Below are 166,136 nucleotides of genomic sequence, written 5' to 3' on the forward strand. Positions count from 1 at the left end.
GCGAATTGGGCCGCACGCTCGCCGGGGTTCCGATGCTCGGCTCGGCCGTTCTCGGTGGACAGGCGGTGCTGCTTTCGGGCGACGACGAAGCGTGCGCACGGCTACTGCCCGAGGTGGCGGAGGGCACGCGCACGATCGCGGTCTGCTGGGCCGACGAGCGCGGCTGGGACGAGCCGGGTGTGCACGAGACGGACGGCGCCCTCACCGGGACCGCGCACTACGTGCTCGACGGTATGTCGGCCGACACCTTCGTCGTCGTCACGCCGACCGGTCTGTTCGAGATCGAACCCACCGCGCCGGGCGTCACCCGCAGGCCCGCGCCCACCATGGACCCCACCCGCAAACTGGCCGAAGTCGGTTTCGCCGACGCGCACGCGCGACGGCTCGGCTCGGGTGACCAGTCCGGGACGGTCGCCCGGCTGCGCGAGATCGCGTGGGCGGCGGTGGCCGCGGAGCAGGTCGGCGCCGCCGACCGCTGCCTGGAGACGACGGTCGACTACGCCAAATCCCGCGTGCAGTTCGGCCGGGTGATCGGCAGTTTCCAGGCGCTCAAGCACCGCATGGCGGACATGTACGTGCTGCTGGAATCGGCCCGGTCCGTGTCCGTCGCGGCGACCGCGGCGGTGGCGGCGAACAGCCCGTCGGCCGCCGAGGATGTCTGGGTCGCCCGCGTGCACTGCTCGGAGGCGCTCACCGCCATCGCGGCCGAGACCGTCCAGTTGCACGGTGGCATCGCGATCACCTGGGAACACGACGCGCATCTGTTCTTCAAGCGCGCCCACGCGGACGCGCAGCTGTTCGGGGCCGCGCACCGCCCGATGACGCAGCCCGCCTGAGCCGGGTCAGGGCGCGCCGACCTGGTCGGCGGCGCGCCCTTCCTCGATAGGCTGTCCGGCGTGGTTCCGATGCACTAAGATGTGACAAGCGCCACACGCGCATGCCGGGGGATGCGTTTTCGAGTGGCACCGCAGGTCGGAATCGGTGCCGTAGCGAGTCGATATGCCGGCTCGCCTCCCAAAAGTCGTCGGGGCCCACCAGCCGGGAGGATGCCATGACGCAAACAGTGCATTCCGATCTCGAAGCATTACGGTCCACCATGGATGGGCCGGTGTACGGCCCAGCGGATACCGGGTACGACCGGGCCCGCGCCATCTGGAACGGGGACATAGACCGGCACCCCGCCGTGATCGCCCAGTGCCTGTCGCCGCGTGACGTGGCCGCGGCGTTGGCCTTCGGCCGGGACCGGGGGCTGGAGATATCCGTTCGCGGCGGCGGCCACTCCTACAGTGGGACCGCGGTCGGCGAAGGCGGCCTGATGATCAACCTGAGCGCCCTCAAGGGCGTCGTGGTGAATCCGGAAGCCGAGCGGGCCCGGGTCGGCGGCGGAGCGACGATGGCGGACATGGACGCCGCGACCCAGAAGTACGGGTTGGCGGTGACCGGCGGAGTGATCAGCGATACCGGCGTCGGCGGCCTCACCCTCGGCGGCGGCATGGGCTGGCTGACCCGCATGGCGGGGCTGGCCATCGACAACCTCGTCTCGGCGCAGGTGGTGCTCGCCGACGGCCAGGTGGTACGGGCGTCGGAGACCGAGAACGCGGAATTGTTCTGGGCATTGCGCGGCGGCGGCGGAAATTTCGGAGTGGTCACCGAATTCGAGTACCGCCTGCATCACGTCGGGCCGGAAATCCACCTCGGCTTGCTCTTCTGGGACATGCCGGACGGCACCGACGCACTCCGCCTGATCCGTGAGTTCATCCCCACTCTGCCGCGCCGGTCGGGAGCGTTGATCGCGCTGGCGATGTCGGCGCCGCCCGCGCCTTTCGTCCCGGAGCGATACCACGGTCACGCGGGCCATGCCCTGATCGTCGCCGGTTTCGGCACGGCCGAGGAGCATGCCGCCGCGGTGGCGCCGATCCGGAACGCCCTGCCGCCGCTGTTCGAATTCCGCACCCCGATGCCGTATGCCGGATTGCAGCGGATGCTCGACGCGGCAGCGCCGTGGGGCCTGTACGGCTACGAGAAGGCGCTCGACCTCGACGATTTCTCCAACGACGCCATCGCGGTGCTGATCGCGAACGCGGCCAGGAAAACCGCGCCGCTGTCGTTCATGCCGATCTTCCCGCTCAGCGGCACGTTCAGCACTGTCGGTGAGGACGACACGGCATTCGGCGGCACGCGCCGTTCGCATTACGAGTGCAACATCACCGCGATCACTCCCGACACCGAGACGCTCGCGCTGGACCGGGAATGGGTGCGCACGACGTGGGATGCGCTGCGTCCATTGGCTTCCAACCAGGGCGGGTATGTCAATTTCATGGCCGACCCGGACCATGCCCGGGTTCGCGAATCGTACGGACGCACGAAATACGCGAAGCTGGCGCACATCAAAGCCGACTACGACCCGGGGAACGTCTTCCACCGCAACGCCAACATAGCCCCGGGCTGACCTCCGAGTTCACTCGTCCGAGCGTCTACGGGGCCGCATCGGGGCGCAGGCCGTGCAGAACGATCCGCACGAGCCTGCGCCAATCACCGCTGCCGCTGCCGATGGTGGCGGACAACGCGCCGACGATCATGTAGACGTCCGCCACCGTGCAGTCGTCGCGCAATGTTCCCGCGGCTCGGTCCCGCTCGACGAGCTCGCCGATCACGTCCTCGAGCCTGCCGCGGGATTCGCCCCTCGGCTCGCTGCCCGCCGACTGCCGCGCCGTCTCGATCGCCGCCGACAAGCCCCGGTCGGCCGCCAGCACCTCGCCGACATGAAGCAGGTAGCGTGCGAGCCCCTCGCCGGGCTCGGCGCGCAGGCATTCGGTGCGGGCGAACTCCTCGATCTCGGCGAAGCGCTGCTCGGCCGCGGCCTCGATGAGGTCGGCATGGGTGGGGAAATGACGGTAGACGGTTCCGACGCCGACTCCGGCGGCGCGCGCGATCTCGGTCAGTGGCACGGCACTGCCGTGCTCGGCGAACAGCGTGCGCGCCACGGACACGATGCGGGCGCGGTTGAGCGTGGCGTCGGCGCGCTGCTTGCGGGCCGATGGTGGCCTTGACACTGACGATCCCTCCGTGTTTACGCTTCAAACGGAATCGGATTCCGGTTCCGTTTCATCGCTTCGAAGGGTAGCACTTCATGTCCCACAATCGTTTCCGCGTTCTGACCCCCGGCGAGGCACGGCCCGGCCGAGTGCCGCTGCCGCCCGCGTTCGCGGTGAAGGCCACCACCGCCGACACCGAGGGCAGGTTCTCCCTGCTGGAAGTGACCCTCGCGCGCGATATTCCCCGGCACACACACCACGTCGCGGACGAATGCGTCTACGTGCTCGAAGGAACGCTCGACGTCGAGTTCGACGACCGAACCCTTTCCGCGACGGAAGGCATGTTCGTGTTGCTGCCACACGGCGTGCCGCATGCCCTGCGCTGCGGATCGCAGCCGCCGCCACGAGTGCTGCAGATCTCCTCGCCCGGCGGCTGGGAGTGCTATCTGGAGGACCTTTTCGAAGCCGGAGCATCGGTGCTGACCGAGGGCGTGCTGGATCCGGTGAAGATCAATCCCATCGCGGCGGCATATGACATCCACTACGAAGAATCGGCGAGTCCCGTTGCCGGACAGGTCGATTGACTCCCTCACCGCCGTCTTGGGCAACCCGGCGGAACCCACCGTCCCGTCGGGTTCCACCTCATGTGGCCGACTTCACCGCAGATAGATAGTTAGCCTATGTAATAATATTTCCCGTGCGGCAAGCTCAGGTGAACGTAGCGGATGACATCGTCGTCGACCTTCTCGTCACCGCGGGCAGGCTCACTCGGCTGGCCGGGGTGATCAGCGGCGACGACCTGCCGCGGGCCATGTTGCGGGCGCTGGCGGTGCTCGACGAACACGGCGCGCTGCGCGTCAGCGAATTCGCCAGAATCGACCGATGTTCACAGCCGGCGGCAACGGCGCTGATCGGCAAGCTGGTCGCGGAAGGCTACGCGACCCGGCGCAAGGACCCGGAGGACTTCCGGGCCGTGATCGTCGAACTCACCCCGGCCGGGCGGACCCGGCTGGCCGAGTTCCGCCGCGCATTCGCCACCGCGATCGGCGAACACCTGCCCGGCTTCGACACCGAGCGACTGGCCCGGCTGGACACCGAACTGCACGACCTGCTGGAGGCCCTGAAAACGGCTACGCGACAGCACGATCCGATCTCGAGGGAACACCGATGAGCACTTTGGCTCCCACCCGCGCCCCGGTCGCGGACAACACCAAGCAACCGAAAGCCGTCTGGGCGGTCGCGTTCGCGAGCGTGATCGCGTTCATGGGCATCGGCCTTGTCGATCCCATTCTCAAACCGATCGGCGAGCAACTGAACGCGTCCCCGTCCCAGGTGTCGCTGCTGTTCAGCAGCTACATGCTGGTGACCGGCGTGGCCATGCTGGTCACCGGCGTGGTGTCCAGTCGCTTCGGCGCGAAGAAGACGCTGCTGGCGGGGTTGACGATCATCATCGTGTTCGCGGCGCTGGCCGGTATGTCGAATACGGTGGCGCAGATCGTCGGTTTCCGCGCGGGCTGGGGCCTGGGCAACGCGCTGTTCATCGCCACGGCGCTGGCCACCATCGTCGGCGCGGCCAGCGGCGGCGTTGCCCGCGCGATCATCCTCTACGAGGCGGCGCTCGGCATCGGCATCGCGACCGGTCCGCTGGTCGGCGGCGTGCTCGGCGGAATCAGCTGGCGCGGACCGTTCTTCGGCGTATCGGTGCTGATGGCCATCGCGCTGGTGAGCATCGTCGTCCTGCTGCCGGAAGGGCCCAAGCCGACGCATCACACCTCGATCGCCGCGCCGTTCCGCGCCTTGCGCTACCGGGGGCTGCTGATCGTGAGCATCACCGCCCTGCTGTACAACTTCGGCTTCTTCACCCTGCTCGCCTACACCCCGTTCCCGCTGGATATGGGCACCTATGCGATCGGCTTCATCTTCTGCGGCTGGGGTGTACTGCTGGCGATCGCGTCGGTCTTCCTCGCTCCCCGGTTGCAGCGCCGGTTCGGTTCGCTGCCGATGATGGGACTCTCCCTGGGCCTGTTCGCCGCCGACCTGGCGACGATGGCCGTGTTCGCCGAGCACAAGCCGGTGCTGATCGTCGGCACCGTGCTGGCAGGCCTGTTCCTCGGCGTGAACAACACGCTGATCACCGAGGCCGTGATGATCTCCGCGCCGGTGGAGCGGTCCACCGCCTCGGCGGCCTACAGCTTCGTCCGCTTCGCGGGCGGCGCCGCGGCGCCCTACCTCGCGGGCAAGCTCGGCGAACACAGCATCTCGCTGCCGTTCTGGGTGGGCGCGGCGTGCACCGCCGCCGCGGTCGTCGTCCTGCTCGCCGGGCGCGCCGCCTTGGCCCACCTCGACGACCACGATCCCGCACCGCACAGCGTCGAGGAAGCCCAGGCCATCACGGTCGGCGACGACTGATCCCCGCGCGCACCGAAGGCAGCCGCCAGCGTGGCTGCCTTCGCCGTTTCCGCACCCTGGCGCGGGCCGGCGCGAGGAGTACGGTCAGGAGATATGACCGAAGCGAAGCGGGGGCGCGTCAGCGTCGAGACCAGCCAGAAGCGTGTGCGCGTCTATCTGGGCGGGCACTTGGTGGCCGACAGCGCGCGGCCGGTGCTGGTCTGGGAGAACCCGCACTATCCGACCTACTATCTGCCCGTCACCGACCTGCGCGCCAAGCTCGAACCGAACGGGCAAACCCAGCACTCCACCAGCCGCGGCGACGCGACGGTCTACGACCTCATGGTCGACGGCACCACAGCGGGCGGGGCGGCGCTGCGCTACCACGACTCGCCGCTGACCGAATTGCGCGAGCTGGTTCGCTTGGAGTGGGGCGCGATGGACGAGTGGTTCGAGGAGGACGAACCGATCTACGTCCACCCGCGCAACCCGTACTCGCGCGTCGACATCCTGGCCAGCTCCCGGCATGTGCGGGTGGAGATCGACGGGGTCACCGTGGCCGACTCGCACGGGCCGCGCATTCTCTTCGAAACGGGTCTGCCCGCGCGGTACTACCTGCCGATGACGGACGTCCGCATGGATCTGCTGTTTCCGTCGGCCACCCACACCAGCTGCCCGTACAAGGGCACCGCCGACTACTGGACCGTCCGCGTCGGCGGCAACGAGTATCCCGACTATGTGTGGGGCTACCGCACGCCGCTTCCGGAGAGCCAGAAGGTCGCCGGGCTGGTCTGCTTCTACAACGAGAAGGTCGACATCTACGTCGACGGGGAACTCCAGGAAAGGCCGCGCTCGCCGTTCAGCTGAGTTCGGCGACAGCCCGCGAGTCTCGCCCCTTCGGCGTCGTTCCCCTCGGTCATCACGTCATACGGCGCTGGCAGGGATCAGTCCTCGCGCCGCGCGCACTTGCCGGTCCGGTCGAGCGATATGCGGCGGCCCGGTCAGACCGCGACCAATGGCGGCCTGTCGGCCGCACGGCGGTATTGGCCCGGCGCCACGCCGTATTCGCGTTTGAAGGCCTTCGCGAAGGCGAACTCCGAGGCGTATCCGACCCGGCGGGCCACCGCGCCGAGACTGCTGTCGGTGTCCCGGAGCAGACGAGCGGCGGTCAGCATGCGCCAGCGGGTCACGTAAGCCAGGGGCGGTTCGCCGACCGTCGCGAGGAAGCGACGCGCGAGGGTGGCGCGAGAGACGCCCGCGATGTCACCGAGGTCGGCGACGGTCCAGGCGCGGGCCGGTTCCTCGTGCACCGCCCGCAGCGCCGCCACGACCGCGGAATCGGCGAAGGCGCCCGCCCAGCCCGAGGAACACAGGTCGGACTGCTCGTCGAACCAGGCGCGCAGGATGAACAGCAGCAACGTCTCGAGGATCGCGGGCACGGCCGCGTCGCTGCCCGGACGGGGCTCGGCGATCTCCGCGGCCAGCAGGTCGACCGCGCCGCGCAGCGCGGGATGTCGCCCCGGACGCGCGGGCAGATGGATGAACTCGGGCAACTCGTCGAGGATCGGATGGGTGCGGCTGCGGCCGAGTTCATAAGCGCCGCACAGCAAGGCGGTCCGCACGCCCGGCCCTACGATCTCCCGTGGCTCACCGGGCTGCGCGGTCTCCGTGACCGGGGTGTCCAGACTGTCCACCAAGTCGTGGTCGGCCCCGCGCGGCATGAACAGCACGTCCCCCACGCCGAGTGCAATGGGTTCGCCGTCCGGCGGCACCACCCAGCAAGAGCCCTGCAAGACCACGTGGAAACCCGCGCCCGGCACTACCGGGTACCGCCGACCCCACGGAGCGTGCCGGATGAACAGGCCGGAGGTGGGACTGCCGGTGCGGATGGCCGCGATGGTCTCGCTGAGAATATCCACCCATTCACCGTAGCACTCTGCAGTTGAGTGTTTCGGACAAATTATCGAGCGCTCTACGCATTGTCCGGCTCACGAGAAACCAATAGCTTTCTGTTCATGACATCGACCGAAACCACCGCCACCATCGCCGTCTACGGCGCGACCGGACACACCGGCGGCTACCTGCTCGCCGAACTGCGCCGCCGCGGCCTCGCCCCGATCCTGGTGGGCCGCGATGCCGATCGCGTCCGAGCCGCTGCCGATGCCGCGGACCTGCCCGCAGCCGACATCCGGGTAGCCGGCCTGTCCGACCACACGGCTCTGGTCACCGCGTTCACCGGAGCGGATGTGGTGATCAGCAGCTTGCCCGCCTATGTCGAGCACGGCTCGGCTGTGCTGGCCGCCGCGATCGACGGGGGTGCGCACTACACCGACATGTCCGGCGAGCAGCTTTTCCTGAAGCGCGTGCTCGACGAGTTCGGACCGCGCGCGGCGGCGGCCGGCGTCACCGTGGTCTCCGGCGTCACCGACAGCAACCTCCCCGGCGACCTGCTGGCACACCTCATCACGCGCCGGGCGCCCGGGCCGGCCGAGGTGGTGTTGAGCCATCTGAGCAAGAGCGGCGGCAATGGTTCCAAAGGCAGCGCGAAGACGGTGCTCGCCAGTTTGGATTGGTTCCGCGGCGGCGGCTGGCACTACGCCGACGGCGAACTGCGCACCGGCGCGACGGCGCGCCGCGAGAAGATGACCTTCCCCGGTGACACCGAGCCGACCACCGTCGCCAAATTCCCGCAGCCCCCGGTCCTGACCATCCCGCGGCACTCGGACGTCTCCTACGTCGAGGGCGTCCTCGCCACCTCGATCCTCGACACACTCAGCGGGTTCACCGCCGAACTGATCGACACGCTGCCCGACGCGCCCGGCGCGGACCTGCGCTACGACCTCGTCGTCGACGCGTTCGGCGCGGACGGGCGGCAGGTCCGCGGCGTGCTCAGCGGCGTCGACTCCTACCGCGATTCGGCGTTGATGGCGGTGGAGTCGGCGGTCCGCTTGGCCGGCGGAGCCGCGGCGCCCGGCGCCCTCGCGCCGGCGGAGGCGTTCGACCCCGCCGATTTCCTGGACACGCTGGCGCCTTTCGGTATCACCTGGCGTATCGAGGGAAGCCGAGCGTCGGCGAAGGATCGGGCATAGTCGAACGATGACCGACAATCGACCGCCGCTCGCTGTCGCCCTCGATCTCGCGCCGCATCCCGAAGGCGGCTGGTACCGCCAAACCTGGCGCAGCCCGGTGGAATTCACACCGGAGGGTTATCCGGGCCCGCGCGCCGCCGCCACCGCGATCCATTTCCTGCTGCTGCCGGGCGAGCGGTCCGCCCCGCACACGGTGCGCTCCGACGAGCTGTGGCTCTGGCACCGTGGCGGACCGCTGGCGCTGGAGATCGGCGGCGAGGAGGTGATCCTCGGCCCCGACCTGGAGCACGGTCAGGCGCTCCAAGCGGTGGTGCCGGGCGGGGTCAGCCAGTCGGCGCGGCCGGCGACTGCGGAATACGTGCTGGTCAGCTGCATCGTCGCGCCGGGATTCGACTTCGCGGATTTCCGGCTGGACTGACCCGGCTCAGCGCACCGGCACGGCGGCGAATCGTTCGAGCTCGTGCGGATCGTGCGCGCAGAACATTCGCACCCGCTCGCCGTGGTCGGCGTGCAGCGTGCGCAGCCGTTCCAGGTTCTCCACCCGCTCTCGTCCGAGCGTGCTCGCGAACACCTCGAACACGCCGAGGCCGACCGGGGGACGCGCCTTCCCCGCCGCCAGCTGCCGGTGGTGGAAATAGGCGTCGCCGCAGTGCAGCAACCATCCGTCGCTCTGCCGGACCGCGACGCCGCTGTGCCCGCGCGTGTGGCCGACCAGCGGGATCAGCATGATGTCCTCGAGCACCGGGACGGCGGTGAAGCCGAACCAGGTGTCCGCGCCGGTCTCGTGGGCCAGCCAGCGGGGGCCGTGTTCCCACTGGCGCGGCTGATACCGCATCTTCTCCCCGGGGGTGGGGCGCTGGGTCGCCGCGTCGAGTTCGTCGGCGAAGACGTGCACAGTGGCGTCGGGGAAGTCGGACAGCCCGCCCGCGTGATCGAGATCGAGATGGGTGAGCACGATGTGCCGGACGTCCTCGCGCCGATAGCCCAACCCCCGGATCTGGTGCAGCGCGGTGAGTTCGGGGCGCAACCGGGGACGCAGCAACCGCGAGGTACCGAAACCGAGCCTGCCCCGGTCGAGCACGTCGCCCATGCCGAAGCCCGTGTCCACCAGCACCAGCCCGTCATCGGACTCGACGAGCAGGCAATGGCCGACCAGCCCGCCGGTCAGCAGGCCACCGCTGCCGAGCAGCGCTCGTCCGCCGACCGGGCACATGGTCGCGCAGTCCAGATGCCGCACCAGCATCGCGGAAACTCCCTCCTGCGGCGCCGAATCGGACTGATCCGTTTCGGCACGAAGGTCTCTTTTGTTCCCGTCAACGTAGTCGGAGCACGACTCGGCCGCGACAGCGCGGTCACCGCCACGGTAATCGGCGGGCGAATCGATCGCCGCCCGCCGATCCCGAACAGCCTGATCACTCAGGAATTTCGAGCACGCCCTCGTCCACGGCCCAGGCGATGGTGCGCTCGAGATCCGGACACGAGTCCGGGCGACCCGGCCCGTGACCGGTCGCGCTCAGTGCGGCGAAAACCGGGCAGTGCTCGGCCGGGTTGCCGGTCCACTGCACCGACGTCTGGTGGTTGCTGCTCTTGCGCACCAGCACATGACTTTGGCAGGCCCGGCACCGCAGGGGTGTCAGGCCGTCCTCCAGATACCGCTGCTTGTCGACCACCGTCTGGGCGCGCACTTCGGCTCGCCGAGCGGGCTGATCGGCGAAATCGGGTGCCTTCGCCCAGGTGGCCGCCATCAGACGCTCGCCTCGGCTTCCTCGGACTCGCGCTTGCGCCGCAGGTTCTCGGCGACCTCGGCTTCCCACGCCTCGTTCGCCTTGGTGGTGTCGACCTCGAACTCGAAGCGCTGGGTCATCTTCTCGGTGACGTCGGCCAGGTCGACGTAGAACTGGTCGTACCAGCGACGCAGCTGGTAGACCGGCCCGTCCTCCTCGCACAGCAGCGGGTTCTCGACCTTGGACTTGTGCTTCCAGATCTCGACGTCCTGCAGGAAGCCGACGCTGATGCCCTCGGTCATCTTCTCGGCCAGCTTGGTCGCCATCTCGCCCTCGACGCCCTTGGGCTTCTCCAGCGTGATGCCCCATTGCAGGACGAAGGAGTCCTGCGTGACCGGGTAGTGGCAGTTGATCAGGACGCTTTTGACCTCGTAACCGCTGTAGATGTTGATCAGCGGGTTGATCATGTACGAGGGCCCGAAGTACGAGGCCTCGGACTTCAGCAGCGTGTCACCGCCGTATTTGGAGGCCATGCCGATGTCCGGCCTGCCCTTGGTCTCCAGGAACTGGGTGGCGATGTGACCCTCGAAGACGTTCTTGAAGTACGTCGGGAAGGCGAAATGGATGTAGAAGAAGTGGGCCATGTCGACCACGTTGTCGATGATCTCGCGGCAGTTGGCGCCCTCGATCAGCATCGAATTCCAGGTCCAGTCGGTCCACCCGCTGTCGAGTTGCTCGCTGGGGTTGCCGTCGGCGTCGGTGTAGGGGCCCTTGATGTGCGGGATCGTGACCTCGGGCGGCGGCTGGCTGCCCTCGTGGTCGTGCCAGACGAACAGCTGGCCGTTGCGCTCCAGCGTGGTCCACTTCCTGGTGCGCGCCAGCGGCGGCACCCGCCGCGCGTACGGAATCGCGGTGCACTTGCCGTTGGTCCCCGACCAGCGCCAGTCGTGGAACGGACAGGCGATGTCGTCGCCCTTGACCTCACCCATGCTCAGGTCGCCGCCCATGTGCCTGCAGTAGGCGTCGAGCACCCGCAGTTCACCACTGCTGTCGGCCCAGACGACGAGCTTGGTGCCGAAAACGTTCACCGCGTGCGGCTTGCCGTCGCGGAACGTCTTGGCCAGACCCAGGCAATGCCATCCCCGCGCATAGCGGGTCGGTGCGGTGCCGACATCCAGCTCCCGGACCTTCGCGCCGCCCTGTGGGGTAACTGCCATCGCGTTTCCTCCTCCATCTGTACTAGAACACGTTACAAAACTGGCGTCCTCGACGCCAGCGATTCACCTCACTTCCTGCATGAGCGCATGTCCGCGCGAGGGTGAACACCGGTTCTCGACATAAATAGGAACGTGTTCTAGTCTCAGAGGCAAATGAGATTCCGGACATCAACCGACCAGGCAGGAGCAGGTCCCGAGATGACGCAAGAAGTGACCGAACGGGTCGAAGCGCTGTTGCCGACGTTGCGCGAACGCGCACAGGAGGCCGAGGACCTGCGGCGCATCCCCGACGAAAGCATGAAGGCGTTGCAGGAGACCGGCTTCTTCCGGTTGCTCCAGCCCAAGCAGTGGGGCGGTCACGCCGCCGATCCGGTGGTCTTCTACGACACCGTGCGCAAGATCGCCGGCGCGTGCGGCTCCACCGGCTGGGTGGCCGGCATTGTCGGCGTGCACAACTGGCACCTCGCGCTGTTCGCGCAGCAGGCGCAGGAGGACGTCTGGGGCGAGGACACCGAAGTGCGGATCTCCTCCTCCTACGCGCCCATGGGCGCGGGCACGGTCGTCGACGGCGGCTACCTCGTCAACGGCGCGTGGGCCTGGTCGTCCGGCTGCGATCACGCCACCTGGGCGGTGCTCGGCGGCCCGGTGATCAAGGACGGCAAGCCGGTGGACTTCGGCAGCTTCCTCATCCCGCGCGACGACTACCGCATCGACGACGTGTGGAACGTGGTCGGCCTGCGCGGCACCGGCTCCAACACCGTCGTGGTGAAGGACGTCTTCGTGCCCTCACACCGGTTCCTCAGCTTCCGTGCCATGAGCGAACTGAAATCGCCCGGTCTGGAGCAGAATACCGATCCTGTCTACAAGATGCCTTGGGGCACAATCCATCCCACCACCATCTCCACCCCGATCGTCGGCATGGCCTACGGCGCCTACGCGGCGCACGTCGAGCACCAGGGCAAGCGGGTGCGCGCGGCCTACGCGGGCGAGAAGGCCAAGGAGGACCCGTTCGCCAAGGTGCGCATCGCGGAGGCCGCCAGCGACATCGACGCCGCGTGGCGGCAGCTGTCGGGCAACGTCGCCGACGAGTACGCACTGCTGGCGGCGGGCAAGGAGATCCCGTTCGACCTGCGCGTGCGGGCGCGGCGCGACCAGGTGCGCGCCACCGGCCGCTCGATCGCCGCGATCGACAAGCTGTTCGAGAGCTCCGGCGCCACCGCACTGGCCAACGGCACACCGCTGCAACGCTTCTGGCGTGACGCGCACGCGGGCCGGGTGCACGCGGCCAACGATCCCGAGCGCGCCTACCTGATGTACGGCACGCACGAGTTCGGCCTGCCCGTCACCGACGGCATGGTCTAGGAGGACGACCGTGACCTCAACCGCGGAACTCACCGCCGAATCGACCTCGCGCTACGCGCAGGTGCGGCCCGATCTGCGGCTGCACTACCACGAGGCGGGCGTCGGCAGCGGGCCGACGATCGTCCTGCTGCACGGCGGCGGGCCTGGCGCGTCCTCCTGGTCGAACTTCGCGCGCAACATCCCGGTGCTGGCCGAGCACTTCCACGTGATCGCGGTCGACCAGCCGGGCTACGGCCGCTCGGACAAACCCACCGAGCATCCGCAGTACTTCGTGCACAGCGCCTCGGCGCTGAAGGACCTGCTCGACCACTTGGAGATCACGTCCCGGGTGCACCTGCTGGGCAACTCGCTCGGCGGCGGCGCGGCGGTCCGGTTCGCACTGGACTACCCGGATCGGGCCGGGAAGCTGATCCTGATGGGGCCGGGCGGGCTGAGCACCAACCTGTTCGCGCCCGACCCGACCGAGGGCGTGAAGCTGCTCTCCAAGTTCAATTTCGAGCCGACCAGGGAGAACCTGGAGGCGTTCCTGCGCATCATGGTCTTCGACCAGTCGCTCATCACCGAGGAGCTGATCGACGAGCGGTTCGCCTCGGCGAGCACGCCCGAGGCGCTGGCCGCGACCAGGGCGATGGGCAAGTCGTTCGCCGGCGCGGACTTCGAGAAGGGCATGCTCTGGCGCGACGCCTACAAACTGCGTCAGCCCGTGCTGCTGATCTGGGGCCGGGAGGACCGGGTCAACCCGCTCGACGGCGCGCTGGTAGCGACCAAGGTGATCCCGCGCGCGCAGCTGCACGTCTTCGGTGGCTGCGGGCACTGGGCACAGCTGGAGAAGTTCCACGAATTCAACCGGCTCGCGATCGATTTCCTCGCGGGCGTCAAGGAGAAGTGATGGGCATCCGCTCACTGGGATATCTGCGTATCGAGGCGACCGACATGGCCGCCTGGCGGGAGTACGGCCTGAAGGTCCTCGGCATGGTCGAGGGCAAGGGCACCGACCCCGAAGCGCTGTACTTGCGCATGGACGAGTTCCCGGCCCGGCTGGTGATCGTTCCCGGCGAGAAGGACCGGCTACAGGTCTCGGGCTGGGAGACCGCCAATGCCGAGGAGTTGCAGGACGTCCGCGACCGGCTCGACGCGGCGGGTGTGCCCTACAAGGAGGGCACGGCCACCGAACTGGCCGATCGCCGGGTGTACGAGCTGATCAAGTTCGACGACCCGTCCGGCAACACGCTCGAGGCTTTCCACGGCGCGGCGCTGGAGCATCGCCGGGTCGTCAGTCCATACGGGCACCGGTTCGTCACCGAGGAGCAGGGGCTCGGGCACGTGGTGCTCAGCACCAAGGACGACAAAGCGGCGCTGGAGTTCTACCGCGACGTGCTGGGCTTCCGGCTGCGCGACTCGATGCGGCTGCCACCGCAGATGGTCGGTCGCCCGGCCGACGGCGAGCCCGCCTGGCTGCGCTTCTTCGGCTGCAATCCGCGCCACCACTCGCTGGCGTTCCTGCCCATGCCGACGCCGAGCGGCATTGTGCATCTGATGCTCGAGGTGGAGAACGCCGACGACGTCGGCCTGACCCTGGACCGGGCGCTGCGCAAGAAGGTCAAGATGTCGGCGACGCTCGGACGGCACGTCAACGACAAGATGCTCTCCTTCTACATGAAGACGCCGGGCGGATTCGACGTCGAATTCGGCTGCGAGGGCTTGGAAGTGGACGACCACGACTGGATCGCGCGAGAATCGACCGCGGTGAGCCTGTGGGGCCACGACTTCACCGTCGGGCAACGGCAGCAGTGACCGAGAGGGCGAGCGAAGCGATGACCGCGGACGGATCCGGGATCGATCCACGGCAGTTCCGGAATGTGCTGGGGCAGTTCTGCACCGGCATCACCGTGATCACCACCTTCGACGACGACGGAGTGCCGATCGGCTTCGCGTGCCAGTCTTTCGCCGCCCTCTCCCTCGAACCGCCGCTGGTGCTGTTCTGCCCCACCAAGGCGTCCCGGTCCTGGGCGGCGATCGAGAAATCGGGGCGCTTCTGCGTGAACGTCCTCGCCGAACAGCAGCGCGAACTGTGCGCCCGCTTCGGCTCCCGCGAACCCGACAAGTTCGCCGGCGCCGCCTGGCACACGTCCGACCTGGAACTCCCGGTGCTGGACGAAGCGCTGGCCACCATCGAGTGCAAGGTGGACAACGTCATCGACGGCGGCGACCACTACATCGTGATCGGGCGAGTCCAGACCCTCTCCGAAACCACCACCACCGGCCGCCCCCTGCTGTTCTACCGGGGCCAGTACACCGCCATCGAACCGGAGAAGACCACCCCAGCCCCGTGGCGCGCGGACCTGGAGCACTTCCTCACGACTACGACATTGGACACCTGGTTGTAGCTGGGCGAAGTCCGACCACCGCTACAGTCGAGGGATGTCCTTACAGGGCCGGATCACATCGGACCCCGCGATCTGCCACGGCAAGCCGGTGATACGGGGACTGCGGTATCCCGTCGAGATGATTTTGGATCTACTGGCTTCCGGCATGACCATCGACGATTTGCTCGCCGATCATCCAGACCTCGAGGCCGACGACATCCTCGCCGCATTGGCATACGCGGCCACTGCGGTCAAAAGCAACGCCGACGTGTGCGAACGTCGGCGCGGCAATCCCCGACAACGGCTAACCGCGGATGAGCTCGTCGCAAGGCACTGCCTCTTGCCCAGGGTTGATAGTTTCGCCATGCGTCTGGAGTCCGACATGCTCTTCGGTGAGGGCATGCGTCGCGCCGACCACGGTGCATCGCGGGAGCTACGCGCCCTCGAGGAGGAGTGGCGCGATGTCGACTGAATCCTCGATGCCCGAATCCCTCCGCGACGCTGGTGTCCCCGCATTGCCGAAAGCATCCGCAAGAACCTGTAAGCCACGGGCGCGCCACTGATTCCAGATGCTGAAGTCGGGGGCATTGTTAGGCAGAAAGCAGGCCACCTGAAGCAGCACCCTTATATCGGACACACGTTCGAGACACGGCGGCAGTCTGGCGACATGCCCGAACTCCCGTGCCGAGACTTTGCACCCACTACTGATATGCGATTTCGGCGGTGGGGTGGCGGCGAGGACCGCCCCTGATGCTCGGCGCCCTCATCGGTCAGTACTTGTAGAAACCCTCTCCGGTGGCGATGCCGAGCTTGCCCTTGTCGATGTAGTTCTCCTTCAACCACTGGGCCAGCCGTTGGGAGTCCTCGTCCTCGTTGTTGACGAGGATGTTGTAAGGCGTGGTCAGCCCGATGATGTCGAGAATGCGGAACGGCCCGGCCGGTGCGCCGGTGCCGATCTGCCAGGTCTTGTCCACCGCTTCGGGATCGGCGTAGCCGCCCGCCGCCAAGTTCATGCCCGCGTTGAGCAACGGCACCAGCAGCGAGTTCAGGACGTAACCGGCCTTCTCCTTGTGGATTTCGATCGGCACCATGCCGATCTTCGAGGCGAAGTCGACCACGGCCTGGTACACGTTCGGGTCGGTGTCGGCGGTGCCCATGATCTCGGCGGTGTTGAAGTGCCACACCTGATTCGCGAAGTGCAGCGCGAGAAATCGGTCCGGGCGGCCGGTGAAGTCTTTGATGGCGCTGGGCAGCAGGGTGGAGGAATTGGTGGCGAAGATGGTGCGCTCCGGTGCGACCTGGCCGAGCTTCTCGTACGTCTGCTGCTTGATGGTCAGCACCTCGGGAATGGCCTCGATGACCAGATCCGCGTCCTGCGCCGCTCGAGCCAGATCGGAAGTCAGCGCGATGCCCGCCGCCGTCTGCTCGGCCTTGCCGTCCCCGCCGCCGGGTACCTGCTCACGGTAGACCGCCACCAGCTTGTCGAGTCGCTCCCTGGCCGCGGTCAGCGCCTTGTCGTCGATGTCGTATGCCGTCACCTCGAAACCGTGGAAGGCCGTCTGGAAGGCGATCTGCGAACCGAGCACCCCGGTGCCCAGGACGGTCACCTTGCGAATGTCGATGGTCATTCGTCTCTCCTCTCGAGACATTGATGGTGGCGGTGCTCGATGGCCGATATCGTACGTTTACGAGCGGCCGTACAGTTCATCCAGTCCGATCAGCTCGACCTCGCCTTCGCGCTCGGCCCGTTGCAGGTCTTCGCTGAATCCCGCGCCGGAGAAGCAGAGCAGGCGCATTCCGGTGACATCGAATTTCCCGCTCGCGGAGATCAGTTCGCGGATGCGCCGCAGACGGTCCAGATGGCCGAGGCCCATCACCTCGTTCCACTTCGCCTCCCCGATGCCGAGCAGCGGTGGACGGCCGTCCTCGGCGTAACCGACCGCGACGATGTCGACCTCGTGTGTCGTACGGTTCGCCGAATCGTTGACCGTGCCGGACGAAACCTGCACCGGAAGGTCGCCGAGCCGATTTCGGCCGGTGCTTTCCTGGGCGAAAAGCATGGCCCACTCGCGGCAGATTCGCTCGAAGTGCGGGCCGATCACGTTGCTGGCGAACCGATGCGATGCCCGCTGCCAGATACGGCTGGTGTCCGTGGCCAAGGTCAGCTGAGGCCAGAACGGCCGCATGATCGCGTGGTAGAAGGTGACCAGCGGTTCGGCGATCCGGAAATCGCTGCGGTTGGCGCGGAACGCGTCGGCCTCGCGGGTGACGAAACCGGCGTCCTCGAGCACAGTCAAGGGGTGCGCCAGCGTGTTCACCGGGCGGCCGACGTGGCCGGCGATGCCACCCCGGCCGGTGTTGCCGGTGGCGATGGCGTTGAGCACGGAGTGATAGAGGGCGCCGTCCCGAAGATCGGGCTCCTCGGCGAGCAGGTACCGCGCCTCCAGGAACATCGGGCTTCCCGGGGACAGAATCGCTCGAACCACCCAATCATCGAAATCCGCGAGATTCGCGGGCGCGTCATAGCGGATCATCTCGGTCCGATACGCCGGTGTTCCGCCCACCACCGAATGCACGAGCAGGGCCAGCCGAGGGTCACTGATCCCCCAGAACTCCGCCGCTCGCCGGTAATTCAAGGTGGCGATGGGCAATTCGAGCGAAGCACGGCCGCGCAGCGGGGCATTTCCCGAAAGCAGGCCACCCATAAAAGACAACGCCGAACCACAGAGCAGCAACCGTGTGCGCGAAGCGGTGCGCTCGGCTCGCCTCGGCGCATACGCTCCCTGAATGATCGACGGCAGCGCTGGATTCGCCCTGACCAGATAGGGAAACTCATCGATCACCACGGGCGTGTTCTTCTCGCGTCCCATGCGAAGCAGCACATCGATCACTTGCCCCCAGTTCGCCGGGGTGAAGGGAGCGACCAGATCGAGGTGGCGGCTGAGCGCCTCCCCGACGGCGGCGAGCGATTCCGCGTCGGTGGCCTCCTGCGCGGAGAAGTAGAAACCGTCGGCGACTTCGCAGACGGCCTCAAGCAGAAAACTTTTACCTTGCCTGCGTCGACCGGAGATCACGCCGAGAGACGCACTCGGGGCGGGATCGTCGATGAACCGGGTCAGTGCCTCCCATTCCCGGTCGCGATCGAAGATGTCGGACGGTTTCCGCACGCGCCCCTCCCAAAAGTAGTGAACTTATGATAACTGTACTACTCTCACCAGCTGGCACATTAGAGCGGCGAATCCCGGGGACCACCACACGCTCGTGTGCCACCCGAAAGGTGAAGTGCTCAGTTGATGAGCACTTTGGGTCGGAGGATGAGGTGGAAAGACATCACCGCATCTTGGAGGGCACCGTGAGTCGGTTCGATGGAACAAGAATTCTTACTTGTGTCGACATCGCACAGTGGGAGGAGTGGCTGGCAGCCAATCACGACAGGCACGCCGACGTCTGGCTGAAGATCGCCAAGAAGGGGGCGGCGGACCGGACGATCAGCAACGGGGAGGCGCTCGACGGCGCGCTCTGCTTCGGCTGGATCGACAGTCACCGCCGCGGCCTCGACGCCGAGCACTACCTGCAGCGATACTCGCCGCGCCGTCCGAGGAGTCCGTGGTCGCAGATCAACGTCGCCAAAGCCGAAGCTCTCGTCGCCGCAGGTCGCATGCGGGCGGCCGGTTTCGCGGCCATCGCCGCCGCGCAGGCCGATGGGCGCTGGGCGGCCGCCTATGAAGCCCAGCGGACCGCCACCTGTCCGGCCGACTTGCTCGAAGCGCTCAGCGCGAATCCACGCGCACGGAAGAGATTCGAACTGCTCGACCGCACCGCGCAGTATGCGCACTTCCTGCGGCTGATGAAGACACGGAGTTCCGCCGAGCGGGCTGGGCAGCTGCGGCGCATGCTCGATGAGTTGAATCAGCCAGCGGCGTAGTCCAAGTCGACTACGGCATCGATGATCATCGATAGCGGCGAGGCGAAAATCGGTTGGGAATCGTGTGCGCCGACGCGAGGATATGTGTTGTGCTGCTTCTTGTTCCGGCCGATGTACTTCGCCCCCAACGCGTCGACGAGCATTTCGCCCCGGAGGCGGACGCGGCTCGTGCCGTCGGATTGGAAGTCGCCGTGGTCGATCACGACGCGCTGACCCGCGCTGACGGCGCGGAGGAGGCCGTTCGACGCGTTCGTTCCAGCGGGGTGGCTGTCTACCGCGGCTGGATGTTGCGCAGTGCTGAGTACGCCGCGTTCGAACGGAGCTTGCGGCAGCGGGGCGTCACGCTGCGCACGAGCGCCGAACAATACCGGCGGGCGCACGAGCTGCCGGGGTGGTATTCCGCACTCGCCGAGATGACGCCTCGATCGGTATGGACCAGCGGGAGCGGTCGCGCCGCATTCGATCACGCGCGTCGGGAGCTGGGAACCGGCCCCGTCGTCCTGCGCGACTACACCAAGTCGATGAAGCACTACTGGCACGAAGCGGCGTTCATCCCCGACGCGGCGGACCCGGACGCCGCCTGGCGGGTCGCGAGCAGATTCCGTGAACTCCGCGGCGAAGACCTGACCGGCGGATTCGTCCTGCGCCGCTTCGAGCGTTTCCAGTCTGCCGAAGTCCGCACTTGGTGGGTGGACGGCAAGTGCCGGTTGATCGGCCCGCACCCGGACACCCCGGAGGAAATGCCTGACGTCGCTTTCGATCCGGCCACCGTCGAAGACGCCATCACCACCCTCGGCCTCCCCTTCGTCACGGCCGACTTCGCACTACGCGACGACCGGACCTGGTGCCTGGTCGAACTCGGAGACGGCCAGGTCAGCGACCGGCCTGCGACCATTCCGGCCGAAGAGCTGATCGCCCTCCTCCGCGCGGGTTGAGCACGGGCAGACGAGTATCAGGTACTCGATGGCGGTCCTTGATTTCCGTGATCGAAGAGGTTACGAAGCCCTGCCGCGCGCGAACCGACTGTGGCCGGTACTCGCCGTAAGCTGGAATATGTGGTGCAGCAGTGCACTTCGGGTCGGGTCTGCGAAGGAAGCCGATGTTCGCCAACTGGTTCCACCCTGCCGCCGCCATCCCGAAGCCGCGGCGGGCGATGGCCTTAGTGCTCTGCTCACTCGCTGTGCTCGCTACCGACGTGGCGGGTACAGCCGCATATGCCGACGAGACTGCCTGGGCGACAATGGAACCGGGCTCGGCAGTCGGCTCGCATGGGTTTTCGGGCGGATGGGGTGGCATCGAGTCCGCGCGCTTCATCGAGTACATCACCGAGGGCCCGACCGGCGCGCCGACCATGGCGACCGGCGTGCTCGCGACACCTGACGGAACACCGCCCGCCGGCGGCTGGCCGATCGTCGCCTGGGAGCACGGGACCAGCGGACTCGGCGCGACGTGCGGGATCAGCACGAACCCGCGCTACGACGCGCCCATCGTCCGGCGGCTGCTGGACCAGGGGTACGCGGTCGTCGCGCCGGACTATGTCGGCCTCGGCGCGGGCGCGGCCACCACGCACCCCTATCTCCAGTCGCGCACCGAGGCCACGGCGACCGTCGACCTCGTCCGCGCCGCCCGCCACGTCGATGCCGCGCTCGCGCGTAGGTGGGCGGTGACGGGTGTCTCCCAGGGCGGGCACGCCGCGCTCAACACCGGTGGCATCGCCGACATCTACGCGCCCGAACTCGAATTCCGTGGCACCGCGGCGCTCGCGCCACCGTCGAACATCGAGGGAGTTCTCGCACTCGCCGGACCGTATGTGCCGGAGGTCCCCGGCTTCGAAGGCTCCACCGCCCTATTCGCCGCCATGCTGAACGGGATGCGACTCGCCGCACCCGACACGGTGGCTGCCGCACTGACACCCGCGGGTGCGGACGCGCTGGCTCGGATCGACCGGCGGTGCCAACGGGAGTGGCAATCGGCGGTTCGCGGCACAACGATCGGATCAATGCTCCAACGACCTGTGGCGGGCAGCCCTTTTGCCGACGCCCTCACCGGCTACCTAAGGGTACCGACCTCGGGGTATCGCGGCCCGCTGTTCATCGCGCACGGCACCGCCGACAACGTCGTCCCCATCGCGCTCACCCGGTTGTTACTCACCCAATACACGCTCGCCGGAACGAAGTATGAATTCCGCAGCTACGACACCGATCACGAAGGGATCGTCGCCGCCGCTTGGCCGGACGTGCTCTCCTTCGTCGCCGCAGTTCTCGGTCCCGCGTAGTCGACCCACTCGACCGCCGTCGACCGGCAGAGCCTTACTCGAGCGCAGACGAACGGGGTCGCGAACCTCCGTCCGCGACCCCGCTGCGTTCGACCGCTCAGGCGGTGACGGTCGCCTTCTCCCGCTGCAATTCCAGCGCGATGTCGATGAGCTGGTCCTCCTGGCCGCCGACCAGCTTGCGCCTGCCCGCCCGTACGAGCATTTCGGCGGCGGAGACGCCGTAGCGCTCGGCTTGCCGTTCGGCGTGCTTGAGGAAGCTGGAGTAGACGCCCGCGTAGCCCATCATCAGGGCCTGGCGATCGAGCAGGCATTCCTGGGGCATGGCGGGGCGGACGACGTCTTCGGCGGCGTCGGCGATGGCGAAGAAATCGATGCCTGTCTTGACGCCGAGCTTGTCGCACACGCCGACCAGCGCCTCGACCGGGGTGTTTCCCGCGCCCGCGCCGAAACGCCGTGCGCTGCCGTCGATCTGCTTCGCGCCGGCACGGATGGCGTAGATCGAGTTGGCCACGGCCAAGTCGAGGTTCTCGTGACCGTGGAAGCCGACCTGCGCGTCGTCGCCGAGTTCGGCCACCAGCGCCGCGACGCGGTCGGAAACCTGCTCGAGCACCAGCGCACCGGCCGAGTCGACGATATAGACGCACTGGCAGCCGGCGTCGGCCATGATGCGCGCCTGCTTGGCGAGCACCTCAGGCGGCTGGGTGTGCGACATCATCAGGAACCCGACCGTCTCCAGTCCGAGTTCCCGCGCCAGACCGAAGTGCTGGATCGACACGTCGGCTTCGGTGCAGTGTGTGGCGATCCGGCAGATGGACGCGCCGTTGTCCTGGGAGACCTTGATGTCTTCCTTCACCCCGACGCCGGGCAGCATCAGCACGGCGATCTTCGCCCGCTTCGCCGTCTCGGCCGCGATGGTGACCAATTCCTGCTCCGGCGTCTTGGAGAAGCCGTAGTTGAACGACGAACCGCCGAGACCGTCGCCGTGGGTCACCTCGATCACCGGCACGCCCGCGCCGTCCAGCGCGGCCACGACGTCGCGGACCTCGGTGGCGGTGAACTGGTGGCGCTTGTGGTGGGATCCGTCGCGCAGCGAGGTGTCGGTGACGCGGATGTCGAGTTCTGCTGAGTAGGCCATGTCGAAAGCTCCTTACACCCGGGCCGTGACGATCTGCTCGGCGATGACCTCGCCGACCTGCGTAGCGGCGGCGGTCATGATGTCGAGGTTGCCCGCGTACGGGGGCAGGAAGTCGCCCGCGCCCTCCACCTCGACGAACACCGACACCTTGGCCATGCCGCCGGAGACCACCGAGGGCTCGTCGAACTGCGGCTCGTTGAGCAGCCGGTAGCCGGGCACGTACTGCTGGATGTCGGCGACCATCCGGTGGATCGAGTCGGCGATCGCGTCGGTGTCGGCGTCGTCGGGGATGGCGCAGAAGATGGTGTCGCGCATGATCATCGGCGGCTCGGCCGGATTCAGGATGATGATGGCCTTGCCGCGCTGCGCCCCGCCGATGGTCTCGACGCCGCGACTGGTGGTCTTGGTGAACTCGTCGATGTTCGCACGGGTGCCGGGGCCCGCGGAGACCGACGACACCGACGCGACGATCTCCGCGTACGGCACCGGGACGACCCGCGACACCGCGGCGACGATCGGGATCGTCGCCTGGCCGCCGCAGGTGATCATGTTGACGTTCGGCGCGTCGATATTCGCGCCCAGGTTCACCGGCGGCACGACGGCGGGACCGACGGCGGCGGGGGTGAGGTCGACGGCGCGGATGCCCGCTTCGGCGTAGCGCGGCGCGGCGGCGCGGTGCACGTACGCCGAGGTCGCCTCGAAGATCAGGTCGGGCAGTTCGGATTGCCCGAGCAGCCAGTCCACGCCTTCGTGCGAGGTTTCCAGCCCGAGCCCGCGCGCCCGCTTCAGCCCCTCGCTGTCCGGGTCGATCCCGATCATCCAACGCGGCTGGATCTTCTGCGAGCGCAGCAGTTTGTAGAGCAGATCGGTGCTGATGTTGCCGGACCCGACGATCGCGGCGGTGACGGTCCCGTTGGACACGACAGCCTCCCTAGGTGAATTGCAAACGGACAGAGCCGAGTCCGGCGAACTCGGCGTGGAAGTCATCGCCCGGACGGGCGTCGATGGCGCGGGTGCACGAGCCGGGCAGCACGATGTCCCCTGCCTTCAACCGGACACCGAAGCTCGCGACCTTGCGCGCCAGCCAGGCCACCGCGATCACCGGATCACCCAGGACCGCGTCGCTGCGGCCCTCGGCGACCACCTCGCCGTTGCGGGTGAGCACCGCGTCGATGGCCTTGATGTCGATGTCCTTCGGCGCGACACGCTGCGCGCCGAGCACGAAGCCCGCCGAAGACGCGTTGTCGGAGATGGTGTCGGCCAGGCCGATGTTCCAGTCCTTGATCCGCGAGTCGATCAACTCGATCGCGGGCGCGAAGGCGACCGTGGCGGCGAGCACGTCCTCTTCGGTGCACTCCGCGCCGGGCAGGTCGGCGCCGAGCACGAACCCGACCTCCACCTCGACCCGGGGGAACAGATACCGGCCCGCTTCCACCGGAACGTCCTCGTAGACTTCCATTTCCGCGAGCAGATGCCCGTAGTCGGGCTCGTCCACGCCCATCATCTGCTGCATGGCCTTCGAGGACAGGCCCACCTTGTGCCCGACCACGCGCGCGCCCGCGTCGAGCCTGCGGCGGATGTTGATCAGCTGGATCTCGTAGGCGTCGACCACGTCGATGTCGGGGTGGCGGGCGATCAGCGGATCGATCGCGACCCGGTCGCGCTCGGCGCGCTCGAGTTCGTCGGCCAGTTCGGTTCGTACCGCGTCGGACAGCACGCTAATTTCCTTCCACTGTTGCGTTTTCCAGCGCCGAGACCTGCTCGCCCGCGGCCGACCGCCCCGCCCTGCGGCCGGAGAAGACGCAGTCGGCCAGCGACAGCCCGCTGACGTAGGACTTGGAGCAGACGCCGACCGCGGTGCGCCCGGCCGCGAAGAGCCCCGGGATGTCGGCGCCCTCGGTCGTCTTGACCGCGCCGGTGCGCTCGTCCACGACGACGCCGCCGAGGGTGAGCATGGGGCACGGGTTGGTCAGGCTCGGTTTGATGCCCACATCCAACAACCAGAAGGGGCCGGTACGGACCGGTTCGGTGAACTCGGCGGGTTTCCCGACCGGATCGGGGGCGCCGGTCTCGATCGCGGTGTTGTGCGCGTCGACCGTCGCGCGCAACCCGGCCGGGTCGATGCCCGCCTTCGCCGCGGCTTCCTCCAGCGTGGCGCCGCGAATCGCGGTGCGACGCATGGTCTCGAACTGCCCGCGCTGGAACCAGGCTCCTTGCTTGCCGATCTGCCCGATCGCGGTGCGCATGAGTGGGTTGTCGGCCAGCAGCCACCCCTTGCCGCCGTGCTCGGTGATCAGCTTGTTGCCGACCGCGGCGCCGTAGCGCGTCTCATCGATCACCCGCCTGCCATCGGCGTCCACCAGCAGCGCCGCGGTGAACGCGCTGGGCGGGAGCAGGAATCGCCATGCGGAGACGTTGTCCATGTGATCCACGGCCGCGCCGACCTGCTCGGCCATCAGGATGCCGCCGCCGTCGTCGGCGGTGGTGCCGAGGGCGAGACCGCCGTGGAAGGCGGGCGCGTACTGCCGCACCAACTCGCGATTGGCGATGAACCCGCCCGCGCTGAGCACCACTGCGCGCCGCGCGAGGACCCGGATCGTGCTGCCGTACCGGCGTTCCAGCAGGTCCAGCCGCTGTTCCAGTACCCGTCGCAGCGGCGGGTAGTAGATGCCGGGCTTTGCCGCGACCTTCGCCATGCGGGTGTAACGGTCGCGGACCCGGCCGGGCGCGTCGCGCAGGGTGCGGCACTCGACGCCGATCACCGCGCCCGCGCCGTCGGTGATCAGTCGGGTCACCCGGGTGAGGGTCTCCACGCGCACGCCCGCCCTGGACGCGGCGGCGGCGAGCGGGCCGGTGAGCTTCTTTCCCGAAGTGCCCCTTCCCTTCACCCGATGTCCGCGCTGGGCGGGCGGGATGTCGCGGAACGCGCCGGAGATCTCGCTGCCGGAGTAGTACAGGTAGTAGCGGTCGTTGGGGTAGGAAGTCTTGTACGGGCACAGCGAGGCTTCGAACGGAACGCCGTGCGCCTTCAGCCACTCGATCAGTTCCGGGCTCTCGTCGACGAACCGGCGCAACGTCTCGGGGGCGACCGCGTCGCCGACCTCGCGCTCGAGGTAGGCGTACATGGCCTCCGGGGTGTCCTCCACCCCGGCCTCCCGTTGCACGGAGGTGCCGCCGCCCGCGTAGATGATGCCGCCCGACAGCGCCGACGTCCCGCCTCCGGCGAAGCGTTCGAGCACGAGCACCTGCGCGCCCGCCTCGGTCGCTTCCAGCGCGGCCGCCGCCCCCGCGGCGCCGTATCCGACCACGACAACGTCGGTGGCCAGGTCCCATTCGAGGCCCATGTTCTTAACTCCGGTCTGAAACTGAAACAAGTTTCCTCGACAAACGGAACGTCGAGCAAGTCTTCTGCCACACAACATAGACCAATGGCGCGTCCATTCTATAACGTGTTCTACATGACTGATCGGGAATACGACGTGGTGGTGGTCGGCAGCGGCGCCGCCGGCATGACCGCCGCCCTCACCGCGGCCCACAACGGCCTGAGCGTGGTGGTCATCGAGAAGGCCGCGCACTACGGCGGGTCGACCGCGCGCTCCGGCGGCGGCGTGTGGATCCCGGGCAACAAGGCGCTGCGCGCGTCCGGTCGGCCCGACGACCGCGAGGACGCACGGACCTACCTGCACAGCATCATCGGCGACGTCGTCCCCTCCGAACGGGTCGACACCTTCATCGATCGCGGGGCCGAAGCGCTGGACTTCGTGCTCGATCACTCGCCCCTGAAGATGACGTGGGTGCCCGGCTACTCCGACTACCATCCCGAAGCGCCGGGCGGGCGGCCCGAGGGGCGCTCGTGCGAGCCCAAGCCGTTCGACACGAAGATCCTCGGCGACGAGCGGTTCAACCTGGAGCCGCCGTACGCGAAGGCTCCGCTGAACGTGGTGGTCATGCAGGCCGATTTCGTCCGGCTCAATCTGATTCGGCGGCATCCGAAGGGCATGCTCCGGGCCATGCGCGTCGGCGCGCGCACCTACTGGGCCAAGTTCACCCGCAAACACATCGTCGGCATGGGGCAGGCCATCATCGCGGGCATGCGCAAGGGGCTCATGGACGCGAACGTGCCGCTGTTGCTGAACACCCCGATGACCGACCTCGTGGTGACCGACGGCGTCGTCACCGGCGTCCGCGCGCTGCACGAGGGCGAGCCGGTCACCTTCACTGCCCGCTACGGCGTCGTCCTGGGCAGCGGCGGTTTCGAGCACAACGCGGAAATGCGCACCAAATACCAGCGCCAGCCCATCACCACCGAGTGGACCACCGGCGCGGCCGCCAATACCGGCGACGGCATCCAAGCGGGCATGGCGGCGGGCGCGGCCATCGGTTTCATGGAGGACGCCTGGTGGGGGCCGACCATCTTCAAGGGCGGCAAACCGTGGTTCGCGCTGGCCGAACGGAACCTGCCCGGCAGCATCATGGTGAACGCCGACGGCAAGCGATTCGGAAATGAGTCCGCTCCTTACGTCGAGGCGGTGCACACCATGTACGGCGGCGAGTACGGGCAGGGCGAGGGGCCGGGCGAGAACATCCCCGCGTGGCTGGTGTTCGACCAGCGCTACCGGAACCGCTACATCTTCGCCGGGCTACAGCCCGGTCAGCGTTTTCCGTCCCGGTGGATGGAAAACGACTTCATCGTCAAGGCCGACAGCATCGAGGAATTGGCAGGCAAGATCGACGTGCCCGCCGACGAGTTGGCCGCGACCGTCAGCCGCTTCAACGGCTTCGCCGAGACCGGGAAGGACGAGGACTTCGGCCGCGGCGACAGCCATTACGACCGGTACTACGGCGATCCGACCGTGCGGCCCAACCCGTGCCTGGCCGCGCTGGTGGAGGGCCCGTACTACGCCGCCAAGATCGTGCCGGGCGATCTGGGCACCAAGGGCGGACTGGTGGCCGACACCGCCGGGCGGGTGCTGCGCGAGGACGGCAGCGTCATCGAGGGGCTGTACGCGTCCGGCAACTGCTCCACACCGGTGATGGGCCACACGTATGCCGGGCCCGGCGCCACCATCGGTCCCGCGATCGCCTTCGGCTACCTCGCGGTGCTGGACATCGTCAAGCGCAAGAAGGAGCAGCCCGCAGTCACCGCGGCAGAGGCCTGACGGTCGCCCTCGGCTACAACTGGGGCGCCGAGCACGAGCCATACCGCGACCCGCCCATCCCACCGACCGGACGACGCACTGGCGAGCCGCGTTCGCGCCGAGCAGGATCGAACCGAAGGCGCAGCTATTTCCGGCGCGGCCTCGGGCGCGGCGCGGTAGATCCGGATCGATCCACATTCATGCACAAGGAGAACTGATGCCCATCGACCCGAAGATCGCGCTCGGCGCGGAGCTGCCGAGCCGGGAGTTCGCCTGGACCCCGTCGGACGTGCAGCTCTACCAACTGGGCCTCGGCGCCGGCACGCGCTGGACCGAGCCTGCCGAGTTGCGCTACCTCGACGATCGGGAACCGCAGGTGCTGCCGACCTTCGCCACCGTGGCGGCGACCGTGCACGAGACCGAGCCACCCAGGGTGAGCTTCCCCGGCGTCGAGATCGATCTGGCGAAGGTGGTGCACGGTCACCAGGAGGTCGAGGTGCACCGGCCGATCCCGGCCGCGGGCAAGGCGACCAAGGTCAGCCGGATCGCCGAGATCTGGGACAAGGGCTCGGCCGCGGTCATCGTGCAGGAGCACACCGTCACCGGCTCCGACGGAGCGCCGCTGTGGACCGAGCGCTCCTCGATCTTCGCCAAGGGCGAGGGCGGCTTCGGCGGCGAGCGCGGACCGAGCACCAAGACCGAACTGCCCGATCGCGCCCCGGATTTCGACGTCACCACCCCGACGCTGCCGCAGCAGGCGCTGCTCTACCGGATGTCCGGCGACCGCAACCCGCTGCACTCCGACCCCGAATTCGCCCGCGCCGCCGGATTCCCCGCGCCGATCCTGCACGGGTTGTGCACCTACGGCATCGTCTGCAAGACCGCGACCGACATCGTGCTCGACTCCGACACGAGCCGCGTCACCGGTTTCCGCGCCCGGTTCGCCGGGGTGCTCTACCCGGGCGAGACGATCCGCACCCGGATCTGGCGCGAGGACGACCGACTCGTCATCGCCGCAACCGTGGTCGAACGCGACGACGCGCCGGTCCTTGGGGATGTCGAACTGCGATTCCGGCCCGCCTGAGGAATCACTACACAGCTTCACCCGAGCGGCACAGGCAGGTGCGCGTCCGACAGCACTCGCACGAACGGCGGACGTGGCGCCTGAGGGCGCCAGTGCGGACGACTCCCGCCCCGCGCCGGTGCGGATGCCGGACGAAGAGCATCGGCGGTCAACGGCACGCGAGCGTCCCACGTTTCGTCGGCAGGTCGCGTCGCGGCGCTGGGGAGGGTTGGCCCGGCCGCTGTCCGCGTATCACGCGGGATCCGTCGGCGGAAGGGAGATGCCGACGGCACCGCAAGCACCACTGGGTAGTGGGAATGGTGCGCACCAGGCGAACCGAGATCTCGGCGTCACAGCGGCGGCAGCGGCCGTAACGTCCGGTGGAGATGAGCATGAGAGCTGCCTCGATGTCCGCCAGCGCTTGCCGTGCTGCCGCGGCCAGTTTGCTGTCGACCTCGCGTCTGGCCGCGTCAGCCGGGTCGGCGGGTTCACCTGCGCGGGCGATTACGGCTTCGAGTTCGGCCAGCTGTTGCAGGCGGAAGCGGCGTTGCTGCAACAGGGCGGCGCGCAGCACGGGTAGCTGTTCGCTGAGGCTTGCGCGTGAAACGGGGTGTGCGTGGGTCATCGTCGACTCCAGGGCTGGTTGGTGGTCAATGCTCGGCCGCGGCGGGTGTGAGCGCGATGCTCGCGGTGCGGATGCCGGGCACGGTGCGGGTCAAGGCGACGGCGATGCGTCGTTCGGATTCGTCGGCGAACCGGCCGTAGACGGTGGCGTCGCCGTCGTCGACGGTGACCTGCCAGCGCCGCGCGCCGCGGTATTGATCGAGCAGGCGCTGCGCATCGGCCGCGAGCGCGTCGTCCGGGGTGAGCATGAGCCGCAGCGCGTCGCCGCGGCTGAACATGCCGACCACGCGGTCCTCGGCGTCGACGACCGGCAGACTGCGTAGTCCGTGGGTCACCAGCCTGCTCATACCCTCGGCCAGTGCCGCGGTCTGGGGCAGGGCGACCGCCGGCGTGGTCATCACCGCGCCGACAGCGTCGTCGAGTTCTCCGGACCGCAAGAGGTCACCGCTGGTGAGCATTCCGATGAGGCGGTCGTCCCCGTCGAGCACGGGCAGCGCCGCGTACCGCAGTTCGGCGAGCATCAGCGCCGCATCGCGCGCCGTATCCTCGCGCCGAACGGTGGTGACCGGCCTCCGCATCACCTCACGTACCTGCATGTTCCTCACTCCGATACCTCCTTTCCGGCTCAACCCCATGGTGGCGTGGCGGCGAGGCGATCGATTGCGCTGATCGGACAATCGGAGGGCGGAGAGTTGTGGCGACGGCACAGCGGGCCGGGTCAGTCGGTGTCGGCGACGGCGAGTTCGATCATCATGGCGAGACGTTTGCGCGGATCGTCCAAGCCGAGATCGGTCACCTCCGCCATCTTGCGCAGCCGGTTGCGGACGGTGTTCTCGTGCACGCCGAGCTGCGCGCTCGCCTGGGCCGAGTCGCCCTGCGCCTGCAACCAGGCGCGCAGCGTAGCCACGTACTGGGTGGAGTGCGCGCGGTCGTGGCGCCGTAATTCCGACACCGGTCCCCGCGCCGGGGTGCGTCCGGAAAGTCCTGCGGTGCGCAATCGCTGTAGCAGGATCTCGTCCCACGACTCGTCGTAGGCGGGAGGCTCGGCCGCCGCGGGCCGGGCCTCGTGCAGCGCCAGGCACTCGTCGGCTTCTCGGCGCGCCGACGCCAATTCCGTGGCCCGTGCGAGACCGCTGACGCCGGCCGTCAATGTCATCCCCACGGGCAGCGCGGCCTGTAACTCACCGACCCAGCGGCGTGCCGCCGCAGCGGAATCAGCGGGGAGCACGGTGTAGACGGTGTCGCCGACCAAGGCGCTGCGGGTCGAACGGGACCAGCCGAATCCGGTCGTCGCTCGCTCGAAGATCAACAGCAGCGCGGCGTGCCGCTCGTGCGCGTCTCGATCCCGCAGCGCGATCACCCGCAAGTTCTCCGGCGCCAGCCCCAGTCTGCTGGCCACCGTCGCCGCGTCCGCCGCACCCTCCAGTAGACGAATGACCAGATCGGCTTCCACCTGACGCTCCAGGTCCGCGCTGGCTCGCGACCGCAGCAGGTGCAAGGCCACCGTGCGCGCACCATCGGCCAAGGCCGTGCGCCGGGCCCCGCGTAACGGCGCCGGGCACGACACCCATATCGACCCCAGCAGTTGCCTGCCCACCCGCACGGCCACGACCATCCGCCCCGTCACACCGCGTTCGGCGTCCGCGGCGACGAACAACGGCTCATCCGAGGCGGCCAAATGCGCGAAGACACCGCGCGCGTCGAACAGGGCCCGCAACCACGGCGGCATCTCCCTACCGAGGATCGTCTCGACGCGGGCGGGATCGAGGTGCTGCTTCGGCTTCGAATACGCCAGCACCCGAGACCGCCGGTCCTCGATCGTCACCGCGCCCCCGACAGCGTCGGCCACGCTGTCGGCCAAGGCGAACAAATCGGTCGGGCCGCGACCGGCCTCGGTCTCGCGTCCTTCCAGCACCAATCCGTAAACGACCGCGGCAAGCTCGCTCCAGGCCACCGCGGGATCGACCACCAGCACCGCCACGCCATCGATATCCGGCTCGTGCTCGGTCTCCGCACCCCCACGAAAGACTGCGACGACAGCACCCGCCGAGACCGCCCATTCCACCACCTCCGACAGCGAGCGTGCCCCTATCCCCAGCAGCACGTCACCCGCTTCCACGGGCCCCTGATCGGCCGCGTGGATCACCACGCTGCGCAATCGGGTGGACCGGGGCACCGAACCCAACCGCAAGCGGATTCCGTAGCCACTCAGCACGTTCGCCAACCGGTCCAATGTCACCACGAGCCGCTCCGAAGCCGAGCCGACAGCGCTGCGCGCCCAGGCGACCGACGCGGCCCCCACAAGGTCGTGGACGTGGCGGTCATTCGATCGAACTCGGCGAACGTCATAAGACCTCCCGCGGTTGTCCATCTCCCTCGATCACGCCTGCGGAGCCTCAGCGGGGGACCTCGTCCGTCGGGACCGCCCTCGCACCACCGAACGGTACGCGCACGACCGTGTGGCTTTCGCGGTTCATACCGGCACGGTCTCGGCGCCGAGGGCTGTCGCCTCCGCGTCAGGCTTCGCCCGTCGCCGGAAGTTCGCGATCGCCGCGCCCGCGCCGGGCCGCGGCGCCCTGGATCACCAGCGCGTACAAAAGCAGCACGAGCACCGGCGCGGCCAGCGGCGCCCAAGCCAAGCGCAGCGGGACGAGAGCGGCGACGACGGCGACCGCCGTGAAGCCGACCGCACCGGTCACGGACGGGATCGTGGTCGGCACCACGCCGTGCGGCGCGGTCACCGTGGCGGCGTTGAGCAGATAGGTCGTGGCCACCAGACCCGTCGCCGCGGAAGCGAGCACACCCGCGTCGGCGACCGCGAGCACGGCGAGCGCGAGCAGCACCGCGCAGACCGCCAGCGGCCGCAGCCACCAGCCGAGCGCGACGAAGACCAGGGCGGGAATGCCGATCCACGGCTCCAGCAGCGCCACCGACGCCACCAGCAGCACCCCGGAGAGAACGGCGAGGAATCTGGTCATCGGCGCACCCGTACGGTCCTGCGGTGCTCCGGCAGCACCCGCATGATCTGGTCCAGGCGCGCGTCTTCCGGCCACGCGACGATGTCGACGCCGACGGTGCCCATGTCCCGGTACATCGCCGCGCGCTCGAGCTGCCACATCTTGGCCAGGATCGGGTCGAGGTCCTCACGGAACGGCGTGCCGCGCAGGACGTCCACCACGACCACCACGTGCCCGCGCTTGCGCAGATCGATCAGCGCGAGCGCGAACTGTGTGTCCAGCAGGGTGGAGAAGGCCACCACGATCGCGCCGAGCGGCACGGCGGAGTGCGGCGCGAGGGTGCCGGTGGTCGGGATGTGTTCGTCGCCCACGTCGAGCACGGTGTCCACGATGCGGTAGAACTGGCGCCGCCCGATGTCCGGCCGCAGCCAGCGCGGCGCCTGGCCCAAGCAGACCACCGCGGTCCGGTCGCCCGCCTGCAAGGTCGACTGCACCACCTGCGCCGCGCCGCGCACCGACAGCTCCAGCGAATCGGTCGCCGGTCCCGGCGCTTGCTGCGAGGTGTCCACCAGCACAACGACATCCGCGGAACGATTGGTCAGCCGCTCGGTGACGTACAGCCGCCCGCGCCGCGCGCTCACCGGCCAGTTCACGATGCGCAGCTGGTCGCCGGGGGCGTAGGCGCGGATGTCCGCGTACTCGACGCCGGGACCGTGCCTGCGGGTCAGGTGGGTGCCGAGCCGCTCGGGAAGTTCGGTGCGCGGCAACCGCATTCGCTGCGGATCGGTGATCGGGTACACGAACAGCTCCCCCGCGGGCAGCACCGCGGTGGCGACGGCGAGCCCGGCGGGGCTCAGCGCCGAGACCCGCACCGACATCGGGTAGCGCCCCCACCTGGCCGCCGAGAGCGCGAGCCGCAACCCGGCGGGCGCGATTCCGGAATCGCCGGCCTCCTCGATCTGGATCTCCAAGCCGGCCGAACGCTCCGGCTTCAAGCGCAGCAGCGCATGCCCTTTCTCCACGAAGGCGGCGACGGTCAGCGTCACCTCCTCGGTCTCGAAACAGCGCAGCGTGCCGCCGCCGTCGACCTGGATCCTGGTCGAGGACTGCTGCCACGGCGCGGTTGCCAGCACGCCGAGCAGCGGCGCGGCGAACACGAGCAGTTGCCACCGGCCGAGGACCACCGCGAGCACCAGGGCCGCGGCGGCGCACCCCGCGAGCATGAAGACCAGCGGTGCGGGTCGCCACCGCAATTCGGCGTCGACCGCGGAACTGGCGTCGCGGTGCCTCATGTCACGGTGGCGCGCGGTACCGGCAGACGGCGCAGCAGTTCGGTGATCACGTCCTCGCCGCGGATGCGGCGCACCCACATCTCCGGCCGCAGCGTGATCCGGTGCGCCATGGCCGGGATCGCCAGCGCCTTGACGTCTTCGGGAATCACGTAGTCGCGGCCGAGCAGCAGAGCCCGCGCCCGGGACATCTGCACCAGGTCCAGTTCCGCGCGAGGGCTGGCGCCGACCTCGACCTGAGGGTGCCCTCGGGTCGCCGACGCCAGCGCGACGACATAGCTCACCACGTCGGGGTGCACGGTCACGTACTCGACGGATTGCCGCATCTCCAGCAAACCGTTGGCGTCGACGACCTGGTTGACCTGCGGCACCTGCGCCCCGCGCTCCAGTCTGCGGCGGATCATCTGCGTCTCGTCGTGCTCGGACAGGTAGCCCAACCGCAGCTGGATGGCGAAGCGGTCGAGCTGCGCTTCCGGCAGCGGGTAGGTGCCCTCGTACTCGATCGGGTTGTCGGTGGCCAGCACGATGAACGGTTGCGGCAGCAGGAACGTCTCGCCGTCGATGCTGACCTGTCCCTCGGCCATCGCCTCCAGCAGCGCGGCCTGTGTCTTCGGCGGTGTGCGGTTCACCTCGTCGGCCAGCAGCACGTTGGTGAACACCGGCCCGCGACGGAAGGTGAACCGGCCCGAGGACATGTCGTAGATCGTCGAACCGAGCAGATCCGCGGGCAGCAGGTCCGGGGTGAACTGCACCCGGGTGAACTGCAACCCGAGCGCGGCCGCGAACGATCTCGCGATGAGCGTCTTGCCGAGACCGGGTAAGTCCTCGATCAGCACATGCCCACCGGACAGCACCGCGATCATGATCAACTGCAACTCGTCCTGCTTGCCGACCACGACCCGGGACAACTCCCGGAGCACGGCCTCGCTGCGCTGGATGGTCATGTCCATCGGCATGGTCATGTGTGTACCCGCACTTGCCTCAACCCATTTCACATTCTCTGCAGGCGGCTCAGGATCTCGTCCAGCGCCGCACGTCCCGGTGCCCTGCCGGCTTGATCACGAAGGGCCGAATTGGCCGGGTCCACCCAGCGCCACAGTTCCGGCCCGAACTGGTGGACACCCGCCGCCTCGACCGCTCTGCGGTTCTTCGCCACCCGCTGGCCGCTGGACAGCTCGAACTCCTTGGCCAGCAGAGGACGCAGGTGCCGGTCCCAATCGGCACGACTGCCGTCCGCCCGGTCGGCGAGCATCTCCGCCCTGGCGTGCCAGCGCTGCAACATCTCGGCCGGGCCGTTCTCCATGTCGTCGAACTCGTCGGCGTCCCCGGCCTCGGCGCGTTCGAGCAGCGACCAGATCAGCCAGCCCAGCGCCACCGCGACCGGGATGCCCGCGACAATCGGCAGCAGCCCGCGGGCGCGCTCGACGGCGACCAGCTCGATCACCGCGATGACGATCACCCCGGTGATCACCACCCCCATCCGATTCACGCGATGTCCTTTCTCACCCGGCCGGTCACGCGGGCACCTCCCCTTGCAGATCGGCGAGCACGATGCGCAGCAGTTGCTCGGCTCGCATGCGCTGCCATTCGAGCATGGCGTGCGGGCTGAACCTGGCCTCCTCGAACAAGGCGACCAGTTCGCGGGCGGACGCGTCGTGCAGCGCGCCGCGTTCGAACGCGCGGGCCAGCACTTCCATCGGGGTGTCCGAGGCGAGCGGAGCGGCGGCGCGGTCGGAGGCGAGGCCGCGCTCCATCGCGACGTAGCAGGCGATGATCGCGGTGCGCGGGTCCTGGCCCGGGGCGTTCATCGCGGCCAAGCCCAGCTCGGCCGCGCGGGCCAGCGAGTCGGCCACGGTGGGCGTCGGCGCGACCCGGGGCGCCTGCGCCGGGACGGGCTTGCGCCGGGACGACACCGCGACCACGACCAAACCGCTCATCGCCACCGTCACCAGGCCCGCGGCCGCGATTCCGGCCAGCACCAGCGCCGTTCCGGTCAACTCCGCCGACCTGGGCTCGCGTTCGGCGGGCGGCGGGGTCCCCTGCTCCGGCGCGGCGCCCGTGGTGGTGGCGGGGGTCGCCGGGCGCGCGGGTTCGCTCGGCCTGCCTGCGCCGATGAAGTAGATCGCCGTCACAGCCGCGAACAGCACGCCGAGCAGCGCGAGCGCACCGAGCACTGCCAGGCCCACGCGCCCCAACCGCCACTGCTTGCGCTCGTCCGCGCGTTCGGGCTCCGGCATGGCCAGCGGCAACCGGTGCTGGCTGGCGATGACGCCCGCCAGCAGGATGACGATCGATACGGTCAGCAACACGGGCATCAGAGCGACCGACAACGCGGACGGGACTTGCCTGCGCGACTCGCTCTCCGTGATTCCTGGGATGTATCCGTGCAATGCGATGGCGGCAAAAGCCAGCAGCGTGATCAGCACGATCACGCGCGATATCGGCGCTCGCGCCCTGGCCACTGCGTTACCACCAAATCTGAGTACTCCACAAAACAGCCACATAGTTACATGCCGGGCGGTCCGCTCGGGATGGAATGGAATACTTCGCAGTCCTTCCTCCTAAACCGCAACTGTGCGGGGAGGCGGCGGGTCGGCCATCGCGACGGTGACTACCGGACGATTTCGGCCGAGGATTGGGACAATGCACAAAGCCGACTTGTCAAACGTGAGATATCCGGCACTTCCCGCACCTCCCGCACCAGCTCGCCGAGCGCTGCGGACGCGATGACGGTGAGTGCACGATCGGCGTCGTAGAGCACGTCGACGACGTTCACGAAACGCATCGTCCAGTCGGGCGGAACTGTGCGCAGCGGTGGTACATCCCGGATTTCCCAGCGCGGAAAACGTTGTGCCAGCGCAACATAATCCGCCGCGGAGGTTGGGGTCCCGCACAATGCGGCGAAGTCGATGACGAGTGCGCCTCCGTCCGTCGCAATCGCCCGCAAACTTCTGGCACCGAGGGATATCTCGACGATCGATTCGATTTCCCGTTGTGTCGCATCATTATTGCGGGAGGACGAAGCCGACAACGCTTCCACGGTCATGTGCCATCGGGGCGCCACGACGTATCGCCCGGCCGCGAATCCGGTACCGGCGCCCCGGGCACCGAGGGTCCGATAGTCGATCGCGCCGTCGACGGCGACCACGTCCATGTTCGCGAGAATTCGCTCGATCGTCGGCACGAACCGGTCGTGGAACAACGGATTCGGCAGCAGCTCGGCGGGCGGATAGTTCGACGTCACCACCAGCGCGACGCGGCGGGCGAACAGCGCGTCGAGCAGCCGGGCGAACAGCATCGCGTCGCCGATGTCGTGGACGTGGAATTCGTCGAAGCAGACCAGCAGGGCGTCGCCGAGCAGCGCGTCCACCGCGGCATCGATCGAGCCGGACGCGTGCGCCGCGGCGTGCAGGCTCGCGAAGAACTGGTGAAAGTGGTAGCGCCGCTTGCGTTCCGATGCCACCTCGGCGAAGAACCGGTCCATGAGCATGGTCTTGCCGCGCCCGGGCCTGCCGTGGAGGTAGACGCCACGGCTCCGTCGGCTCGGCCTGCCGCGCCGATCGACCAACTCGCGCAACCGCGCCGCCGCCCGCGCCTGCTCGGCATCCCACCGTAGTTCCACGGCACCTCCAAAGTCCTCTACATTTGTAGAGGACGAGGCCGCGCGGCGGCCAGGAAGGGTGATCATGTCCACAGGCGACCGGCGTGCGCTCCTCGTCGACACGGCCATCGAAGTGATCGCGGCACGCGGCCTGCGCGCGCTCACCCACCGCGCGCTGGACACGGAACTGGGCCTGCCCGCCGGTTCGGCTTCCTACTACTTCCGCACCAAACGCGCCCTCATCGAGGCCATCGTGGAGCGGATCACCACCCGCACCCGCGACGATTTCGCCGCTGCCGCGTTGACGCCGACCGCCGACCGGCAACCGGTCGCGGAAGCCATCGCGGCCTGGCTGGACCGGCTACTCGCGCAACGGCGCGGTCACCTGATCGCACGGCACGCTCTGCTGATCGATCTGCTGGACGATCCCGACCTGCATCCCCGGCTGGTGCGCAGCCTGTTCTCCATCGACCGCGCCCGCGACCTGTTCCGCGCCATGGGCGCGCCCGATCCGGATATCCGGGCTGCGGATTTCGTCGCCGTCATCGAGGGAGCCGTCTTCGACCGCTTCGCGGGCAATCGCACCGCCCTGCGCCCGGACACGCCGGAGAGCGTCCAGCAGCTCGCCCGCGTTCTCGCCGCGCACTTGCGCGTGTGATCAGCTGGGCCAGCCCCGCTGGCTGTAGGTCACGCCGGTGAGGTAGCCGTGGATACCGGCGGCCGGATACGGAATGAGGGTTTCCGGAAGGTTCGCGAGCGAGAACCACCGCAGCTCGTAGGACTTGTCCGGCTCGCGGTTGACCGGCTCGCCCGACCAGCGGCGCGTCTCGAAGAACAACCCGACCCGGGCTTCCCGTTCGGACTCGACGACGTGCGCGGAATGGACGTGCCGCAGATCCGCCGGATCGATCACCACACCGACCTCTTCGTGCGCTTCGCGGACCACCGCGGCGAGCACCGACTCCCCCACCTCGAGCTTTCCGGCGGGCAGGTGCCACAGCCCGTCGAACTCGTCCGCGCTGCGCCGCCTGCTCAGCAATAATTCCGCGCCGCGCAGCAGCAACACATGCACATCCACCAAATGCCTGGCCACCACTTGCCCCAAGCTACGCGCCACCCCCCGCACCGGCGGCGGTTCGCACACCCGTCAGCACTCCGGACCCACCATGACGGGTGCCGGAGTGCTGAAGCAGGCAGGCGCGGCCGACCTGATCAGTCCGCACTGAGGACGAGGCCGGAGGTCGGCACGCCGGTGCCCGCGGTGACCAGGATGTTGGTCAGGTCGGCGACCGGGTTGACCGAGACGCCGCGGATCTGGCGCACCGCCTCGGCGATGCCGTTCATGCCGTGGATGTACGCCTCGCCGAGCTGGCCGCCGTGCGTGTTGAGGGGCAGGCGTCCGCCGACCTCGATGGCGCCGTCGGCGATGAACTCCTTCGCCTCGCCCCGGCCGCAGAACCCGAGTTCCTCCAGTTGCATGAGGACGAACGGGGTGAAGTGGTCGTACAGGATGGCGGCCTGCATGTCCTCCGGACGCAACCCGCTCTGCGCCCACAGCTGCTCACCGACCAGGCCCATCTCCGGCAGGCCGGTCATGGCGTCGCGGTAGTAGCTGGTCATCACGTACTGGTCGGCGCCGGAACCCTGGGCGGCCGCGGCGATGACGGCGGGCCGCTGCGGCAGGTCGCGAGCCCGCTCGACGCTGGTGACCACGATCGCGACGCCGCCGTCGGACTCCTGGCAGCAATCCAGCAGGTGCAGCGGCTCGGCGATCCAGCGGGAATTCTGATGATCCGCCAGCGTGATCGGCTTGCCGTAGAAGAAGGCCGCGGGGTTCACCGCGGCATGCTTGCGGTCGGCGACGGCCACGCGGCCGAAGTCCTCGCTGGTGGCCCCGTAGACGTGCATATAGCGCCGGGCGACCATCGCGACCTGCGCGGCCGGGGTGCCCAGCCCTTGCGGGTAGGACCAGCCCGCGTCGATGCCCGACGAGGTGGGCGCGGTGGCCAGCGCCGTGGAGAACTGCCCGAACCGCGACACCGACCGCTCGTTGAACGCGCGGTAGGCCACCACGACGTCCGCGACGCCGGTGGCCACCGCCATGGCGGCCTGCTGGATGGTGGCACAGGCCGCGCCGCCGCCGTAGCCGATGTGGCTGAAGAACTTCAGCTGCGGAATGCCGACCGCCCTGGCCACAGCGGCCTGGGTGTTGGTGTCCATGGTGAACGTGGTCAGGCCGTCCACGGCGGCGGGCGTCAGGCCCGCGTCGGCCAGTGCGGCGGTGACCGCCTCGGCGGCCAGGCGCAGTTCGCTGCGTCCGGAGTCCTTGGAGAAATCCGTGGCGCCGATGCCGACGATGGCCGCACGGCCGGAAATCTTCTGCTCAGACATCGGCCCTCCGCAACGCGATGACGGCCGTAGCCGTGATGTGGTCGCCGAGGCTGTCCTTGCCGACCACGTCGATGTGTATGTCGTCGCCCTCCAACGCGGTCACCGTGCCGGTCAGCGTCAGCGTGTCTCCGGCGTACAGCGGCACGCCGAGGCGCAGCGCGATCGACTTGACGACGGCGCGCGGGCCCGCCCAGTCGGTGACGAAACGCTGCACCAAGCCGGTGTCGGTGAGGATGTTGACGAAGATGTCCTTCGAGCCGCGGGCGACGGCCTTGTCCCTGTCGTGGTGCACGTCCTGGAAGTCCCTGGTGGCCAGGGCGGTGCTGATCACGAACGTGGGGTCGGCGCCGATCACCAGCTCGGGCAGCACCGTGCCCACGCGCACGGCGGCGCTCACGAGACCACCTGCCAGACCGGCAGTGTCGCCTCGTCGTCGAGCTTCTCGAAGCCCACCTCGACCGGCAGACCGATCCGCACCTCGGCCGGGTCGATGCCGCGCAGTTCACCGAGCATGCGCACGCCTTCCTCCAGTTCGACCAGCGCCACCACGAACGGCAACTGCCGCCCCGGCACCTTCGGCGCGTGGTGCACGACGTAACTGAACACGGTGCCGCGCCCGGAGGCGACGACGTAATCGGTCGGTTTCGACTTGTCCTGCCAGATGGCGGGAATGGGCGGATGCCGCAGCGAGCCGTCCGGCAGCCGCTGGATGCGCAGCTCGCCCGCTTTCGTTCCTTCCCAGAAGAATTCGGTGTCCCAGGAGACCAGCGGCTTGACCCGCGCGCCCTCCGGGGCTTTCGGCGCGGCGGTGCCGGGAGCGAATTTCAGCAGCCGGAACAGCATCTCGGCGACCACCTCGTCGCCGACCCGCCAGGTGGTCTGGAAGGTGACGAACCATCCCTCACCCAGCGCGGTGCGCTTCGGGCCGCGGATGTCCGACAGCGTGCTGGTGACCGAGACCTGTTCGCCGACCGCGAGGTAGCGGTGGTAGGTCTGCTGACAATCCGTGGCGACCACGGAGGTGTAACCCGCGGCATCGAGCAGTTCCGTGGCCGACCCCATCGGGTCGTCTGCGGGACGAGAACCGTTGAGCCCGAACATGGTCCACACCTGGGCCATGGCGGGCGGCGCGACGATGCCTGGATGTCCCGCCGCGCGCGCCGCCTCCTCGTCGACATAGATCGGATTGGCGTCGCCGAGCGCCTCGACCCAGTTGTTGATCATCGGCTGGTTCACCGGATCGCGCCCGAAACGGGGCGCGCTCGCACCCGCCGCCTTGATGGCCTCGGCTGCGGCGACGATCGCTTCCGGAGTAGTGGTTTCCGGCACGCGCGGCTCCTTCACTCGTTATCGGGGTACTCGCGGCAACCGCAGACCGGACGAGGCGACCAGTTCGCGCATCACCTCGTTGACGCCACCGCCGAAGGTGACCACGAGGTTCTGCTTGGTCCTGCGGTCCAGCCAGGTCAGCAGCTCGCCGGTGGCCGGGTCGGCCGGGTCGCCGTAGCGGCCGACGATCTCCTCGGCGAGCCTGCCCGCCTCCTGGAGCGATTCGGTGGAGTAGACCTTGGTCGCGGACGCGTCGGCGATCACTTGCGCCTGGTCGCCGTCCACAGTCGCGGCGACCTGCCAGTTCAGCAGTTCGTTCAACCGGACCATGGCGTGGATGCGGCCCAGCGCCCTGCGCACGTCGAGTTCGGCGAGCACGCCGCGCGGTTGCGCCCAGTCGCGCACCCGGTCGTAGAGCTGCTCGATCTTGCCGGACGGCCCCAGGCTCACCCGCTCGTGGTTGAGCTGCGTCGTGATCAGCTTCCAGCCCCGGTTCTCCTCGCCGACCAGCATGTTCGCCGGGACGCGCACGTTGTCGAAATAGGTCGCGTTGGTGTGGTGAGCGCCGTCGCAGGTGATGATCGGCGTCCACGAGTAGCCGGGGTCGGTGGTGTCCACGATCAGGATCGTGATGCCGCGGTGGCGCGACTCGGTCGAGCCGGTGCGGCAGGCCAGCCAGACGAAGTCGGCCTCGTGCGCGCCCGTGGTGAAGATCTTCTGCCCGTTGACGATCCAGTCCCCGGACTCGTCACGCACCGCCGAGGTGCGCAGCGAGGCGAGGTCGGTGCCCGCGTCCGGCTCGGAGTAGCCGATCGCGAAATGGACGTCGCCGGAGAGGATTCCGGGCAAGAACCGCCGCTTCTGTTCCTCGGTGCCGAACTGCTGCAAAGTCGGTCCGACGGTCAGCAGCGTCACCAGCGGGAGCGGGACGTCGGCCCGGACCGCCTCGTTGAAGAAGATCTGCTGCTCGACCGGCCCGAAGCCTTGGCCGCCGTATTCCTTGGGCCAGCCGACGCCGAGCCAGCCGTCGCGGCCCATCCGGCGCACCACGGCGCGATAGGCGTCACCGTGCCGGTTCACCGCCATCTCGGCCTCCTCCTCGGGAGTCACGAGATCGGCGAAGTAGGCACGCAATTCGTCGCGCAGCCGGCGTTGCTCGGTGGTCAGGTCGATGAACATCTCGCCCCCAATCGGTCGAGCCGGAACGACGCGCCGCCGAGCCAGCGAGCGATGTCCTTGGCTTGTGAGTAGTAGCGATGCATCGGGTGGGTCACGTCCACGCCGAGGCCGCCGTGCAGGTGATGGCACTTCTGCATGGCCGCGGGAAGTTCCGCGGCGACGGTGTAGGCGAGGATCTCCAGGTCGTCGTCGGTGCGCTCGCGATGCTCCCGGCTCGCGTCGGGCTGCGCCAGCGCCCAGTTCGCCGAGACCGCGGCCACGTGCAGGGTCCGCGAGACGACGTACAGGTCCGCGATCTGCTGGGCCACCGCCTGGAACTCGGCCAGCGGCCTGCCGAACTGATGCCGGGTGCGCAGATGCTCGGCGGTGAGCGTGATCGCGCCTTTGAGCAATCCGTCGGCCACCGATCCGATCGAGGCGAGCGCCAGCCGGTGCAGATCGGCGAGACCGACCGGCCACAGCTGGTCGGCCGGAATCTGCACCTGGTCCAGCCGGACCGTGTACTCGGGAATGCCGCCGGAGACCGGCGTCGGCGTGCGGGTCAGGCCGACGGCCTGCGCGTCCACCACGGCGATACCGGCGTCGGTCGGCACGAGCAGCCAGCTCGCCTCCTCCGCGTACGGCACCGCCACCTTGTGCCCGGTGATGCGCACCGTGTCGCCGCTGACGACGGCGGTGGTCTCCGGCTCGCGGACGAACGGCGCCCCCGGTTCGCTCAGCGCCGCGGTGAGCACCGCGCCCTCGGCGACCCCCGGCAGCACGAGCGACTGCACGCGCTCCGGCGCGCAGGCCACCAGCGGCAGCACGCCCAACCCCAGCGTCGACAGCGCCGGCACCGCCACCGCGTCGGTGGCCAGTTCGGTGAGCAGCGCCGACACCTCGAGCAGCCCCATCCCATCGCCGCCGAACCGTTCCGGCAACGCGACGACGAGCAGGCCGGAGTCGGCCAGCTTCGGCCACAATCGCATGTCGCGCGCCGGTTCGCGCTCCAGCAAGCTCACGACGACCTCGGCCACCGCGTCCTGGCCCTCGTCCCTGGTGAAGTCCACGCTTGTCTCCCGATTGGCTGTAGGGCTAGCTGTCCGCGTCACGAGGCAGCCCCAGAATCCGCTCGGCGGCCACGGTGAGCAGGATCTGCTCGGTCCCGCCCGCGATCGACAGGCAACGCGTGAGCAGGAACTCCTTGGTCACCTCGGAGTCCTGCGCGCCGAGCGGGCCCGCCGCCTCCGCGGCGAATTCCGCTACCGCTTGGCGGTGGCGCACGCCGACCAGCTTGCGCACGCTGCTCTGCGCGCCGGGGTCACCGCCCGCGAGCATCTTCACCGCGGCGCGTTGCTCGAGCAGCAGGCCCGCGATCGCCTCGGCCACGAATCCACCGAGCCGGTCGTTCACCAGCTCCGCGCCGGGGCCGGTGGCGGGCGATTTCGCGATCAGCTCTTCGAGTACCGGACCGATGCCGTTGCCACCCATGGCGACTCGCTCCGTCGACAGCGTGGAACGGGCGATCTTCCATCCGTTGTTCAGCGCGCCGACCACGCAATCGTCCGGCACGAACACGTCGTCGAGGAAAACCTCGCTGAAACGCGCCTCTCCGGTGATCTGCACCAGCGGGCGCACCTCGAGCCCGGCGCTGTGCATATCGACCAAGAAGTACGTGATGCCGCGGTGTTTGGGCGCGTCGGGATCGGTGCGCGCCAGGCAGATCGCCCAGTTCGCCTTGTCGCCCAGCGATGTCCACACCTTTTGCCCGCGCAGCACCCAGCCGCCGTCGGTCTTTTTCGCGGTGGTGCGCAACGCCGCCAGGTCGGAACCCGCCTCTGGTTCGCTGAACAGCTGGCACCAGACCACTTCGCCGCGCAAGGTCGGCCAGGCGAAGCGCTCGATCTGTTCCGGCGTCCCGTGCTGCAACAGTGTGGGGATCGCCCAGCCGCCGATGGCCAGGTCCGGCGCGGTGAGTCCGGCACGGCGCAGCTCCTCGGAGATGACCAGGCCGGTCATCGGGTCCGCGGCGCGTCCGTATGGCCGCGGCCAGTGCGGCATGACCAGGCCCGCGTCCACCAGCGCGGCACGCTGCCGGTCGGCGGGCAGCGCCGCGATCCGCGCGACCTCGGCGGCGAGTTCGTGCGCGCTGTCGCCGTCCACAGCGGCCACGCCTTCCTCGGCGAAGACCCGATCGGCCCCGGTGGTGCGCCGCAGGCCCCTGCGGGTCAGTTCGGTGACCCGAGCCCGCCAGTGCGCCGAACCGCCGAGCAGTTGGCGCAAGGCCGTGGCCCGGCGCAGATACAGGTGGGCGTCGTGCTCCCAGGTGAAGCCGATGCCACCGAGCACCTGAATACAGTCCTTCGCCGTCTCCACCGCGGCGTCCAAGGCGATGGCGGCCGCGATGGCGGCCGCGATCGGCAGTTCGGCTCCGCCGTCGTCCACGGCCGCCGCGACGTCGGCCGCGGCGGCGCGGATGAGTTCGGTGCGGCACAGCATCCAGGCGCAGATGTGCTTGACCGCTTGGAACGAACCGATCTTGCGGCCGAACTGCTCGCGCACCTTCGCGTACTCGACCGCGGTCTCGAGGCACCAGCCCGCGAGGCCGGACAGTTCGGCGGTGACCAGCGCGACGAGCAGGTCCCCTGCCGCGTGCGGCGCGACGAATACGCGTTCGGCGGGCACGCGCAGGTCGGCGCAGTGCACCCGCGCCAGCGGCGTGCTCGGATCCAGCGGCGCGAGCGCTTCCACCCGCAGGCCCTCGGCGTCGGGCGCGACCAGGCACCACCGCTGTCCTTGCGGTTGGTCGATCGGCAGCAGCACGGCGGTGCCTGGGGCGGCGCCGACGACGGAATCCCAGGTACCCGTGAGCAACACGCCGTCGCTCGCGACGGGTACGCTCACCGTCGAACCGACGACGAAGTCGAGCGCCACACCGCACGGCAGGTCCTCGTCGAGCTGTCCGGCGGTGATCAGATTGGCCAGAGCCGTCGCGAGCACCGGGCCGCCGACGAGATCGTGCGCCGCCTGTTCCACCAGCACGGCCAGATCGGAGACCGACCCGCCCGCACCTCCCGCGTCCTCGGCCACCGCGACCCGGAAGATCCCGATCTCGGCCAGCGCGGGCCAGTAGGCGCGCCAGAAGTCGGCCGCGCCGGCCCGCATTGTTGCAATCGGACGGACCGAAGCGGCCCATCCGCGCATCGACTCCTGAACGGCTTTATGCTCGTCAGTGGTGGCGATGGTCACACTCCATACCGCCTTTCCGGCGTGACTCCCACACCTAGAACATGTTCTAATATCCTAGCCGGGCGGAAGTCAAGAGACCGCCGCGGCCACACCGCGCACGCAGCCGACGAAACGACGTTTCCGGAAAGGACTTTCATCAATGGCCAGTCCGTCCCGATCGCAGCCAGCCGACCCGAGCGCGGGACGGCCCGCCGCCACGGTCACCACGCTCAGCGAGGACGAGCTGAGCTCGGCGGCGCAGCGCGAGCGGCGCAAGCGGATCCTGGACGCGACCTTGGCGCTCGCGTCCAAGGGCGGTTACGACGCGGTGCAGATGCGCGCGGTGGCCGAGCGCGCCGATGTCGCGGTCGGCACGCTGTACCGCTACTTCCCGTCGAAGGTGCACCTGCTGGTCTCGGCGCTGTCGCGCGAGTTCGAGCAGATCGAGGGCAAACGCAAGCCGCTTGCCGGGCAGTCCCCACAGGAGCGCATGCACCTGCTGCTCACCCAGATCACCCGGATGATGCAGCGCGACCCGCTGCTCACCGAGGCCATGACCCGCGCGTTCATGTTCGCCGACGCCTCGGCCGCCGCCGAGGTGGACCGGGTCGGCAAGGTGATGGACCGCGTCTTCGCCCGCGCGATGAACGACGGCGAGCCCACCGAACGCCAGCTGGCCATCGCGCGGGTGATCAGCGACGTGTGGCTGTCGAATCTGGTCGCCTGGCTGACCCGGCGTGCCTCGGCCACCGACGTGACCGAACGACTGGAACTGACCGTCGACCTCCTCCTGGGCGAACGCAACCAGTAAGCTCTAGCGGGATCTCTCAGCACACAGCGAGCGAATCAGCGCCCGGTCACCCCACCGGGCCCGAATAGCTCGTTGTGCTGCGACGAAGCTCACCCGCTCGGATCCCGTTGCCGTTAGCTGGGCAGATCTACCGGACACCGGTTCAGGTGTGCGTTATCGTGCGCACGCGAACCGGCGCGCTTCTGTGCGGCAAATTCAACACAGTATTGTTTTGCCCGCCCCCTGAAAAAACTCCTCCGATCACTAGGTTGGATGCGTGAGCGCACAGGATCTGCCACTGGAACTTCGCCGTGCACTGTCGACGGTCGCGCGCGTGCCACGGCTGTTGGTCGCATCGGACTACGACGGGACACTCGCGCCCATCGTGTCCGACCCGACCAAAGCCTTTCCCCATCGGGAATCGGTGAGCGCGTTACGAGCCCTCGCCGGCCTGACCGGGACCACTGCCGCCGTGATCTCCGGCCGCGCGCTGCGAGATCTCGCGGCGCTGTCCCGCCTTCCGGTCGAGGTGCAACTGATCGGCAGCCACGGCTCGGAATTCGACGTGGGCTTCGTGCACGCGATCGACAACGACGCCAAGCATCTGCTCCAAGAGGTGCAGACGGCCCTGAATCAGGTCGCCGCGGACAACCCCGGCGTCACCGTCGAGATCAAACCGGCCAGTGTCGCGTTGCACGTGCGCAACGCCAGCCCGGAGATCGGTCATCGCGCGCTGTCGCAGGTCCGGCTCGGTCCGGCGTGCTGGTTCGGCGTGCAGGTCACCGAGGGCAAGGCGGTCATCGAACTGGCCGTGGTGCAGACCGACAAGGGCACCGCACTGGACACCGTTCGGCATCAGGCGGGGGCCTCGGCCGCGGTGTTCTTCGGTGACGACGTCACCGACGAGAAGGCGTTCCGCGTGCTGTCCGGCCCGGACGTCGGCATCAAGGTCGGCGACGGCGAGAGCCTGGCCAAGTTCCGGGTGGACAGCACCGAGGCCGTGGCGTGCGCGCTGGCCTACCTGCTGGAGGAGCGCCGGACCTGGCTGGCGGGCGCGAGCGCGCCGCGCATCGAGCGGCTGACCATGCTGGCCAGCCCGCGCTCGGTCGCGCTGCTCACCCCGGACGCCACGGTGACCTGGTTCTGCCACCCCGAGCCCGATTCGGCCGCGGTGTTCGCCCACCTGCTCGGCGGCCCGCAGGGCGGCCACTTCACCATCGAGCCGGAGCGGCCGGGCCTGCCGCTGTCGCAGCGTTACGTCGACGGCACGATGACCGTCGAAACCCGTTGGGCCAAACTGCAAGTCACGGACTACCTGCCGCACGACGTAGCCCCGACCCGCACCGACCTCACCCGGGTGATCACCGGCGACGCGAAGGCCGTGGTCACCTTCGCCCCCCGCCCGGAGTTCGGCCAGGTGCCGGTGAACCTCGAGGCGCAGGAGGGCGGGCTGCGGGTGTACGGCACCAACGACCCGATCGTGCTGCGTTCACCCGGCGTGCGGTGGGAGATCGTCTCGGACGGTACCCACGAGTCGGCGCGGGCCGTCGTGGATCCGTCCAAGGGGCCGGTCGTGCTCGAACTGCGCTGCGGCACCGCCGATCTCGATCCCGCCCCGGCCAGTGAGGCGGAGCGGCGGCGGGAGGCGCAGCGGTACTGGTCGGATTGGGCGGGGACGCTCACACTGCCGCCGCTCAAGCCCGACCTGATGAAGCGCTCGGCGCTGACCCTGCGCGGCCTGGTGCACGCGCCGTCCGGCTCGATCCTCGCGGCCGCCACCACCTCGCTGCCCGAGGACATCGGCGGCGTGCGCAACTGGGACTACCGCTACTGCTGGCTGCGCGACGCGGCGCTGACCGCGCAGTCGCTGGTCTCGCTCGGCTCGCTCGCCGAGGCGGAGGACTACCTGGGCTGGGTGCACCGCGTGCTGGAGACCTTGCCCGGCCCCGAGCGGCTGCACCCGCTGTACACGCTGTACGGCGAGACGCTGCCGCCGGAGGCCTCGATCGACCAGCTACCCGGCTACGCCGGCTCCCGCCCGGTGCGCGTCGGCAACGCGGCCAACATGCAGGTTCAGCTGGACGTCTTCGGTCCGATCGTGGACCTCATCGCCACCCTGGCGCACGCCAGGGAGCTGCGCGGCGTCACCGATCCGGCGAACGTGCTGCCCGACGCCGACTGGGAGCTGGTGTGCGCCATGGTCTCGGCGGTGCAGCGGCGCTGGCAAGAGCCCGACCACGGCATCTGGGAGATCCGCGGCAACCCCCGCCACCACGTGTACTCGAAGGTGATGGGCTGGCTGACCGTCGACCGGGCGCTCACCCTGGCGCAGAAGTTCGATCGCGAGGCCGATCCGGCCTGGCCGGTGCTGCGCGACACCATCGCCGACGAGGTGAAGGCCAAGGGCTGGAACGACGAGGTGCAGTCCTACACCGCGGCGTACGACGGCACCGACCTGGACGCGGCGACGCTGCACATCGGGCTGAGCGGCCTGATCGACCCGTCCGACCCGCGCTTCGCGGCGACGGTCGTGGCGACCGAGGCCGAGCTGCGCAGCGGCTCGACGGTATACCGCTACCACCACGACGACGGCCTGCCCGGCGGCGAGGGCGGATTCCACCTGTGCGCGGCCTGGCTGGTCGAGGCGTACCTGCTGATCGGCAAGCGCTCCGACGCCGAGGCGCTGTTCGCCCAGCTGGTCGACGTGGCGGGCCCGACCGGGCTGCTCAGCGAGGAATACGACCCGGTGGCCGAACGGTCGCTCGGCAACCATCCGCAGGCGTACAGCCATCTGGGCCTGTTGCGCTGCGCGCAGCTGCTGGGGCAGCCGGTGGAGGCCGCGCTGGTCTGACCACGTAGGAGCCGAGGGCCCGCGAACGAGGAATCGTTCACGGGCCCTTCGCATTCGGTTTCCAGGTGGGCGTCGCATCCGAACGCTTGACGGCCCCTGCTAGAGTTAACGGGAACGATTTCCATTATGATCTAGAGCACGGCCAGGAGTACCCCACGTGAGAACCCGATTCGCCATCAGTTGCGCAGGTATCGCCGTGGGAGTCGTCTCCGCCCTGACGCTGACCGCCTGCGGCGGCTCCAACGACGACGGACGCCCGACCGTCGTCGCCTCCACCGACGTCTGGGGCGATATCGCCGCCGCCGTCGCGGGCCCCGACGCCGCCGTCCGGTCGCTGATCACCGATCCGTCCGCCGACCCGCACTCACACGAGACCTCCGCGGTCGAGTCGGCGGCGCTCAGCGATGCCGACCTCGTGGTCTACAACGGCGGCGGCTACGACCGGTTCGCCGAGAAGGCGGTGGCGGGCACGAACAAGCGCACCGTGGACGCGTTCGCCCTGCGGGCCGATCAGAGCGACAACAACGAGCACGTCTGGTACGACGTGCGCACCGTCGACGTGGTCGCCGACCGGATCGCCGCCCAACTCGGCGAACTGGACCCGGGCAAGGCCGCGGCCTACGCCGAGCGCGCGACGACGTTCAAGAACCGGCTCGCCGCGGTTACCGCCATCACCGGCGCACTCGCCGCCGAGCATCCGAAAACTCCGGTGCTGCAGACCGAGCCCCTCGCGCACTATCTCCTGGTCGCCACCGGAGCCGACGACCGGACTCCGCACGAGTTCCAGGAAGCCATCGAGCAGGAGACCGACCCGGCCCCGGCGGCCGTCGCGGCGACGCAGGACCTGCTCACCGGCAAGCGGGTCCGCGCCCTGATCTACAACGTGCAGACCGAGGACAAGATCACCAAAGACCTGCGCGCGACCGCGCGGAGCGCGGGCGTCGCCGTCGTCGAGGTGACCGAGACCCTGCCCGACGGCGTGGATTACATTCAGTGGCAGACGAAGAACGCGCAGGCGCTCGCCGCCGCGCTGGGCTGAGCAGATGAACAAGGGAGCCGCGCTGACCGCACACGCCGACGAGGTGGAACGGCGCTCGACCATCGGCGAATCGGCCGCGGTGCGACTGGAGGCCGCCCGCTTGTCGTTCGGAGACCGAACCCTTTGGGAGGGGCTGGATCTCACTGTCGCGCCGGGTGAATTCGTCGCGGTCCTCGGGCCGAACGGTTCGGGCAAGACCTCGCTGCTGAAGGTGCTGTTGGGTCAGGTCGGCCTGAGTTCGGGCGCGGCTCGGATCGCGGGCTCTCCCGCGCGCACCGGCAATCACGACATCGGCTACATACCGCAACAGAAGACGATCGACGCCGGGGTGCAGTTGCGCGGCGTCGATCTCGTCGGCCTCGGCGTCGACGGGCATCGCTGGGGGCTCGGGCTGCGCTCCCGCGCCGAACGCAGGCGGAAGGTGGCCGCGGCCATCGCCGACGTGGGCGCCGAGCGATTCGCCCACGCGCCACTGGAATCCATGTCCGGCGGGGAACAGCAGCGACTGCGGGTGGCGCAGGCGCTGGTCGGCGATCCGAAGGTGCTGCTGTGCGACGAACCGTTGCTCAGCCTTGACCTGGCGAATCAGCGACTCGTCGCCGAGCTCATCGATCGCCGCAGGCGCACTCACGACACCGCGGTGCTCTTCGTGACGCACGAGATCAACCCGATCCTGCCCCTGGTGGACCGGGTGCTGTACCTGGTCGACGGCAGGTTCCGGATCGGGACGCCGGAAGAGGTGATGACCTCGGCGGTGCTGTCGGAGTTGTACCGCACCCAGGTGGACGTACTACGGGTACGCGGGCGTCTGGTGGTCGTCGGCACCGGCGACACCATGGACGCGCTCGGCAGCGCGGGCGGCCACTGCCACGGCCCGGCCGGCGACGAGTTCGCCCACGGCGATTCCGCCGGTAGCCCCGCACCGGACGATGACTCCACCTCGACCACGGGATCCGTCGAAGAGCCGGTCCCCTCAGCACATGCCGCCGTCGCCGCTACCTCGACCGACACGGAAACCGGCACACGAACCAGCCGCTCGGCAATCAACGGCAGCGCCCCGGCCGAACGAACACCGGCAGTCCCGACGACCGCCGCCCCGACTTCAGGCCGATCGCCGACCACCGACGAGGCACGCGTCGCCGCTACCTCGACCGACACGGGAACCGGCACACGAGCCGGCCACGCGGCGACCCGCGGCACCGCTCCGGCCGAACGAACACCGGCAGTCCCGACGACCGCCGTGCGCCCGAACTCGGGCCCACCCTCGACCATCGATGTGACGAGTGGTGGCTCGACGCCGATCGACCCGAAGACCAACGAACCGGCGGTGAGCAGTGCGCCGATGACCGAACCGACATCGAGCAGCCTGGCATCCGCGGTCGACACATCGCCCAGCCCGGCGAACGGCAACGCGGCAACGGGCGACGTGGCGTCCGGACACCCGATCCACGGCAACGGTTCGACGGCGGCCCACGCTTCGGCGGAGCGTGGCCAAGGCGACGGCGACCGTCCGACGGCGGATCCCGAGCAGAGCGGAGTGCGTTCGTGACCGACAAGCTCTCCAGCGTCCTCGGCAAGATGCTCGACTTCGGCACCACGGCGAACCTGCTGTCCTACGGTTTCGTCCAGCAGGCGCTGCTCGCGGCGGCCCTGCTGGGGCTGCTGTCCGGCGTGATCGGTCCGCTGATCATCAGCAGGCAGATGTCGTTCGCAGTGCACGGCACCAGCGAGCTTTCGTTGACCGGAGCCGCCGCCGCGCTGCTGGCCGGTGTCGGCGTCGGTTTGGGGGCCATCGCGGGGTCGGTGGTCGCGGCGGTGTTGTTCGGCCTGCTCGGCGCGCGGGCGCGGGAACGCGATTCGGTGATCGCCGTGGTGCTCTCGTTCGGGCTCGGACTCTCGGTGCTGTTCCTGTGGTTGGGCCCCGATCGCGCGGGATCGAAATTCTCCCTGCTGACCGGCCAAGTGGTCAGCGTCGGCAACAACGGGCTCGGCCTGCTCGCCGTCTGCACCGCCGGAGTGATCGCGGTGCTGGCCTTCGTCTACCGGCCGCTACTGTTCGCCAGTTCCGACCCGGAAGTGGCCGTGGCGCGCGGTGTCCCGGTGCGGGCGCTGTCCATCGTGTTCGCCGTCCTGCTGGGCATCACGGCGGCGTTCGGGGTGCAGATCGTCGGCGCGCTGCTGGTCCTCGCCCTGCTGATCACCCCGGCCGCCGCGGCCGCCCAGCTCACCGCGGACCCGGTTCGAGCGACCGTGCTCGCCGTGGTGTTCGCTGAGATCGCCGCCGTTGGCGGCATCCTGCTGTCGCTCGCGCCTGGCGTCCCCGTCTCGACCTTCGTCACCACGATCTCGTTCCTGATCTACCTGGCCTGCCGCCTGCTCGGCACCCGTGACCGCAGACTCGCGCACGCCCGCTGAAGGCGTCGTGCGCCGGTCTACTGACGCCGCACCGGCATGTCGAAAAGTTCTCGCGATCGACGTCCGGGTGATGGCGGTGACCTCATGGCGAGCGCAACGCCGAGCGGTGCCGCGACCGCCAGTCCAGCGGCTATCAGTGCTGATCAGCGCCTAGCTCGGAAACCGACCAACTTGATGGCAGCCGCCTTCAGTCGTTGGCGAAAGCTTTCGTATGCTCGACTCATCGCGCCCCCGAACGAATGGTGACCAACGATGATCGACTTCGCGATTCCCGCCGACCTCGCCGCCGAACGCGACCGAGTGCGCCGCTTCGTCATCGACAAGATCGTCCCCTACGAGCGCGACCCGCGCCTGACCGCGCACGGACCGACCGACGAGCTGCGGCAGGAACTCGTCGAACTCGCCCGCGCCGAGAAGCTGCTCACCGTGCAGGCGCCCGATTCGCTCGGCGGACGCGGACTGACCCACATCGAGCAGGCGGTGATCTACGAGGCGGCGGGCTGGTCCACGCTCGGCCCGGTCGCGATGAACTGCGCGGCGCCCGACGAGGGCAATATGTTCCTGCTGTCCAAGGTGGCCGATCCCGACCAGGTCCAGCGTTACCTGGCCCCCGTGGTCGCGGGACACCAGCGTTCGGTCTTCGCCATGACCGAGCCCGACGGGGCCGGCTCCGACCCGGCCCAGCTGGCCACCAGCGCCGCCTTCGACGGCGAGAACTTCACCATCAACGGCCGCAAATGGCTGATCACCGGGGCGAACGGCGCGAAGACCTGGATCATCATGGCCCGCCTCGCCGCCAACCCGCATCTGCCCGAGGGCCCAACGCTGTTCCTGGCCGACGGCGCGGAACCCGGCATCGTCATCGAACGCACGATGAACACGATGGACCGCAACTACGTCGCCGGGCACGGTGTGGTCCGCTTCGACAACCTGACTCTGCCCAGGGAAGCGCTGCTCGGCGAGGCGGGCCAGGCGCTGCGCTACGCCCAGCTCCGGCTCGCCCCCGCCCGCCTGACCCATTGCATGCGGTGGCTCGGCGCGGCCGAACGCGCCCAGCACATCGCCGTCGAGCACGCGCGCACCCGCACCGCGTTCGGCAAGCCGATCGGCGAACACGAGGGCGTGTCGTTCATGCTCGCCGACAACGAGATCGCCCTGCACCAGTGCAGGCTGACCATCTGGCACGCGTGCTGGCTGATGGACAACGGCGAGAAGGCACGGCACGAGAGTTCGATCGCCAAATCGTTCGTGTCCGAGGAGTTGTTCAAGGTCGCCGACCGCTGCGTGCAGGTGCTCGGCGGCATCGGCATCAGCGACGAGACAGTTGTCGAGATGATCTTCCGGGACATGCGCGCCTTCCGCCTCTACGACGGGCCCACCGAGGTGCACAAGTACGCCATCGGGCGCAAGGTGCTGCGCGGATAGCCGAGGACTTTCGGCCCCGGGTCAGCTCCGCGCGCGTCGGCTAACATCCTGTGGCATGAGTTCGGAACTGCACGTCGACGTCTCCCGGGGCGTCGCCGTGCTCACGCTCAACCGGCCCGCCCAGCAGAACGCCTTCACCCCCACGATGGCCGCCGAGTTGGGCGCCGCGTTGCAGCGCTGCGATTCGGAAGACGCCATCCGTGCCGTGATCATCACCGGCACCCCGCCCGCGTTCTGCGCGGGCGCGGACCTGTCCAATCGGGTGGGCGAGGTCAGCGCCACCATCGATCCGCCGCCGTGGCGGGTGCGCAAACCGGTGATCGCGGCCGTCAACGGCCACGCGGTCGGCATCGGCTTGGCCCTGGCCTTGCAGTGCGATCTGCGGTACATGGCACGTGACGCGGTGTACGGGCTGAATCAGGTCCGCCGCGGCGTGCTGGCCGACGGCTACGCGCACTGGACGCTACCCAGGCTGGTCGGCATGGCCAACGCCGCCGACATCATGCTGACGGGGCGCACCTTCGACGGCGACGAGGCGAAGGCGATGGGCGTGGCCAACAGCTCGCTACCCGCGGGCGAGGTGCTACCGACGGCGCTGGCCGTCGCGCACGACATCGCGAACGGCTCGGCGCCGCTACCGGTGGCACTGTCCAAGCGGCTGCTCTGGGAAGGGCTCGGGATGAACCCGGCCATGGTCGGTCAACTGGAAACCGATCTCAACCAGCACGCGACCAAGAGCATCGACGGCGGCGAGGCCATGGCCGCGTTCCGGGATCGCAGGCAGCCCAGCTGGTCGGGCAGCGTCAGCACGGAATGGCCGGCCTGGGACACCGCCGGGCGCGAACGGCCCAGTCTGGACTAGGCGGCTCGCCCGGCTGGGTGCGATGCCCCGCGAATGTCACCGCCGGCGGTAGCGCCCCTTCGCCCCACGCGGGCCTCCGTCAGCGCCGCTCAAGCATTACCGCCGAGCACGATGAACAGGAACAGCAGCGCGAAGACGATCATCAGGACGGTGCCGATGACGCCGAGGACGTAGCCGACCAGCACCTGAGCGCGACCACCGTACGCGCCGCCGGATTCCTCGATCTGGTCGAGCGCGCGCCGTCCCAGCGCCCACGCCACCGGCCCCAGCACTCCGCAGCAGAGGACGCTCGCCGCGCCGAGAAACAACACCGCCGTCGCATTCGGATGCTCGACCGGCGCGCCAATGGGCTGATTGGGTATCACCACCAGCCGAATTCTACTGGGCTCCTCGGCGTCTCCGGGTTTTTAGGCCGTATGGATCGGGAGCCGCGAGATTCGGGGGCAGGTCCTGCGTTCAGTGGTACTCGGGTTCTGGGCGTGCCCGGTGAGCTACCCATGTTCTGGCTAGATCAGTTGTTGCGCTGCGTTTTTCGTTGCGAACTACGAGCCGTCCGCAGCTCGGAGCGTGCCAGTGCGACGTGGGACACCCGGAGCCGGGCAACGGGAGTCCAGCACGGGAACGTGCTCAGGCGCGGCGTTGGCGGGCGACTTCGGACAGCACCACACCGGCGGCGACCGACGCGTTCAACGATTCCACCGGGCCCGCCATCGGAATCGACAAGATCGAGTCACAGGACTCCCGCACCAGGCGGGACAGTCCTTTGCCCTCCGAGCCGACCACGATCACGGTCGGCTCGCGACCGTCGAAATCGTCCAGCGTGGTATCGCCACCGGCGTCCAAGCCGACGACCTGAATGCCCTGAGCCGCCCAATCCTTCAGCGTGCGAGTGAGATTGGTCGCGCGGGCGACCGGAAGCCGAGCGGCGGCGCCCGCGCTGGTGCGCCAGGCCACCGCGGTGACGCTCGCGCTGCGTCGCTGCGGGATCAGGACGCCGTGGCCACCGAAAGCCGCCACGGAACGCACCACCGCGCCCAGATTGCGCGGATCGGAGATGTTGTCCAGCGCCACCAGCAACGCGGGCTCGGCGGCATTGCGCACCCGGTCGAGCAGATCGTCCGGGTGGGCGTAGCGATACGGCGGCACTTGGAGCGCGACACCCTGGTGCAAACCGTTGGCGCTCAACCGATCCAAGTCGGTGCGCGGCACCTCCAGGATGGAGATACCGGTGTCGGCGGCCAGCCGCACGCTCTCGGTCAGCCGGTCGTCGTTCTCGGTGCCGACCGCGACGTACAGTGCCGTCGCGGGCACGCCGGCACGCAAGCACTCGACCACCGGGTTGCGCCCGAGCACCAACTCCGGCCCGTCCTCGGTCTTGCGTCCGGCGGGCCGTGCCGCCGCGCCACGAGCGGACGGACGGCCCTGCGCGGCTTTGGTTTTCGCGGCCGCGCGCTTGGCGGCGGGATGCTTGGTGCGCATCTCGGCGGGCGGGGTGGCGCCACGCCCCTCCAGTCCGCGCCTGCGCTTGCCGCCGGAGCCGACCACGGCGCCCTTCTTGCTGCCGCTCTTGCGGACCGCGCCGCGGCGCTGCGAATTGCCTGCCATCACTTGGCCTTTCCGGGTTGCGGCGCACCGAGCGCCCATTCGGGACCGCCGGCCGTGTCGGTGACCTCGATCCCCGCGGACTGCAGACGATCGCGCACGGCGTCGGCGGCCGCCCAGTCCTTCGCGGCCCGCGCCTCCTGACGGCGGTCGAGTTCCGCACGCACCAGCACGTCAAGAGCGCCGAGCGCGGCCGAGGAATCGCTCGGGGCGTACCAATGCGGATCGAGCGGGTCGACACCGAGAATGGCGAGCATGGCGCGCACCTGGCTCGCCAGGTCGCGCGCGGAGTCGATCGCGCCGACCTCCAGCGCCTTGTTGCCCTCGTGCACCGCGCGATGGATCTCCGCCAGCGCCTTCGGCACCGCGAGATCGTCGTCGAGTGCGGCGGCGAACGCGTCGGTCCACTTGCCCACCGGGATCTCACCGGCCCGGTCCACCACCCGGTTCACGAACGCCTCGATGCGCTGATAGGACTGCGCCGCGTCGTGCAGCGCCTTGTCCGAGTACTCCAGCATCGAGCGGTAGTGCGCGCTGCCCAGGTAGAACCGCAGTTCGACGGCCCGCACCTGCTTCAGCACGTTCGGCACGGAGAGCACGTTGCCCAGCGACTTGGACATCTTCTCCCCGCCCATGGTCACCCAGCCGTTGTGCAGCCAGTACCTGGCGAAGCCGTCACCGGCGCCCTTCGACTGGGCGATCTCGTTCTCGTGGTGCGGGAATACCAGATCCATTCCGCCGCAATGGATGTCGAATTCCGCACCGAGATAGAACTCGGCCATCGCGGAGCACTCCAGGTGCCAGCCGGGGCGGCCGGGGCCCCACGGGGACGGCCAGGTCGGCTCGCCCGGCTTGGCCGCCTTCCACAAGGTGAAGTCACGCGGATCGCGTTTGCCTTCGCCCGCGCTCTCGCCTTGATGCACGTCGTCGAGCTTGTGGCCGGACAGCTTGCCGTAATCGGGGTAACTGACCACGTCGAAGTAGACGTTGCCCTCCGAAGCGTAGGCGTGACCGCGATCGATCAGCCGCCGCATCATCTCGACCATCTGCGTGATGTGGCCGGTGGCCCTGGGCTCCGCGGACGGCGGCAGCACACCGAGCCGTTCGTAGGCGCGATCGAAGGCGCGCTCGTGCGTGGCGGCCCACTCCCACCACGGCCTGCCCGCCTCGGCGGCCTTGGTGAGGATCTTGTCCTCGATATCGGTGACGTTGCGGATGAAGAAGACGTCGATGTCATGCGCGAGCAGCCAGCGTCGCAGCACGTCGAACGCGACTCCGCTACGCACATGGCCGATGTGCGGCTCGCCCTGCACGGTAGCGCCACAGAGGTACACCGAAGCACGGCCGGGGACCAAGGGCGCGAAATCGCGCACGGTCCGCGTGTCGGTGTCAAAGAGGCGCAGCGTCACGGCAGTCGATCCTAGCTGGTGTATAAGGTCGTTCACGGACCGGCTCGGGTCCGTCGGAGCTGGATCAACGACAGGCTTGCAGCAAGGCCGTCGCCACGGCGGCGACGCCCTCGCCGCGACCGGTCAGGCCGAGCCCGTCGGTGGTGGTGCCGGACACCGAGACCGGGGCGTCGAGCAGCTCGCCGAGTACCTGTTGCGCCTCGGCGCGCCGAGGCCCGATCTTGGGGCGATTGCCGATCACCTGCACCGCGGCGTTGACCACCTCGAAGCCCGCCTCGTCCAGCAGGCGGCGCACTTCCTTCAGCATGGCCGCGCCGGAGACGCCCGCCCATTCGGGGCGTCCGGTGCCGAATACCGCGCCGACATCGCCGAGGCCCGCCGCGGACAGCAGCGCGTCGCAGAGGGCGTGCGCGGCGACGTCGCCGTCCGAGTGGCCCGCGCAGCCGTCGTCGCCGTCGAACAGGAGACCGGCCATCCAGCAGGGCCTGCCCGCTTCGATCGGATGGACGTCGCTGCCGATGCCGACGCGCATGGTCACGGCGTCACCGCCCGTCCGATGCCCGCGCCGTCGAGCACCGCGTCGGCGAGCCGGAGGTCGAGTGGAGTGGTGATCTTGAAGGCGAGCGGATCGCCGGGAATGGTGTGGACCGCGACGCCCAGCCGCTCGACCAGGCCCGCGTCATCGGTCGCCTGGATGCCCTCGGGCGCGTAGGCGGAGCGCAGCAAGTCGGCCGCGAAACCCTGCGGCGTCTGGATCGCGCGCAACCGGGCGCGGTCGGGCGTGCCGGTCACCGCGCCGACCGCGTCGACGGACTTGATGGTGTCGGCCACCGCGAGCCCGGGGACCACGGCGGGACGGCCCGCCCGCAGTTCCGCCGCGACCCGGGCGATGAGCTCGGGCGGCGTGAGCGCCCGGGCGGCGTCGTGCACCAGAAAGTAGGCGGCGTCGGGCGCCGCGGCGATACCCGCCCGCACCGAGTCGATGCGTTCGGCGCCGCCGACGACCACCTGGACCGAATTCGTGGGCGGCAGCAGGGCACCGGCGCTGTCGACGAGTTCGGCGGGAACCATCACGATGATCCGCTCGACCGCGCCGGAGGCGATCAAGCCTTCGACGGCGAGCCGGACCATGGGTGTGCCGCCGACCGGGACGAACGCCTTGGGTGCGGATTCACCCAGACGCACGCCACGACCGGCGGCAGGCACCAGAGCAACGACGGGTCCGTCGGTGGAACGGACACCGTTGTCAGGTGTGTTCACGGTCAGGAAGCCGCTGCGAGGACCTCATCGAGCAGGGTCTCAGCCTTGCCGTCATCGGTGCCTTCGGCCAGCGCGAGCTCACCGACAAGAATCTGCCGAGCCTTGGCGAGCATGCGCTTCTCACCCGCGGACAGGCCGCGGTCCTGTTCCCGGCGCCACAGATCGCGGACGACCTCGGCCACCTTGTTCACATCGCCGGAAGCGAGCTTCTCGAGGTTGGCCTTGTAGCGGCGGGACCAGTTGGTCGGCTCCTCCGTATGCGGCGCGCGAAGCACCTGGAAGACCCGATCGAGACCCTCCTGACCCACGACGTCACGCACGCCGACGTATTCGGCGTTCTCCGCGGGAACCCGAACAGTGAGATCGCCTTGGGCGACCTTCAGGACCAGATACTCTTTTTGCTCACCCTTTATGGTGCGAGTCTCGATTGCTTCGATCAGCGCCGCTCCGTGGTGGGGGTAAACGACGGTGTCTCCGACCTTAAAAATCATGTGTCCCGTGCCCCTTTCGATGTTCACAGTTTAACATGCGACTCGATAACGGCGCGATCAACTGTGCAGGTCAGGGCCACAACGAGGCAACCGTGGGGCTTGACAGATGCCAGGCTGTGTGCATTACGTTGTGCCAGAACGGGTTATCTCCCGGCTGGAGTCGGCGCCGCTCGCCGCCCACGCGTCGGCACCTTCGTGGCAACCTCCGAAGTTCGATCGAACCGTTATCGACACGCCGGGTGTCGGCGCGGACGCCCCCGTGGCCCCGTCGCATGCGCCCGGGCCGAACCCCGAGTTCGACCCGGCCCCCGCGCCCGGGCTCTCGAGGGAACTACTACGCTGCCTAGTTACTACGCTCCCGCGCGGAGCCAGAGCCCGGTCGACATGGAGGGACAACCCGTGACTGCCCTGAAAGCTGTGACCGCCCCGAAGGGGGCGCGACGTCGCATGGTGACGGTTGCCGCACTCGCCGCCGGAGCGGCGATCGCGCTGTCCGGCTGCGGCGCGGGCCAGATCGCGCAGACCGCCGAACAGGTCGCCGCCGTGAACGGCAACCACGCCGACGTGGGCCGCATCGCGCTGCGCAACGTGCACATCGTGTACCCGTCCGAGGGCACCGCGTACAACAACGCCAAGGGCGGCAAGGCGCTCATCGCGCTGTCCATCATCAACAACGGCGAGTCCGTCCCCGACGAGCTGACCAGCATCACGACCGACCTCGGCACCGTCAAGATCACCCCCGCCTCCGGCAAGTCGGTCGTCGAACTCGCCCCGCAGCAGACCGTCGTCGCGGCGAGCCAGCCGGTCAAGCGCGAGGCCGCGTCGACCACCACCAGCGCCGCGCCGACCACGAGCGCCGGTGCGCCCACCTCAGCGCCGCGCTCCGCCGCGCCGACCACCACCGCCGAGTCGCACGGGTCCCCGGCCACCGAGGACCCGGAGGCCAACCCGATCCTGATCGAGATCACCGGCCTGACCAAGGACATCGCCCCCGGCCTGACCTACAACGTCTCGTTCAACTTCAAGCAGAACGGCACCGTCCAGGTCCAGGTCCCGGTCGACGCGGGCCAGCACACCGAGCGCCACGAGTCCGACAAGTCGGGCCCGGCCGAAGCCGAGCACACCGGCGGTCACTGAGGCTGTGTCTGATTCGCAGCGCCTGCGGCGCTGCGTGTTCGCGGCGCAGACGCTGGAAATCAGACACTGTCGGCCCTGGTGCGTATGGTGCCGGTGTGGCAAAGACCAAGCCGACCTTCCGCTGCTCCGCCTGTTCGCATGAAGTCGCCAAATGGGTGGGCAAGTGCCCCGAATGCGGGGCTTGGGGCACCGTCGACGAAGTAGTCGCCGCGGCAGGTGCGGTCGGGTCTCCTGGGCGCAAGGCGATGTTGCCGAGCACCGCGGCCGCGCCGATTTCGCAGATCGATTCCAAGGTCACCAGAGCGCGGCCGACGGGCGTCACCGAGTTGGACCGCGTGCTCGGCGGCGGGGTGGTGCCGGGATCGGTGGTGTTGCTGTCCGGCGAGCCCGGGGTGGGCAAGTCGACGCTGCTGCTCGAGGTGGCGCATCGCTGGGCGGCTCAGCGCGACGAGAAGTCGCTGTACGTCACCGCCGAGGAGTCGGCGGGGCAGGTCCGGCTGCGGGCCGATCGCACCGGCGCGGTGCACGACCGGGTCTATCTGGCGGCGGAATCGGACCTGTCGATCGTGCTGGGACACGTCGAGCAGGTGCGGCCGACGCTTCTGGTGGTCGACTCGGTGCAGACCATGCTCGCCCCGGAGGTGGACGGCGTGATCGGCGGCGTCACCCAGGTGCGCGAGGTGACCGCCGCGCTGACCTCGCTGGCCAAGGCGAGCGGGATCGCGGTGCTGCTGGTCGGGCACGTCACCAAGGACGGCAACGTCGCGGGCCCGCGCACGCTCGAGCACCTGGTCGACGTGGTCCTCCAGTTCGAAGGCGACAAGAACTCCACGTTACGCATGGTGCGCGGCATCAAGAACCGCTTCGGCAGCGCCGACGAGGTGGGCTGCTTCGAGCTGCACGAGGACGGCATCGCCTGTGTCGACGACCCGTCCGGCCTGTTCCTGCACCATCGAACGGATTCCGTGCCGGGCACGGCGGTGACTGTCGCGATGGACGGCAAGCGTCCGCTGGTCGGCGAGGTGCAGGGCCTGACCGTGAAGACCGAGATTCCGCAGCCGCGCCGCGCGGTGAGCGGTCTGGACTACAACCGGGTCGCCATGGTGCTGGCCGTCCTGCAGAGCCGCGGCCGGGTGTTCCTCGGCAAGAGCGACGTCTACGCCGCGACGGTCGGCGGCATGCGCCTGGTCGAGCCGTCCGCCGACCTGGCCATCGCGCTCGCCATCGCCAGCGCCGAGTCCGACGTCCCGATCCCCCCGGGCTGGGTGATCCTCGGTGAGGTCGGACTGGCCGGTGAGGTCCGCAAGGTAACCGGCCTCAACCGCAGACTGGCCGAAGCCGAACGCCTCGGCTTCACCACCGCCCTGGTACCCCCCGGCCTCGCCCCGGTGAAAAGCACCATGAAGATTCACGAGGTCACCGACCTCCGCTCCGCCATCCGCATAGCGGGCCTGCGCAAACTACGCGCCGCCCCTGAGGAGGCCGCCAGCTGACCTACCCTCTCAAGCGATGTTGAACGGCTCGGCCATGCTGCGTACCGAACCCAATTGCGCGACAACGCTGTACGCACCCGGTGGGACTTGGACGCGTTCGCCCGCGCAGTTGGGCTGGGATGTGGTGCCCGACCAGGTCACCGTGAACGCGGCCTGCTCGCCGCGGCTCATCGTGCGGATGTCGGGCTGGCCGTCCGGGTAGCAGTCGGTGCTCGACCACAGGCGCCGCTGGCCGTCGAGCGTGTGCACCGACACCTGTTGCAGACCGGAACCCATATCGCGGGTGCAGGCCATCGCCGAGATGTTGGTGATGACGATCCCGAACACCGGCTGCTCGCCCGTCTTGTAGGTGGGCTGCTCGACGGTCACCTTGATCGCCAGCGATTGGTCCGGGCACGGGCCTGCCGCGACGCTGGTTGCCGCCGCGGAGGACTTCGGCGCGCCGGACTCGCCCGACGGCTTGGCCGCCGCGTCGGCGGACTTGGTCACGACCGAGCTGGTCCCGGCGGCCGCGGTGTCACCGGGCGAGTCGCCGCCACGCGCGACCGCGAGCACGACCCAGATCACCAGCGCCAGGGCCACCACCAGGATCCCGATGGCGAACACGCGTCGACGCCAGTAGATCTCCGGTGGCAGCGGTCCATTCGGTTCCAGCACGCCTCAACGGTAAGGGCACCATCGGGCGCATCGTCTCAGGGGCACGGCGTGTCGGCCGCCCGCACCCGAGGGCGACGAGTACATTCCGCCGGCACGCTGGGGCGATGGCGGGCGCGCGGCAGCCTCAGACCACCTCGCCGATGTTGCCGACAACCCGGTGCAACTGCACTTTGCCCTCGGCCAGTTTGTAGGTCACGCAGGCGATGGCGCACTCACCGGTCGCGACCCGCTGCGAGATGATCATCGACCGCTGCATGAGCAGGCGGCTGGTCTCCACCACGTGCCTGGCCTCCATCTCGTCGACGGTGGACAGGCCTTCGCGCCGTCCGACCAGGATGGACGGCGCGACCCGCTCGACCACGCTGCGGATGAATCCGCCGGGCACCTCGCCGCCGTCGAGCGCGTCGATAGTGGCCTTCACGGCTCCGCAGCTGTCGTGCCCGAGCACTACGATGAGCGGCACGTTGAGCACCTGCACCCCGTACTCGATCGAGCCGAGCACCGAGCTGTCGACCACATGGCCCGCGGTACGCACCACGAACATGTCGCCGAGGCCCTGGTCGAAGATCAATTCGGCGGCGACCCTGGAGTCACCGCAACCGAACAGGATCGCGTGCGGGTGCTGGCCGCTGACGAGTTTGGCCCGGTCTGCGGCGCCCTGGCTAGGATGCAGCAGCGCACCGCTGACGAAGCGCTCGTTGCCTTCGCGCAGGGACTTCCAGGCACTGATCGGGTTGGAATCCGGCATACCGACCATTGTGCAGGACAGTTACGGTTACCAGCGAGTTCGGCCGGTTACAGGCGGGCAAATACCGTCTGGCGGCAGTAGTACGGGGATGGTGAGGACAGTGCGGAACGGCGCACCGAACGGCATCGACGCCGACACGTTGCTGGACTGGTACCAGGAGACCGCCCGGGATCTGCCGTGGCGCCACCCCGGCGTCACGGCGTGGCAGATCCTGATGAGCGAGATCATGCTTCAGCAAACGCCCGTGGTCCGGGTCGAGCCGATCTGGCGGGAATGGGTGGCGCGCTGGCCGGTCCCTTCGGCGATGGCCGCCTCGTCGCAGGCGGAAGTGCTGCGTGCCTGGGGCAAGCTCGGGTACCCGCGCCGTGCGCTGCGGCTGCACGAGTGCGCGAGGGTGCTGGCGAGCGAGCACGGCGACGAGGTGCCCGCCGACGTGGAGGTACTGCTCGGGCTACCGGGCATCGGCGCGTACACCGCGCGCGCCGTCGCCTGTTTCGCCTACGGACAACGCGTTCCGGTGGTGGACACGAACGTCCGCCGGGTGGTTGCCAGGGCGGTGCACGGGCGCGCGGAAGCGGGCAACCCGTCGTCGCGCGATCTCCCCGAGACCGAGGCGCTGCTGCCGCTGCGGATCGATCGGGCCGCGGTGTTCTCCGCCGCCCTCATGGAACTGGGTGCGACCGTGTGCACCGCCCGCACCCCCGATTGCTCGCGCTGCCCGCTGCCGAGCTGCGCGTGGGTCACCGCCGGGCGACCGGTGAGCGAAGTGGTCCGCCGCACGCAGAAGTACGAGGGCACCGATCGCCAAGCGCGCGGTCGGCTGTTGGACGTGCTGCGCGCCGCGAGCGGCCCGGTGGAGCGGGTGCGCCTGGATCTGGCCTGGACTCGCGACCCGGGCCAGCGCGACCGCGCGTTGGACTCGCTGCTGGTGGACGGACTGATCGAACAAACACCCGGCGGGTTGTTCGCATTGGCGGGCGAGGGCGGGACTCTGGGGCCGACAGCTGAACGCCGAGATGGACTCCTGCCCTAGCTGCCAAGGACCCGCCGCAGGAAGCGCTCGACCTCCGCTCGGTAGCGCTCCGGTTGGTCGTCGTGCACGAGGTGTCCCGCACGGGGCACCAAGACATAGTCGGCGCCCGGATGGTCGGCGGCCATCTGCCGCATCTGCCCCGGCGGTGTGATGCTGTGCTCGCCCTCCAGCAGCAGGGCGGGCACTCGCACCGCATGCCAGTGCTGCCAGAAATCCCGCGTCCCCCACTCCTCGGAGATATCGCGGAAAGTGGTGACCGACCCGTGCAGCCGGTATCCCTCCGGCCCGCGTTCGAAAGAGTTCAGGAAATATCGCCCGGCGACCGGCCCGAAGAAGGACAGTACGGCTTCGTCGTCAGGGAATGGCTGCGGCCAGGCCTCGATCATCGCCGCCCAGTGCGTCGCGGTGCGGCCGGTGAAATCCGGCGCGATGTCCTCGATCACCAGCGCCCGCACCCGGTCGGGGTGAGTCGCCGCGAACACCCAGCCGTGCAGCGCACCCATCGAATGCCCGATCACCACCATCGGTTCCGCGATCGCGGCGGTGCCCGTGGCGAGGTCCGCGATGAAGGCCTCGGTCGTCAATCTCTCGGGTGCGGGCCTGCCGTGCCCGGCGGCGTCGAAGGTGTAGACGTGGCCGTGCTCGCGCAGCCAGTCCAGCTGATCGCGCCAGGTGCGCGCGCTGCCCATCAGGCCGTGCAACAGCAGGATCGGCGCGCCTGCTCCGCCTTCGTCGTGCAACATCGGTTCGACAATACGAGGCACCGAGCATCTGCTCGGCATCAGCCGCTAGCTTGGACACATGGCTGTTGTGAAGATCAACGCGATCGAGGTTCCCGAGGGCGCGGGCCCCGAGCTGGAGAAGCGGTTCGCCCACCGTGCGCACGCGGTCGAGAACTCCCCCGGCTTCCTCGGCTTCCAGCTGCTGCGCCCGGTGGCCGGAGAGAAGCGGTATTTCGTGGTCACCCAATGGGATTCGGAAGAGTCCTTCGCGGCGTGGCGGGACGGACCTGCGCGCGAGGCGCACGCGGGCGAGCGGCAGAAGCCGGTCTCGACCGGTGCGTCGCTGCTCGAGTTCGAGGTCGTGCTCGACGTGGACGCGAAGCCCGCCGACTGAGTCCGAGGCCCACCGCCGGGCAGGCCCGCCTGCCCGGCGACTCGCCCGACGCCGTGGTACGCCCGTGCCGGACCCGGTTGACGCCGGGGGTGTGCGGGTGTCACAGTTCGAAGGACAAACGCGAGGGTGACGCGGTAATTCCGGTGCGATTCCGGAGCGGTCGCGCCACTGTGTTCCACGCACCGAGTCCGGTGCCGGAAAGCCAGACACCGGCACCGTCGCGCCACCACCCTACGGGACGCGTATCCCAAGGAGGACTCGAATGGCCATCGCGCATTCACCCAGCCGGGCAACCGATTCCCTGGCCACCGTGCTCGTCACGGTCGGTGTCGTTCTTCTCGCACTGCTCACGCTGTACCTGGTCGGTTTCGACCAGGGCGTCATCTCGCGCAGCGGGATGTATCTGCATGAGCTGATGCACGACGGACGCCACCTGCTGGGGCTTCCGTGCCACTGATCGGTTCACTCCGAACACTGCTGTTGCGCGGCCTGCTGGCCGGTCTGATCGCCGGGCTGCTGGCCGCCACAGTCGGTTATTTCGTCGGCGAACCCAAGGTGGAAGCGGCCATCGCCATCGAGGAAGCGCACAGCGAACACGCCGGAGCCGCTGACGGGCACTCTCACGGCGAGCACGCCGAATCTCCTGGCGGGCATTCCCACGGTGACGAGGAAGAACCGCTGGTGAGCCGCGGCGGCCAGAAGTTCGGACAGTTTCTCGCCCTGGGGTTGGCTGGTCTCGCTCTCGGCGCCATCTACGCCTCGGTCGCGCATTTCGCGCGGCGCCACACCACGCTGTCCGGGCCGCGGCTCGCGCTGACGCTCGGTGTGGCCGGTTGGGCCGCGATCGTCGCGGTGCCTTTCTTCAAGTACCCGGCCAACCCACCGGCGGTGGGCGACCCGGACACCATCAACGAACGCACCCTGCTGTGGGTGGCGGCCGTCGTGCTCGGCATCGTGGCGGTCGGTGCGGCGGTGGCGGCGTTCACCGCGCTGCGCGCGCAATTGCCCACTTTCCGGCTGATCGGTGGCGTCGCCGCGTTCGTACTGGTCACCACCCTCGGCTACGTCCTGCTGCCCGGCGTGAACGAGGTGAGCGCGGATTTCCCGGCCACCCTGCTGTGGCAGTTCCGGGTGGCGTCGCTGGCCGAGACCGCGACCCTGTGGGCCTGCCTTGCTCTCGGTTTCGCGGCGCTCACCGAGTTCGCGACTCGTACCGATACCCGGGTACCGGTAGCCGCCGCTACCGGGGATTGATTCGCGTCCGGAAACCTTCAGGCAGTGTCGGTCCCATGACCGGCACTGCCTTTTCCGTCTGGCCCGCTTCGCCGCGTGTCCACCCGGGTGGACCGCCGCGCGCCGTCCGCGTCGCGTTCGTCGCGCTGGTCGTCGCGTTGGTCGCGGGTGGCGCCGAGGCGATCACGCGAGCCGTCCGCGCCTTCTCGACTGCCGACCCGGCGAGCCTCGCGACGGGGCTGGGGTTCCGCGCGGCGCTCTACCTTCTGGTGCTGGCCGTCGCGGTGCGCATGACCTACGGCGACCGCTGGGCACGCCTGCTGATCACCGTCGGCATCGGCGTGTTCGGCCTGCTGTCCCTGATCATCGAGCCGCTGGCCGCGGCCATGTCCGCGAACCAATTGCGCGATCTGGTCCGGGACGCCGCACCCGCGTCCTTGCTGCTCGCGACGTTCCGCACCGTGCACGTCACAGCCGTGCTGATCGCCATCCCGGCTCTCTACACCCGCCACGCCCGGCGCTACTTCCGCGAACGCTGACTGCCCCCAACGGTTTCGTGCCCCGCACCTTGTCACGGTGCGGGGCACGAAGCCCGCGCGGACTACGCGAGTGCGGCGTCGAGGGTGATGTGGTCGACGCCGGCGAGGGCCTTGCTGACGGGGCAGCCCGCCTTGGCGGCTTCGGCGGCGGCCTGGAAGGCGTCGGCGTCGATGCCGGAGACGCGACCGCGAACGGTCAGCTTGATCCCGGTGATCCGAAAGCCGCCCGCCGGATCGGGGCCGAGGGTCACGTCGGCGGTGACGTCCAGGCTGTCCGGGGTGCCGCCCGCGTTGCCGATCTGCGCCGACAGCGCCATCGCGTAGCACGAGGAGTGCGCGGCCGCGATCAGTTCCTCCGGGCTGGTGGTGCCGTCGGCCTCCTCGGCGGAGCGCTTGGGGAACGACACGTCGTACTTACCGACCCCCGAACTGGCCAGTTCGACCTGGCCCGAACCCTCCTGCAGGGTGCCGGTCCAGGCGGTACGCGCGGTACGTGTGGGCATCACGGTCCTTTCGCCGATGATCGTTTCACGATTCAGCACGAACCTACCCCGGCCGATTCGTCCCGGCCCCCCTGTTCGCCGATCGGGTTCGCCCGACGCCCCGTGCACGCGCGCCGCGCGGTAAAGCAGCGGCGCGCCAAACGAATCCGCGCGGAGTTCTACTCCGGATTCGTGATCCTCGCCAGCACGATGCCGCCGAGGATCAACGCCAGGGCCAGCAAGCGCCCCGCACCGAGCGGGTCCTTGTGGACGACGATGCCGAGGGTGATCGCGCCGAGCGCGCCGATGCCGGTGAACACGGCGTAGGCGGTGCCCACCGGCAACGTCTGCATGGCGCGCGACAGCAGATACACGGCGGTGACGCCGAGAACGAAGCAGATCAGGGTCGGGACGAGCCTGGTGAAGTTCTCGGTCGGTTTGATGCTCTGCGACCAGACGATTTCCACCACTCCGGCGGCGGCGAGGACTACCCAGTTCACGTCAGTGCTCCCCGGCCAGAGCGCGCGCGGCGGCCAGAGCGCGGACGTAGGACGTGTCGTGCTCGGCACGCAGGTGTGCCAGCGCTGGGTCCTGGCGGGAATTGGCTAGTTCCGCGTGCACGAAAACGGTGTCGGAAACCGCGAAATGGCCCGCGAAGAAGTCGCGCAGGAAGCGCTCTTGATAGTCGTAGGCCGCTTTCGGAGCACCGGGCGAGTACGCGCCGCCGCGTGCGCTGGTCACGACGAACTTTCGGTGGCCGAGCGACATTCGCGGAAATGTCACCTGGTCCAGCCAGGCCTTGAGCGAAGCCGGAATCGAGTAGTTGTACATCGGGGTGCCGATCAGGATCACATCCGCCGCAAGCAACTCGGCCAGCAGGGGCTCGACGATCTCCCACGCGGCGGCATGTTCGGGAGTGCGCACCAATTCACCGATACGTTCGACATCCGTGTTCGGCAGGGTGAGCACAGCGTCGCACAGCTGAGTCCACCCCTCCCCGATGAACGGCACCGGCTCGGCCGCGAGGTCACGGTAGTGGTAGCCGCCGTCCGGGTACCGTGCGCGCCACGCGTCCGCGAAGGCGGCGCTCAATTCCCGGCTGATCGACCGTCGCCGGGCGCTGGCATCCAGATGCAACAAGGTTCTCATGACCGACCTCCGATTAAGTGGACATAGCGTCCGATTTCTTCCGGGATCGACGATACGGTGAATCTGGACATATTGTCCACTTATCGCCGAATCGGCTACAGTCACGGGCATGGAACCCCGATCCGACCTGCTCGCCGGTCACGGGCCGGGCCGGTCGGCGACCCCGCCGGAACGCGCGGACGCCGCACGCAACCGGGCCAAAGTGCTCGCCGCCGCCGCGGAGTTGTTCGCCGCCCGAGATCCCCGCACGGTGACGATGGACGACATCGCGAAGGCCGCCCGCGTCGGCCGAGGCACCCTCTACCGGCGTTATCCGGACACCAACTCGGTGGCGGTGGCCCTGCTGGACGAACACGAACGAGCGTTGCAAGAGAAACTGCTTTCCGGTCCTCCGCCGCTCGGCCCCGGAGCTCCCCCCGCACAGCGGCTGGCCGCGTTCTACGCCGCGATGGTCGAATTGCTCGACACACACGCGCATCTGGTGCTGGGCGCCGAGATCGGCGGCGCACGCTTCACGACCGGTGCTTACGGCTTCTGGTACGCGCATGTACGAGGACTGCTGGTCGCGGCGGGCATGCACGAACCGGACGCATTGGTCGACCCGCTGCTCGCGCCGCTGGCAGCGGAGGTCTACCGGCAACAACGTGAGCGCGGCTTGACCCCCGGACAGATCGCCCACGCGCTGCGAATGATCGCCGAAACCGTTCTCGGTGCCGGGTGATCTAACCGAAAACGAAACCGGCGGTGGACAACCACCGGTTTCGATACCCCTCGTCGCTCACACCAGATCGCGTCTGCGCATCAGCCAAACCGTGCCGACCGCGAACAGCACCGAATAGACGGCCAGCACGACCAGCGATTCCGTCGGCGAAAGAATCTGCAGCACACCGGGCGTGGCGGGACCGTCCACGGTGCGCATCGCTCCGGCCAGCGACCCGGCCGCCGTGCCGGGCAGATGATCGGTGACCACCTCGATCGGCGCGAAGATCCCGGCCACGCCGCGCAACAGGTTCTCCACCACCAGCACCCAGACCAGGCCGAGGCCGACCGCGAGCCCGGGCCCACGGGCGATCGCGCCGATCAGCGCCCCCGCCAACGTCCACATACCGAGGATGGCCACGCCGGTGGAAATTCCGAGGAGCGACCGATCCAGTGCGGGCATGGTGAGCGCCTGCGACTGGGACGCCGCGATCAGCGCGGCGACCGCGATGTCGACGACGAATGCCGCACACACCAGCGCCACCACCACGGTCGCGAGACTCACCACCACCGCGGCGACCGCTTGCACGCGCGAAGGCCCTTGGGTGTAAACGGTTTTCCAGGTTCCCCAGCCGTATCCGCTACCCACGGTCAGCGCGCCGAGGACGAGCATCAGCGCGCCGCCGAACATGGCCATGCCTTGGGTGAATACTTCGGGAACCGCCGCGGGCAGCATCTGTCGCAGCAATGCCTCGCGCGGCAGCCCGTTGGACATCCGGCTCGATCCCCCGGAGGTGTAGGCAAGATAGTTGAACAGATACGCGAACGTGAGGTTCAGCAGAATCCAGGTTCCGAGAACGATCCAGAATGCCGGCCACTTTCGCAGCCGCAGCATCTCGGCATTCGTGCTCGCGATCAGGTCCCGGATCGCCATGCCGTTCATCGCGCCGCCTCCCATCGCGTCATCTCGAAGAACACTTCTTCCAGGGACTTCTCCTCGACCCGCAACTCCAGTAGGTCCGCGCCCGCCGCCACGACCGCACGCGCCACGGCGGGCGCGGTGACGGTGTCCGACTCGATCCGGATGCCGCTCGCGGTCAACAGCGCCGAACGTCCACCCACCAGCCCGCGCACCGCGGGCAGGGCCACCTCCACCGGCTCGGCCCGCACCACCAGCGACGAGTTGCCGCGCAACTGCGCGACCGTCGCTTCGGTGCGCAGCGTGCCCTGCGAGATCACGCCGACCCGGTCGCAGATCGCCTGGACTTCGCTGAGCATGTGACTCGACAGCAGCACCGTGCGCCCCTCTGCGGCCAAAGCGGTGATCAGCTCCCGCATTTCGGCCATACCGGCGGGGTCGAGGCCGTTGGTCGGCTCGTCCAGGATGAGCAGGTCGGGGTTGCCCAGCAATGCCGCGCCCACGCCGAGGCGCTGTTTCATGCCCAGTGAGTAGGTCCGGTACTTGTCCTCGGCGCGGCCCGCCAGCCCGACTCGCTCGAGCGCGTCCTCCACCTCCGGGCGCCCGAGCCCGCGATATTCGGCGAGCACGCGCAGGTTGTCCCGGCCGGAAAGGTAGGGATAGAACCCGGGACCCTCGATGAGCACGCCGATCCGGCGCACCACCGCTGGATCGCCGGGCCGATGCCCCGCGACGGTGGCCGTACCCTCGCTCGGACGGATCAGCCCGGCCAGCATCCGCAGGGTGGTGGTCTTGCCCGCACCGTTCGGGCCGAGGAAGCCATAGATCTCGCCGTACGCGACGCTCATGCTCACGTCGTCGACAGCGGTGTGCTCCCCGTAGCGTTTGGTCAGCCCTCGGGTGACCACGATCGAATCTGCCATGCACCGAGAATCCGCCGCCGACCCCCTGCGGACATCCGTCGCCGGGCGACGATCCGCATACGTAGCTGGAACGACGGATCGATCCGTGGCCAGTGTCGGATCAGCTGGTGCGGAACCGCTTACATGGTCTGCGAACACCCGAATCGGTGCAATTCCCGCGAAATACGTTTCCAGGCGGACGTCGAATCACGACCGAGCCGCATAGGCTACGTGGGTGCGGGTGGCAGGGATGACAGATCGGAGTTCGGTCGGCTGGGATTGGGGCGTCGCGCTCGTCGTCGCCGCGGTTCAGTTGGTCGGAGGCACTTTCGCGAACATGCGGCAGACCGGAGTGCACTCCCTCGACGCGCTCGGTTACCTGCTGTTGCTCGCCGGCCCGGTGGCGCTGATCCGGCGCCGCGCGCAGCCGCTGCCCGTGCTGATCGTCGTGCTCGCCGTGTGCCTGGCGTACTTCCTGCGAGGCTACGGATACGGCCCGATCTTCGTCTCATTGGTCGTCGCCTTCTTGACCGCCGCGAGCAGCGGATCACGATGGTGGACTTATCCGCTCGTCCCGCTCGGGTACCTGGCGCTGGTCTGGCCGCTGCCCGCACTGCTCGACCGCCCCGCGAACCTGTGGCAGGTGTTCGCGCTGATGGCGTGGCTGGCCGTGCTGCTGCTGGTGGCCGAGGGCATCCGGCAGCGCAAGGCCGTGCTCGTCGCGCGCGGGCAGCGCGCCGAGGCCGCGCGCCGGGACGAGGAAGCGCAGCGTGAGCGGCGGGCCAGCGAAGAGCGGCTCGCCATCGCCCGCGAGTTGCACGACGTGCTGGCGCACAGTCTGTCGATGATCAACGTGCAGTCCTCGGTGGCGCTGGAACTGCTCGACAAGCGCCCGGAGCAAGCGGAGACGGCGCTCACGGCGATCAAGAACGCCAGTCGCGACGCCCTCGCCGAGGTGCACGCGCTCCTGCACACGATTCGGTCCGGAAGCGCACCCGCGACGCCCAGCGAGCAATCGCCCACAGAAGAGGCGAACGCCGAGGAGACCGGCCGCACAACCGAGGCCGAGCCGCCACCCGCCCCGCGTACCCCCGCGCCGAGCATCGGCGATTTGGACGACCTGTTGCAGCGCCCGCGCAGCACCGGATTGACCGTCACCACGCGAGTGCTCGGCACCCCACAGCAATTGCCCAGCGTCATCGACGTGGCAGCGGCGCGAATCATCCAGGAGTCGCTGACCAACGTGCTCCGGCACGCACCCGGCGCCGACGCAACGGTGACCGTGCGCTACACCGCGGACTCGGTCGACATCACCGTCGACAACAGCCGCCCGACCAGTGCCCCGTCGCGCTCCGGCAACGGCGGCGGCAACGGCATCATCGGCATGCGCGAGCGCACGCACGCCCTCGGCGGCGCCCTCACCGCGGGCCCGCGCCCCAGCGGCGGGTTCCGGGTCGCCGCCCGGCTGCCCACGCGAACACCCGGACCCGACGCGGCCACGGCGTCACCGGGAGTGCGAGGCGCCGGGGCGGCGGCAACGAGCCGGAACAACGCGGCAGCGCAAGCACCGGATCAGGACACCGCGACGACGAGTACGCCGAGACGCGGCGTCGCGGCCGCGACGAAAACCGAACAAAGCGGCACGACATCAGACGCACCCGAATCGAGCGCCGCGGGATCGAAGCCTGCCGGGAGATCGCGCTCGACGACCACGGCCACATCGAGCACGACCGGCCCGAGCGAGAGCGAGTCGCGTGCCACACCGGACCGACCCGCTGATACGGCCGAACGACCGAGCACCTCGGCCGGTCGCGCGCAGCGCTGACGGGATCGCCGGCCGACCGCAGAGGAGATCCGATGCACGACCACCACGATTCGGTCCCGGCCCACGCTCCATCCGGCGGCATCCGGGTGCTGGTGGCCGACGACCAGGCGTTGGTGCGTGGCGGGTTCGTGGCGTTGCTGGATGCCCAGGACGGCATCGAGGTGGTCGGCGAGGCGGACAACGGGGAGCAGGCCGTGCGCATGACCCGCGATCTGCGTCCCGACGTGGTGCTGATGGACATCCGCATGCCCGTCCTGGACGGCTTGGCCGCCACCCGCGTGATCGCCGAGGACCCCCTGCTGGCCGCGGTGCGCGTGGTCGTGCTGACCACCTTCGAACTCGACGAGTACGTCTTCGAGGCGATGCGCTCCGGCGCGACCGGGTTCCTGGTGAAGCACACCGAACCGGCCGATCTGGTTCGTGCCGTCCGGGTGGTCGCTGCCGGCGACGCGCTGCTGTCCCCCGGCGTAACCCGCACGCTGATCGCGGAATTCTCCACACGCGCGAAAACGCCGCCGACGGCCACGCTCGCCGAACTCACCGACCGCGAACGCGAGGTGATGACGCTGGTCGCCGAGGGTCTCACCAACGCCGAGATCGGCGAACGGCTCTACATGAGCCCGGCGACCGCCCGTACCCATGTCAGCCGCATTCTCACCAAACTGCACGCCAGAGACCGCACTCAACTGGTGGTCATGGCCTACGAATCCGGACTCGTCCGCCCAGGCTGGCAGTGAGCCGCCGATCGTTGCCCAGGAGCCGGACTGCTTCGCCGCACTGCCATGGGAACCGGAATCAAACGACCCAGGCACCCATCCTCCGAATAAAGACGCAGGACGGCAACCAGTCAGTGGGCAAACCCGCGCCGAATTCCGTGATTCGCGGTCGGACCATCCGGCAGAGTGAGCGTCCCGCCCCTTCTTGCGCGTTCTTCGGCGCGCGACTACGGCCAGGACCAGGCACAGCCGTAGCCCAGCCCGAGATTCTTCCTCCTCGCGCGGCGCGCCGGCGCAGTGCGACACGGTCCGACTTCTCCCGGCATCAGCCAATAGCAATTTCTCAGCGAACATTAATTGTCCGGCCTGCTGCCGATTAGCAAATAACTGGTAAATCACCGCGGGCAGAGCCTTCGGGCTCTGGGCGTACGTATCCAGGCGTATTCCGAGTGCCGACGCGCGACCGATGCCCCCGGCATGCCCTTCGGCGCAGTCTTTCGTCATGAATATTTTCACTCGACCCGTGGCCGTGAGTTTTCTGGCCGACCACTACGACGGCGGATGGCACCCCTGGCCGTTCTTCTGGATTTTCCCGATGTTGTTCTGGCTGACCGTCGTCACAGTGCTGGTTTTCGCCCGGAGGCGGTTCATCGGACGTGTGAGCGGTATCGGCGCGCTGCGCACCGCGTTCGCCCGGGGCGAGATCACCGAGGAGCAGTACCGCAGCAGGCTCGCCGTCCTGAGCGAACCGCGACACAAGCCCTGACCGGCCCGCCTGCACGATCGGGAGATCCCATCATGAGCATGACCTTCGGCATCGTTCTCACTCCGCGTTCGGGAGCGGACTGGGCGCGCGAGGCAGCCGCCGTCGAACAGCAGGGCTACCGGACCATCCTGTTGCCGGACACCCGGTTCACCCCCTCGCCGTTTCCGGCCCTCGCCGCGGCGGCCGCCGTCACCACCACCATTCGGCTGCGCCCGAACGTACTCGCCGCACCGCTGCGCACACCGGCCGCCACGGTCAGGGAGACCGCGGCATTGCAGCTGCTGTCGGACGGACGTTTCGAACTCGGAATCGGCTCGGGACGCCCGGACGCCGCCGCCGAAGCACAGTGGCTCGGCACGTCCTGGGGTTCGCCCGCGCAACGGCGCGCGCAGCTGGTCGCCACCATCGCCGCCGTGCGGGCTGGAGTGAACCCCACCCCACCGGTCGTGGCCGCCGCCAACGGACCCAGAATGCTGGCGACGGCGGCGGAATTCGCCGACCGCATCCTGCTGGCCGCGGCACCCGGGGCCACCGAGTCGGAGCTGGCCGAGCTGGTCCGCACCGCACGGGACGGTACCGACCGCACCCTGCGCTTCACCCATCAGGTGGTCGGCATCGGGCAGCGGCTACCGATCTGGACCGCGACGAGGCTCGGCCTGACCGCCGCCGCCCTCGCGGACGCGGGCGCAGCGGGCATGATTCCCGCGGAACCGTCCGCCGCCGCCGAAATCCTCGAGCGACGCCGGGAAAAGTACGGCATCGACGAGGTGATCGTGCCCGCTGAACTCGCCGCTGACTTCGCACCGATCCTCGCCTACTTCGCCGACCACGATTCCTGACCCGGCGCAGCGGGCGACGCCGAATACGAAAAAGCCCGTGCCCACAGGTGGGCACGGACTTTTCGGTTGCGGCTTACTCGCCCGAGGCGGCCTCGGTGGAGCCTTCCGTCGCGCCCGTCAGCACGACTTCGGGCTTCTCCTCGCTCGCGGCCTTGGTCAGCTTCGCCTTACCGGTGAAGGTGAACTTCGCGTCTTCGCCGGAGCCCTCGCCGTCCCAGCCCTCGACGTCGACCTCGATGGTCTGGCCCGGACCGATCTCGCCGAAGAGGATCTTCTCCGACAGCTGGTCCTCGATCTCGCGCTGGATGGTGCGGCGCAGCGGCCGGGCACCGAGCACGGGATCGAAGCCACGCTTGGCCAGCAGGTTCTTGGCGTTCGGGGTGAGCTCGATCGCCATGTCCTTGTTCTTCAGCTGCGTGGCGACGCGGCCGATCATCAGGTCCACCATCTCGACGATCTGCTCGTTGGTGAGCTGGTGGAAGACGATCACGTCGTCGATGCGGTTGAGGAACTCCGGCCGGAAGTGCTTCTTCAGCTCGTCGTTGACCTTGAGCTTCATCCGCTCGTAGTTCGAGCCCTCGTTGTTCGACTGGGTGAAGCCGAGACCGACGGCCTTCGAGATGTCCGAGGTGCCGAGGTTCGAGGTGAAGATCAGCACCGTGTTCTTGAAGTCCACGGTACGGCCCTGGCCATCGGTCAGGCGGCCGTCCTCCAGGACCTGCAACAGGGTGTTGTAGATCTCCTGGTGGGCCTTCTCGATCTCGTCGAACAGCACGACCGAGAACGGCTTGCGGCGCACCTTCTCGGTGAGCTGGCCGCCCTCTTCGTAGCCGACGTAGCCCGGAGGGGCACCGAACAGCCGCGAAGCGGTGAAGCGGTCGTGGAACTCGCCCATGTCGATCTGGATGAGCGCGTCGTCGTCGCCGAACAGGAAGTTCGCCAGCGCCTTGGACAGCTCGGTCTTACCGACGCCGGACGGGCCGGCGAAGATGAACGAGCCGGACGGACGCTTCGGATCCTTCAGGCCGGCACGAGTGCGGCGGATGGCCTTGGAGACGGCCTTGACCGCGTCCTCCTGGCCGATGATCCGCTTGTGCAGCTCGTCCTCCATACGGAGCAGACGGGTGGTCTCCTCCTCGGTGAGCTTGAACACCGGAATACCGGTCCAGTTCGCCAGCACCTCGGCGATCTGCTCGTCGTCGACCTCGGCCACGACGTCCAGATCACCCGAACGCCACTGCTTCTCCCGCTCTGCCCGCTTGGCGACGAGCTGCTTCTCCTTGTCGCGCAGCCGCGCGGCCTTCTCGAAGTCCTGCGCGTCGATCGCGGACTCCTTCTCCCGGCGCGCCTCGGCGATCTTGTCGTCGAACTCGCGCAGGTCCGGCGGAGCGGTCATGCGACGGATGCGCATCCGCGCGCCCGCCTCGTCGATCAGGTCGATCGCCTTGTCCGGCAGGAACCGGTCGTTGATGTAGCGGTCGGCCAGGGTGGCGGCGGCCACCAACGCGCCGTCGGTGATGGAGACCCGGTGGTGCGCCTCGTAGCGGTCGCGCAGACCCTTGAGGATGTTGATGGTGTGCTCGACGGTCGGCTCGCCCACCTGCACCGGCTGGAACCGGCGCTCCAGGGCGGCGTCCTTCTCGATGTACTTGCGGTACTCGTCGAGGGTGGTCGCGCCGATGGTCTGCAGCTCGCCGCGGGCCAGCTTCGGCTTCAGGATCGAGGCCGCGTCGATGGCGCCCTCGGCGGCGCCCGCACCGACCAGCGTGTGCAACTCGTCGATGAACAGGATGATGTCGCCGCGGGTGTTGATCTCCTTGAGCACCTTCTTCAGGCGCTCTTCGAAGTCACCGCGGTAGCGGCTGCCCGCGACCAGGGAGCCCAGGTCGAGGGTGTAGAGCTGCTTGTCCTTCAGCGTCTCGGGGACCTCGCCGTTGACGATGGCCTGCGCGAGCCCTTCGACGACGGCGGTCTTGCCGACGCCGGGCTCGCCGATCAGCACCGGGTTGTTCTTGGTACGGCGGCTGAGCACCTGCATGACCCGCTCGATCTCCTTCGAGCGGCCGATGACCGGATCGAGCTTGCCCTCGAGCGCGGCCTGGGTCAGGTTGCGACCGAACTGGTCGAGCACGAGCGAGGTCGACGGTGTGCCCGCCTCGCCGCGCGAACCGGATTCGACCGGCTCCTTGCCCTGATATCCCGACAGCAACTGGATGACCTGCTGGCGTACACGGTTGAGATCGGCGCCCAGCTTCACCAGCACCTGCGCCGCCACGCCCTCGCCCTCACGGATGAGGCCGAGCAGGATGTGCTCGGTGCCGATGTAGTTGTGGCCGAGCTGCAGCGCTTCGCGAAGGCTCAGCTCCAGCACCTTCTTGGCGCGCGGGGTGAACGGGATGTGACCGGACGGGGCCTGCTGGCCCTGGCCGATGATCTCCTCCACCTGGCTACGCACGCCTTCCAGCGAAATGCCGAGCGACTCCAGCGACTTGGCCGCGACGCCCTCACCCTCGTGAATCAGCCCCAGCAGGATGTGCTCGGTGCCGATGTAGTTGTGGTTGAGCATCCGGGCCTCTTCCTGGGCCAGGACAACGACACGCCTCGCGCGGTCGGTGAACCTCTCGAACATCGCTCCCTCACTCTCCTGCTCCGACATTCTGGCAACAGACGCCGCAGTGTGCTGTGTACAACAACCGTGGGCGTCAGCCTGCCATGAAGCCCGGGGGTTGCGGCCCCCGCCTCCACTCTAGTTGGCGGGGGATGCCACCGCCGCCGGTCCACCCTATTGCCGACCGGCGACAGCACGGTCATTCACTCATAACGTGGGCGTCGCGGGATTCGTTTCCGGCCGGGTTTTGCCCTCAGCGAACAAACCGTCCGCCGACCGGATCTGCGCCGCACACGTACGACATCGGCCGCCTACCCCGTGTACGGGTCGACGAAACCGCAGGGCACCGGGCGTTGATGAGCGGGATCGAGCGCGTTGAGCACGTAGGTCGCGGCCCTCTTGCTGCCCGCTATGCCCGTATGCCCAGAGTAGTCCGTCGCGCAGCCGTCCTGAACCACGATGTTGGTCACATGGGGGCCGGTGACCAGGCCGGAGGTGTACGGCACCACCAGTTCGTCCAGCTGGGTCGCGATATTGGTGTAGGTCACGTCGGGGTGGTAGACGCCGTCCGCGTTGAGTTCGCGCACGAACTCCGACCCTTGCAACACCTGCCTGCAGGCATTGCACGGCGATCCGGCCACGGCGTCGAACAGCGGACCGAGGCCGAGGCGTGTGCCGAACGCGTTCAGGTCCGCCATGCCGTACGCGTTCGAGCCTTGCCACGGCGGGGCCAGACCGACCATCTTGTCCACCTTGCCCGCGCCCGCGAGCCGTTTGACGAAGTAGTTGCCGATGAAGTTGCCCTGGGAATGGCCGATGAGGTCGACCTTGCGCGCACCGGTCGCGGAGCGCACCCGGTCTACGAAGGCGGCGAGCTGGGCCGCGCTCTGCTCGATCGGGAGCATGCCCCCGATGGCCGACGCGGGCCACGGCAGGTCGTAGGCGCCGAACGTGGCCGAGTACACGCAGTAGCCCTCGTTGGCCAGCAGCGGCGCGTACACGCCCCAATTAGTCTGTGCGCCACCGCCCGTGCCGTGCACGAGGACCACGGGGTTCGGATGCTCGGAGTTCGGCCGGCACGACCAGTCGTTGGTGCCGGGCAGCGAACCACCCGGATTGGACAGTTCGGCGGGAATGCCCGCGAAGAAGTTGAACTCGACCGGATATCGCTCCTGCGCGTGCGCAGCGCCCGCGGTGGCGCACACCGCGGCGAGCAGAACGATGAACAACGAAAAGCCTGGGACACGCCGCACGATAGCCTCCCGGTCCGGATCGTCTCCGGGGAAGCTACCGCACGGAGTGGCCCAGACGGCGCAGATTCCGGCGGGTCGTTGCGGAAACTAGCTCTGACCGAAGGCCGACGCGCCGGACGGGTACGGCGCCGCGTACTCGCCTGCGGCGATCCGGCCCGGCGCCGCCGCGGCGGATGCCTTCCCCTGCTGGATTCCCGCGACGAACAGCGCACCGCAGAGCACCAGGAAGGCCAGCGTGTGGAAGACGCCACGCACGATGTTCCAACGCACCCAGGCGGATTCGAAATCGGCGCGCACCGCCGCCGGGTCGGCGATCGACGCCGGGTCGCCCGCGGCGGCCAGTTGGTCGTTGAGCGGAACATTCAGCCCGGAGGTCACCGCGAAGGCGATCACGTTGAGCACCAGAGCCAGGCCGATCCAGATCAGCGTGCTCCGGTGCTCACGTCCCAGATGCAGCGCCGCGGCCAGGATGGTGAACCCCACCGTGCCGAGGAAGCCGATCATGAACCAGGGATTGATGATCACCACGTTGATCTTCTGCATCGCGTCGATCATCGCGCGATCGTCGGTGCGGGCCAGCGCGGGCATCACCGAATTGGCGTACGCGTAGAAAAGGCCCGCGACCAGGCCCGTAGCCAGTGTGGCGAGCACCAGTGCGGCGAGACGTGTGGCGGTCATGACTTCCTCCTGCTTCGGAAACCGGCCGGAGCCATCGCCCCGGTCGCTCGTCTCCGAGTCAAGCCGTCGCCGCCGTGACTCTCCATGGTCGAGAAGCTCGATCGGATGAGCCAGCGTCTACGGTGGACGTCTCACAGGTCCCGATCGGAAATGAGCCCACTCTGCATGGCCAGTCCAGCCAGCCGCACCCGCTTCTGGTTCTGCGGCAGATCCTCCACCCCGAACTTGGCGAACAACGCGCGTAGATGGGTCTTGATCGCGTCGACGCTGAGGAACAACTCCTCGGCGATCTGCTGATTCGAGGCGGGAGTGGCGAAACCCGCGCCGTGCTTGTACGGGCGGCACAGCGCGACCAGGACCGAGCGTTGCGTTTCGGTGAGCGACCGCGCGGTGGGTATCGAGCCGGTGGAGGTGCGGGTGATGTCGTCGGATACGCCGCCGAAGTCGTGAAAGGACACCCGAGACGTACCGACCCGGATGACGTCGCCCGCCATCAGTCTGCGGCGGCCGACCAGCCGGTCCCCGTTGACGAAAGTGCCGTTGCGGGAGAGGCCGTCGTCCACGATGGTCCAGTGCGCACCCAGGTATTCGACCGCCGCGTGCAGCCGGGACACCTCCGCGTCCCAGCTCAGGGCGAGATCGGCATGCGGGGAGCGACCGATGGTGACGCGGCCGCGGTCGGGCGTGAGCGTGAGCTCCTGCTGCCGACCGGCGTCATCGGTGAACCGCAAGAATGATCCGACGAATCCTGTCACTGCGCCGATACCTCACCTCTCCATACCGCCAGTGACCTTCGCACGCTTCCATGGTGCCGCTTCCCGGTACCACGAGCAAGATCGATTCATCCGCCGTGACGGGCCACCGTGCGAACCGGTCTCGCTGCTATATCGAAGCCCTATCACAAACAAGACCGCCGTCCCGACGTCGCACGATTCGCCGGGACGGCGGCCGGAAAAAGAACTATCCCTTCGCGGCCTTGTTGTACGCGTCGGTGATGTCGGCGGAGATGCGGCCCCGCGCGGACACCTTGTGTCCATTACGGCGCGCCCACTCACGAATTGCGGCGCTTTGTTCCCGATCGATCGAGACCCGGCTCTTCGGAGTGCCCGTTGCGGCCGCGGCGGCCTTGACCCGGCGCCGGCCGCTGACCCGGCGCGCATTCGAAACCCACTCCTCCAAACCGTCGCGCAGCTTCGCCGCATTTGCCGACGACAGGTCGATCTCGTACGACACACCGTCGATCGCAAACTCGATGGTCTCGTCTGCGATGGACTCACCGTCGACATCGTCGATCAGGCTAACGGTGACCTTCTTTGCCATGAGATGAACGTCCTCTCGAAATCGTGCGACCCGCATACTAGGCCGATTACCCGAGGCAAGAATACCTCGAATTCCGGAAATTCCAAGACGGAGCCGCTGCTTTGCAATCCAGTGGTCACCTGGTGACCGGACGCACAATTGGGAACAGTATCGTTTCTCGGATTCCCAAACCCGTCAACGCCATCAACAACCGATCGATTCCCATACCCGTTCCGGTCGTCGGCGGCATGCCGTGCTCCATCGCGGCGAGGAAGTCCTCGTCCAGCACCATCGCCTCGTCGTCGCCCTGCGCGGCCAACCTGGCCTGGTCGACGAACCGCTCCCGCTGGATCACCGGGTCGACCAACTCCGAATAGCCCGTGGCCAACTCGAAGCCGCGCACATAGAGGTCCCACTTCTCCGTGACGCCTGCGGTGCTGCGATGCTGCCTGGTCAACGGGGATGTCTCCACCGGGAAGTCGCGCACGAAAGTCGGTGCGTACAGCTTGTCACCATACTGGTGTTCCCAAAGTTCCTCGACGAGTTTCCCGTGACCGTAGCCCTTGCCCTCCGGAATTTCCAGACCGACCCGATCCGCGAGTGCGCGCAATTCGGCGACCGATGTTTCCGGAGTGACCTGCACACCCAGCGCATCGGACAGCGACGGGTACATCTCGACGGTGGCCCACTCGCCACGGAGATCGTATTCGGTGCCGTCGGCCAGGGTCACCACCTGCGTGCCGAACGCCTCCTGCGCCACTTCCTGCACCAATTCCCGGGTCATCACCGCCGAGTCGTCATAGGTGCCGTAAGCCTGGTAGGTCTCCAGCATCGCGAACTCGGGGGAATGCGTGGAGTCCGCCCCCTCGTTGCGGAAGTTCCGGTTGATCTCGAAGACCCGCTCCAAGCCGCCGACCACGCAGCGCTTCAGGAACAACTCGGGCGCGATGCGCAGGAAGAGGTCCATGTCGAGGGCATTGGAATGGGTGACGAACGGCCGGGCCGCGGCGCCGCCGTGCAGCGTCTGCAGCATCGGCGTCTCCACCTCGAGAAAGCCCCTGCGCTCGAGCGCGTTGCGCAGCGCGCGCACCACGGCGATGCGGGTACGGGCCATCTCCCTGGCCTCAGGGCGCACGATCAAGTCGACATAACGCTGCCGGACCCGCGACTCCTCGTTCATCTCCTTGTGCGCCACCGGCAGCGGCCGCAGGGCCTTCGCCGCCATGAACCACGAATCGGCCATGACGCTCAGTTCCCCGGTTCGCGAAGAGATGACCTCACCGTGCACGAAAACGAAGTCACCGAGGTCGACGTCCGCCTTCCAGGCGGCAAGCGCGTCCGCGCCGACCCCGTTCAGACTGATCATCGCCTGCAGCTTGGTGCCGTCGCCTTCCTGCAGTGTCGCGAAACACAACTTGCCGGTATTACGCAGGAATATGACGCGCCCGGCGACGCCCACCTCTTGTCCGGTGGAGGTGTCGGCGGCCAGGTCCGGATATGCGGCCCGAATTTCCGCCAGGGTATGCGTACGCGGCACGACGACGGGATACGCCTCGCCACCGGCCGCGAGCAGCCGCTCCCGCTTCTCCCGGCGAATCCGTATCTGCTCCGGGGCATCGTCGGCGGCGGGCGCCACAGCGGGCCGCGAATCCGATGTCGATGCGGTCGAAGAGGCAGAGTTCGGGGTGCTCACATCGAACAACCCTAGCGTGCACCGGAAATCGTTTTGCGCGCCGCCCGGACTCCGACCCGGAGTAACGAAACGGTATCGCCGCGGCGCACCGTCCGGGACGTCCCGGTCCACGTCCCGGAGACGCGAAATAGCCGGTGCGCATCATAGTGTGTGCGAAAACACCTGCGCGCCCGGCTATTTCGAGATGGAAGTGTTGGCGGGGAAATTACAGCGAGGCGAGCGCCTCGGCCTCACGCACGAAGTGCGACGCCCCGACGGCGACGTTCAACAGCCCGGCCGCCTTCAACGCCTGGTAACCGCCCACCAGATCGGTCGCCCGGTGCAGCCCGAGTTGCTGCAGGGCGGCGGCGGCCAAGCTGGAGGTATAGCCCTCGGAGCAGACGACGATCCATTCCACGTCGTGATCGGCGGCCAGCGCCAAGCGGGCCGAACTGGTGGGGTCCAGCCGCCATTCCAGGACATTGCGCTCGATCACCAAGGCGCCGGGCAAGGTGCCCTCGCGTCCGCGTTGCGCCTGCGGCCGGATATCCACCAGAATGGCGCCCCGCTCGATGGCTTCCGGCAATTCGAAGGCATAGATCCGGTCGAGTTGCGCCCGTGCGTTCTCGAGCATCTGATCGATGGTCAAACGGGTCATCACATGTCACCTTCGGGCTGGTCGGTGAGGACGGTTCGGGTGCGCCGCAGGGTGCCGTGGCCGGTCACCTCGTAATACGACATGGCGGTGAGCGGCGGGGAATAGGCGTGCACGCTGAGCGTCGGATCGAGCGGGCCCGCGGATTCGACGGCGCCGGGCACGTCGGCGGGCGCCCGCATGACGTCGTGCACCCAGCCGATCGGGAACGAGGCCTGGTCACCCGCCGCGAGCGTGCGGCAACGCAATTCCGTCCCGTTCCAGCGGTATTCGGATAACGCGCCGCTGAGCACGGTGAGCGCGCCGAGCGACCCGGCATGGTCGTGCAACTCGGTCGACTTGCCCGGCGTCCAGCTGATCAACCAGACGTCGACCTCGTCGTCGGAGAGCAGCCTGGTCGCCCAGCGCTCGTCGTGCGGCCATGTCCCGTCAGCTGGAAGCAGGTGGTCATAGCGACCGGCGAGCACGTCCTCGGCGCCCTCGTCGGTCAGCCGCAGCAGATCGGCCGGGCGCAGCCGAGTGGGCAGAGCGGGTGCCACCGAGGGTTCCACCGGCGGAGTAGCCGACAGCGCCGTACGCGCGGAAGAAAGGGAAAGAACAGAAGAACGCATGAGCGAATCTCCAGGAGGAAGGTAACGGTCGAGGGCAGGAACTCAGCCTCGATCGGTCGAGGCACGTCAGCCTCGACAACACTCCTGGGCGCTCACGAAGAAAGTCACGAGAGGGAGTTTAACAGCATGCGACGCGGTGTCGACAAGTCCCTGGCCTGCGACGAATCCAACACCGCGCATATCAGACATTTCCCTTGCGCCGCTGGTTGCGTTCGTATACGAGCCGCAGGCCGGTCAACGTGAGATGCGGATCGTGGTCGTCGATCGTTTCCGATTCCGGGACGATCAGCGGCGCGGTCGCGCCGGTCGCCACCACCGCCACATCGTCGCCGGCAAAGGCGTCGAACTCGTCGCGAATCCGATCGATCAGGCCGTCGACCAGTCCGGCGAAACCGAATACCGCGCCGGACTGCATGCATTCCATGCTGTTCTTCCCCAGCACCGACCGCGGCCTGGTCAACTCCGCCCGCCGCAGCGCACTGCGTTCTACCAGGGCTTCCGTGGCGATCTCCACACCGGGTGCGATGATCCCGCCGAGAAACTCGCCCTTCTTCGACACCAGATCGACGCAGATCGCCGTTCCGAAATCGACGACGATCGCGGGCCCGGAATACCGCTGGTAGGCGGCCAGGCAATTGACGATGCGGTCGGCGCCGACTTCTTTCGGATTGTCCACCAGCAGCGGAATCCCGGTGCGCACACCGGGTTCCACCAACACGTGCGGAACATGAGCCCAGTATTGGCCGAGCATGCCGCGCAGTTCGCGCAGCACGGGCGGCACCGTCGAAAGCGCCGAGACGCCGATCACCTCGTCCAGTTGCGCGCCGACCAACCCGCGCACCTGCATGGCGAATTCGTCGGCGGTCAGCAACGGATTGGTGTGGATACGCCAGTGGCGCACCAGTTTCGAATGCTCTCCGGAACCGGAGAACAAGCCGAGTTCGATACTCGTATTGCGGACATCGATGGTCAGCAACATGTCCGGTCGCCGCTGTTCAGACGAACGACAGCGAGCGCGGCGAGGTCAGGCCCGAGCCCTCCGGTGCGTGCGCCGGGTCCGAACCGAGCTCGACCGGGCGGTTGCGCTCGTCGACGAAGACGACCTTGGGGTCGTATTCCTTCAGCTCCTGCTCGTTCAGCTGGCCGTAGGCGATCAGGATGACGAGGTCGCCGGGATGCACCAGGTGGGCCGCGGCGCCGTTGATCCCGATCACCCCCGAACCCCGCTCACCGGCGATCACGTAGGTCTCCAGGCGGGCGCCGTTGTCGATGTCGACGATGCAGACCTGCTCGCCTTCCAGCAGATCGGCGGCGTCGAGCAGGTCCTGGTCCACGGTGACCGAACCGACGTAGTGCAGGTCGGCGTGCGTCACGGTGGCACGGTGGATCTTCGACTTCATCATGGTGCGCAGCATTGCGTCGACCTTTCTAGTTCGCGGGAGGAAGCGGGGCGGGATTCGACACCGCCGGAACGGACCGGGGGTCCACGGCGGGCCGCGAACCGGAGACGTTGGGATGGCCGTCGATCGGAGCGCCGAGCGTGACGGCGATGTTGTCGATGAGCCGGGTAGTGCCCACCCTGGCCGCGATCAGCAACCTGGCGTTGCCCGCGGCCGGGGCGGGGCCCAGGGTGGCCGAGCGCAATTCCAGGTAGTCGACGTCCACGCCGGGCACGGCGTCGAGCACCTGACGGGCGGCCGCGAGCACCGCGTCGCCGCCGAGCCCGCCCGCGTGCTTGCCCGCCGACAGGGCGGCCGACAAGGCGAGCGCCGATTCGCGCTGCACGGGGTCGAGATAACGGTTCCGTGAGGACATGGCCAGGCCGTCGGCCTCACGGATGGTGACCACCGGCGTGATCTTCACGTCGAAGTTCAGATCGCGGACCATCTGCCGGATCAACGTGAGCTGCTGGTAGTCCTTCTCGCCGAAGAACGCCTCGGTCGGCCGCGCGATCTGCAGGAGCTTGGCGACCACGGTGAGCATGCCCGCGAAATGGGTCGGGCGGCTCGCCCCTTCCAGCTCCGCGCCGAGCGGGCCTGGCTGCACCGTGGTCCGCGGGCCGTCCGGATACATGTCGGACGCGCTGGGCGCGAACACCAGCTCGACACCCTCCGCGCGCAACAATTCGACGTCGGCGTCCAGCGTGCGTGGGTACTTGTCCAGGTCTTCGTTCACCCCGAACTGCAACGGGTTGACGAAGATCGAGACGATGACCACCTGGTTGGTCCGCTTGGCCAGCCGCACGATCTCCAGGTGGCCCTCGTGCAGCGCACCCATGGTCGGCACCAGCGCGACGGTACGGCCGACGCCGCGCAGCGCGGCGGACACCGCGCCGAGCACGGCGGGATCGTGGTGGACGGTCAGCGCACCGGGCCGGTAGGCGCCGCGCAGTTTCGGGTCCAACATCAGCGTCCTTCCAGCAGTTCGATGACGGCGGGGGCGGTGCCCGCGCGTTCCGCCGTGCGCAGCGACAGCGCGCGATACGCCTCGGCCAGCCTGGCGTCGACCGACGCCAACGCGGTCAGATGCGCGGCCACCGCGTCCGCGTCACCACGGGCGACCGGGCCGGTCAGCGCGGACTGGCCGCGCCGCAAGGCGTTGTCCAGCGCCGCCGATGCCAGGGGCGCGAGCAGACGCTCGGCCAGGCCGTTGGGCTGCTCGTCCACCAGCTGCTGGCCCATCAGTCCGGGGCCGGCCAGGGCGGCGCGCAACGCGGCCACCGCGTCGACGATCACCGTGACCAGGTGATTGCTGCCATGCGCGAGCGCGGCGTGGTACAGCGGCCGGTTCTCCTCCGGCACCCGCACCGGCTCGCCGCCCATCTCGATCACCAGCGACTGCGCGATGGCGTAGCCGACCTCATCGGCGGCGGTGATGCCGAAGCACGCGTTGCCGAGGCGGTTCACGTCCTCGTCGTGTCCGGTGAAGGTCATGGCCGGGTGGATGGCCAGCGGAAGCGCGCCGATCTCGGCCAGGGGCGCGAGTACGCCGACGCCGTTCGCGCCGGACGTGTGCGCGACGATGGTGCCGGGACGGACGACTTCCGCGCCGGCCAGACCGCGAACCAGGCCGGGAAGCTCGGCGTCGGGCACGGCCAGCAACAGCAGCTCGCTGCGGGCGGCCACCTGTTCGATCGGCAGGATCTCCGAATCGGGCAGCCGGGTCCTGGCACGCCGCACCGACGCGTCGGAGATCGCGCAGACGCCGAACACGACGTGTCCGGCGCGCTCGAGTGCGACGCCCAATGCCGAGCCCACGCGTCCCGCCGAGACGATTCCCACCGTCAGGCGTGCGGGCGCGGGGTCGTAGCCCGAATCAGCGTTGTCGGAATTCACGCTTCTCGAGGTCAACGTTGTCCTCTCGATGTCGTTCCAGTCCCGCCATGCGGGTACCGGACGGTACGCCAAGAGGATATCTACAGGTGCTTCGCCGCCGCCACGGGGTGTCCGCGTGATCTAGGCCGCAGTGCCGGGCCGGGCCCCGGCTCCACTCACCGGCGGTCCCGCTCCTCCGATTGCAGGTTGGCCATGATCTCCGCGACCGAGAGACGACGCGACGGCGTCTCGTCGTCGCTTTCCGCCCGGCGGCGCCTGCGCGCGCTCGGCGTGCCCATGGCGGGTGCTGAGGCCGACCGAGAGGCCGGTTCCGGCGTCGGCTGGGGTCGTGCGGCGGGCTGGGTGGGTGGCTCGTCCAGCGGCTCCTCGTCCACCGTCTCGGTGAAGGCGTCGGCCCAGCCGCGCGGCTCGGCGTAGCGCGCCCGCTCCGCGTCGGCCTGGTCGGTGTCGTCGAGGGAGACGACGGCGGTCTCCGCGGTGACCGGATCATCGAAGGGGCTGGCGAAGACCGGTGGCTCGGGATGGTCGGGCTCGAAGATCGGCGTCATACTGCTACGCGGTTGCTGGTCGGCGAACATCGACCACATCCCGGCATTCGCGGAGCTATTGTTCCCCGATTCCGTGCCGGAGCTGGTCAGCTCCTGGATCCTGGTCGCGTCGGCGCGCAACGCGGGGCGATCCATCGGCAGATCGCCGTCGAACAGCCGCTGCAGGCTCTGCCGCAGCACGGTGAGCTCCGCGCGCAAGGCCGCGAGTTCGGTCGCGTCGGCGCCCACCTCCTCGCGGACCCGCGCCTCCACACCGAGCTCGTACTCGCGGCGCGCGGTGACCTCACGCTCCAGCTGCAACGCGTAGACGGTTTGCAGATCGCGGACCTTCGCCTTGTCGATCGTCGCCTCTTTGCGGTACTTCGTCGCAGCAAGAGCCCCGATCGCCGCGGCCCACAGGGCTGCGACCAGACCTACCCGTACGAACTCGACACTGTTGCTGAAGATCAGGAAAACACTGGCAACCAGACCGAGCACGATCAGGACGCCGACGAATAATTTTCCCGCCTCGTCCCGCCGTCCACGGGAAGTGCTGCTACGGGAGGGTGAAACCATGCCAGCCAGGGTAGCCAATTGCTTCGGCCACGCCCAGATTCCGGTTTTGTGATTAAGTTCGTGAAACTAGCTATGTAGTTGCCGCATCGTCGGTGGGATCCTCCGGCGCCCGGCAGCAGTACTCCAGCCAGAGGGCCGCAGCAACCAAAGCGAAGCCCGCCAGCATCCCGACGATCGCGCCGGGGCTGTCGGCCGCGGCCGCGCGCAAGGTGCCGCGCTGCGGGAGGACCCAGCACAGGAATCCGAGCCAGATACCCGCGGCGATCGAACCGACCTGCGCCGACGCCTTGGCCAACGCGACGGCGCGGGCCGCCGTGATCGGATGCAACTGGTGACGTCCATCGCCGATCTGGTGGTCGTTGACCCGCGCCCGGATGACGAAAGCGAGCACCGCTTCGATCGCGGCCACCGGATACAGCGAGGCGCCCGCGAAGATCGAGATCGGCGGGAAGCTGTCATAGGCCACCCGGGTGGCGATCCACGCGACGATCGCGGCGATCAGCACGTTCGCCACGAGGTCGAGTATGCGAGTCGGCTTCAGTTTCACGACGGCGCGCCCGTCAGCGAGAACTCGGTGCGACGCACCCCGGCGCGTTCGTCCGGATCGAGCCCGGCCAGCAGATCCGCGACAGCGTGCGGCACGCCGTCGACCTCGAGCACCGCGTCCGGCATCACGTCCAGCCACGGCGCCAGCACGAAGGCGCGCCGATGCGCCTGCGGGTGCGGCAGGATGAGATCCGGGTCGGCGCTACGGCACGCGACCGGCTCACCGCCGCGCAGTTCGGCGCACCACACCACGTCCACGTCGAGTGTGCGTGCGCCCCAGCGCACTTCACGCACCCGTCCCGAGGCCTGCTCCAGCTCCTGTCCGCGACGCAGCCAGTCGGCGCAGCCGAAGGCCGGATCCTCTACCAGCACAGCGGCATTGAGATAGTCGCCCTGCGGGACACCACCCCAGGGCGCGGTCGAATACACGGCGGAGACCGCCAGCACGCGATGGCCGAACCCGTCCAGGACGCTGCGCAGATGCGCGAGCCGATCACCCAGATTCGAACCGATGGACAGCACGGCACGGGTCATCGGCGCACCTCCGCGGCGCCCGGCACGGTGAAAAACACCGCGCCGCAGTTCCGCTCGCTCATCCGACGGGCTCCCCCCGGTGACGCGAGGTGATCACCCGCACATCGGCGAACGTGTGCGGGATCGGCGCGGACGGCTTGTGCAACACCACCTCGACCGACCGTATCCGCGGATCGGTCATGACATCGTCGGCGATCTCCGAGACCACCGTCTCGATGAGATTGCGCGGCGGACCCTGGACGATGCGCACCGCGCGTTCGGCCAACGCGCCGTAGTCCACGGTGGCTGCCAGGTCGTCGGACGCCGCGGCCACGTCGAAGTCCACCCATACCGTCAGGTCGACCAGGAACTCCTGGCCGTCGCGGCGCTCGTGCTCGAACACGCCGTGGTGCCCGTAGGCGCGCAGGCCGCGCAACTCGATGCGGTCGGCGCCGCGCCGGATCGCCGAATCACCCGGCGGCGCCTCGTCTTCGGCGTGGATCGGGGACCGGCTCATCATCGAGCTCCTTGCGCACTGGATCGGGCGGTGTCGTGCTGTTCGGCGCGCTGCCGTGCGGCATTCTGCCACGCGTCGGTGACCGTGATGGCGTCCAGCGAGGCGCGCACGTCGTGCACCCGCACACCCCACGCGCCGTGCACCGCGGCCAGCGCCGAGATGGTCGCGGTGGCCGTCTCCCTGCCGTCCGGTGGACGCGGCCCCGCCTCGTCGGCGAGCAGGGAGCCGAGAAAACGCTTGCGAGACGCCCCGATCAGGACCGGGAGCCCCTGCGCGACCAATTCCGGCAGCGCGCCGAGCAGAGCCCAGTTGTGTTCGGCGTTCTTCGCGAAGCCCAAGCCGGGGTCGAGAATCAGCCGGGACGACTCCACGCCCGCGGCGACGGCCGAGTCCACCTGCGCGGTCAACTCGGCGAGCACCTCCGCGACCACGTCGTCGTAGTGGTCCGCCGGTCCGGTGTGCCGGTAGTCGGCGCCCGCCCGCCAGTGCATGAGGATCCACGGGACCCGCGCGGAGGCGACCACGCGCACCATGTCGGCATCGGCGCGGCCGCCGGAGACGTCGTTCACCACCGACACCCCGGCTTCGATCGCGGCTTCGGCGACGGCGGCGCGCATGGTGTCCACGCTGGTCGGCACACCCGCCGCGACCAGTCCGCGGATGACCGGTGTCACCCGTGCGGTCTCGGTCGCCGCGTCGACGCGGACCGCGCCCGGCCTGGTCGACTCGCCGCCGACGTCGATGACGTCCGCACCCGCGGCGTGCAGCCGAACGCCGTGCGCGATGGCCAGCTCGGGATCGAGGTATCGCCCGCCGTCGGAGAACGAATCGCTGGTGACGTTCACCACACCCATCACCACACAGGAGCGCCCGTCGCGGGCGGCGAGGCTCTCGAAGCGCCTCGGTTCGGACACCGTGGGCCCGCTCACTTCCGCAGGATCAGATCGAGCGCCTCGGCGCGCGAGGCGGCGTTGGACTGCAGCAGTCCACGCACCGCGGAGGTGGTCGTGCTCGCGCCCGGCTTGCGGATGCCGCGCATCGCCATGCAGAGGTGCTCGGCCTCGACCACGACGATCGCTCCCCTCGGGTCCAGCTTGCGCATCACCGCGTCGGCGATCTGGCTGGTCAGCCGCTCCTGCACCTGCGGGCGCTTGGCGTACAGGTCGACCAGGCGGGCGAGTTTGGACAGGCCGGTGACCCGGCCGTGCGGACCGGGGATGTACCCGACATGGGCGACACCGTGGAAGGACACCAAGTGGTGCTCACAGGTGGAGTACATCGGAATGTCCCTGACCAGTACGAGTTCCTGATGGCCCTCGTCGAACGTGGTGTTGAGCACCGAATCCGGTTCCACATAGAGCCCGGCGAACGTCTCCCGATAGGCCCGCGCGACCCGGGCGGGCGTGTCGAGCAGGCCGGGCCGGTCCGGGTCCTCACCGACGGCGATCAGCAACTCCCGTACCGCCGCTTCGGCTCGCGCCTGATCGAACGACCTGCCCGTTTCCAGTGCCACGAGGCCCGGCTCCGACAGGCCGATGTCGATGCCGTTGTGCTCCGCACTGTCCAGTTCGGCGACGGTGTGACCACCGCCATACTCGTTGGCCGACAATCGAGGACACCTCCAAACTCCCCGGGCGCCGGCAATCTCTCGGCACCCCAGATGGTCGAGCCTAATCGTCACAGGTCAGTGACGACCGTTCGGTCCATCCCAATCACCGTCGCCCTCGCCGTTCGGATTCGTCCGGCGCGGCTCGTCGTAACCGCCGTGGTCGCCGTACCCGTCCCTGTCATAGCCGCCTTCGGGCGAACCCTGCGGACCCCACGGCTGATAGCCGTGCCGCGGCTGCTGCGGGTCGCCCCAGCCGGGCTGACCCTGCTGCGGCTCGTCGCGCGGCGGCCAGCCGGGAGCGGACCAGCCCGCCGGAGCGCCGTAGTCCGGCCGCGAACCGTGCGTGCCCTGGCGCGGATAGGCCGGAGCGGGCGCCTGCGGCAGCGGGTAGCCGGGCGCGGACGGGCGGGGGTACTGCGGCGGAGCGCCGTAACCGCTCTCATGCGGCGGATACCCGTTGGCGGGCTGCGGCTCGCGCTGCGCGGACGCGGCCACCGGCTTCACCACCGGCTCCGGCGGCCACGACTCGCCGCGCTCGGCGGCCAGCTCGCCCGGGGTCTTCACCGGCGGCTTGTCCGAGGGGACGCGCTCGCCGAAATCGTTGAACGCGGTGATCCGCGGGCGCTTCTGCACGGAGGCGAGGATCTGCTCGAGATCCTTGCGGTGCAGCGTCTCCCGCTCCAACAGCGCGGTGGCCAGGTCGTCGAGCACGTCGCGGTACTCGTTCAGGATCGCCCACGCCTCGGTGTGCGCGGCCTCGATCAGGTTGCGCACCTCCACGTCGATCGCGCCCGCCACCTCGTGCGAATACTCCGAACCCATGCCCATCGAGCGGCCGAGGAACGGGTCGCCCTGCTCCTGGCCGTAGCGGACCGCGCCGAGCCGGGCGCTCATGCCGTACTCGGTGACCATCGCCCGGGCGATCTTGGTTGCCTGGTCGATATCGGAGGACGCGCCGGTGGTCGGCTCGTGGAACACCAGTTCCTCGGCCGCGCGGCCGCCCATCGCCATGACCAGGCGGGCGATCATCTCCGAGCGGGTCATCAGGCCCTTGTCGTCCTCGGGCACCGTCATGGCGTGGCCGCCGGTGCGACCGCGCGCCAGGATGGTGACCTTGTAGACCGGCTCGATGTCCGGCATCGCCCAGGCGGCCAAGGTGTGGCCGCCCTCGTGATAGGCGGTGATCTTCTTCTCGTGCTCGCTGATGATCCGGCTCTTGCGGCGCGGGCCGCCGATCACGCGGTCGACCGACTCCTCCAGCGATTCGCCGGTGATCACCGCGCCGTGCTCGCGGGCGGTGAGCAGCGCGGCCTCGTTGATGACGTTGGCGAGGTCCGCGCCGGACATGCCGACGGTGCGCTTGGCCAGGCCGTCCAGATCGGCATCCGGGGAGATCGGCTTGCCCTGCGAGTGCACCCGCAGGATGGCGCGGCGACCGGCGAGGTCCGGATTGCCGACCGGGATCTGCCGGTCGAAGCGGCCGGGACGCAGCAGCGCCGGGTCGAGGATGTCGGGGCGGTTGGTGGCGGCGATCAGGATGATGCCGGTGCGGTCGCCGAAGCCGTCCATCTCCACCAGCAGCTGGTTGAGGGTCTGCTCGCGCTCGTCGTGACCGCCGCCGAGGCCAGCGCCGCGCTGGCGGCCGACCGCGTCGATCTCGTCGACGAAGATGATGCAGGGGCTGTTCTGCTTGGCCTGCTCGAACAGGTCGCGCACGCGGGAGGCGCCGACGCCGACGAACATCTCCACGAAGTCCGAACCGGAGATGGTGAAGAACGGCACGCCTGCCTCGCCCGCGACGGCACGGGCCAGCAGGGTCTTACCGGTGCCGGGCGGACCGTAGAGCAGGACGCCCTTGGGGATCTTGGCGCCGAGGGCCTGGTAGCGGACCGGGTTCTGCAGGAAGTCCTTGATCTCGTAGAGTTCCTCGACCGCCTCGTCGGCTCCGGCCACGTCGGCGAACGTGGTCTTGGGCATGTCCTTGGACAGCTGCTTGGCCTTCGACTTGCCGAAGCCCATCATGCCGCCGCGGCCGCCGCCCTGCATGCGGGCCATCACGAAGATGAACAGGCCGAGCAGGATGACCATCGGCAGCACGAACAGCAGGATCTGGGTGAACCAGCTCTCCTGCTTGACCACGGTGTTGTACGGGGCGCCGGAGTTCTTCACGGCCGAGAAGATCTGGGCGGAGGTCTCGCTACCGCCCGGATACTTCGCGATGATCTTGTTCTGTCCGCCGGTGGCGTCGTTGCCGTCCTTCAGCTCGATGCGCAGCTGCTGCTCGCGATCATCGATCTGGACGTTCTGGACGTTGCTCTTGTTCTCGAGCTGGCTCAGGGCAACCGATGTATCGACGCTCTTCCAGCCCCGCGTGTCGTTGCCGAAGTAGCTGAACGCATAGATCACGAGCAAGATGCCCGAGACTATGGCCAGGGTGCGAAACACTGTCTTGCGGTTCATAGAGCGTCGGCCGGGGCGGCCAGTCCTTTCCGGTGTCTCCGGTTCTTGCCTAGCGATGCGTCTGGCGCGTCCGGTTCCGCAGGGGTTCGGATGCGGACAAGCCACGTTACCGCGTACGGTCTACTCGATACATCGCGTAGTTCGGCTGCAGGTGCAGTTAAAGAGGTAAACGGCCGGGGATCGACGGTGGTTCCCGATGTCTCCGGTTCGGCTTCCTCCAAGTGGCAACAATCATGGCATGTTCGGCCTATCGTGAGCGACGACACAACATCGCGGCGCGAGCGACGGGCACGTAGGCGGTAGCTCGCACACCACGAAAGGCCCCGGGAGCGCCGCAGACCAGACACGAGCGCAGGGGGTATGGACATAGTCGAGTTACGAACACCCACAGCGATACTGCGTCACGGCCGCGGCAGGTTGATCGTCTTGCGGCCCGGGTCCGACGGCGAGCGCGTGCTCGATGTCCCGGTCTCCGACCTGCTGAAGGTCCGGCTGAACCGGCGCGCGGACGACGCGGTGGTGATCGAGATCTATCTGCGCTACCCGACGCCCGTGCTCACCGGCGTCCCCGCGGACCGCACGCCACTTCCGGTGATCATCGCCGAGCACGACGTTCCCGCGGCCACCGAAATCGTCGACCGCATCAACGCGCACATCCTCGCCACCCAGCGCATCGACGTGGCGGCGCCGGACCTGCGCCCGCCTCCCCCCACCTGGGGACGTGGCGGCCCCACCCGCGCGGACGTGGAACGGGCGACGCGCAGGATGTCGCCGCGCCGTGAGGCGAAGCATGCGATAGCGGCTCTGCATCGTTACGTGACGCCGGACGAGTACGTCCTGGAGACCGCCGTCGCGGTCGCGCACCCTCCGGCGGGCAGCGGCTCCGGCCTGCTCGCCGCCACGACGACGCGGCTGCTGTTCATCGCGATCGGCGACAGCCGGTACGCGTACGAACTCCCGATTCCCGTGGTCGTATGGGCTCGCGTGACCGATACCCCCACCGCGGGGCGCGGCGAGATCGGCCCCGGACGCGGCGCGACCGGCGCCGAGGTACACGACGGCAGCCGCACGCTGCAATTCGCGGGCGTCGACCGCGCCGACACCGATCGGGTCATCTGCGCGGTGAACTTCGCGGTACGCCGGGAGTCCGCCGACGGCGCCGCTGGCCCCGCGGATCCCGGTGTGGCGCAGTTGTATTCGGAGTGGGAACTGCTGGTCGAGCGACACTCCCTCGGCATGGTCGACGACGCGCAGTTCCAACGTTACGGCCGCGGAATCCTGCGTTCACTCCCCGACGGGAGCTGAGTTCAGCGCGATCCGCCGCCACGGGCTGGTCGGACGCAGCCACAGCCGCAGCAGCTCCTTGCGGCGGTCGACGCCGCCGTTCTTCAGCTCGGCCAAGTCCTCGCAGGCCTGCCAATAGGTCCAGCCGGTGAGGTAGGCGTCGCCGAACTGGCGCCAGTTGCGGTACTTGCTCTGGGCCAGCGGCAGGGCGCGCGCCAGATAACTCCAGGCCACGTCAGCGTCGAGGTACCCGGCCGTGTAGGCCATCCTGGCCACCGCGACGACCCTGGCCAGATCCCAGGCGTGGATGTCACCCGGCAGCGGCCGGGCCAGATGGTCGGTGAATCCGATCTTGATCGCCTGCGACCAGATGTCGTAGTCGCGGACCAGCGCCTCGGGATTGTCCATCCCCCGGAACGCTCCGACCTGCCGCAGGAACGCCCGGTGCCGGTCGGCGCGCTCACCGAAGCGATCGCGCTCACTGGCGTTGATCGAGGCCGTCACCAGCGGGTGCACCAGCGCGTAGAGCGGGGCGTGCATGCCGTCGAGCAACTGCTCCATCGACGCCTGCGCCTCGGTGCCATCGGTGATGCCCCACGCGCCGGTGAGTGTGTCGATGGCCAGTTCACGCCGGTCACCGAGCGGATGCGCGCGTTCCGGGCCGAGCAGCAGCGCGTCATGGAAGGCGTCCCAGCGCGCGGAATAGAAGGCGCCGAGGGCCAGCGCCCGCAATTCGTCGTCGGATACCGCGGCGCCGGACCAGTGGTCTTCCTCCCGCTCGTCCAGCTCCGCGTACGGAAAGGTCGTCAAGGTGGGTACGCCGCGCGAAGACATGCCCCGATTGTTCCCTATCCCGCGCGGGGTACGCGCGGGATTCGCGGACGGCCACCTCTGTCGGTCGCGACGCCGGACCGCGGGCGCGTCCGCAGGGCGAATCGATTTCGGACTCCGTTGGTTCTTGCGCTGACGCATGTCGTGATCTGGGGCTAGTGTGCTCGCATGTGTAGAAACATCACCGTCCTGCGTGGTCTGGAGCCTGCCGCAACCGAGCAGGAAATCTATGCCGCCGCACTGCAGTACGTGCGCAAGGTCGGTGGCGTGTCCGGCCTGAGCTCGACCACCAAACCGGCCGTCGACAAGGCCGTCGCGGCCATCGCAAACGCGACCACCACCTTGCTCGCCGAGTTACCCGACCGCAGGGTGGCCCCGACCACCGAACCGCCGCTGCGCCGGATCGCCGCACGGGAGGCCGCGGCGGGAGAGTAGACAGGCGGCCGGTTCAGGGCAGTGCGTCGGCGCCGTAGACGGCGACGCACACCAGCGCGATCTCCAGCGGCAGACCGCGTTCTTCGATCGGATATCCCAAAAGCTGTTCGATCCGCTGCACGCGGTAGCGGACCGTGTTCTTGTGTACGCCGAGCACCTTCGCGGTGGCCTCCGGGCTGCGTTGGCTGCGCAGATAGGCGTGCAGCGTCTCGCGCAGCCGTGCGGCGTTCCCGTCGCGCGCCGCCAGCGCGCCCAGTTCCCGCTCGACCAGTCCTCGCATGGCCGCTTCGTCCGCACCGGCCAGATAGGCGATCTCCACCGTTCGATACCCGGTGACGCGCCGCCCGCCCGCGGGTGCGCGCTCCGCGACCTGCCGCGCGGCGACCGCTTCCCGATGACTGCGACGGAAACCGGCGATCCCCGCGGCGGGCACACCGAACGCCACCCGTACCGGCGCATCGACCTGCGCCGCGGTCAGCCGCTCCGCTTCGCCCGGCACCGCGAGTTCGGCGCCGTGTTCCCCGTCGTCCGATCCGGCCCACGCCCACATCGCGCTGGCGCCGGATGGAACGGTGAGCAGCCGCGCGCTGCCCAGCGCCGCGGCCAGCCGCGCCGCGACCCGATCCAGCAGTCCGGTCGCCTCCGCCTCCGCGCCTGCGGGTTCTCCGGTCGGCTCGTCGGTCCACAGCACGAAGGCCAGGTGCCGCTGGGAGAGCCGGTAGCCGAGCCGCACCGATGCCTGATCGACGTCCACGTGCTCGCCGTCCAGCAGCGCTCGGACGGTCTCGGCGCGACGGTTGAAGGCGGCGCGCAGCACCTGCTCGCGCTCCTCCATGTAGGTGTCGGTGAGCAACTCGACCGACGTGCTGATCCACTTGGTGGCCCGCTCGAACAGCCGCAGCAGCACCATGCGTTCGAGTTCCGGCGTCGCCCGCCGCTGCTCGACGACCTCGGTCATGTAGTCCAGCACCGCCTCCATGCCCACGTGATAGACCCGCAGCAGCAACCGCAGCTCGAAACCACGCCTGGCCACGCTGCGCGCGAACGCGTGCGCCTCCTCCGGGAGCGAGAACTCGAAGGTATCGCTGGCCAGGCGGCTGAGCACGATCCTGGCGTGCGCCCTGGTGCTGGCCGCGAGGTCGCGGCGCATATCGCGATCGGCTAGTTCGGGGATGCGCGCGATGATCACGTCGTCGAGCCGGGTGACGACGCGTTCGAGCACTTCGGCGCGCGTCGTCTCGTAGACGTACTCCGCGAGCCAGTCGCGCACTTCGTCGGGTGCGGGGCTCGGCCTGGCCGCGGCGCCCGGCGAAGGCCCAACGGTCATCGCCCTCTCCTCCGGCTCGGCGGATACCGAACCACCGCTTGTCTCACGGACACAAAATCACCCGTTTTCCTTGATGATCTGGGCCAAGAAAGTCTGTTCGGATTGTGTCACGATCATAGTTCAGTGGCCTGTCTCACAGCAGTCAGCAGACCGCGGTTCAACACGACGTCAGTGGGAGAACAGCAGTGACCAACACCGAACCAGCGCCCGCGACCGAGAAGGCGCGGGCACGCGAAACGACCGCGAAGAAGGACGGTCCCGCCGTCATCGAAGTGCGCAATCCCGGCACGGGCGAGGTCGTCGGCACGGTGCCGGACGAGACCGCGGACGCGGTCGCGGCCAAGGTCCGCGAACTGCGGCTGTACCAGCCGGAGTGGGAGGCGATCGGCCCCGAAGGGCGCAAGGTCTGGCTGCTGAAGTTCCAGGACTGGTTGATCGACAACACCGACCGCCTTGCCGCCGTGCTGCAGTCGGAGACCGCCAAGCCCCGGGTGGACGCCCTGATCGATCCGGGTTTCGCGACCGATCTGATCGGCTACTACGCCCGCCGCGCGGCGAAGTTCCTCGCCGACGACCACCCGTCACCGCACAGCCCGCTGGCCCGCGTCAAACGCTTGACCACGGTCTACCGGCCCTATCCGGTGGTCGGCGTCATCACGCCGTGGAACTTCCCGCTGGCCATGCCGGTGATGGACGTGATCCCGGCGCTCGCGGCCGGGGCGGCCGTCATCCTCAAGCCCTCCGAGGTGACCCCGCTCTCCGCGATCGAACTGGCCAAAGGCTGGGCGGAGATCGGCGCGCCGCCGATCTTCGCGGTGGTCACCGGCGCGGGCGCGACCGGAGCGGCCGTGGCGGGCAACGCCGACTACATCCAGTTCACCGGTTCCACCGCGACCGGCCGCAAGATCGCCGCCGCGTGCGTGGAACGGATGGTGCCCTACAGCCTGGAACTCGGCGGCAAGGATCCGGCGATCGTCCTGGCCGACGCCGACCTGGATCGCGCCGCGCACGGCATCGCCTTCGGTGGCATGTTCAACTCCGGCCAGGTCTGCATCTCCGTGGAGCGGGTGTACGTCGAAGCGCCGGTGTACGACGAGTTCGTCGCCAAACTCACCGCCAATGTGCAGGCGCTACGCCAAGGCCTGGACGGACGCGAGTCGAAATACGACGTGGGAGCGCTGGCCAACGAGAATCAGGCGGCCATCGTGCAGCGCCACGTCGACGAGGCCGTCGCGGCGGGCGCCAAGGTGCTCACCGGGGGCAAGCGGGCCGGATTCGGCACCGCCTTCGAGCCGACCGTGCTGGTCGATGTCGACCACACCATGTCCTGCGTCACCGAGGAGACCTTCGGCCCGACGCTGCCGGTGATGAAGGTGGCCGACGAGTCCGAGGCGATCCGGCTGGCCAACGACTCGGTGTACGGCCTGTCGGCCTCGGTGTGGACCGGCGACAAAGAGCGCGGCGAACGGATCGCACGGCAGCTGAACGCGGGCGCGGTCAACATCAACGACGTCTTCGCCAACCTGTTCAGTTACGCCCTGCCCATGGGCGGCTGGGGGCTGTCCGGCGTCGGCGCCCGCTGGGGCGGCGCGAACGGCGTGCGCAAGTACTGCCGCCAGCAGGCGATCACCACGCCGATCCTGCCGACGCAGCAGAAGGAACTGTTCTGGTACCCGTACTCGATGCCGAAGCTGCTGTTCGCGCTCGGCGCCATGCGCGCGGCAGGCGCCCGCGGGCTGCGCCGCCTCGACCTTCCGGCCCTGCTGAAGCTCAAAGGGGGCGACAAGTGACCCAAGCGAAGCAGATCCGCGGCAAGGTCGTGGTGATCACCGGTGGGGCACGCGGCATCGGACTCGCCACCGCGACCGCGCTACAGGCTCTCGGCGCGCAGATCGCGATCGGCGATATCGACGAGACCACGGTCAAGGAGTCGGGCACGGCACGCGGTTTCGAGCTCTACGGCAAGCTCGACGTTACCGATCAGGAGTCGTTCGACGGCTTCCTCGACGAGGTGGAGCGGACCCTCGGCCCGATCGACGTGCTGATCAACAACGCGGGCATCATGCCGACCGGCAAGCTGGTGGACGAGCCGGACCCGCTGACCCGCCGGATCCTGGACATCAACGTCTACGGCGTGATCCTGGGCTGCAAGCTGGCGCTGCGCCGGATGCTGCCGCGCGGCGGCGGGCACATCATCAACATCGCCTCACTGGCCGGCGAGACCCATATCCCCGGCCTGGCCACCTACAACGCCAGCAAGCACGCGGTGCTCGGCTTCACCGACACGCTGCGGGAGGAGTACCGCGGCACCGGCGTGCGCTTCTCCTCGGTACTGCCCACGCTGACCAACACCGAGCTCGGATCCGGCGTCACCGCGCCCAAGCTGCTGCGCGCCGCGGAGCCGGAGGAGATCGCCGACGCCGTCGCGAAGCTGATCGTCGCGCCGAAGTCGAAGGTCAGGGTGACCGCGGTGGCCGGGTTCATCGCCCAGTTCGTCGGCCTGCTGCCGGAATCGCTCGGTGACGGCATCGGCCGCGCGCTCGGATCCGGCCGCGCCTTCCTCGACGACGTCGACGCCGAGAAGCGCAAGGCCTACGAGGAGCGCGTGCGCGGCGCGTGAGCGGGTCGGGAAGCAGGGGCGCCGCGGCTGGGATTCGTCTCGGCCGCGGCGCCCCGCCGTGTTCGGGGGCACATCGGGAGCCCCACACACCGACGGCATTGTGAGGAAAATCACGCGCGCACTCGCTGACATCGCGAAGCCGGTCAGCGGCAAATTCTCAGCCCATACTCGGCGGCCACAAACGCGTCCACAATCCGCCACAAAGACTCCCGGTTCACTCTCGTTCATGCTGGTCAACTGCCCAAATCGAAGAACCTGACGGTAAACGGCCACGGCATGCCGAAAATTCGCTATCCGCCTGGTGCGCAGCACCATCGCAGGCAATATGCTGTCCCTAACAAACCTGCCGACTGTTTCGGCGCCCGTATCCGAACTTTTCGGCCTGATAAGGCTGGAAATTCCGGACCGATTCTGATAGCAAGGGGCTATGGACCCGCATTTGCGCGACCTGCGGTATTTCGTCGCCGTCGCTGAGGAACTGCATTTCACCAACGCCGCCCAGCGGCTGCACATCGCTCAACCCACCCTGTCGCGTCAGATCCGGCAGCTGGAACGTCAGCTCGACGTGGTCCTGTTCGACCGCAACCAGCGCAGTGTCGCGTTGACCGTCGCGGGCAAGGAACTGCTCGAAGGCGCACGCAAGATCCTGGAGTTGTGGGAGGTCACCAACGTCTCGCTGCAGGAGGCGGGCGAGGTGTTGCGCGTCGGCATCCAATCCACACTCGGGCGCGGTCTGCTCAGCGATCTGGAGAGCGCGAGCGGACATCGTCTCGCACTGCACGCGGCTTCCTGGACCGATCCCTCCAGCGGCCTGGCGGGTCGGCAGGCCGATCTCGCTCTGGTCTGGCTGCCGTTGCCGGACCAGAGCCGCTACCGGTGGCAGGTGCTGCGCACCGAACCGCGCTGGGTGCTGCTTCCGGAAAACCACCCGCTGGCGATCTCGGAGACCATCGAATTCGCCGATCTGCTCGACGAACCGTTCGTCGCACTGCCCACCGAAGCCGGTGCGGTGCGCGATTTCTGGCTCGGCAACGACGGGCGCGGCGGCCGTCCGCCGAAGATCGGCGCCGAAGCCGCGACCGCGGAGGACAAGCTGGAAGCCGTGAGCCTCGGCCTCGGCGTGTGCCTGCTCGCCGAGAACAACGTGCCGATGTACCGCTGGCCCGGGCTGACCGCGCGTCCCGTGTCGGGGTTGGCGCCGTGCGAGCTCGCCGTGGCCTGGCGGGCCGACGACAACCGGCCGACAATCCTGGAGTTCGCCGGACGAGCCGTCGATGGCGGGTTCGCGGCGCAGCAGTCGCCGGTCAGCGTCTGAACCGGCCCGGCGGGGTCTCGGGGGCGGTGCGCTGCCACGGACGGCGCGTCTCCAATTGCGCGGCCAGCCGTAGCAGGGTGGATTCGCTACCGGGTGGTCCCGCGAGCTGAGCGGCCACCGGCGTACCCGACCAGGAGTGCATGCCCATGGGAACGGAGGCCGCGGGCCAGCCGACCAGATTCCACAGCGGAGTGAAGGGTGCGAACCGCGCGCCGGCGAGCAGAGTGGCCGGACGATTGCGGAAGTGCCAGGCCCGCGCCGTCGGCGGCGGGGCGGCGAGCGTGGGAGTGATCACCACGTCGTAACGCTCGAAGAACTCCAGTAGTCGCGCCTCCACCCGGTCGATCTGGGCGGGACGCGCGAGCCTCAACCGATGCACCGTCCGGCCCAGAGCCACGCGGTGCCGGGCTCTCCGCGGTAGTCGGCCGGGTTGGAGTAGCGCGGGGGCCTCGCGGGCGCCGAGGGCCAGCCAGCGTAGCGAGGCCGCGAGCAGGGCGTTTCCGTACGGTAGCGCGGTCGGTTCCACCGAGTGGCCTGCCGCCGCGGCCACCGAGGCCGCCCTGCGCGCCGCGGCGGTCCAGCGGCGGTCGACGCGCAACAGGCGGGAAGGTGGATCCACCGCCAGCCCGATACGTAGTCGGCCGGGTGGATCCACCTCGGCTAGGTCCGGTCGCGCCGCCAGGACCGACAACGCCAGCGCGGCGTCGTCCACGCTTGTCGCGAGGACACCGTGCTCGACCAGGCTCGACCACGGGCCCGCAGCGGGGACCGTGTACTGCCCGGGCTTGATCCCGAAGATTCCACAGCACGCGGCCGCGACCCGCACCTCCCCCAGGCCGTCGCAGCAGTGCGCCACCGGCACCAGTCCGGCCGCGATCGCGGCTCCGGCCGCGCTACCCGCGTAGCGCGTGGGGTTCCACGGATTGCGGATGACACGCTCGGTGCCCACGCTGGTCACCCACCGACTCGGCTCGGGAGCCGCGACGAGGCCCATGACCACCGCTCCCGCGGCGCGCAGCCTGGCCACCACGGGGTGATCCGCGGCGGCCACCGGCCCCCACGGCATCGGCTCGCCCGCGAGGGGAACACCGTGCTCGACCACGACCGGGACACCGGCCAGGGGCAGCACGTCGAGGTCGTCGCGTTCCATCAGGCCGACCGACTCGGCCGTCGCCTGTTCGGCACGCAGGACGCTGAAGGCATGTCGTTTCCGGTCCGCCGCCGCGATCCGCGTCCCGGCATCCGCGGCCACTTGCCCGGGGTGCAGCAGGCCGTCTCGCACGCACGCCGCGATCGTCGCGGCCGGGCCGCGTTCGAGTGCGGTCTCGGCTTCCGGAGCGCCGTCGGGCCGCGCGTCTGCGACGGCTCCCAGCAGTCGGGCGGGCATCGGCTCGCCGGTCTTCGCGTTCGGAATGGCGGTGTGCGGAGCGGCGTTTCCCGCTGAGATCGAGCCGTCCGCCATGATTGCGGCCTCGTCGGACATGTGCTGGTCATCCCCCGTCGCGTCGTTGTCGAAATCGGGTGATCCACTGTCGAGCCGCAAGTTATCATTTCGAATACGGCACGGGGGATGATGGTGTCGGGTGTGGCGGAAATTTTCGGCACATCGGACAACAACCGGTGCGGATTCCGCGGCGTCCGCCGAGCCACTAGGTCCGAGCATGAGTGCGAACTCTGAGAGAAGGTCCGACCCCGACACGGGTATTTCCACCCGGCCGAGGAGTGGCGACCTGTCGCGTGCCGAATCCGACGCGGTGGCCGCGTTCACAGCGGAGTGGGAATCCACCCGGCGCCCACCGGCGATCGCCGAATATCTACCGGACGCCAGTACCTTGCGACGTGAGGCATTGCTGGAGCTGATCCGCGTCGACCTGCGCCATCGCTGGCTGCTTCGCCGCGGTAAAGGCGCGGGCACCGCGCCGGAACCGGCCGCGCGCATGCGCCTGACCGATTACTGCGCCGAATTCCCCGAACTCGCTTCCGACGATATTCCGGCCGGCTTGGTGTACGAGGAGTTCGTCATCCGCCGCCAGAGCGGCGAGCGGGTCGATCCGCGCGAATGCCTGCGCGAATATCCGCGGCAGGCGGAGCAACTGCGCGAGTTGCTGAACGCCGACGAAATCGACCAGAGCACCCGTCGCGCGACTCCGGAGGATTCCGTCTTGACCGCGGTCGCGCACAGCGACTCCGTTCTCGCCGACACCGTATTGAACCGAACCGCGGGGTCTGCTCGTGATTCCGAGGTGACCAGAACGACCGCCGCCGATCTGACGGGTACGGCCACCGCCGTGCCCACGACGATCGGGACCGGGCCGGGCCGCTCCGACCCGCTCGACCGGATCGAGATCGGTCAGCGGATCGACGACTTCGATCTGCTGACCGGTCTGGGCAGCGGTGCGTTCGCCCGGGTCTTCCTCGCGCGGCAGCGCTCGCTGCAACGGCTGGTCGCGGTGAAGATCTCCAGCGATCACGGCACCGAGCCGCAGACGCTGGCCCAGCTCGACCACGACTACATCGTGCGGGTCTTCGACCAGCGGCTGCTGGACGACGCCGAGGGCGCCGCGCGCCGGCTGCGGCTGCTCTACATGCAGTTCCTGCCCGGAGGCACGCTGCTCGGCGTGCTGCGCTGGGTGCGCGCGACACCACCCGAGGAGCGCAGCGGCAGGCTTCTGCTGGACGCCGTGGACGCGGCGATGGAGGAGAAGGGCGAGATCCGGCCGACCGACTCCAGCGTGCGCGCCGAGATCGCGGCGCTGAGCTGGCCGGAGACGGTGGCGTGGCTGGGCCGCAGGCTGGCCGAGGCGCTGGACTACGCCTCCTCGCACGGCGTGCTGCACCGCGACGTCAAACCGGCCAATGTCCTGCTCACCGCGGAGGGCGTGCCGAAACTCGCCGACTTCAACATCAGCTTCAGCCGCAACGTGGAGGGCACCAGCCCGGTGGCCTACTTCGGCGGATCACTGGCCTACATGTCACCGGAACAACTGGAGGCCTGCCATCCCAGTTTCGGCCGCAGTGCCGCCGACCTGGATACCCGCGCCGACATCTATTCGCTCGGCGTGGTGTTGTGGGAGCTGCTCACCGGTGCGAAGCCGTTCGACGACCGCACGGCGGGGGCGGGTGACCAAGGCGACGACACCACGCTGGAGGCCATGCTGGAGCGGCGCAGCAGCGGCGTGGACGAGACCGCGCTGCAGCGGGTTCCGGCCGACTGTCCCGCCGCGTTGCGGCGCATCCTTTTGACCTGCCTCGCCCCCGAGCGGGCCGACCGGTGGTCCAGCGGCGCGATCCTGGCCAGGCAGCTGGAGATGTGCCTGGACGAACGCGCGCGAGAATTGGTCGACCCCGCGCCGAACAGCTGGCGGCTGCGGCTGCGCCCCTACATCGTTCCGGTGGCGCTGGTGGCGATGGCGCTGCCGAATGTGCTCGCCTCGCTGTACAACATCCAGCACAACCAGCACCTGATCATCAGCCGGATGACCGAGGAGGCCCAGCAGACCTTCCTCATCATCACCGGCGTGGTGAACGCGATCTTCTTCCCGACCGGCATCGCACTCGTGCTGTATATGGCGAGATACGTGCTGACGGTGCCGCGCGGCCTACGCAAAGGACGAAGATACGATCCGGGAACCCTGCGGCGTGCCAGACGCGATGCGTTGCTGATGGGCGATCGGGCCGTGGCCGTGGCCTTCTCGCTGTGGGTGCTGGCCGGACTGATCTTCCCGATCGCGCTACAGGTGTCGACGGGAGATATATCGGCACAGGCCGTGGTGCACTTCTTCTCCTCGTTGGTGGTGTGCGGCGCGATCGCGGTCGCCTATCCCTTCTTCCTGCTGACGTTCTACCTGGTGCGGTGCGTCTATCCCTTGTTCCTCCGGCACGGCGACATCAGCCCCGAGGACGCGGTCTGGCTGCGCGGCCTTGACCGGCGCTGCAACGGCTACCTCGCGGTGGCCGCCTCGGTGCCGCTGCTCGCGGTCACCGGGGTGACCTTCCTGCCCCCGTCCGACATCCCCTCGGTCATCGTCGCGGTTCGGCTGCTGTGTGTGGGCGGCATAATCGCGTTCGTGGGCACCTATCTGCTGTTCCGTGCGCTGGAAGCGGACCTACGGGCGCTGGAGCGGGTGGTCGATCCGGAATCCGCCGAATCGGGGGCCGCCGAGGGCCGACCCGCCCGATCGACCGCGACCGCCGTGGAGACCGACACGTGAGTTTGCCCCGCACCGATGCCGTCGCCCGCTTCTCCGCCGACTGGCAGCGCAGTCTCCATGGTGATCGCTTGCCGCCGCAGATTCGCGACTACGTACCCGACGGCACGCAAGTTCGCCTGGGGGTACTCGTCGATCTGATCCGGGTGGATCTGCGGCGACGCTGGGAGCGCGAAGGGCTCGGCAAACGGATCGCCGACTATCGCGAGGAATTCCCCGATGTGGAGACCAGCTCCGAGTTGGTCGACCTGCTGTGCGAGGAATTTCTGGCGCGTCGCGGACGCGGACCGCTGCCGCTGGAGGACTTCCTCGCCGAATACCCGGACCTCGCCGGCGCGGTCCGCGAGCACCTCGCCGATCTCGCCGCCGACGACGCCCACCCGGACGCCGACTCGAGCGAAGCCCTCGCCGCGCTCGCCGATCTCGCGCCGGGCCTGCGGATCGATGACTTCGACCTGCTCACCGACCTGGGCGCGGGACTGCTCGGCCGGGTCTTCCTGGCTAGGCAGCGTTCCATGCAACGGCTGGTCGCCGTCCGGTTCTCGGCGGGCCGGGCGGGCGCGGCGCACACGATGGCCCAGCTCGACCACGCCCACATCGTGCGGGTCTTCGACCAGCGAGTACTCAGCGCCGACGCCGCACAGGCCCTGACCATCGCGGGTCCTCCCGCGAATGGCCGCCACACCGCGGCGAACGCCGCCATCGCCGCGCCGCGCCTCGACCTCGACGCCGCGGCCGTCCCGTCCAGCCGGACGAGCCGCCCCGGCGACGACGACACCATCGTGGCGCCGACAACCCGAACGACGAGCCACCCCAGCGACGACGAAACGGTCCCCGGCCCGCGCACGCACGGCGCCGAGAGGCGCGCCCCGACCGTCACGGGTGACGCGACAGCCACCGCGCCAGAAGGTATCGATGACGAGACCGTGGTCAGCGCGCCCGATACGACCGCTGCGGTCCGCCCACGCAGTGCTCTGATTCCCGATTCCGGACGATCGGCCGAACCTCGTGACGCCGCCGCGGTTCCGGCTCATCCGGACGCGGTGACCGAGCGATCGAGCGATCCGGACGCGACCATCGCGGTCCCTCCGGACGACATCGCATCCGCGCCCCCGCGACCGCCCCTCGCACCGGAGTCCAGGACGACCGCCCTCCCGCGTCTGGTCTACATGCAATACCTCCCCGGCGGCACGGCGGTCGACCTGCTCGAGCAACGCCGTCGCGGCCCCGTGACCGACGGCGGCGCCCTGCTCCTGCGCGCGGTGGACACCGCCATGGAGGCCAAGGGCGAGATCCGGCCGTCGGATTCGAGCGTGCGCGCCGAGATCGCGCGGCTGAACTGGCCGGAGACCGTGGCGTGGGTGGGCAGGCGGCTGGCCGACGCGCTGGATTACGCCGCACACCATGGCGTGCTGCACCACGACATCAAACCGGCGAACGTGCTGTTCACCGCGGAGGGCATTCCCAAGCTGGCCGATTTCGCCCTCGGTGAGGTACCTGGGCGCACCGCGCCGCACGGTCCCGGCGGGACCGACGCACTGGTCTACCGCTCTCCGGAGCAGCTGAGCCGCTACCTCGACCCCGACGCGCCCGCCCCCGGCGACGCCAGCGACGTCTACTCCCTCGGTGTGCTGCTCTGGGAAATGCTCACGGGCGCAACCCCCTTCGACGATCCGCCACTGGAGCAGAACAGCCCCGGCACCGAGACGTACACGCGGATGCTCGCGGAGCGACGCGGCGGCGTCTCGGCCGCGGCGCTCGCGCGCCTGCCGGAAGACACGCCGGCCACGCTGCGCCGCGTACTGCTGGACTGTCTGCACGAAGACCCGCAGCGGCGCTGGCGCGGCGGCGCCGAACTCGCGGGACAACTCGACCTCTGCCTGGACACCCGCGCGCGCGACCTGGTCGATCCCCCGCCCGGCAGCCTCGCCCACCGCGCCCGCGGGTGGCTGCTTCCGGTCGCGGCGCTGTGCGTCGGCGTGCCGAACGTGCTGGCCAGCTTCTATAACATCCAGCTGAACCAGACCCTGATCATCGACCGGATGTCGACCGCGGACCAGGAGAAGTTCACGGCGGTCGGATTGATCAACAACCTCATCGCGTTCCCGGTCGCCGCGCTGCTGCTGTTGTTCATGACCCGGCGGCCGCTCGCCATCTCCTACCGCCTCGGCCGTGGCGACGGCTACTCCGCGCGCACGCTCGCGAAAGCACGCCGCGACACCTTGCTGATGGGTGACTGGGCGGTGTGGATACCCTTCGGCTTCTGGCTGGTCGCGGGCATCGTCTGGCCGCTCGGGCTGGCCTTCTCCGGAGTCGACCTGCCGCGTGGCACCTTCTTGCACTTCTTCGCCGCGCAGATCGTGTGCGCGGCGATCGCGCTCGCCTATCCGTTCTTTCCGATCATGGTCTACTCGGTGCGCGCGATCTATCCACAGCTGCTGGTGCGCGGCGGTATCGGTCCCGACGACGAACGCCAGCTCCGCGCGCTGGCCAGGCGCGGCAGCTTCTACCTCGGTGTGGCGGCATCGGTTCCGCTGCTCGGCGTGGCGAGCGCGACCTTCGTCGAGGCCGACGACCTGGAGCTGGTGATCGTTCCGGTGCGTGTGCTGAGCGTGGGTGGCATCCTGGCATTCGTGCTGACCTATCGACTGTTCCGGCTCCTCGAAGCGGATCTGCTCGCTCTGGCCAGGGCGATTCCCCAGCGGACGCGATGACCACACCCCGCCCGCTGGGACGGCTGGTGAACCTGTCGCACGTCCACGATCCGGTCACCACACCGCTGTACCCGGAGGATCCGGAATTCCGCACCGACATCGTGGCCACGATCGCGAACGACGGCTACCTCCTGCGCTATATCCAGCAGGGCGAACACACCGGAACCCATTGGGGTGCGCCGATTCATTTCCGTGCGGACGGACTGGCCGCCGACGAACTCGACCTCGACGATCTGCTGCTGCCCGCGGTGAAGATCGATCTCCGGCAGCGCTGCGCGAACGATCGCGACTACGCGATCACGGTCGACGATCTGAAGCGGTGGGAGGCCGAGCACGGCCGGATCCCGGACAGCGCCGCGATCGTCGCCTGGACCGGGTGGGACGCCAAGTGGGGCACGCCGGAGTTCGTCGGCACGGGCGAATCAGCCGGTCGGCAACCCGGTTTCGCGGTGCAGACGGTGGAATGGCTGCTGCGCGGCGGCAGGCTCGGCCGCCGCGGCGCGCTTGGCATCGACACGTTCGGCCCCGACGTGGGCACCGACGAGACGTACGCGGTGTCGAAGCTGCTCTACGGCGAGCACCGGATCAGCTTGGAATGCTTGGCGAACCTGGCGGCACTGCCCGCGACCGGGGCGTGGGTGCTGGTGGGCGGACCGCTCTATCGCGGCGGTTCCGGTTCGCCGGCAACGATTTTCGGCATCCTGCCCGGATGAGGTCTCAGCCGCCGTAGACCTTGGGGTTGAGGGTGCCGATGTAGGGCAGGTCGCGGTAGCGCTCCGCGTAGTCGAGGCCGTAGCCGACGACGAATTCGTTCGGGATGTCGAATCCGACGTGCGCGACCTCCACCGGCGTGCGTAGCGCGTCGGGCTTGCGTAGCAAGGTGACCACCTCGAGCGAAGCCGGGTTACGGGTGGACAGGTTGCGCTTGAGCCACGACAGCGTGAGCCCGGAGTCGATGATGTCCTCGACGATCAGGACGTTGCGGCCCGCGATGTCCTTGTCCAAGTCCTTCATGATGCGCACCACACCCGAGGACGAGGTCGACGACCCGTAGGACGAGACGGCCATGAACTCCATCTGGGTCGGGATCGGCAGGGCCTTGGCCAGGTCGGTCATGAAGAAGATCGCGCCTTTGAGCACGCCCACCAACAGCAGATCGCCCTCCGGAGCGTCGGGTGGATACCGCTTGGCGATGAGTTCGGCCAGCTCCTGGGTCTTGGCGGCGATCTGTTCCGCGGTGATCAGCACCGACGCGATGTCATCCCCGTACACGTCAGCTGGATTCCCTTCCGTGGTGGTGAGCCCGTTCGGCCGGTTCGGTCTGCGTCATCGGTCCGATGCCAGCCTCACCCAGCCGCAGTGTCAGCCTGCCATGTTCGCGCCCCGCGACCAACCTGCTACCCGGCCTGCCGCCGCCGACCGCGACGCCGCCCTGTCCGCGCCAAGCCGTAACCAGTTCGTCGACTGCCTGTAAATGCTTGGTGGTCAGGGCTTTCGCACCGTGCTCGAGCAGCCATGCCCGAATCGCCCGTTTTCGCAGAGCCGCGGGTGCAGTGGCGAGGGTCTCGATCACCAGCGCCCGCCCATCACCGGCGGTGTGCCGCAGCTCGGCGGCGAGCGCGTCGAGAACCGCCCCGTCCTCCCGCAGTTGTTCGGCCGTACGCGCCAGCGCCGGGGCCACCCCGCCGCCGAGGATCTGCTCCAACAGCGGCAACGCCTCGGTGCGTAGCCGGACCCTGGTGAACTCCGGCGCCACGTTGTGCGGGTCGTCGTGCGGCGTCACGCCCAGATCGGCGCACACGCGCCGGGTGGTCTCCCGGCGCACGCCGAGCAACGGCCGCCCCCACGGCTCGGCGTACGCGGACATCCCTTGGATCGAGCGGCCACCGGAGCCGCGTGCGAGCCCGAGCAGCACCGTTTCGGCCTGGTCGTCGAGGGTGTGCCCGAGCAGCACCGGAAGACCGTGGCGCGCGGAGTCCAGCGCGGCATACCGCGCCCGGCGCGCGGCGGCTTCCACACCGCCCTCGGTGCCGACCTGGACCGCGAGCACGCGCGCGGACCGGCAGCCGAGGGCGAGTGCCTGTGCCGCGGCCTCGGCGGCGACGGCGCCGGAACCGGGTTGTAGGCGATGATCCACCACCAAGGCGTCGACCGCGCCCGTCTCGACCACTGCCGCCGCGGTGAGGGCCAGCGAATCCGCGCCGCCGGACAGCGCCACCGCGACCGCCTGCTCCTCGGTCTCACGCGGCCCGAACCCGCTCAGCCAATCCCGGACCGCTCGACGAACGGCCAGCACAGCGGCGGTCTCGGGCAATCGCCGGGCGGCGGACGGCCGCCCGGATCCGGATGTCCCGCTCTCCGGCCCGAAGCGCCCGGGTGTCGTTCCTGGCGCACGCCCCATGGGCGCAGCCTACCGGCCGACCGCGCACGGCGAGTCGCCGCCGAGCCGGGAACCCTCGTTCAGTCCAGTACTCGTTCGATCCAGCGCTGCGGCTGCTCGATCTCGTCGGTGCGCGGCAGCGTGTCGGCTTCGGTCCACACCGTGTTGAACCGCGTCATCCCGACGGTGGCGACCACCTCATCGACGAATTTCTTGCCACGCACGTACTGGGCGACCTTCGCGTCCACGCCGAGCAGCGCGCGCAGGAGTCGCTGCACCGGGTTGGTCGGACGCCTGCGGCGCTGGTCGAACGCGGTGCGGATCTGCTCGACCGACGGGACGACCGCGGGACCGACCGCGTCCATGACGTGATCGGCGTGCCCCTCCAACAGGGTGCCGAGCATGAGCAGGCGGTCCAGCGCCGCACGCTGCGGCGGCGCCTGGGTGGCACGCAGCAGCCCGACCACACCGCGCGCGGCCGGATCGTCGGGGGCGGTTCCGCGACGGCGATCGCGCACCTCTTCGACCAGCCGGGACAGCATGTCGCTCACCGGCTCGTCACCGGCCTCGCCGAGTACCTCGACGTTCGCGCGCATGTATTCGCCGAGCCAGGGCGCGGAGGAGAACTGCACCCGGTGGGTCACCTCGTGCAGGCACACCCACAGCCGGAAATCGCTCGCCGACACCCCGAGCGCCCGCTCCACCGCGACGATGTTCGGCGCGACCAGCAACAGAGTGCCGTCCGGCCCCGTGAACGGGTCGTATTGACCGAGGATCGCGGTGGAGAGGAAGGCGAGCATGGCGCCCGCCTGCACCCCGGCGGGTTTACCCGCGAGGAGCTTGCGGTCGGCCTGCGCCTCATCGGCCCCGGTGAGCTGGGCCATCGAGTCGGCGGCGGCCGTGATCCACCCCGGACGGTCGACGATTCTGGCCGCCGGGACCGGCCGGTCGTCCAGCAACCCGCTGACCTCGCGCACCGGCGCCTCGGCCCGCACGGAGGCATCGGCGAGCTCGGCGACCACCTGCTCGGCCGAATAGCGCGACGTGCGCGGACCCGCGGGCACCAGAACGGAGCCGGTCCGCGCGGCCAAACGCCAATCGACCACGCCGGACAAGCCCGAGCGCGGTTTTCGCCGCTCGACCGTGCCGGCGAAGCCGAAATCGGCTGTCTCGGAACCTTGCTGGGTCATGATCAACCACCCGTCACGAGCATCCACAGTTTCGCAGCGTGCCTGCGATCGCGTCCAACGCGGGCCTGCTCACCTCCGGTGGTCGATCGTTCGACATCAGTGCGAAGGTCAGCACCCGCCCATCGGCGTCCAGCACATATCCGACCAACGCGCTGGAGACCGACAGAGTTCCGGTCTTGGCTCGCACCCAGCCCGCCGCCTGACGATCCCGGGTGACGTAGCGGCTGGTCAGCGAGCCCGTGGCACCGGCGACCGGCAGGTTGTCGAGCATCGGCGTCAAGGTCGCCGCGACCCGGCCGTTCTCGGGCTGGGCCTTGGTGCCTGCCGGTCGCACCGCCGTGGCGCCGGTGGGCTGGGCCGCGGTCGCCACGACCCGGTCGAGCAATCGCGCGGGAATCCGGTCGTCCACCGAAAGCCCGCTGCTGTCGTGCATATCCAGGCCGGACAGATCGAAACCGGCCTTGCTCAGCGCCGTGCGCACCGCGGTGACCCCGCCGGTGAACGAGGCCTCGCCGCCGGTGGCGGTCGCGATCTCCCGTCCGATCGCCTCGGCGAGCACGTTGTCGGAGTAGACCATCATGTCGCGCAGCCGGTCGCGCAGCGGCGCCGAACGCACCGAGGCGACCTCGGCCGCGCCCGCGGGTGCGGCGCCCGCCCGGACCCGCGCCGGGTCGAGCCCCAGTTCGGTGGCCAGCCGCCGTCCCGCGTCCAGAGCGGGCGTCGCGGTGCGCGGCGAGTACTCGACTAGCGGTTGCAACCGGCCGCCGTCGATCATCACTGGCTCGATCGGGGCGATGGACCCCTCGGGGATGTCGACCGGGTCCCAGCCCTGCGCCATGGTCGGGCCGGTGTAGGCGGAGAGGTCGACGACGATCGTGTCCACCGCGCGGCCCGCGGACTTGATCTGGGTGACCAGGTCGGACAGACGCGGTCCGTTCGGGTAGTACCCCTTGCCGTCCGGCTGCGCGGTGAGCGTCGGATCGCCGCCGCCGACCAGCACCAGTTCGTTCGGCGCCGCACCGGCGACCACCTTCGTGGTCACCCGTTGCTCGGCGGGCAGCGTGAGCAGAGCGGCCGCGGTGGTGAGGATCTTGGCGGTGGACGACGGGATCATCGGCCGGTTCGCGTCGCCGCTCCACAGCACCGTCCCGCTGTCGGCGTCGGTCACCTGGCCCGCGAACGCGCCGAGGTCCGGATTGGCGATCACCGGGGCCAGCGCGGCGGCGATCCCGGCGGAACTCGGCGCGGAACCGGTGGGCCGGGCCGGGACGACCTGCCCGGACGGCTCGGTCGGCGCGGGCGGGGCGGCGATGGTCAGACCACCGTGCCGGAACTCCTCGGTCCACGGCCGCACCGCGAGCAATGCCACCGCGGCGGCCACGGCCAGCACGACCAGCACGGTCGAGATCAACAGCCATCTGTTGCGGCGCCGCCGGGCGGCCAGCCCACCGATGTTCTCGTTGCCACCAAACACGTCGCCGCCGCTCTCCTGACCGATTCCCGCAGCAGCCGCCTGCCGCACCCATGTCCCCGACGACCACACTATCCTCGTTGCGCAACCGTTCCCCTGAACAACCTGGCGAGTCGGCGCACTCCGCAGCGGCCGAGTCGGCAGTCGCCGAATAGCAGCCGAGTCGCAGAACTCGGCACCGATGCACGAAGGAGATGGCGTGGAGTTCGACGTCACGATCGAGATCCCCAAGGGTTCCCGGAACAAGTACGAGGTCGATCACGAGACCGGCCGGGTCCGGCTCGACCGGTTCCTGTACACGTCCATGGTCTATCCCGCCGACTACGGCTACATCGAGAACACCCTCGGCGAGGACGGCGACCCGCTGGACGCGCTGGTCCTGCTGCCCGATTCGGTGTTCCCCGGCGTGATCGTGGAGGCCAGGCCGGTCGCCATGTACAAGATGACCGACGAGGCGGGCGGCGACGACAAGATCCTGTGCGTGCCCGCGGGCGACCCGCGCTGGGACCACATCCAGGATCTGAAGGATGTCCCTGAGTTCGAGCTGGCCGCGATCAAGCACTTCTTCGAGCGCTACAAGGATCTCGAGCCCGGCAAGTTCGTCAAGGGCTCGGAGTGGGTCGGGCGGGCCGAGGCCGAGGCCGAGGTGCAGGCGTCCATCCAGCGGTTGAAGGACCAGGGCGGACACTGAAGCCCTTCGGGCACAACGAAAGCGGGGAGTCCGGCAGACACCGGACTCCCCGCTTCGCGGTCGGGGTCACGAAAGGCGAAAAGGGACACCCGGAATCCGGATGCCCCTTCTCTGTGACAGGTGGCTCAGTAGTAGATGTACAGGTCGTAGCCGTCCCAGGTCTCGATGCACTCCCAGTAGTAGCCGCCGGTGCTCGGCGACTCGCCGTCGGCCCGGCACGCGCTCAGCGTGGCGTAGGTGCCGACGTAGGTGCCGCCGTAGGCGACCTCCTGGTAAACCGGTGCGGCGGAGGCCGAAGCGGCCGTCGACACCCCGGCGACGGCAGCGGTGGCCAGCAGACCAGCGGCGAAGAAGGACTTGATACGCATCGCTCTTGCTCCTGAATGCGAGATGAAATTTTTGACACCTCAAACGATATGGGCGATCGGCATCTCGCACAGCCACCCCTAGGGTGAGGGCAACGCAACCCTGAGGCGAATCACCTTGCCCACCCTCGATACCCACCCTTGGGGTCGGTGACGGCGCACCCGCCCGGGTGCGAGCGCGCCGCCGGTGTCAGTGGCCGCGGAATTCGGGCGCGCGCTTCTCGAAGACGGCCTTGACCGCCTCGGCGAGATCCTCCGACGGCAGGAACGCGGCGTTCCACGCGGAGACGTAGCGCAGGCCCGCGGCGATCTCGTCCTTGCGCCGCTGCTCCAGCACGTCTTTGACGCCCTGCACCACCAGCGGCGGGTTCGCTGCGATCTCCCGCGCGGTGGCGTGCGCCGCGTCCAGCACCGCGTCTTGGTCGGGGAAGACGTCGTTGACCAGGCCGATCTTCTCCGCGCGCGCGGCGTCGATGTCCTTGGCGGTGTAGGCGAGTTCGCGCAGGTGTCCCTCACCGATGATGCCGGGCAGCCGTTGCAGCGAGCCGACGTCGGCGACGATCGCGACCTTCGCCTCGCGCAGACTGAACTTCGCCTCCGCGCTGGCGTAGCGGATGTCGGCCGCCGCGATGAGATCCAGCCCGCCTCCGATGCACCAGCCGGACACCGCCGCGATCACCGGCTTGCGGCAGTCCGCCACGGCCGTGATCGCGGCCTGCATCTTGCGCACGTCGACGAGGAAGTCGGTGCGAGGGGCGGCCAGCGCGCGATCGGCCAGCAACGGGCCGAACGTGCCGCTCATCGCGGGCAGGTCCAGACCGTAGGAGAAGTGTTTGCCGGAGCCGGTCAGCACGATCGCGCGCACCTCCGGATCGGCGTCCAGCGCCTGGAACACTTCCGGCAGCTCGCGCCAGAAGTCGGGACCCATCGCGTTGCCCTTGCCGGGGCCGATCAACGTCACCTGCGCGACGTGATCCTTCGTTTCGACGGTGAAAGCCTGCCAATCTGTCATTTGTACAGCGTATCGAGACAAATCGGAGCCCGTGTCCCGACCCGGTGATGCGCGACTCGGAAAGAAAACCTCGCCGCGTGTAAACCCTGCGCAAATTCGCAATGGTGTACTGGTCCGCGGTGGACAGAACAGCGGATCATGAGCAAGTCAGCAAACCTCATTCACCGGCTTCGGAGGACGTCATGCTGATGCATCGCGGGATCGGTCTCGACCGCTTCAACGAAATGCCACGCGGCCGCGCAGTGCACGCGCTGTACGAGTGCTGCTGCAACGTCACGTGGGCCGCGACACTGGCCGACGCTCGCCCCTATTCCGATCGGGACGCGCTGCTGAGCAAGGCCGATGTCGAACTGCTCGCGCTGTCCCAGCGGGACGTCGACCGCGCCTTCGAAGGGATTGCGCACGAACCGGTCTCGGCGCGAGACGTGACCGAACTCGCGCGGATAACCCGTGGGCGGATCGCCGGGATGCTCGGCCCGGCCGAGGGCTATCCGGAATACTGAGCCGACCGCGTGACTTCCCCGGCGTCCCGACCGCAATCGCTCTACCCTGGTGGGATGCGCAGGTCGTCATTGCCACCGGTCGCCTGCCGGGTCGCGGACACCCTCATCTCCCGGGGCCATCACGGTCTCATCGTGGCCCAGCCGGAGCCCACCCACACCGCCGACGACGCCGCGCGGGCGCTCGGCGTCGACGTGGGCGCGATCACGAAGTCACTGGTGTTCCTGCTCGACGACGACCCGGTGTTGCTGCTGGTCTCGGGGGCGCACCAGGTCGACCTGGCGAAGACCGGCGCGCGTCTGGAAGGGACGCTGACCCGCGCCCCCGCCGACATGGTGCGCCAGGTGACCGGTCAGCCCATCGGCGGCGTCGCGCCGGTCGGCCACCCGACCAACCTGCCCACTTGGGTCGACAACGCGCTGGCGCACCATCGGGAGGTATGGGCGGCGGGCGGGCATCCGAACACCATTTTCCGCACGTCGTTCCCGGAATTGCTGCGGATCACCGCGGGCTTGCCGATCGACGTCGACTAACTGGCGCCGGCGTCGCGAGATCGTGCCGGAGGCCGCGAAACTTCGATACTCGATGTCCGCCCGGTCCAGCGACAACCGGGGTCGCGTTCGACATGTGCCACCGCCGCGGGCCGTGAGACCCGCGTAGTTTCGTGTTGTGACCGACGCACCACGGCCCGAGACGGAACTACAGGTTCCGGACGATCTGAGCGGCATCACCGCGGAGCAATATCGCGCGTCGATGCGCCACTATCCGGCCGGCGTCACCGTCGTCACGCTGCGTTCTCCGCAGGGGCCGGTCGGCTTCACCGCGACTTCCTTCGCCTCGCTGTCGCTGGACCCGCCGCTGGTGTCGTTCAACATCGCGCACACCTCCTCCAGCCTGTCCGGCATGTTGGACGCCGAGTCCGTCGTCATCCATTTCCTCGGCGAGCACCAGCAGCACCTCGCCCACCGGTTCTCCCGCAGCGCGGAGGAGCGCTTCACCGACCGGTCTCTGTGGACCGCCCTCGACACCGGCGAACCGGTCCTGCACGGCACCCCGATCTGGCTGCGCGCCACCGTGCACCAACTGATCCCCATCGGCGACCACACCTTCGTCGTGGGGTTGGTCACCCGGGTACATGACAACACCGATGAGAAGCCCTCCGCCGCTCCGCTGCTGTACTACAACGGGCGCTACTACCGGCCGACCGCACTCGGCGACTGATCCGAGTTCGCTACGCCACCCTCGGCCGCACCTGCACCACCAACTCGGCGTCGAGCGCACGGGCCAGCCGCTCCAGCACAGGAAGGCTGGGCACCGTCCCACCCGCCTCGAACCTGGCGACCGCGGACTGGGTCATACCTGCGGCATCGGCCAGCCCGGTCTGACTCCAGCCCCGCTCCTCGCGCATCCGCCGAATTGTCCGCCCCAGTTCATAAGCCAACCGAGCCGCTTCGTAAGCCTCCGCAGCGCCGGGTTCCTTCATCCGGCGGTTCCTGATTTCCGCCCAATCACCACGCTCAGCCATTGATCTCATCCTCCTCGGCCGTATGCCGCTCCGCGATGCAGCGGTCGAGCGCTCGTCGCGCTCGCTCGACCTCGGCATGCTCCCGCATCCTCGTCTTGACGAATACGGTCAGCATCACGATCCGACGACCAGGTGCAATCCAGTAGGTGAGCCGGACCGCGAAACTGTCCAAATAGAACCGCAGTTCCCGCAGCTTACCGTCCAGCTGCCGGGTATACGGCTCGCCGAGCAGCGGTCCCTTGTCCCCGAGCAAATCGATGTAGAACGCCACCCGGGCGAATGCGACCGAGGGGAGCCTTTCCACCCAATCGCACCTCCGGTTCCAACTCCACAATACCCCAACCCATAGCATCAATGCTATATCGCCTGGGAGCCTTAGTACCCTTTTCGACGAGATCGAGGAACAAGCGTCGTTTCAGCCGACTAGGCAGGGAGCCGCGCCGGTGGGGGCGGTGGAGGTGAAGGGGCGCGTTTCGGGAGTCGGGTTCCATACGCCGTTCTCGGCGGCGTAGTTCCAGGTGGGGCCCGTCGCCACGAGGGTGGCGATCGCATCGATCAGGCGGTCGACGTCGGCGGAGGTGGTGCCGAGGCCGATGCTCGCGCGCAGGGCGCCGTCCAAGCCGAGGCGGGTGAGCAGCGGGTGGGCGCAGAAGCGTCCGTCGCGGACGCCGATACCGTGTTCGGCGGAAAGAAAGGCGGCGACCTGGCCGGGGGCGAAATCGTCCAGGGTGAACGCGACGATGCCGACGGAGTCGGGGCTGTCGGTCCAAATGCGCAACAGCCGAACGCCAGGAATCTCGGCCAAGCCGTCGCGGAGACGGTCGGCGAGTCGATGTTCGTGCGCGGCAAGGGTTTCGGCGTCGATGGCACAGAGCGCGTCACAGGCGGCGGCCAGCGCGGCGGCGCCGAGCACGTTCGGCGACCCGGCTTCGTGCCGCTGCGGAGCGGGCGCCCACTCGGCCGCGTCGGTACTCACCTCACGCACCGCGCCCCCGCCCGCGAGGTAGGGCCGCGCCGCGTCGAGCCAATCCCGTCTGCCCACCAGCACACCCGAGCCGAACGGCGCGTACAGCTTGTGGCCGGAGAACGCCAGATAGTCGATTCCGCTGGCGCGCAGGCTGATTCGACGATGCGGAGCCAGCTGGGCCGCGTCGACCAGGATTCGGGCGCCGCACTGGTGCGCGACGGTGGCCAGCCGCTCCAGCGGAAGCACCTCGCCGGTCACATTCGACGCACCGGTCACCGCGAGCAGTGCGGCGGGCCTGCTACACAGTTCGGCCACCAGCCTGCCGATGGTCTCCTCCACCGTGTCGGCGGCCTGCACGACCCGTCTGCCCTGCCTGGTCCAGGGCAGGAAGTTGGCGTGGTGCTCGATGTCGAGCACCACGGTGTCGCCGGGCACGCAGGACGCGAGCAGGTTCAGCGAGTCGGTGGTGTTGCGGGTGAACACCACCACTTGATCGTCGGCGGCGTCGAGGAACCGGGAGACCGATCCGCGGGCGGCCTCGTAGCACTCGGTGGAGATCCGGGAGGCGTAGCCCGCGCCGCGATGCACGCTCGCGTAGTACGGCAGCAACTGCTGCACCCGGTCGGTGACCTGCGTCAACGCCGGTGCGCTCGCCGCGTAGTCGAAGTTGGCGTAGGTGGCCGTTCCGCCTTGCACCAGCGGAACGAGCAATTCGTCGCCGGAGACCCGGGCGAGAGCGGCACAGGTGTTGTCGACAGTGGTAGTCATCACGTGAATCCCGTCGGCTCAGGGACCCGCAATCGCATGATTCGTCGAGTCCGCGCTTGCCGCGCCCGGTCGGGCGGCGGCCGGGTCGTCACCCGGAGCACCCCACCGCGGAGGAGGGTTGCCGGCCAGCAAGCCGGGGCTTCGCGCTGGCACTCATGACCTGACCCGAGGGTGGCAGAAGCGCCCCGGCGCTGTCAACCACGTTCGACCCCGAGTCCCCAGGAGCACCGCGTGGAGATAACCACCAGGCGTGAGCCTTTACAAGCATCCCGACGACAGCGCGCGAGCCGCTGCCTCGGGATCCCACGCGCCCCTCGGCAACTGACGCCTTCGACCGCGCTCCGAGGCGGCGGACCGGTCGCCGGCGCCACGAGCCTCGACGCCGCACGCGCCCATCCCGAGGTCCGCACCGCTTCGATGAGCGGAATCACACCCGCACACGAGCGATCTCCCGGCGAACCCGAGGGTCGACGGACCGACCAGCGATTGCCCTGTCGCGGCGGCGAATATCGATCCCACCTGCAACGACGCGCAGGGCGCCCGCCGATCCGGCGTCCACTCCGGTGAACAACGAACGACGACAACCCCGGGTACCGTGGACAACTGGCCATCGTGGCGTTTGCCCTTTGGTAACCCAGCTATGACACAACAACGGGAAAGTGTGAGGCGAGTCGATGGGAGGTGCGCAGAGCACCATGCTCGAGATAGACGTCGACGCGCCCGCGGGCCCGTTGTCGCGCGGTGACCGCGCGCCGGAGGCCAGGACACTGGTCGACATCCTGACCGCGACGGCGCTCGCCCACCCCGACGCCCCTGCCATCGATGACGGCCGAGTAGTGCTCTCCTACCTGGAGCTGGTCGTCGAGATCGAGAAGACCATGGCCCGTCTCGCCACCGCTGGTGTGCGACCGGGCGACCGGGTCGGCGTACGCATACCGTCGGGTACCCGTGAGCTCTACGTGACCATCCTCGCCGTCCTGTACTCCGGCGCGGCCTACGTGCCGGTCGACGCGGACGACCCGGACGAGCGCGCCCAACTGGTCTTCGGCGAGGCGCAGGTCACCGCGATCGTGACCGCGGCGGGCATCGAGACCACCGCCGCGGGCATCCGTGCGGCGGAAGAGCAGCGCGAGGAAAGCTGGTCGACGCTGCCGACTCCCCGCGATGACGCTTGGATCATCTTCACCTCGGGTTCCACCGGCACCCCGAAAGGCGTTGCCGTCACCCACCGCAACGCGGCCGCCTTCGTCGACGCGGAAGCCGACCTGTTCCTTCAGGACGCCCCGATCGGCCCGAGTGACCGTGTACTCGCCGGATTGTCGGTCGCCTTCGACGCGTCCTGCGAGGAGATGTGGCTGGCCTGGCGCAACGGCGCCTGCTTGGTGCCCGCTCCGCGTGAGCTGGTGCGCACCGGCGCCGATCTCGGTCCCTGGCTGGTGCGGCGGCGGATCACCGTGGTCTCGACCGTCCCGACCCTGGCGGCGACCTGGCCGGTCGAGGCGCTGGAGGCGGTGCGCCTGCTCATCTTCGGCGGCGAGGCCGTCCCGCCGGAACTCGCCGAGCGTCTCGCCGGAAACGGTGATGTGGCGCGCGAGATGTGGAACACCTACGGCCCCACCGAAGCCACGGTCGTCGCCTGCGCCGCGCGGTTGGACGGTCAGTGGCCGATCCGAATCGGATTGCCGCTCAACGGCTGGGATCTGGTCGTCGTCGATGCGGCGGGTAACCCGGTGGCCGAGGGGGAATCCGGCGAACTGGTGATCGGCGGCGTCGGGCTGGCCCGCTACCTCGACCCGGCCAAGGACGCCGAGAAGTACGCGCCGCTGGCCTCCGTCGGCTGGGAGCGCGCGTATCGCAGCGGCGACCTGGTGCGCAACGACAGCGCAGGTCTGGTCTTCCTCGGCCGCGCCGACGATCAGATCAAGCTGGGCGGGCGGCGCATCGAACTCGGCGAGATCGATAACACTCTGCAACGCCTGCCCGGAGTCACCGGCGCCGCGACGGCCATCCGCACCACAAAAGCGGGCAACAAGCTACTGGTCGGCTATCTGACCGGACCCGGACCCGATTTCGATGCCAAGGCCGCGCGCGCGGTCCTCGCCGGACAGTTGCCCGCGCCGCTGGTGCCCCGGCTCGCGGTGGTCGACGAACTGCCCACCCGCACCTCCGGCAAGGTCGACCGCGACGCGCTGCCCTGGCCGCTGCCCAACGCCGCCGAGGACGACGACGACAACGACCTGACCGGCACGGCCCTGTGGATCGCCGGACTCTGGGACGCCATCCTCGGCGCGGAGGTCGGCGATCTCGACGCGGACTTCTTCGACCTGGGCGGCGGTTCACTCGCGGCGGCCCAGCTGGTCACCGCCTTGCGCGAACGGTATCCGCAGATCGCCGTCGCGGACGTCTACGACCATCCCCGCCTGGGCGCGCTCGCCGAGCTGCTGGAGCAGACCACGCCCACCGTGGCCGTCGCCGACCGGACCGTGCGGCCGACGCCACCGCTCGCGCAAGCCGCGCAGGTACTCGCCACCATCCCGCTCACCACCCTCACCGGCCTGCAGTGGCTCACCTGGCTGGCGATCGTCGGCAACATCGCGGCCTGGTCCGGGTCGCTGCCATGGCTGCCACAGCTGTCCTGGTGGTGGACGCTGGTCGCGTTCCTGCTGTTCATCTCGCCGCTCGGCCGGATGACGATCTGCGTGGCGGGCGCGCGGCTGCTGCTGCGCGGCGTCCGGCCGGGGCGCTATCCGCGCGGGGGCTCGGTGCATCTGCGGTTGTGGGCGGCCGTGCGCCTGTCCGAGGCCAGCGGCGCGGAGAATCTGTCCGGCGCCCCCTGGATGGTGCCGTTCGCCCGCGCGCTCGGCGCGAAGATCGGCAAGGGGGTCGACCTGCACAGCCTCCCGCCGGTGACGGGGATGCTCGAACTGGGCGATGGTTGCAGCGTGGAGCCGGAGGTCGACCTGTCCGGCTACTGGATCGACGGCGACGTGGTGCATCTCGGCCCGATCACCGTCGGCCCCGGCGCGGTGGTCGGCTCGCGCTCGATCTTGTTGCCCGGCACGAAGATCGGCAGGAACGCCGAGGTGGCGCCCGGCTCCGCGGTGGCGGGCAAGGTGAAGGCGGAACAGGAGTGGGCCGGTTCGCCCGCGGTGAAGGTGGGCAAGGCCCAGCACCGCTGGCCCGCGCACACGCCGGCTCGAGCCCGCCGCTGGGTCGGCGTCTTCGGTGTCACATCGATGGCGCTGGCCGCCATGCCGATTCTCGGCATCGGCGCCGGTGGCGCGTTCCTCGCCTGGTTCGTTCGCGACACCCGCACGCTCGCGGGCGGCGTCGCGCGCGCATTCGCCGTGCTTCCCTTCGCGACCCTGCTCAGCCTGGGCGTCTACGCCGCGGCGACCATCGTCGCGGTCCGGCTGCTGAGCATCGGCCTGACCGAGGGCTATCACCCGGTGCGCAGCCGGGTCGGCTGGCAGGCATGGGCCACCGAGCGCCTGCTGGATTCCGCACGCACTTTCCTGTTCCCGCTGTATGCCAGCCTGCTCACCCCGCTGTGGCTGCGCTTGCTCGGCGCGAAGGTGGGCAAGAGCGTCGAGGCCTCCACGGTGCTGCTGCTGCCGAAGTTCACCACCGTCGCCGACGGGGCGTTCCTGGCCGACGACACCATGATCGCCGGTTACGAACTCGGCGGCGGCTGGCTGCACATCGGTGCGGCCAAGGTCGGCAAGCGCGCCTTCCTCGGCAACTCCGGCATGACCGCCCCCGGGCGACGGGTCCCGAAGAACGGGCTGGTCGCGGTGCTGTCGGCGGCGCCGTCCAAAGCGAAACCCGGCTCGTCCTGGCTGGGCAGCCCACCGGTCCGGCTGCGCCGCGCCACGGAGAACGCCGACACGGCGCGCACCTTCGATCCGCCCGCCCGCCTGCGCGTCGCCCGCGGCATCGTCGAGACGTGCCGCTTGATCCCGGTTCTGGTGACCTTCGCGATCGGTCTCGGCGTGCTGTGCACCCTCGCGTGGCTCGCGCAAACCTTCGGCCACCTGACCGCCGGGCTGCTCAGCGGACTGGTGCTGCTGGCGGCGGGCGGCGTCGCGGGGGCGACCTCGGTGGCCGCCAAGTGGTTGCTGGTGGGGCGGATCCGCGCCGAGGAGCATCCGCTGTGGAGTTCGTTCGTCTGGCGCAACGAGGTTTCCGACACGTTCGTGGAAACGGTTGCCGCACCATGGTTCGCGCGCGCGGCGACCGGGACGCCCGTCCTGAACCTCTGGCTTCGCGGTCTCGGCGCAGGCATCGGGCGCGGGGTATGGTGCGAGTCCTACTGGCTACCGGAGGCGGACCTGGTGACTCTCGGCGACGGCGCGACCGTGGAACGCGGATGTGTGGTGCAGACCCACCTGTTCCACGACCGGATCATGGCCATGGACACCGTCACCCTCGGCGCGGGCGCCACCCTCGGTCCGCACTGCGTGGCACTGCCCGCCTCGACGCTCGGCGACGGCGCGACCATCGGCCCGGCTTCCCTGGTCATGCGCGGCGACGCGGTGCCCGCCTCGACGCGCTGGTGGGGCAACCCGATCGCGCCCTGGTTCACGGGCGATCCCGGGGCACGCTGATGGCGGGCAAGTTCTACGAAGCCCCCATCGACGAGTACCTCCCGCAGAACGGCAACCGGGGGTATCGCGTTTCCCGGTACGAGCTGGAACTGGCCTATCGGGTATCCGCCAACCGGCTCACCGGGCGCGCCGAGATCACCGCCGTGACCACCGAGGCGCGCACCCGGTTCGCACTCGATCTCGGCCAAGCGCTGAGCGTGTCGAAGGTGTCGGTCAACGGGATCAAGGCCGCGAAATTCGCCCATCAGCACGGCAAGTTGGTCGTGACGCCGCAACAGCGGATTCCGGCGGGCGGCGTGCTCGCGCTGGTGGTGCAGTACGGCGGCACCCCGAAACCGGTGCGCGGGCCGTGGGGCGAGGTCGGGTGGGAAGAACTCACCGAAGGCGCGATCGTGGCCAGTCAGCCCAATGGCGCGGCGTCCTGGTTCCCGTGTGACGACCACCCGAGTTCCAAGGCCAGCTACCGGATCTCGATCACCACCGATTCGCCCTATTACGCGGTGGCCAACGGCACCCTGCTGCGCAAGCAGACCAAGTCCAGTCAGACCACATGGGTGTACGAGCAGGCCGAGCCGATGTCGAGCTACCTGGCCACCATCCAGATCGGTCACTACCGCAAGCACCGCATCGGTTCTTCGCAGGCGGTGCCGATGCAGGCGATCCTGCCCGCGCGGCTGCGCGCCAACTTCGACCACGACTTCGCTCGTCAGCCGAGGATGCTCGAGGTCTTCAGCGAGAAATTCGGCCCCTACCCTTTCGCGGACTACACCGTCGTCGTCACCGACGACGAACTGGAGATCCCGATCGAGGCGCAGGGCATCTCCATCTTCGGCGCCAACCACTGCGACGGCCGCCGCGGCGCGGAACGACTGGTCGCGCACGAGCTGGCCCACCAGTGGTTCGGCAACAGCCTGACCATCCGGCAGTGGCGGGACATCTGGCTACACGAAGGCTTCGCCTGCTACGCGGAATGGATCTGGTCGGAGGCCGCGGGCGGGCCGACCGCCGATCAGCTGGCCCGCGCCGCACGGCACAACCTGGCCCGCGAGCCCCAGGACATCGTCATCGGCGATCCGGGACCGCAGCGGATGTTCGATGACCGCGTCTACAAGCGGGGTGCGCTCACCCTGCACGCTTTGCGCCTGGAACTCGGCGACTCGACCTTCTTCGACCTGCTCCGGGAATGGACCATTCGCTACCGCCACTCGTCGGTGACCACCGAGGAATTCACCGACCTGGCCGGGCACTACAGCCTGGTGTCGCTACGCCCACTGTGGGACAGCTGGCTGCTCGCCGAGCGACTACCGCAGCTGCCCCCCTACGGCGGCGCATCGACGGCCTGATCAGAACACCAGATAACGCGCGGCGAGTTCCTCGACCAGCGGATCGTCCTCCGGCACGTTGGCCAGCGCGTCCAGATCGGTCTCCACGGCGATCTGCCGGGGGTCGTCGTGCTCGGTGTCCCGGGGGTCCTCGATGAGCTGGCGCAGCAGTTTCTGCTGCACCCTGGTCTTCAGCGAATCTCTCATACCTTGGGGCTGCCCGTACATTCGCGTGTTACACCGGTGTGAACAGGGTTCCCCACGGCGTATTGCGTACCACCGTGTAGATCGCCAGCAATACGAAGAACGTCCACATGGTCGTCCGGCTGATCGACGGCAACCGCATCTTCCGGCCGCGCCACCCCTGAACCGTCCAGTCCAGCACCCACACCGCGAACGCGAGAACCAGCGGAAGCGCGAGCAAGTTGCTGTGCAGAGCATCGATGACATGCCCGTCGGTGAGGTTGTGCACGGCGCGCATCCCGCCGCAGCCGGGGCAGTAAAAGCCGGTCAGCGCGTACACCGGACAGGTGCCGTAGGAACCCTCGACGTGCGGATCGCGCAGGTGCAGCAATACGCCGACGCCCACACCGACACCCGCCACCAGCAGCGGAAGCGCCGCCCCGCGCCACCCGGTCTTCGGCTCGGTTCCCGGGTCCGTCACGGGCCCGGAGGCAGGGTGCGCGATGTCCACGAGTCAACCGTAACCGGGCGATGAGGCGCGCCGCCACGGCAGCGCCCCGCTACTTCGGCTGCGCGAACCGCAGCACATTGCCGGACGGGTCGGCAAGGTCGAATCCCGGACCGCCCGGACCGTCTTCCGGACGACCAGGGTCGGCGTAGCGATAACTCTTCGCGGCGAGCTCGGCATGCCAGGCGAAGACATCGCCGACCGCGATCCACACGACGCTGCCCGGGGTGCCGTCCCCGTGGTGTTCGCTCAGGTGAAGGGTCGCCTCGGCCCGGGAGAACTGCGCGTAGAGCGGGAAGTCAGCACCGAATCGATGCTCCCAGTCCACTGCGAAGCCCAGGTAGTCCCGGTAGAACTCGTAGGTCCGCACGACGTCGAACATGCGCAGCACGGGAATCGGCGCGGCGAACTCGATAGCGGTCATGCCGCGATCTTGGCATCGCGGTCCGACAGCCCAAACGAAGCGCGTCTGACTTTTTCTTTCGAAATGATCTTTTGCCGTACCGAATCCGGGGGTACTCCCCGATATAGACCAGGAATACCGTCGTACGGCGCTAACACTAGCAAGCACCGCTGCTTGCACTGTACGGTGACGGTGGACACAAAGGAGTGCCTGATGCTGGTGAAGTCGATGAGGACGCTGGCGGACGCGCATAACGGTGCGCTCACCGCCGATTACCGTGCCGGACTGCGGTCCCGCACCTTCCGTACCGCGTCGTTGAACGCGCCGACCGCTCGCCACGCGGTCATTCCGGTCACCACCCGAGACGGCGCTCGCTTGCGAGTACACGCGTACGGTCCGGCCAAGGGCGATGTCATCGTCCTGATCCACGGCTGGAGTTGCAGCATCGAGTACTGGAACCCGCAGATCAACGCGTTCGCCGACCGGTACCGCGTGGTCTGCTACGACCAGCGCGGGCACGGCGCGAGCGAACTCGGCAAGTCCGTCCCCAGCAAGGAGTCGCTGGCCGACGATTTGTCGGCCGTGCTGAACGCCACGCTGCGCCCAGGACAGCGGGCCGTGCTCGTCGGCCACAGCATGGGCGGTATCACCGTGCAGGCGTGGGCCGCTCGCTATCCGGAGCAGGTCCGCAAGCAGGCCGCGGCCGCCGTCCTGTTGAACAGTACGTCGGGCAACATCCGCTACGACACCGATCTGCTTCCGCTGCTGAACAAGCCGTTGACCTTGGCGGACCGCCCGATCACGGTGTTCGGCGCCACGGTACGGATGCCCATGATCGTGGCCGAGACGCTGCTCACCGCCCCCGTCCCGCTGCCGGGCGGCTGGCCGACGAGCGCGCTGCTCAAGGCGCGCGTGATGAACCCGCACGCAACCGCGGACCAGGTCGAGTTCGCGCTCGGCATCGTGCGCTCGTGCCGACCGCTCACCCGAGGCAGGCACGCCGCCGCACTCGCCGACATGGATCTCGCCGAAGCGGCCGCCTCCCTCACCGTGCCCACCACGGTGATCGCGGGCGCCCACGACCGTTTGCTGCCCGAGCGCATGTCGCGCCGCATCGCCGACGCGCTCGCGGAAGCCGGTCATTTGGCCGCCTACCACGTCTGGCCCACCGGGCATCTGGGCAATATCGAAGCCGCCGACCGCTTCAACGCGGAATTGGCCGCCATCGCCGAGCGCGCCCACCTGCGCTCCGCAGCCGCCGGCTGACCCCGGAGAACGTTCTCCTGGACCGGTCAACGGCGCCCGGTCCAGGAGCGGCGTTTCCCGAAGTGCGGTCGGCGATCCTGTCCACTCCGCGGCGACGCCTCCATTCAGTTTGCTAATGCGTTACCAAATCGATCGCGCCCGCGAAAAACGCTGTCGCTCATCGTGAATTTCCGGCGCGCCGACGCCGAATCGCCGCCGCCCACCGCACCCTTCGTACGCTCCCGTTAACACTCAGCGAACTCATGTCGACACAGCAGGCAGACAGTTCGAGTCCGACGAAGGGAGCAGCGGTGGATGTCCGGCATGGTGTAGCGGTCATAGCTCTGGCCATCGGCACACTCGGTGTGGCCGCCCCGGTGGTATCCGCGCTTCCTCTCGGTGTCCCCCCGGCGCGAACGCTCTGCGACGGTGGGGGCGCGGGCATCGGCATGATCGCCGCCTACTACGACCCCGACCGCAACTACTCCGGTCTGCCCACGCTGTGGATCCGCCCCGAGTTCGTCTTCGCGCCCGACCGGCCCGGCGGCTCCTGCGGCGTGGAAGTCACGGTTTCCTGGCGAAATTCCGACACCGGCGTGTACGGCACCCTGCCACCGATCCGGGTCGACGACAGCACACCGGCCGAGGAGAACGCGGCAGGCTCATGGATACCGGTGCCCATTCCCTCCGGTCTGGGCCGCGTGGAAGTCCTGATCGCGACGGACGCTCCCCACGTTCCCGGAAAGGGAGTCTTCGTCGTGACGTAGTCGGCGGCTCAGCCGGTGCCGCGGCGTGACTTCATCATCCGAACCCATTGGGCGATGGCCGCCACGGCCGAGAACATCGCCGTCGCACCGGCGAACAGCGCGGTACCGGTGAGTTTCGCGGTCTCGAACTCGACCTTTCGCAGCCCTGGCAGCGGATATTGCCCGTTGCCTGAAGCCCATCGGATCACGTAGCCGACCTGCGTGCCGAGGTCGGTGGGCGGGCCGGAGCCGATCATGGAGCGCAACTCCGGCCCCTTGCTGTTGAGATAGACCAGCGTGAAGGCGATGAAAAGCGCCACCGCCACTGCCGAACCGGTCGTCAAACGCGCGAGTGCCTCGGTGCGGGACCAGAGATTGGCCAACGCCGCGAGCACCGTGAGGAATATCGCGATGGTGGCGAAAATGGCCCATGTGCCGCTGAGATTGGAGTGCGCGGGCGGATTCTTCGACCAGAGCCCCACGAGCGTGGTGGTGATGTGGGTCTGGCCGAAGGCGTTGCTCCAGATCGTGCCATCCGGTCCGCCGGTGGCGAGCCACGGCTTGAACAGCAGGGTGAACGTGATGATGCTTCCGCCCGCGGCACACAGATAACCCGAGTTGTCCCGGAGCAAGACCACCAGCGGTTGCGCTGCCGCCCGGATTTGCGGCAACCGGGTCTGGAGTTTCGGCGGCCGCCCCCGAAGTTTCGGCAACCGCGACCGGAGTTTGGCGACGTCTACCCGGCGTTTCCGAGTACTGCCCGGCGAGCGGCTCGTCGCCCCCGCCTGTTGCTGCCGATCTCGATTCGCTCGCCAAGGAGTTGGCTGCACCATGTCGCTAATCGCCCTTCATCGATTCGACAACTGATGGGCCGCCAGATATCGGCTCGCTGATCAGCGGCTCTCGCCCGGCTGGCTCCTCGTGTCGACCGTCGACGGCCACCCCGGGGGCAGTTGCCGTTGGTTTCGCCACGGACAGCGGATCCGCGATGTCCTCCAAGGACTGCCCCTCCGCGTTCACTCCGAAGAACCAGGCGACCAGGCCACCGAAGATCATGAACCCGGCGCCGATGAGGTACCCCACCGTGAGCGGGAACCGGTCGGGGCTCGGGTTGTCCGCGCCGCCGACCAGATGCCCGAAGAGGAACGGCGCGACGACCCCGCCCGCGCCCTGCGCGATGGCGAAGAAGAACGAGATGGCCTGACCACGCAGTTCCAGCGGGAAGATCTCGCTGACCGTGAGATAAGCAGACGACGCCCCCGCCGAGGCGAAGAAGAAGATGACACACCAGAAGATGGTCTGGGTGGTGGCGTTGAGAATGCCCGCATTGAATGCCCACGCGGAAACGAAGAGCAACAAACCGGAGCCCACATAGGTGGCACAGATCATCTTCCGGCGGCCGATACTGTCGAAGAGCGGGCCGAGTACCAGTGGCCCGATCAGATTGCCGACCGCGAACGGGAAGAAATAATAGCCCGTGTGATCGGCCGGCACGTTGTAGAAATTGATCAGCACCAGGCCGACGGTGAAGAAGATCGCATTGTAGAGAAAAGCCTGCGTAGCCATCATCGTGAATCCGAGAAAGGAACGCGATGGATATCGTCCGAAGAAGATCCGGGCCATCTGCAGGTAGGACAGCCGATCCGCGTCCACGATGTCCAAGGCTTTGCTCTCGTCGACCGCGGGGAGCTCGATCCCCCTACTCCGCAACTGCCCTTCGATCTCGTCGACGGTCCGCTCCGCTTCCTCGGCCCGCCCGTGGGTGAGCAGCCAGCGCGGGCTCTCCGGAATGTGCCTGCGCAGGAAGATGATGATGAAGCCGAGGACGGGTCCGATGAAGAATCCGATACGCCATCCCCAGCCGGTCGGGATGAATCGCTCGTTGAACAGGATCAGGCTCGCGGCCGCTCCCAATGCCGCGCCACCCCAGTAGGTGCCGTTGATCGCGATGTCGACCCGGCCCCGATATCTGGACGGCATGATCTCGTCGATCGCCGAATTGATCGCCGTGTATTCGCCACCGATTCCGGTGCCCGCGATGAAGCGGAACAAGTACAGCGACCATGCGTTCCAGGAGAAACCGGCCAACCCACTACCGATCAGATAGATCGCCAGGGTCAGGATGAACAGCTTCTTGCGACCGAGCCGGTCGGTGAGCCTGCCGAACACGAGTGCGCCGACGACCTGACCGGCCAGGTACCACGAGGCCATCGCGCCGACCTGCCCGGAGGTCAGATGCAGCGTTTCGACGTCTTGCAGCGGTCCACCCATGCTGCTGACGATCTGGATCTCGATTCCGTCCAGGACCCAGGAGACCCCGAGCCCGACGACGATGAGCCAGTGGAACTTGGTCCACGGAAGCCGGTCCATCCGAGCGGGAACCAGACTTCGTACGACCTTGGTTTGCGTTTCCAGCACTTGACGGATCACCTCGATTTCAGAAGAAGGCCGGACCGTCGGGGGGCCTGCGCCGAGCCCCCGACCGAGCGCCACACAGGGATCACCTCGCCCCCTCACGAACTCGACCAGTGGGCGGGACCGACGCCCGGAACGCGGAAGCCCCAGCACAGCGCGGTCGTGAGCCGGGATCGCGCCTCGACATCTGCACGGGTGTCGCTCCTCAACGGCCTGAGCGGAACACGGTTACGCCCGATTTACGTAAATATTGGATCGTTGTGAATTGTGCCACTAGTTGGCGGCTCATTAAAGCCCGGCATCCTTCCCGCCCCCGGGCGACACTCGGCGCAGCTTGCCGAGCGGCGGGTCAGGCGGGGATCAATCTTCGGGCAGTGGCGATCAGTCCGCCGAGCGGTGGGATGGTGGCCAGGTGTCGCCCCATTCCGCGTCCCTTGCCTCGCGGTACGACTCGCCCTGTCGCTTCGAGACGAGGGTTTGCCGCACGCCGTCGTCGGCCGTGCAGACTTCCAGCGTGACCAAGCCCTTACGTTTGAGCGGATGTCGCAGGATTCGACCCGCGGCGGGGGCGTGCGCGGTCCGAGAGGCGATCACATAGGAGAACTTCTCGTCTTCATGGCCGAGTTCGCCCCCCTTCAACCGCCGGTGCAGGGACGTCCGGTTGATTCGCGTGCTGAAATGGCACCAGTCCGTCCCCGCGGCGAGCGGGCACATCTGTTGGTGCGGGCAGGGGGCCACGACCGTCAGACCGGCTTCGATCAAGACGTCGCGGGCGGAGAGGATTCTGCGATGGCCGTCCGGAGTTCCCGGCTCGATGACGGCCACCACTTCCGCCCCCTCGGCCGCCCTGGCCACCAGATCGGCTTGGTCTGCCTCGGAGAGTTCGCTCAGCACATAGGAAATCGTGACGAGGTCCGCTCCGCCGAATGCTTCCTGAGCGGCGAACGAGGTCCGCCGCCACACGGCGGAGCGCACCGCCGCGGAGGTGGCGTCGGCCGCGAGCTTGCGCCCTAAAAGCAGTGCTTCGTCCACCTGATCCAGTACGGTCGCCTCGGCCAAGGAAGGGAACAGTTCGCTCGCTGCCCATAGCGCCGCGCCGGTGCCCCCGCCGACGTCGAGCAGTGTCTCCGGCCGAAAGCCGGGCGCCTGCTCGGCGAACCGATCGAGCGCACTGTGCACAGCGGCCCACGTCGCGGGCATGCGATAAGCGGCGTAGGCGGTGACGTCGGCGGTCGAAGCGAGAATCGGCGCCGCCGCCGGGCGCGGGTCCCGGTAGCGCGAGATCAGCCGGTCGACCGAGGTGGCAAGCTGCCGCTGGGGAACGCCCGCGCATGCCCGGTCGAGGGCCTCGACAAGTTCGACGGGCAGTTCCACCCGGGATAACTCCTCTGGTCTGTAATGGCAGGCCCGTCATTCTGTCACTGCGGTGCCGACCCTACTTTCCTGGCGCTGTGCGGCAGCGTTCCAGTGCGTCACGCCTGGGGCGGAGGTAGCGCGTGGACGGCGAGGAGGGCGGTGTCGTCCTCCACCCCTGGTCCGAAGGAGTCGAGCAATTCCCGGATGGCTTCGATACCGCCGGATGCCGTCACGGGCGCCAGCGCGCGAGCGAATTCGAGGAGGGCTCGATCGCCGTAACGACCGCCGTTCTCCGTGACGCGAGCTTCGGTGAGGCCATCCGTATAGAGCAGCAGCGTGTCCCCGGCCTCCAGCCGGAAGCTTCTGGTGACGATCCGGGCGTGCGGGATCGCCCCGATCAGCTGGCCACCCTGGGTGTGCATCTCTTCCACGGCGCCGTCGGAACGCAGGAGCAGCGCCGGCGGGTGCCCGCCGCCTGCCAATGTGATGTCGCAACCGCCGCGATCGGCAGTGGGACGGATGAGCCCGAAGATGATCGTGCAGAACCGGGGCCTGTGACCGTGGTATCGCTCGGTGAGCGTGGTGTTGAGCGTGTCCAGCACTGCGGCTGGGTCGTGGGTGTAGGCGGTGGCCGTGCGCAGTGTGTAACGGGCCAGTGAAGTGAGTGCCGCGGCAGGAGCTCCTTTGCCACAGACGTCGCCCAGGAACATTCCCCAGGTGTCGGCAGTGATGGGGAACAGATCGTAGAAGTCGCCGCCGACCTCGTCGGCAGAGGCGATGTGGTAGTACGCGGCGACTTCGACGCCGGGGACCTGAGGCAGTTCGGGTGGTAGCAGGGTGGTCTGCAAAGTGGCGTTCAGACGCTGGAGGCGTTCGCGCTCCTCCTCGGCTTCGCGCCGTGCCCGCAGCAACTCCGTCTCGTAGGCCCGGCGCTCGCGGGCGTCGAAGACGGTGGTGCGAATCAGTAGCGGTTGCCCCTCCCTGCCGGTTTTGACGTGCGAACTCACCAGGACGGGTAGTCGCCGACCGTCGGCGGTCTTCATTTCCAGGGCAATGCCACGGATGTCGCCCTGCATCCGCAGCAGAGGTGCGAAGTGGGTTTCGTGATAGAGGCGACCGCCCACGGTGAGCAGGTCGGAGAAGTGTTTGCGTCCCACCAGTTCGTCGCGCCGCCAGCCCAGCCAGTCCAGCAGTGTGGCGTTCACTTTGGCGATGCGGCCGTCCAGCGAGGTGGAGAGGTATCCGCAGGGGGCGTTCTCGTACAGGTCCTCGGCGCTGTCCTCCAGTAGCGCGGCGAACACCGCGTCGTCGTCATCCGCCCCCGCTCCGAGAGCGCTGGCGCCGTCTCGGTCGCCCGCCGCGCTCGTCATCCGGTTTCCGCGGCGAAGGCGGCGATGGCGGCGGCGGTCTCGTCGGGAGAACTGAGCTGCGGGCAGTGTCCGGTCGCGGCGAGCGTGACCAGTCGACTGCCCCTGATCCGTTCATGGACGAACGCCCCGACCTCGGGTGGGGCGATGGCGTCGGCCGAGCACTGCAGAATCAGCGTGGGTACACCCACCGCGTCCAGATCGTCCCGGTTGTCGGACAGGAACGTGACGCGTGCGAAGACGCGCGCGATCTCGGGGTCGGTGCGGCAGAAACTATTGGTGAGTTCCTCGGCCAGCTCCGGCCGGTCCGGGTTGCCCATGATGACCGGCGCCATCGCGCCCGACCAGCCCAGATAGTTCGCATCGAGCGCCTCCAGCAGTTCCTCGATGTCGGCGGCGCTGAAACCGCCTCGGTACCCGGTGGCCGGATCATCGATGAAACACGGCGAGGGAGTCACCAGTACCAGTCCGGCGAATGCCGCGGGCTCGCGTGCGGCGGCCAGCACTCCCATCGTCGCACTGACCGAATGTCCTACGAAGACCACCGGCCCCAGTTCCAGCTCGCGAAGTAGCGCCAGCACATCCTCCACGTAGCCGTCCATGCTGGAGTAACGCGACGGGGTCCACGCCGAGAGATCCGAGCGGCCCGCACCCACGTGGTCGAACAGGACGACGGTGAAGTCACGCTCCAGAACCGGTGTGACCAGGCGCCACATGTGCTGGTCACACCCGAATCCGTGGGCGAGCACGACCACCGGTGCGCCGATCTTGCCGCGCACGATCACATGGTTCCTGCTCAACACCGCCACACAGACACCTTCGCAGAAGATCTACGCTGACGCCCACCACCGATATTTTGCCAGGTTGCCCCCTCGGGTGAGGCTCCCGGGCAGCAGCGGAGTGGATGACATCCGGCACGGCGGACCGCCGCCTCGCGCACTGGCGCGATCGGCCGCTTTCTGACTGATCAATCGATGGTCTTGCCAAGTCCTTCAGGGGTGGATAGGACTATCGGCGTGGTTGATCAACAGAACGTAGCCCGCACTGTCATGGCGGTTTCCTCGGCCGTGGTCGCCGTCTGCGCGGTGGCGGTGACGGTGAAGCTGATGGGCGCCGATCTCGACCCGGTCCAACAGCCGCGGGTGTTCGATCAGACTGCGTTGGAGCAGCAGGTGGCGAACAGGCTGCAGGGCGTGGGGGATCAACCTGCCGGTCGAGTGACCTGCCCCGGTTCTGTTGTGGTCCAGGTAGGCAACCAGTTCAAATGTCAGGCCTGGACGTACCTTCACTCGAAGGATGTGCTGGTCGAAGTGATCAGCGACCAGGGCGAGATCTCGGTGACCCGTTCGTAGCACCCGAGGCCCGGCCCGCACCTCCGGTCCGGTGTTCAGCGGCGGAACCTACGTTCCAGAATGCGCTGGGCTTGGTTGCGGTGGACGGCAGACCAGGCTTGGACCCGGATCGCCCACCAGGGGGCGATGTCGCGGGGTTTGGTCGTGACGGCGTGCGAGACGAGGTCGGAGGCTTCGTCGACGGTCAGACCGGGGGTGCGGCTGAAGTCGGTGGGGGCGCTCATCCTGGTGTGGACCAGGGGCATGTAGATCGATGTAGTGGTGACATCGTCGCAGGCGATTTCGGCGGCCACGCTGCGCAGCCAGACGTCGAAGGCCGCTTTCGAGGCGATGTAGGCCGACCAGCGTGGACTCGGCGGCAGGAGCACGCCCCAGGTGGAGATATTCACGATATGCCCCTGCTTGCGTGCACGCATATGGGGCAACAGAGTAAGCAGCAGCCGCACCGGGCCGAGATAGTTGATGTCGATGGTGCGGGTGAAATCGTGGAAGCGATCGTAGGACTCGGCGATGGGCCGCCGAATCGACTTTCCCGCATTGCTGATCACGGCATCTATGTGTCCGTACTCGGCCAGCAGTGTCCGGCCGAGCAGGTCGACGGCATCCAGGTCGGTCAGGTCGGTCGTGTACGCGTGGGCCGTGCCACCGTCGGCCGCGATGTCGGCGGCCAGCTGTTCCAGTTCCGGGCGGGACCGGGCCACCAGCGGCACCACCGCGCCCGCCGCGGCCAGCTTCCGCGCACTGGCCTTGCCGATACCGTGCGAGGCCCCGGTCACCAGCACCACCTTGCCTGCGACAGCCGCTCGTAGCGCTTCCTCGGTGGGCCGGGCTGTCGGATACAGCAACCGGATCGCCAGCCGTTCGGCGAGTGACCGTCCACTGTTCGTGGCCGGAGTCTCGTTCACAGCTCGACTGTATAAGGGCTGATCCGAGAACTCACGTGTCATGGCGAACTGGACCCGAGTCGGCGTCGATAGGCGCGCTGGCCCTTTACCCCCCGGAACGAATGATCTGTTCGATATTGCGCTCAGCCAGCGCGCTGATAGTCAATGAAGGATTCACTGTTCCGGTGCTACCCGGCACAGCTGCTCCGTCCATCACGTACAGGTTCCGATAGCCACGCACCCGGCCGTATCCGTCCGTTGCGCGCCCGATCACCGCTCCGCCCAACGGATGGGAGGTGAACGAGGCGTCCGCGTCGAAGGCGGGTCGAGAGATGGGCTGACAGTTGCAGGCCGCGTTGTTGTTGACTTCCCTCGCTCGCGCGAGATAGCCGGCAGCGCCGTCGGCCGGCCACCGCAGCTCCACGCGCCCATCGGCCGGGTCGCAGACGAACCGGCCGCGGGTGTCGTCGAGCACGATGCCCAACGATGCGAGAAGGGTGGTGTCGAAGGGCGTCGTGCCGGGGATGTACCAGTTCTCCAGCGACACGGGTGTGCCCGCCTCGTCCAGAATCCGGCTCGCCGACGGTGTGCCCTGCGTGCCCACCTCGAGCGTGCTGAGCGGCCGCGCCAAGGCGACATCGCCGTTGCTGCCCCAGCCTTCCCCGACGTGCTCGTTCAGGTTCGGCAGCGCGCCGGTCTCCCGGGCACGCACCAGCAGTTCGGAGGTGCCGATGGAGCCCGCGGCCAGGAACAGCATGTCGCAGGTCAGCGTCCGGGTGCGGAGCACTTCACCGGTCGGGTCCAGTTTGGTCACGGCGACGCTATAGCGACCCGACGCTCCCGGTTCCTCGGTGATGGCATCCACGCGATGGCCGGGGTAGATCCGGGCACGGCCGGTGCCCTCGGCGTAGCGCAGGTAATTCTGGTTCAGATCGAATTTCGCGCCGTTGGAGTTGCCCAGGTTCGAGCAGCCGACCGTCGCCGACGGCCTCGATCGCCCGGCCAGTTCGGCGCGGATGACATCCCAATTCCAGGTGCCGTCGATGCGTTGCGGCGTATAACCGGCCACGCGGACCTGTTCGTCCCAGGCCCGCGAGTGCACGAACGCGAAAGAGTTGTAGATATCGTCGGGTATCACGCTGGGCCGCAATACTTCTCGGACCTTGGGGTAATAGACGTCGTGCATCTCGCGATAGTCGACCACGCCGCCGAACACATGGTCGAAGAATCGCTGCTCCGGCTCGATCATCACCCCGGTGAACACCACCGAGCCACCGCCCACACACGCACCGCGCCACACGTCGATGCCCGGGTAATTCGTGACATCGAGGACCCCGCCGAACGGATCGATCTGCAGCGGAATCCGGTTCACCCCGGTAAAGGTCGTGCGATGCCAGAAGCCGCGGCCATCGGGAATCGTGTCGGTGGCGAAGATGTCACGCCACGGATCATTCGGCCAGCGCGACCCGCGCTCGAGCACCGCGACCTCGATCCCCGACTGCGCCAGACGCAGCGCGGTGACCGACGCCCCGAACCCCGATCCGATGACGATCGCGGGCACATGGTCGGCGGGATCCGGCAGCGGCGCGAAGATCTCCGGCACCAACATGCGGTACATCGATGTTCTCGGGCTCGGGCTGAAATCGTCCGCCCACGCCGCAGACGCGGCCGTGCTCGCGCCGGCGACACCGAGCATCGTCGCGGCCAAGCCGGCACTCTTGACGAAACCACGCCGGTCCATCGTGCCTCTCGTTCGATCCGAACGCGCTCCACAACACTTCAGCATCCGCATGGACGACCATGCGCAGTACGTTCCTGGCCCAGCTCATCGGTACCGCCTTGTCGGCGACAAACGTTAACGCTAATAGTTCAGCAATGTAATAGCTACTCTTTATCATGAGGAGTGGGTCGGGAGTGAGGAGGCGGCGATGTTGACTCGCGCCTGGATTCGGTGGCTACTCACTCATGGCCTGTTACGGACCTATCTCCGATGGGCGGCACGCCGGGGTGACCCGCTCGGGCAAATCGCTGTCGGCCAGGATCGCTTGCTCGGCTCATCACCATATATCGAGGAGATCCGGCGGCGCGGCCGTATTCCCAGCATGTCGGGCGTACACGTGACGGCAGACTACGAACTGTGCCGACTCATCTTGCGCGATCGACGCTTCGGTGTGGTCACCCCATTCCATCCAGCCCTGCCGAAGCCGATCCGCCGGGCGCTGGACAAAACGGATCTGGGGCTTCCCAACCTCGGGGAGCCGCCTTCGATGCTCGTGACGGATCCGCCGGATCACACCCGGTACCGACGCCTGGTCCGGCACGCATTCGGCCCGAAGGCGATCGCGGCGCTGGAGGGACGAGTCACCGAAGCGACCAACGACTTACTCGATCGCCTGGAATCGAAGCCTCGCCCTGATCTGATCGAGGACTTTTCCGCACAGCTGCCCGTCACGGTCATCGCCGAGATCCTCGGATTGCCCGCCGACATGCATCCGACCCTGCTGAAATGGGGAGACACGGGTGCGCCACTGCTCGAACGTGGCCTGAGCTGGACCACCTACCGCCACGCCATCGAAGACTTGGTCGAGGTCAAACAGTACTTCGACCACTACCTCGACGAACTCGCCGCCGAACCGAACAACGACGTACTCAGCATGCTGGCGACAGACGGCGAAACCACCCGTCGCGAGCAGGTGGCCAACGCGGCCCTGCTGCTGGACGCCGGCTTCTTGACGACAGTGAATATGCTCGGCAACGGAATCGTCCTACTGACAGGCCATCCAGACCAGCTGGAATCGCTCATCGCGCAGCCGGACTTGTGGCCTAACGCAGTCGAGGAAATCCTGCGCTACGACGGTCCCGTGCGGATGACCGGCCGGGTCGCGAACTGCGACGTCGACATCGCCGGTGAGCGCATCGAATCGGGTTCCCTGGTCCTGCTGTCGTTGGCCGGCGCCAACAACGACCCCGCAGTCTTCCCAGATCCCCAGCAATTCGACGTGACCAGGGACAACGCCACGGAACATCTCGCGTTCAGCAGCGGGATACACGGCTGCCTGGGAGCCAGGCTGGCCCGGCTGGAAGGCGCCGTCGCGCTGCGAACCCTTTTCGAGAGGTACCCGAATTTGAGCCTGGACGGTCCGCCGGTCCCCCATCCCTTGCGGAATCTGCACGCCTACCGCTCCATGCCCGCCAAGCTCCTTGCCGACTAGATACCGGGTTGTGCGACGGCGTCGGTCCGGTCCGGCGGGGTCGTCGAAGGAGTGAGGTGCTTCGGCTTCTGGTTGGTGGAATATCGGCGTTGGCCGGTCTGGGGTCAGCCGGCCTGAAGTTTCACCACCGGATCGAGGCCCAGATCGGTGATGTATACATTGCCCGCCGAGTCGACCGCCACGCCCTGGGGATTCTTCAAGCCGGTGAACGGCAGTGGGGTGGGCGTCGACGCGCCGGCCGCCAACCTCACCACCCATTTGTTACCCCAGTCCACGACGTACACATCTCCCGCCGTGTCGACCGCCAAGCCCTGGGGATCTTTGAGCCCGGTGAATGGCAACATGGTCGGCGCCGACGCGCCCGCGGCCAACATCCTCACCTGCTCGGTACCCAATTCGGTGACGTATAGGTTGCCCGCCGCGTCGACCGCCACACCATCGGGACCTTGGAGCCCCGTCAACGGCAGCGTCGTCGGCGCCGCCGCGCCCGCCGCCAATTTCAGCACCCGATCATTCCCCCGGTCGGCGACGTATACGCCGCCAGCGTTGTCGACCGCCACACCATGGGGATCCTTCAGCCCGGTGAACGGCAGCGGGGCAGGTGTCGACGCGCCCACCGCCAATTTCAGCACCCGATCGTTACTCGTGTCGCTGACGTATACATTGCCCGCCGGGTCGACCGCCACATCCTGGGGATTCTTCAGGCCGGTGATGGGCAGCGGGGTCGGCGTCGACGCGCCCGCCGCCAATTTCAGCACCCGATCGCTACCCATGTCGGTGACGTATACGTTGCCCGCCGGGTCGACCGCCACACCGGTAGGCAGGCTGACGCCGGTGAACGGCAGCGCAGTCTGTGCTGAATAGCCCGGGGCGATAAGTGTGGGCGAGTTGCCACCGCCGCCTGATCCCCGTTGGACACCGACGACGACAGCTACGGCGGCCACCACCACCGCGACCGCGACCGCGAGCAGTCCGGCGTTCTGGCGCGAGAACCTGATTCGCCGCCCATGGCGCGTAGCCACGCCCACGGTGGGACTGACGGGCGAATCGCCCAGCGCGGCGCGGGCGGCCGCGGCCAGTTCACGCACAGTCTGGTAACGATCGCGGGGGTTCTTGGCCATCCCCTTCGCGATGACCGCATCGAACGCAGTCGGTACGTCGGGTGTGGTGGCGCTGGGACGCGGCGGCGGGCTGTGCAGGTGATGGGCGATCACACCCTGCATCCCGAATTCGCTCGCGAACGGCGGCCTGCCGGTCAGGCATTCGAACAACACGCACGTCAACGCGTACACGTCCACTCGGGCGTCGGCCTTGACCTGGGCATCGATCTCCTCCGGCGCCATGTAGGCGAGGGTGCCGATGGTCTCGCCGGTCGCGGTCAGCGTACGGTCATCGGCGGCGTGGGCGATCCCGAAGTCGATCAGGGAGGCGAACTCATCGGTCCCGAGCAGGATATTGGTGGGTTTGACATCGCGGTGGACCAGCCCGGCGTCGTGAGCCGCCTGCAGCGCACCGGCCACCTGGACGATGATCGCCACTGCCCGCCGCGGCGACAAGGCGCCTTCCCGCGCGATCAACGTGCGCAGGTCGGTGCCCTCGATCAGGCGCATATTCAGATAGAGCCGACCGTCGATATCGCCGAAGTCGTGGATGGGTATCACATGCGGCTCGGTCAACTGCGCCACCGCCCGGCACTCCCGGCGGAACCGCTCGCGCAGCTGCTCGTCATCGGCGAAGCGCTCGGGCAACACCTTCAGCGCAACCACCCGATTGGTCAGCGAATCATGCGCCCGCCACACCTGACCCATGCCGCCCTGACCCAGCAGCGATAACAGCCGATAGCGCCCGAACGCCTCGGCTGGCCCCGACCCCCGGGCGGTGTCCCCGCCATTCACTGACGTGTCATCCATGATGCCGTCCCGTGACCACTTGTCTGGCTAACGGCGTACTCGCTTGCAGTTGCACCCGCGAGCAGGTAGCTCCACACTAGTCGATTCAGCCAGGACCGAGGCTCGATAGTCAGGCGGTATCGTCGGTGTACCCGAGGTTATTCGGCGGCCGCTCGGTACCCGCAGCAGGTGGCTGCTTCCTCACCCCGCACTGCGCAGAAGCTCGACGTACGGCGACGACCGAACCAGGACCACAACGGTTCTCGGGCAACGAGGCCGTGTTGGCTGCGGCACTGCCACGGGTCGAGGCAGTCAGGGTTGATCCCGCAAGCGAAGAAACGTCTTGTACCAGGAATGATGGAGCCGCCTGGGGGAATCGAACCCCCGACCTTTTCATTACGAGTGAAGCGCTCTACCGACTGAGCTAAGGCGGCGTGCCTTTCGGCCAGGGAAGTCTATCGTCTCGCAGGCCCGATCGCGAAAACGGGTGGTCACGGTCACTGGGCGCGGGCCGCGATGAGGGCGGCGGCCATGGCCGCGAGAGCAAAACGGGGTTTGACGTTCTGGTCGAGCGCGGTGCGGCAGGCCAGAACGGCCTCGATGGACTTCAGCAGACCCTCCGGGCGCACGCGGTCGGCCAGATCGTGAATCTCGTCGGACAGGTCGGGGTGGGTGAGCGCGACGCCGGAGCCGAGCCGGGTGGCCCCGAACCGCACGGCCAGTGCGTCCCGATAGACGCCCGCGACATCGATCAGGGCACGATCGAGGGCGTCGCGGCCGGTGCGGGTCGCGCGGGACTTCTGCCGCCGCTCGAGGTCCTTGAGCACGCCCGCGGAACCGCGGGTGGCGCTCGCCGCGCCCTTGCCGGTACCGCCCGCGCCCAGCGCGGTCGCGAGTTCCTCGCGCTCGCGTTCGTCGCGGGCCGCGCTCATCTGCTTGGCCTCGTCGTCGGCCGCGCGCACCAGTTCGTCGGCGGCGGCATAGGCCGCACCGGGCTTCCCGGCCGCGGTGACCAAGGCCAGGGCACGCTGACGGCGGGCGCGTGCCTCCTCGTCGGTGGCGAGCCTGCGGGCACGGCCGACATGTCCGCCGCTGATGGACGCGGCCCAGGTAGCGGTCTTCTCGTCGAGGTTGTCGCGCTCGCGGAGCACTCGCGCGATGGCGGGCACCGATGGCGTCACCAGATGCACGTGGCGGCAGCGGGAACGCAACGTGATCGAGATGTCCTCCGGGTCCACCGAGGGTGCACAGAGCAGGAACACCGTCCGGTCCGGCGGCTCCTCGACGACCTTGAGCAGCACGTTGCCCGCCGCCTCGGTCAAGCGGTCGGCATCCTCGATGACCACCACCTGCCAGCGCCCCGTGCTGGGCCTGCGCGAGGCCACCTGCACGATCTCGCGCATCTCCTTGGTGCTGATGCTCAGCCCCTCCGGCACCACCCGGCGAACGTCGCCGTGCGTGCCCGCCATAGTCGTGGTGCAGGCATGACACCTACCGCACCCGGGCGTCGCCGGATCCGTGCACTGCAGCGCCGCCGCGAAACACAGCGCGGCAACGGATCTGCCCGATCCGGGCGGGCCGGTGAACAACCAGGAGTGCGTCATCGCGCCCTCGACCACGCCCCCGCGCGCAGCGACCGCGGCAGCCGTCAACTCGGACTCGACCGCCTCCTGGCCGACCAACCGATCGAAGACTCCCGCCACGTCGTACACCCTAGCCGCCCCTCCCGACAGATCCCGGACGGTCTCGGACACCACCCTCGCCACCGTCGACGGCCCACATACACCAGGCCCGGACGCACCGTCCGGCTCGCCCGCGCATGGCCCGGCCAGCCCACACCACCCGACTCCGCCACGCACCGCTCGGCCGGTCACACGCTGTCCGACTGAGCCGTGCACACGCAGCTCGGCGGGAGCGGCTGAGTCGGACCGCTATGGATCTTGTCAGCCCATGCGGCCGCAAGCCCTGTTCCGGAACTAGGAGACGCGCTGCTGCGTGCTGTTCGCCCCGTCCAGCTCCTCACGGATGATGTCGGCGTGCCCGGAGTGATGCGCGATCTCCCGCAAGATGTGCAGCACCGTGTAACGCACCGACTGCCAGATCCGCTCCGGAGTCCACGGCGTCGTGGGAGTGGGGATCGAGGTGTCGAGACTGTCCACCGAACGGATCAGCTCGGCCGTCTCCGCCGCCACCTCGTCCCAGTCGGCCAGCAGGCCGGTCAGGGTCTCCTGCTCCGCCATGACGTACTCGCCGCCGAACTTCGAGACATCCAGCTCCGCGTTCTCGTCCCGTCGCACGATCACCGAGGTCCAGTGCCGTTCGCAGCTGACCAAGTGGTGCAGCAGCCCGCCGAGGGTCAGCTCGCTGACCGTGGTCCGCCGCCGCGCCTGCTCGTCATCGACGCCGCGCAGCGTGATCCGGAAAAGCTCGCGCTGGTCGGCGAGCATCGCGATCAGATCCTCGCGCTCCTGTTCGGTACTCATGGCGCTCAGGCTACGGCTGTGGCCACGAGCCGGGAACTCACGACTTCCCGACGCCGGTCTTCTTCGCCGCCGCCTTCTGCGCCGTGGTCTTCTTGGCCACCGTCTTGGTGGTGGTCGCCTTCTTGGCGGCGGTCTTCTTCGCCGCGGTCTTCTTGGCGGGCGCCTTCTTCGCCGCGGCCTTCTTGGCGGTCTTCTTCACCGGTCCGCGCGCACGCCGGTCGGCGAGCAGTTCCATCGCCCGCTCCGGGGTGATCGATTCGATCTCGTCACCCTTGCGCAGTGTCGCGTTGGTCTCGCCGTCGGTGACGTACGGGCCGAAGCGGCCGTCCTTGATCACCATCGGCTTGCCGGTGGCGGAGTCGTTTCCGAGTTCCCGCAGCGGAGCGGCGCTCGATGCCTGCCGTCCACGGCGCTTCGGCTCGGCGTAGATCTTCAGCGCCTCGTCCAGCGTGACGGTGAAGATCTGATCCTCGGTGTTCAGCGAACGCGAGTCGGTGCCCTTCTTCAGGTACGGCCCGTAACGTCCGTTCTGCGCGGTGATTTCCTCGCCGCTGGCTGGGTCGGTGCCGACCACACGCGGCAACGACAGCAACTTCAGCGCGTCGTCGAGTGTGATGGTGGCCAGATCCATGGACTTGAACAGCGAACCGGTGCGCGGCTTGGGCGCCGCGGCCTTCTTCGCGGTCTTCTTGGCGGGCTCTTGTCCCTCCTCGGCCTGCGGTTCGGGCAGGACCTCGGTGACGTACGGACCGAAACGTCCTTCCTTGGCGACGATTTCGTGCCCCGACTCGGGATCGACGCCGAGCGAACGGCCCTCCTGCGGAGTGGCGAACAGCTTCTCGGCGACCTCAGGGGTCAGCTCGTCCGGCGGGAGATCGTCGGGGAGATTGGCCCGCTGAGACACCGCATTGCCTTCGGGGTCATCGGGATCGGTGACCATCCGCTCCAAATAGGGACCGTACTTGCCGACCCGGACGACGACGTCTCGATCGGCGGCATCGCTGAACAGCTTGATGGAGTTGATCTCGCGGGCGTCGATGTCATCGAGCCGCTCCCCCACCATCTTCTTCAGACCGCCGGACCGCGCGACCGAGCCCTCCACGCCGTGATCGCCGCCGAAGTAGAAGCTGGACAACCAGTTTCCGCGCTGCTCGCGGCCACCGGCGATGGCGTCGAGGTCGTCCTCCATGGCGGCGGTGAAGTCGAAATCGACCAGTCGGCCGAAATGCTCTTCGAGCAGGCCGATCACCGCGAACGCCACCCACGACGGCACCAGTGCGCTGCCGCGTTTGTAGACGTAGCCGCGGTCGAGGATCGTCTTGATGATCGACGAATACGTCGACGGGCGGCCGATGCCGAGCTCTTCGAGCGTCTTGATCAGCGACGCCTCGGTGTAGCGCGCGGGCGGATTCGTGCTGTGCCCATCGGGATTCAGCTCGACCGCGGTGACCGCCTGGCCTTCCTCGAGTGCGGGCAGCCTGGACTCGGCGTCGTCGGACTGGCCGCCCGCCTCCTCGTCGACGCTCTCCACATAGGCCTTCAGGAAGCCGGGGAACGTGATGGTGCGGCCGGAAGCAGAGAAAACGCACTCTTCGCCGGTGCCAGCGACGCCGGTTATGCGCAACGTCAGCGTGGTGCCCCTGGCGTCGGCCATCTGGGAGGCGACCGTGCGCTGCCAGATGAGTTCGTAGAGGCGGAACTCGTCGTTGTCCAACCGCGCGTGCAGTTGGCCGGGCGTGGCGAAGGTGTCGCCCGCTGGACGGATGGCCTCGTGCGCCTCCTGCGCGTTCTTCACCTTGCGGTTGTATTGCCGCGCGGTCGGGTGCACGTACTCCGAGCCGTAGAGCTGGGTCGCCTGCGCGCGCGCCGCCGCGATGGCCGACTCCGACAGCGTCGTCGAGTCGGTGCGCATATAAGTGATATAGCCGTTCTCGTACAGTCGCTGCGCCACCCGCATGGTCCGCTCGGAGGTGAAACGGAGTTTGCGCCCCGCCTCCTGCTGCAACGTCGAGGTCATGAACGGCGGATAGGGCTTGCGGGTGTACGGCTTGGCCTCCGCCGAGGAGACCACCAGGTCGGCGCCGTCCAGCGCCTCGGCCAGCCGCCGCGCGTAGCCCTCGTCCAGCACGACGACGCCGTTGGTGGACTTGAGCCGTCCGTCCGATCCGAAATCGCGTCCGGTGGCGACCCGTGCGCCGTCGACGGTGACCAGTCGCGCGCCGAAGGTTCTCGGGTTGGTGGCGTCGCTCGCCTGGCCGTTGCCCGCGTCGAGCTTGGCGGCGATGTCCCAGTACTCGGCCGAACGGAACGACATCCGCTCGCGTTCACGCTGCACGATCACCCGGGTGGCCACCGACTGCACGCGACCGGCCGACAGCCGCGGCATGACCTTCTTCCACAGCACGGGACTGACCTCGTAGCCGTAGAGCCGGTCCAGGATGCGGCGGGTCTCCTGGGCGTCGACCAGATCGTTGTCGAGGTCACGGGTGTCCGCGGCGGCGGCCTGGATGGCCGGCTCGGTGATCTCGTGGAACACCATCCGCCGGACCGGCACCTTGGGTTTGAGCGTCTCCAGCAGGTGCCAGGCGATCGCCTCGCCCTCGCGGTCGGGGTCGGTGGCCAGGTAGAGCTCGTCGGCGTCCTTCAGCAGACTCTTGAGCTCGGTGACCTTGGCCTTCTTGTCCGGGCTCACGACGTAGATGGGTTCGAAGTCGTTGTCGACGTCCACGCCGAGACGCGCCCAGGACTGGCCCTTGTACTTGGCCGGGACATCGGCCGCACCACGCGGCAGATCCCGGATATGGCCGACCGACGCCTCGACCGTGTAGTTACGACCGAGGTACGGCGCGATCTTGCGGGCCTTGGTCGGGGACTCGACGATCACGAGACGACGCAGGGGACGGCCCTGGTCGGCTGCACCGAGGTCTCGTGTTGCCACCGGCGAATACACCTTTCCTGATCGACCCGCGCTGCGTCTTTTCCCGCTGCGCGCGGCTGGGGTGAGCGGCTGCGACGGCTGAACATCGCACCAGACACGTTTATACCGTGACGCCGCGTGTGGTCGAGTGCTTGCGACTCGAACCACCGAGCGTACGCCCGTGAGTTCGAATCAGTATGCCTTGCCGTTTCGCCACACCTGCGCCGCGGCATGCTCGGCGGACCGTTCCGCCGGCGCACGCGGGCCGTGACTACCCCAGATATAGCTCGTCCCTCACCCCGTTGCCGGTGGTGAGGGACGAGCTGTGGATCCTTGCGCCGCTCAGCTGAGCGCACGCACTCCGGTGGCCTGCGGGCCCTTGGTGCCCTGGCCGACCTCGAACTCGACCTTCTGGTTCTCCTCGAGGGTGCGGAAACCCGAACCCTGGATCTCGGAGTAGTGGACGAAGACGTCAGCGGAGCCGTCCTCCGGCGCGATGAAGCCGAACCCCTTCTCCGCGTTGAACCACTTCACAGTTCCCTGTGCCATTCTGTTCCTTCTCTTTTCTTACCGGAACGGCGGACAACTGGGTTCGTCCACCGGGTCCGTTGTGACCGCTGTACTGTTGGTTCCCCCTGCAGGAAAGCACCAAGCACACCGTTCGCAACATCGATCCTGCTGACGGTTTGGACTTTGGATCCGTCCCTCGAACACAGAAGCTTGCGACCAGGAACCAGTGAACCATGTCTTCGGGCAATTCAACAGTCGAGTTACCGACAATTTGCAAAAAAGTTGATCTTGCGAATGCGCAGGTGAGGGACACAATGGCGGAATCCAGACTTGGGGTTCGTTTGCCTGGTGATAACCGAGTCGACGTTCAGCAAAGAAGCTGTGACCCAGGTCGCTATTTGGTATCGAAAAGGCAGGTGGAGGTTCCCGGACACACACGTTTCACACTCCCCGAGCGTGTTGCGGGGTTCCGATCGTGAATCCGCCCGACTTCGCGCTGCGCGGACGGCCGGGAACCGAGCTCGGCTACGGGACATCGTTGCTGAATCGTGTCCTAGCCGGAGGCCTCGATGGCGACCCCCGGCTCACGCACGTGGCCGAGTTGCCCGCACGAGCCGCCGACCACTCCGAATGGCCCGTCTGGGCATCGCCGGAAGTGATTGCGGCATTGCGTGAGACAGGCGTGGCCGCGCCATGGCGGCATCAGGTGGACACCGCGGAGCAGGCGTTCCGCGGACGGCACGTCGTCGTGAGCACCGGGACCGCCTCGGGCAAATCGCTCGGCTATCAGCTTCCGGTGCTCACGACGCTGCAAGCCGATCCGAAGGCCACCGCGTTGTATCTGTCGCCGACGAAGGCGCTCGGCGCCGATCAGCTGCGCGCGGTCGGCGAGCTCACCCACGAAGGTCCGTTGCGCGATATACATCCGGCCACTTACGACGGCGATACGCCTGCCGAGATCCGGCAGTGGGTACGCGCCAACGCGCGCTGGATCTTCACCAATCCGGACATGCTCCACCTCGGCATACTTCGATCGCACCAGCGCTGGGCGCGGGTGCTGCGCAGGCTGCGTTACGTGGTGGTCGACGAATGCCACGCCTATCGCGGTGTTTTCGGCTCGCACGTCGCGCTGGTGTTGCGCAGGCTGCGGCGGATCGCCGCACGATACGGCGCCGATCCCGTGTTCGTGCTCTGCTCGGCGACCTCCGCCGAACCGGCGGAGGCCGCGTCGCGCCTGATCGGCGCGCCGTGCACCGCGGTCACTCGGGACGGATCGCCGCAGGGACCGCGGACGATCGCGCTCTGGGAGCCACCGTTGCTCACCGCCGTGACCGGCGAGAACGGTGCGCCGGTGCGCAGGTCCGCCACCGCGGAGGCGGCGCGGATCATGGCGGATCTGGTGGCCGAAGGCGCGCGGACCTTGACCTTCGTGCGCTCCCGCCGAGCCGCGGAGCTGACCGCGATGGATGCCAAAAGGCTCTTGGGCGAGGTCGATCCGGACCTCGCCGCACGCGTGGCGTCCTACCGGGCGGGTTATCTCGCGGAGGATCGGCGTGAGCTGGAAGCCGCTTTGTCGGACGGATCGCTGCTCGGCGCCGCGACCACCAGCGCACTGGAACTCGGCGTCGACATCGCGGGACTGGATGCCGTGGTCATCTCGGGTTTTCCCGGAACGGTCGCGTCGTTCTGGCAGCAGGCCGGGCGGGCGGGACGGCGCGCCCAAGGGTCACTGGTGCTGCTCGTGGCGCGGGACGATCCATTGGACACCTACCTGGTCCATCACCCCGAAGCGCTGCTTGGAAAGCCGATCGAGGCCACCATCACCGACCCGCGCAACCCCTATGTGCTGGGTCCGCAACTACTGTGCGCCGCGCTGGAGTTGCCGCTCACCGACGCCGAGGTGGACGAACTGGGCGCCCGTGAAGTACTGGCCGAGCTGACCGTGAAAGGACTGATCAGGCGGCGTGGAACGGGAGATCGCGCGCGCTGGTACGTGACCGCGGAGACGCAGCCGCACGACGCGGTGGACGTCCGGGGCGGAATCGGCGCACCGGTGGCCATCGTGGACGGCGAGACCGGCAGACTGCTCGGCACCGCCGATGCCGGGCGGGCCAGGGCGACGCTGCATCCGGGCGCCGTGCACCTGCACCAGGGCGAGACCTATGTCGTCGACGAGCTGGATCTCGTTGACGGCGTGGCCTTCGTGCACACCGCCGAGCCCGGGTGGACCACCAGTGCGCGCCAGGTGACCTCGATCGTGATCGACGCGGTGACCGAGCACCGCGCCCACGGTCACGTGACGGCCGGCCTGGCCCGGGTGCGGGTCACCAGCCAGGTGATCGGCTATCTGCGCACGCTGCTCACCGGCGAAGTGCTCGACCTGGTGGAACTCGACCTGCCGCCGCAGACACTGCCGACCAGGGCGGTCATGTACACGGTGACACCGGAATTGCTGGCGCTGGCGGGGATCGCGCCCCAGGATGTCCCCGGGGCGCTGCACGCGGCCGAGCACGCGGCGATCGGGCTGTTGCCCCTGGTGGCGACCTGCGACCGGTGGGACATCGGCGGTGTCTCCACCGCCGAGCACCCGGATACCGGACTGCCCACCGTCTTCGTCTACGACGGCCAAGCCGGCGGGGCGGGATTCGCCGAGCGCGGGTTCGCCCAACTGCGCCAGTGGCTTACGGCGACCTTGTCGGCCATCGAGTCGTGCGGCTGCGCGGCGGGCTGCCCCTCCTGCGTCCAATCACCCAAGTGCGGCAACGGGAACCACCCACTGGACAAGGCGGCAGCGGCGCGCCTGCTCACCGCCGTACTCGCCGAACTGTCCGCTGGTGCGGACGCGCCGCTCGATTCGTGACGGCGCAGAGTCGGACACGTGACCAATTGTCGACCTTGCCAGCGCGCACGCTGGGAGGGCTGGGAGACCTCCCAGTGGAATGCCGCCGCTTCACCCCGGTCGAATAAAGAGGATTAGATTCATGTTAACTAGACTATTGCCACTTCATCGTTTGTGGACATGCGCATTCCTCCCTTTTAGATATCCCGGGTCCGCGCGGGCATTTCCCTGAGTCCGCTTTTAAACCCGCCAGTTAAGTTTCCGATTTCCGCCACTGGAAGCGACGCGGGGCCGACTGTGTATCGAACTCCATCACTCTTCAACCGGTCCGGCCCGTGCGCTCGCCCGAACGATCCGATCGCCGTACAGACCTATTGGTACATTCCTTTCCACAGCCACCGTGGCGTCCCACTCCACCGCCTCGCAAACACGGATTCGCGCACCCATCCGCCGTGCCACCTGGTCCGCCTCAGCACATGCGACATCGACGCCATCGACCAAGGCTCCCGCCGCGGTCAGTGCCGCCGAATCGGCGGCCGCCTGCGCCCGATGCCGCGCCACCACCACGGCCCCCACCTGCGCGATCAATAGCGTCACCGCGATGAGGGCCGCGAGCGCCAAGCAAGCGAACACGGTGGCCAACCCCTGTTCGTCGCTCACCCGAACCCGCAGCATGCGAGGGACACGCCTCGGGCTGCGCTCGCTGATCGGAACCCGCTCACCGTTCCCTGTCACGTCTCGCTCCGGGCAGCGTCGCGAACCGGAATCCGACCGTGACGGGCACCGCCGCCCACGAGAACCAGGCCACCATCGGCACCGCCTTCATTCGGTGGCTCCGGGCTCGAGGGTCGCGACCGCCTCCGCGCGGAGGGTGAGCAGCGGCAGAAGCGGGGTCCGCGCGGAAACCACGGCGATCACACGAGTGCCCTCGGTGCGGAGTGCGATGTCGGCCGACGGCGGGGCGATGCGCTCCGCCGCCGGGCGGGCGTTCGCGTGGTCGCCCCGCGCGGCGAGGCGGGCGGCCTCGCCGGCGGCATCGACACAGCGGACCTGGGTCGATGCCGCCAGCACGGCCCCGAGACAGAGCACGACGGTAGCGACGACCGAGGTCAGGGCGAGCGCGGCCTCGATCGTCACCCCTCCCCGATCGTCGCCGAGCCACGGTGCGGCGACAGCTACACCGATGTGTTCAGTGCCCGGTCGATGATCTTCGTCAGCGCGTTCACGATGCTGTCGCCCGTCACCACCCCGTACAGCACGGCGCCGAATGCCGCCGCCGCGATCGTGCCGATCGCGTACTCCGCTGTGCTCATGCCGTCCTCCGCGACCATCGCCCGCAGCGCCCGCGCACGCAGGCTTATATATACAGCCCGCACCCTGCGGCCCACGGACCTCACAACCCCCTGGATACGCACCCGATTCCTCCTTCCCGGCCCGTGCGGCCGGTCCGCACGAGCACGCTTCCTCCGATGCAGTGCGCGACGCTGCCGCCCGAGCACGGTCGCTTTCGCTTCGGTCCACGACGAACCGCCGACGGGTGCCGATCAGCGGCAGCGACGGGTTCCATGAGCGACCGAACGCTGGATACGGCTCAGCACGCAAAGCAGCCACCGAAGCGCCGAGTGCGTGGCACACCGCCGAGCTGCCGGGCCATAGGCGGACCGACCAGCCCCGCGACGGCCTTCCCGACCGGTGGCGGCAGCGACGGTGCGGGGGCTCCGAGCGACCCACCTGACGCGCTCTCGTGAACGACGTGGGCCCGGCCGTCCGCTGTTCTCCCGATGCGATTCCAGGCGGGTCCGCGAGCGCGGGCCGCCCGGTCACGGTCCGCCGAACCTGCGCGAAAACCCGGCGTGAACGCTTCGGTGCGGACACCATGGGCGGCGTGGCCACTGCCCGGTGCGGAGTTACAGCAGCCCACCGCCTAGGACTCGGCTCGCCAAGCCGATGACCACCGGCACTATGCCGAGGCAGACGAAGGCCGGGAGGAAGCACAGCCCCAAGGGGCCGCCGATCAGGACGCCCGCGCGTTCCGCCTTCGCGGCCGCGATGTCTTCCACCGCGGCCCTGCGCTGCTCGGCCAGTTCCATGACCGCTGCCGCCAGCGACGATCCGGACCGCGCCGAACGCCGCGCCATCCGGGCCAGCGACTCGATCTCGTCGGCTCCTGGGCGCCCCTTCGCATCCCGCGCCACTTGGTGCCAGGCCGTGGCCGCGTCGGCACCGAGCGCGAGCAGGTCCGCCGCCCGTCGCAGTGCTTCGCCGAGTGGTTCCGGCGCCTCCTGCGCCACGGCGCGCGCCGCCCCTGCCATGGGAAGCCCAGCACGCAGGCAGGCGGCCAGCAGGTCGAGCACCGAGGCGACAGCCAGCGGATCGGTCTCCCGGTTCACCCGGCGCGACGTCTCGGCCGGTGCGTTGCGCGTCCGGCCGAGGGCATGCAACCGCCTGCTCACGGCCACTCGTCCCGGCAGCGATGCGAGTGCGGCCGCCATCAGCAGCAACGGCAGTGCCGCACCAGAAGTGAACGCCATCAGCAGCCTTCCTCAGCGATCCTGTTGTGCGATGACCTCGTGCACGGCCTACAGTCGGGCCATACGACGGCACACCACGCCTCACCTGCGTGCCGTCGCCGAAGAGCGGACCGATGAGGCTGACCCGTCGTCGCTCAGCAGCGCGACCGTAGATTCGGCCGGTCTGCGGGTAGTCAGGGGTGAACGCGCCGTCGAGGTGGTGTGCATCCGCCGTGCGCTGCAGTCCGATTGGATCGCCGACCGGGCGGCGGCTTCGCAGGGCCGCACCGCCTGCGACTACGGCACACACGACCCTTGGAACCGGCGTGCGCGCAAACCGCCTCTCCCCGCAGATCGCAACCGGCTTCGAGTTCGACAACTGCTTTGGCCGGCCGCGACCAGCCATCGAGGAAGACTTCATATCAGCACCTTTCGGGTGATGGCATCGGTCCACAGCAGGCCCGCGCAGGCCAGGCCCGCGCCTACCGGCAACAGCACCGCCCCCGCGGACGAGGCGAACAGGACGTGCAGCGGCGCGGCGCCCATCATTTGGCCGAGGGCGATGCCGAGGAGCGGCAAACACGCCAGGACACCGGCGGTGGCCCGTGCGCCGGCCAGCGCGGCGGTGGTGCGGCCGTGGAATCGGATGCGTCCCGCGAGATCCGTTCGGGCCGCGGACAGCAACTCCGCCAGTGCCAAGCCGTGCTGCTCGGCCACCTGCCACGCCCCGGCGACCCGGGCGAGTTCCGCGGCGATCGGGGAATCCGGCCGGCGCAGCCCCTCGGCCGCCGAGCCACCGAGTCGGCTGCGGGCGGCGCCAACGGTGAACGCGCGGGACGACTCGCCCCACACCTCACGTGCGGCGGCCTCGGCGGCGGCGCTCGGATGCGCCCCCACTCGCAATTCCGCGATCACAGCCTCCAAGGCATCGAGTAGGTACCCTTGCTCGGCTTTCCCGCGCCGGTCCCGTACCGCCCGGCGAGCCCGTAGCCCGACCGTTCCGGCGACCAGGCCTGCCGCGAGGAAAGCACCCGTACCGAAGACGGCGAGCACGATCACCATGCCTACGCAGGCACAGACGCGGAACAGCCTGCCGCGCTCCGGTATTCGGTACTCGACGCGCGCGGTGAACAGCTGTCCGAACCGGCGCTGCGACCGGGGCGCCGGAACCAGGACCAACGCCAGCGCGAGACACAACAGCGCGCCGCTCAACGGTCGAGCCGTTCGGCGAGCAGGCTGGACAGGTCCGCGGCGGCGGGGGCCACACCCGTGGTATGCCAGGCGGGCGTGATCCGCACGGCCCCATCGCCGTTGCGGTGCACGAGGCCGACCTCGCGCAGCCCCCGCGAGCCGTCGGATCGGCGGTGCATGTGCAGGACGACCTGCACCGCGGCGGCGAGTTGACTGTGCAAAGCCGCTCGATCCATGCCGCCCAGAGCGGCGAGGGCTTCCAGCCGGGCGGGGACTTCTTGCGGCGAGTTGGCGTGCACGGTGCCCGCCCCGCCGTCGTGTCCGGTGTTCAACGCGGTCAGCAGGTCGACCACCTCGGCGCCCCTGACCTCGCCGACCACGATCCGGTCCGGCCGCATGCGCAGCGCTTGACGGACCAGGTCACGGACGGTGACCTCGCCGACGCCTTCCACATTCGCGGTCCTGGCCACCAGCCGGACCACGTGGGGATGCGGTGGCGCGAGCTCCGCCGCGTCCTCGACGCAGACGATCCGCTCGGACGGGCCCACCGTGGCGAGCAGGGCCGACAGCAGCGTCGTCTTCCCGGCTCCGGTGCCGCCGACGACCAGGAACGCCAGCCTCGCCTGGATGATTCGTTCCAGCAGGAGCTTCGCGTCGGCGGGCACCGAGCCCGCCACGGCGAGCGCGGACAGCCCCTGGGTGGCCGGACGGAGTACCCGCAACGACAGACAAGTGCCGCCGTGCGCGACCGGCGCGAGGACCGCGTGCAAGCGGACCCCGAACGAATCCCCTGATGGCGCAGCGATTCCGGACAGCCGACCATCCACCCATGGTTGTGCGTCGTCGAGTCGGCGGCCCGCCGACAGTGCCAGGCGCTGCGCCAGCCGCCGGACCGCGGCCTCGTCGGAGAAGGTGATCGAGGTCTTCTCCAGACCGTGCCCGCGATCGATCCACACCGCGTCCGGACCGGTCACCAGGACGTCGGCCACTCGCGGATCGTGCAACAGCGGTTCGAGTACGCCCGCGCCGGTGAGTTCGGTCTGCAGCAGTCGCAGAGCCCGCAGCAGGTCGGTGTCGCCGAGCACCCCGCCCGCTTCGGCCCGGATCGCGGCGGCGACCTGCGCCGGATCCGGGTCGCCGGTCTCGCCCGACAGGCGCTCCCGCACCCGGTCCAGCAGCTCGCTGGTCAGTATCGCGCTCATCGCCCCCTCCTCACCGCCGTTGTCCCGGTGGTGCACTCAGTACGCCGAGGACGGCGTCGGCCGCATCACGCAGCGGCCCGCGGCGGCCTACCGACATCCCGCCGCGCTCCAGCCGGTGCGCGAGACCGGACTGGGCGCGAACGGCGGCGAGCAGCGGGAGATCGAGCACCTCGGCGACCTCGGCTCCGCGCAGGCCGCCGGGCGCCGGACCGCGAACGATCAGGCCCTGGTTCGGGTTTCGCCGCGCGATATGGGCGGACACCGCTTCGGCGGCGGCGACCGCACGCAGCCGCGCCGGAACGACCAGAACCACGAGGTCCGCGGAGTCGAGCATCTGGTCGGCATGCGGCCCGCGCTCACCGGAAATATCGCAAACTATGAAATCGCCTGCGACACGGCCCGCTTCGATGACAGCGCGGACCGCGGGCGCGCCGAGCTCACGTGGCAATCGTCCCGCACCGCAGCGCCCACAGGACAGCACCGCGAGCCCGGGCGCCGCGACGGGTAGGGCGCCGTGCAGCGCGGTCGCTGAGACGCGCCCGTCCTCCACCACCAGGTCGGGCCAGCGCAGTCCCGCCGCGTTCTCGACACCGAGCAGCAGGTCGAGACCCCCCGCGAAGGGTGCGCCATCGACCAGCAAGGTCTCGCGCCGGAACCCCTCCGCGGCGGCGCGCAGCGCGACCGCGACGGCGAGGGTGGACGCACCGGCCCCGCCGCCCGCGCCGACGACGGCGAGCACCACGCCGTCACCCGCACGCTGCTCGCCGTATTCAGCAAACATCTCGATGAGCCCCACCGCCGCGCCGGGCAAGGCGATAGCCCGCTCCGCGCCGACCGCGGCGGCGGCCTGCCAGTCGAGCAAACCTGGCTCACCATCGGTTACCACCACGACGCCGGCGCGGCGCAGGTAGCCCGCGGCGGCCGCTTCGCGTGCCGTATCGGTGTCCAGGATGACCAGTGGAGCGCCGGTCCAGGCATGTCGGCCGACGAGTCGCGTCCGCTCATCGAGTGGCCGTTCGGCGGCCGCCGCGATACGCCGGACTTCGTCGCGCAGACGGTCGTCATCGATGAGCACAAGGGCGGGCGCCGGCCCACTCGGCTCCGATGCATCGAGGTTCATGCAGGTCAGCGTCGCGGAACGGGAGCAGGGACAGAAGGGGCGATATGCCGAATGTGGACAACTCCGGGCTTGTGGACAGCTATCCGAACCCGATGTCGTAGCGCACTGTCCCTGAAATAGAGGACGGCCCCAGCCGGGGGGGGAGGAGGCTGGGGCCGTCGGGGTTCAGCCCCGGGGGGTCGGGCTGAACGCGCCTGGACCATGTCCAGGTGCCAGCAATACTACACCTAAGCCCCGGCCACCACGCAAGTCTGCCGACGGACATCTTTGTGGCCCTCGTGGCTTCGGCGTCTGCGGGGCAAACTTCATCGCCGCACCGGCCGCAGCCGCGCCACGGCGGGGAACACGCGTGCCGACCAGCGGCAGCCGTGGTGCAGCCGCCGCCCATCTGCGGCCGATCGAAGGCAGGACGGCCACACAACAGGCGCGGTGGCCGGAGAGCGCTGCCACAACCCGCGGTCGGACCGACCACGGGGACACAGCAGCCGCACCACACCTGACGCCTGGCCGAGCGGAGACCATACCGCCGCCTATCCTGGTCGGGTGGACAAGTCAGCCACTGCAGGTGGACGCGTCGCGGCCTTCTTCGATCTGGACAAGACCGTGATCGCGAAGTCGAGCACGTTCGTATTCAGCAAGCCCTTCTACGCGCAGGGGCTTTTGAACCGCCGCGCCGTACTGGAAAGCAGTTACGCCCACTTCCTGTTCCTGCTGTCGGGAGCCGATCACGATCAGATGGAACGGATGCGCGCCCACCTGACCAGCATGTGCGCGGGCTGGGACGTCGAGCAGGTGAAATCCATTGTGGCAGAGACATTGCACGAGTTGGTCGATCCGCTGATCTACGCGGAGGCGGCCGACTTGATCGCCGACCACAAGATCCGGGGGCACGATGTGGTGATCGTCTCGGCCTCCGGCGAGGAGATCGTCGGCCCGATCGCCGAAGCGCTCGGCGCCTCACATACCGCCGCCACCCAGATGGTCGTGGCGGACGGAAAGTACACCGGCGAGGTCGAGTTCTACTGCTACGGCGAGGGCAAGGTCGCCGCCATCGAGAAACTCGCCGCAGACGAGGGGTACGACCTGTCCCGCTGCTACGCCTACTCCGACTCGATCACCGACCTGCCGCTGCTCGGCGCGGTGGGCCACCCCACTGCGGTCAATCCGGATCGCAATCTGCGCCGTGAGGCCACCACGCGGGGCTGGCCGATCCTGACCTTCTCCAATCCGGTGTCGCTGTGGGCGCGCTTCCAAGCGCCGTCCTCGACGACGCTCGCGGCCACCGCGGCGGTCGGCTTGAGCGCGGTCGTGGCCGGCGCGATCAGCTACCGGATGCTGCGCCGCCGACGCTGAGATCGGACGCTCGAGCAGCCCGTCCCACTTGGGTCGCCAGCGGCTTGCCGTTAGCTCAGCCAACTTGACCGATGGCGCCGCGGACCAGGCATTTAACCACGAAACGCCGAGAAAAACGCCGATTGTTCAATGTTCTCGCATCCCTTGATGTGAGTGCAGTCACAGGTGTAGAAAGGTAACTACGGAAGGACGGAAGGCCAAGGCAGCACCGGAAGAGAAGGCACTGTCTCCCGACCCTTCTTCCCAGCACGGGCACCAGGCACCCACGCGGAGCGCGCCGCGACAAGGGCAGAAGCGTTGTGGGCCTGCGAAATTCGGATAGTCGACGGCGAAGGCCTCGCACAGGTTGCGGGGATGAACCGGCCGATGTCCGGATTGTCGCCGAGGCCGCAGAACACAACCCACCTAGCACGCTTGGTAACCGGGTAGTCCGTGCTAGCGGGCGGTGAGGTCGAGAGACAACGCCGCCCGCTTTGACGTGTACGGGGGTTATCCCGCCGCCGAGTCCGCGATCGACGTGGCCTCGCGCGCGCCGTCCTCGAACGCCCCGCAACAGAGGATCACCCAGCCGCCGACCGCCTCCGCCTCCCCGGTTCCGAATCCCGCGGCCGCGTCCAGATACGCCTGACGCCTGCGCAACCAGAACACCTCCGGTACGCCGAGGCTGTGCGGATCCAGCCCACTCGACACCGCGACCAGCCGGGAGGCCGCCCGCGCGACTACGCCATCGGCCGTGCCGAACGGCCGCAGCGCCAGTAGCTCACCGTGTACTACGGCGGCGAGCACCGGCGCGGGCGCTCGCGAACCGAGCACCGTCTGCGCCAGCAGATCCAGCCGCTGCGCGACGCCCGAGTCGCCGCGCGGCCTGCCGAGCGCCTCTTGCTCCGGGATCAGATCGGCCGCGGCGAGCAGATGCAGCCGCGCCAGCGCCTGCAGCGGGGCACGCTGCCAGGTGCCCACCAGATTCCGCAGCGCGTCCCCGTCCAACGCCTGCCCGACGCGCAGCGAGCCGGCCAGGATCGGGTCCGCAACCCGGCCGTCGGCGGGAATGTCCGTGCTGCCGCCGTCGATGGCCGCCGAGGACCGGGCCGCACGCACCGCGGCCTCGGCCGCCGTGGTGGGCCACCCACGCCGGTTCGCCTTGTGCCGGTGCACCTCGGCGAGCGCGTCGCGGGCACGGTCGGCCGCGTCCCGGACACCGGGAAGATCGACGAGGGGCTGTAGCGGATCGGTCACGGCATACGAGGCTACTTGCGCTCGCGCGGACCGATCCGCGCGCCCGGCTCGCTATCCGGCCAGCAGATCGCGTCCCGGTATCGCGTCGAGCAGTTTGCGCGTGTACTCCTGCCGGGGATCGTCGAACACCTCGTCGGTCGTCGCCGCCTCGACCACCTTGCCGCGCTGCATGACGAGCACGTCGTCGGCGATCTGCCGCACCACGGCCAGATCGTGGGTGATGAACAGATACGCCAGCCCGAGCTCGGCTTGCAGCTCGTTGAGCAGGCGGAGGATCTGGGCCTGCACCAGCACGTCGAGCGCGGACACCGCCTCGTCGCACACCACCACTTCGGGCCGTAGGGCGAGTGCCCGCGCGACCGCCACGCGCTGACGCTGCCCACCGGACAGTTCGTTGGGGTAGCGCCGCAGCACACCGGCAGGCAGCGCGACCTTGTCGAGCAGTTCCCGCACGGTCGCCTCCCTTTCCTCGGCGGTACCGATCCGGTGGGTGCGCAACGGCTCCTCGATGGTGCGGTAGATCGTGTACATCGGATCGAGCGAGCCGTAGGGATCCTGGAAGATCGGCTGCACCCGGCGGCGGAAGGCGAAGGATTCCTTACGGTCCAGGGTGGTCACGTCCTTGCCGTCGAATGTCACGGCGCCGGAGGTGGGCGCGAGCAGTCCGAGGACCATCTGCGCCACCGTGGTCTTGCCCGAGCCGGATTCGCCGACGATCGCCGTGGTCGACCCGCGCCGCAGCCGGAACGACACATCGTCCACCGCGACGAACTCGGTCGACTTCCACGGCGTGCGATCGCGAATGTGAAACGTCTTCGTCAGACGCTCGGCTACCAGCACGTCGTCCGGCACCACCGTGTCGGCTGCCGCCACCTGCACGGCTTGCGCGTGGATCTCGGCCCGGCGCCGCACCGCCGACCGCCGCTGCGCGGCCAGCGACGGCGCCGAACTCACCAGCCGTTTGGTGTACAGGTGCTGCGGATCACGCAGAATCCGCAAAGCGGGCCCGGACTCCACGACACGGCCGCGATACATCACCACCAGGTGTTCGGCACGCTCCGCCGCCAAACCCAAGTCATGGGTGATCAGCAGCACCGCGGTGCCGAGTTCGGCGGTGAGCCGCTCGAGATGGTCGAGGATCTGCCGCTGTACGGTCACGTCGAGCGCCGAGGTCGGCTCGTCGGCGATGAGCAGTTGCGGCCGGCAGGACAGGCCGATCGCGATCAACGCACGCTGGCGCATGCCGCCGGAGAACTCGTGCGGATACTGGTTCACCCGGCGTTCGGCGTCGGGCATGCCCGCTTCCTCGAGCAGTTCCACCGCTCGCTTCTCGGCGGCCTTGCCCTTCGCGATGCCGTTGGCTTCGAGCGTCTCGCGGATCTGGAAACCGATCTTCCACACCGGATTCAGATTCGACATCGGATCCTGCGGGACCAGGCCGATGCCGCTGCCGCGGACCGCGACGATCTCTCGTTTCGAGGCCGCCGTGAGTTCCTTGCCGTCGAACCTGATCGAACCGGAGGTGACCCGGCCCGTGCCGGGCAGCAAGTCGATGATCGCGTGCGCGGTGGTCGACTTTCCCGAGCCCGATTCCCCGACGATGGCCACGGTCTGCCCCGGATACACCGACAGGCTCACGTCCCGGACCGCGGGCACCGGCTTGCCGTCGGCGGTGAAGCTCACGTTCAGATCGGTGATCTCCAGCAGCGGCCGGTCGGCCTCGCTCATCGCTTCCTCGCCTTCGGATCGAGGGCGTCGCGCACGGCGTCGCCCAGCATGATGAAGCTCAGCACGGTCAGCGCCAGCGCCGTCGCCGGATAGAACAGGATGGCGGAGGTGCGGATCTCCTTCTGACCCGTGGCGATGTCCGCGCCCCAGGACACCACGGTGCGCGGGAGACCGACGCCGAGATAGGACAGCGTCGCCTCGGTGACGATGAAGACGCCCAGCCACAGCGTGGTCACCACGATCAGCGGTCCCGCCGCGTTGGGCAACACGTGGCGCACAAGCGTCTGCGGTCGAGAGACGCCCAAAGCTTTCGCGGCCGTGACGTAATCACTGTTCTTCGCTTGGATCACCGCGCTACGGGCGATCCGCGCCGCCTGCGGCCAGGTGAACGAGGCGAGGATGACGATCACGGTCCAGATCGTCCTTGCGTCCAGCAGCTGCATGATCACGATGGCGGCCAGCATCAACGGAATCGCGTAGAAGACCTCCGCGACCCGCGAGACGATCGAGTCCAGCGGCCCGCCGTAGAAGCCCGCCAGCGCGCCGAGCGTTCCCCCGATCAGCACGAACAGCAGCGTCGCGCCGACTCCGGCGAGCACGGAAGCCCGCGCTCCGTAGACGGTGCGGGCGTAGATGTCGCACCCCTGCTTGTCGAAACCGAACGGGTGCCCCGCGCCGCGCGGGTCCATGCTGAAGTCGCCGTTGCAGTACCGCGGGTCCTGATCGGTGAACAGCCCCGGCCAGATCACCACGATCAGCACGAACACGATCAGCACCGCCGCGACGATGAAGATCGGGTTGCGCCGCAGCTGCCGCCACGCGTCGCGCCAGATGCTGGTCGGCGCGCCCGCATCCAGTACGGCGTCGGTGGCGAGCACCTCGACCTCGTCGGGCGGCGCGACGAAATGCTCCTGGCCGCGGCGCGGACTCGCGGCCTCGGTGCGGTCAGGCATAGCGGATCCTCGGGTCGAGTGCGGCGTAGAGCAGGTCCACGAGCAGATTGGTGAGCAGGAAGATGACGATCAGCACCGTGACGAAGGAGACGACGGTCGGCGGCTCCCCCCTGGTGATGGCCTGGTAGAGCGTGCCGCCCACGCCGGGAATGTTGAAGATGCCCTCGGTGACGATGGCGCCGCCCATCAGGGCGCCCAGATCCGCGCCGACGAACGTGACCACCGGAATCATCGAGTTGCGCAGGATGTGCACGGTCACCACGCGTGGCCTGCGCAGGCCTTTGGCGGTCGCGGTGCGCACGTAGTCGGCGGACATGTTCTCCGCCACCGAATTCCGGGTCAAGCGCAGGACGTAGGCGAACGACAGCGAGCCGAGCACGATCGCGGGCACCAGCAGTTCGCCGACGGTCGCCTTCCCGGAGACCGTCACGGGCGCGATGCCCCACTTCACGCCGAGCAGGAATTGGGCGAGGAAGCCCACCACGAAGACCGGGACCGCGATCACGACCAGGCTGATCACGAGCATCGCGGAGTCGAACAGCTTGCCTTTGCGCAGTCCGGCGATCAGGCCGAACAGCACGCCGAAGACCGACTCGATCAGCACCGCCATGAAGGCCAACTTGATCGTGATCGGGAACGCACGCGCGAGTTCGTCCCGCACCGGCCTGCCGGAGAAGGCCGTGCCGAAGTCCAGCGTGACGATGCCCTTCAGATACAACAGGTACTGCACGAGGAACGGCTCGTCGAGGTGGTAGCGCGCCCGCAGTTGCGCCTCCACCGCGGGCGTCATGGGTTTGTCACCCGCCAGCGCGTGGATCGGGTCGCCAGGGACGAGGAACACCAGTGCGTAGACGAGCAGGGTCGCACCGAGGAACACGGGGATCATCTGAAGCAGACGCCGCCCGACATACCAGGCCATTTCGCCTCCTGAACAGGACCGCCGAGCGTCACCCGGACGCCCGGCGGCCGGCGGCTACTTCTCGATGTTCTCGAAGTCGAACAGTCCGTTCCAGGCGAGTTCGGCCTTGCGCACCCGGTCGGAGCGGCCCGCGGCGGCCACGTAGTCGAACACCGGGACGTCGGCCAGGTCCTTGATCAGCAGAGACTGGGCCTGCGCGATGATCTTGTAGGACTCGTCCTGGCTCGGCGCGGCCAAGGCGGCATCGAGCAGGCGGTCGAATTCCGGGTTCTTGTAGTCGACGTTGTTGGTGTCGGAGTAGCTGTAGTACTGCGAAGTGAGGAACTGCAGCATGGTCGGGTAGTCACCCTGCCAGCCGTAGCGGAAGGCCTTGTTGATGGTGCGCGCGTTCACTTCGTCGCGGATGTTCTTGAACGTCGGGTACGGCACGCCGATGGCGTCGACGCCGAGGGTGTTCTTCACGCTGTTGGCCACCGCCTCCACCCAGGCCTGGTGGCCGCCGTCGGAGTTGTAGGCGATCTCGTAGCGGCCCGACCACGGCGAGATCGCGTCGGCCTGTGCCCAGACCTTCTTGGCCTCGTCGGGGTTGTACTTCAATACCTCCGAGCCGGGCAGGTTCGGGTCGAAGCCGGGCAGCGTGCTCGCGGTGAAGTCGCGCGCCGGGATCCGGGTGCCGTGGAAGATGTTCTGCGCGATCTGTTCCCGGTTGATCGACATCGAGATCGCCCGGCGCCGCAACAGCCCTTCCTGGCCGGCGAAGTGCGCGACGTTGGACTGGATGCCGATGTGCTGGTTCTGGGCGGTCGGCTTGGTGATCGCGCGGTCACCGAGATCCCGTTCGTAGGAGGTGAGCGCGCTGTCGGGCACGGTGTCGAGCGCGTCCAGATTGCCCGCTTGCAGATCCGCGTAGGCGGTGTCGAAGGACTGATACATCACGAACCGCAGCCCTTTGTTCTTGGCCGGGCGGCCGCCGGGGTAGTCCGGGTTGGGCGCCAGATCGATCTTGACGTTGTGCTCCCACGCCCCGGACCGGGCGAACTTGTAGGGGCCGTTGCCGATCGGGTTCTCTCCGAACGCTTTCATGTCCTTGAACGCGGCCTCCGGCAGCGGATAGAACGGCGCGTACCCGAGTTCGGTCTCGAAATCGATCGAGGGTGCCTTCAGCTCGATGGTGAAGGTGCGGTCGTCGATCACCTTCAAGCCCGACATCGTCTGTGCCGTAGGCTTTTCCGCGGACACCTCGTCGAAACCGACGATGGGACTGAACACATAGCTCTGTAACTGGGCGTTGGTGCCGAGCGCGCCGTAGTTCCACGCCTCGACGAACGACTTCGCCGTCACCGGGGTGCCGTCGGTGAACTTCCAGCCGGGTTTGATGGTCACCCGGTAGCTCTTCCGATCCGTGGTCTGGATCGACTCCGCCATCTCGTCGTGCGCCTTGCCGCTCCCGTCGTAGTACTTCAGGCCCGCGAACAGCCGGTCGACCACGCGGCCGCCCATATTCTCGTTGGTGTTGGTAGGCACCAGCGGATTCTGCGGCTCGCCACCGTTGACCGTGACGATGTCGGCATCGGCGCCGTCGCCCGAGGAACATGCGGACAGCCCGAGGCTCGTGGCCAGTACGACCGCCGCGGTCAGCGCCATCGCTCTGTGGAATTTCAACGCGTCCTCCCGGTGCGAGAAGGGGGTAGCCGATCGGCACCCGCAGGAGGCCCGTCAGCGCATGCCGACGCGATCCCCCTGTGTGGTTGGCAGAGTAACCACCGGCGCGGGCACTGTCACCTGATTGATCCGAGTTCGTTGTACTTGTTACCGATCCGGCAACATCGCCGAAACACCCCGAGTTTCGTGCGGAAACGGCCGCGCGGCCGGAGCATCGCGTTCGCAGCGGGAGGCAGGCGCGGCGGCGTGACGCGGGCGAAACCCGATCGACACACCGCACGCGGCATGGGTCACAGTTGATTACTGTCGAACTCGGCTGCGTCGAATCGTGCGCTCAGGCTACGTGGAAAGAAGAGACGAGATGACCGAAACCAGCGCCGAACACAGGGACTCGTATCCGCCGAACGCGGAGTTCGCCGCCCAGGCGAACGCCGACGCCGGACTCTACGAGCGGGCGGCGGCCGATCGCGACGCGTTCTGGGCCGAACAGGCCGGGCGGCTGCACTGGCACGAACCGTTCACCCAGGTGCTGGACTGGAGCGGGGCTCCGGTGGCGAAATGGTTCGTCGGCGGCAAGCTCAACGTCGCCTACAACTGCGTGGACCGCCACGTCCTGGACGGACACGGCGACCAGGTCGCCATCCACTGGGAAGGCGAACCCGGCGACTCGCGCGCCATCACCTACCGCGAACTGCTCGACGAGGTCTCCCGCGCCGCGAACTACCTCACCGAACTCGGCCTGGAGACCGGTGACCGGGTGGCCATCTACATGCCGATGGTGCCCGAGGCCATCGTCGCCATGCTGGCCTGCGCTCGCCTCGGGCTGACCCACTCCGTCGTCTTCGCCGGATTCTCCCCCACCGCGTTGCGCCAGCGCGTCGACGACGCCCGAGCCCGCCTGGTGATCACCACCGACGGGCAGTGGCGGCGCGGCAAAGCCGCCCCACTGAAGGAAGCAGTCGACGAGGCCCTCTACGCCCACGGCGACACCCCATCCAGCGTCGAGCATGTGCTGGTGGTGCGCCGCACCGGCATCGAAGTCCCCTGGACCGAAGGCCGCGACCTGTGGTGGCACGACACCGTCACCACCGCCGCACCCCACCACGAACCCCAACCCTTCGACGCCGAACACCCCCTGTTCATCCTCTACACCTCCGGCACCACCGGAAAACCCAAAGGCATCCTCCACACCACCGGCGGCTACCTCACCCAAACCGCCTACACCCACCACAACGTCTTCGACCACAAACCCGGACAAGACATCTACTGGTGCACCGCCGACATCGGCTGGGTCACCGGACACAGCTACATCGTCTACGGCCCCCTGGCCAACCGCACCACCCAAGTCGTCTACGAAGGCACACCCAACTTCCCCGACGAACACCGCCACTGGCAGATCATCGAAAAATACGGCGTCACCATCTACTACACCGCCCCCACCCTGGTGCGCACCTTCATGAAGTGGGGCAGGGAAATACCCGCCGCCCACGACCTGTCCAGCATCCGCGTGCTCGGCTCGGTCGGCGAACCGATCAACCCCGAAGCCTGGCGCTGGTACCGCGAGGTCATCGGCGGCAATCGCACCCCCATCGTCGACACCTGGTGGCAGACCGAGACCGGCGCCATCATGATCTCCCCGCTGCCCGGCGTCACCGCCGCCAAACCCGGCGCCGCCATGACCGCGCTGCCCGGCATCTCCGCTCGAGTCGTCGACGAAGAAGGCAAACCGGTCCAACACGGGGAAACCGAAGCCAACGGCTACCTCGTGCTCGATCAGCCGTGGCCGTCGATGCTGCGCGGCATCTGGGGCGACACCGAACGCTACAAAGCCACCTACTGGGAACGCTTCGCCGACCAAGGCTGGTACTTC

General features: G+C 68.6%; 157 protein-coding genes, 1 tRNA gene, 1 pseudogene and 2 riboswitches (1 of these 161 only partly in view). Of the genes and pseudogenes, 59 read left to right on the top strand and 100 right to left on the bottom strand.

Annotation, left to right across the window (positions count from 1 at the left end; genetic code table 11):
- Both ACIHAX_RS01375 and ACIHAX_RS01380 read left to right on the top strand, forming a co-directional pair.
- On the top strand, positions 1–836 hold the 3' portion of the coding sequence (locus ACIHAX_RS01375; protein WP_397275182.1) for an acyl-CoA dehydrogenase family protein. 217 nt of this gene lie to the left of the window's left edge; only the last 836 of its 1,053 coding nucleotides appear in the window; its start codon lies off the left edge, out of view; the stop codon is at positions 834–836.
- Between the two features lie 215 nt (positions 837–1,051).
- Positions 1,052–2,449, top strand: coding sequence for an FAD-binding oxidoreductase (locus tag ACIHAX_RS01380; RefSeq protein WP_355076821.1), 1,398 nt, complete (start codon positions 1,052–1,054; stop codon positions 2,447–2,449).
- Positions 2,450–2,474: 25 nt separating this feature from the next.
- Here the strand turns inward: ACIHAX_RS01380 and ACIHAX_RS01385 are convergent, their stop codons facing one another.
- Entirely contained in the window at positions 2,475–3,053 is a 579-nt protein-coding gene (locus ACIHAX_RS01385; protein WP_397275185.1) for a TetR/AcrR family transcriptional regulator, read from the bottom strand.
- Between the two features lie 77 nt (positions 3,054–3,130).
- Here ACIHAX_RS01385 and ACIHAX_RS01390 point away from each other — a divergent pair, with 77 nt between their 5' ends.
- The 4 genes from ACIHAX_RS01390 to ACIHAX_RS01405 all read left to right on the top strand — a co-directional run bounded on the left by ACIHAX_RS01390 (position 3,131) and on the right by ACIHAX_RS01405 (position 6,290).
- Positions 3,131–3,619, top strand: a complete 489-nt coding sequence (locus ACIHAX_RS01390) for a cupin domain-containing protein (protein ID WP_355076817.1) — start codon at positions 3,131–3,133, stop codon at positions 3,617–3,619.
- 113 nt (positions 3,620–3,732) lie between these two features.
- Complete coding sequence (locus ACIHAX_RS01395; RefSeq protein WP_355076815.1) at positions 3,733–4,206, top strand: MarR family transcriptional regulator; 474 nt, start codon at positions 3,733–3,735, stop codon at positions 4,204–4,206.
- Entirely contained in the window at positions 4,203–5,444 is a 1,242-nt protein-coding gene (locus ACIHAX_RS01400; protein ID WP_397275188.1) for an MFS transporter, read from the top strand. Before ACIHAX_RS01395 ends, ACIHAX_RS01400 begins: the two co-directional genes overlap by 4 nt.
- Before the next feature lie 93 nt (positions 5,445–5,537).
- Positions 5,538–6,290 carry a DUF427 domain-containing protein gene (locus ACIHAX_RS01405; RefSeq protein ID WP_355076813.1) on the top strand — a complete coding sequence of 251 codons (753 nt, stop codon included), beginning with the start codon at positions 5,538–5,540 and terminating at the stop codon, positions 6,288–6,290.
- Positions 6,291–6,424: 134 nt separating this feature from the next.
- Here the strand turns inward: ACIHAX_RS01405 and ACIHAX_RS01410 are convergent, their stop codons facing one another.
- Positions 6,425–7,342, bottom strand: coding sequence for an AraC family transcriptional regulator (locus tag ACIHAX_RS01410; protein WP_397275190.1), 918 nt, complete (start codon positions 7,340–7,342; stop codon positions 6,425–6,427).
- A 96-nt stretch (positions 7,343–7,438) separates the two neighbouring features.
- Between ACIHAX_RS01410 and ACIHAX_RS01415 the strand changes: the two genes are divergently transcribed.
- Positions 7,439–8,512, top strand: a complete 1,074-nt coding sequence (locus ACIHAX_RS01415) for a saccharopine dehydrogenase NADP-binding domain-containing protein (protein WP_397275192.1) — start codon at positions 7,439–7,441, stop codon at positions 8,510–8,512.
- Between the two features lie 7 nt (positions 8,513–8,519).
- The gene (locus tag ACIHAX_RS01420; protein ID WP_355076809.1) at positions 8,520–8,930 is read left to right on the top strand and encodes a cupin domain-containing protein; all 411 of its coding nucleotides are present in this window, start codon (positions 8,520–8,522) and stop codon (positions 8,928–8,930) included.
- A 6-nt stretch (positions 8,931–8,936) separates the two neighbouring features.
- Here ACIHAX_RS01420 and ACIHAX_RS01425 read toward each other — a convergent pair whose 3' ends face one another.
- The 3 genes from ACIHAX_RS01425 to ACIHAX_RS01435 form a co-directional block, all read right to left on the bottom strand.
- Positions 8,937–9,755 carry an MBL fold metallo-hydrolase gene (locus ACIHAX_RS01425; protein WP_397275194.1) on the bottom strand — a complete coding sequence of 273 codons (819 nt, stop codon included), beginning with the start codon at positions 9,753–9,755 and terminating at the stop codon, positions 8,937–8,939.
- 169 nt (positions 9,756–9,924) lie between these two features.
- Entirely contained in the window at positions 9,925–10,257 is a 333-nt protein-coding gene (locus ACIHAX_RS01430; protein ID WP_355076806.1) for a hypothetical protein, read from the bottom strand.
- Positions 10,257–11,453 carry a Rieske 2Fe-2S domain-containing protein gene (locus tag ACIHAX_RS01435; RefSeq protein WP_356963597.1) on the bottom strand — a complete coding sequence of 399 codons (1,197 nt, stop codon included), beginning with the start codon at positions 11,451–11,453 and terminating at the stop codon, positions 10,257–10,259. The genes ACIHAX_RS01430 and ACIHAX_RS01435 overlap by 1 nt, the downstream gene beginning before the upstream one ends.
- A gap of 198 nt (positions 11,454–11,651) precedes the next feature.
- Here ACIHAX_RS01435 and hsaA point away from each other — a divergent pair, with 198 nt between their 5' ends.
- Genes hsaA through ACIHAX_RS01460 form a run of 5 tightly spaced genes read left to right on the top strand, consistent with a single transcriptional unit; the run spans position 11,652 to position 15,653 of the window.
- A complete protein-coding gene (gene hsaA / locus ACIHAX_RS01440; RefSeq protein WP_355076804.1) occupies positions 11,652–12,815 on the top strand; it encodes a 3-hydroxy-9,10-secoandrosta-1,3,5(10)-triene-9,17-dione monooxygenase oxygenase subunit in 1,164 nt (387 codons plus the stop codon).
- Positions 12,816–12,825: 10 nt separating this feature from the next.
- A complete protein-coding gene (gene hsaD / locus ACIHAX_RS01445; RefSeq protein WP_364425192.1) occupies positions 12,826–13,704 on the top strand; it encodes a 4,5:9,10-diseco-3-hydroxy-5,9,17-trioxoandrosta-1(10),2-diene-4-oate hydrolase in 879 nt (292 codons plus the stop codon).
- Positions 13,704–14,609 (top strand): iron-dependent extradiol dioxygenase HsaC, encoded by a 906-nt coding sequence (gene hsaC / locus ACIHAX_RS01450; protein WP_355076801.1) that lies wholly within the window; start codon positions 13,704–13,706, stop codon positions 14,607–14,609. The genes hsaD and hsaC overlap by 1 nt, the downstream gene beginning before the upstream one ends.
- 20 nt (positions 14,610–14,629) lie before the next feature.
- On the top strand, positions 14,630–15,202 hold the full coding sequence (gene hsaB / locus ACIHAX_RS01455; protein WP_364425196.1) for a 3-hydroxy-9,10-secoandrosta-1,3,5(10)-triene-9,17-dione monooxygenase reductase subunit: 573 nt from the start codon (positions 14,630–14,632) through the stop codon (positions 15,200–15,202).
- Between the two features lie 34 nt (positions 15,203–15,236).
- A complete protein-coding gene (locus ACIHAX_RS01460) occupies positions 15,237–15,653 on the top strand; it encodes a DUF433 domain-containing protein (protein ID WP_364425199.1) in 417 nt (138 codons plus the stop codon).
- Positions 15,654–15,951: 298 nt separating this feature from the next.
- Here the strand turns inward: ACIHAX_RS01460 and ACIHAX_RS01465 are convergent, their stop codons facing one another.
- Both ACIHAX_RS01465 and ACIHAX_RS01470 read right to left on the bottom strand, forming a co-directional pair.
- The gene (locus tag ACIHAX_RS01465; RefSeq protein WP_364425201.1) at positions 15,952–16,809 is read right to left on the bottom strand and encodes a 3-hydroxyacyl-CoA dehydrogenase; all 858 of its coding nucleotides are present in this window, start codon (positions 16,807–16,809) and stop codon (positions 15,952–15,954) included.
- 57 nt (positions 16,810–16,866) lie between these two features.
- Entirely contained in the window at positions 16,867–18,348 is a 1,482-nt protein-coding gene (locus tag ACIHAX_RS01470; protein WP_397275199.1) for an ATP-binding protein, read from the bottom strand.
- 185 nt (positions 18,349–18,533) lie between these two features.
- On the opposite strand from ACIHAX_RS01470, the gene ACIHAX_RS01475 reads away from it, so the two are divergent.
- The 3 genes from ACIHAX_RS01475 (at position 18,534) to ACIHAX_RS01485 (ending at position 21,381) form a co-directional block, all read left to right on the top strand.
- A complete protein-coding gene (locus tag ACIHAX_RS01475; protein ID WP_397275201.1) occupies positions 18,534–19,106 on the top strand; it encodes a YdeI family protein in 573 nt (190 codons plus the stop codon).
- 89 nt (positions 19,107–19,195) lie between these two features.
- A complete protein-coding gene (locus tag ACIHAX_RS01480) occupies positions 19,196–20,041 on the top strand; it encodes an ATP-grasp domain-containing protein (protein ID WP_397275203.1) in 846 nt (281 codons plus the stop codon).
- 164 nt (positions 20,042–20,205) lie between these two features.
- On the top strand, positions 20,206–21,381 hold the full coding sequence (locus ACIHAX_RS01485) for a lipase family protein (protein ID WP_397275205.1): 1,176 nt from the start codon (positions 20,206–20,208) through the stop codon (positions 21,379–21,381).
- A gap of 97 nt (positions 21,382–21,478) precedes the next feature.
- On the opposite strand, the gene dmpG is transcribed toward ACIHAX_RS01485, so the two are convergent.
- From dmpG to ACIHAX_RS01505, 4 genes are read right to left on the bottom strand one after another with little or no spacing between them, the layout of a single operon-like run.
- Positions 21,479–22,516, bottom strand: coding sequence for a 4-hydroxy-2-oxovalerate aldolase (gene dmpG, locus ACIHAX_RS01490; RefSeq protein WP_397275207.1), 1,038 nt, complete (start codon positions 22,514–22,516; stop codon positions 21,479–21,481).
- A 12-nt stretch (positions 22,517–22,528) separates the two neighbouring features.
- A complete protein-coding gene (locus ACIHAX_RS01495) occupies positions 22,529–23,437 on the bottom strand; it encodes an acetaldehyde dehydrogenase (acetylating) (protein WP_063022250.1) in 909 nt (302 codons plus the stop codon).
- Between the two features lie 10 nt (positions 23,438–23,447).
- Positions 23,448–24,233, bottom strand: coding sequence for a 2-keto-4-pentenoate hydratase (locus ACIHAX_RS01500; RefSeq protein ID WP_355076778.1), 786 nt, complete (start codon positions 24,231–24,233; stop codon positions 23,448–23,450).
- A gap of 1 nt (position 24,234) precedes the next feature.
- Entirely contained in the window at positions 24,235–25,860 is a 1,626-nt protein-coding gene (locus tag ACIHAX_RS01505; protein WP_397275210.1) for an FAD-binding protein, read from the bottom strand.
- A 114-nt stretch (positions 25,861–25,974) separates the two neighbouring features.
- On the opposite strand from ACIHAX_RS01505, the gene kstD reads away from it, so the two are divergent.
- Entirely contained in the window at positions 25,975–27,675 is a 1,701-nt protein-coding gene (gene kstD / locus ACIHAX_RS01510) for a 3-oxosteroid 1-dehydrogenase (RefSeq protein ID WP_397275212.1), read from the top strand.
- 196 nt (positions 27,676–27,871) lie between these two features.
- On the top strand, positions 27,872–28,738 hold the full coding sequence (locus ACIHAX_RS01515) for a MaoC/PaaZ C-terminal domain-containing protein (protein WP_364436149.1): 867 nt from the start codon (positions 27,872–27,874) through the stop codon (positions 28,736–28,738).
- Positions 28,739–28,886: 148 nt separating this feature from the next.
- Here ACIHAX_RS01515 and ACIHAX_RS01520 read toward each other — a convergent pair whose 3' ends face one another.
- The 9 genes from ACIHAX_RS01520 to zapE form a co-directional block, all read right to left on the bottom strand.
- A complete protein-coding gene (locus ACIHAX_RS01520) occupies positions 28,887–29,342 on the bottom strand; it encodes a TraR/DksA family transcriptional regulator (RefSeq protein WP_397275215.1) in 456 nt (151 codons plus the stop codon).
- A 25-nt stretch (positions 29,343–29,367) separates the two neighbouring features.
- Positions 29,368–29,937: a CBS domain-containing protein gene (locus ACIHAX_RS01525; protein ID WP_364436193.1), complete on the bottom strand. Its 570-nt coding sequence runs from the start codon at positions 29,935–29,937 to the stop codon at positions 29,368–29,370.
- A gap of 122 nt (positions 29,938–30,059) precedes the next feature.
- On the bottom strand, positions 30,060–31,583 hold the full coding sequence (locus ACIHAX_RS01530; RefSeq protein WP_397275217.1) for a PucR family transcriptional regulator: 1,524 nt from the start codon (positions 31,581–31,583) through the stop codon (positions 30,060–30,062).
- Between the two features lie 274 nt (positions 31,584–31,857).
- Positions 31,858–32,319, bottom strand: coding sequence for a hypothetical protein (locus ACIHAX_RS01535; RefSeq protein ID WP_356963581.1), 462 nt, complete (start codon positions 32,317–32,319; stop codon positions 31,858–31,860).
- Positions 32,316–33,590 (bottom strand): DUF58 domain-containing protein, encoded by a 1,275-nt coding sequence (locus ACIHAX_RS01540; protein WP_397275219.1) that lies wholly within the window; start codon positions 33,588–33,590, stop codon positions 32,316–32,318. Before ACIHAX_RS01540 ends, ACIHAX_RS01535 begins: the two co-directional genes overlap by 4 nt.
- Positions 33,587–34,549, bottom strand: coding sequence for a MoxR family ATPase (locus ACIHAX_RS01545; protein WP_355076766.1), 963 nt, complete (start codon positions 34,547–34,549; stop codon positions 33,587–33,589). The genes ACIHAX_RS01540 and ACIHAX_RS01545 overlap by 4 nt, the downstream gene beginning before the upstream one ends.
- A gap of 29 nt (positions 34,550–34,578) precedes the next feature.
- Positions 34,579–35,067, bottom strand: coding sequence for a hypothetical protein (locus ACIHAX_RS01550; RefSeq protein WP_356963885.1), 489 nt, complete (start codon positions 35,065–35,067; stop codon positions 34,579–34,581).
- Positions 35,068–35,101: 34 nt separating this feature from the next.
- On the bottom strand, positions 35,102–36,019 hold the full coding sequence (locus ACIHAX_RS01555; protein ID WP_397275222.1) for a DUF4129 domain-containing protein: 918 nt from the start codon (positions 36,017–36,019) through the stop codon (positions 35,102–35,104).
- Positions 36,020–36,198: 179 nt separating this feature from the next.
- Positions 36,199–37,209 (bottom strand): cell division protein ZapE, encoded by a 1,011-nt coding sequence (gene zapE, locus ACIHAX_RS01560; protein ID WP_364436136.1) that lies wholly within the window; start codon positions 37,207–37,209, stop codon positions 36,199–36,201.
- A 64-nt stretch (positions 37,210–37,273) separates the two neighbouring features.
- Here zapE and ACIHAX_RS01565 point away from each other — a divergent pair, with 64 nt between their 5' ends.
- Positions 37,274–37,846, top strand: coding sequence for a TetR/AcrR family transcriptional regulator (locus ACIHAX_RS01565; protein WP_397275224.1), 573 nt, complete (start codon positions 37,274–37,276; stop codon positions 37,844–37,846).
- On the opposite strand, the gene ACIHAX_RS01570 is transcribed toward ACIHAX_RS01565, so the two are convergent.
- From ACIHAX_RS01570 to ACIHAX_RS01600, 7 genes are all read right to left on the bottom strand, one after another.
- The gene (locus tag ACIHAX_RS01570) at positions 37,847–38,305 is read right to left on the bottom strand and encodes an NUDIX domain-containing protein (protein WP_355076760.1); all 459 of its coding nucleotides are present in this window, start codon (positions 38,303–38,305) and stop codon (positions 37,847–37,849) included.
- 95 nt (positions 38,306–38,400) lie between these two features.
- Complete coding sequence (locus ACIHAX_RS01575; protein ID WP_397275227.1) at positions 38,401–39,579, bottom strand: lipid-transfer protein; 1,179 nt, start codon at positions 39,577–39,579, stop codon at positions 38,401–38,403.
- A complete protein-coding gene (locus tag ACIHAX_RS01580) occupies positions 39,572–39,976 on the bottom strand; it encodes a MaoC family dehydratase (protein WP_355076756.1) in 405 nt (134 codons plus the stop codon). Before ACIHAX_RS01580 ends, ACIHAX_RS01575 begins: the two co-directional genes overlap by 8 nt.
- Entirely contained in the window at positions 39,973–40,908 is a 936-nt protein-coding gene (locus ACIHAX_RS01585) for an OB-fold domain-containing protein (protein ID WP_355076754.1), read from the bottom strand. Before ACIHAX_RS01585 ends, ACIHAX_RS01580 begins: the two co-directional genes overlap by 4 nt.
- Before the next feature lie 18 nt (positions 40,909–40,926).
- The gene (locus ACIHAX_RS01590) at positions 40,927–42,087 is read right to left on the bottom strand and encodes an acyl-CoA dehydrogenase family protein (RefSeq protein ID WP_364436122.1); all 1,161 of its coding nucleotides are present in this window, start codon (positions 42,085–42,087) and stop codon (positions 40,927–40,929) included.
- Positions 42,072–43,136, bottom strand: a complete 1,065-nt coding sequence (locus ACIHAX_RS01595) for an acyl-CoA dehydrogenase family protein (RefSeq protein ID WP_355076751.1) — start codon at positions 43,134–43,136, stop codon at positions 42,072–42,074. Before ACIHAX_RS01595 ends, ACIHAX_RS01590 begins: the two co-directional genes overlap by 16 nt.
- Positions 43,137–43,161: 25 nt before the next feature.
- On the bottom strand, positions 43,162–45,315 hold the full coding sequence (locus ACIHAX_RS01600) for an acyl-CoA dehydrogenase family protein (RefSeq protein WP_397275231.1): 2,154 nt from the start codon (positions 45,313–45,315) through the stop codon (positions 43,162–43,164).
- A 139-nt stretch (positions 45,316–45,454) separates the two neighbouring features.
- Between ACIHAX_RS01600 and kstR the strand changes: the two genes are divergently transcribed.
- From kstR to ACIHAX_RS01635, 7 genes and pseudogenes are all read left to right on the top strand, one after another.
- The gene (gene kstR, locus ACIHAX_RS01605; protein ID WP_039794748.1) at positions 45,455–46,105 is read left to right on the top strand and encodes a cholesterol catabolism transcriptional regulator KstR; all 651 of its coding nucleotides are present in this window, start codon (positions 45,455–45,457) and stop codon (positions 46,103–46,105) included.
- A 256-nt stretch (positions 46,106–46,361) separates the two neighbouring features.
- Positions 46,362–48,935: a trehalose-phosphatase gene (gene otsB, locus ACIHAX_RS01610; protein ID WP_355076747.1), complete on the top strand. Its 2,574-nt coding sequence runs from the start codon at positions 46,362–46,364 to the stop codon at positions 48,933–48,935.
- Between the two features lie 157 nt (positions 48,936–49,092).
- A complete protein-coding gene (locus ACIHAX_RS01615) occupies positions 49,093–49,974 on the top strand; it encodes a metal ABC transporter solute-binding protein, Zn/Mn family (protein WP_397275233.1) in 882 nt (293 codons plus the stop codon).
- A 4-nt stretch (positions 49,975–49,978) separates the two neighbouring features.
- Positions 49,979–50,836, top strand: a pseudogene (locus ACIHAX_RS01620) (metal ABC transporter ATP-binding protein); the annotation flags it as partial.
- Between the two features lie 683 nt (positions 50,837–51,519).
- On the top strand, positions 51,520–52,389 hold the full coding sequence (locus ACIHAX_RS01625; protein ID WP_355076743.1) for a metal ABC transporter permease: 870 nt from the start codon (positions 51,520–51,522) through the stop codon (positions 52,387–52,389).
- A 252-nt stretch (positions 52,390–52,641) separates the two neighbouring features.
- Entirely contained in the window at positions 52,642–53,814 is a 1,173-nt protein-coding gene (locus ACIHAX_RS01630) for an acyl-CoA dehydrogenase family protein (protein ID WP_397275236.1), read from the top strand.
- 55 nt (positions 53,815–53,869) lie between these two features.
- On the top strand, positions 53,870–54,676 hold the full coding sequence (locus ACIHAX_RS01635; protein ID WP_355076739.1) for an enoyl-CoA hydratase-related protein: 807 nt from the start codon (positions 53,870–53,872) through the stop codon (positions 54,674–54,676).
- Between the two features lie 89 nt (positions 54,677–54,765).
- Here the strand turns inward: ACIHAX_RS01635 and ACIHAX_RS01640 are convergent, their stop codons facing one another.
- From ACIHAX_RS01640 to carD, 6 genes are all read right to left on the bottom strand, one after another.
- Positions 54,766–55,044, bottom strand: a complete 279-nt coding sequence (locus ACIHAX_RS01640; protein ID WP_356963572.1) for a DUF4190 domain-containing protein — start codon at positions 55,042–55,044, stop codon at positions 54,766–54,768.
- A gap of 259 nt (positions 55,045–55,303) precedes the next feature.
- A complete protein-coding gene (rlmB, locus tag ACIHAX_RS01645) occupies positions 55,304–56,281 on the bottom strand; it encodes a 23S rRNA (guanosine(2251)-2'-O)-methyltransferase RlmB (protein WP_356963571.1) in 978 nt (325 codons plus the stop codon).
- Positions 56,281–57,687, bottom strand: a complete 1,407-nt coding sequence (cysS, locus tag ACIHAX_RS01650) for a cysteine--tRNA ligase (RefSeq protein ID WP_397275238.1) — start codon at positions 57,685–57,687, stop codon at positions 56,281–56,283. Before cysS ends, rlmB begins: the two co-directional genes overlap by 1 nt.
- Before the next feature lie 64 nt (positions 57,688–57,751).
- Complete coding sequence (gene ispF / locus ACIHAX_RS01655; protein WP_062968866.1) at positions 57,752–58,219, bottom strand: 2-C-methyl-D-erythritol 2,4-cyclodiphosphate synthase; 468 nt, start codon at positions 58,217–58,219, stop codon at positions 57,752–57,754.
- Positions 58,220–58,221: 2 nt separating this feature from the next.
- On the bottom strand, positions 58,222–58,947 hold the full coding sequence (gene ispD / locus ACIHAX_RS01660) for a 2-C-methyl-D-erythritol 4-phosphate cytidylyltransferase (protein WP_397275240.1): 726 nt from the start codon (positions 58,945–58,947) through the stop codon (positions 58,222–58,224).
- A 2-nt stretch (positions 58,948–58,949) separates the two neighbouring features.
- Positions 58,950–59,438 (bottom strand): RNA polymerase-binding transcription factor CarD, encoded by a 489-nt coding sequence (carD, locus tag ACIHAX_RS01665; RefSeq protein WP_011206964.1) that lies wholly within the window; start codon positions 59,436–59,438, stop codon positions 58,950–58,952.
- A gap of 399 nt (positions 59,439–59,837) precedes the next feature.
- Here carD and ACIHAX_RS01670 point away from each other — a divergent pair, with 399 nt between their 5' ends.
- Complete coding sequence (locus tag ACIHAX_RS01670; protein ID WP_397275242.1) at positions 59,838–60,575, top strand: hypothetical protein; 738 nt, start codon at positions 59,838–59,840, stop codon at positions 60,573–60,575.
- A 95-nt stretch (positions 60,576–60,670) separates the two neighbouring features.
- On the top strand, positions 60,671–62,068 hold the full coding sequence (gene radA, locus ACIHAX_RS01675) for a DNA repair protein RadA (RefSeq protein WP_397275244.1): 1,398 nt from the start codon (positions 60,671–60,673) through the stop codon (positions 62,066–62,068).
- A gap of 9 nt (positions 62,069–62,077) precedes the next feature.
- Here radA and ACIHAX_RS01680 read toward each other — a convergent pair whose 3' ends face one another.
- Both ACIHAX_RS01680 and ACIHAX_RS01685 read right to left on the bottom strand, forming a co-directional pair.
- Positions 62,078–62,725, bottom strand: a complete 648-nt coding sequence (locus ACIHAX_RS01680) for a hypothetical protein (protein WP_397275246.1) — start codon at positions 62,723–62,725, stop codon at positions 62,078–62,080.
- Between the two features lie 124 nt (positions 62,726–62,849).
- On the bottom strand, positions 62,850–63,473 hold the full coding sequence (locus ACIHAX_RS01685; protein WP_355076724.1) for a carbonic anhydrase: 624 nt from the start codon (positions 63,471–63,473) through the stop codon (positions 62,850–62,852).
- 88 nt (positions 63,474–63,561) lie between these two features.
- Between ACIHAX_RS01685 and ACIHAX_RS01690 the strand changes: the two genes are divergently transcribed.
- Positions 63,562–64,506, top strand: a complete 945-nt coding sequence (locus ACIHAX_RS01690; protein ID WP_397275248.1) for an A/G-specific adenine glycosylase — start codon at positions 63,562–63,564, stop codon at positions 64,504–64,506.
- On the opposite strand, the gene ACIHAX_RS01695 is transcribed toward ACIHAX_RS01690, so the two are convergent.
- Positions 64,503–65,249 carry an alpha/beta fold hydrolase gene (locus tag ACIHAX_RS01695; protein WP_397275250.1) on the bottom strand — a complete coding sequence of 249 codons (747 nt, stop codon included), beginning with the start codon at positions 65,247–65,249 and terminating at the stop codon, positions 64,503–64,505. The genes ACIHAX_RS01690 and ACIHAX_RS01695 overlap by 4 nt on opposite strands.
- 58 nt (positions 65,250–65,307) lie before the next feature.
- Here ACIHAX_RS01695 and mhuD point away from each other — a divergent pair, with 58 nt between their 5' ends.
- The 4 genes from mhuD to ACIHAX_RS01715 all read left to right on the top strand — a co-directional run bounded on the left by mhuD (position 65,308) and on the right by ACIHAX_RS01715 (position 67,394).
- Positions 65,308–65,622, top strand: coding sequence for a mycobilin-forming heme oxygenase MhuD (mhuD, locus tag ACIHAX_RS01700; protein WP_355076719.1), 315 nt, complete (start codon positions 65,308–65,310; stop codon positions 65,620–65,622).
- Between the two features lie 80 nt (positions 65,623–65,702).
- A riboswitch (cobalamin riboswitch) is annotated at positions 65,703–65,855 on the top strand.
- A 29-nt stretch (positions 65,856–65,884) separates the two neighbouring features.
- Positions 65,885–66,079, top strand: coding sequence for a CbtB-domain containing protein (locus ACIHAX_RS01705; protein ID WP_039794710.1), 195 nt, complete (start codon positions 65,885–65,887; stop codon positions 66,077–66,079).
- Positions 66,070–66,876 (top strand): CbtA family protein, encoded by an 807-nt coding sequence (locus ACIHAX_RS01710; RefSeq protein WP_364436088.1) that lies wholly within the window; start codon positions 66,070–66,072, stop codon positions 66,874–66,876. Before ACIHAX_RS01705 ends, ACIHAX_RS01710 begins: the two co-directional genes overlap by 10 nt.
- A gap of 35 nt (positions 66,877–66,911) precedes the next feature.
- Positions 66,912–67,394, top strand: a complete 483-nt coding sequence (locus ACIHAX_RS01715; RefSeq protein WP_364436085.1) for a hypothetical protein — start codon at positions 66,912–66,914, stop codon at positions 67,392–67,394.
- A gap of 62 nt (positions 67,395–67,456) precedes the next feature.
- On the opposite strand, the gene ACIHAX_RS01720 is transcribed toward ACIHAX_RS01715, so the two are convergent.
- The 3 genes from ACIHAX_RS01720 to ACIHAX_RS01730 form a co-directional block, all read right to left on the bottom strand.
- Entirely contained in the window at positions 67,457–67,897 is a 441-nt protein-coding gene (locus ACIHAX_RS01720; RefSeq protein WP_355076714.1) for an OsmC family peroxiredoxin, read from the bottom strand.
- A 158-nt stretch (positions 67,898–68,055) separates the two neighbouring features.
- Positions 68,056–68,376, bottom strand: coding sequence for a multidrug efflux SMR transporter (locus tag ACIHAX_RS01725; RefSeq protein ID WP_355081674.1), 321 nt, complete (start codon positions 68,374–68,376; stop codon positions 68,056–68,058).
- Position 68,377: 1 nt separating this feature from the next.
- Positions 68,378–69,025 (bottom strand): FMN-dependent NADH-azoreductase, encoded by a 648-nt coding sequence (locus ACIHAX_RS01730; RefSeq protein ID WP_397275253.1) that lies wholly within the window; start codon positions 69,023–69,025, stop codon positions 68,378–68,380.
- Between the two features lie 109 nt (positions 69,026–69,134).
- Here ACIHAX_RS01730 and ACIHAX_RS01735 point away from each other — a divergent pair, with 109 nt between their 5' ends.
- Complete coding sequence (locus ACIHAX_RS01735) at positions 69,135–69,746, top strand: TetR family transcriptional regulator (protein ID WP_364436077.1); 612 nt, start codon at positions 69,135–69,137, stop codon at positions 69,744–69,746.
- A 57-nt stretch (positions 69,747–69,803) separates the two neighbouring features.
- Here ACIHAX_RS01735 and ACIHAX_RS01740 read toward each other — a convergent pair whose 3' ends face one another.
- Together ACIHAX_RS01740 and ACIHAX_RS01745 are read right to left on the bottom strand one after the other, a co-directional pair.
- Positions 69,804–70,667 carry an ABC transporter permease gene (locus tag ACIHAX_RS01740; protein ID WP_397275255.1) on the bottom strand — a complete coding sequence of 288 codons (864 nt, stop codon included), beginning with the start codon at positions 70,665–70,667 and terminating at the stop codon, positions 69,804–69,806.
- Positions 70,664–71,566: an ABC transporter ATP-binding protein gene (locus tag ACIHAX_RS01745; RefSeq protein ID WP_364436073.1), complete on the bottom strand. Its 903-nt coding sequence runs from the start codon at positions 71,564–71,566 to the stop codon at positions 70,664–70,666. Before ACIHAX_RS01745 ends, ACIHAX_RS01740 begins: the two co-directional genes overlap by 4 nt.
- A 229-nt stretch (positions 71,567–71,795) precedes the next feature.
- Here ACIHAX_RS01745 and ACIHAX_RS01750 point away from each other — a divergent pair, with 229 nt between their 5' ends.
- The 4 genes from ACIHAX_RS01750 (at position 71,796) to ACIHAX_RS01765 (ending at position 75,691) form a co-directional block, all read left to right on the top strand.
- Positions 71,796–73,370 carry a histidine kinase gene (locus ACIHAX_RS01750; protein ID WP_397275258.1) on the top strand — a complete coding sequence of 525 codons (1,575 nt, stop codon included), beginning with the start codon at positions 71,796–71,798 and terminating at the stop codon, positions 73,368–73,370.
- A 32-nt stretch (positions 73,371–73,402) separates the two neighbouring features.
- Positions 73,403–74,107: a response regulator transcription factor gene (locus ACIHAX_RS01755; protein WP_355079128.1), complete on the top strand. Its 705-nt coding sequence runs from the start codon at positions 73,403–73,405 to the stop codon at positions 74,105–74,107.
- Between the two features lie 502 nt (positions 74,108–74,609).
- Positions 74,610–74,852 (top strand): hypothetical protein, encoded by a 243-nt coding sequence (locus tag ACIHAX_RS01760; RefSeq protein WP_364436066.1) that lies wholly within the window; start codon positions 74,610–74,612, stop codon positions 74,850–74,852.
- 32 nt (positions 74,853–74,884) lie between these two features.
- Positions 74,885–75,691 carry an LLM class flavin-dependent oxidoreductase gene (locus tag ACIHAX_RS01765; protein WP_397275261.1) on the top strand — a complete coding sequence of 269 codons (807 nt, stop codon included), beginning with the start codon at positions 74,885–74,887 and terminating at the stop codon, positions 75,689–75,691.
- A gap of 73 nt (positions 75,692–75,764) precedes the next feature.
- Here ACIHAX_RS01765 and ACIHAX_RS01770 read toward each other — a convergent pair whose 3' ends face one another.
- The 19 genes from ACIHAX_RS01770 to ftsH form a co-directional block, all read right to left on the bottom strand.
- Positions 75,765–78,320 carry an ATP-dependent Clp protease ATP-binding subunit gene (locus tag ACIHAX_RS01770; protein WP_355079133.1) on the bottom strand — a complete coding sequence of 852 codons (2,556 nt, stop codon included), beginning with the start codon at positions 78,318–78,320 and terminating at the stop codon, positions 75,765–75,767.
- 290 nt (positions 78,321–78,610) lie between these two features.
- Entirely contained in the window at positions 78,611–79,552 is a 942-nt protein-coding gene (locus tag ACIHAX_RS01775) for an esterase/lipase family protein (protein ID WP_397275264.1), read from the bottom strand.
- Between the two features lie 87 nt (positions 79,553–79,639).
- On the bottom strand, positions 79,640–80,230 hold the full coding sequence (locus ACIHAX_RS01780) for an anthrone oxygenase family protein (protein WP_364436058.1): 591 nt from the start codon (positions 80,228–80,230) through the stop codon (positions 79,640–79,642).
- A gap of 131 nt (positions 80,231–80,361) precedes the next feature.
- On the bottom strand, positions 80,362–80,961 hold the full coding sequence (locus ACIHAX_RS01785) for an FHA domain-containing protein (protein ID WP_355079137.1): 600 nt from the start codon (positions 80,959–80,961) through the stop codon (positions 80,362–80,364).
- A 229-nt stretch (positions 80,962–81,190) separates the two neighbouring features.
- Positions 81,191–81,550: an Lsr2 family protein gene (locus ACIHAX_RS01790; protein WP_039794672.1), complete on the bottom strand. Its 360-nt coding sequence runs from the start codon at positions 81,548–81,550 to the stop codon at positions 81,191–81,193.
- A 115-nt stretch (positions 81,551–81,665) separates the two neighbouring features.
- Entirely contained in the window at positions 81,666–83,165 is a 1,500-nt protein-coding gene (lysS, locus tag ACIHAX_RS01795) for a lysine--tRNA ligase (protein WP_355079258.1), read from the bottom strand.
- A gap of 262 nt (positions 83,166–83,427) precedes the next feature.
- Positions 83,428–83,850 (bottom strand): rhodanese-like domain-containing protein, encoded by a 423-nt coding sequence (locus ACIHAX_RS01800; protein ID WP_355079260.1) that lies wholly within the window; start codon positions 83,848–83,850, stop codon positions 83,428–83,430.
- Between the two features lie 8 nt (positions 83,851–83,858).
- Positions 83,859–84,467 carry a cysteine dioxygenase gene (locus tag ACIHAX_RS01805; protein ID WP_397275266.1) on the bottom strand — a complete coding sequence of 203 codons (609 nt, stop codon included), beginning with the start codon at positions 84,465–84,467 and terminating at the stop codon, positions 83,859–83,861.
- 181 nt (positions 84,468–84,648) lie between these two features.
- Positions 84,649–85,446 carry a type III pantothenate kinase gene (locus tag ACIHAX_RS01810; protein WP_355079142.1) on the bottom strand — a complete coding sequence of 266 codons (798 nt, stop codon included), beginning with the start codon at positions 85,444–85,446 and terminating at the stop codon, positions 84,649–84,651.
- A gap of 16 nt (positions 85,447–85,462) precedes the next feature.
- On the bottom strand, positions 85,463–85,882 hold the full coding sequence (panD, locus tag ACIHAX_RS01815; RefSeq protein ID WP_355079144.1) for an aspartate 1-decarboxylase: 420 nt from the start codon (positions 85,880–85,882) through the stop codon (positions 85,463–85,465).
- A gap of 13 nt (positions 85,883–85,895) precedes the next feature.
- Positions 85,896–86,873, bottom strand: coding sequence for a pantoate--beta-alanine ligase (panC, locus tag ACIHAX_RS01820; RefSeq protein ID WP_397275268.1), 978 nt, complete (start codon positions 86,871–86,873; stop codon positions 85,896–85,898).
- A complete protein-coding gene (locus ACIHAX_RS01825) occupies positions 86,873–87,802 on the bottom strand; it encodes a DUF2520 domain-containing protein (RefSeq protein WP_355079148.1) in 930 nt (309 codons plus the stop codon). Before ACIHAX_RS01825 ends, panC begins: the two co-directional genes overlap by 1 nt.
- A 155-nt stretch (positions 87,803–87,957) precedes the next feature.
- On the bottom strand, positions 87,958–88,905 hold the full coding sequence (locus ACIHAX_RS01830; protein ID WP_364436043.1) for a DUF6779 domain-containing protein: 948 nt from the start codon (positions 88,903–88,905) through the stop codon (positions 87,958–87,960).
- Between the two features lie 70 nt (positions 88,906–88,975).
- Complete coding sequence (locus tag ACIHAX_RS01835) at positions 88,976–89,446, bottom strand: DUF3180 domain-containing protein (RefSeq protein ID WP_355079262.1); 471 nt, start codon at positions 89,444–89,446, stop codon at positions 88,976–88,978.
- A gap of 2 nt (positions 89,447–89,448) precedes the next feature.
- Positions 89,449–89,985, bottom strand: coding sequence for a 2-amino-4-hydroxy-6-hydroxymethyldihydropteridine diphosphokinase (gene folK, locus ACIHAX_RS01840; protein WP_355079152.1), 537 nt, complete (start codon positions 89,983–89,985; stop codon positions 89,449–89,451).
- A gap of 58 nt (positions 89,986–90,043) precedes the next feature.
- Entirely contained in the window at positions 90,044–90,481 is a 438-nt protein-coding gene (folB, locus tag ACIHAX_RS01845; RefSeq protein ID WP_356963547.1) for a dihydroneopterin aldolase, read from the bottom strand.
- Complete coding sequence (gene folP / locus ACIHAX_RS01850; RefSeq protein WP_397275339.1) at positions 90,481–91,335, bottom strand: dihydropteroate synthase; 855 nt, start codon at positions 91,333–91,335, stop codon at positions 90,481–90,483. The genes folB and folP overlap by 1 nt, the downstream gene beginning before the upstream one ends.
- 71 nt (positions 91,336–91,406) lie before the next feature.
- Positions 91,407–92,048: a GTP cyclohydrolase I FolE gene (gene folE / locus ACIHAX_RS01855; protein WP_379250824.1), complete on the bottom strand. Its 642-nt coding sequence runs from the start codon at positions 92,046–92,048 to the stop codon at positions 91,407–91,409.
- Between the two features lie 117 nt (positions 92,049–92,165).
- Positions 92,166–94,550, bottom strand: coding sequence for an ATP-dependent zinc metalloprotease FtsH (ftsH, locus tag ACIHAX_RS01860; RefSeq protein WP_355079156.1), 2,385 nt, complete (start codon positions 94,548–94,550; stop codon positions 92,166–92,168).
- A gap of 360 nt (positions 94,551–94,910) precedes the next feature.
- Here ftsH and ACIHAX_RS01865 point away from each other — a divergent pair, with 360 nt between their 5' ends.
- A complete protein-coding gene (locus ACIHAX_RS01865) occupies positions 94,911–95,855 on the top strand; it encodes a hypothetical protein (protein WP_397275271.1) in 945 nt (314 codons plus the stop codon).
- On the opposite strand, the gene ACIHAX_RS01870 is transcribed toward ACIHAX_RS01865, so the two are convergent.
- Positions 95,835–96,668, bottom strand: a complete 834-nt coding sequence (locus tag ACIHAX_RS01870; RefSeq protein ID WP_355079160.1) for a DUF1266 domain-containing protein — start codon at positions 96,666–96,668, stop codon at positions 95,835–95,837. The two genes, ACIHAX_RS01865 and ACIHAX_RS01870, sit on opposite strands and share 21 nt — an antisense overlap.
- Before the next feature lie 165 nt (positions 96,669–96,833).
- On the opposite strand from ACIHAX_RS01870, the gene ACIHAX_RS01875 reads away from it, so the two are divergent.
- Positions 96,834–97,100 (top strand): DUF2277 domain-containing protein, encoded by a 267-nt coding sequence (locus tag ACIHAX_RS01875; protein ID WP_067794607.1) that lies wholly within the window; start codon positions 96,834–96,836, stop codon positions 97,098–97,100.
- A gap of 13 nt (positions 97,101–97,113) precedes the next feature.
- On the opposite strand, the gene ACIHAX_RS01880 is transcribed toward ACIHAX_RS01875, so the two are convergent.
- Positions 97,114–98,427: a PucR family transcriptional regulator gene (locus ACIHAX_RS01880; RefSeq protein ID WP_397275273.1), complete on the bottom strand. Its 1,314-nt coding sequence runs from the start codon at positions 98,425–98,427 to the stop codon at positions 97,114–97,116.
- Positions 98,428–98,612: 185 nt separating this feature from the next.
- Here ACIHAX_RS01880 and ACIHAX_RS01885 point away from each other — a divergent pair, with 185 nt between their 5' ends.
- The 3 genes from ACIHAX_RS01885 to ACIHAX_RS01895 all read left to right on the top strand — a co-directional run bounded on the left by ACIHAX_RS01885 (position 98,613) and on the right by ACIHAX_RS01895 (position 102,362).
- Positions 98,613–100,217, top strand: coding sequence for an aldehyde dehydrogenase family protein (locus tag ACIHAX_RS01885; protein WP_397275275.1), 1,605 nt, complete (start codon positions 98,613–98,615; stop codon positions 100,215–100,217).
- Positions 100,214–101,047 carry an SDR family oxidoreductase gene (locus tag ACIHAX_RS01890; protein WP_397275277.1) on the top strand — a complete coding sequence of 278 codons (834 nt, stop codon included), beginning with the start codon at positions 100,214–100,216 and terminating at the stop codon, positions 101,045–101,047. The genes ACIHAX_RS01885 and ACIHAX_RS01890 overlap by 4 nt, the downstream gene beginning before the upstream one ends.
- A 427-nt stretch (positions 101,048–101,474) precedes the next feature.
- On the top strand, positions 101,475–102,362 hold the full coding sequence (locus ACIHAX_RS01895; protein WP_355079169.1) for a LysR family transcriptional regulator: 888 nt from the start codon (positions 101,475–101,477) through the stop codon (positions 102,360–102,362).
- On the opposite strand, the gene ACIHAX_RS01900 is transcribed toward ACIHAX_RS01895, so the two are convergent.
- Entirely contained in the window at positions 102,352–103,845 is a 1,494-nt protein-coding gene (locus tag ACIHAX_RS01900) for an amidase family protein (protein ID WP_364436019.1), read from the bottom strand. The two genes, ACIHAX_RS01895 and ACIHAX_RS01900, sit on opposite strands and share 11 nt — an antisense overlap.
- A gap of 178 nt (positions 103,846–104,023) precedes the next feature.
- Between ACIHAX_RS01900 and ACIHAX_RS01905 the strand changes: the two genes are divergently transcribed.
- The 3 genes from ACIHAX_RS01905 to ACIHAX_RS01915 are packed head-to-tail and all read left to right on the top strand — an operon-like array spanning position 104,024 to position 109,997.
- Positions 104,024–106,573: a serine/threonine-protein kinase gene (locus ACIHAX_RS01905; RefSeq protein WP_397275280.1), complete on the top strand. Its 2,550-nt coding sequence runs from the start codon at positions 104,024–104,026 to the stop codon at positions 106,571–106,573.
- A complete protein-coding gene (locus tag ACIHAX_RS01910) occupies positions 106,570–109,284 on the top strand; it encodes a protein kinase (RefSeq protein ID WP_397275282.1) in 2,715 nt (904 codons plus the stop codon). Before ACIHAX_RS01905 ends, ACIHAX_RS01910 begins: the two co-directional genes overlap by 4 nt.
- Positions 109,281–109,997, top strand: a complete 717-nt coding sequence (locus ACIHAX_RS01915; protein WP_355079177.1) for a cyclase family protein — start codon at positions 109,281–109,283, stop codon at positions 109,995–109,997. The genes ACIHAX_RS01910 and ACIHAX_RS01915 overlap by 4 nt, the downstream gene beginning before the upstream one ends.
- Positions 109,998–110,001: 4 nt before the next feature.
- Here ACIHAX_RS01915 and hpt read toward each other — a convergent pair whose 3' ends face one another.
- From hpt to ACIHAX_RS01935, 4 genes are read right to left on the bottom strand one after another with little or no spacing between them, the layout of a single operon-like run.
- On the bottom strand, positions 110,002–110,556 hold the full coding sequence (hpt, locus tag ACIHAX_RS01920) for a hypoxanthine phosphoribosyltransferase (RefSeq protein WP_039794624.1): 555 nt from the start codon (positions 110,554–110,556) through the stop codon (positions 110,002–110,004).
- A 1-nt stretch (position 110,557) separates the two neighbouring features.
- Complete coding sequence (tilS, locus tag ACIHAX_RS01925) at positions 110,558–111,685, bottom strand: tRNA lysidine(34) synthetase TilS (RefSeq protein WP_364436008.1); 1,128 nt, start codon at positions 111,683–111,685, stop codon at positions 110,558–110,560.
- A gap of 59 nt (positions 111,686–111,744) precedes the next feature.
- Positions 111,745–112,854 (bottom strand): zinc-dependent metalloprotease, encoded by a 1,110-nt coding sequence (locus ACIHAX_RS01930; protein ID WP_397275285.1) that lies wholly within the window; start codon positions 112,852–112,854, stop codon positions 111,745–111,747.
- A 13-nt stretch (positions 112,855–112,867) separates the two neighbouring features.
- Entirely contained in the window at positions 112,868–114,307 is a 1,440-nt protein-coding gene (locus ACIHAX_RS01935; RefSeq protein ID WP_397275341.1) for a D-alanyl-D-alanine carboxypeptidase/D-alanyl-D-alanine-endopeptidase, read from the bottom strand.
- A 217-nt stretch (positions 114,308–114,524) separates the two neighbouring features.
- Here ACIHAX_RS01935 and ACIHAX_RS01940 point away from each other — a divergent pair, with 217 nt between their 5' ends.
- The gene (locus ACIHAX_RS01940; RefSeq protein ID WP_355079184.1) at positions 114,525–115,016 is read left to right on the top strand and encodes an inorganic diphosphatase; all 492 of its coding nucleotides are present in this window, start codon (positions 114,525–114,527) and stop codon (positions 115,014–115,016) included.
- A 125-nt stretch (positions 115,017–115,141) separates the two neighbouring features.
- On the opposite strand, the gene ACIHAX_RS01945 is transcribed toward ACIHAX_RS01940, so the two are convergent.
- Together ACIHAX_RS01945 and ACIHAX_RS01950 are read right to left on the bottom strand one after the other, a co-directional pair.
- A complete protein-coding gene (locus ACIHAX_RS01945; protein WP_067794586.1) occupies positions 115,142–115,384 on the bottom strand; it encodes a hypothetical protein in 243 nt (80 codons plus the stop codon).
- 187 nt (positions 115,385–115,571) lie between these two features.
- On the bottom strand, positions 115,572–116,393 hold the full coding sequence (locus ACIHAX_RS01950) for a crotonase/enoyl-CoA hydratase family protein (protein WP_355079185.1): 822 nt from the start codon (positions 116,391–116,393) through the stop codon (positions 115,572–115,574).
- A 182-nt stretch (positions 116,394–116,575) separates the two neighbouring features.
- Between ACIHAX_RS01950 and ACIHAX_RS01955 the strand changes: the two genes are divergently transcribed.
- From ACIHAX_RS01955 to ACIHAX_RS01965, 3 genes are all read left to right on the top strand, one after another.
- Positions 116,576–116,896 carry a 2-oxo-4-hydroxy-4-carboxy-5-ureidoimidazoline decarboxylase gene (locus ACIHAX_RS01955; protein ID WP_355079187.1) on the top strand — a complete coding sequence of 107 codons (321 nt, stop codon included), beginning with the start codon at positions 116,576–116,578 and terminating at the stop codon, positions 116,894–116,896.
- 54 nt (positions 116,897–116,950) lie between these two features.
- On the top strand, positions 116,951–117,427 hold the full coding sequence (locus ACIHAX_RS01960) for a YbaK/EbsC family protein (RefSeq protein WP_355079189.1): 477 nt from the start codon (positions 116,951–116,953) through the stop codon (positions 117,425–117,427).
- A 136-nt stretch (positions 117,428–117,563) separates the two neighbouring features.
- Entirely contained in the window at positions 117,564–118,115 is a 552-nt protein-coding gene (locus ACIHAX_RS01965) for a flavin reductase family protein (RefSeq protein WP_397275288.1), read from the top strand.
- A 10-nt stretch (positions 118,116–118,125) separates the two neighbouring features.
- Here ACIHAX_RS01965 and ACIHAX_RS01970 read toward each other — a convergent pair whose 3' ends face one another.
- The 3 genes from ACIHAX_RS01970 to ACIHAX_RS01980 all read right to left on the bottom strand — a co-directional run bounded on the left by ACIHAX_RS01970 (position 118,126) and on the right by ACIHAX_RS01980 (position 120,154).
- On the bottom strand, positions 118,126–118,497 hold the full coding sequence (locus ACIHAX_RS01970; RefSeq protein WP_355079193.1) for a helix-turn-helix transcriptional regulator: 372 nt from the start codon (positions 118,495–118,497) through the stop codon (positions 118,126–118,128).
- Positions 118,412–118,723, bottom strand: coding sequence for a type II toxin-antitoxin system RelE/ParE family toxin (locus ACIHAX_RS01975; RefSeq protein WP_364438361.1), 312 nt, complete (start codon positions 118,721–118,723; stop codon positions 118,412–118,414). The genes ACIHAX_RS01970 and ACIHAX_RS01975 overlap by 86 nt, the downstream gene beginning before the upstream one ends.
- 111 nt (positions 118,724–118,834) lie before the next feature.
- Positions 118,835–120,154 carry an aminotransferase class V-fold PLP-dependent enzyme gene (locus ACIHAX_RS01980; RefSeq protein ID WP_356963534.1) on the bottom strand — a complete coding sequence of 440 codons (1,320 nt, stop codon included), beginning with the start codon at positions 120,152–120,154 and terminating at the stop codon, positions 118,835–118,837.
- A 47-nt stretch (positions 120,155–120,201) separates the two neighbouring features.
- Positions 120,202–120,315, bottom strand: a riboswitch (SAM riboswitch).
- Positions 120,316–120,849: 534 nt separating this feature from the next.
- Between ACIHAX_RS01980 and ACIHAX_RS01985 the strand changes: the two genes are divergently transcribed.
- The gene (locus tag ACIHAX_RS01985) at positions 120,850–124,761 is read left to right on the top strand and encodes a Pls/PosA family non-ribosomal peptide synthetase (protein ID WP_397275343.1); all 3,912 of its coding nucleotides are present in this window, start codon (positions 120,850–120,852) and stop codon (positions 124,759–124,761) included.
- Positions 124,761–126,104, top strand: coding sequence for a M1 family metallopeptidase (locus ACIHAX_RS01990; protein ID WP_397275291.1), 1,344 nt, complete (start codon positions 124,761–124,763; stop codon positions 126,102–126,104). The genes ACIHAX_RS01985 and ACIHAX_RS01990 overlap by 1 nt, the downstream gene beginning before the upstream one ends.
- Here ACIHAX_RS01990 and ACIHAX_RS01995 read toward each other — a convergent pair whose 3' ends face one another.
- The 3 genes from ACIHAX_RS01995 to ACIHAX_RS02005 are packed head-to-tail and all read right to left on the bottom strand — an operon-like array spanning position 126,105 to position 127,198.
- Complete coding sequence (locus ACIHAX_RS01995; protein WP_355079203.1) at positions 126,105–126,290, bottom strand: hypothetical protein; 186 nt, start codon at positions 126,288–126,290, stop codon at positions 126,105–126,107.
- A gap of 28 nt (positions 126,291–126,318) precedes the next feature.
- Positions 126,319–126,777 carry a DUF2752 domain-containing protein gene (locus tag ACIHAX_RS02000; RefSeq protein WP_397275293.1) on the bottom strand — a complete coding sequence of 153 codons (459 nt, stop codon included), beginning with the start codon at positions 126,775–126,777 and terminating at the stop codon, positions 126,319–126,321.
- Positions 126,778–126,826: 49 nt separating this feature from the next.
- Positions 126,827–127,198 (bottom strand): glyoxalase superfamily protein, encoded by a 372-nt coding sequence (locus ACIHAX_RS02005; RefSeq protein WP_355079207.1) that lies wholly within the window; start codon positions 127,196–127,198, stop codon positions 126,827–126,829.
- A gap of 192 nt (positions 127,199–127,390) precedes the next feature.
- Between ACIHAX_RS02005 and ACIHAX_RS02010 the strand changes: the two genes are divergently transcribed.
- Together ACIHAX_RS02010 and ACIHAX_RS02015 are read left to right on the top strand one after the other, a co-directional pair.
- The gene (locus ACIHAX_RS02010) at positions 127,391–128,443 is read left to right on the top strand and encodes an alpha/beta hydrolase (RefSeq protein WP_355079209.1); all 1,053 of its coding nucleotides are present in this window, start codon (positions 127,391–127,393) and stop codon (positions 128,441–128,443) included.
- 290 nt (positions 128,444–128,733) lie between these two features.
- On the top strand, positions 128,734–129,189 hold the full coding sequence (locus tag ACIHAX_RS02015; protein WP_397275295.1) for a hypothetical protein: 456 nt from the start codon (positions 128,734–128,736) through the stop codon (positions 129,187–129,189).
- Between the two features lie 8 nt (positions 129,190–129,197).
- On the opposite strand, the gene ACIHAX_RS02020 is transcribed toward ACIHAX_RS02015, so the two are convergent.
- The 5 genes from ACIHAX_RS02020 to ACIHAX_RS02040 form a co-directional block, all read right to left on the bottom strand.
- A complete protein-coding gene (locus ACIHAX_RS02020; RefSeq protein WP_355079213.1) occupies positions 129,198–129,839 on the bottom strand; it encodes a hypothetical protein in 642 nt (213 codons plus the stop codon).
- A 166-nt stretch (positions 129,840–130,005) separates the two neighbouring features.
- Positions 130,006–131,586 (bottom strand): MFS transporter, encoded by a 1,581-nt coding sequence (locus ACIHAX_RS02025; RefSeq protein ID WP_355079215.1) that lies wholly within the window; start codon positions 131,584–131,586, stop codon positions 130,006–130,008.
- A gap of 378 nt (positions 131,587–131,964) precedes the next feature.
- Complete coding sequence (locus ACIHAX_RS02030; RefSeq protein ID WP_364438339.1) at positions 131,965–132,957, bottom strand: small ribosomal subunit Rsm22 family protein; 993 nt, start codon at positions 132,955–132,957, stop codon at positions 131,965–131,967.
- Positions 132,958–133,055: 98 nt separating this feature from the next.
- Positions 133,056–134,309 carry a SpoIIE family protein phosphatase gene (locus tag ACIHAX_RS02035; RefSeq protein ID WP_364438336.1) on the bottom strand — a complete coding sequence of 418 codons (1,254 nt, stop codon included), beginning with the start codon at positions 134,307–134,309 and terminating at the stop codon, positions 133,056–133,058.
- Entirely contained in the window at positions 134,306–135,115 is an 810-nt protein-coding gene (locus tag ACIHAX_RS02040; RefSeq protein ID WP_355079221.1) for an alpha/beta hydrolase, read from the bottom strand. The genes ACIHAX_RS02035 and ACIHAX_RS02040 overlap by 4 nt, the downstream gene beginning before the upstream one ends.
- 207 nt (positions 135,116–135,322) lie before the next feature.
- On the opposite strand from ACIHAX_RS02040, the gene ACIHAX_RS02045 reads away from it, so the two are divergent.
- Positions 135,323–135,658, top strand: a complete 336-nt coding sequence (locus tag ACIHAX_RS02045) for a DUF4333 domain-containing protein (RefSeq protein WP_355079223.1) — start codon at positions 135,323–135,325, stop codon at positions 135,656–135,658.
- Between the two features lie 35 nt (positions 135,659–135,693).
- Here ACIHAX_RS02045 and ACIHAX_RS02050 read toward each other — a convergent pair whose 3' ends face one another.
- The gene (locus ACIHAX_RS02050; protein ID WP_355079225.1) at positions 135,694–136,563 is read right to left on the bottom strand and encodes an SDR family NAD(P)-dependent oxidoreductase; all 870 of its coding nucleotides are present in this window, start codon (positions 136,561–136,563) and stop codon (positions 135,694–135,696) included.
- An 85-nt stretch (positions 136,564–136,648) separates the two neighbouring features.
- A complete protein-coding gene (locus ACIHAX_RS02055) occupies positions 136,649–138,283 on the bottom strand; it encodes a GMC oxidoreductase (RefSeq protein ID WP_397275300.1) in 1,635 nt (544 codons plus the stop codon).
- 187 nt (positions 138,284–138,470) lie between these two features.
- On the opposite strand from ACIHAX_RS02055, the gene ACIHAX_RS02060 reads away from it, so the two are divergent.
- The gene (locus ACIHAX_RS02060; RefSeq protein ID WP_397275302.1) at positions 138,471–139,754 is read left to right on the top strand and encodes a cytochrome P450; all 1,284 of its coding nucleotides are present in this window, start codon (positions 138,471–138,473) and stop codon (positions 139,752–139,754) included.
- Positions 139,755–139,858: 104 nt separating this feature from the next.
- Here ACIHAX_RS02060 and ACIHAX_RS02065 read toward each other — a convergent pair whose 3' ends face one another.
- The 6 genes from ACIHAX_RS02065 to ACIHAX_RS02090 all read right to left on the bottom strand — a co-directional run bounded on the left by ACIHAX_RS02065 (position 139,859) and on the right by ACIHAX_RS02090 (position 147,592).
- On the bottom strand, positions 139,859–141,664 hold the full coding sequence (locus tag ACIHAX_RS02065; RefSeq protein WP_397275304.1) for a serine/threonine-protein kinase PknD: 1,806 nt from the start codon (positions 141,662–141,664) through the stop codon (positions 139,859–139,861).
- Positions 141,665–142,001: 337 nt separating this feature from the next.
- Positions 142,002–142,077: transfer RNA gene (locus ACIHAX_RS02070), tRNA-Thr, on the bottom strand.
- Positions 142,078–142,140: 63 nt separating this feature from the next.
- Positions 142,141–143,346 (bottom strand): DNA polymerase III subunit delta', encoded by a 1,206-nt coding sequence (locus tag ACIHAX_RS02075; protein ID WP_364438381.1) that lies wholly within the window; start codon positions 143,344–143,346, stop codon positions 142,141–142,143.
- 273 nt (positions 143,347–143,619) lie between these two features.
- Positions 143,620–144,126: a DUF664 domain-containing protein gene (locus ACIHAX_RS02080; protein WP_355079233.1), complete on the bottom strand. Its 507-nt coding sequence runs from the start codon at positions 144,124–144,126 to the stop codon at positions 143,620–143,622.
- 37 nt (positions 144,127–144,163) lie between these two features.
- Positions 144,164–147,010 (bottom strand): type I DNA topoisomerase, encoded by a 2,847-nt coding sequence (topA, locus tag ACIHAX_RS02085; RefSeq protein ID WP_379250818.1) that lies wholly within the window; start codon positions 147,008–147,010, stop codon positions 144,164–144,166.
- Positions 147,011–147,385: 375 nt separating this feature from the next.
- On the bottom strand, positions 147,386–147,592 hold the full coding sequence (locus ACIHAX_RS02090) for a cold-shock protein (protein WP_011206895.1): 207 nt from the start codon (positions 147,590–147,592) through the stop codon (positions 147,386–147,388).
- A gap of 499 nt (positions 147,593–148,091) precedes the next feature.
- Between ACIHAX_RS02090 and ACIHAX_RS02095 the strand changes: the two genes are divergently transcribed.
- Positions 148,092–150,413: a DEAD/DEAH box helicase gene (locus ACIHAX_RS02095; RefSeq protein WP_397275345.1), complete on the top strand. Its 2,322-nt coding sequence runs from the start codon at positions 148,092–148,094 to the stop codon at positions 150,411–150,413.
- A 291-nt stretch (positions 150,414–150,704) separates the two neighbouring features.
- On the opposite strand, the gene ACIHAX_RS02100 is transcribed toward ACIHAX_RS02095, so the two are convergent.
- The 7 genes from ACIHAX_RS02100 to ssd all read right to left on the bottom strand — a co-directional run bounded on the left by ACIHAX_RS02100 (position 150,705) and on the right by ssd (position 156,415).
- Positions 150,705–151,052, bottom strand: a complete 348-nt coding sequence (locus tag ACIHAX_RS02100) for an Rv3654c family TadE-like protein (protein ID WP_364438321.1) — start codon at positions 151,050–151,052, stop codon at positions 150,705–150,707.
- 162 nt (positions 151,053–151,214) lie between these two features.
- Positions 151,215–151,529 (bottom strand): TadE family type IV pilus minor pilin, encoded by a 315-nt coding sequence (locus ACIHAX_RS02105; protein WP_397275307.1) that lies wholly within the window; start codon positions 151,527–151,529, stop codon positions 151,215–151,217.
- Between the two features lie 38 nt (positions 151,530–151,567).
- Complete coding sequence (locus tag ACIHAX_RS02110; protein WP_355079276.1) at positions 151,568–151,753, bottom strand: DUF4244 domain-containing protein; 186 nt, start codon at positions 151,751–151,753, stop codon at positions 151,568–151,570.
- A gap of 546 nt (positions 151,754–152,299) precedes the next feature.
- Positions 152,300–152,923 carry a type II secretion system F family protein gene (locus tag ACIHAX_RS02115; protein WP_355079239.1) on the bottom strand — a complete coding sequence of 208 codons (624 nt, stop codon included), beginning with the start codon at positions 152,921–152,923 and terminating at the stop codon, positions 152,300–152,302.
- 396 nt (positions 152,924–153,319) lie between these two features.
- A complete protein-coding gene (locus ACIHAX_RS02120) occupies positions 153,320–154,114 on the bottom strand; it encodes a type II secretion system F family protein (RefSeq protein WP_397275310.1) in 795 nt (264 codons plus the stop codon).
- The gene (locus tag ACIHAX_RS02125) at positions 154,111–155,295 is read right to left on the bottom strand and encodes a TadA family conjugal transfer-associated ATPase (protein ID WP_397275312.1); all 1,185 of its coding nucleotides are present in this window, start codon (positions 155,293–155,295) and stop codon (positions 154,111–154,113) included. The genes ACIHAX_RS02120 and ACIHAX_RS02125 overlap by 4 nt, the downstream gene beginning before the upstream one ends.
- A gap of 10 nt (positions 155,296–155,305) precedes the next feature.
- Positions 155,306–156,415 carry a septum site-determining protein Ssd gene (gene ssd, locus ACIHAX_RS02130; protein WP_355079245.1) on the bottom strand — a complete coding sequence of 370 codons (1,110 nt, stop codon included), beginning with the start codon at positions 156,413–156,415 and terminating at the stop codon, positions 155,306–155,308.
- A gap of 543 nt (positions 156,416–156,958) precedes the next feature.
- Here ssd and ACIHAX_RS02135 point away from each other — a divergent pair.
- Positions 156,959–157,768 (top strand): HAD family hydrolase, encoded by an 810-nt coding sequence (locus tag ACIHAX_RS02135; protein WP_379250169.1) that lies wholly within the window; start codon positions 156,959–156,961, stop codon positions 157,766–157,768.
- 489 nt (positions 157,769–158,257) lie between these two features.
- On the opposite strand, the gene ACIHAX_RS02140 is transcribed toward ACIHAX_RS02135, so the two are convergent.
- The 5 genes from ACIHAX_RS02140 to ACIHAX_RS02160 are packed head-to-tail and all read right to left on the bottom strand — an operon-like array spanning position 158,258 to position 164,248.
- Entirely contained in the window at positions 158,258–159,004 is a 747-nt protein-coding gene (locus ACIHAX_RS02140) for an oxidoreductase (protein WP_364438310.1), read from the bottom strand.
- 51 nt (positions 159,005–159,055) lie between these two features.
- The gene (locus ACIHAX_RS02145) at positions 159,056–160,732 is read right to left on the bottom strand and encodes an ABC transporter ATP-binding protein (protein ID WP_355079249.1); all 1,677 of its coding nucleotides are present in this window, start codon (positions 160,730–160,732) and stop codon (positions 159,056–159,058) included.
- Positions 160,729–161,685, bottom strand: coding sequence for an ABC transporter permease (locus ACIHAX_RS02150; protein ID WP_355079251.1), 957 nt, complete (start codon positions 161,683–161,685; stop codon positions 160,729–160,731). The genes ACIHAX_RS02145 and ACIHAX_RS02150 overlap by 4 nt, the downstream gene beginning before the upstream one ends.
- On the bottom strand, positions 161,678–162,604 hold the full coding sequence (locus ACIHAX_RS02155) for an ABC transporter permease (protein WP_355079253.1): 927 nt from the start codon (positions 162,602–162,604) through the stop codon (positions 161,678–161,680). The genes ACIHAX_RS02150 and ACIHAX_RS02155 overlap by 8 nt, the downstream gene beginning before the upstream one ends.
- Before the next feature lie 54 nt (positions 162,605–162,658).
- Entirely contained in the window at positions 162,659–164,248 is a 1,590-nt protein-coding gene (locus tag ACIHAX_RS02160) for an ABC transporter substrate-binding protein (RefSeq protein WP_364438370.1), read from the bottom strand.
- Between the two features lie 379 nt (positions 164,249–164,627).
- On the opposite strand from ACIHAX_RS02160, the gene acs reads away from it, so the two are divergent.
- A partial coding sequence (gene acs / locus ACIHAX_RS02165; protein ID WP_397275315.1) for an acetate--CoA ligase occupies positions 164,628–166,136 on the top strand: 1,509 nt, incomplete at its 3' end.

Origin of the sequence: Nocardia sp. NPDC051929 (assembly GCF_044548645.1) — a bacterium.
GTDB lineage: Bacteria > Actinomycetota > Actinomycetes > Mycobacteriales > Mycobacteriaceae > Nocardia > Nocardia sichangensis.

What these genes read in the sequence shown, in the direction of transcription:
- ACIHAX_RS01380 (WP_355076821.1), top strand. Translation starts at nt 1,052, where the DNA reads ATGACGCAAACAGTGCATTCCGATCTCGAAGCATTACGGTCCACCATG.
- ACIHAX_RS01390 (WP_355076817.1), top strand. Translation starts at nt 3,131, where the DNA reads ATGTCCCACAATCGTTTCCGCGTTCTGACCCCCGGCGAGGCACGGCCC.
- ACIHAX_RS01400 (WP_397275188.1), top strand. Translation starts at nt 4,203, where the DNA reads ATGAGCACTTTGGCTCCCACCCGCGCCCCGGTCGCGGACAACACCAAG.
- ACIHAX_RS01405 (WP_355076813.1), top strand. Translation starts at nt 5,538, where the DNA reads ATGACCGAAGCGAAGCGGGGGCGCGTCAGCGTCGAGACCAGCCAGAAG.
- ACIHAX_RS01415 (WP_397275192.1), top strand. Translation starts at nt 7,439, where the DNA reads ATGACATCGACCGAAACCACCGCCACCATCGCCGTCTACGGCGCGACC.
- ACIHAX_RS01420 (WP_355076809.1), top strand. Translation starts at nt 8,520, where the DNA reads ATGACCGACAATCGACCGCCGCTCGCTGTCGCCCTCGATCTCGCGCCG.
- ACIHAX_RS01425 (WP_397275194.1), bottom strand. Translation starts at nt 9,755, where the DNA reads ATGCTGGTGCGGCATCTGGACTGCGCGACCATGTGCCCGGTCGGCGGA.
- ACIHAX_RS01430 (WP_355076806.1), bottom strand. Translation starts at nt 10,257, where the DNA reads ATGGCGGCCACCTGGGCGAAGGCACCCGATTTCGCCGATCAGCCCGCT.
- ACIHAX_RS01435 (WP_356963597.1), bottom strand. Translation starts at nt 11,453, where the DNA reads ATGGCAGTTACCCCACAGGGCGGCGCGAAGGTCCGGGAGCTGGATGTC.
- hsaA (WP_355076804.1), top strand. Translation starts at nt 11,652, where the DNA reads ATGACGCAAGAAGTGACCGAACGGGTCGAAGCGCTGTTGCCGACGTTG.
- hsaC (WP_355076801.1), top strand. Translation starts at nt 13,704, where the DNA reads ATGGGCATCCGCTCACTGGGATATCTGCGTATCGAGGCGACCGACATG.
- hsaB (WP_364425196.1), top strand. Translation starts at nt 14,630, where the DNA reads ATGACCGCGGACGGATCCGGGATCGATCCACGGCAGTTCCGGAATGTG.
- ACIHAX_RS01460 (WP_364425199.1), top strand. Translation starts at nt 15,237, where the DNA reads ATGTCCTTACAGGGCCGGATCACATCGGACCCCGCGATCTGCCACGGC.
- ACIHAX_RS01465 (WP_364425201.1), bottom strand. Translation starts at nt 16,809, where the DNA reads ATGACCATCGACATTCGCAAGGTGACCGTCCTGGGCACCGGGGTGCTC.
- ACIHAX_RS01485 (WP_397275205.1), top strand. Translation starts at nt 20,206, where the DNA reads ATGTTCGCCAACTGGTTCCACCCTGCCGCCGCCATCCCGAAGCCGCGG.
- dmpG (WP_397275207.1), bottom strand. Translation starts at nt 22,516, where the DNA reads ATGGCCTACTCAGCAGAACTCGACATCCGCGTCACCGACACCTCGCTG.
- ACIHAX_RS01505 (WP_397275210.1), bottom strand. Translation starts at nt 25,860, where the DNA reads ATGGGCCTCGAATGGGACCTGGCCACCGACGTTGTCGTGGTCGGATAC.
- kstD (WP_397275212.1), top strand. Translation starts at nt 25,975, where the DNA reads ATGACTGATCGGGAATACGACGTGGTGGTGGTCGGCAGCGGCGCCGCC.
- ACIHAX_RS01515 (WP_364436149.1), top strand. Translation starts at nt 27,872, where the DNA reads ATGCCCATCGACCCGAAGATCGCGCTCGGCGCGGAGCTGCCGAGCCGG.
- ACIHAX_RS01520 (WP_397275215.1), bottom strand. Translation starts at nt 29,342, where the DNA reads ATGACCCACGCACACCCCGTTTCACGCGCAAGCCTCAGCGAACAGCTA.
- ACIHAX_RS01525 (WP_364436193.1), bottom strand. Translation starts at nt 29,937, where the DNA reads ATGCAGGTACGTGAGGTGATGCGGAGGCCGGTCACCACCGTTCGGCGC.
- ACIHAX_RS01535 (WP_356963581.1), bottom strand. Translation starts at nt 32,319, where the DNA reads ATGACCAGATTCCTCGCCGTTCTCTCCGGGGTGCTGCTGGTGGCGTCG.
- ACIHAX_RS01540 (WP_397275219.1), bottom strand. Translation starts at nt 33,590, where the DNA reads ATGAGGCACCGCGACGCCAGTTCCGCGGTCGACGCCGAATTGCGGTGG.
- ACIHAX_RS01545 (WP_355076766.1), bottom strand. Translation starts at nt 34,549, where the DNA reads ATGACCATGCCGATGGACATGACCATCCAGCGCAGCGAGGCCGTGCTC.
- ACIHAX_RS01550 (WP_356963885.1), bottom strand. Translation starts at nt 35,067, where the DNA reads ATGGGGGTGGTGATCACCGGGGTGATCGTCATCGCGGTGATCGAGCTG.
- ACIHAX_RS01565 (WP_397275224.1), top strand. Translation starts at nt 37,274, where the DNA reads ATGTCCACAGGCGACCGGCGTGCGCTCCTCGTCGACACGGCCATCGAA.
- ACIHAX_RS01575 (WP_397275227.1), bottom strand. Translation starts at nt 39,579, where the DNA reads ATGTCTGAGCAGAAGATTTCCGGCCGTGCGGCCATCGTCGGCATCGGC.
- ACIHAX_RS01590 (WP_364436122.1), bottom strand. Translation starts at nt 42,087, where the DNA reads ATGTTCATCGACCTGACCACCGAGCAACGCCGGCTGCGCGACGAATTG.
- kstR (WP_039794748.1), top strand. Translation starts at nt 45,455, where the DNA reads ATGGCCAGTCCGTCCCGATCGCAGCCAGCCGACCCGAGCGCGGGACGG.
- ACIHAX_RS01630 (WP_397275236.1), top strand. Translation starts at nt 52,642, where the DNA reads ATGATCGACTTCGCGATTCCCGCCGACCTCGCCGCCGAACGCGACCGA.
- ACIHAX_RS01635 (WP_355076739.1), top strand. Translation starts at nt 53,870, where the DNA reads ATGAGTTCGGAACTGCACGTCGACGTCTCCCGGGGCGTCGCCGTGCTC.
- rlmB (WP_356963571.1), bottom strand. Translation starts at nt 56,281, where the DNA reads ATGGCAGGCAATTCGCAGCGCCGCGGCGCGGTCCGCAAGAGCGGCAGC.
- ispF (WP_062968866.1), bottom strand. Translation starts at nt 58,219, where the DNA reads ATGCGCGTCGGCATCGGCAGCGACGTCCATCCGATCGAAGCGGGCAGG.
- carD (WP_011206964.1), bottom strand. Translation starts at nt 59,438, where the DNA reads ATGATTTTTAAGGTCGGAGACACCGTCGTTTACCCCCACCACGGAGCG.
- ACIHAX_RS01685 (WP_355076724.1), bottom strand. Translation starts at nt 63,473, where the DNA reads ATGCCGGATTCCAACCCGATCAGTGCCTGGAAGTCCCTGCGCGAAGGC.
- ACIHAX_RS01690 (WP_397275248.1), top strand. Translation starts at nt 63,562, where the DNA reads ATGGTGAGGACAGTGCGGAACGGCGCACCGAACGGCATCGACGCCGAC.
- ACIHAX_RS01695 (WP_397275250.1), bottom strand. Translation starts at nt 65,249, where the DNA reads ATGTTGCACGACGAAGGCGGAGCAGGCGCGCCGATCCTGCTGTTGCAC.
- mhuD (WP_355076719.1), top strand. Translation starts at nt 65,308, where the DNA reads ATGGCTGTTGTGAAGATCAACGCGATCGAGGTTCCCGAGGGCGCGGGC.
- ACIHAX_RS01705 (WP_039794710.1), top strand. Translation starts at nt 65,885, where the DNA reads ATGGCCATCGCGCATTCACCCAGCCGGGCAACCGATTCCCTGGCCACC.
- ACIHAX_RS01715 (WP_364436085.1), top strand. Translation starts at nt 66,912, where the DNA reads ATGACCGGCACTGCCTTTTCCGTCTGGCCCGCTTCGCCGCGTGTCCAC.
- ACIHAX_RS01720 (WP_355076714.1), bottom strand. Translation starts at nt 67,897, where the DNA reads ATGCCCACACGTACCGCGCGTACCGCCTGGACCGGCACCCTGCAGGAG.
- ACIHAX_RS01730 (WP_397275253.1), bottom strand. Translation starts at nt 69,025, where the DNA reads ATGAGAACCTTGTTGCATCTGGATGCCAGCGCCCGGCGACGGTCGATC.
- ACIHAX_RS01735 (WP_364436077.1), top strand. Translation starts at nt 69,135, where the DNA reads ATGGAACCCCGATCCGACCTGCTCGCCGGTCACGGGCCGGGCCGGTCG.
- ACIHAX_RS01740 (WP_397275255.1), bottom strand. Translation starts at nt 70,667, where the DNA reads ATGAACGGCATGGCGATCCGGGACCTGATCGCGAGCACGAATGCCGAG.
- ACIHAX_RS01745 (WP_364436073.1), bottom strand. Translation starts at nt 71,566, where the DNA reads ATGGCAGATTCGATCGTGGTCACCCGAGGGCTGACCAAACGCTACGGG.
- ACIHAX_RS01750 (WP_397275258.1), top strand. Translation starts at nt 71,796, where the DNA reads ATGACAGATCGGAGTTCGGTCGGCTGGGATTGGGGCGTCGCGCTCGTC.
- ACIHAX_RS01755 (WP_355079128.1), top strand. Translation starts at nt 73,403, where the DNA reads ATGCACGACCACCACGATTCGGTCCCGGCCCACGCTCCATCCGGCGGC.
- ACIHAX_RS01765 (WP_397275261.1), top strand. Translation starts at nt 74,885, where the DNA reads ATGAGCATGACCTTCGGCATCGTTCTCACTCCGCGTTCGGGAGCGGAC.
- ACIHAX_RS01770 (WP_355079133.1), bottom strand. Translation starts at nt 78,320, where the DNA reads ATGTTCGAGAGGTTCACCGACCGCGCGAGGCGTGTCGTTGTCCTGGCC.
- ACIHAX_RS01780 (WP_364436058.1), bottom strand. Translation starts at nt 80,230, where the DNA reads ATGACCGCCACACGTCTCGCCGCACTGGTGCTCGCCACACTGGCTACG.
- ACIHAX_RS01790 (WP_039794672.1), bottom strand. Translation starts at nt 81,550, where the DNA reads ATGGCAAAGAAGGTCACCGTTAGCCTGATCGACGATGTCGACGGTGAG.
- ACIHAX_RS01805 (WP_397275266.1), bottom strand. Translation starts at nt 84,467, where the DNA reads ATGCGTTCTTCTGTTCTTTCCCTTTCTTCCGCGCGTACGGCGCTGTCG.
- ACIHAX_RS01810 (WP_355079142.1), bottom strand. Translation starts at nt 85,446, where the DNA reads ATGTTGCTGACCATCGATGTCCGCAATACGAGTATCGAACTCGGCTTG.
- panD (WP_355079144.1), bottom strand. Translation starts at nt 85,882, where the DNA reads ATGCTGCGCACCATGATGAAGTCGAAGATCCACCGTGCCACCGTGACG.
- panC (WP_397275268.1), bottom strand. Translation starts at nt 86,873, where the DNA reads ATGTTGGACCCGAAACTGCGCGGCGCCTACCGGCCCGGTGCGCTGACC.
- ACIHAX_RS01830 (WP_364436043.1), bottom strand. Translation starts at nt 88,905, where the DNA reads ATGGTTTCACCCTCCCGTAGCAGCACTTCCCGTGGACGGCGGGACGAG.
- folK (WP_355079152.1), bottom strand. Translation starts at nt 89,985, where the DNA reads ATGACCCGTGCCGTGCTGTCCATCGGTTCGAATCTGGGTGATCGGCTC.
- folB (WP_356963547.1), bottom strand. Translation starts at nt 90,481, where the DNA reads ATGAGCCGGTCCCCGATCCACGCCGAAGACGAGGCGCCGCCGGGTGAT.
- folP (WP_397275339.1), bottom strand. Translation starts at nt 91,335, where the DNA reads ATGGGTGTGGTGAACGTCACCAGCGATTCGTTCTCCGACGGCGGGCGA.
- ftsH (WP_355079156.1), bottom strand. Translation starts at nt 94,550, where the DNA reads ATGAACCGCAAGACAGTGTTTCGCACCCTGGCCATAGTCTCGGGCATC.
- ACIHAX_RS01865 (WP_397275271.1), top strand. Translation starts at nt 94,911, where the DNA reads ATGGACATAGTCGAGTTACGAACACCCACAGCGATACTGCGTCACGGC.
- ACIHAX_RS01870 (WP_355079160.1), bottom strand. Translation starts at nt 96,668, where the DNA reads ATGTCTTCGCGCGGCGTACCCACCTTGACGACCTTTCCGTACGCGGAG.
- ACIHAX_RS01875 (WP_067794607.1), top strand. Translation starts at nt 96,834, where the DNA reads ATGTGTAGAAACATCACCGTCCTGCGTGGTCTGGAGCCTGCCGCAACC.
- ACIHAX_RS01880 (WP_397275273.1), bottom strand. Translation starts at nt 98,427, where the DNA reads ATGACCGTTGGGCCTTCGCCGGGCGCCGCGGCCAGGCCGAGCCCCGCA.
- ACIHAX_RS01895 (WP_355079169.1), top strand. Translation starts at nt 101,475, where the DNA reads ATGGACCCGCATTTGCGCGACCTGCGGTATTTCGTCGCCGTCGCTGAG.
- ACIHAX_RS01900 (WP_364436019.1), bottom strand. Translation starts at nt 103,845, where the DNA reads ATGTCCGACGAGGCCGCAATCATGGCGGACGGCTCGATCTCAGCGGGA.
- ACIHAX_RS01905 (WP_397275280.1), top strand. Translation starts at nt 104,024, where the DNA reads ATGAGTGCGAACTCTGAGAGAAGGTCCGACCCCGACACGGGTATTTCC.
- ACIHAX_RS01915 (WP_355079177.1), top strand. Translation starts at nt 109,281, where the DNA reads ATGACCACACCCCGCCCGCTGGGACGGCTGGTGAACCTGTCGCACGTC.
- tilS (WP_364436008.1), bottom strand. Translation starts at nt 111,685, where the DNA reads ATGGGGCGTGCGCCAGGAACGACACCCGGGCGCTTCGGGCCGGAGAGC.
- ACIHAX_RS01930 (WP_397275285.1), bottom strand. Translation starts at nt 112,854, where the DNA reads ATGACCCAGCAAGGTTCCGAGACAGCCGATTTCGGCTTCGCCGGCACG.
- ACIHAX_RS01945 (WP_067794586.1), bottom strand. Translation starts at nt 115,384, where the DNA reads ATGCGTATCAAGTCCTTCTTCGCCGCTGGTCTGCTGGCCACCGCTGCC.
- ACIHAX_RS01950 (WP_355079185.1), bottom strand. Translation starts at nt 116,393, where the DNA reads ATGACAGATTGGCAGGCTTTCACCGTCGAAACGAAGGATCACGTCGCG.
- ACIHAX_RS01955 (WP_355079187.1), top strand. Translation starts at nt 116,576, where the DNA reads ATGCTGATGCATCGCGGGATCGGTCTCGACCGCTTCAACGAAATGCCA.
- ACIHAX_RS01960 (WP_355079189.1), top strand. Translation starts at nt 116,951, where the DNA reads ATGCGCAGGTCGTCATTGCCACCGGTCGCCTGCCGGGTCGCGGACACC.
- ACIHAX_RS01970 (WP_355079193.1), bottom strand. Translation starts at nt 118,497, where the DNA reads ATGCCGAGGTCGAGCGAGCGCGACGAGCGCTCGACCGCTGCATCGCGG.
- ACIHAX_RS01980 (WP_356963534.1), bottom strand. Translation starts at nt 120,154, where the DNA reads ATGACTACCACTGTCGACAACACCTGTGCCGCTCTCGCCCGGGTCTCC.
- ACIHAX_RS01985 (WP_397275343.1), top strand. Translation starts at nt 120,850, where the DNA reads ATGCTCGAGATAGACGTCGACGCGCCCGCGGGCCCGTTGTCGCGCGGT.
- ACIHAX_RS01990 (WP_397275291.1), top strand. Translation starts at nt 124,761, where the DNA reads ATGGCGGGCAAGTTCTACGAAGCCCCCATCGACGAGTACCTCCCGCAG.
- ACIHAX_RS01995 (WP_355079203.1), bottom strand. Translation starts at nt 126,290, where the DNA reads ATGAGAGATTCGCTGAAGACCAGGGTGCAGCAGAAACTGCTGCGCCAG.
- ACIHAX_RS02005 (WP_355079207.1), bottom strand. Translation starts at nt 127,198, where the DNA reads ATGACCGCTATCGAGTTCGCCGCGCCGATTCCCGTGCTGCGCATGTTC.
- ACIHAX_RS02010 (WP_355079209.1), top strand. Translation starts at nt 127,391, where the DNA reads ATGCTGGTGAAGTCGATGAGGACGCTGGCGGACGCGCATAACGGTGCG.
- ACIHAX_RS02035 (WP_364438336.1), bottom strand. Translation starts at nt 134,309, where the DNA reads ATGACGAGCGCGGCGGGCGACCGAGACGGCGCCAGCGCTCTCGGAGCG.
- ACIHAX_RS02055 (WP_397275300.1), bottom strand. Translation starts at nt 138,283, where the DNA reads ATGGACCGGCGTGGTTTCGTCAAGAGTGCCGGCTTGGCCGCGACGATG.
- ACIHAX_RS02060 (WP_397275302.1), top strand. Translation starts at nt 138,471, where the DNA reads ATGTTGACTCGCGCCTGGATTCGGTGGCTACTCACTCATGGCCTGTTA.
- ACIHAX_RS02065 (WP_397275304.1), bottom strand. Translation starts at nt 141,664, where the DNA reads ATGGATGACACGTCAGTGAATGGCGGGGACACCGCCCGGGGGTCGGGG.
- ACIHAX_RS02080 (WP_355079233.1), bottom strand. Translation starts at nt 144,126, where the DNA reads ATGAGTACCGAACAGGAGCGCGAGGATCTGATCGCGATGCTCGCCGAC.
- ACIHAX_RS02090 (WP_011206895.1), bottom strand. Translation starts at nt 147,592, where the DNA reads ATGGCACAGGGAACTGTGAAGTGGTTCAACGCGGAGAAGGGGTTCGGC.
- ACIHAX_RS02115 (WP_355079239.1), bottom strand. Translation starts at nt 152,923, where the DNA reads ATGGCGTTCACTTCTGGTGCGGCACTGCCGTTGCTGCTGATGGCGGCC.
- ACIHAX_RS02125 (WP_397275312.1), bottom strand. Translation starts at nt 155,295, where the DNA reads ATGAGCGCGATACTGACCAGCGAGCTGCTGGACCGGGTGCGGGAGCGC.
- ssd (WP_355079245.1), bottom strand. Translation starts at nt 156,415, where the DNA reads ATGAACCTCGATGCATCGGAGCCGAGTGGGCCGGCGCCCGCCCTTGTG.
- ACIHAX_RS02145 (WP_355079249.1), bottom strand. Translation starts at nt 160,732, where the DNA reads ATGAGCGAGGCCGACCGGCCGCTGCTGGAGATCACCGATCTGAACGTG.
- ACIHAX_RS02150 (WP_355079251.1), bottom strand. Translation starts at nt 161,685, where the DNA reads ATGCCTGACCGCACCGAGGCCGCGAGTCCGCGCCGCGGCCAGGAGCAT.
- ACIHAX_RS02155 (WP_355079253.1), bottom strand. Translation starts at nt 162,604, where the DNA reads ATGGCCTGGTATGTCGGGCGGCGTCTGCTTCAGATGATCCCCGTGTTC.
- ACIHAX_RS02160 (WP_364438370.1), bottom strand. Translation starts at nt 164,248, where the DNA reads ATGGCGCTGACCGCGGCGGTCGTACTGGCCACGAGCCTCGGGCTGTCC.